The following is a 230,686-nucleotide window of genomic DNA, read 5'->3' on the forward strand; positions in this document are numbered from 1 at the left end:
CAGGGCGGTGCCGCAGCGATCCCGGACTATGAACTGCTTGAACTGGTGCTATTCCGCGCCATCCCGCGCCGTGATGTCAAACCGCTGGCGCGTGCGCTGATGGACAGGTTCGGCGACTTCAACCGCGTGATCACCGCGCCGGAGCCTCGGCTTAGGGATATCTCGGGCGTAGGCGACGCAGTGATTGTCGAGCTTAAGGTGGTTGAAGCCGCAGCCCACCGTATGGCGCGCTCTAGGGTGATGCGGCAGCATGTGCTATCGGGCTGGGACGCTTTGCTTGACTATTGCCACACCACGATGGCGCACCGCGAAACCGAACAGTTCCGCGTCATCTATCTGGACCGCAAGAACGTCGTCATAGGCGATGAGGAACAGGGCAAGGGCACTGTCGATCACGTCCCCGTCTACCCACGAGAGGTCGCCAAACGCGCGCTTGAACTGAACGCCAGCGCGCTTATTCTGGTGCATAACCACCCCTCGGGCGACCCTACACCATCCCAAGCTGACATCGACATGACGCAGCAGATTTTCGCAGCCTGCAGCGCCCTGGGGCTGACCCTGCATGACCATCTGATCATCGGCAAATCACGCGAGCTTAGTTTTCGCAGCGAAGGGTACTTATAAGCGCAACTGTCGTGTTCGAATTTGCGCAGTTTACCGGATCACCCCCCGGCACTAGCTTTGGCCTATGTCCAATACGCCGCCCCCCGACCCGCTTTCCCTGATGCAGCGCGATGGCCTTCCCGATCCGCTGCGTGCGTTGATCAAAGCCTTCCCGCGCGACGGTTGGGAGGAGAACCCGAATTACTCCCGCCTGATCGCGTTCTGGTTGGATCGTCATATGATGTTCCGCCGTCTGCTGGACCAGATGGAGGGGGACGCGCAACTGGCGATGGACCGCGTCGTGCCGCCCGAGACCTACAAACGCAAACTGTCGCGTTTCGGCGGGATGCTGATCAACGAGCTGCACGGTCACCACCATATCGAGGATGCCCAGTACTTTCCGATGATGGCGCAGCTTGACCGAGGTGCGGCGCAGGGGTTCGAGATCTTGGATCGCGACCATCACAGTCTTGATGGTATTTTGAACGATCTGGCCGAGACGGCGAATGCCGTCCTGCGCCATGAGGGGGGCGCGGCAGGGTTCCTCGACAGTACCGCGGCCATGAAACAGCGGCTGGATGCGTTCAAGCCCATGCTGAACCGCCATCTGACCGACGAGGAAGAGCTGGTCGTGCCGGTGCTGCTGAAATACGCGCCGCCCCAGTTTCGCTAGGGTTCAGCGCACCCAGACCTCTACCCGCCGGTTGGCCTGACGGCCCCATGCGGTATCATCACAGGCCATTGGCATCGCTTCGCCAAAGGCGTCCAGATCCAGCGCCACACGTTCCAAATTGGCGGTCACCGCCGCGGTGATCACCGCTTGCCGCACGGCTTCCGCACGGCGCAGCGCTATGTCGCGGTTGGCGAAAGACGCGCCCTGCCCGTCACTGAACCCCACGAACAACAAACGGCGCGCGTCGTACTGCCCCACCTCGAGCGCACGGGCGAGTTGCTGCACGTTTGACCGCGATTGTGCATCCAGACGCACCGATCCCGCCTCGAACCGGAAAGAGGTCGACAGCCGCGCCATGGGCTTCAACGCCGCATTCATCCGCTGTAGCTCCTCAAGCGTGATTTCGGGCCCCGCGACAGCAATCGCATTTGTAAATCGATTGCCCTGATCCTCGACGGGGATCTCCTCGGGCGTCTGATCCACAAACCCCGCGCGCCGGATCACGATCTGCGCCGCAGGGCTGCGGGTAAAGGCCAGAAACTCACGCGCCACCTGCGGCAGACGGCGGGCCGGAAAGTACAGAAACATCGGCGCAGTCAGCGGGTAATCTTCGGTCTTGATGGTGCGGCGCGAGGCATCGAGCGCAAAGCCACAGCTGCCAGAGAGCGTCAACACATCGGTGTCACGTTGTTCGGCATAGCTGGTGATGCCAAGCGCGAAACTGTCGTTCGCCACCGCTTCCGCCAGATCGGCGGGGCGGGCATGGCGGGTGATATTGTCGGTGAACTTGAGCGTCGCGGGCCGCATCACCTGATCACTAATCGCTTGGGCCAGCCCGCTGCTGGTGTCGGGCAGATGCAGATCAATGGGTGCGTCCGGCCCGCCAAGCGCCTGCCAGTTGGTCACCTTCCCCGCAAACGCCCGCGCCAACATCAACGGAGAGATCTGCTTGACCGGGTTCGAGGCCGACACCACCGGCACCACAGCATCAAGCGACAGCACGCGACTGCGGTTCAGCCCCGTCATATCCCCCAACCCCGCCTCGCGCGCGCGGACCCGTTCTTCAGGGCGCATTTCGCGCAGGGACATCACGATATCCGCCTCATCCGCCAGAAGATCGGCGAAGCCTTCGTCACTGTTGCTGGCCCGAAACATGAACAGTGCAACGGTTTGTTCACTTTTTTCGTCGATCAAACGGTAGGTAAAGCGGTGTTCGTCCTCATCCTCGCGCACAGCGGTATAGCCGTTGCGCTGCGCAAACCCGTCGATCAAGGCAGGCATCAACACTTCGCCCATCGTGGCCGATCCCGAAAGCTGCAGTTCGGCGACGAAAGGGTCCAGATTAGGGCAGCCCGGCCCTTCGCATTGAACGCCGGTGCTGTCGACCGTCAGCTCGCCATATTCGGTTTCTACGCGGTAGAACTCTCCATCAAAGCCCAGCAAGGTACCGCTTAGTTCAATCTTGCCATCACGGGAGGAAAGCGAGACATCCTGCGCCCCTGCGGACAACGTTGCAGAACATAAGAAAAGTGCGGCGAGAACCGCCGCACGTATAATCGTGATCATAAGACCCCAAGCGTTGCGTTAGTGTCCCGCAACCTTCATGTCTTGGAGCAGATTATTCAACACAAGAAAGCTGCCGACCGCATCACAATCCGGCACTGCGACGCTTAGGTCGCGGGTTCTGAGCGTGGCATCGCCAAGCAGTTCGATCGATTGCGCCTCTATCTCCTGGCCGCAGTTCGCCTGGATCACTTCGGCTTCCACGGTCAGCGCGACGCGGGCATCGGCGTTGTCCGTCGCAGCGGGGAATGTGTACACCTCGGCCACCAGTGGCTCTGCCGCGCTGAGGTCGCCGTTCACGGTCATAAATCCACCTTCACCGGTGATCGCGGAGGCAACGCTGCGCGGCTTGCCAGCCCAGACATGGCCCGAACCATCATAGTCTGATCCGAATTCTCGGGCGTGCATCTGGAAACCCGTGTCGCCCTTCCATTGCAGAACCACGCGGTCAAATTCGGCCAGATCATCGATCTTCGCATCCGCAATCGCGCCTTCGCCGTTGCCGAAAGCGATGACGAATGTCGCATCCTGCGCCAGCGCCGGAACGGTGATGTCCAGCGCGCCGGTGTCAGATGTGGTTTGGGTAAAGATCATGCCGCTGTGATGCACTGTGATCCGTTCGTTTGGCATGCAGGGTGCCGCCAGTGTCAGGTTCACCATAGCTGCCGCGACGGGGCGCGCGTTCGCGGTGATATCGCAAGTCTGTGTGGCCGCTGGTTCCGTCGCAATTGGGGCGGAAACTGGGCGAGAGATCGGTTCGTCCGCGCTTGCAGCGGCCAACATGACGGGGGCAGAATCGGGCAGCTCCACCGTGGGCTCCAGCGGGGCTGCATTGAACTCGGCCGAGGTGAGGACGATGTCTTCGACCTCGAGCACGGCGTTCTCGTTGCTCAGCCGGCGCAGCTCTTGCTCTTTCACAGCGGCGTCAGAGCCATAGCGGGCTGTCGCAGCATCAGAGCTTTGCATCACGTAGCCGATGCCCAAGGCGCAGGCGAGCGTGCCAGCAGCTGTTGCGATCTCTTTCATACGTGCCATCTGAGGGTCCTCACTGGGATAACTTCCCAATGAATATCGCCCAGCAGAACGGCCCTGTTATGACCCTTGAGGGGTAAGATTTGGGCAGTTTTGAGGCATGCCCAAGCCTTGCTTAACTGTCGTAATAGCCTTTGCCGTAGGCCCCATAGGCACCGTATTCGCCGCCATAGCCATAGCGTTTCATGCCCTTCTCGTCGATCTGGCTAAGCACAAGCCCTGTGATCCGCTGGTTCGAGTTGTGGAAGAAGCGCATGGATTCCTCGACCAGACCCTTGTTCGTGCTGTCCCATTTTACAGAGAACAGGATCGCATCGGCATTCTGCGAAATGATACGTGCGTCCGGCACAACCAGCACAGGCGGTGTGTCGATGATGATGAAGTCATACTGATCGCGCATCTCGGAGATGAAGGATTTGAACCGATCGGAGGAGAAGATATCCGCCGCGTTCACGTTGGTCTTTTCGCCTCCCAGAACATCCGCGCCGAAACCGTCAGGCGTATGGATGGCATCGGCGAATTTGGCATCGCCATTCAGGACAGACGCGATGCCGTTGCGCGGCATATCGGGGAAGTATTCGTTCAGTGTGCGGCGGCGGATATCGCCTTCGACCAGCAGGACGGATTTGCCCAGACCGGAAAGGAATTTCGCCAGCGACAGCGAGACGGTGGTTTTACCCTCCCCCGGGATGGAGGAGGTCGATACGATGACCTGCGGCTTTTTGTCGAGGTTCGACAGCATCAGCGAGGTGCGCAGGTTGCGGATCGCTTCGGCGGCGGCAGACGTCGGCTTGTCCGACAGATACTTGAGCGTGTCCTTGCGGTGACGCGACGGGATCAGCGGGATCTGCCCGATCACGGTATAGCCGGTGTGTTGCTCAAGCTCGTTCGCGGTGCGGAACGTGCGGGTTTTGAATTCGCGCAGCAGCACGAGCCCCGAGCCGACCATCGCCCCAAGGATCATCGCCAGCGCAATGATTTGCGATTTCTTCGGCGCGCTTGGTGAATTTGGCACGACCGAGCTGGACAGCATGCGGCTATCGGCCTTCTGGATACCTTCTTGGGCAGAGGTTTCTTTGAGGCGCGTCAGGAAATATTCATACAGCAGACGCGTTGCTTCGGATTCACGGGTCAGCTGTTGCAGCTCAATCAGGTCTTGCCCTTGCGAGGCCAACTGCGCCGCAAGCTCTTTTTCCGAGTTGCGCAGCGCTTCAAGTTGTTGCGTGCTGCGCACAAGATCAGCCCGAACCCGCGTCATCACTGTATCAAATCGTAAATCAAATGCCGTCTGGTTCGTCTCCGACGACAGCCCGTTGCTAAAGATACGCGTCAGTGCGGCGTCTTGCGCGGCGTCTAATTTATCTTCGGATGTTTGTGCGGCTTCCAAGTCGGCAAGACGTGTTTCAAGCGCCTCGCGGGTCAAGGCGGCACCATCAATGCGGTCACGCAGTTCTTTGATCTGACGCTCGAGCGCTTGCAGGCCCTCGATCGAAACCAGCTGGGTGCGCGCCGTAAATTCGGATACTTTCTTCTCGGCATTCTCAAGCTCGATCTGAAGCTCGGACACACGGTTGCTCAGCCATTCAGTCGCTTTTTCCGTCGCCTCGAATTTCACTTCGATCTGGTTCAAGATGTACAGTTCAACAATCGTATTCGCGATCTGTGCAGATTTAACCGGAGATTCCGTTTCAGCCGTCACGTTGAACACAAGGCTTTGGCGAATATTAGAGACCGAAACCTTGTTCAACAAAGCCTGCACAACCGCATCGCGGGTTTTGATTTTCTGAAGCTCGGGGTCCAGCTCTTCCTCCGGTGCCCCCGAAGAGAGCATCCCCTTGAGGCCAGAGATCATGCCACCGATCATGGACGGTTCCCGCAGTTCGCCGTTAAACTCAGGGTCATCAATCAGGTTCAGCCGGTCAACGACTTTGCCCGCCAACCCACGGGACCGCAGCACTTCGACCTCTGTATTGACCTCGGTGCTATCGCCGGAGAACCCGCCAACCACGGCCTGCAGGTCCACGATGCTGTCTTCTTTGGTGTCCAGAACCACAACCGCGGTGGACCGATAGGTCGGCACAGCCACGCCATAGGCATAGTACCCCGCCAGCAGCATGAAAATCAGTGTGACAGCAGCGATAATCAGTTTGCCGCGCCACAAAGTACCAATCAGCGCGCCAAGGTCGATGGTATCGTCATCTTCGTCCCTGGGCCCGGAAAAGTTCGATTGGCTTTGGTTCATCATATGCATGTGGTCCGTTGATCATGGCCAGAACTGGCTAATAATAATGTATCAGGCAAAGTGCCCGCGGCATCGCAGGTAGCGTCAACGGGCATGAGATGAAGAAGGTCTGCCTGTTATGCGATTGCGCCCAGAGGGTGATGGCGGCCTTGCTAAATCCTTATGAAAAAAATTCAATCAAAAGTCGTATAAAATTATCCGCATTCGGGAAATCGCGCTGGAATTACGTCACTTTAGTCCATTCTTGGCGATATAGCTGGCCAAATCAAGGATCAGTTGCCCGCGTGCCGCTGCAATGGCGGCCGGTCCGCCCTTGGGGTCGAAAGCCACGGTCAGGTCAAACAACCCCGATCGTTCGCTTCCACCGGTGGATACGGCAACGAAATACTGGCCCGAGGCGCGGAACTGGCCTGTTTCAGCGGCCAGCAATTCGCTGAACCGCAACTCAAGACGGGCATCGGGGTAGGCTTCGAATGGCCAAGGCTCGGACGCGATGCGGCGGTTGGTGAGGCGCGACAGGTTCTCGCTCAGCTCCAAGGCGACGGCGCGTTCGGGCGAATCCGCCCAAAGTTCGTCGGAAGAGCTTACCAAGGTACCGTTCGATTTGCGCACGTGGATTTCATCGGCAGCCGCATAGCTGGGCAGCGATACGTCACGCACTTCGACCGAGTTGAAGCGGATGCTCACCTGCTCTGTGACCGGGGGCATGTCCACGGCATAGCGATCTGCGGATCCACACGCGGCGAGAAAGGCCACGAGACCAAGGCTTGCGATACTTTTTACAACGTTCATATTTTACCGTCCCAGCAACAATGAATTGGGGTTACGTTCGATGGTGCGCGCCAAGGATGCAAGCGCATCGGCTGCTTTTTGGATATCGCGCATGGTTTCTTGTGCGGTACGGCTGATCTGATCACCCTTGTTGTACCCTTCAATTGTACGCTCTGCCTGCGTGAACAGGGTCGACAGACGGTTCACGATCTGTGGCAGATCTTGTGCCGACACCGCGATGTTATCCGCCGCGTTACGCGCTGATGCGAGCGTCCGGTTCACGTTCTCGACCGCGCCGCCTTTGCGCAGTTCTTGCAGCGTGTAGTTCAGCTCGTCCAAGGCGTTTTTCAGCGAGCCGGGCAACGCTACGGCGTCCGGTGTACCGATGACTTGATCGGCAGAGCGGGTCAGCGCGGTCAATTCGTCCACCAGCTGTTGCAGCTCCAACTCGCTTGCCTTGGCGGCGACGGCCTGCATCTCTTCGACCAGTTCGGGCACGCCCTCGGTCGAGGTGCTGAAGGATGTTGCGGCTTCCGAGACGGAGTCGACCGCATCCAGCAGACGTTTCGCCATCTGCTCTTCCTCGAGCGTGGCGACCAGCGTCTCGACACGCAGCAGCGTGGCGTTCAGAGATACGGGGATATTCTGCACCTCATCAGACGATACCAGCCCCGTGACCTCGTTGATCAAAGTGCGGACATCGCGAGGTGTCTGTTGCAGCTCGTCGCTGCCAACAAAAGCCTGTAGCGAATTCATCAGACCGATGGCGCTGTTCAACAGCTCTTCGATGGGCAGGTTGTTGATGCGGCTAAAGACACCTTCGACGGTGGCAGCGGCATCTGATGTTTCGTTCTTGGTCGTCGGCATAACAGGGAAGTTTTCGCCCGCGGCCACCAGACGCCCGTTCGGCGCGTCTTCGACCACCACCAGTTCAACCTTCAGGCCGCCGGTCAACAGGCTGGCAGAGGCAAGCCGCGCGCGCAGACCGTTCACAACGCGGTCCTGCAAGAACGCCAGCGCGCTTTCCGCGGATACTTCGCCAGGCAGGCCAAGCCGCGCGGGCTGGATGGCCAGCGTCACGTTCAACCGCACGCGGCTGTCACCGAACTGGTCGTAATCCACGATACCGGCAAGAGAGTCGACCTCGCCGATGTTCAGACCGCTCAGCTCGACAGGGGCACCGACGGCCAGTCCGGAAACGTTTTCATCAAAGATCACGTTGATCAGCAGTGGTTCGACTTCCGAGGCGTTGAAAACCGCGCTGCGGGCGTCTTCCTTGCTTGGGAAAATGTCGAAGACGGTGCCGTCTTGCACGCGGTCGCCGCCGGAAACGAATGTATCAAACGTCACCCCGCCCCCGATAAGCGTCGCAATGGACTGAAAGTCGATCTCGGCACCACCTGGCCCGAGGGAGAGGCTGAAACCAGAGCTGTCCCAGAAGCGTGTGCTGCTGTTGATCAGGTTCCGGTGCTCTTCGTAAATCAGTGCCTCTACGATGGCAAAGTTCCCGCGTGGGGCGATCTCTGCCTTGCCCAGACGGCCAACCTCGATCCCGCGATACAGGATCGGGGCATCATCGGTCAGGGTGCCGTTGCCAACGGTGCGGAAGGCGATTTGCAGACCGGATTGCCCGGCGCGGATCAGCGGTGGCGAATCCGACCCGACGAACCGTTCGGCAAAATCGCCCACTTCGTCATTCCAGCTGCCCTCGATATAGACGCCGCTTAGCACCGTACCCAACCCCGAGATCCCCTGCGCCGAAACCTCGGGCTGGACGATCCAGAAGGACGCGCTGGCGTCGATAAAGGGGGCCACATTCTTGTCCACGCGGATCGACGCGACGACCTTGCCCAGACCGGTGGTAAAGCCGACTTCCTCGACCCGGCCAACGGTCACGTCACGGTAACGCAATTCGGTCTCGCCCGCCTTGATGCCGGCCCCTTTGTCAAATTCGACAAAAATCACCGGACCGCGGGAATTATAGCTGCTGAACGCAACGCCCAAAGCCGCAACCAACGCCAGGATCGGAATGATCCAGACGATCGACGCGCTGCTCAGGAACAGTTTGCGCGCGGATTTAACCTTAACCTCGGGTGGCGTGTCAGACATGTTGATCGGGGTCCCCATCGAAAGCATTCGTGTCCCAGATCAGTCTGGAGTCAAAGGCCTGTGCAGAAAGCATGGTAAAAATGACCGACAAGGCGAAAAACATGCTCGCAGGGCCGGGGTTAATGGTCGCAAGGGTTTTGAGTTGCACCAGCGACGAGAGGATCGCAACCACAAAGATATCGATCATAGACCAGCGGCCGATATACTCGACAATTTCATACATCACATGGCGCGACCGATGTGCCGCGGCATTCCGCGTCTTAACACTGACTGCCAGATAGGCGATTGCCCAGAACTTGGCCAGCGGGATCGCGACCGACGCGAGCAGGATGATAAAGGCAATACCGTAAGAGCCGTGATGCGCCAGTTCGACCGCACCGCCGACGATGGTGCTTTCATCCACCTGAAACAGGGTCCGCGTTTTCAGCATCGGGTACATATTGGCGGGGATATAGCACATCAGCCCCACAACCCAGAACGCCCAGACCCGCTGCATACTGCCAAAGTCGCGCGACAGCATCTTGTGGCCGCAGCGTTGGCAGACAGGCGTGCCGATAGGCCACGCACGGGTACACCGTGTGCAGGCCACCAACCCCATTTCGCGGGCGCTTAGGATTTTTTGGGATTTTCCAGCGAATTCCATACCGACCATTTACACATGAATTTGTCCTGCGCCACAATCAGAACAACCAAACCACAAAACATCCAGAAAGCTGGCCCAAACCCCACAGTTGCCAGATCGGCAATCTTCACCAGCGCCACGGCACAGCCAAGCGCGAAAATCTCGGCCATCGACCAGGGTTGCAACGCTTGCGACAGGCGGAACGCCTGCATCGCGTGGCGTGCGGGCGGCAGGTCCAGCACGATGGGCACCAGCACATAAAGCGTCAGCATCACCCGCGCCAAGGGCACCAGCATGATCAAGGCAGCCGTCGCCAGCGACAGCAGCAAAAGCGGCCCGCTGGAAAACGCCAGCGCCGCGTCCATCACAGAGACAGAGTTCTTGTTGCCCGCCGCATCAATATCCAGAAACGGAAAGAACGTCGCGCCAAGGATCAGAACAAAGGTGGCAATGGCGATGGCAATGATCTTCAGCCCCGCCTTTTTGCGCGGCTCGATCAACACCGTGTGGCACCGCTCGCACACCGCCTTCTCGCCGACCTTGGGCACCTTGAGGTGATACACGGCGTCGCATTGGGGGCAGACGATAATCTCCTCCAGATTGACGGATGGTGCAGGGTCGACGGTGTCTTTCATCCCCTTGGTATAAAGGAGATCACAAACCGTGTGTATCGAATTCTAGACACGAAAAGTTCATTCTCGGCATCGGCGGAATCCCGTCAATGCAGGTTCCAGCGCTGGAACATTCGCGCGGTGTCTTTGTTGTGTCGGTGAAGATAGCGAACATGAAAGGAGCTTTCTAATGACACAGATCACAGACGCGAAAATTCTGATCCTATCCACCAATGGTTTCGAGCAATCCGAGCTGGAGCGCCCGTTGAATGACCTCAAGGCAAAAGGGGCCACGGTACATGTTGCCACCCCAAATGGCGAAGATATCAAGGGCTGGGACAAGGACGACTGGGGCAACACAGTTGCTGCCGACAAGGCCCTGTCGGATGTCACTGTTGATGACTACGACGCGATTGTCCTGCCCGGCGGTCAGATCAACCCCGACCTGCTGCGCGCCAACAAGGACGCCGTATCGCTGATCAAAAGCTTTGCTGACGCGGGCAAGACCGTTGCCGCGATTTGCCACGCCCCTTGGCTGCTGATCGAAGCAGGCATTATCAAAGGCCGCGCGGCAACGTCCTATGCCTCGATCGCGACGGATGTGAAAAACGCCGGTGCGCATTACGAGGACAGCGAAGTCGTCGTGGACCAAGGCATCATCACCAGCCGCTCTCCCGAAGATCTGGATGCGTTTATCGCCAAGATCGTCGAGGAAGTCGAAGAAGGTGAACATAACCGCAAAGCCGCTTAAATCCGGCGACAGCGAACCACAAAGGCGGGGCATGTGCCCCGCCTTTTTTTCGTGCGCAGTGAAAGAGTTACGCCACCACCCCCGGCATCAGGACGTTGCGCGACCCTTCCTCGAACGCGTCCAGCTTCTGATGCCAGACGGTTCCGGGCCAGCGATGCTCCATCTCGCGTTTGCGGGGTCGATAGACAGCGGTATAAAGCGTGCCGAAGCCTGCGTTGAACTGGTGCGAATACAGCGGCGGTTTCAGGAACGTGTTGATGAATTTCTCTTCCGGATCACGGTGGAACCGCAACCGTTGCAGCAGATATCTTTCCCGTTCAACCGTCGCCGTAAAGCGCGCATGGCTGATCCATTCGACGTTTTCCTGATGGTTGGTCGCCACCGCTGCCTTGGTGATGATTGCCGGCCGGTCCGGTGCCATCAGCGCCGTCAGATACTTGCGTTTGCGGTCCAGCACGGTGACGTTATAGCTCATGTGGGTCGGCACACGTGCCAGAATTTCGCCCGCTTGCTCGGCAGTCTCGCAGGTTTGCAGCACATAGCGCAGGATCAGCGGCACGCCAAAGCCCACGCCCACCACACGACGGCCCCCAAAGGTAAGCGATATCGACAGCCCCGCGTCGTTCACCCCGTCCACCAGCCCGAACAACCCGTCAGAGGTGCCCATCACGCGGCGCCCCTTCCAGCCGGTGTGCAGCACCAGACTGTCGAAAGCATTGGTGTTATAGTCATAGTTGCGCACCATGACCGGCTCCTTGCCGCCCCAGACCGCCTGACTGCATCCCGATAGATAGGGCGGCGGGCAGTAAAAGCTCAGGAACCTTGCCGCCAGATCACCCCCGCCCGCCTGATCACAAAGATCTTCGTACAGAGGGATGAGGTCAGGCATATGCGCCTTGAGCGCACGACGACATTCGGCATATGTCGGGCGCGCGGGCTCGCCCTCCTTCAGCCACCATTTACGGTAGAAGGGCCAGTATTCGGCGAAAAGCCCGGCCCATTTAGGACCGGGCAATTCTTCTGAAATGGCACGCCACAGCATGTGCTGCCCTTTCGATGCTTAGAGGATTTTGAACGCCGGATCAGACATCGCCGGACCCGCCTCTGCGACGGGCAGAGGACGACCGTTCACCGATTGCTTGATCCCGTGAATCCACTTTTTCGCGCGCTCATTCAACTGGAAAGACTTCGTCATCGACCGACCGCGGGTCACAAGGATGCCAATATCGGCCCCTTCATAGCGGTAATCCCCCGGTTGCAGGATGCGCAGGAAGAACGCTTCGTTCTCGGACTCAACGGCGCGACGGTGATAATCGAAACGGTCGAACACAACGCGGCCATCTTCCAGCATCTTGTAAATGCCTGTTTCGGGCGCTTCGGTGCAGATATCGACGCTGTCTTCGGTATGTTTGATCACCATCTGGCTCCAACCGTCGATCATCTCGGGGTCGGCCCAACGGTTGTTCAGCTCTTCAACATCCAGATTGAACTTCTTCTTGCTGAATTCCAGCAGGTGGAACAGGAAAAGAGGCGCATCCGCATGGGCAAAGGCGGCGTGGTTCGTCATTGACGACGCGCCCGTGATGCGCGGGTTCAGTTCGCCCAGCCAGATGTCACCGGTCTTTTTGTCGATCAGGAAGTCGAGCTCGAAATAGCCGCGATAACCTTCCTTGCGCAGCTGTTCGCCGAACTTATAGGTCAGCTCGCGCGCTTTCTGACGGACCTTGGGCGGGAAGGCGGTCGACAGGATTTCATTGCCACACCAGCCCCCGCGATAGGGCGTCAAATCCTTGAAACCGACCAGTTCCGTCATCAAGGGGCCAACGATCGTGCCTTCTTTGGTGGCACATGCCTCGATCGCGGAACCGCGGCAGTCGATCCGCTTCATTATCTTGATCTCGCCCTCGCCAACGATCTCGGATTCATGACGGCGGAAGTCTGCTTCGGACTTGATAAAGAACGTCGTGTGGCCACTGTCACCAAAGGCGGATTGCAGCACCAGATCGTGACCAATCCCGGCCTTCTCGCAGGTCTTTTTGAGGTCTTCGTAATCTTTGACCTCGGCCAGCACGTTCGGCACCGACGGCACACCGGCCTTGTTGCCGATCCGCACGGTTTCGATCTTGTTGTCCATCTTTTGGCGCAGCTTGGCCTTGGGAAACCAGACATCCGCCCCCAGTTCTTTCGACAGACGTTCGGTTTCCTCGTCGAACATCAGGAACACGAACTTGGGCTTGCCACCGCGCCGCTTGACGAAGTCGATCACCTCTTTGTGCTGCAACAGATAGTTGTTGATGTCTTCGATGCTCTGGAATTCAGCGTGGGGCTGTTCCGAGGGGCAGAACACGTTGGGGTGCTTGCCGCCGTAGCAGTCGATGTAACAGATATATTTAAAGTTTTTCACCCATTCATCGAGACCAAGAAGGTTAAAGTTCGTGGCCGAGATAAAGTAAACAGGGTCTTCGTTACGGTGAAAGAACCGACGAATTTCCGAGATATTCTTGAGAACAGTCGTTGCCATGATATTTGGTCCTTTGCTTAATCTTAGTCAGGTGAAGACGACAGGTTTTTCTTGCGCACCCGTTTCAGCGCCGCATCCGTAAAGACGCGCAGCCCCAGATCGGGGCGGTAACCGTGAATTTCGCTGACGTCCAAATTCCGCATGAACGACAGGATTTCCTGGCTTACCACCTGTCCGGGGACGAGGATGGGAAAGCCGGGGGGATAGGGGATGATAAAGCTGGCGGACACGACCGTCTGGTTGGCGTCCATCGCCTCTTTCAGCGTACCGTTCAGCTCTAGGTAATCGGTGTTCTTCTCGTCATAGGCGAGGAAGAACGCCGTGCGGATATCCCCTTCGGAGGTGACGTCGTCGTTGCGGAAGGCCTCGTGAAAGCGGCTGAAGTCCGGCAGCGGCGGGTAGTTCTCCATCAGGTTGGCAACGCGGTTGTCGAAAGACCGACGCTCCATCTTGCTGGCGTCATCCAGACGATCATCCAGCGATTTCGCGATCTCGACCAGCACCTCGATCAGATAGGCGACGCTGGACCGCGTGGTGCCTATATTGGTCATGAACAAGACCGTGTTGCGCGAGGTCTTGTTGATCTGGATACCGTATTTATCCATCAGGATATCGGTCTTGAACGTGTCACCGTCCCAGCCCGTCCCACCGACCAGCAGCGTCACACGGCTGGCATCAAGGACGAACTGGTCTTTCTCCCAGCAGTCCCACATATCGGTCCAGCCCTGTTCCTGATGGTAATAGCTGGTCACCCCGCTTTCGCGGTATTCCTCGGGGATCATGTCGCCCGCTGTCAGCACCTTAAAGTATTTGCTTAGTAGCGGGTGGTCGGCAATCGCACGACGCATGGACAAAGCGGCCTCGATCTGGCGCTGCACGAATTCGAAGCCTTCAAGTTCTACCTGACGCCGGCCCACATCAAGCGAGGCGATGATCTGGTAGTTCGGCGAGGTCGAGGTATGGGTCATATAGGCTTCGTGGAAGCTTTGTTCGACCTCGCCCTTAAAGTCCTGATCATTCACGTGAATCATCGACCCCTGCCGGAGCGAGGTCAGCGTTTTATGGGTTGATTGCGTGGTATAGACCCGCACCCGCGAATCCGGCGCAGGGATCAACCGCGTGTTCAGCAGCGTCTCGTCGTCGGCATCCTTTAGTTCAGCCTGCTGCTTTTCATAGGCGATGCGGTGGTCGTCCGACTTGAACCGCGCGCGCAGCGTATTGGCCGCGTTCATACCTGTACGCTGGCGGTAGGTGGGGTTGAAACGGGCAAAGGCGAACCACGCCTCGTCCCACAGGAAGATGAGGTCAGGCTTGATCGCCAGACATTCCTCCATCACCCGTTCGACGTTATAGACCAGCCCGTCAAAGGTGCAGTTGGTCAGCAGCAACATGCGCACCTGATCCAGCTTGCCCGCAGCCTTGAGCGCCAGAAGCTGATGCTTGATCTCGCGCAGGGGCACGGCACCGTACATCGAATATTCATTCAGCGGATAGCTATCAAGATAGCACACTTGCGCCCCCGCCAGCACCATCCCGTAGTGGTGGGATTTGTGGCAATCGCGGTCGACCAGCACGATGTCCCCGGGGCGCACCAGAGCCTGCACCACGATCTTGTTGCAGGTCGAAGTGCCATTGGTGGCAAAGAAGGTTTGCTTGGACCCGAAGGCGCGGCTGGCGAGCTCTTGCGCCTCTTTGATCGGCCCGTGCGGTTCGAGCAAGCTGTCCAACCCGCCCGAGGTGGCAGAGGTTTCGGCCAAAAAGATGTTCGGCCCGTAGAACGCGCCCATATCCTGAATCCAATGCGACCGCGTGATCGACTTGCCGCGGCTGATCGGCATCGCGTGAAAGACACCCGTGGGCTGTTTGGAATATTCGACAAGCGCGGTGAAGAACGGCGATTTGTTCCGCGCCTGCACCCCGCGCAGAATGTTCAGGTGCAGCTCCATAAAGTCTTCTTGGTTATAAAAGACCCGACGGCAGATCCCCAGATCCAGACCCGCGATATCCTCGACCGACCGTTCGGTCACCAGATAGGCGTCGAGCTCGGGGCGAACCTTGGCGATCATGCGGCAAAGCTCGGGGCCGTAGTTCTCGGGTTGAAGTTTGTCGATCTCCTCCTGCCCGCCAGCGCGCGCGAGGTAGCGGACCAGTATCGTCTCGTCCATCTTGGACTTGAGCGTCAGGCCCGGGCGCACAACGATGGCTTGGATGTTGTGGTTGAACAGCACCGCGATCAGCGCGTCTTCGATGGATTTGACCACCACGGCTTCGTAGTGGAACGGGTCTTCGGGGCGGCGCATCCGGCTGACGTTGGATTTCAGCCAGCGCTCTTGCTGGTCGTTCACATCATCGACGATGAGCACCTCGAAATACGGTTTGGTCAGCGCCCGCGCTTCGGGGGAGAGCATCGCCTCGTCGTCATGTTCGTCGTGATCGATGCTGTCGCGTTCCAGTGGGATGGTGCGACGGCGATAGGCCCCTGTTGTCAGCGCCCGCGTGATGCGGTTCACCGCAAAGGCCATGTCGTCAAAGCTGTTGTTATTCAGCATCCGCTGCAGGTGTTCGAACGCTGCCATGCCCGGAAAGGCCCAATAGGGTTCGATCAGCGACAGGGAGTCAAACAGCGCTGCGCATTTGCTGCGCAGGGCTTCGATTTCCTTGGCTGTGGTGGCGCGGGTCAGGCCGCTCGCCGCTTCACGCAGCGCGCTCCATCGGTCGGACCTCAGCTGAATTGCCGACGAATAATCGTTCATAGAATGCATCAATCGTACTCCGCTTTGGGCGGTCGACTGCTGCATCCCGGTGTCCGGCACTTTTGAAAAGCGCCGGACCTGAACGCCGCAGCCTAGCCGCTAGATGTCGTCCCGTCGCCCGGCAGATCACTGGGCTTTACGGGTGGATTAGGTGTCGCCGCAGCAGGTGCCGCGGGTGTTTCGACAGGGGCCGTGATATTGGCAGTCCCCGCCGTTGGATTTGGCAGCGGCTCGGGGGCAAAGCCCGGCTGAACCGCAGGTGTCGTTGTTTCATGCCCTTTGAACACGGGCGCGTCCGGTACCCGCTGCGCGGGCACATCGACGTGCAGACCGGCGCGGGTGCCCTGGTGGGGCACCTCAAGCGGGCCAAGCGTGTTCAGATAGGCGTCCGTTCCGCTGGAACGGTCATAGATCGAGAAGTCGGTAGACCGGTCGCGGAAGGATTTAAGCACCTGCCCCAGACCCTTCATGCCGGTTTCGCGCTGACGACGCACCATCGATAGATCGACTTCGATCGGGAACATGTCTTCCTGACCGGCGGACTGGTGCAGGACCATCGACGTCGGATCGACGACCAGCGATTTGCCGACGCCACCTGCGCCCAAGCCGTTGACAGCAAAGACATAGCACTGGAACTGCGCCGCGGTCGCGCGGGCAATCGCGAGCTCTGCGTCGCGGTCGGTGGTCCCGGTCAGAACCGGTGTCAGCAGAACCTCGACGCCTTGGCTGGTCAACTGGCGCGTGGTTTCGGGGAACCACATGTCATAGCAGATCGACAAGCCGAAACGGCCGACTTCCGGCACGTCGAAAACACAGAATTCGGTGCCTGCCGCGATGCCGGATTCATAGGGCCGGAACGGGAACATCTTGGCGTAGCGGCGGATGATTTCGCCCTCGGGGTTGATCACCACAGCGGTGTTATACACGCGCCCGTCCTCGGGGTTCTTGAGGAACATGGAGCCGGGGATCAGCCAGACACGGTGCTTGCGCGCAGCGGCCTGAAACACCTCGAGCGTTTCATTCTCGGGGGGCAATGCAAACCGGTCAAGCGGGCCAAAGGGGGCCAGCTCGGAAAACAGGACCATCTGGGTCCAGGGAAAACGCGCCATCAGGATGTCCAGTCGCTGGATCATGCCATCGACGTTGGACTCCAGCGCGTTGACGTACATCTGCACGCCTGCAATCGCAAAAGGTGTCATAACTTGTCACTCCGTCCAAACGGGCGGAAGGGGCCGGAAATACTCCGCCCATACGCCCAAGGTGACAAGTCCATACTCCCATTGTTGGGAATATTAAACACGTGACGTGATGGCGAACCCACCGTCATTTGCATGGCTTCTATGCGTAACATGCACAAACTAATCTGTTACACCACCGCCGCTTTGCGGGCCGCACGTGCATTGCGGCCCCGTTGCATGACAACCACGAGGGCCAGCAACAACAGCGCGGGGATAAACATCCAGTATTTACTTGGGGTTGCGACGGGTTTGAGCACGCGCAGCACCTCTTGGTCCCAATCCAGACCCGCCGATTGCGCGGCAGAGTTGTACAGAACGTCGTCGATGAACATCTGGTCGCCCTCGACACGGGTGATCACGCCGGCAGCCTCCAGCCGTTCTTCGCCCGTGGTGCCTTCTTTGATTGGCAGAAGGGCGACAAATTCGATCGGATCGCCCAGATCATTGATACCCGCGACGCGCAGGCGCAGATCCTCCCCAAGCGGTGTGTCGGCCGCGGCCTGCACAATCTCGGCCGGTGCTTCTTCGGTATAGGGCGGAAAGACCATATCCATCCAGAAACCGGGCCGGAACAGGGTAAAGGCGATCAGCAGAAGGGCAATCGTCTCGTAGAAGCGGTTCCGCGCAAGGAACCAGCCCTGGGTCGCCGCTGCAAACAGCAGCATCGCAAACGTCGCGACAATGAAGACGAATATACCCTGCACCATCGTCACATCGATCAGCAGAAGTTCGGTGTTGAAGATGAACAGGAACGGCAGCGCCGCCGTCCGCAAGCTGTAGAAGAACGCGACGACACCGGTCTTGATCGGATCCCCACCAGACACAGCAGCGGCGGCAAAGCTCGCCAGCCCGACCGGAGGCGTCACATCAGCCATGATGCCAAAGTAGAATACGAACAGGTGCACGGCGATCAGCGGCACGATCAGTCCGTTCTGCTGCCCCAGTGTCACAATGACAGGTGCCAGCAGGGCCGACACAACGATATAGTTTGCCGTTGTCGGCAACCCCATCCCAAGGATCAGCGACAGGATCGCGGTCAGGAACAAGATCGCAAGGATATTGCCGCCCGACAGTACCTCGACCACATCGGCAAGTGCAGACCCAACGCCGGTCTGGCTGACGACACCGACGATGATACCGGCGGTCGCCGTGGCGATACCGATACCGATCATGTTGCGCGCCCCGACGACCAAGCCGTCGATCAGGTCACGCACCCCCGCGACCACATCATTGGCAAACTGGCTTTCGCCCCGGAAAATCGCCATCAGCGGGCGCTGTGTCACAAGGATAAAGATCATGTAGGTCGTGGCCCAGAACGCCGACAGGCCAGGGGACAGACGGTCCACCATCAAGGCCCAGACCAGAACGACGATCGGCAGGATAAAGTGCAGGCCCGACCGCACCGTTGGACCGGGCAAGGGCAGACGCGTCACCGGCTCGTTCGGATCGTCCAGTACCAGCGGCTCTTCCTTCGACCCGATATACAGCAGACCGGCATAGACCGCGGTCAGCAGCACAAAGATGATATAGCCTGCCGTCTCGGGGAACGCAGGACGCAGCCAGCCCATGCCATAGTAGACAGCAAAGCTCAGCGCGCAGATGCAGGCGATGATAAAGGCAGACACCAGCAAACGCTGCACAATCGGCTTGGGCGTATAGGGGCGTTCCAGCCCGACCATACCGGCCTTCAGCGCTTCGAGATGCACAATATACACCAGCGCGATGTAGGAGATCACCGCAGGCAGAAACGCGTGTTTCACCACATCGAAATAGGGGATGCCCACATATTCAACCATCAGGAAGGCCGCGGCCCCCATGACGGGCGGCATGATCTGACCGTTGACCGAAGACGCAACCTCGACCGCGCCAGCCTTTTCAGAGCTGAACCCCACCTTTTTCATCAGCGGAATGGTAAATGTCCCCGTGGTCACCACGTTAGCGATAGAGGAGCCAGAAATCAGCCCCGTCATGGCAGAGGACACAACAGCAGCCTTCGCAGGTCCGCCTTTCATGTGGCCCATCATGCTGAAGGCGACCTGGATGAAATAGTTACCGGCACCGGCCTTATCCAGCAGCGCGCCGAACAGGACGAAGAGGAATACGAAAGACGTCGACACACCAAGCGCGATGCCGAACACACCTTCGGTGGTGATCCACTGGTGGTTCACGATCTCGGAAAGCGAGTTGCCCTTATGCGCGATGATATCCGGCATCATCGGCCCCAAGACGTTGTAGACAAGAAAGACCGACGCAACGATCATCAGCGCGGGCCCAAGGGCGCGGCGCGTTGCCTCTAGCAGGATCATGATGCCGATCACGAAAACGACCGTATCTTGCATGTTCGGTGCACCGACACGGCCCGAGATTTCGCGATAGTACACAAACAGATACAGCGCAGCCGCCGCGCCAACCAGCGCCAAGGCCCATTCCCACAGCGGGATACGGTCCTTGGGCGATCCAAGCACAACAGTTGCGACAATGGCGATGGCGACCAGCGGGATCCACCAGGTCGGCGTGCCGTCTTTAGCCGCGACCATAAACAGATAGGCCAGCACGACGGGCACGATAATCCCCAGCCCCAGTTGCACCTTGGTGCGCGCGGCGGGGAAGGCGGCGATGCCAAGGAAGATAGCAAAGGCCAGGTGGATTGACCGGGCTTCGGTGTCATTAAAAACACCCCAGCCGAAAACAAAAGGAAGCGGGGAGGCGATCCACAGCTGGAACAGCGACCATGCCAGCGCGGTCAACGCCAGAAAGACGCCAACGCTACCGGTCGCTGACCTGCCGCCCGTGTCCGAAGACGCGACAAGTTCGTCCAGTTCGCTTTGGCTCAGCCCGCCTTTTCCGGCGGCTTCGGCTTCTACAGCGGCGGCTTGGTGTTGATCGTTCTGTGACATCTTCGTCCCCTTGGCGGCCCCGTATCAGGACAGGTGCACGTTTATTGTCGTTCTGCTGCGGTCGTTGCCGCAGGATGCGAACGCGAGGCTGTCCTCGCGTTCGCTAATGGTCAAACGGCGGGCTTATTCAATCCAGCCACGCTCTTTGTAGTACTTCGCCGCACCATCATGCAGAGGGGCGGACAGACCGTCCTTGATCATCTCTTCTTCTTTGAGGTTCTCAAACGCGGGGTGCAGCTTTTTGAAGCGGTCAAAATTGTCGAACACAGCTTTTACAACTTCGTATACGACTTCTTCGTCCACATCAGCGGAGGTCACAAAGGTCGCTTTCACGCCGAATGTTTTCACATCCGCGTCGGTGCCTTTGTACATGCCACCGGGGATGGTGGAGTATGCGTAGAAGGGGTTGTCAGCGACCAGCTTGTCGATGGCTTCGCCTTCAACCGGCACCAGCTTGGCGTCAACGGTGGATACGGCTTCCTGGATCGACCCGTTGGGGTGGCCCACGGTGTAGATGATCGCGTCGACCTTGTTATCGCCCAAAGCGGCAGCCTGTTCGGCTGGCTTCAGCTCGGATGCGAGCGCGAAGTCATCCATGGTCCAGCCTTTGGCGTCCAGAACGACTTCCATCGTGGCGCGCTGACCGGAACCGGGGTTGCCGACGTTGACGCGTTTGCCTTTCAGATCGTCAAAGCTTTCGATGCCGGAATCGGCACGCGCGATGACGTTGAAGGGTTCGGCGTGTACGGAAAAGACCGCGCGTTCTTTGTCGAACTTGTCACCTTCGAACTGCGAAGACCCGTTGTACGCGTGGAACTGCCAGTCGGACTGGGCAACGCCCATGTCCATGTCACCCGCCTTGATGGCGTTGATGTTGGCGATGGAACCACCGGTGGACGGAGCGGTACATTTCAGGCCGGTTTCGGCGCTGTCACGGTTTACCAAGCGGCAGATCGACTGACCCACAACAAAGTAGACACCGGTCTGGCCGCCGGTCCCGATGGTGATGAATTTCTCCTGCGCGGTGGCGGCGGTACCCGCGACCAGTGCAGAGGCGATGGCGATGGACTTGAAAATAGTCATTTGAAGTCTCCCAACTTAATTGTCTGAACACACGTCATTGATGCGCATGCTCTCCGTCATGGTTGAAATGAGCGCAGATATTCCGAAGCAAAACAAGCTGATTTATTGCGATTTTTCCCCGAAATAATGCTCTGACCCTGTGCGAATCGCGGCGTGAAATCATGAATTACTTTCACTATGCGGTACACATGGCCCGCGTCATTTAGGGGACGCGGATGGTAAATCGCAACGCGAAAAACGATGTAATAAACTGATTTTCCATATTTATTTCACTCCCCCCAATCCCGTCCCTAAAAATACTAGCGCGTGACGGCACAAAATCAAAACTGCGCGCCGGGATATGCGCCGGACATCTGCCTTCGCCGCGCGGTACATTCGGAATATTTGTGCTATATAACCGAAAAAGCAGCAATTTTTCGACCCAGACGCGCCAGCAGGAGCCCTACATGAAAGCACTCAAGTCCCTCGGCCGCTTTGGCCTTTTTGCGATTGTCATCGTCCTTTTCGGCGCGTTCGCGATGCTCACAGCGCTGTGGTCGTGGTGGATGGTCCTCCCGGCGGTGATCTTCGGCATCCTCGCGGTGATGGGGGTGTACGACCTGATCCAGAGCAAACATTCCATCCTGCGCAACTATCCGGTGCTGGGGCACATGCGGTTTTTCTTTGAAGGTATCCGCCCGGAAATCAGGCAGTATCTGATTGAATCCGATCAGGACGAAGAACCCTTCAGCCGTGATGACCGGTCGCTGGTGTATCAACGCGCCAAAGGCGTGGAAGACGCGCGGCCTTTTGGCACGCGGATGCGGGTCTATGATGCGGGGTATTCATGGGTCACCCATTCGGTCCAGCCGGTCCATATCACCGACACGGATTTTCGCGTGACCATCGGCAACAAGGACTGCAAGCAGCCCTATGACGCGTCGATCTACAATATCTCGGCGATGAGCTTTGGGTCGCTGTCGGCCAATGCGATCAGCGCCCTGAACAAGGGGGCCAAGATGGGTCAGTTCGCCCATGACACCGGCGAAGGCGGGATCAGCCGCTATCACCGCGAGGGGGGCGGCGACCTGATCTATGAAATCGGATCGGGCTATTTTGGCTGCCGCACAGAAGACGGGCAGTTCGACCCCGACAAGTTCAAGGAGCAGGCCGCAAACGAACAGATCAAGATGATCGAGCTTAAGTTGAGCCAGGGTGCCAAACCCGGTCATGGTGGCATGCTGCCCGCGTCGAAGATCAGTGCCGAGATCGCTGCGGCGCGGGGCATCCCGATGGGGCATGACTGCATCTCGCCCGCCGCCCATTCGGCGTTCACCTCTCCTGTGCAGATGATGGAGTTTCTGGGTAAGCTGCGCGATCTGTCGGGCGGCAAGCCTGTGGGGTTCAAACTGTGCATCGGCCACCAGCGTGAATTCATGTGTATGGTCAAGGCGATGCTGGACACGGGGATCGTGCCTGACTTTATCGTCGTCGACGGCACCGAAGGCGGCACGGGCGCTGCCCCGCTTGAGTTCGCCAACCACGTCGGCATGCCGATGGTCGAGGGGCTGACCTTTGTGCACAACACCCTGCGCGGTGCCGGTATTCGCGATCAGGTGAAACTAGGCGCGGCGGGCAAGGTCGTATCAGCCTTTGATATCGCCCGTGCGCTGGCTTTGGGCGCGGATTGGTGCAACTCCGCCCGCGGGTTCATGTTTGCGGTGGGCTGTATCCAGGCACAGGCGTGCCACACCAATCACTGCCCCGTCGGCGTCGCGACCCAAGACTCCACCCGTCAGCGGGCTTTGGATGTGGATGACAAAAGCCAGCGTGTCGCGCGGTTCCACCGCAATACGCTGATGGCCTTGGGCGAGATGACAGGCGCCGCCGGTCTAGAGCACCCCAGCGATTTCCTGCCCCGCCATATGATGATGCGGCAAAGCGATAACAGCATGGTGCAGGGTGATCAGGTCTATGGCTACCTGCCCGAAGGTTATCTGCTGGATGATCAATCGCCCGACTATAACGGCAATAAAACCCGTTGGGCGCGGGCGCAGGCCGACAGCTTTGTACCGTTTGATTAAACGCGCCCAAGGCTAAAAACACAAAAGGCGCGCAGGTTTCCCGGCGCGCCTTTCATTATGAAGTCAGAGCTTACTTTGCTTCTTCGGCGACCGCGGCAGCGACGGCGGCTTCGAAAATCTCGAGCCCCTCTTTGATTATCGCATCCGACGCGGTCAGCGGCACCATGACGCGCACGGCGTTGCCCTGCATGCCACAGCTCAGCAGCAGCAGACCGCGCTTGAGCGCGTGAGCAATGACGCGTTTGGTGAAATCACCGTCCGGTGTTGCGGTGTCAAAGTCGGTCACAAACTCGACCGCGACCATCGCACCCAGACCGCGGATATCCCACATGCGGAACGGCGCAGAGCGTGCGCCGATCTCGGCAAAGCGCGCCTTGAGGTGTTCACCCATGTCCAGCGACCGCTGCAGCAGGCCTTCTTCCTCGATCGCCTCGATCGCGGCAAGCGCTGCGGCACAGGCGACGGGGTTGCCGCCGTAAGTGCCACCCAAGCCGCCGGGGATCATCGCGTCCATCACATCAGCGCGGCCAATCACACCTGCCAGAGGATAGCCACCCGCCATCGACTTTGCGACGGTGATCAGATCGGGCGCAACGCCGGAGTGTTCGATGGCAAACCATTTGCCGGTCCGGCCAAAGCCCGCCTGAACCTCGTCGGCGATCAGCATGATACCGTGCTGGTCACAGATCTCGCGCAGCTGTTGCATCATCTCGAACGGCACGGGGGTATACCCACCCTCACCCAAGACGGGTTCGATGATGATGGCGGCCACACGTTCGGGCTGCGCATCGGTCAGGAACAGGTTCTTCAGGCCGGTGATCGCATCCTCGACCGTGATCCCGTCGCGAGGCGATGGGAAAGGCGCGCGGAAGATATCGGACGGGAAGGGGCCAACGTCTTTTTTGTAAGGAGAGATTTTACCCGTCATCCCCAGCGTCAGCAGCGTGCGCCCGTGGTAGCCACCGGTAAAGGCAATCACACCGGGGCGGCCGGTTGCAGCCCGCGCGATCTTGACCGCGTTTTCCACCGCCTCGGCGCCCGTGGTCACCAGTAGCGTTTTCTTGGGCGCGTCACCGGGGGCCAGCGCGTTCAGCTTTTCCGCCAGTTCGATATAGGGGGCGTAGGGCACAACCTGAAAGCTGGTGTGCGTGTATTGGTCTTCTTGCGCCTTGGCTGCCGCGATCACCTTGGGGTGACGGTGGCCGGTGTTCAGCACGCCAATGCCGCCGACGAAGTCGATGTAGCGGTTGCCATCCACGTCCCAAAGTTCCGCGTTTTCGGCGTATTTCGCATAGATCGGCGCGGCAGAGGCAACGCCACGTGGAACAGCCTGTTCACGGCGCGCGATCAACTGAGCGTTGGTTTCGACAGATACGTTTGCATCAAGCATGTCGGGCACGACGCTACTTTTTGCCGGTTTCTTTGCAGCGGCCTTGCGCGGCTGCTTTTTGACAGTACTAGGCATATACAAATCCTCTTGTTGAAACGCGACCCGCGTTTAAAATCCTCTTATTGCGTTTAATTTAATTGTCAATATAGATTTGCCTCAGCGCGCGTCGTCTGTTGAGGCTGCGCCAAAATTTGCCTGTGATCGCACCAAGATACGGGTTAGGAAGCTGACAGAAATAATCCGGGGACCGGACGTGGACATAGGTCAAAGACTAAGATCGATTCGAGAAGAACGCGGCCTGTCTCAGCGCGAACTGGCGACCAAGGCAGGGCTGACCAACGGCACCATCTCCCTGATCGAGAAGAACAAGACGAGCCCATCGGTTGCGTCCTTGAAAAGCCTGCTGGACGCGATCCCGATCAGCATGGCTGAATTCTTTTCAACGCTGGAAGATACGCAATCGCCCAAGGTCTTCTACCGCGAGAGCGAGTTCACCAAAGTATCCCCGACCAGTGACGGTCAGGTGTCGTTGCGCCAGCTTGGCAATGCGGAGCAACACTCCTTGCAGGTGCTGCACGAAACCTACCCGCCCGGCGCGGACACAGGGCCCGAACTGCTGGTGCATGAGGGCGAAGAAGCTGGCGTGGTTATTTCCGGAGAGATCGAGGTTACGGTAGACGAAGCCGTCGCCGTTCTGGCACCGGGGGATGGCTATCTTTTTGACAGCCGCTTGCCGCACCGGTTCAGAAACATCGGCGACGTACAATGCATTGTCGTAAGTGCATGTACGCCGCCGAGTTTTTGAATTCGTTTTCTTGACGTGCGGATGGCCCGCACTAAACCTTTGATTATCGCTCGTCGTCGCGCCGGATATGGCTATGCAATGACGATCTTTGGCGCTTTTTCTCTTCGCTACCGCGTTGCGTGGTCAGCGAAACGATAGCGATTGCGGCCAAAGCGAGAATCAAAAATGAAGCCATAAACAAATCTGTCGTCATTGATGCCTCCTATACGCTTGTGTGGCTCGTTCAGGATAATAACAGCCCACGGGTCACATGGTTCCATGCGCTGGAGGGCGTAAATGCTGCGCCGCAGAGCGTGCGCGGAGCTTTGCTGAGACGGCGAATGTCGTCTGACATACGCGATTGGGACCACTTCTGTCGCGAAACCACCGAAAGTCCCATGATTCCTGCAGTTTGCACCCCGACAGGCCCCGCTGGCTGGGACGCGAAGGATTCACCGCCGACATACTGAAAATAAATTTAATTTTACCGAGTTTTCTGCGCCGAACCCTCAGTAGTCGTAGACTTCTTTCGCCTGCAGCGGCACGTGGAATTCGACGCTCAGCGTATACGTGCCTTCTTCATCGATGATCTCTACCTGCCCGTTCAACTGACGCGAGAACGCGTTGATCAACCGAGAACCAAGGCCGGTCCCTGCTTCGGGATCAATATTGCCGGTGGTGTTCTTAACAAACAGCAACGCCATTTCCGGCTGGGTATGAGACAGGCTCACCTCGATATGTCCCTTTGCCTTGCCGTCGGCGGCGACATATTTCAGCGCATTGGTAATCGCCTCGGACACCAGCAACGTCAGCGGTGCGGCGTCGTCGGGGTCAAGCTGAACTGCTTCGTAGTTTTGCGACACTGTCACGCCAGAGCCGGACGGCAGACCCACGCTCAGAAGCTGGTTCACAATCTCATGCATCAGCGCACCACCGTCGACGCGGGTCAGGTTGTCGTTCTGATAGAGGCTTTTGTGCACTGTCGCGAGGCTCAGGATACGATCCTGCAGGCGCTGCAACACCCGTTTCGCATCGGGCGTGGCCGCCTGACGGATCTGCATGTTCATGATCGAAGAGATCAGCTGAAGGTTATTCTTCACCCGGTGATGCACTTCTTTCAGCAGAATATTTTTTTGCCGCAGGTTGTCCTCTAGCGACGCTTCATCCCGTAGGATCGATTCCGCCATACCGACAAAGGCATGCTCCATATTCACGATCTCAGTCGGGACGACACCCCCCAAAGGCGTGCGCGGCAGGGTTCTGTTCAACGCGAAATGGCGCATCTGACGCCCAAGTTTACGAATGTGCTTGATCGCCAGACGGTTCAGCGCCCAAAACGCCACGACAAGGCTTGCGAGCCACATCGCCACCGGCAGCACGAAGCTAAGCGTTGTCATCGCACCCGCCTTGAGCAACGGGGAATCCTCGGGCCAGACGCTCATGGCGTAGGCAACACCGGGGACGATGGGCAAAACGGCGTAGACGCGGTCCTGCCCTTGCTGGTTGGTATCGTGGAAGACGCGACCAGACTGGCCCACATACCATTTCAACGCGGCAAAGGACGGCAGCTCTTGCTCGGCCGCTTCAACACCATTTTTAGTCGTCAGGATGTCGCCCTGCGCGTTGAAGGTCAGCATCGCGATCGGCTGCGACCCTGTCTCGGGCACCGGTGCGTCGTTAAAAACCTTTTCGGGAATGGACAGGTTGATAAAGCCGATCAGCTCTTCTTCCACCTTAAGCGGGTTGGTGACGATCAGCACCGGTTCCTTGCTTTGCGCCGGCGTGCTGGTGACATTCGTCATGCGACTTTTGTGTTCGATCATCTTTTGAAATACAGGCCGGTCCGAAACGTTTCCCGAAACGCCTGTCGACACGCAGTCCATCCGCCCGTCGTTTTGGATGAAGCTTGCGACTGTATAAAGGTCAGAGGATTGCTGATATTCCCGCATGAAGGCGCTGCATGACACATTGTCAGACTTGATCAGTTTGACCACGGACGCCAAAGCCGCCGCTGCGCCGAACGCTTCCTGAATGGTGCCGCTTTCCTTCGCCGATGCTTGCTCTGTGATGGCAAGCAGCGACAGTTCGGCATTCTCGAGGTTCTGCTCCGCAATCTCTCGCGTCTGCACAACGGCGATCAAACCGATGGGCAGCAACGCAAGCGATAGGAAAAGCAGCACGCGAAACGCGAGGCCACGAAAGATATTGGTGGACAGAAACCCCGACGTCACGGTCAGAAAGAAGACACTTTAGATGCCGAGATAACCGACATCGTCGCATCATCCGTCATTTCAAGACTTTCATCCTCGCGCAGGCCCATCAGCTCAGCCAGCCGCGCACGGGCACGGTTTGTCCGGCTTTTGATCGTACCGACGGCAACGCCACACATCTCGGCGGCTTCCTCGTAGGAAAAGCCTGATGCACCGACCAACAGCAATGCTTCGCGCTGTTCGTCTTTCAGCAAACCCAGAGCTTTGCGGAAATCGGTCATTTGCATATGCCCGTCATGCGCTGGCTTTTCGGCAAGGCTTTCGGTGAACACACCATCCACATCAGCGACCTCGCGGTTGGCTTTACGACGGGAAGAATAATAGGTGTTCCGCAAAATTGTGAAGAGCCAGGCGCGCATATTTGTGCCGACTTCAAATTTTTCGATGTTGGTCCAGGCTTTGACCAGAGTATCTTGTACCATGTCATCTGCGATGGCACCGTTCCGGGTCAAACTGATGGCAAAGGCGCGCATGGCGGGCAAATGCTCCACCAGTTGGTCGCGGGGATCAGAATTGCTCATCCTTTTTTACCAGCGTTTTTATCCTGTTCTTTCAGTTGGTTAAGCAGGTCTTTAAATTTATCGGGAATCCCTTCTTCCATCGTTTCGTCATAAACGCGGCGAAGGTTTTCGTCGATAAAGCGCTCACGCTCATCGTTTTGGCCTGATTGCATGAACAAGTTTCCTGCCTTCTCTAATTACTGTATTTATACATATGACACGGAACCAAACACAGCGTTAGGGGGTTTGGTTCCAGAAATATTTTAAAAGGACGACAATAAATGACGGATGTCACCGAAACACCAAGTGTCAGCGATGCGTTGGGTGAATGCCTTCCTTACCTGCGTCGCTACGCGCGCGCACTGACCGGCAGTCAGAACAGCGGCGACGCTTTTGCAGCCGCCTCGCTTGAAGCGATTTTGACGGACCGGTCGGTTCTGGATGGTGTAGACACCCGCACAGGTGTGTTCCGCGTTTTGTACGGCATCTGGGCCAGTGCTGGTGCACCGGTCGAAGAAGGTGAAAGCGGCGCGCGCGCCAAAGCGCAAAAGCACCTCGCCAAACTGACCAACCACAGCCGCGAAGCATTGCTGCTGCACACGATCGAAGGTTTCTCGTTCAAAGAAGTCGGCCAGATCATCGGTGTTGAAGAAGGCGAAGCCAGCGAGCTGGTGCAGATTGCCCGCCGCGAAATGGCAGATAGTGTCACCGGTTCCGTCATGATCATTGAGGACGAGGCTATCATTGCGATGGACATCGAATCCATCGTCGCAGAAATGGGCCACCGTGTGACCGGTGTTGCGCGCACGCGTGACGAAGCTGTCAAACTGGGCAAAGCGGATGTGCCGGACCTGATCCTTGCGGATATCCAGCTGGCCGATAACTCCTCCGGCATCGATGCCGTGAACGACCTGCTTCGCGATTTGGGTAACCGCCCGGTGATTTTCATCACCGCATTCCCCGAGCGCCTGCTGACTGGCGACAAGCCCGAACCCGCGTTCCTGATCTCTAAGCCGTACACAGTGGATCAGGTCGTATCGGCTGTTTCGCAAGCGATGTTCTTCTCGTCGACAGAAACGCTGCACAGCTAAACCGGCATACACGCAAACAAACGAGGCCGCGGTGGTTCCACCGTGGCCTTTTTTTATTGATCCTGCGGGACGCAAGCCACGCCGGTAAGGAACTTATATCTACAGGGCGCGTTTGGTTGGTGAACACATGAATAATGGAGACCACCATGGCCAAGGACGTAACCAACACAAGCAACCTGTCTGTCGATGACATCTCGGTCCAGCTGGCCGTTTTGAAAGACGACATCGCGTCGCTGACAAGCACGATGGCCGATCTAACCAAAGCCAAAAGCGCCGAGGCCGCGAACCACGCGAAATCCACTGCAAATGATCTGGCCCACAGCGGTCGCGAAAAAGCGCTGGAAGCACAGCAATCTGCCGAAGATTTCGTGCGTACCCAGCCCGCTGCTGCATTGGGCATCGCCGCCGGTGTAGGGTTTGTTGCAGGTCTCTTCGCGACACGCCGCTAATGTTAGAGTACGTGACAGACAGGGTCGCTGAGAAAGCGACCCGCACTGCTCAGACTGCCGCAATCGGTTTTGGTGCAATGCTCTGCCTGATCGTAGGCGGGGCGTTTCTTGCAGTGGCTGGCTGGCTCTTCCTACTGACAATTACCACTCCGTTGGTGGCTTGCCTGATTATGGGCAGTCTATTTTTCGGGGCTGGTCTGATATTGATCGCGGCCCTGTCTATCCGTGCCCGTGCAATACGCCGGCAAAAGCGCGAAGCAGCGTTGCGTGCACAGGCAATGCAGCAAGCTCAGGCCACAAGCGGTGTAGGCGGGATTGCCGCCATCATCACAGCCTTCGTCAACGGCCTGAACGCAGGGAAGCAAGCGCGTCGCTAATGCCTTGCACCATCGTTTCATTGGTGAAAGGCCGCTCTACGACAGAATAGGTGAATGTGTCGGGAATAGTCAGGGCGTCGCCGTATAGAACATAGGCGACGTCTGTATCGGGCATGTCGGTTGCAAAAAGCTCGGCAAGTTCGGTCGCTGTGCCAGAGACAAGCGCCACCGCTTGAGACGAACAGCTACGCAGTTCTTGAACGAAAGCAGAAAGGGTTTCAAACGCAGAAAAAGCGGTGCCACCGAATGCCTGTTCAAGCATGTCGATCACATCAGCCCGAATGATTGGGTCAGTATCGAAAACGAAAATTGGAATCACTACGCGCCTTTCTGGTTGGCTGAATCTAGCAACATTTCTTTTTCGTCGCGTTAAACTATGACATACGAGTTAGGATTTTTTTCATGGGTATCGATTGCCGCTATTGTCCGCTGCATAAAAAGGACGCCTTTGTCACCATGACACGGGAAGAGCTTGAATTCATGCAGAAATTCAAGGTCGGCGAGCTAAGCGTTGACCCTGGCACGACGATACTGATGCAGGGATCGAACTCGCCGCAGCTCTACACCGTGCTGTCCGGCATGGGCATCCGGCATAAGTCGCTGGATAACGGCGAACGGCAGGTCATTAACTTTGTCTTCCCCGGCGATTTCATGGGGCTTCAGGCTGGTATGCTTGGCGAAATGGGCCACAGCGTAGAGGCGCGGACCCACATGCGCATGTGCGTGTTCAACCGGTCGGATTTCTGGTCATTTTTCCGTAGCAACCCCAACCGTGCATTCGATATCACATGGCTCGCCGCGATTGAGGAGCATTTCTTGGGCGAAACGCTGGCCACCGTTGGCCAACGCACCGCGCTGCAAGCGGTGTCATGGGCAATGCTCAAGTTCTTTGAACGCGGGATGGGGCTGGGGTTGGTGACAAATAACACAATGACCCTGCCCTTCACGCAACGCGATCTGGCGGATGCATTGGGTCTATCGCTTGTCCATACCAACAAAACCCTCGCGAAGCTGCGTGACCAGCAACTCGCGTCCTGGTCGGATCAGGTGTTGCAGGTCAACGACCTCGACAAGCTCGCCGACGTCGCCGAGACAGAGCGCAGCAAACCGGCCAAGCGCCCCTTGATGTAGGCGCTACTCCTCGCTCACACTTACCAGATTATCCGCCACATAGGCCCCGCGTTTACCAAGCGGCCGGTCGCGGCCAATGGTGCTGTCAGGGCGCGTGCGCAGTTCAACCTGCGCGTTCCACGACGCCCCCATCAGCACCAGAAAACTACTGATCCACAGCCAGACCAGCATGGCGATCACAGCACCAATAGACCCGTAGACCTGATTGTAATTGCCGAAGTTCGCCACATAATAGCTGAACCCGATCGACACCACTGCCCATGAAAACACCGCGAAAACGGCCCCCCATGTCAGCCAGCCGATGCGCGCCGCACGACGGTTCGGGCCAAAGCGGTACAGCACGCCAACACCGGCCAGCAGCACCAGTATCGCAATGCTCCAGCGTATGATTTCGGCGACGAAATAGCCGAACACCCCCAGGGGGATGAACGACAGCACAATAGGTGCGATCACCACAGTGATCAGCGCAATCAGCCCCACCATCACCAAGGTAAAGGTCAGCATCAACGCCCGCAGATAGTGCCGCGCGGCGTTGCGATTGCGTTCACTATAGACGCTGTTCAGGCCGATCATCATCGCGCCCACACCTGCCCGCGCCGACCACATTGCCACCAGAACCGAAGCCGCACCGGCCCACCCCAGTTTGCCGGTGCTGGTCGTGACCAACGACACCACCTGATCGTTGAGAATATCGTACACGTCATCGGGCAGCAGACCGCGCATGTCTTCCAGCTGGGCGATGACAACTACAGGGTCAGAGATCAGGCTCAGGATCGTGACCAGCGCGGCAAGGGCGGGAAACAGCGACAACATCGCATAAAAAGCGACCCCCGCCGCAATCAGCGAGACGTTCTTTTCAGAGATATCAACCAGCGCCGCTTTCAGCGCATCCCAGTACAGCTTTACGGTGCCCACCGATTTCTGTGTCAAAACCCTTGATCCTCGTTCCCCACGGCTGCGGCCCCTGCCACATCACATTTACGCTACTTTTCCTCTTCTACCTCATCGCGCACCTGACCCCAAGCGACGAGGGTAAAGATGATCGTTCCGCCAACAATGTTGCCCGCAAGCACCGGTAAGAAGAACTCGAACACCGCCGCCATCAGGCCAAGCTGGCCGTCCAGTATCATCACTGCCATCTCGACCGACCCCGCAACGATATGCGCAAAATCCCCCGCGGCGATAAGCCAGGTGAACACAAGGATCAGGAAGAACGACGTCTCATCCGCCTGCGGCATCATCCAGACAATAAGCGCGACGATGACCCCCGCCGGAATGGCCCGCCAGAACCCCTGATAGGCCCCCATGCTGGTTGCGTGATGCGACAGGTCCAGAATGGCGGGCAGCACCTCGGGCGAAATCGCGGGCGTCCAGAGAAACAGCATCGCCGCGGCAAAGGCCCCCACCACATTCGCCGCCAGCACGATCCCCCAAAGGCGGAACATACACATCAGCGAATGCCAGGTCTTGGCCCGCATGATCGGCAAAACGGTGGTGATGGTGTTTTCGGTAAACAACTGCATCCGCCCCATGATCACCGCCAGAAAACCCAGCGAATATCCCAGGTTCTCGATCAGGAAACGGTGCGAGGTATCGGGCAGATAGGTCCGGAACACGGCCTCACCCAGAACCGACAGGCTGATCATCACCCCCGCCGCGATCCCCGACCAGATCAACGACCGCTTGCTGCGCGCCAACTCTTCCTCGCCCTCACGGCGGATCACCTCGTAGATCAGCTTGGGCGACAGCGCCGTCGCTTCGCTGACCGATTTCTCCTCGGCTTGCGCGTCCTGTGGTTTCTTGCGCGAAACCCTGCGTTGAATAAGAGGGGCCATTCCTGCGCTCCTGAAAACTACGAACAAATGGGGCCGAGGCCTAAAAATCTGATTGTGATCCAGCATCAAACTAGCGCAGAAACTGCATAAGCACAGAAAGTAACGCAGCAGGGTCGCATAATGTTCACAGAAGATACCAAACTCATGTCGGCAATCCGTGACCGCTTTGCCCATGTTGACAGCTGCCCGTTCCAGGGGCCGCGCGTGTTTTTCGAAAACGCTGGCGGCGCGCTGACATTGAACGCGGTCGTCGAGACTTCGACCAAATTCGCAGCCATCCCCGACAATCAGGGGCGCGACAACCCCGCGTCCCATGCGCTGGTCGATATCATCAAACAGGCCCGCGCCGATATGGCGTTGTTCTTCAACGCGCCTGACGGGCAGTTCTTTGTCGGCGAAAGCGGGACAGAGCTGTCGTTCCGCCTGATCCGTACAGCCGTTATGGGCAGCGCCCCCGGTGCAGTCATCGGGTCTACTGTGGAACACCCCGCCTCGCGCAGCGCGGCGCAACACTGGGCCGATGTGGCGGGCAAACCCTATATCAGCGTGCCCCACGATAACGCGACAGGTCAGGTAACGCCCGACGCCTACGCCGCTTTGATGACCCCCGAGGTACGGGTCGCCACGATCCTGCACACCTCCCCCGTGACGGGGATCGCCAATGATGTGGCGGGCATCAGCGCCGCAATCCGCGCCATCGCCCCCGACGCCTATATCTTTGTCGACGGCATCCAGCACGCCAGCCACGGGCATATCGACATCGCCAGCTATGACATCGACGGCTATGTCATCTCTCCGTACAAACTGTTCTCGCGCCACGGCTACGGCATCGCTTGGGCGTCAGATCGTCTTACCGCGCTGCCGATCGAAACATTGGCAAACGGTCCCGCAGGAAATTGGGAAATGGGCACCCGTGACACAGGCGCCTATGCGACATTCTCGGATGTGGTGGGCTATTTCGACTGGCTCGGCAGCCAAGTGTCGGACGCCACGGCCCCCCGCGCGCGGATAGAGGCCGCCGCCGCTGCGATCCACGACCACGAGCAACAGCTGACCAATGCGCTGCTGTTCGGCACGGGCAACCTCGCCGGTCTGGCCGATCTGGCGGGCGTCACTATCCTGGGCGGCACCGACAACCCCGGCCGCGAAGGGCTTGTGTCCTTCACGCTCGACGCCCTGCCCGCGGCAGATATCGTGGCCCAACTCAACGCCCAAGGCATCCGGACCCATGTGCGCAAGGCGGATCACTACTCCGGCAACATCCTGACCCCGCTCGGGCTTGATGCCGCGGTGCGTGTGTCGCTTTGCCATTACAATTCCATGGACGAAGTCCGCGCCCTGCTCACGGCGATGAAGGACATCGCCGCATAAATGCCCGGTCGCCGCTTCATTTTGCAAAATAAACTCAAATCCGACGGGGCAACTGCAGACTTCGCTTGCCATATATGAACGCCCGTTCAAACATGGCGCCATGACAAGCACTCTCTCTACCGCCATTATCGCCAAGCGTGACGATCTGATCGCGCTGACCCAAGATCTGATCCGCATCCCGACGCTCAACCCGCCGGGTCAGGACTACCGGCTGATCTGCGAATACCTCGATACCCGCCTGCGCAAGCACGGGTTCGAGACGCAGCTGATCCGCGCCTTTGGCACCCCCGGCGATAGCGAGAAATACCCCCGTTGGAACATCATCGCCCGCCGCGAAGGGCGCAGGGCGGGCGAATGTGTCCACTTCAACAGCCACACCGATGTGGTCGAGGTCGGGGCCGGCTGGACGTTTGATCCCTTTGGGGCCGAAATCTCGGACGGCAAGATTTACGGGCGCGGCACCTGCGATATGAAAGGCGGGCTGGCGGCCTCTATCATCGCGGCCGAGACCTTTATCGAACAGCACCCCGATTTTAGCGGCGCAATCGAAATCTCCGGCACAGCGGACGAGGAATCCGGCGGCTACGGCGGTGTCGCCTATCTGGCCGAGCACGGGCATTTCAACCCGGACCGCGTGCAACATGTGATCATCCCCGAACCGCTGCAGAAAGACCGTATCTGTCTGGGGCACCGGGGCGGCTGGTGGGCCGAGATCGAAACCAAGGGCGAGATCGCCCACGGCTCCATGCCGTTTCTGGGCGATTGCGCCGTGCGCCACATGGGCGCAGTGCTCTCCGAGTTCGAAAACAAGCTGTTCCCCGCCATGGCCGCCCGTCACACAGACATGCCCGTGGTCCCCGAAGGGGCGCGTAGTTCAACCATGAACATCAATTCGATCCACGGTGGGCAAAAGGAAAACGACCCGGATTTCGACGGGCTACCGGCCCATTGCGTGCCCGACAGCTGCCGCATCACCATTGACCGGCGCTTTTTGCTGGAAGAACCGCTGGATCAGGTGCGCGGCGAAGTGCGCGCCCTGCTGGAAGGTCTGCGCGAAACGCGGGTCGATTTCGAGTATGAGCTGACAGAGCTGAATTCGGTCCTGCCGTCGATGACCGACCGCGATGCGCAGGTCGTGCAAACCGTCGCCCATGCGATTGAGGATATCATGGGCAAGCCCCCTGAATATGTTGCCTCCCCCGGGTCATACGACCAGAAACACATCGACCGGATCGGCAAGCTCAAGAATTGCATCGCCTATGGCCCCGGCCTGCTAGAGCTGGCGCATAAGCCGGATGAATACATCGGCATTGACGATATGGTCGACAGCGCCTGCGTGATGGGGGCCGCGCTAGAGACGCTGCTGCTTCCGAAAGACTAAGGCCCTCAGCCTTCAGCAAAGGCGTGTGGCGCGGCGATTGCCAGACCGTCGACGATTGCGGTCATCGCGGCCCCGCGGTGCAGTTCGGCCTGCGGGAATGCATCGCGCATGGCACGGTCGATCACGCCCATCAGACTGGACCCGCCGACAAAGATCAGCTTGGTCACGGCGTCGGGTTTTACCTCTGCCTGCGCCGTCAGATCGGTCGCAACCTGCGCGATATCCCCTGCCATCTGCGCCAAACTCGCCGCCATCATTGCCGGCGGCAGCGGCACCGTCAGCCCGCGCTCCACGATCTTGAGGTCAATCTGCGGCGGGGCGCTGGCATCGGGGTCGTTCGCCGCGATCTTGCCGGCCTCTACCGCGAAGGCCATATCGTGGCCCAGCTCATCCTCCAACACGCGTTGCAGCCGGTTCAGCAGCTTCGGCTCTACCGCGTATTTCGCCAGATCCTCGACCGCACGACGCTGTTCGCGGGTGTAAAGGAACGGAATTTTCTGCCACGTCGCCAAATCGGCGAAGACCGCATGCGGGGCGGCGTGGGTTTCATCACCGAACACATGTTTGATCTGGCTACCCATCCCCAGATGCGGCATCACATGCTGAAGGCTCAGCTCGCGGTCAAAATCGGTCCCGCCAATGCGCACCCCTTTGCTGGCGAGGATATGAATACCCGCGTCACCCTCCTGCCGGAACAGGGTAAAATCAGACGTACCGCCCCCGATATCCACGATCAGCCCCAGATCGCCCGGTTCAAGCACGGCACGATTGGCCAGCGCCGCGGCCTCGGGTTCGGGCATAAAGCGGACCTGCTTGAACCCGGCTTGCATATAGCATTCGGTCAAATCCACCAACGCCTGCGCGTCCCGCGCCGGATCGGCACTGTGGAACATCACAGGCCGCCCTGACAGCGCCCGATCAAACTGCTGGCCGGTGGCGCGCTCTGCCTTCGTCTTCAGCTCGGCGAGAAAGCTCGCCACGATGGCGATGAAATCCATGCGCTTGCCCAACAGAACCCGGCTTTCGCGCATCAAGGGCGTGCCCAGCAGACTTTTGAGCGCACGCATATAGCGCCCGTCCTCGCCGCCGATCAGCGCCTCTTGGGCACCGCGACCATAGATGATCCGCTTTTCCTCATTGTCGAAAAACAGCGCGGTCGGCAGCGTGTTCTGCCCCGCCTCGACGTTAATCAAATGCGGCACACCGTCTACGGCATAGCCCACGGCAGAGTTGGACGTTCCGAAATCGATACCCAAAGTGGGTGACATCGTAGCCATGGCGCGCCCCTGCAAAACCTTAAAAAACGGCGCATAAACCGCGCACAGGCTGGGTACAACCGATAATTGCTGCAGCATCCCGACGCTGGTCAAACCTGACAGAACTGGTTAACATTTTTCCTTATTGCCAACAGGAGACACCCATGGCCCATCTTCGCAAACGTATTCTAGGCGCCTGCGCTGCCGCGCTGATGGCCACCGGCGTCGCCGCGCAAAACGACATCACCGTCGCGATGCAGCTTGAACCACCGCATCTGGACCCGACAAGCGCTGCGGCGGGGGCTATCGATCAGGTGCTCTATTCCAACGTTTTCGAAGGGCTGACCCGCTTTATGGGCGACGGATCGGTCGTGCCCGGGCTGGCGCAATCGTGGGAAATCTCTGACGATGGCCTGACCTATACGTTCAAACTGCAAAGCGGCGTGACCTTTCACGACGGAACGACGATGGATGCCGCCGACGTCAAATTCTCGCTTGACCGGATCAATGCCGAAGACAGCGCAAATGCCCAAAAGGCCTTGTTTGGCGCGATCTCGGAGGTGACGGTCGTCGACCCGTCGACCGTCGAAATCAAACTGTCAGAGCCGGACGGCAACCTGTTGTTCAACCTCGCATGGGGCGACGCGGTGATCGTGGCACCCGAAAGCATCGACAATATCAAGCAACTGCCCATCGGCACCGGCGCGTTCAAATTCACCAGCTGGACCCAGGGCGACAATATCCGCATCGAGAAGAACCCGAACTACTGGGGGACCCCGGCCGCGCTGGATATCGCCACGTTCAAATTCATCTCTGACCCGACCGCCGCTTTCGCGTCGATGATGGCCGAAGATGTTGATGTCTTCGCCGGCTTCCCCGCACCCGAGAACCTGCCGCAGTTCGAAGCGGACCCGCGGTTTCAAGTGCTTGTCGGTTCTTCCGAGGGCGAAACCATTCTCGCGATGAACAACAAACAGCCGCCGTTTGATGACCCCAAAGTGCGCGCCGCCGTCGCCCATGCCATTGATCGTCAGGCCATTATCGACGGTGCGATGTTCGGGTACGGCACACCCATCGGTACGCATTTCGCGCCCCATAACCCGGCCTATGTCGATCAAACCGCGCTGAGCCTGCATGACATCGAAAAATCCAAAGCTTTGCTGGCCGAAGCCGGCTTTGCCGATGGGTTCGAGACCACGCTGGACCTGCCGCCCCCCTCCTACGCCCGCCGCGGCGGAGAGATCATCGCCGCGCAGCTGGCCGAGGTTGGTATCACCGCCAAGATCAACAATGTCGAATGGGCCCAATGGCTTGAGACGGTGTTCAAGGGAAAGAACTTCGGCATGACAATCGTAAGTCACACCGAACCGATGGATATCGGCATCTACGCCAACCCTGATTACTATTTCCAATATGACAACACTGATTTTCAGGCATTGATGACCAAGCTGAACGCGACAACCGACCCGGAAGCACGCAACGACTTGCTGGGTGAGGCGCAGACCATGATCGCCCAAGATCACGTCAACGGTTTCCTGTTCCAACTGGCGTCACTATCCGTCGCAAAGGCAGGTCTGACCGGCCTTTGGCGCAACGCCCCGACGCAGGCTGTCGACCTTACCGGTGTTTCCTGGGCCGAATAGGGCGACAATTGAACAAAGCGATAGAAGGGGGCTTGGGCCGTGCGCAATGCCCCTTTTTATACCATATGATTACCCCCCGCTCACCCGTGTTGCGCCATTGCCCGAAATCGGCAGCGTCTGAACCTTCGCCGCCACCCGCGTAGGGAAAGCGCGCCCGACGATATCATTGGTCAAGCCGAACTGCCTTATCCGCCCCTCGGACAGTATGAGCACTTTGTTCAACGCCGAAAGTGCACAGGGCTGGCGCGCCGTGATCACCACCGTGCGACCCCGATCCCGCATATGGCGTGCGACGTCGGTAACGATCTGTTCAGCATCGGGACAGTTGAAAAGCGACCGTAGCGGATCATCCATCACGACCAGTGCCGGATCGCGGACCAACGCCCGCGCTAGCCCGATCTGCTGTACCTCTCCTTGGGTTAACGTGGATCCCCCACCACCGCTCACAACAGTCATATACCCCTCCGGAAGAGCCATAATGGCGGGGTGCACCCGGGCAAGCTTCGCGGCGGCGATCACCTGCACGTCCGTGGTATCGGGGCGAAATCTGGAAATATTATCGAAAATCGTCGCGGGCAGAAGATCAATGGTATCGGGCAAATAGCCGATCGCAGGGCCAATCTGCGCGGAAGGCCATCGGACCAGGTTAACGGCATCAAACCGAACCTCGCCAGTTGCAGGGGCCGAAACGCCAACGGCCAGTTTTGCCAATATGCTTTTGCCCGCATTTGGCCCGCCGAGCACGCACAGCCCATCCCCCGGTGATAGGTCAAAAGAGACATCCTTCAGCCCGTTTTCCGCCCGCCCCTCGATCCCGCGGGAAACGGCGGTGAAAGAAATCCGGCCCTTTGGTTCAGGCAATGCAACCACCTCGCCCGGCGGGATATTGTGTGAAAAATGGCGGTGCAGGTAGCGATGCGCGGCCCAACCGCAAGCAATCCCCCGCCAGCCGCTGATCATCTGGTCGATAGGGGCCAGTACGCGCCCCGCCAAGATCGAAGCAGCCATAATCATCCCCGCCGAGATTTGACCCTGAATGACCAATATGGCCCCGACTGTCAGGATCGAGGATTGCAACATCAGGCGGAACGATTTGCTGAACGATGCCAGCGCATCCGGCGGGGCATGCAGGCGCTGGTGCCACGCCAGGCTGCTGCGCTGAAGTCCGCGCCAATATGTGGCAAGATCATCTTGCATACGCATAGCGCGCAGCGGTTCGGCCAGACGGCGACTGTGATAGGATATATCGGCGAGGGTATGATCCTGATCTGCAGAGATGCTGACGGTGTTGCGCGTCAAATAGCGGCCGATTGCCATGACGGCACACGCCAACGCCGCGCCGCCCAGAACCATCGCCCCCAACCAAGGGTGAATGACGTATAGGGCGAGCAAAAAGATCGGCACAAACGGCATATCGCAGACACTTATGAATGCGGCACTAGACAGCAGACGTCTAAGGTGCCCCAGTTGGTGCAGCGGCTCTTGTGCGCTTGCCGGTAGCTTGTTCTTTTCATCATTGCCGATCCAAGCCGCGAAACACTCAGCCCCAAGCGCTAGGTCCAAACGCACCGAAAGACGGGCTAAAAGCCGTTGCCGGATCAGGTCAAAAAGCCCGAAGAAACAATAAAGAAGCAGTACAATCCCGAAGAGACCCATCAGCGTGACCACTGATCCGCTAGGCAAAACGCGGTCATATATCTGGATCATGTAAATCGATCCAGTGAGCAGCAAGATGTTGATCACGCCACTAACCCCAAAAAGTACCCCAATCCCCCCAAGCTGTGATCGCAACGCGGCAGCATAGATGTTGTGCGTCGGCACGTTGCACTTCCCCCAAACCAGTCAGTCGTCATGGCCGACATTCCCTTGCGGCCTGGCTTCTGTGGTAGGGTGATTTCCTTTCCAAATTGGAAAAATTGGCAGGTTCGAAATGGATCAATACTTCAAATTGTACGTTCATGCCGCGGGGGTCGCGGCGTCGCATCCAACATCCACAATCCTGCCCCAAATATGAAGAATACGAAGCCATAAATGCTGCCCCAAATGTGCACCGTCGACAGCGTGAGGGTGAGCCCGGTAAAGCAGAGTATCCAGCCTAGTCGTAGCGCCGCTAGGGTCCGATCCATGGTGAAATCTTTGCGCCCGATACGCCAGAGCGCATAGCCATAGCCGATTGTCAAAAAAACGAACGCCGGCAATCCGAAACGCATCGCGATAAATAGCCAAAAATTATCGATACTCGAGGTGTGCATCCAAACCGGCCTGAGCCAATCGTTTAGCCCAAGTCCAAATACAGGTGCGCTCCATACATTTGCCATGCCCCATTGGAAAATAGCGGACCGCCAATAGGCGCTTTCGGCGGAAAATGTCGCATAGCTCATGAAAACTTGGATCGGGGTTCGATTGGAAAGCAGATCAATCACCACGTAACAAACAACAAAACAGGTTGAGAGGATTAGCCATCGTCGCCCGATCCTGCGACATAGGAAGCTCCAGAATATCAGCCCTATCTGCACGATTGCCGCCAGCAGCGCGCCGCTGGACAGCGATAGGAAACAACTGGCGCAAATCACCGTCATAACCACGGACCGCAAACCCAAGCTGTGCCGCCCCGCCAGCCCGATAAAGTACAGGGACGTCGCGATTGTACAAAATAAGCCCCAGTGAATTGGATGGTCGAACGAAAGCTGCACCCGCTCCAATCCCATGCGGCGATCAATCGCCAGATCCACCGGGGTCGTCAGCCCGGTCATCTTCCACAATTCAATGAGGACAGATGTCCCGCTTTGCGACTCTATCAAAGCCAGAGGGAAGCATAACACGATCAGCGCCGTGAGGATCTTGACCACTGCGGCAAAGCTGTGCCTGTCCCGGATAAAGGCGCGCCCGATCAGATACCCGCCAAGGAACTCTACCCCGATCGAGCCTGCATTCTGGGTCGCTTCCGCCGGATTGTTGACCGCTAAGGCCAAGGAAACCCAGAGAAAATGCATAAAGAACAAAACGTCTGTCAGCAAAACACGGCCGAAGTGGCCGCAAAACAGGCGGAGACTTAGCGGAATAATCAGCACTGCTAATAACGCCTTGGTCCCGGTCATATAGACCGACCCTAAATTGAAGCCGAGGGGCACCAGCAGGAGCCCGAAATACACGAGCACAACCCGTGATACGGGCCGTTGATAGTATCGCCGTGAGCGCTTGAGAAAGCCGTGCTGGTCCGTCGCGTATAGGTGGTTCACGTCCAAATCATATGTGTCCTTTCGTAGGAAGAATCGGCGATGCCACCACCATTGGGCTGAACATTTAATATTGCGTGAAGATTAACCCGCCCCCCGCCTCTTTCCCTGCGAATGCAACGGCTCAGCGAGGTTGATATGTATCGATGCCTACGAATTCTGATCGCGGGATATGGACTATGCAGATGACACTCGGGCTGGGCGTGAAACTAGGGCAATCGATGGCGGGGTCGCTGCCGCTAAAGGTACCGCCCGTCACAGAAATTCTAGCAGATGGTTGGCGGGCCGAGCACCGAGATATACCGTCGTTTTCCACCACTTCCGAGGCCCGGAATGTGACCGTGAATCGGCGCGGTTTTGATATGTCGGCGACGGCGGTCAGCAGGGCTTCGGTGGTGCAGCTCACCAGCCGTGTCAGGCAGCCCTACCCGGATCATTCGAATTTTACTGACAAGACCGTCGCGTGTTCAGAGTTTATTTACGCGGGCGATACTATCAACGGTGCAATCAATCACAGCACAAGGCCAGCGCCCCGGCCTATTGCCATGTGGCTAAACCACGACCACGAAAGGATAAAAGATGATGCACATATACTAAGGTTGGCAGTTGCCCACGCATATGCCCAACAGGGGCAACCCGTCGCGGCGGTGCGGTTCATTGTCCGCGATACGTTTGGCAACGAAGCATCGCAGCTTTTGTCGTCACAAAGCATTCTTGGGTTTGACGCGTCGGGGCTCCATGTTCCGCATTATGCCGCGACGGTAGATCTGTCAGGCTTGGCCCAGGGTGATTTATTGACTGTAGATGCGACCATCTACCCATGGGTGGGGAACGCCTTTTCCATCAGTGCCGACGCCGATGAATATCCGTCCCCTAACCTGACGACGCTTCGGATGCTGAACGATACGAGCGGCGGGTATGGGGCATGTTATGCTCAAGTCGATGGAACCACGGGCGACGATGCGACGGGTCAGGCCGCGTCTGCGCGCGCAGATGCCATCGCCGCCCCATTTGCGACAATCGCGGCAGCGGCCGACGCGATCAAGGAGTTTAATGCCGCGCATTTTGGGCGGGTGGATGATGCAGGCGGTGGCACGATTTTACTGGCGGAGGGGGCGCATATCTTAACGCCTTTCAAGGCAGCCGGTCGCTCGGCACAGCTGCCCTTGTGTATCAGGGCTGAAGAGCCGTCCAAACGGGACAGCACGATCTTAACCGACGGTGGGGCCAATCGGTTCAACGGCATACCAACGCACCTCAAGATTTGTGATATCACTTTGCAAAAAGGCGCGGCGAACACGGTGTTTCTGGACAGTGGCGCGGACTCGGCAGGCAATCTTTTGATAACAAAGAACTGTCTTTGGGACGCAAACGGTTTCGGCAGCTACGGCGCTTGGGTTTACCGGGTGGGGCGCTTTGTACAAATCAACTGCTCCGTCGTGCCCAACGAAGATCCACACCAAGGCAATTCCTTTTCGACCGAAGCAATCATGGTCACCGCGATCGGCTGCAAAAGCTGTGCCGGAACAATCACCTATCAGGCGCTCGGCTGTTCGGCGCTTGACGAATTCACCCTCCGGACGCCAGTTGGCAACCGTCCTGCCATGACCGGCACGTTTTTAGGGTGGAACACATTCAGCAATGGCAGCGCGACCAATGCAATCGTTTCCGTAAGCGCCGAGATCGGAGAGCGGGGCTTTGCCTTTGTGGGGAACATCGTGGAAAGCTGGGGGAGCTCCGCAAATGCAGCGCTGCGATTGAACGCTGACAGCGATACAAATGCAGCCCAAAACATCGTTGTGCACAACAATACCATCGCAGGGGAGCGCGCGAATTTGCTGTATCTGGACGGCACCGAGAACATGGCGAAGTCGGGCTCTTTCCGGAACAATCTGTTTCACCGCATCAATATCAAAAGCGATGTATTTTCCCGCGAAACATCCCCTACCGGCAACTGGCCAGCGCGGTACAAGGTTGGATGGTCGCATAATGTCGCAATCGCAGGGTCAAACAATGAACCCGGCTATGGCCCATCCTCGTGGCTGGGGGAACTGCCGTCAATCGGTGAGGTCTCACATATCGCGTCGCCTTGGGTCGACGACCGTTCACATACCGGCAGCAATACGGGCAGCGGTGACTACCGCCCCGACGCCTTGTCCGATCTGCCCAAAGTATCACCCGCGCAGGCCCCCTATGGCAGCGACCTTGCAGGAAATACATTGGGCGATAACGGCTTTATCGGCGCGGTGCTATCCTCCGCGTGATGAAAGACCCGCGCTGACCCTCCCGCGCGAAGGTCAGCGCGGGTCTTTCAACCCAGTGCCAAGACAATACCGCGCTCAGCAACGTCAACGGCAAAGCCAGCGCAATGTTCAGCGCTGGCGTCATGTCACCCCATCCCCAAACCACTAGCCCCTGCAGCGGCATCGCGTAAATATATATGCCGTATGAATAATCTCCGACCCTATTAAACATCAGCAGGGGGCCTACCTTGCAATACCCCGCCCAGAGACTGGCGTAGGTCGCGGCCAGTGCAAGCATTGGAAAAGCAAAAACCGTAGCTTGCACGGCCCATGTCAGGACGATCAACCCAACGACGAAGGGCCACCGCAAGGTGATATAATCACGCCAGATCCAGCAGGACGCCCCGAAAACAAAGGGCAAGGACAGCAGTCTCGTTTGCTGTAGGCGCGGATGAATGAGGTCGCCGAGATACGGCGCAATCCCCCACGCGATCAGGTAAAGCACCAACAGCACCCCCATCACCCGCCGGCGGGACAAGGCCCCGACAAGACCGGCGAACAGGATAAGCGCATAGCAGGCGACCTCATGCGCGAGCGTCCAAATCGACCCCTCCACGGTGGGATAGGGGTTCGTCGTAAACACGCCCGGCAAGGTATATTGTGGTTTAAACAAGAATATATTTCGCACGATAAACCGCGCCGTATCGGGATGAGACAGGTACGTACCCGCGTCTAACCGGCTGACCAGCGGCCCCATGATCAGCGCCACGATCAAGATGGACACGGCCAACCCCGGCAGCAGTCGCGCGGCCCGAGCCGTGACAAAGGACAAGGCAGACCCCTGCCGGTCATAGCTGCCCGCGATAAAGAACCCGGACAGGCCAAAGAAAACAAAAACCGCCAGCTCCCCCAGCGAATAGCCAAACGCTGTTTTCAAAGGCTCGACCGTGCCGCGCCCAAGCGCGAGCGGCCACGCGTGAGAAACCAACACCGCCACTGCCGCGAGAAAGCGAATGAGGTTAAAGTGGTTGTCCCGCCCGATGGCAAGCTCGGACAGACGGGGTGGCTTGGCGCGTCTCTTCATGGTGAACGACTGCCGTTGCTTTGGCCGGGGCATGTCTCTCGTGCGGTCAAGGTCTGTTTAACGGTGCTGTATTGCCTTGGGCTCCATCCAATATGCTGCTTATTCATCATTCTGCGGACGTCGGGCAGCGCCAGCAACAGACCGGCCAGCAACAGACCGAAGCCCGCGGCCCGAAACCCCGTCGGCTGGTCCTGCGTGAAAACCGCCCAAGCCAATACCGCGACCATACAGATCAGCGGCGGGGCCAATGGTCGGAGCGGCACCCGTTGCACGCGGTGCATCCACAGCAGCGCGATCATCAGCCCCGCGGCTTCGCCCAGTGCTGCGATATGCACCACACGGGTCAGGGGTGCGCCTTGCATCACACCCCATGCCGCGAGGGGTAAGAACGCGATGCGCAACAGGTCCGTCAAAAGCTCGGTCTTGCGATACCCTTCGCCCAGCGCGACAATCGCACACCCGCCTTTGGCAACCCGCAACGCCTGAACCGCCGTCAAGAGCGTCAACAGGGGCAGCACAGCGCGGTATTTACCGCCCAGCACATGGTGCACGAAGGAACCGCCAAACAGGCAGACTGCCGTGACCATTACTGCGGCCAGCACGATATGACTTTGGATCGTGGTGATCGCCTGGGCTCGAAATTCCGGAGGCGCGGTGTTGGCTGACAGGCGGGGTAGAAACAGGCTCATCGTGCTGCGCATCAGGACCAGCGACGGGGTCAGTGTTAGCGATACGGCCATGGAAAACAGGGCCAGCGCCTCTAGCCCCAGAAGACGCCCGACGATGGCGCGTTCGCCATTGAACACCAGAAACATCACCGCGCCGCTTGCCATGAGGGGCCAGCCGAGCCGCATGCTTTGGACCATAACGGTCCGATCAAACCGCAGCCGATAGGGGCGTTTCGCAACTACATGAGACACAAGCGTGCCCAGCGCCATATGCACCAACACGGCAAAAAGCATGATGCGGAAGTCATCGAACATCCGCGATAGGGGCAGCAGCGCGGCCAACGACCCCAGCGGCGGCAGCAGCGCGATCCATATCGCGGCGCGATGTTTGTGGTGACGGGTCTGGCGATAAACGTCCAGATGCATCCCCCCCTGTAACAGCGGCGCCACAGAGATCAGCTGAAACGCCCATGTTAGCTGCAACACCCCAAAGGCACGGGCCAGAAGCGGCGCGAGAAGAAACAGCGCCGCCGCCCCGATCATGCCACGTATCAGCGCCACACCATGCAGCGCGCTATGGATATCTGCGTCATCCCCGTTGGGATCGTTGACGATCTGTTGTTGAAAGCCAAGCGCCGTCAGCATCTCTATCATAGCAAGCGCGAGCACGAGGCTTGTGCCGATCCCGAAATCTTCGAGGCTGATCAGACGCGACACCACCACCGTTCGCAGCAACAAGATCGCGGCGGCGCAGGCGTTGCCGGACAGCAGAAAGCCAAACGACCGGATCACGGGCCACCCCCTGTCGGGCATCTGATATCAGGGCAGGTCAATGCGGTTCCACCGGTGCAAAAGCCGTTCGGGATCATGGCCCAACAGCAGCGACACCATCCGTCGCGCGCGGTAAAGCCGGATAGACGTCAGCCCGCTCAACGCCATCACACGGTTGCGCGCGCCTTTGATGCGGGGGCTGGTCACAATCTCCGCCACAGCGCAGAGCGGTGACGGAACAAGCAGCAGCGCCTTTATCGCCCACCGGATCAGGCCGCTAAGGCCGGTACAGCGCGCCCAGTCATGGGCAAGCTGCCTGTCCCATTTCAGCCGCAGGCCCGTCGCCGTATGCGGCGGGTGATAGACAAGCAGATCGGCGGCGAAGCCTATGCGATATCCGGCAGAGGTGGCGCGCTGGCCCCAGTCGCGGTCTTCGGCATGGTGGAGGCCCTTGAACGGGCCGACCGCGTCAAACACCTTGCGATGCACGATCAGATTGCCTGTCCCCGTGAACCCCTGTTGCGCGATGTAGCTGTCCATCCGGTAGGCGAAAATCGCTTGATATGCGGTCGCGGGGTCCAGTCTGCGCCCTTTACGTTCGATACGGACATCACCGCCAAGGATCCTATGGGGGTCGCGCGCCATATGCGTGGCAATATGCGCCAGCCAGTGCGCGTCGGGCAGGCAATCGGCGTCCAGAAAGGCCAGCACATCGCCCTGTGCCCGTGCCGCGCCAAGGTTACGTGCGGGGCCGGGGCCGGGGATCGGCTGGTGGATCAGGGATACCCATGGGTAATCGTTAACAACTCCTTGCGGTGACCGGGCGGAGCCATTGTCGACGACGATCACCTCGGCTGGCTTCCGCGTTCCGGCGTCCAGCGCGGCAAGGCAAAGCGCAAGGGCGTTGTGTTGGTTGAGATGAGGGATCACGACAGTGATGCCGGGTGGGGCGGACGGTGTGTTCATCCCCTCTTAAGACGGGAAGATGGTAAAGATTTCGCTAACGTCGAGGTCTCAGGAGCCGCGGAACCCCCGGCGCAGCTGGCTGCTGATAGGCTCTGCCAGATAACTCAGCACGGTTCTGTCTTTGGTCTTCAAAAACGCCTCGATCGGCATACCGGGGACCAAACGGACGGAGGCTGGCAGACGGTCCAGCTCGGTACGGGGGATGTCCAGAATGACCCGATAAAAGCTGTCGCCATTGCGCGGGTCCACCACCACTTGCGGAGAGATGCTGTAAACGCTGCCGGTCAGTTGCGGGGTCGTGTGCGGGTCAAAGGCGCTGAGCACGATGGTGGCAGACTGATCATAGCGTACCAGATTGATCGAACGCGGATCGACCTGCACCTCGAATTCGAACTTTGACTGCTGCGGCACGATATCCATCAAGGTCGCACCCGCCCCGACAACCGCACCAACGGTCGTGGCGCGCAATTCATGCACCATCCCGTCGACGGGGGCGCGAAGTTCAATACGGTCAAGCTGCGCTTGGCGGGTGAGGATCGACAGGGTCAGTTCCTGAACTTCGGCAGTGACCTCGCGCAATTGCAGCGCGACCTGTTCCTGAAATCGGCGATCGGCTTGCAGGCTTTCCAGCTTGAGCGTCCAGCGTTGGTGGATCAACCGCGCCAAATCCGCCCGCCGCGCGGCAAGGTCACCGCGCAAACCGGCCCGCGTGGACTGTAGTTGCGACAAACGGACCTGCGGGGCCAGCCCCTTTTCAACCAGGCGCGTGAGGCTGCGCAGCTCTGTCGTGAGGATGGCAAGCTGTTGTTCCAGCGCGGATATTTGACCGTTAAGGCCCGTGGCCTGGGTTTCGACATCGGCAAGATCACTGGCCATACGGGCGCGCATCCCCGCGCGCATCTGTGCCCGCGCCTCGAATATTGCGGCCTGCCCTGCCTGCGCTTGCGTCATATCCAGCGCGCCGATTTTTGGTGGCAGATCAATGGCATCGAAACGGGGGGCAAGGCTTTCGTCACGCTCTGCCTCCAGACGGGCGCGCAGGCCCGCCGCCTCGGCCAGACGGGCGCGGGCCATGCGCAGGTCAATCTGCAAGATCGTGGCATCAAATCGCGCCAAGACCTGCCCCGCCTTCACGATATCCCCGTTTTGGACTGGCAATTCCGCCAATACGCCGCCATCCACCGTCTGGATCACCTTGGGCTTTCCCGCCACATCGATCTGCCCCGTCGCGATCACCGCCCCCGAAATCTGTGTTGTCGCGGCCCATCCCCCAAGCAGCGCAAACAAGCAGAACATCGCGGCCATCGCGGCACCGGTAATGTGCCAAAGGCCGGTCTTGGGCTCAGGGGGGGCATGATGTGGCACGGAAAGCTCCTTTGGTTGATAGACCCGGCGGGGATGCTGGGGGTGCATTCACCTTCGACAGAGGCTTGAGGCGCTGCGGCGGCATTCATGGGGCGGAATTGAGGCGCAAATTCTGCATGGCGGCGCGGTACAGGGTCAGGGGGCGCCCTGTTGCCTTATCGGTTTCGCCCCCACAGACGGTCTACCCCGAGGGCGATACCCCGCGAAACCCAAGCATTTCCAGGCCGCTAGGTCTGCAAACTTGCGGGCGTTCCATGCTTGAGCGGGCCTAAGCGCGCTGCAAGTTCACGCCGCTTTTACCGTGCACTTCGGTCACACCTCTAAATACCCGGCATTTTAAACCATTTGACCACATCGCGGCGTATACGCCCTGCCCCCGCGTTTCCACGCTGTGCGCTTGGCCTTGATCCTTACCAGACTGTGTATTGTTTCGATCAAAAGCATAGAAACACGGCCACATTGTTTTTGTTTCCGGTCAAAGTGACGCCACATTGTCCCCGTACCCACAACAATACACAGGACGCGGGCCACAGGCCTGCCACCGGTTCAAAGATGTTGAGGGCTGTAACGATGGCAACCAGATTTAACGTTTTCTACCTCGGGAATTTCGAACGTATTGATACGGTCGAAGGCAATCAGGTCAGCGAAAACGCAAGCGCGCTTGAGGGTGAATCCTTTGGCGGTGCCAACGCCCCCCTGTACAACAACATCAAATCCTTCTCTCCGGGAGCGCGGGGGTATGGCAATACTGCACGCGGCACGTACTCTACTGATAACAGTGGGGAAAACGGGTCTGACACTTTCCGCATCGACGATGGTGACAGCCAGAATTTTGACGCCATCGCATCCTATGCCGCGACGCTGACCTACGCCGACGGGTCCCAAGCGACGGTGACGGCGATTGTTATCCAATCCACCAACGGCGACCTGTACCTCGCGCCGGCCCGCAGTTCTTCCGACTACCAATCCGCGCTTGAGGCGGGGCCGATCGAATCGATCACATTCAACACTGTCTCGTCGAACGAGTCGGCGATGGGGGCCAGCCGTATAGATGCCGACTATGTCGCGCCGGATGGCACCGTTGATGGAACGTCGGGTGATGATTCCATGCGGGTGGGATCGACCGACGCGCAAGCGGACGAGGTGGACAACAGCGGCAACGCGGTAAAGCTGGGCGCGGGCAACGACAAAATCTCGGCTGGATCGGGCGATGACACGATTTTGGGCGGCGCGGGAAATGACTATATCGCGGGCAATGACGGCGACGACCGCATCCACGGCGACGCCGACACCACCGAAGAGACCACGTTTTCCTGGGCCAACCAAAACATCGAGGACGGCGTTAGCGTCACGGGTGGGATCACCGGCGTCACCGACTCCGGCGATATCCAGGTCACGATGTCGCTTGATCAGGGTGAGAACTTTCGCTCTGCCACGATGGAGCGGAACGACCCGCTGTATGATTACAACGAGCTAAGCGACAGTTCGTCTATCAGTATCCTTGGCGGTGCAGAGGGGTCGGACCCGAATACCGCAAAAATGACCATCGATTTCACGTCGCTGGACAGCGGTGTGTCGGACGAGGTGAGCAATGTCACCTTCGGTATTTTCGACATCGATCAGGCCTATGGCTTCGTGGATGAAGTCATCGTGCGCGCCTATGACGCCGACGGCAATCTTATCCCTGTCAATCTGACGGCGGGCAATAGCGATACGCTGGACGTGAACGACGAAACCGGCCGTGCCATCAGCACGGATGCGGGGCGCGGCACGACCAATGCCAAGACGGGTTTCCTGCAGGTCGATATCGCGGGCCCCGTTTCGCGGATCGAGATCGAGTATAACAACCACGACCCCGATGATACCGGCCACGCGATCCGTGTTGGTGACCTTCAGATGTCGACCATCAGCGCGACTGATGCGGGCAATGATACGCTGGACGGTGGGGCTGGCGACGACACGATCTATGGCGACGGTGGGGATGACAGTCTTTCTGGTGGGGCGGACAATGACAGCCTGTCCGGCGGCAGCGGTGACGACCAGATTAAGGGTGGCACCGGGCACGACACGATCGCGGGCGGCACTGGCAATGATGCCATGTCGGGCGGGGATGACGCCGATCTGTTTGTCATGGAGGATGATTTCGGCACCGACAAGATCGCCGGTGGCGAAGGCGGCAAGGACTATGATGTCGTTACCTTCGACGCGCTGAGCAACGGTGTCTCGGTCACCTATACCGGCGCAGAGGCGGGCACCGCCACCGAAGGCCCCAACAGCGTTTCCTTCACCGAGATTGAAAAGCTGGTTCTGACCAATTCGTCGGATTATGTGGATGCCTCCATTGGCGGTGTCGCGGTTGATACCGGTGCAGGCGATGACACGATCAAGGTTGGTGATGGTGCCTATGACATCGACGCCGGGACGGGCGGTGACCGGATCATCCGCGAGGCGGGCACCACAGCGGACGACGCGAACTCCGTCATCGACGCGGGCGATGGCATCGATACCTATGTCGCGGGCAGCGGGCTGGGGGCGGACCACACCGTCGATCTTGCGGCGGGACGATTGGACCACGCAGGGAACGACCGCGGCGATCTGCTGAACTTTGAAAACGTCGCGCTTGAGAACTCTGCCGCGTCGGTCAAGGGCGACAGCAAAGACAACACCATCACCGCGCGCGGGACACAGGACAACACCTTGTCCGGCGGCGATGGCGATGATTCAATCGACGGCGGCGGTGGCGACGACAATCTTCATGGCGACGCTGGCCGCGATACCCTGATCGGGGGCGACGGTAATGATACGCTGGACGGCGGTCAGAGCGACGACCAACTGACAGGCGGCGACGGGGATGACGTATTTATCTATTCTGGCGGTCACGACACGATCACCGATTTCAACACGGGCAACACCGGCCCGCTGGATGACGACGACACTACCAACAATGATTTCGTCGATCTAAGCGGCTATTATGACAGTATCTCTGATCTACGCGCCGACTATGAAGACAACGGCATTCTGGATCAATCCAACTACGAGACGACGGATTACACCTATAATTCCAAGTTCGAAGATGGCTCGCTCAAGTTCATCGGCGTACAGGCGCAGCATTTTACCTATGACAACACCGGTGTCGTCTGCTTTGGCAAAGGCACCGCCATCCGCACGCCGCGCGGGGATGTCTTGGTCGAAGACCTGCGTGTCGGCGATCTTGTCACCACAATGGACAACGGCCCGCAGAAAATCCGCTGGATCAACACGCGGTCTTACGATGCCCGACAGATGCAAAAGGGATCCCATCTGCACCCCGTTCTGATCAAACGTGGCACTTTCGGTGCCGAACGGGATCTCTTGGTCTCGCAGCAACATGGTGTTTTGGTCGGCCAGAGTGGCGATAGCTTTGCCCGCGCCAAACATCTTGCCGACGCGGCCAAAGGCGTGCGCATCGCCAAGGGCAAGAAGTCGGTCACCTATGTGCACCTGATGTTCGACGACCATCAAGTGATCTTTGCCGAGAACGTCCCGTCGGAAAGCTTCTACCCCGGCCCGATGGCGCTGGACCAGATGAGCAAACCGCATCGCGCGGCATTCTCCAAGGTACTGCCCGCCTTGGGCACAGGGCGCGTCAATCGCGAAGAGGTCGCCAAGGTCTATGGCCCGACAGCACGCGTGTTCCTGAAAAAGAAACAGGTGTTGAACCAGCACGGTGCCCCCGCGCGCGGCAAGGGCAAGGCCCCCTCGCGTCTGATACTGCAGGCAAGCGCTGATCTGGCCCGACAACAGGCAACCAAGGCAATTCGGACCCGTAACACAGTGACAACGGCAGAGGCCCGCGCCTGACCCTAAAGCGCTGTATAGTCACTGTATCCTACACTGTATCGCACAAAAAAGGCGGGCGCATCTCTGCACCCGCCCGCAAAACCCTGAAGGGTTAAGTCTTATTTGTCGCCTGGCAGACCAGCAGCGGCCTCACCAACTGTGGCGTCAAGGTTCTGGTTACATACAACCATGAACTGTTCCATCGCGGCTTCGTCCATAGGTTCTGCCGTCATGTTGGATTCAGCAGTGTTACCACCGGTGTCTTCAACCGCTTTCAGGTCACCTTCCAGCGAGCCTTCTTCAGCTTCGTCGTTAGTTGCTTCAGCCGCTGTTACAGTTGTGGTGGTGGTTGCATCGCCAGTGTCACGGCCGGAGTCGCCCATCGAGCCACCGTTGTCGCCGTCGTCGATCTCTGCGATCGCAGCGGACGCCACCATCATCTGGTCGTCTTTCGACAGCTCGTTAAATTCGGCGCATGTCATCGAAGGGTCTGCATGTGCTGCAGCGAATGCTGGCGCGGATACGGTACCCATAAGGGCGGCGATAGCGAGTGTTTTAAATGTATTGGTCATCGTTAATCTCCTAGTTTTTTGTTTCTGCATACCCAACCCCGTGCAGCGCGAATTGGTTCCTCTGTCACAAAACTAATCGCTTCACCAAAAAGAGAGCGACGGGTAAGCCGTTCGCCTTAAAAAGGTTTTTCTGCGCTGGACGCTGTTGGATTGCGCGCCTACTTTCGGCCCCATGATCCGGTACACGCTCAAACGTTTGCTTTCGCTCTGTATCAGCCTGGCTGTTGCGTCGCTGGTGATCTTTACCGTTATCGAAGTTGCCCCCGGTGACCCGGCCTCTTTTATGCTGGGGATGAATGCGCAGCCTGAAACGCTTGCTGCTTTGCGCAGTGAACTTGGGCTCGATGCATCGAAACCGGTGCGCTATCTGGCTTGGGTCGGCGGGCTGCTGCAGGGGGATTTCGGCACCTCCTATACCTACCGCACCCCCGTGTCCGAGATGATCGCCGCGCGGCTTTGGGTGTCCCTGCCGCTGGCGTTGTATGCGCTTGGGCTGTCTACGCTGATCGCCTTTCCCGCGGGGATCTATGCGGCGGCGCGACGCGGCAAGGCGGGGGATGTGGGGGTCATGGGGGCCACACAGCTGGGGGTCGCTGTGCCCAATTTCTGGTTCGCGATGATCCTTGTTCTGATATTCGCCATCAACCTGCGCTGGTTCGCCGCCGGGGGTTTTGTCGGCTGGGATCAAGGCGTGCTGACGGGGCTGCATGCCCTGACCCTGCCCGCCATTGCGCTGGCCCTGCCCCAGGCGGCCATTCTGGCGCGGGTCATGCGGTCTGCGCTGCTGGATGTCTTGGGCGAAGACTATATGCGCAGCGCCCGCGCCAAAGGGCTGACCGAAAGACAAGCGCTGTGGCGGCACGGGCTGCGCAATGCGCTGATCCCGGTGCTGACGATCATCGGGCTGCAATTTTCGTTCCTGCTGGCGGGGTCAATCATCATCGAACAGGTGTTCTATCTGCCGGGGCTGGGGCGGCTGGTGTTTCAGTCGATCTCGGCGCGGGATCTGATCGTGGTGGAGTCCGTCGTCATGCTGCTGGTCTTCTCTGTCATTGTGGTCAACTTCCTTGTGGATCTGGCCTATGCGGCGGTTGACCCGCGTCTGAGGGCGCGCGCATGAACCGGAACCTGATCCTTGGCGCGCTGCTGACCTCGGTCTTTCTGCTGTCCGCGCTTGTGTCCTTTGTCTGGACGCCGTTTTCCCATACGGCGATGGATATCCCGAACAAGCTGCAAGGGGTCGGCGGCGCGCATCTGCTGGGCACCGATCACTTTGGCCGCGATATCCTGAGCATGATCATGGTCGGCGCGCGCACCTCTATCGCCGTGGCGCTGGTGGCGGTGGGCATCGGCATGGGCCTTGGCGTGCCGCTCGGCCTTTGGGCCGCGGCCAAACGCGGGTCGCTGGTGGACGAGATCATCATGCGCGGCAATGATCTGGTCTTTGCCTTCCCCTCGCTGGTGATCGCAATCCTGATCACGGCGATCTTCGGGGCCAGCGCGGTGAACGCGATCATCGCCATCGGCATCTTCAACATTCCCGTCTTTGCGCGCATCACCCGCGGCGCGGCGCTCAGCCTGTGGGAGCGTGAGTTCATCCTTGCCGCGCGGGTCGCTGGTAAATCGGCGGCGCGGATCTCGGTCGAACATATCTTGCCCAATGTGACCAATCTGTTGATCGTGCAGGGGACGATCCAGTTCAGCCTCGGCATTCTGGCCGAGGCAGGGCTGTCCTATGTCGGGCTGGGCGCGCAGCCGCCGACGCCATCCTGGGGCCGGATGCTGGCAGATGCGCAAACCATGGTCAGCATCGCGCCGCATATGGCGCTGGTGCCGGGGTTCGCGATCATCCTGACGGTGCTGGGGCTGAACCTGATGGGCGACGGGCTGCGCGATGCGCTGGACCCACGGTTGCGGGTGCGCCGGATATGAGCCTGCTCAGCATTACCAACCTGTCGGTGGCGATCCACCGGTTTAATATCCTGCAGGGCGTGACCCTCTGTGTCGACGCCGGAGAGATCGTGGCCGTCACCGGCGAAAGCGGGTCGGGCAAATCCATGACCGCGCTGGCGGCGATGCAGCTGCTGCCCAAGGGGACGCAGGCGCGCGGTCATATCATGCTGGGCGATCAAGACCTGCTGGCCCTGCCCGAAGCCGAGCTTTGCGCGATCCGCGGCAATGACATCGGCATGGTGTTTCAGGAACCGATGACGGCGCTGAACCCGGTGCAAACCATCGGCCATCAAGTGGCGGAAACCATCCGTATCCATGACAAAACCGTGTCACGCCAGGCCGCGGCCCGCCAAGCCGCCGAGACGCTGGGACGGGTCGGCCTGCCAAATGACCGCTTTCCCCTGTCCCGCTACCCGCACGAGCTGTCGGGCGGGCAACGCCAACGAGTAGTCATCGCCATGGCCATTGCCCTGCGGCCGCGATTGCTGATCGCCGATGAACCGACCACCGCGCTGGATGTCACGACGCAAGCGCAGATCCTTGATCTGCTGAAATCGCTGGCGCGGGACGACGGGATGGGGCTGCTGATGATCACCCATGATCTGGCGGTGGTCGCCGATATGGCCGACCGAATCATCGTCATGCGCAAGGGCGAGATCGTTGAACAGGGGCACACACAGGCCCTGCTGCAAACCATGCGCCACCCCTATACGCGGATGCTGTTTGCCGCCTCGACCCATGCGGTCACCTTGCCTGCCGCCCCGCCGCCGCAACCGCTGCTGAAAGTGGAAAACGTCAGCCGCGACTACGCGCTGCCGCGCAAGACGTTCTTTGGCAAACCGGGTCGATTTCGCGCCGTCGACAGCGTGTCCTTCACCCTGCAACGGGGGGAGCGCCTTGGCCTCGTGGGCGAAAGCGGCTGCGGGAAATCGACCCTGACACGGGCGCTTTTGGGTCTGGAACCGGTGCAATCCGGCAGCATCACGCTGGACGGCACCCCAGTCTATAGCGGCAGCAAACCCGATCTTGACGTACGGCGCAAAATGCAGGTGGTGTTCCAAGATCCCTTCGGCAGCTTCAACCCGCGCCACCGCGTGGACCGGCTGATCACCGAACCGTTCCACCTGCTGCCCGACCCGCCCAAGGGCCGCGCCCGCAGCGATGCCATCGCCGATGCGCTGACCGCCGTGGGGCTGTCGCCGGACGATGCGACCAAATACATCCACGAATTTTCAGGCGGGCAGCGCCAGCGCATTGCCATCGCCCGCGCCCTGATCATCCGCCCCGACCTCATCCTCTTTGACGAGGCCGTGAGCGCGCTCGACGTCTCAGTTCGGGCGCAGATCCTTGATCTGCTGGCAGAGCTTTGCAGCGCCTATGACCTGACCTATCTCTTTATCTCCCATGATCTGTCGGTGGTGCGCACGGTCACGGATCGGGTGCTGGTGATGAAATCGGGGCAGATCGTTGAACAAGGTGCCACCGCCGACGTCTTTGATCGCCCGCAACACCCGTACACGCAAAAGCTCCTCGCCGCCGCGCCGCGTTTGCCGGATCTGTGATGCCCCTGCTTCATTTTGCCAAATAAACTCCCCGCGGCGCGTCCCGCACCAACCAAAGGCCCTGCCCTATGAAACCCGGACCCAGAAACCTGATCACCGATGTGCCCGGCCTTCGGGTGGGAAACGCGCAGGACGATGCGCTGAAATCCGGCACGACGGTGCTGCTGGCGGATGACCCCTTTACCGCCTCTGTCCATGTGATGGGCGGTGCCCCCGGCACGCGCGAGACGGATTTGCTGGCCCCCGATAAATCGGTCGCCGCAGTGGATGCGCTGGTACTGTCGGGCGGGTCGGCCTACGGGCTGGATGCCTGTTCGGGCGTGGTGGACGGGCTGCGCGCGGCGGGTCGCGGGTTTCGGCTGGGCGATGCCACAATCCCGCTGGTGCCGGGGGCGATCCTGTTTGACCTGCTGAACGGCGGGGACAAGACCTGGGCAGAAAACCCCTACCGCGCTTTGGGCCGTGCCGCCTATGACGCCGCGGCTGAAGATTTCACGCTCGGCACCATCGGCGCGGGCACCGGCGCGCTGAGCGCGATGGTGAAAGGCGGGCTCGGGTCCGCGTCACTGCAATTGCCGGATGGGACAATGGTCGGCGCATTGGTCGCGGCCAATCCCGTGGGGGCCGTCACCACGCCGGGTGACCGTCATTTCTACGCCGCCCCGTTTGAGGTGGATGCAGAGTTCGGCGGCATGGGCCCGGACCCGGCGACGGGGCTGGGGATGACGCTGGAAAGTCGCAAGATGGCGTCGATGTCCCCGCGCGAGAATACGACGATCGCGATTGTCGCGACGAATGCGACCCTGACAAAGGCGCAATGCCAGCGGATGTCCGTTGCGGCCCATGACGGAATCGGGCGGGCCACGGTGCCTGCGCACACCCCCTATGACGGTGATCTGGTCTTTGGCCTGAGCACCGGCGCGCATGAGGTTGCCGAGGGCATTCTGCCGCTGATCGGCCATGCCGCGTCACTGTGTCTGGCGCGGGCGATTGCGCGGGCAGCCTATCACGCGACACCAGCGGCGGGCGATCTGCTGCCCTGCTGGTGTGATCTGAACAGCTGACCCGCATAAAAAAGCCCGCGTCCCCATCTGGAAACGCGGGCCAATCTGTCTGGTTAGAGCCGCTTATTCGGTTTTCTCGGCCTCTGCATCGTCGGGCATGGGCGCGTCTGCCGCGGCCTCGGCTTCGGGAGAGAACGTCGCGAGATAGGCCGCAACATCTTCGCCGCCTTTGCGCATTCTGAACGACATTTTCGAACGGGCTTTCTTGTCATCCAATGTGGTGCGCAGGAAATCGGTGGGGTTTTGCAGGTATTCGGCCAGATTGACTTCGTCCCAGACCAGACCGGCTTCACCGGCGGCGACCAGATCATCGCCATAGCGATAGTCTTCGACGGTGCCCGCTTGCTTGCCGATGATACCGTAAAGGTTCGGACCGACCTTGCCGCCCCGCTGGAAGGTTTCGCCCGCGTCGTCCACGATCATGTGGCAGGCTTTGCATTTGCCGAACTGCTTTTCGCCGGCTTCTGCGTCACCCATGCTATGGCTGTCTGCCAGGGCCGGAACCGCGATCACGGTGGCCAGTAGAGCGCTATAGAAATGTTTCATTGCGATTTCCCATATGTATGAATCGTCTTGTAACCTAGGCGGCACGCCCGCGAATTCAACGGGCGCTTTGTCGCGGGGCGATGCCGGGGTTCAGGCGCGAGGGCCTATTGTGACCTCAAGCGTCGCGATCCCGTCAACGCCGCCGGTCACGACATCCCTTTCCACAAGGGCTGCGACACCCGCCGGTGTGCCCGTCATGATGATATCCCCCGGCGCCAGCGCCATAGATTGCGACAAGATCGCCACATGTTCGCGTACCGACCAGATCAGATCGGCCAGATCGGCGTCCTGCCGCACCTCGCCGTTCACGGCAAGCCAGATGCGCCCCTGTTCCACAGACGGCACATCGGCGATGGGTTTCAGCGCGGCAATCGGCGCGGAGTTGTCGAACGCCTTGCCCCAATCCCATGGCCGACCGGCCTTCTTCGCCTCTGCCTGCAGGTCACGGCGGGTCAGGTCGATCCCGACCGAAGCCCCCCAGACGTGATCCATCACGTCGGCTTCCGCGATGTTGCGCCCGCCTTTGCCGATGGCGATCACCAACTCGATCTCGTGGTGCAGGTCCTCTGTCTGAGGCGGATAGGGGATGGTGCAAGGCGTATCCAGCGCCGCATCGGCGGGTTTGGTGAAAAAGAACGGTGCCTCACGCGTCGGATCTTTGCCCATCTCGCGGGCGTGGGCCTCGTAGTTGCGACCCACGCAGAAGATGCGGCGCATGGGAAAGCGGGCGTCGGTGCCCTGCACAGCCAGACTGGCCTGCGGCGCGGGGGGGAATACAAAATCATCAGCGGGCATGGGGCATATCCTTTGCAATAGGTGTGTCACAGACATACGCCCCTGCGGCAGTGCCGTCATCCGGTAAGACACAAAAATGCAGGCTAGACATAAGCTGCAACGCAAAAGGCCGACACAATACGTGCCGGCCTTTGTTTTCGTTCACCTTTGGGCTCTGCGCTATTTCTCGGGCTGGGTCGCTGGTTTTTCAACCGGATCGACGGTGCCTGCGGGGGTGTCGTCGATCAGCTCTGCATCCTCGATATCGGCGCGGGTGGCGACAGGCGGCTTGGCATCCGCGCCCGAGTTATCCTCTAGTGCGCCGACGATCAGCGGCAGCATCTGCACACCACCGGGCATGGCGACTTCGGACATGGGCGGGGTTTTCCACGCCAGCGTATCGAAGCTGTGGCAGTTTTCGCAGATCGGCTTCCAGCTCGCATGGATATGTTGGCAGTTCTCGCAAATCCACTGAGGGCCGCGCGATACGGTCAGCGCCCGTGCCAGCCAGCCTTTGACGATGGTATCCGAGGCCCCCTCGCCCCGTTCGATGGCCGCCATCAAGGTGACCGAACGTGCGGTCGGGTCGGTTTCAACCAGATCCCCCAAGGACCGGCGCGCTTGCGGGAAATCTTCGGCGGCGATGTTCAGCTCTGCCAGCAGCATCTTGGTCTCGGGGTGGTCCGGCTGCACGCGGGTCAGCGTGGTAAACCGCTTGAGCCGCTCTTTCGGGGTCTCGTCCGGCTGGATCGCGGCGAAGGCACCGGCCAGATCGGGGTGCGGCTGCACGTCCCACGCTTTCTTCAGCACGCGGGCCGCATATTTCGGTTTTCCTTGATCGATATAACCATGCGCAGCCATCACGGCTGCGGGGATCAGATCGGGGGACAGGCGGTTCGCCTCGATCGCGGCCTCGCGGGCTTCGATGCTGTTGCCTTCGGCAATGACATCTTTCGCCTCGGACAGGGCGAGCACGGCATCACGCCGTTTATGCACATCGCGCGGCATCTGGCCGTTCTTGAGCTTGGTGTTCAGCGTTTGGCGCGCACCGGCCCAATCTTCTTTCTCGGCCTGTAGTTTCAGCAGCACATCACCAGTTTCGGCATGTTTCGGTTTGATGGCAAAAGCTTTCTCGGCCAGCTTCAGCGCGGTTTCCGTGTCGCCTTCGGCCAGCTTCTGTTTCATGATCCCGCGCACACCGACAAAGCGGGTGCTTTCATTGGTCACCAGCTTGCGATAGGTTTCTTCTGCCTTGCGACGGTCGCCCGCCATTTCCGCAGCCTGCGCGATCAGCAGGTTGGTCAGATCGGGACGTTCAAGGTATTTATCCGCCTTTGCGGCCTTGGCCATCGCCAGACGCCCTTCGCCGCTGGCCAGCGCCATAAGCCCTTCGGAGAGCGCCTCGTAGCCTTTGCGTTCGCGGTTGCGGTCAAAATAGCGCGACAGCGCCGTTTCGTCGCCGTTCAGGAAATGCCAGACCGCCACCAGCAGCGCAAAGATCTTGAGCATGATCCAGACCGCGACAACCAGCAGGACCACGGCGATAACGGATTGCAGCGGGCCAAAGCTGTATTCGGTGCCCATCACGGTGACCTGCAACCCGCCCGAGCTTTCCAGCAAGAACGATGCGCCCCAAGTGATGGCGGCAATCACCGCAACGAACACAACGATCTTAATCAGTGACCAAAGCATAAATCAGGTTCCTCAGTTCGCCGTCAGGCGTTGTGTCAATGTCTGTACGGCGTCTTGGGCATCCTGGCGCGCTTGCGCATCAGAGAGCCATTCGGACAGGGGCTCTTGGGCTTCGGGCGGGAGGGCTTTCACCTCTGCCAGCGCATCGGCCAGACGCCCGTCGCGCATTGCGGCTTCGGCGCGGGACAGGATCGCGTCGGGGTCATCCCCGTCACGCGGCGCAACCGACCGCGCACCCAACTGCTGCTTGAAGAAGCCGCCAATGCCGCCCCCGTCCACCTCGGGCGAGGCCGCACGTGCCGCTGCAAGCGATGCCCGTGCCGCATCGGGGAAACGGTCCTGAAGATTGGCAGCGGTGACAACGCCCGTCGCCGCCGTGTCGGCAAGGGCCGGCGGGACATCCTGAATACCATTGGCTTGCAGATCGGCGATCTCTGCCTCGAAGGGCTGGCCGGTTGTGACGGCAGATACGATCCGGCCCAAGGCGGATTGCAGCGTCGCGGCCTGTGCGGCTTGCGCCGTCGCTTCCTCTACGCTGAGCGCATTGTCGAGCAGACGTTGAATCTCGTCGCGCTGTGTCTCGACCGAGGATTGCAGCGCCGCCAGTTCCTCTTCAAAGGCTGACGTATCGACGGGGGCCGGTGCCTCGGTCGCGGGGCGGTTGCCCAGATCATCCACACGGGTGGCAAGCTCGGCTACCAGCGCCTGAACCTCTTGCAGGGCGGCATCGTCGGAGGGCGCGGGGGCCGGGTCTGTCTCTTCCAGCGCCTTGATCCGTGCCTCTTGCGCGGCGATCGTGTCGCTCAGGCTAGATTGCGAGGTGTCCGCAGGGCGCAGGCCGGCCTGTTCCAGCAAATCATATTCCGCCACGGCAAAGCCGATCCCGCCCGCAATGATCCCGCCGAACAGCATCGGCCAAAAGACACTACCGCGCTTTTCAGGCTCTGCCACGGGGGTGGCGGGGGGCGGCGTTTTGGGCGGCGTGGCCGGTTTCGCCGTCGTGGTCGATGCGGTTGACGTCGCGGTCTTTGACGCGGGCGATGCCGGTTTATCAGAGGCCGTGTCCGGCTTTACATCTTTCGCGTCGGGCTTTGCATCGGATTTCGCGTCGCTCGGCTTCGTCTCGGGTTTGGCAGACGTCGAGGCGGTCGCGGTGGTCGCGGGTGAAGCTGCCTTGGCCGCTGTATCACTGCCCCCCGTTTTCACAGCGGGTGTCGTTGCCTCTTTGGCGTCGCTTGCTTTCGCGGCGGTCGATGCGGTGTCGGTGGTTTTCACGCCTTCAGGTTTGGCACTCGCTTTGTCATCGCTGGATTTACCCGTCGCGGTTTTGTCGGCGCTCGCCGCGCTTGCAGCGGATGTCTTGGCCGCAGGCTTGGGCTTGGCCGTTGATGGCTTCGCCGTTGTCCCAGCCGGTTTTGTCGCGGTGGACGATCCGGTTTTCTTGGCTGTGGTCTTCGGCTTGGCGGCGGCAGCAGACGCCCTTGATGTCGAAGATGTCTTCGGGGTGTCGTCACCTGAACTGGGTGTTTTCGCTTTCGCCACGCTTAAAAACCTTTCCGATTCTGACCTGATATCAGACGTATTGCACAACCTTAGACGGCATCTAGGTCGACCTTCAAGCTAACCTGTTCCAATCCACCGCAGTTTCAAGCGTAAAACGCAGTGACGTGGCGGTTGGTTCAGGGGCGATGAGTATCTGCTGAACCACTGTGCGGTCCAGCGCCTCGGCCACGGCGGGGCTCAGGGCGATGATGGTGGACCGTTGCAAGTCATGTGCCTGATCAGCGAATTGCGCGGCGGTGCGCGGAGAAAACAGCGGCACGATCGACGGGCCATCTGCCAGCGCGGCTTGGGCGTCGCGCGTCAGGGGCAGCGCCTGCTGGTCATAAAGCGCCACAGCGCGTGTCGGCAGACCGCCCTGCGTTAACCGTTCGGCAATATCCCCGCGCTGGTGCGTGCCGCGCAGATGCAGCAAGGGCGCCGCGGGGTGATGTGCCTTGATCATCGAGAGCAAACGTGCCGCATCGGGGGCGTGAAACGCGACCTGCCAGCCCTTGGCCGCAGCCGCCTGCGCCGTCGCCTCGCCCACACAATAGGCCGGCAGGGTGCCCCCCTTCGGGCCATGCGCCACCCCATTGGCCGAGGTAAAGATCACCCCGCCGATGCCGCCCAGATCAACAGGCGCTGCGGTCGGTAGAATTCGCAGCAAAGGGCTGGTCACCACCCGCACCCGCGACAGCAGCGCAGCCGGCAGGCTGGCCGCAAACGCCGCGCAGGCGGGCGCAGGGCGGGTCAGGATCAACGCTGGTTTTGTCATCTGACGCTTGGGCCCCAAGGATTGTTCCACCTGCCCCAAGGTGTTACTTGGCCCCTGTCACCCTTGCAACGGAAACAGCCATGTTACTTCTTGGATTGGAAAGCAGCTGCGATGATACCGCCGCCGCGCTGGTGCGTCAGCTGCCGGGGCAACGCGCCCAAGTGCTGTCCTCCGTCGTTGTGGGGCAGACCGAGATTCATGCCTCTTTCGGCGGTGTTGTCCCCGAGATCGCAGCCCGCGCCCACGCAGAAAAGCTGGACCTTTGCGTCGAAAAGGCACTGGCCGAGGCGACGCTGACCTTGGCGGATGTTGACGGTTTCGCCGTGACCGCGGGACCGGGGCTGATCGGTGGCGTGCTGTCGGGGGTGATGTGCGCCAAGGGGCTGTCTGCCGCGACGGGCAAGCCGATGTATGGCGTGAACCATCTGGCGGGCCACGCCCTGACGCCACGACTGACCGATGATGTGCCCTATCCCTATTTGATGTTGCTGGTGTCCGGCGGGCATTGCCAGTTCCTGCTGGTGCATGGGCCGGACCGGTTTGAGCGCTTGGGCGGCACCATCGACGACGCGCCGGGCGAGGCTTTTGACAAGGTAGCGCGCCTGATCTCTTTGCCGCAACCGGGGGGCCCCGCGATTGAGCAAGCCGCCAAGGCGGGCGATCCGAAGCGTTTTGCCCTGCCGCGCCCGCTGCTGGACCGACCCGATTGCGACATGTCCTTTTCGGGGTTGAAAACGGCGGTGCTGCGCACGCGGGACAAGGTGATCGACGAAAAAGGCGGGTTGAGCGTTCAGGATCAGGCCGATCTGGCTGCCGGTTTCCAGGCTGCCGTTACCGATGTACTGGCCGAAAAGACCCGCCGCGCCTTGCGGAAATATTTGGATCACGCACCTGCTGTGCGCAGCCTTTGTGTTGCGGGTGGTGTGGCCGCGAACAAGGCAATAGGCCGCGGATTAGAGACTGTTGCCGCCGAAGTAGACTGCGCCTTTATCGCGCCGCCGCTGTCGCTGTGCACCGATAATGCCGCGATGATCGCCTTTGCCGCGATTGAGCAAAGCCATCTGCGCGCGCCCGATGATCTGACCCTGTCGGCCCGCCCGCGTTGGCCGCTGGACACAAGCCAGCCCGCCATGTTGGGCAGCGGCAAAAAAGGAGCGAAAGCATGAGCATTGCCGTTCTGGGAGCCGGTGCCTTTGGCACTGCGTTGGCGATCTCTTTGGCGGGTAAGGGCGCGGTGACGCTATGGGCGCGGGATGCGCAGGGCATGGGGCAAAGCCGCGAAAACACCGCTCGCCTGCCCGGTTGCCCACTGCCCGAGGGCCTGTTCGTGACCGAGGATCTGGCAGAGGCCGCCAAGGCGCAGACATTGCTCGCCGCTGTTCCGATGCAAAAACTGCGCGGGTTTCTGCATGATAACGCTGCCGCATTGGACGGCAAGGCAATCGTCGCCTGTTGCAAGGGGATCGAGCTGAACACCGGCCTTGGCCCTGTCGCCGTGATCCGCGAGGTGCTGCCCAATGCGACCGCCGCGATCCTCACGGGGCCAAGCTTTGCCGCGGATATTGCGCGGGGTCTTCCCACGGCGCTGACCCTTGCCTGCGCCGATAAAACCACCTGCGCGACCCTACAACAGAGCCTAACAACGGCAAACCTGCGTCTTTACCGCACCTCTGATACCGTGGGTGCGGAATTGGGGGGCGCGCTGAAAAACGTTGTGGCCATCGCTTGCGGTGCGGCGATCGGGGCGGGTCTGGGCGAAAGCGCGCGGGCTGCCGTGATGACCCGCGGCTTCGCCGAAATGCAGCGGCTCGCCGCGCATCACCACGCGGATCCGGTGACCTTGGCGGGCCTGTCCGGTTTTGGCGATCTGACGCTGACCTGCACCTCGACCCAATCGCGGAACTACCGGCTGGGTCTGGCCCTGGGCCGGGGGGAGCCCTTTGACAGCGCCACCACCGTCGAAGGTGCCGCCACCGCGCGGGCGGTCGATGCGCTGGCCCATGACAACGGGCTGGATCTGCCGATCACCGCCGCCGTTGCAGGTCTGGTCGAGAACCGCTTAGATGTAGCAAGCGCGATGAAAGCGCTTTTGACCCGCCCTTTAAAGGAAGAATAACATGCTGGTTGCCCTTATTGCCAAAGACAAAGCTGGCGCGCTTTCCGTGCGTCAGGAAAACCGCCCCGCCCATGTGGAGTATCTGAAATCCACGGGCGTCGTTGCTCAGGCCGGTCCGCTGCTGGATGATGCCGGCGATATGATCGGGTCTTTGGTCATTCTGGATGTCGCCGACAAGGCCGCGGCGCAAGATTGGGCTGACAATGACCCCTATGCCAAGGCCGGGTTGTTTGCCGATGTGCAGCTGATCCCGTGGAACCGGGTGATCGGGTAATGGCCTACTGGCTGTTCAAATCCGAACCCTCGACCTGGGGCTGGCCGGATCAGGTCGCCAAGGGGGACACGGGCGAGGAATGGGACGGCGTGCGCAACTATCAGGCGCGCAACTTCATGCGAGAGATGGCGGTTGGCGATCTGGGGTTCTTCTACCATTCGCAGGGGGAGCGCGCGATTGTCGGCATTGTCGAGATCTGCGCCGCCGCGCATCCCGATAGCTCGACCGATGATGCACGCTGGGAATGTGTCGATGTCAAAGCCGTGCGCCGGTTTGAAAAACCGGTGACGCTGGACGATATCAAGGCCGATGGCCGGTTCGATGATATGCCGCTGGTCAAAAGCCCGCGTCTGTCCGTGCAGCCCGTCACACCAGACCAATGGAGCGCGATCTGCGCCCTTGGAAACACCAAACCCTAGAGCCTACTACACGGTTTAGACATGAAAACGCCCGCTGAACCAAGCGGGCGTTTTCAGTTCGACAGGGACAGATTTACGCGTAAACGGATTCTTTGCCGAAGTGTTTGGTCAGCATATAGTAGACCACCGCGCGGTATTTGTTCCGCTCGGATTTGCCGTAGGTCTCTACGGCTTTGTGGATACCGTCCATCAACTCGGGGCTATCCGAGAGACCGAGCTTTTTGATGAGGAAGTTGTTCTTGACCAGCTCAAGCTCGCTTTCCTGCGACGCGGCGATGGTCTGCGCGTCAGCGTTATAGATCGACGGACCGCAGCCGATGGTCACTTTCGTCAGCAGGTCCATATCTGGCGTCATGCCGCATTTCGTTTGCAGATCGTCGGCATACTTCGCGATCCATTCATCTCTTTTGCCCATTCGTGGTCTCCAACCGTTGATTTGACCGATGTTTCCGGCCTTGTTTCAGACCCTAAAGCGGTTTTGACGCGCGCAAAAGAAATTTTTCCCGCCTGCGTTTGTCTGTGCGGTTTTCGGCACGTCTTGATTGCGGATCGCCCCGCGTCAAACGCTTGTACCGAAGCGGTTTTTCCGCAAAACTAAGATGATGAAGACCGCCCTCGCCACCGCTTTCGCCCTTTGTCTTGCTCCGCCTCTTGGCGTTGCGGGACCGCTGCCCGATCCCGTTGATCCGGCCAGCTTTGCGCCCGTTGATCTGGAAGAGGCGATCCTCGGGCAATTGCTGTTTTACGATCCGATCCTCTCGGGCAACCGCAATATCGCCTGCGCCACCTGTCACCACCCTGATTTTGCCACGAGCGATGGCGTGTCGCTGGGTCTGGGCGAAGGTGGGGTCGGGCTGGGGCTGGAACGGCGCGGCGATCCTGACAACATGCCGCCCCACCGCATCCCGCGCAATTCACCTGCCTTGTTCAATCTGGGTGCCAAGGAATTCACCGTGCTGTTCCACGATGGCCGGATCGAGGTTGACGCCGAGATGCCGTCCGGTTTCCGCACGCCGCTGGACGACGATATGCTTGACGGATTTGCGTCTTTGCTGTCGGCCCAAACCATGTTCCCCGTGCTGAGCCCCGACGAGATGGCCGGCCAGAATATGGAGAATGACGTTGCCAAAGCCGTACGTCAGGGTCTGATCACGGCGCAGGGCGGGGCGTGGGATATTCTGGCGCGACGGGTGGCGGGTCTGCCCGACTACGCGCAGCGGTTCCAAACGGTCTATGATCATATCACCACGCCCGACGACATCGAATTTACAGATATTTCAAACGCTATTGCCGTGTTTGTGGCCCATGAATGGCGGTCAGACAGCTCTGCCTTTGATGCCTATCTGCGCGATCCGTCAGCCCCGTTGGACGCCGATGCGCAAAAGGGCATGGCGCTGTTTTATGGCGAGGCGGGCTGTAGCGCCTGCCACGCAGGCGCGTTCCAGACCGACCATAGTTTCCACGCGATGGGGGCACCGCAGCTTGGCCCCGGCAAGGCGGCCGCGTTTGAAACCCACACCCGCGATACGGGGCGCATGGGTGTGACCGGCAATGGGGCCGATGCCTATGCCTTTCGCACGCCGTCCCTGCGCAATGTGATGCAGACCGGCCCTTGGGGGCATGCAGGCGGACACAGCCAGATAGAGAAGTTCTTGCGCGATCATATGGACCCCGCCCGCGCGGCAAAACGCTTTGCCCCCGGCGCGGCTGACAGAAACGGGGTGCGCCTGCCGCCGCTGGACGGGGATGACTGGCGCGAGATGGACGACCCCGCCGCCCGCGATGCCATCACCCAAGCCGCGATGATCCGCGCGCCCAAAGGGCTGAATCCCGGTGATATCGCCTCGTTAGTGTCTTTCTTGCGCAGTCTGGATGACCCGCAGGCGCTGTCGGGACGCTTGGGTATCCCTGACACGGTGCCAAGCGGTCTGGCCGTGGGCGGTGCGCCCTGATCAATCGGGCTGTGTCACCGTGATCTGATCGCCTGCTGTCATGTGCATGGGGTCGCTTTGCGTGCCATCGGGCCAGCGGACCTGCACCGTTGCTTCTGCCGCGTCGCCGATGCCGAAATGCAGCGGTGCCAGCACCGCCCCCGCATGACCGCCGCCCAGGGTGACTTGCTGGCTTTGCACAGCGTCGCCCACCGTCACGATCACCCGCGCGCCCACGGCAAAGCGATTGCCGCCCGCGCCCCGCACCGCAATGCGCACAAAGCGGCCTGCCTCGGGCGTCACATTGCGATACATACGCATCGGCGCGCGCCGGTTCACCACGGCAAGATCCAGCAGCCCGTCGCCGTCAAAATCCGCCAGGGCCGCCCCCCGTGACCGCGCGATATCTGCCACACCTGCGGTGTCGCCAACCTCGGTAAAGCGGCCATCCTCCCCTTGGATCAACAGGTTATTCGGATCGCGCATCGCCATGCCGGGCATCTGGTCGACATTGCCCTTGGCGATAAACAGATCGGCGCGGCCATCGTTGTTCACATCGGCGAAATTGGCGTGCCATCCGGTAGACGGGCGGCCATCGCCGGGCACATAGGGGCGCTGCGCATAGGTGCCGATGTCATAGGGCGCGCCGCGATAGCTCCCGTCGGCTTGCGCCACCTGCATCAGCTGGTCCCCCATAGAGGTGAGCATCAGCTCGTCTCGTTGGTCGCCGGTCAGGTCACGGCTGGCGATCCCCATCCCCCAAAGCGAGACTTTGACCCAGCCGTCCGCTTCGGTCAGGAACCGCTGTTCGGCGATATCCCACATCTGCTCGGCCCCGCCGGAGACGTAATAGTGTCTATCATTGGAGATTCGCAGCGATCTCAGCCCACGCGCATCCTCTGCGGCAAGCATCGACAGGGCGCAATACCCCGGCGACAGCTCTTGCGCGGTGTAGCGGAGGGAGGTGCCTTGAGTGGGCCTGAGCAGCGTGTTGGTATCACAGGCGCCAAACGGTCCGTCGGGATTGGCGCGGTCAACATAATGGCCGACAGCAAGCGTGGGAAAGGATGCGCCATCCTCCCACCAGGCGGTGAAGGCGGTGGTCCATTGATCGGTTTGCGGGATGCCCCATGCCTCTGTCACATCGGTGAACTGGCACGCCGCGCCGCCCTGAAGTACGCGGTCCGGCCCGACGCGCATGACATATAGATCAAGCAGCCCGTCACCGTTCATATCGACAGGATAGGCCCCCGTGGCCCCCGTAATCTCGGGGTCGATCACAGCCCGTTCAAAGGCGATTTTCCCCGTGTCAGAGACGTTTTTGAGCAGCAATAGCGGCGCGGTGCCGCCTGCGGCTACCAGATCGGGCAGCCCGTCGCCCGAACAGTCGAACGCCGACACACCGCCGCCGACAAAATGTTCCCACCCGCCGGTATAATGATGGTCGGGCAGGCCCGCGCTGATGTCCTGAAACAACGGATCGGCATGGGCAGCAGAGGTAAAGACACAGGCTGCCGCCATCAAACGATGGATCACGCAGCATTCTCCCCCAGCAGGGCGTCGGTCACATCGGACAGGGCCAGTGCGGCGGCCCCTTTCGCCCAGACGGACCCGCCCCAAGCGTGGATATCGACAGGGGTCGGCGCGCGACCTGCGGGTAGGATCATAGAGTTCATCTCGCTTAGTACATCGTCAACGTTCAGATAGTCATAGCGCATCCGTGCCCCGCTGAGAATGATCCGTTCGGGGTCAAACAACTGCACGATATTGGCAAGCCCGACGCTCAGGAACCGTCCGGCGCGATTGAAGATCGCGAGCGCGGCCTCGTTGCCTGCGTTCGCTTCGTCATACAGGGTTTCGATCATCGACACGGCAGAGCTTTCGGCGCGCGGGTCCCGTTCAAACGCGGTACCTGCCTCGCGGATAATGGCGTAATCGGCGACATAGGCCTCAAGACAGCCGCGCTGCCCGCAACGGCACAGGGCACCGTCCAGCTGCACCTTGGTGTGCCCCAGCTCCATCCCCGGGCCAAGGGCGCCGCGAAACAGCCGGTTGTTCAGAACCAGCCCCATGCCGACGCCGCGTTCAATGGTCACCACGGCAAAGTTGGAAATCCCCCGACCGGCCCCGAACCACAGTTCGGCCAACGTCAGCAGGTTGGTGTCGTTGTCCAAGGACACCGGCAGCCCCAGCGTTTTCGACAGCAGATCGCGCAGCGGCATATCCGTGTCCAGCATCACCGGCGACCATTTCACGATCCCGAGGCTCGCATCCACCAGCCCGGGCAGGCCTATTCCCACGGCGCTGATGTCGGACATCACGCGCCCCGATTTCTGCAACAGCCTGTCCATGAGCGAGCTGACTTCGGTCAACATATCCTCGGTAGACTGACGCAGCGACGCACTGGCGACATGGGCCTCTGCGATGATCGTACCCGCAAGGTCCAGCAAAACCGCGGTATGGCGTTCGTCCGACAGCTTCATGCCCACGACGAAACGGCTTTGCGGTGCGACCCGCAGGGCAATGGGCGGGCGGCCACGGCTGGGGCCGCGCTGGCTGTCCTCTACCTCTTGCAGCAGACCGCGCGCGATCAGATCAGAGGTGATGGTGGTCACCGACCCGGGGCTAATGTTGAGCTTGCGCGCCACATCCATGCGCGGCATCTGCCCGTTCGCGCGGACCTGTTCAAACACCTGTTGGCGCAGCGGGCGTGTATCATCCTGCGGCAAGGCCAGCAGCGGGCCACAGCCTGAAGACACAAGTTTTGACCCCTCCGACCCAAGGTCGCGAATTAGTTCGCTCGCCAAACTTTATCCTCCCGATGTATTTTGAAATTCCCCTGCAACAGGTTAATCCCTCTGTCTCCCATAGGAAATAAGCCGTGTTTTGCCGATCTGTGTCAAATTCTTTGTGTCATAATGTAAAATTTATTTTGACAACTGAATTAAAGTGCGCAACCTCATACTACGACGTCACCGATGCCACCAAGGACATCGGATCATTTCATCTGGGAGGAAAGAAATGCGTAAACTCTTTATGGCAGCGGCCGTCGCCACTGCTGGCTTCACTCAGACCGCAGCAGCCGAGGATATCACCGTCGGCGTGAGCTGGTCGAACTTCCAAGAAGAGCGCTGGAAAACAGACGAGGCCGCAATCAAGGCCGCGCTGGACGCTGCCGGTGCGAAATATGTCAGCGCCGATGCGCAATCGTCGTCGGCCAAGCAGTTGTCAGATGTGGAAAGCCTGATCGCCCAAGGCGTTGATGCGCTGATCATCCTTGCCCAAGACAGCCAGGCCATCGGCCCCGCAATCACCGCAGCCGCGGACGAAGGTATTCCGGTAGTAGGCTATGACCGCCTGATCGAAGACCCCCGCGCCTTTTACCTGACCTTCGACAACGTCGAGGTGGGCCGTATGCAAGCGCGTGCCGTGCTAGAAGCGATGCCAAAGGGCAACTATGTGATGATCAAGGGCTCGCCCACGGATCCGAACGCCGACTTCCTGCGCGGCGGCCAGCAAGAAGTGCTGCAATCCGCGATTGATGCAGGCGATATCACCATCGTTGCCGAAGCCTATACCGACGGCTGGCTGCCCGCCAACGCACAGCGCAACATGGAGCAGATCCTGACCGCGCAAGACAACAATGTTGATGCGGTTGTTGCGTCGAACGACGGGACAGCAGGCGGTGCCGTTGCCGCGCTGACCGCGCAAGGCATGGAAGGCACGCCCGTGTCCGGCCAGGACGGCGACCACGCGGCGCTGAACCGTGTTGCCAAGGGCACGCAGACCGTCAGCGTCTGGAAAGACGCCCGTGATCTGGGCAAGAACGCCGCCGAAATCGCTGTTGCCCTTGCCGGCGGCACCGAGATGGCAGACGTGGACGGCGCGCAGGAATGGACATCCCCTGCGGGCACAGCCTTGTCGGCCAAGTTTCTGGCCCCCGTGCCTGTCACCATCGACAACCTGAACGCGGTTCTGGACGCTGGCTGGATTTCGAAAGAAGCCCTGTGCCAGGGCGTGACAGACGTCGCGGCCTGTAACTAAGACCAAAACGCACACCCCGCCCCCTGATGCGGGGTGTGCCACCCGTTTGCTTCAGCCCGGCTGCCGCGCTTTGCGGCCCCGCTGATTGACATTGCGACCCAATCCGGAAGCCAATCACATGACAGATACGACCACCGAAACCGGGGCAGATGTACATCCGTCGCCGACAGCGCCCAAGCGCTCTTTTCTTAGCCAGCTCGAAATCGATACCCGTCTGTTAGGGATGATCGGTGCGTTCATTCTGGTCTGCCTCGTGTTCAACGTGCTGACCGACGGGCGCTTTCTGACGCCGCGCAATATTTTCAACCTTACGATCCAGACGGTCAGCGTTGCCATTATGGCGACCGGTATGGTCTTCGTGATCGTGACTCGTCACATCGACCTGTCTGTCGGTGCGATGCTGGCCACCTGCTCTGCCGCGATGGCGATGACCCAGACCGATATCCTGCCGCGTATGCTGGGCATGGGGCTGGGGCATCCGATGATCCCGTGGATCGCCATCGTCGTCGGCCTGCTGTTTGGCACCATCATCGGCGCGTTTCAGGGCTGGCTGATCGGGTTCCTCACGATTCCTGCCTTTATCGTGACCTTGGGCGGGCTGCTGATCTGGCGCAACGTGGCGTGGTATATGACTGACGGCCAGACCATCGGGCCGCTGGATGAAACCTTCCGCAAGTTCGGCGGGATCAACGGTACCTTGGGCGAGACATGGTCTTGGGTCGTCGGGCTAATCGCCGTGGTTCTGGCGCTTTGGGCGCTGTGGTCATCGCGCCGCAACAAGGTCACCCACGGGTTTCACGTGAAACCGTTTTGGGCCGAGGTGCTGGTCGGTCTGATCATCGCCGTGGGCATTCTGGGCTTTGTCGCGATCCTGAACGCCTACGAGGTTCCGACCGCGCGTCTGATGCGCGAATTCAAGGCCCGTGGCGATGTGATGCCCGAAGGCTATACCGCGTCGTACGGTATCCCCTATTCGGTGCTGCTGCTGATCGCGCTGGCGATTGGCATGACCGTGATGGCAAAACGCACGCGGCTGGGGCGCTATATCTTTGCCACGGGCGGTAACCCCGACGCGGCAGAGCTGTCGGGCATCAACACCCGCCTGCTGACGGTCAAGGTCTTTGCCCTGATGGGGGCCTTGGTGGCGCTGTCCGCGGTTGTTGCCTCTGCCCGTTTGACCAACCACTCGAACGACATCGGCACCTTGGACGAACTGCGTGTTATCGCGGCGGCTGTCATCGGCGGCACGGCTCTGGCAGGCGGTATAGGGACAATCCACGGGGCCATTCTGGGTGCCTTGATCATGCAATCGCTGCAATCGGGCATGGCTATGGTGGGCGTTGACGCACCGCTGCAAAACATCGTCGTCGGTGCGGTTCTTGTCTTCGCCGTCTGGATCGACATCGTCTATCGCCGCCGTATGGGAGGGAAATCATGACACCGCTTGTAGAGCTCAAGAATATCTCGCTGTCCTTCGGGGGGGTGCGTGCCGTCGATAACGTGTCGCTGGACCTGTATCCGGGCGAGGTCGTCGGCCTGTTGGGGCACAATGGCGCGGGGAAATCCACGCTGATCAAGATCCTTGCCGGTGCCTATCAGATGGACGAGGGCGAAATCTGGATCGAGGGCAAGAAAGCCAGCATCCATTCGCCCCGTGACGCCCGCCGCCACAACATCGAAACCATCTACCAGACACTGGCGCTGGCCGATAACCTTGATGCGCCCAGCAACCTGTTTCTGGGGCGCGAGCTAACCAATAAACTCGGCCTCGTGGATGACGCGCGGATGGAGGCAGAGACCCGCAAGATCATGGCGCGGCTCAACCCCAATTTTAAGAAGATAAGTGAGCCTGTTTCAGCGCTTTCGGGCGGTCAGCGGCAATCGGTTGCGATTGCCCGCGCGGTCTATTTCAACGCCAAGATCCTGATCATGGACGAACCGACCGCCGCCCTTGGGGTGCATGAAAGCAAGATGGTTGCCGATCTGATCAAAGAACTGAAGGCCCAAGGGCTTGGCATCTTCCTGATCAGCCACGACACCCGCGAGATGCTGGATCTGTGCGACCGTGTGTCGGTGATGAAAAACGGCGCGCTGATCGGCACCGAGAAGGTGGGCGACGTGACCGAGGATGACATCCTGAGCATGATCATCATGGGCAAGGCGCGCGACGCCGCATAGGTGCTGACAAAGGGGAAAACCATGTTTCTGGGGCTTGATCTGGGCACCTCTGGGCTGAAGGCCCTGCTGGTGGACGACGCCGAAAACATCATCGCGGAAAGCGTGGTGCCCTTGCAGGTGTCGCGCCCCCACGACGGCTGGGTCGAACAGGACCCGCGCGATTGGTTCACCGCCTGCGCCGATGCGATTGCGGGGCTGGGGGTTGATCTATCCGCGGTGCAGGGTATCGGGCTGAGCGGGCATATGCATGGCGCGACCCTGCTGGATGCCGCGGCCACACCGCTACGCCCCTGTATGCTGTGGAACGACACGCGCGCCGCAGCACAGGCCGCTGCGATGGATGCTGATCCGATCTGGCGCTCGGTCACGGGCAACATCGTGTTCCCCGGTTTCACCGCGCCCAAACTCGCATGGGTGCGCGACCATGAACCCGATATTTTCGCGCGGATCGACAAGGTGCTGCTGCCCAAGGACGCGCTGCGCTTCTGGCTGACCGGCGACGCGGTATCAGAGATGTCGGATGCCGCAGGCACAAGCTGGCTGGATACCGGCGCGCGCGACTGGTCCGACGCCTTGCTGGAACGGTCCGGCCTGACGCGGGCGCAGATGCCTTCGTTGGTCGAAGGATCGCAGGTGTCAGGGCATCTAAGTGGCTCTATCGCGGGACAACTGGGCCTGCCAGCGGGGATCCCCGTTGCAGGGGGCGGCGGCGATAATGCTGCGTCGGCCATCGGAATGGGTGTGGTGAAACCGGGTCAGGCGTTTGTCTCACTTGGCACCTCGGGCGTGCTGTTTGCCGCAACGCCGGGCTATGCCGCGGCACCTGAAAGCGCGCTGCACAGCTTTTGCCACGCGCTGCCGGACCTGTGGCACCAGATGGGGGTGATCCTGTCGGCCACGGATTCGCTGAATTGGCTGGCCGGTGTGTTGAACGAGGACGCGCGGACGCTCACCTCTGATCTGGGCGCGCTACAGGCCCCCGGCCGCACGATCTTTATGCCTTACCTGGGGGGCGAGCGGACGCCCCATAACGACGCCAATATCCGTGGCGGCTTCCTGCATCTGGCTCATAACACCGACCGCGCCGCCATGACCCGCGCGGTGCTGGAAGGGGTCACCCACGCCCTGCGCGATAGTTTCGACGCGATGCAGCAAACCGGCACGCGGATCGACAGTCTGATCGCCGTCGGTGGCGGGTCGCGATCCGACTATTGGCTGTCGGCTATCGCCACATCCCTGAACATGCCGATCCAGCTGCCCGCCGCGGGTGACTTTGGCGGTGCCCTTGGGGCCGCGCGCTTGGGTCGTATGGCTGCCACCGGCGCCGGGGCCGAGATCGCCGTGCCGCCCCCCATTTCCCGCGTGATAGAGCCTGTTCCGGCCCTGGTAGGCGCCTTTTCAGAGGCCCACGCCCGATATTCAGACACGTATAGCGCCGTAAAACATTTGCGCTAAGACAAGAAGGACCATCCCCATGACCAGCTTTTTCGACGGCATCCCGACGATCTCTTACGACCCGCAAGCGGACCACGATTTCGCCTATCGCAGCTATAATCCCGACGAGATGCTGATGGGCAAGACGATGGCAGAGCATTTGCGCTTTGCCGTTGCCTATTGGCACAGTTTCGCATGGGAAGGCGGCGACCCCTTTGGCGGCCAGACCTTCCTGCGCCCGTGGTTTGACACCACGATGGACGCCGCCCGCGCCAAGGCTGACACCGCGTTTGATATGTTCAATATCCTCGGTCAGCCGTATTTCTGCTTCCACGACGCCGATGTCCGCCCCGAGGGCGATACCTTTGCCGAAAGCACCGCGCGGCTGCACGAGATCACCGATTACTTTGGCGAGAAGATGGAGCAGACGGGCACCAAGCTGCTTTGGGGCACGGCCAACCTGTTTTCGAACCGCCGCTATATGTCGGGTGCCGCCACAAACCCCGACCCCGATATCTTTGCCTATGCCGCCGCGACGGTGAAGGAATGTATCGACGTCACCCATAAGCTGGGCGGCGAGAACTATGTGCTGTGGGGCGGGCGCGAAGGCTATGAAACGCTGCTGAACACCGACCTGAAACGCGAACGCGAACAGGCGGGGCGTTTCTTGCAGATGTCGGTCGACTACGCCCGCAAGATCGGCTTCAAAGGCGCTATCTTGATCGAGCCTAAACCGCAGGAACCGACCAAACACCAGTATGATTACGACGTGGCCACCGTCTATGGCTTCCTCAAGGATTATGGTCTTGAGAACGAGGTGAAGGTGAACATCGAACAGGGTCACGCCATTCTTGCCGGGCATTCCTTCGAACACGAATTGGCGATGGCCTCGGCGCTTGGGATTTTCGGGTCGATCGACATGAACCGCAACGACTACCAATCAGGCTGGGACACCGACCAATTCCCCAATTCCGTCCCCGAAGTCGCGCTGGCCTATTACGAAGTGCTGAAAGCGGGCGGTTTCACCACCGGCGGCACCAACTTTGACGCGAAACTGCGCCGCCAGTCGCTGGACGCCGAAGATCTGATCCTTGCCCATGTTGGTGCGATGGATGTCTGTGCCAAGGGCCTGAAAGCCGCCGCTGCGATGCTGGAGGGTGGCAAGCTCGAAGCGGCGCGTGACGCGCGCTATGCCGGTTGGGGCTCTGAACGCGGCCAAGGCCTGCTAAACAGCGATCTGGAGACGATCAACGCGCAGGTCAAAGCCGACGCGCTGAACCCGCAGCCCGCCTCGGGCCGTCAGGAAGCGCTGGAAAATCTGGTAAACCGCTATCTTTAAGCTGTTACATGGCGCTGCTAGGGGTCTAGGCTGACCGATAGGGGGGCCAAGATGTTCAAACGCTACGCCATTTACTATACGCCGCCGCCGGGGGATTTCGCCCGGCGGGGCGCGGCCTGGTTGGGATGGGATGTGCAGGCGGGCGAAGCTGTGGCACATCCCGATATCGAGGGGCTTGATATTGCCAAGCTGACCCAACGACCACGCAAATACGGGCTACACGGGACGGTCAAGGCGCCGTTCTTTCTGGCCGATGCCACCAGCGCGGCACAGCTGACCGAAGGCCTCGCCGCCTTTTGCAAAGGACAAGCGCCGGTGCAGTTGGACGGGCTGGCGCTGTCGCAGATCGGGCGGTTTCTGGCGCTGGTGCCACAAGGAGACACGACCGCGCTTGGCAGTCTTGCGGCCTCTGCCAATGTGGTGCTGGACGCCTTCCGCGCGCCGCTGTCAGAGGCGGAGTTTACGCGCAAGAACGCTCCCTATCTGACCGATCAGCAGCGGATTTACCTCAAAACCTACGGATACCCCCATATTATGGAGTATTTCCGCTTTCACATCACCCTCACCGGACCGCTTGCGCCCGATCAGATCGATCCCGTGAAAACGGCTCTGCATCGCTATTTAGGGTCGGATACCCCTGCCCCCTTCACCATCGATAGTCTGACGCTTTGTGGCGAGGATGCCCAGGGGCATTTTCACGAGGTCGAACGCTTCGCGCTTGGCACGTGATCTACGAAAAACGCCGCCCTACATCCCTGCAAGGCGGCGTTTTGTAAGGCGGTATGAACCGGCTTAGTAGCGGTAGTGTTCCGGCTTGAACGGGCCTTCGGGTGTGACGCCGATATAAGCGGCTTGTTCGCTGCTCAGCTGGGTCAGTTTCACGCCGATACGATCAAGGTGCAAACGGGCGACTTTCTCGTCCAGATGCTTGGGCAGGATATAGACCTTGTTCTCGTATTTGCCGGTGTTTTCCCACAGTTCGATCTGCGCCAGCACCTGGTTGGTGAAAGACGCGGACATGACGAAGGACGGGTGACCGGTCGCGTTGCCAAGGTTCAGCAGACGGCCTTCGGACAGCAGGATCAGACGGTTGCCCGAAGGCATCTCGATCATGTCGACCTGTTCCTTGATGTTGGTCCACTTGTGGTTCTTGAGCGCGGCAACCTGGATTTCATTGTCAAAGTGGCCGATGTTGCCGACGATCGCCATATCCTTCATCTCGCGCATATGCTCGATGCGGATCACGTCCTTGTTGCCGGTGGTGGTGATGAAGATGTCGGCGCTGTCCAGCACGTCTTCCAGCAGGACAACCTCGAACCCGTCCATCGCGGCTTGCAGCGCGCAGATCGGGTCAGCTTCGGTCACTTTCACGCGGGCACCGGCACCGGCCAGCGATGCGGCAGAGCCCTTGCCAACGTCGCCATAGCCACAGACGACAGCGACCTTACCGGCCATCATCACGTCTGTCGCGCGACGGATACCGTCGACCAGCGATTCACGGCAGCCGTATTTATTGTCGAACTTGGACTTGGTGACGCTGTCGTTGACGTTGATCGCGGGGAAGGGCAGCTGGCCTTGCTTCACCAGATCATACAGACGGTGGACGCCTGTGGTGGTTTCCTCGGACACGCCCTTGATCTGGTCGCGCATCTTGGTGAACCAGCCGGGGGATTGCTCCATCCGCTTTTGGATCTGCGCCTTGATCGCGACTTCTTCTTCCGACGATGGCACGGGGATCACGTCTTCGCCAGCCTCGGCACGGGCCCCCAGCAGGATGTACAGGGTCGCATCGCCGCCATCATCAAGGATCAGGTTCGGGCCTTCGGGGAACTGAAAGGATTTATCCAGGTAATCCCAATGCTCTTCCAGCGATTGCCCCTTGATCGCGAAAACAGGCGTGCCGCCTTCGGCAATCGCCGCCGCCGCGTGATCCTGGGTAGAGAAGATGTTGCACGACGCCCAACGCACATCAGCCCCCAGTGCGACAAGCGTTTCGATCAGAACAGCGGTCTGGATCGTCATGTGCAGCGAGCCCACGATGCGCGAACCGGACAGCGGTTTGCTGTCGCCATATTCCGCGCGCAAGGCCATCAGGCCGGGCATTTCGGTTTCTGCGATATCAAGTTCCTTGCGGCCATAGGCGGCAAGGCTAATGTCTTTAACGATGTAATCGTTGGCCATCGGGGCATCCCTTTTCAAAAGATCGGCTATGTATCGTATATTTGAAAAGGGCCGTAGCACTTTGATGCGGTGATCTCAACGGTGGCGGTCAAGCGTCACACGAAACGGTTACTCTGCCGAAGCGACGATCATCTCGTCCGTGGTCATCCCCGCCATCCAGTTGGCCCCCTGCGCGGTGACGCAGGCCATCCCGTTCGACAGGGTCTTTACAGCAGACCATGTGCCTGTGTCATTCGAGGCCCAGATTTGGACCGCGCCGTCGTCCTGGCCTTCAACCGGTGTTTCGCCGTACCAATCCACCAGAGACGCCTTAAGCTCTTGCGCGGACATGCAGACATCGTTTGCCATTGCAGGTGCGGCCACGGTCCCGAGGCCAAGTGCGAGTGTAAGAGCGGAAATAACAGGTTTCATGATCGTCTCCTTCGTGGGAAGAACACGGCGAAACCCGCAAATGTTCCACGTGTCAAAGGCAGAGCAATAGAATGGCGCAGCAATCCCGTGCATGGCAACGTATGTTATCCGGCCGCAGGCTTGACCTGCTGGACCCGACGCCGGTCGATATAGAGATCGAGGATATCGCCCATGGGCTGGCCTTTGTCGCGCGGTGGAACGGGCAAACGCGGGGGGATTTTGCCTATTCCGTGGCCGAACATTCGCTGCTTGTCGAAACGATTTATGGCCGGATGAACCCGAAGGCCCCGACGAAGTGGCGGTTGGCCGCGCTGCTGCATGATGCACCGGAATATGTGATCGGCGATATGATCTCTCCGGTGAAGGCGGCGGTCGGGCCGGAATATGGTGCGCTGGATGACCGGTTGATGTCCGCGATCCACATCCGCTTTGGCCTGCCTGCGGCGCTGCCGAAATCGGTCAAGCAGCAGATCAAGCGCGCCGATAAGGTCAGCGCCTGGATGGAGGCGACGCAGATCGCCGGGTTCTCGGAGGCCGAGGCGTCCAAGTTCTTTGGCCGGCCCAAGCCCGATCTGATGGAGGGGCTGTCGATCATGCTGCGCCCGCCGGTGGAAACGCGCAATGACTTCACCGCGCGGCATCTGGATTTGCTGGGCGCGCTGTGATGGTCAAGGTCCGCCCGCCAATCGCGCTGGATGCCGGCAATATGGCACAGCTCCTGAACGAGATCATCACCATCGGGGGCACCACCGCGATGACCCGCCCTGTCACCGGCAAGGATCTGACCGAATGGATGTCCAGCAACGCCGATCAAAGCGCGTGGCATGTGGCGCTGGACGATCACGAAAACGTCGTGGGGTTCCAGTGGATCAACCCGCACCCCGATCTGCCGCCCGAGGCCTGCGACATCGCGAGCTTTGTGCAGGTTGGTCGTACCGGCCTTGGCATCGGGTCAGCGCTGTTTGATGCCACCGCGCAGGCAGCGGCACGGCTGGGCTACGTCTGGATCAACGCCACGATCCGCGCCGACAACCACGGCGGGCTAACCTATTACCAAAGCCGCGGGTTTCGCGACTGGCATTATGACGAGGGGGTCTCGCTTGCCTCGGGTCAGGTCGTGGACAAGATCAGCAAACGCTACGACGTCTAGCGCGTTACTGCGGGGACCGTTTTGCCAAGATGCGCTGCAAGGTCCGGCGGTGCATGTTCAGCCGCCGCGCGGTTTCGGACACGTTTCTATCGCAAAGCTCGTAGACACGCTGGATATGTTCCCACCGCACACGATCCGCGCTCATGGGGTTTTCCGGTGGTGGCGGCATGTCATCACCCGTAGCCAGCAGCGCGTTCACGATGTCATTGGCATCAGCGGGTTTTGACAGGTAATCCGTCGCACCGATCTTGACCGCGGCGACGGCGGTGGCGATGGCACCGTAGCCGGTCAGCACCACAACCCGCGCATCGGGGCGTTTGTCGCGCAGCACCTCGACCACATCCAGCCCGTTGCCGTCCTGCAACCGCAGATCGACCACCGCATAGGCCGCGGGGCGCGCGGTCGCGATGGCCACACCGGCGGCGACGGAACCGGCGGTTTCTACGTCAAAGCCGCGCTTCTCCATCGCCTTGGCAAGGCGTCGCAGAAACGGTTCGTCATCATCCACCAGAAGGAGGGACCGATCCTCGCCGAGATCAAGCGCATTTTCCTGAACCATATCATGCTCCGCTGGTTGAATGTTGTACCGGGACTTTATCCAGATATGTGGCGGTGGCCTAGCTTGGTCAAACTTTTACTGATGTTCCACAAAGCAGGCGACCTTGTCGGCCAGCTGCTCTGGCGGGACATCGCGGCGGAAGAAATCAACGAAACCTTCGCCCGGCATCACCAGATAGCTGAAGGTCGAATGATCCACGAGGTAGTCTTCGCCTTCATCCTCATGCGCCTTGTAATAGGTGCGGTAGGCATCGCTTGCCGCTTTGACCTGTGCGGGCGATCCGGTAAGGCCGATCATCTTGGGGTGCATGTTGGCGGCGAAATCTCCAACAACTTCAGGGGTATCGCGGGTAGGATCGACGGAAATGAACACCGGCGTCACGGACATACCGCGCGTTTCCAGCTCATCCACGGCGCGGGCGTTTCGGTCCACATCCAGCGGGCAGACGTCCGGGCAGAAGGTATAGCCAAAGTAAACGAGGCTGGGTTCGGTGATCACATCAGCGTCCGTCACGGTCTGGCCTTGGGCGTTCACCAGCTCGAACGGCCCGCCCAATTCGGCACCACCGGCCACGGCAGAGTTCTTGCACTGCGCGTATTTGTCGCTGTCGCCATCGGTCCGGTATACCAGCATCAGGGATACCGCCAGAAACGCCAGCACGACCAACACCGCGCCAATTGCCAACACTCTTCTCATATTCATTCTCCTGCGCGGTTAGGCGCTCTTGATCCCGGTCGGACACAGACCTACGCTTTCCCTTTATCAACGTAACCGACATTTTGAAAAGGTGCGCCGATGACGCAGGCCGCTAACATTCCCGTGGGTAGAGGCCTGGGCAAGGGCGCGCGTGCCAACTGGATCCGCCTGCGCACGATGATCGTGCTGCGGTGGGTGGCGATTGCGGGGCAACTGACGGCGATCACCGTCGCGCAACGCATCTTTGGCCTGCAGTTGGAACTGGGGCTGTGCTATTTCGCGATTGGCGTGTCGGTGATCGGTAATCTGATCGCCATTCTGGTGTTTCCCGAAAACAAGCGTCTGTCTGAATATGAAAACCTGCTGATGGTGCTGTTCGATCTGGTGCAGCTGGCGTTTCTGCTGTTCCTGACGGGCGGGCTGCATAATCCGTTTTCGCTGCTGTTGCTGGGGCCGGTGACCATCTCTGCCACGGCGCTGAGCCTGCGGTCGACCATCGTGCTTTGTGGCACAGCCATTGGGCTGGCGACGGGGCTGGCGCTGTTTCACCTGCCGTTGATCACACAAGATGGGGGCGTGCTTGAGCTGCCGGGCATCTTTATCTTCGGCATCTGGATCGCGCTGGTGATCGCGATTGTGTTTTCTACCGCCTATTCCCGCCGCGTCACCACCGAGATCCATTCAATGGCCGACGCCTTGGCCGCCACCCAGATGGCGCTGGCGCGGGAACAGAAGCTGACCGACCTTGGCGGCGTGGTTGCCGCTGCCGCGCATGAACTGGGCACGCCCCTTGCCACAATCAAACTCGCCAGCGGAGAGTTGTTGAACGAACTGCAAGACCAGCCCGATCTGGCCGAAGATGCCGCGTTGATCCGTGATCAAGCCGACCGGTGCCGCGATATTCTGCGCGACATGGGGCGGGCGGGCAAAGACGATCTGCATCTGCGCCAAGCCCCCTTGATGACGGTGCTTGAAGAAGCCGCAGAACCGCACCGGATGCGCGGCAAGACGTTTACCTTTACCCTCGGGCCAGATGCCGGGGACGCCGCCGACCAGCCCGCGATCCTGCGCCGACCAGAGGTTATCCACGGCCTGCGCAACCTGATGCAGAACGCGGTGGATTTCGCCGTGACCACGGTCTGGGTAGAGGCGAACTGGTCTGACACCGTAATCTCGATCCGGATATTTGACGATGGTTCCGGCTTTCCGCCGCATATCCTTGGCCGCATCGGTGACCCTTTCATGCGGCGGCGCCCCTCGGACCGCAGCAACGCGCAGCGCCCTGAATACGAAGGCATGGGGCTTGGGCTGTTCATCGCCAAAACCCTGCTGGAACGGTCCGGTGCCGAACTGCGCTTTGCCAACGGGCCGGACAGCGCCCCCAAAACGGACACCCCCGTCGGTGCGGTGGTCAAGGTCACATGGCCCCGCGAAAAGTTGGACGCGCATCACGGCGAAACGCCCCTGCCCACCGGAGAGAACACGCGCTTCACGTGATCCCAGCGGCAGCGGCGTGGCGGCAGCAAAGACGATCTCGGCGCGTTTCCGCGGCAGGTCGCTCGGCGGTTAATTAACTGTTAACTATTTGGGCGCTTAACTGAGTGGAACCCTAAAGAATTGAGTCTCGCCGTGGCTTCCACCTTCGACATTGCGCTCGTGATCTTTGCCATTCTTTCGAGTGGCTATATCGCCTACCTCTGGCTCGACAACGCAGAGACAGCCGACAAGGCCGATCCGCGGGGGGAGCCCGAGCTGTCCTATCTTTTCGACCACGGGGTGTTGCAGCATGCCTCTGGCAGGACAGCGCAGTTTTGCCCGCTAGAGGCGGGGTTTCACGAATGGTCCGACTTGCATCACAACGTGTCAGGTCGCTTCGCGATGTTCCCCGACAAACCCCCTTCGACCCCTGAAGGCCAGCTGATCGTCCCGGCCACCGACCCCAAAATTCACACCCTGATCCGCATCACCTGGGAAAAGCAGCTGTGCCGCGTGGTGGTGCTGGATCCCAATGATATGGGCGTAGATATCCGGTCCGAAGCCGAAGTGACGCTGGCGCGTGTCCGGTCCAATGTCTCTGTTCCGATTTGGCATACAGACCGCGATAACCGGCTGTTGTGGTATAACGACGCCTACCATGAATTGTTCAGCCAGTGTCATCCCGGTCAGGCCATTGAAACCCAACGGCTGTTTCCCTGTGATTTTTTCGACGCAACGCACCGGCTATCTTTGCGTGACCAGTCCACGGGGACGAAAAACTGGTACGCCGTCACTCATACCGCTACGCGCAACTCCAATTGTTATCAGGCGACCTGCATCACCGCATTGGTCCGCGCCGAAGAGGCGCAGCGCAATTTCGTCCAGACACTGACCAAGACCTTTGCGCAGCTGTCCATCGGGCTCGCGATTTTTGACCGCAAAAGTCAGCTGGTGCTGTTTAACCCAGCGATAATCGACCTGACCGGATTAGGGGCGCAGTTCCTGAGCGCCCGTCCCGCGATCCAGACCTTCTTCGACAAGCTGCGCGAGACGCGCAAAATCCCCGAGCCCAAGGATTATGCCACCTGGCGCACCACCGTGTCAGAGCTGATCAGCGCCGCCCATGATGGCCGCTATGAAGAGATATGGTCGCTTGATTCAGGGCAGACCTTTCGGGTTAAGGGCAGGCCGCATCCCGACGGGGCCACGGCCTTTCTGATAGAGGATATCAGCGCCCAGGTCAGCCTGACCCGCACCTTCAGGGCAGAGCTGGAACAGGGGCAGGCGATGCTTGATACGCTGGACGATGCCATCGTCGTCTTTTCGTCGTCGGGTATCCTGACCTTCTCTAACACCGCGTATAATGACCTTTGGGGTGTCGATCCCGACATGACCTTTGCCGATATCTCTATCCACGATGCCATTCAGGGCTGGCACCGCCGGTCCGCCCCCAATTTGCTGTGGCAAGAGATAGAGGATTTCGTCACCAACCGCGAAGACCGCATGAAGTGGAGCATGCCGCTGTATCTTGCCAACGGGACAGAGCTGGCCTGCCTGTTTTCCCCCATCGTCGACGGGGCCACGCTGATCCGGTTCCACCAGCCGAAAAAGCCGGTGGCAGAGATTGAAAACCCCGAGACCGAGAAACCGCCACAAGACGCCTGATCCGCCGCTTTCGCCTTGCAGCACACCACTGCGCCCAAGTAACCTTGGCGCATGGCATCACACGCATTTGACCTTACGCTGCATGACGCAGACCAAACCGCCCGATTGGCCGTGACCCTTGGGCGCGCGCTGACTGCGGGCGACGTTGTTTTACTGACCGGCGACGTTGGCGCGGGCAAGACGCATTTCGCGCGGGCGCTGATCCAGTCGCTGCTGGCGGTGCCCGAAGACGTGCCCTCGCCCACGTTCACGCTGGTGCAGACCTATGACGCCCCCGCCGCCGCGATCTGGCATGCGGATCTATATCGTCTGACCTCTGTCTACGAGATCGAAGAGCTGGGGCTGACCGATGCGTTCAGCGACGCCATCTGCCTTGTGGAATGGCCCGACAGGCTGGGCGATCTGCGCCCCGAAGACGCGCTTGATCTGACGTTGACGGTCACCGGCGACGACACACGGCGGCTCTCTGCCACGTGGAACGATGATAAATGGCCCGAAAAACTGGGGGCATGGCGCAAATGAGCGACCGTATGACCGCTATGGACAGTTTCCTTGCCGATGCGGGGTGGGCACAGGCGCGGCGCGATCTGCTGGCCGGGGACGCATCGAACCGCCGCTATGACCGTCTGACCCTTGATGATGACCGCACCGCCGTGCTGATGGACGCCCCCGCCGACAAGGGTGAAGACGTGCGCCCCTTTGTCCGCATCGCCGAGTGGCTGCGCGCCCAAGGGGCCAGCGCGCCCGAGATTTACGCGCAAGACGCAGGCAACGGCTTTCTGCTGATCGAGGATCTGGGCGATGACCTGTTTGCGCGGCTGATGGTCCAATCGCCCGCGATGACCCTACAGCTTTATACCGCCGCGACCGACTGTCTGCTGGACCTGCACAAGGCCCCGCCCCCCGATCTGCCGCTCTGCGATGCCGATTGGCTGACAGAGGCGGCACAGATGGTGTTTGACTGGTACGCCCCCGACAGCGGCGCCGCGGCGGAGTTTAACGCCCTTTTCACCCCGCTGGCCCGTGCGCTGGACAATAGCCCCCGCGTGATCATCCTGCGCGATTACCACGCTGAAAACCTGTTGTGGCTGCCCGAGCGGACGGGCTCTGCCCGCGTGGGGCTGCTGGATTTCCAAGACGCGCTACAGGGCCACCCCGCCTATGATCTGGTGTCGATCCTGCAAGATGCGCGGCGCGATGTAACACCGCAGATCGAGGCGGCGATGATCGCCCATTATATCCGGCTGAGCGGACAGGAAGATGCCGCCTTCCGCAGCGCCTATGCCTTGCTTGGCCTGCAACGCAACCTGCGGATCTTGGGGATCTTTGCACGGCTTTGTCTGCGCGACGGCAAGGCGCATTACGTCGATTTCATCCCCCGCGTTTGGGGCTATGTGCAACGTAACCTTAATGATCCGGCGCTTGCCCCCTTGGCCAATGTGCTGCGTCCCGCCCTCCCCGCGCCGACCCCCGATTTTCTGAAGGATTTGAAAGCCAGATGCGCCACGCCCCAGATGCCGTGATGATGTTTGCCGCCGGCTTCGGCACGCGGATGCAACATCTGACCAAGGACCAGCCCAAGCCGATGATCCCTGTCGCGGGCAAGCCGTTGATCGACCACGCGCTTGATCTGGCGCGCGGTGTCGCGCCGCGGCGGATCGTCGTGAACCTGCACTATAAGCCCGACGCGCTGCTGGATCATCTGGCAGGGCGCGACGTGCAGACGATTGTGGAACAGCCCGATATTCTGGAAACCGGCGGCGGGCTCCGCAATGCGCTGCCGCTTTTGGGCGACGGGCCCGTGTTTACCATGAACACCGATGCAATCTGGGCGGGCCCCAATCCGCTGTCCTTGCTGGCGGACGCATGGGATCCCGACAGGATGGATGCGCTGCTGATGGGCGTGCCGGTGGCGCAGGCCGTGGGGCATGGGGGCGACGGAGACTTTACGATGGGCACCGACGGCGCGTTGAAACGCGGGCCGGGGGTTGTCTATGGCGGGGTGCAAATCATCAAAACCGACTTGTTAGAGACGATTTCAGAGCGTGCATTCTCGCTCAACCTCTTGTGGGACGTGATGCTGGACCGCGGGCGGATGTACGGGCTGTCCTATCCTGGGCGCTGGTGCGATGTTGGCCACCCCGGCGGGATCACCCTTGCCGAAGACATGCTGGACGCCGCCGATGTTTGAACCGCAGGACGCACCGCGCGTTTTCGGGCTGGCCCCGGGCGTCGACTTTCCCAAGGAACTGGTGCGGGGTTTGCTTTCGCGGCTGGAAGGGCAACCCGCCCATGCCATCGGGCGGATCGATCTGGTGGTGAACACCCGCCGGATGCAGCGCCGCCTGCGCGATATCTTTGACGCGGGCCCGCCCAGCCTGCTGCCGCGCATCCATCTGATCGACAACCTGGATACCCTTGGCAGCGGCGTTGACCTGCCACGCCCCGGTCCTGCTCTACGCCGCCGGTTAGAGCTGATTACGCTGGTGTCAAAGCTGCTGGATCAGGCGCCTGAACTGGCCCCGCGCGCGTCGCTTTATGACCTGTCGGATAGTCTGGCGCAGTTGATCGACGAAATGCAGGGCGAGGGCGTACCGGTCGAGGCTGTGACCGAGCTGGATGTCAGTGACCAATCGGGCCATTGGGAACGCGCGAAACAGTTCCTCGCCATCGCGCATCAGTATCTGGGGGAAAGCATCACCCGCCCTGATCCGCGTGCGCGGCAACGTCAGGTCGCACAGCGCCTGATCGCAGAGTGGGAGCAGAACCCGCCCCGGCACCCGGTGATTGTCGCAGGCTCTACCGGATCGCGGGGCACCTCTGCCCTGCTGATGGAGGCGGTGGCAAAGCTGCCGCAAGGCGCGCTTGTGCTTCCCGGTTTCTGTTTCGACATGCCGCAAGCGGTCTGGACCGATCTGGGCGAGGATCAGGAAAAGATATCGCAGGATCATCCACAATACCGGTTCCGCGATTTGCTGCGCCAGCTTGAGATGTCGCGCAGCAAGATCGAGGCCTGGACCGACACGCCGCCGCCCTCTGCCGCGCGCAATGCGTTGGTTTCGCTGTCCCTGCGCCCTGCCCCTGTGACCCACGTCTGGCTGACCGAAGGGCCGAAGCTACCCGATCTGCATCAGGCCACCGAAGGGTTAACCCTGATACAGGCCCCTACCCCGCGTGCAGAAGCGCTCGCGATTGCGCTGCGCCTGCGCCAAGCGGTCGAGGACGGCAAAACCGCCGCGCTGATCACCCCGGACCGGATGCTGTCGCGTCAGGTGACCTCGGCGCTGGACCGGTGGAACATCCTGCCCGATGACAGCGCGGGCCTGCCGCTGCATCTGTCGCCTCCGGGTCGGTTCTTGCGTCACGTGGGCGATCTGTTCCTGCGCAAGCTGGATTCCGAAGCCTTGCTGACCCTCCTGAAACACCCGCTGACTCACAGCGGCGGGGAGCGCAATTTTCACCAGCTCAACACCCAAAGGCTGGAACTGCAACTGCGCCGCGACGGGCTGCCCTATCCGGATGCAGAAGGTGTGTTGAAACTGGCGCGCAAGACGGTATCGCGGTCAAAAGACCCCGCGCAGATGGATGTCTGGGCCGATTGGGTCGGCACCCATCTGACCGATTGCGAACTCACCGGCGACCGGCCGCTGGAAGACTGGGTCGCCCTGCATATGGCGCTGGCCGATGCCATCGCCGACGGTGCGGCCCCAAGCCAGCCCAACGGGTTGTGGCAGCATCACGCCGGCGAAGAGGCGGCGAAGGTGATGAACGATCTTGCCGAAAACGCGCCCTATGGTGGCGAGATGTCGGCGGCGGATTACACCGATTTGGTGGGTGCCCTGCTGCAACAGGGCGAAATCCGCGACCGCGACGCGCCGCATCCCAACGTCATGATCTGGGGCACGCTCGAGGCCCGCGTGCAGGGCGCCGATCTGGTGATCCTTGGCGGGCTGAATGACAGCACTTGGCCCGAAGCCCCGCCGCCCGACCCCTGGCTGAACCGCCAGATGCGCCTGAAAGCGGGTTTGCTGCTGCCTGAACGGCGGATCGGCCTGTCGGCTCATGACTATCAGCAATCCATCGCCGCGCCCGAGGTCTGCCTGACCCGCGCAATCCGGTCGGACGAGGCTGAGACCGTGCCTTCGCGTTGGCTGAACCGCTTGGGCAACCTGCTGAACGGTTTGCCCGCGCAGGGCGGCGATGCGGCGTGGAAGGCGATGATCAAACGCGGCGACCACTGGCTGGATCAGGCCCGCGCGCTGGAAACCGTGACCCGTGTGCCCCCCGCACCGCGCCCGTCGCCGCGCCCGCCCCGTGCCGCACGCCCCCATGCGCTGTCGGTGACAGAGATCAAGCGCCTGATCCGCGACCCCTATGCGGTCTATGCGAAACACAGTCTGAAACTGCGTGCGCTGAACCCGCTGGTGCAATCGCCAGACGCGCCCGTGCGCGGCATCATCGTGCACGAGATCATGGAACGGTTCATCAAATCGGTGACAGCGGACCCTGCGCTTTTGACGAAAAGCCACTTGTTAGAGACTGCCCGCGCCGTGTTAGAGGGCGAAGCCCCCTGGCCCGCCGCGCGCGTCATGTGGCTGACCAAGATCGAACGGATCGCCGATTGGTTCATCGAAAACGAAGTGCAGCGACAAAGCTATTCCACCCCCGCCGCCTTTGAAAAAGCCGCCAAGGGCAGTCACGATTTCCCCGATCTGGGCTTTACCCTTATGGGCTTTGCCGACCGGATCGACCGGACGGAAGATGGCGATATTCTGATCTATGACTATAAAACCGGTACGCCACCTAGTGTGGCCGAGCAGAAAGCATTTGATAAGCAGTTGCTGCTCGAAGCCGCGATGGTCGAGGAAGGCGGTTTCAAGGAAATCGGCCCCGCCCCCGTTGCCCAGGCCGCCTATATCGGGCTTGGCAGCAAACCGGTGGAACGCCCAGCGCCGCTTGAGGATGAACCCCCGCACGAGGTGCTGGCCAAGCTGCACGCGCTGATCACCAGCTACCTGTCGGATGAACAGGGGTTTACCGCGCGCCGGATGGTGAAAACCACGGATTTCGCGGGCGATTATGACCAGTTGGCTCGGTTTGGCGAATGGGATGCCACGACCGAACCCACGCCGGAGGATCTGACATGACCGCCCCCTTTGACGACGCGACCCGCGCCCAGATCGACGCGGCGCGGCCCGATGCCTCTACGTGGTTGGGGGCGAATGCGGGCTCGGGTAAGACCCGCGTGCTGACCGACCGCGTGGCGCGGCTGTTGCTAAACGGGGTTGAGCCGCAGCATATCCTGTGCCTGACCTACACCAAGGCCGCCGCGTCAGAGATGCAGAACCGGCTGTTCAAACGGCTCGGTGCCTGGGCCATGCTGACCGACGCCGATCTGCGTCATTCACTGTCGGAGCTAGGGGTCGAGGATGGCTTTACCCCCGAAAAGCTGCGCATGGCCCGCACCCTGTTTGCCCGCGCCATCGAAACCCCCGGCGGGCTGAAAATTCAGACGATCCATTCGTTCTGTGCGTCTCTATTACGGCGCTTTCCACTAGAAGCAGGGGTGAGCCCGCAGTTCACCGAGATCGAAGACCGCGCCGCCGATCTACTGCGGGCCGAGATCGTGGACACCATGGCCGAGGGGCAGGATGCCGCGCTGATCACCACGCTGGCGCGGATGTACACGGGCGAGGACTTCAGCAAGCTTACCCGCAGTATCGTCGGGCAGCGCGAAGGCTTTGCCACTGTGCTGTCATGGGAAGAGGTGCTGGCGCTGTTCGATCAACCCGCCGATCTGACCGAGGACAAGATCACCACTTCGGTGTTTCTGGGGTCAGAGGCGATGATCCTTGAACAGATGATCCCGCCGATGCGGGCCAAGGGCGGGCTGGACGGCAAGACGGCGGAAAAGCTGGCCACGATCCAGACGATGGACATCTCCGCCCTGCCCGTTCTGGAAGACGTGATGCTGACCGGTGCGGGCGCCAAGGAACCCTTTACCGCCAAGGTCGGCAGCCTGCCCACGAAACCGACGCAAAAGCTGCTGTTTGATCTGATGCCGCAGATCGACGACCTCATGCGGCGGGTGGAAGATGCCCGTGACGCGCGATTGGCGCTGCGGGCGGCGCAGAAGACCCATGTGCTGCATCAATTCGCGCATCGTTTCCTTGAGATCTATGCCCACGAGAAACAGAAACGCGGCTGGCTAGACTTTGACGATCTGATCCTCAAGGCGCGGGCGCTGCTGACCAACCCTGCGGTCGCGGCCTGGGTGCTTTACCGGATCGACGGTGGCATTGATCATATTCTGGTGGACGAAGCGCAGGATACCAGCCCGCGCCAATGGGATGTGATCGAACGGCTGGCCGATGAATTCTACAGCGGCGATGGTGCCCGCGAAGAGGAAGACCGCACGCTGTTCGTTGTGGGCGACAAAAAACAGTCGATCTATTCCTTTCAGGGGGCCGACCCGCGCGAGTTTGATCACAAACAGGATCTGTTTGAACAGAAGATCTCCCAAGCGGGTCAGATCTTTCAACGACGCAGCCTTGAGTATTCGTTCCGATCCTCCTCGGCGATCCTGCAACTGGTAGATACGACGCTCGCCCCCCATACCGATGCAGGGTTTCAGGCCGATGCGGCGCATAAGGCGTTCAAATCCGCCCTGCCCGGCCGTGTTGATCTTTGGCCCGTGGTCGAGAAAACCGATGAACCCGATGACCGTGAATGGTCCGATCCTGTCGATCAAAAGTCGGCGCATCACCATACGGTCGTTCTGGCCGATCAGGTCGCGTCGCAGATCAAGGAGCTGACCGAAGGCGAACATTATCTGCCCGTCGATACCGATACCCCCGGCGCCTTTGCGCGGCGGCGTATTCGGGCGGGTGACTTTTTGATCCTTGTGCAGCGGCGCAGTGATCTGTTCTCGGAAATCATTCGCGCGTGCAAAACCGCCGGTGTGCCGATTGCGGGCGCGGACCGGTTGAAGGTCGGAGCCGAACTGGCTGTCAAGGATCTGGCGGCGCTGCTGTCCTTCCTCGCTACGCCCGAAGACAGCCTGTCGCTGGCGACGGCGCTGAAATCGCCTCTGTTCGGGTGGACAGAGCAGATGTTGTTCACCCTGTCCCACTACCGCAAGGAAGATCACCTGTGGCAGGCCTTGCGCAGCAGCGATGCCTACCCCGAAACCGTTGCCATCCTCCGAGATTTGCGGGCGCAGGTCGATTTCCTGCGGCCCTATGACCTGATCGAACGTATCCTGACCCGCCATGACGGGCGCCGCAAGCTGTTGGCGCGGCTGGGGTCAGAGGCAGAGGACGGGATCAACGCCATGCTCTCGCAGGCGCTATCGTACGAGCGCGGCGCGATCCCCAGCCTCACGGGGTTTCTGGTGTGGATGCAGACCGACGACCTCGAGATCAAGCGCCAGATCGACAATGCCTCGGATCAGGTGCGGGTGATGACCGTGCACGGGGCCAAGGGGCTAGAGGCACCGATTGTGATCCTGCCGGACACGGGCAAACGCCCTTTGGTGATCCGGGACGAGATCATCAAGATCGGTGACACGCCCGTATGGAAACTGTCCGAAGGGGATATGCCCGCTGCCATGCGCGGCGCGCTGGACGACCGCAAGGCGCGCGAGATGGCCGAACGGCTGCGGCTGCTTTATGTGGCGATGACGCGGGCCGAGAAATGGCTGATCGTGGCCGCGGCGGGAGAGCTGCCCAAGGATGGCAACAGCTGGTATCAGATGGTCGGTGCCGCCATGGGTCAGGCCGGTGCCAAGCCGGTCGGCAGCTCGGGCGGGATGCGGTTTGAACATGGCGACTGGGATGCGCTGCCGGTGATCGACTCCGCCCCCAAAACCCACACCACGCCAGTGTTAGAGCCTGTTTTCAACACGGCCCTTACCGATATTCCGCTACGCGCCAAAACGCTGGCCCCCTCTGATCTGGGCGGCGCCAAGGCCCTGCCCGGCGATGATGGCCAATCGGAAGATGCGGCGAAATCCTACGGCAATCTGGTGCATAAGATGCTGGAAACCCTGCCGATGATGCATAGCGACCGCTGGAACGGCGTGCTGCACACGCTGGCGCAGGGATATGATGAAACCGTCGCCCAAGCCGCCTTGAGAGAGGCGATCGCCGTCTTGGATACGCCCGAACTGGCGCATGTCTTTGGCAAGGACGCCTTGGCAGAGGCGCCGATCACCGCGCCCTTGGGCACCGAACGGCTGCACGGGACAATCGACCGGCTGCTGGTGTCGGATACGGATGTATTGCTGGTGGATTACAAAACCAACCGCGTGGTGCCCGATACGCCTGATCGCTGCCCGGAAGGGCTGTTGCGCCAGATGGGGGCCTATGCCGCAGCACTGGCGCAGGTGTTTCCCGATCACCGCATCCGCACCGCTATTTTATGGACCCGTACCGCCACGCTGATGGAACTGCCCGACGCGCTGATCACAAACGCCCTATCGCGGGTGCGCGATCTTGACGGGACGCATGGGGCTACATAGGTTCCCACTCTAACCAACCCCGTGCAGGAGCAGCAACATGGCAACCGTCGCAGTCACAGACGCAACATTCGACGCAGAAGTTAAGAATTCCGATATCCCCGTTGTGGTGGATTTCTGGGCTGAGTGGTGCGGCCCCTGTAAGCAGATCGGCCCCGCGCTCGAGGAACTTTCCTCCGAGATGGACGGCAAGGTAAAGATCGTCAAAGTCAACGTTGACGAGAACCCGAACAGCCCCGCCCAGATGGGTGTGCGTGGCATCCCTGCCCTGTTCATCTTCAAGAACGGCGAAGTCGTATCGAACCTGGCCGGCGCCCGCCCCAAGGCCGCGCTGCAAGGCTGGATCGAAGAGTCGATCTAAGCTGCCGCACCCGCAGCAAGCACATTCAGTGGCGCGTCAGGCAAAGGCTTGGCGCGCTATTTTTTTGATCCGCTCGAACCGCATGACATTGGCGATAGATCCATGTTCTTGAATCCGGTTCCAGTCGGTCAGGATCTGCACCCGCGTCAGGAAGTGCACCGTGGGATCATCGGGCGGCACCAGCGTGTATCCTTCAAAGAACGCGTCCCAGGCGGCGGGGGGAACGCTATGGCCTTTGGGCAAGACATCAAGGTCGCCTACCATCTGGGTATAGCTTTGCAGCAGCCGCGCGATGTCATAGCCCACGGGCGACGGTGTGGTCGCTGAAAAATCGAACGCTGACGTTTCATCGGGCGACATCACCAGATTATACCCGTTCAGGTCGCCATGTTTCGCCGCGATCTGGCCCGCGTGCCCTTGGGCCTGAGGTGCGTATTCCGCGATACGGCCCACATAAGCCGCAAAACGTTGCTTGCCATTGATCCGACGCGCACCGCTTTCAACACGCGCCACCAGACGGTGCAGATGATTGACCATGAACCGCGGCTGAAACGGATGGGTGCCCTGCAAAGCGGCCCCGTGAAACGCCGCCAGCCAACCGCCCGCCCGGCGCAGCAAGGGGGCGTGATCCTCTGTCTGGCGACACAGGTCCAGAAACGTGTCGCCCTTGGCAAAGCGCATCAGATAGGCCTGCTGGCCCGCGTCCGCCGCGAGGATCTGTGGCACGCTATAACCGGGCACTGCGTCGAGCGCGTCATAGGCTGCCTGATGGGCAGCAAGCATAGCGGTGAACCTGTCGGTATCCCACGGACGAGCCACGTGTTTGAACACGACAGAGGCCCCGTCACGCCCGTCATAGCGCTGCACGATCTGGCGCTGGTTGCTGTCATCCTTGATCCACTCGGCCCCGCAGGTAAAGGTTTCGGGCGCAATCCCTGACTTGGCCGCCAATGCCTCAAATATTTGAAATGCCTGCACTTTCAGGTCGTCTACCGGTGGCATTCAAATCCTTTCGGGACATTAGCCTTGCGAAACAGCGGCGGGGTTTTCATATAGGTTTGAACTATGGAGGCTACATGTCAAAGCAAGAATTCCCCGGCTGGCACGGGACCACCATCATCGGTGTGAAGAAAGACGGCGAAGTCGTGATCGCGGGCGACGGTCAGGTCAGCCTTGGCCAAACGGTGATCAAAGGAACCGCACGCAAGGTGCGCCGGCTCAGCCCCGGCGGGTTTGACGTTGTCGCGGGCTTTGCCGGATCGACTGCTGATGCTTTCACGCTGCTGGAACGGCTTGAAGCCAAGCTTGAAGCCACGCCCGGACAGTTGGCGCGTGCCAGTGTCGAGCTTGCCAAAGACTGGCGCACCGACAAATACCTGCAAAAGCTCGAAGCGATGCTGATCGTGTCAGACGGGCGCGAGCTGCTGGTGATCACCGGCGCGGGTGACGTGCTGGAGCCTGAACATTCTGTCGCGGCCATCGGGTCGGGCGGAAATTACGCGCTGGCCGCTGCGCGCGGCATGATGGACAGCGACCGCGACGCCGAAACCGTCGCGCGGGATGCAATGAAGATCGCGTCGGACATCTGCGTTTATACCAATGGTAACCTCACGGTGGAGAAAATCACACAATGACCGATCTGACCCCCCGCGAAATCGTCTCTGAACTTGACCGTTTTATCATCGGCCAGAACGACGCTAAACGCGCCGTTGCCGTGGCGCTGCGCAACCGCTGGCGCCGCAAGCAGTTGGGCGATGACCTGCGCGACGAAGTATACCCCAAGAACATCCTGATGATCGGGCCCACCGGCGTGGGCAAGACCGAGATCAGTCGCCGCTTGGCAAAACTGGCGCGGGCACCTTTCCTCAAGGTCGAGGCGACGAAATTCACCGAAGTCGGCTATGTCGGCCGCGATGTGGAACAGATCATCCGTGATCTGGTAGACAGCGCCATCGTCATGACCCGCGAATATATGCGCGAAGACGTGAAGGTCAGCGCCCATAAGGCCGCCGAAGAACGCGTTGTTGACGCGATTGCGGGCAAAGACGCCCGCGAAGGCACCCGCGATATGTTTCGCAAAAAGCTGAAAGCGGGCGAGCTGGACGATACGATGATCGAGCTTGAAGTCGCCGATACCTCTAGCCCGTTTCCGGCGATGGATATCCCCGGACAACCCGGCGGCGGTATGGGGATGATGAACCTTGGCGATCTTTTTGGCAAAGCCATGGGCGGCCGGACGGTCAAGAAACGCCTGTCAGTCGCCGAAAGCTACGAGGTACTGATCAGCGAAGAGGCCGACAAGCTGCTGGATGACGAAACTGTCAACCGCGCCGCGATCGAAGCGGTAGAGCAGAACGGCATCGTCTTTCTGGACGAGATCGACAAGGTGTGCGCCCGCTCTGACGCGCGTGGCGGCGATGTCAGCCGTGAAGGCGTGCAGCGCGACCTGCTGCCCCTGATCGAAGGCACTACCGTATCGACCAAACACGGACCGGTGAAAACGGATCATATCCTGTTTATCGCCTCGGGTGCCTTCCATATTGCCAAGCCGTCCGACCTGTTGCCCGAATTGCAGGGTCGCTTGCCGATCCGCGTCGAGCTGCGCGCGCTGACGGAAGATGATTTCGTTCGCATCCTGACCGAGACCGACAATGCGCTGACGCTACAATATACCGCGTTGATGGGCACCGAAGAGGTCGAGGTTGCGTTCACCGACGAAGGTATCAAGGCACTGGCCAAGATTGCCGCCGATGTGAACCAATCGATCGAGAATATCGGCGCGCGGCGGCTTTACACCGTGATGGAGCGTGTCTTTGAGGAGCTGTCGTTCAGCGCGCCGGATCGTACCGGCGAAAAGATCACCGTCGATGGCGATTTCGTCGAGAAGAACCTAGGCGAGCTGACACGATCCACCGATCTGTCACGCTACGTTCTTTAGGGCTTTTCAATCTGCCATGCGCCTGAGAATGATGGCGCATGGCATACTTCAGATTTATCCGCGCCAATTGGGTGTTCTTGTTGGCGGGTTTCCTGCTGACATTTACCTCGGCCTATGGGCAAACCTATTTCATCTCGCTTTTCGCGGGCGAGATTAAGGGCAGTTTCGGGCTGTCCGACGGTCAATGGGGCGGGATCTATACCCTCGGCACGACGCTCTCGGCGATCACGATGGTCTGGGCGGGCGTGCTGACAGACCGGTTTCGGGTGCGCCGCCTGTCATTCTGGGTGATGGTCGCGCTGGCAGGCGCCTGTCTGGCGATGGCCGCTGTGCCGAACTGGATCGCGCTGATCTTTGTCATCTATGCGCTGCGTCTGACCGGGCAGGGGATGATGTCTCAGCTTGGGGCCGTGGCGATGGTGCGCTGGTTCGAGGCCGCACGGGGCAAGGCGCTGTCGCTGTCGTCTATGGGCTTTGCTGTGGGGCAGGCGATTTTGCCTGTCGTCTTCGTCGCCCTTTTCGCAAGCTTTCACTGGCGCAGCCTTTGGGTGCTGGCGGCTGCTTTGGTGCTGATCACCATGCCGGTGATGCTACTGCTGTTGCGGCAAGAGCGTACGCCGCAATCGATGGCGCAAAGCACGCAATCGGCGGGGATGGACGGACAGCATTGGACGCGGATGCAGATGATCCGCCACGGGTTGTTCTGGCTGATGATCCCGCTGGTAATTGGTCCTCCGGCGTGGGGGACGGCGCTGTTCTTTCAGCAAGTCCATCTGACAGAGGTGAAGGGCTGGACGCTGGTCAGCTTTGTCGCGCTGATGCCGCTTTATACGGTGACATCCGTAGTCTCGACCTTTGTGTCGGGCTGGGCAATCGACCGGTTTGGCGTGACGCGGGTCACGCCGGTGCAAATGCTGCCTTTTGCGCTGTCTTTCGCCGTGCTCGCCTTTGCGGATACCATTGCGATGGCCGGTGTCGGGTTGATGATCTTTGGCGTGGGGCAGGGGATGCAGGCGACCGCGACCTCTGTTTTCTGGGCCGAATTCTATGGCACGCGCTATATCGGGTCGATCAAGGCCGTGGGTGCCGCGCTGATGGTGTTCGGTTCGGCCATTGGGCCGGGTGTTACGGGGCTGTTCATTGATCTGGGCGTTGATTTCCCGCAGCAGATGATCCCGATTGCGATCTACTATGCCGTGGCCGCGATCATGGCGACTGTCGGGGTGTTACGCTATCGCAAGCGGTTGGTCGCGCCTGCCACGGCTTAACGGTGACGCCGCAGATAGACGTAATAGGCGCCGCCGCCGCCGTGACTGATATGCGCCTGACTGACCTGAAGCACGGCTGACGACAGCGGCGGCATCGACAGCCATTGCGGCACCTGATGGCGCAGCACACCGTGGCGCACGGGGATCGGGCCGCCTTCGTCCCGCATCTTGCCTTTGCCGGTGATCACCAAGACAAGGCGCCGCCCCTTGGCATGCGAGCCCAGAATGAACTTGGTCAGCGCAGGATGAGCGCGGTCCAGCGTCATACCGTGAAGGTCGATCCGCCCCTCGGGGCGCATCTTACCGCGCTTGAGCTTGCCGAACGCTTTTGAATCCATCTGCACCGGTGCCTGACGCATCTGATCGGGCAGGGAGGGCATCAGATCATGGGTGTTGCGCCGCGGCTTGGGATCGGGCTTGCCCATGACGACAGAGCTGCGCTTGCGGATTTGCGGCGGCGTTGGCGGGGGGCCGTGGATCGGGGAGGTGCCGTCAATCTCGGCGCGGAACAGCTTGTCAACATCAAGCTTTTCCGTCCGCTCTGTCACCTTTTTCCAAAGCGACAGATCATCCTTATCCAGACGCTTGCGGCTCATAGCAGCGGCTCCGGCAAAAGCGCATAGGCGCGCTGGATCGGCATCAGGACCATCATCCGCCCCGGATCACGCAGCTTGCCCGCGGCACGCCCCGCCTTGTCGCCGGTGCCAAAGAACACATCCGCCCGTTGCGCGCCCTTGATCGCCGACCCGGTATCCTGCGCGATCATCAAGCGGTGCATCGGTTCCTTGCCCTGTTTTTCGATCCAGACAGGGGCGCCGAGCGGTACAAACTTGGGGTCTACAGCGACGGTGCGCAGGGTGGTCACCGACCGGTTCATCGCGCCAAGCGGCCCTTGATCGGCGGGCACCTGATTGACCTCGCGAAAGAACACATAGGACGGGTTGTGGTACAGCAGCTCACGCCCGTCATCAGGGTTCCGGCGGACCCAGTTCTTGATCACCTCTGCGCTGACCTGGTGCGGGTCATAGACGCCGCGGCGCACCAGTTCGACGCCGATGGACCGGTAGGGGTGCCCGTTCGCCCCGCGGTATCCCACACGCCGATAGCTGCCATCGGGCAGCCTGATCCGGCCAGACCCTTGAATTTGCAGAAAGAAAAGTTCGACCGGGTCGTCGACATAGGCGATTTCAAGGCCGCGGCCCTTCATCACGTCGGTATCCAGAATATCGCGGCGGGTCAGCCACGGGTTGTTGGCCTTCGCCTCTGGCGGCATGGCATAGACCGGATAGCGATAGCGGTCGGAGGGGTAGAGATCGCCATCAAGTTCGGGTTCGAAATAGCCCGTGAACATCGCCTCGTTTCCGTCTTCGATCAACACAGGCCGGAACAGAAGTTCAAAGAACTGGCGCGGATCGGGGTCGGATCTGGCATAGGCGCAGATGTTGCGCCAATCGACATCCTTCATATCACCGCAGGTATTCAGAAACGCGCGCAAGGCGGCGGCGTGGTCGTCGGTTTCCCAACCCTCAAGCTGGTCGAACGACAGGATCGAATAGGACACATCTGTCGCAGAAGCGGGCGGCGCCATCAGGCCCGCCCACAGCAATGCACCCGCACAGGCACGTTTTAACCGTCTGTAGAAACAAGCAGCCAATTTGGATCATCCGAGCCCATGACACGGGCAAACACCCATGTGTCTTTTTGACGATTGACCTCTGTCGTGCTGCCTTCGACGATTTCACCATCGCGGTCTTTCACGACCGACGTCAGCTCGGCCACGAAACGGATCGTCAGCTCTGCCTCGTTGGTGGTCTTGTCCATCGTGGCGCTCTCAAGTTCCATCTCGCGGATGCCGACAAAGTGGCTCTCTACGGTCAGGCCCTGATCTTCGCGTGCGGCGACGCCTTCGACAAAGCTTTCGTAAATCTCTTCCGAGAGGAAGGGTTTGATCTCGTCCAGATTACCGTGTTCGTAGCCCATCACGATCATCTCGTAGGCGCCGCGGGCGCCGCCCAGAAAGTCGCTGACCCCAAAGGACGGCTCGACACGCTTCATCTCGGCCAGTGCGAGCGCGGTATCGGACCCCTCGGGCGCGTGATCAGTGATATCCAGATCAGGGCCACCTTCGATGACTTCGAATGCGGGGCCGCTGGGGCGTTCGGGTTTCTCGCTGACCTCGGCCGGTTTTTCAAAACCGGTGCGTGTGCCAAGCACATTCTTGAGCCGCAGGATCAGGAACACGGCAATAGCGGCCAGTACCAGAAGCTGTATCATGGGCGAATTCATAGGTACCTCGTGCTGAGAAACATGGAAACGTCGGTCTAGTGCCCCTATGTAGGGTGTGAACCGGGCCAAGTCCACTCTGGCCCATAGGAAAGGACGCATGCCATGTGGCTGTTTTTGGCTTTTATTGCCGTACCGTTGATAGAAATAACGTTGTTCATTCAGGTGGGTGGGGCAATTGGCCTCGGCTGGACGCTGGCGATTGTTGTTTCTACCGCGATCATCGGCACCTATCTGATGCGCGCACAGGGTGCGCTGGCGCTTGGCCAGATCAAGTCGTCCTTGTCCGAAGTCCGCGATCCGACCGAACCGCTGGTGCATGGCGCGATGATCCTGTTCGCCGGCGCGTTGCTGCTGACACCGGGGTTTTTCACCGATGCCTTGGGCTTTGCCCTGCTGATACCCGGCGTGCGCACCGCTGCGTTCAAAGCTGCACGCAGCAAGGTGAACGTGAGCAGCGTCCATATGGGCGGCACCTCAGGGCCACGGCGCCCGCAGCCCCATCGTCCGATGCAGGGGGATGTGATCGATGGCGAATATCACGAGCTGTCCGAACAGGACCGCGGGCCCAAACGCCCCTCTGGCTGGACAGACCATTGACTGCGCGCCATTGAGCACGGGCCATTTGATGCGGGCCATTGAGCGCGGCAAGGCGATCTGATAAGCCCGACTAAATGAGTTTATTGTCTTAAGGAGCCTTTAAATGGCTGAAGAAGAAGCAACACAACCGACCCAGGCCGCACAGCCGCAGATGCGCATTATGGGTCAGTTCATTCGTGATATGTCCTTTGAAAACATCATGGCGCAAAAAGGCGCGCCGACAGATGTGCAGCCCGACGTTCAGGTTCAAGTCAATCTGGATGCGAAAAAGCGGTCGGCCGATAACCAGTATGAATCCGCGATCAAGCTTCAGGTTACGTCAAAAGCCAAAGGCGGCGACGCGACGCTGTTCCTGCTGGAAATCGACTATGTCGGTATCTTCCACGTTGAAAACGTGCCCGAAGACCAGATGCACCCGTTTCTGCTGATTGAATGCCCGCGCATGATCTTCCCGTTCCTGCGCCGCGTTGTCAGCGATGTGACCCGCGACGGTGGCTTCCCGCCGCTGAACCTCGAAAACATCGACTTTGTTGCGCTGTATCGCAACGAGATCGCGCGCCGTCAGGCCGAGAATACGCAAAAAGCGGACGCCTAAAGCGTCTTCCACACAGCGCTGTCGCCCAGTTTATCGACGAATTCGGTATGGGCGGCGGCCTCTTGCGGAGTAATCCGCGAGGGCAGGGGCGTCGGGCGCGGTTTTGGCGTCCAATCGGGGGTGGTATCGCCCTCTTTCTTTTCGGGTTTGGTCGACAGGCCGAAGTCAGGCTGCCGCCCGCCGATCAGCTCAAGATACACCTCCGCCAGAATTTCACTATCAAGCAAAGCACCGTGGAGCGTCCGCGACGTGTTATCGATGCCAAAGCGGCGGCACAGCGCATCCAGCGACGCGGGCGAGCCCGGAAAGCGTTTGCGCGCGATGGCCAGCGTATCAAGCGCCTGTTCCCACGGGATCTGGGGCAGCCCCATCCATTTCAATTCCGCGTTCAGAAACTTGATATCGAAGGCGGCGTTGTGGATCACCAGCTTTGAATCACCGATGAAATTCAGAAAATCCTGCCCGATCTGCGCAAACTTGGGTTTGTCGCGCAAAAACTCGTCGCCCAGCCCGTGCACTTCGAAGGCTTCGGCGGGCATGCTGCGTTCGGGGTTGATATACTGGTGATAGGTATTGCCGGTCGCCACGTGACCCATCAGTTCAACCGCACCGATTTCAACGATCCTATCGCCGCTTTCAGGGTCGAAACCGGTGGTTTCCGTATCCAGTACGATCTCACGCATGGGACAGCTTTCCTTTGATATCCTCGATGACAGCCTCCACCTGCGCGCGAGCGTGGGGCAGGGTGTCTGTTTCAATCACATAATCGGCCAAAGCGCATTTTTCATCGTTTGGCATCTGTTTGGCGCGGATATTTTCAAACTGTTCCAGCGTCATCGTCCCGCGCGCCATCACGCGCTTTTGCTGGATGTCAGCCGAGACCGTGACACAGGCCACCGCATCCATGCGTTTGTCACCACCGGTTTCAAAAATCAACGGGATGTCGAGCACGACGATCTTGGCCTTTGTTTCCGCCAGAAAGGCCGCGCGATCTTCGCCGACCAGCGGATGCACGATGCTTTCGATCTTTTTCAAAACGGTCGGGTCCGCATCAATCAGGCTTTTGAGCGCGGGCCGCGATACTTCGCCCGCAACGACCGCATCGGGAAGCGTTTCGCGAAACGCCGCGACGGCGGCCCCCCCCTTGGAATAGAGCCGATGCACGGCGGCGTCTGCGTCCCAGACGGCGCAGCCAAGATCAGCGAACATTTGTGCGGTGGTCGATTTCCCCATGCCGATCGACCCGGTCAGCCCCAGAAGAAACATCAGCGCAACGCCGCCAGACGTGTTTCATGGTCCACCGTCGGCCGCGCGCCAAACCACCGTTCGAACCCCGGCACCGCCTGATGCAAAAGCATGCCTAAACCGTCAACAGTGACGCATCCCGCCGCCTCTGCGGTTTCCAGAAGCGTGGTTTTCAACGGTGCATAGACCAGATCCGTGACCACCGTATCGGCGCGCAACCCATCAAGCGGCACGCGCAGCTCGGATTTTCCGATCATCCCCAGCGACGTGGTGTTCACCACCAAGGACGCATGGCTGACCATCGTCCCCGCCTGCGACCAGTCGTAGACCGTCACGCGGTTGCCAAAGACCGACCGCAACCGTTCGGCCCGCACACGGGTGCGATTGGCAAGCAGGATCTCGGGCACGCCGGCGTCCAGTAAGGAAGAGATCACAGCCCGCGCGGCACCACCGGCACCAAAGACGCAAGCGGGGCCGTCAGTCGGCACCCAATGCGTCGCGCCTGCCTTGAGGTTTTCGATAAACCCGTAGCCGTCCGTGTTATCGCCCTGAATTTTACCGTCTGCGCGGAAGGTGATCGTATTCACGGCCCCAATCATCGCCGCGCGGTCTGTGATGATATCTGCGATCTCGATCACCGCTTCTTTATGGGGGATCGTGACATTGGCACCGATGAACCCCATTTTCGGCATCGCCTCAAGTACTTGGCGGAGGTCTTCGGGTTCGACGTGCAGGGGGATATAGGCCCCCTTCAGCCCAAGCGTTTTCAGCCAGTGCCCGTGGATCTGGGGGGATTTTGAATGGGCAATCGGCGATCCGATCACACCTGCCAGCGGTATTTTAGCCAAGCTCATGCGGATAGATCCCCCCGTAGCGTCAGATAATTCAACAGTTCAAGCAGGGGTAACCCTAGGACATTAAAGTAATCGCCTTCAATGCCGCTGAACAGCCTGAGGCCTTCCTCTTCCAACTTATACGCGCCGACCGCATGTTGGATACTGTCCCAGTTCCGCGCGACGTACTCCTTTATGTAGCTGTCCGACGCGTCGCGCATGCGCAGCCGCACCTGACCCACGTGACGCCAGATCGGTTTGCCATCCGCGACGATCACGGCGGCGGATAGCAAGCTATGGCGATCGCCGCGCAGGGATTTCAGCTGGGCAATCGCCTCGTCTGGCGTGGCGGGTTTTGACAGCAGCGTCCCGCGGTGGTCGAGCACCTGATCACAGCCCATCACCAAGGCGCCCGGGGTCTTGTCGCTGACTTTGCGGGCTTTCATCTCGGCCAGTGTATCGGCGATGTCGCGGGGGGGCGCCTGCTCTGCCAGCAGGGCCATCTTAATCATTTGTTCATCAATGCGCGCCACGCTCACCTCATGGGGAACGCAGGCCTGTTGCAGCAGCTGTGACCGGATCGACGACCCGGAGGCGAGGATGAAACGTTGGGGCATGGGGATAAACCTGTGTGCGACGCTAGGAAGTTCTTAGGGATTTTTCCCCCGAATGGCGAGAGTGCGCGAAAGCGTCGGGAAAACCCCTGCCTGCCAGAGTGAAATTCCAGCTTTATACGGGGCGGCATAAGGATAAATCCGAAACCCCCTGAACGGAGTTAATCCCAAGCTTATCCACAAAGCTACACAGTTTATCCCCTGAAATTTTTTTGTTTAAGTATTTGAAAAAGGGTGAATTTATCCGCACGGCGCCGAGTTATCATCGAAACGGGATTCACAACATACACAGGTGGATAAATCGAGGTACAAAACAGTAATCCACAGAAAATGATCTCCCTACTTACATCATCATCTTTCTTCTTTTCTTATTTATATTAGTAAGAAGGCACCAACCGGAGTGTGACATGACCGACTTGCTTGCCATCGCCTATCCTTGGGTAAAATCGCTTCATATTATCTCGGTCATTTCGTGGATGGCCGCGCTGTTCTATCTTCCGCGGCTTCTCGTGCATCATACAGAGCAGGTGGGCCAAAACGGCCAGACCCATGATCTTTTCAAAATGATGGAGTTCAAGCTTGCCAACGTGATCATGCGCCCCGCAATGATCGGCACCTGGATTTTCGGGCTAGCGCTGGTGTTCACACCGGGCATCGTCGACTGGGCCGCTGTGTGGCCCTGGACGAAGGGGGCAAGCGTGTTTGCGATGACGGGGTTCCACGGGTGGCTTGTCGGACGTGTGAAGGCCTTTGCAGCGGGGGAGAACCGGCTGAGCGGGAAGCGTTACCGGATCATGAACGAAGTGCCGACGCTGCTGATGATCATCATTGTGTTCTCGGTCGTCGTGAAATTCTAAGCTGATTGACGAAACACGCCATTCTGAGTATGTGTTTTCTGCACCCCGTCCGGGGACCGTATAAATCTGCCCATTTTTATGACACGACCCGCCCGCATTCCGGGATCGGAACAGGATATTTCCATGACAACTGAAACACTTAACCTTGCCGATCTAAAGGCGCAGACGCCCAAGAATCTTCTGGCGATGGCCGAAGAGCTTGAGATCGAAAACGCATCGACCATGCGTAAAGGCGAAATGATGTTCCAGATCCTGCGCGAACGTGCGGATGAAGGCTGGGAAATCTCGGGCGATGGTGTGCTGGAAGTGTTGCAGGACGGTTTCGGTTTCCTGCGCTCGCCCGAAGCGAACTATCTGCCGGGTCCTGATGACATTTACGTCTCGCCCGAGATGATCCGCCAGCACTCGCTGCGCACCGGCGACACAATCGAAGGTCTGATCAAGGCGCCAGATGATGCGGAGCGGTACTTTGCGCTGACAGATGTCACCAAGATCAACTTTGAAGAGCCGGAAAAAGCGCGCCACAAGGTTGCCTTTGAAAACCTGACGCCGCTTTACCCTGATGAGCGTCTGACGATGGAAGTCGATGATCCGACGATCAAGGACCGGTCCTCGCGTATTATCGATCTGGTATCGCCCATTGGTAAGGGACAGCGCTGCTTGATTGTGGCGCCGCCACGGACCGGTAAAACGGTTCTGCTGCAAAACATCGCGAATTCGATCGAACAGAACCACCCCGAGTGCTACTTGATCGTTCTGCTGATTGACGAACGCCCCGAAGAAGTCACTGATATGCAGCGTAGTGTCAAAGGGGAGGTTGTTTCTTCGACCTTCGACGAGCCTGCAACGCGCCACGTGGCCGTGTCTGAAATGGTTATCGAAAAGGCGAAACGTCTGGTCGAGCATAAGCGCGACGTTGTGATTTTGTTGGATTCGATCACCCGTCTGGGCCGTGCGTTTAACACTGTTGTGCCGTCGTCGGGTAAGGTTCTGACCGGTGGTGTTGATGCCAACGCGCTGCAACGCCCCAAACGTTTCTTCGGCGCCGCGCGGAACATCGAAGAGGGTGGGTCGCTGACCATTATCGCCACCGCGCTGATCGACACCGGCAGCCGTATGGACGAGGTGATCTTTGAAGAATTTAAAGGGACCGGCAACTCGGAAATCGTGCTGGATCGCAAAATTGCGGATAAGCGCGTTTTCCCTGCGATAGATATTCTGAAGTCCGGTACGCGGAAAGAGGATCTGCTGGTCGACAAAAACGATCTGCAAAAGACCTTTGTGTTGCGCCGTATTCTGAACCCGATGGGCACGACGGATGCGATTGAATTCCTGATCGGGAAGTTGAAGCAAACCAAGACGAACTCCGATTTCTTCGATTCAATGAATAGCTAATTATTCACTTAAATCAGTGGGTTAAATGATATGGATACGATATTCGCCCAAGCCACAGCGCAGGGGCGGGCCGGTGTTTGCGTCATTCGTATTTCGGGCCCGCAGGCGTTTTTTATCGCTGAAACCATCGCGCAGCCATTACCTGCGCCGCGGGTGGCTGCGGTGCGCGCTATCAGTGACGCCGATGGGCAGATCATTGACCGTGCCCTTGTCCTGACTTTCGAGGGTCCGAACAGCTTTACAGGCGAAGACACGGTCGAGCTTCATTTGCATGGCAGCATCGCAGTGGTGCGTGCGGTGCTGACGCTGCTTTCAGGTTTTGAGGGCACGCGCCTTGCCGAGCCGGGCGAGTTTACCCGCCGTGCGATGGAGAATGGAAAGCTAGACCTCACGCAGGTCGAAGGCTTGGGTGACCTCATCGAGGCAGAGACCGAAGCGCAGCGAAAACAAGCCTTGCGCGTTTTGTCCGGTCACTTGGGTCAAAAGGTCGATATCTGGCGCGACAAACTGATCCGCGCGGCCGCTCTGCTTGAGGTGACCATCGATTTCGCGGATGAAGACGTTCCCGTCGACGTCTCGCCCGAGGTTACGGAACTGCTGAATGCGGTGAACGCCGATATTCTGGCTGAAATCGCTGGCACCCATACGGCCGAACGTATCCGAACGGGTTTTGAAGTCGCGATCATCGGCCGGCCCAATGCCGGAAAATCCACTTTGTTGAATGCATTGGCGGGGCGCGATGCGGCGATTACCTCTGCTGTGGCGGGTACGACGCGCGACGTGATCGAGGTCCGGATGGACCTTGGTGGCCTGCCGGTGACTTTGCTGGATACGGCGGGCTTGCGCGACGGGGCAGACGAGGTCGAAGCCATCGGGATTGACCGCGCAAAAACTCGCGGCGTGCAAGCTGATCTGCGCGTGTTCTTGATTGAAGAGGGTGAGGAACTGCCTGTCGCCGCAGCTGCGGATGATATCGTTCTACGACCAAAGGCTGACTTACGCGATAGCGCGGACAACGCTATATCTGGTGTGACGGGGCAGGGCGTACCGCAGCTGATAGAAAGAATACAGGCCATCCTCGGGGCGCGAAGTCTGAATGCAGGCCTTGCGACGCACGAACGTCACCGCGTTGCATTGCAGAAATCAGCCGAGGGATTAGCCGCTGCGATGTTGGTTCTGGATCACGGCCCCGATCAATATGATATAGCATCAGAAGAACTACGCCATTCGATTCGCGCACTAGAAGCGCTGGTAGGCCGAATTGACGTTGAGAACCTGCTGGATGTAATCTTTTCGAGCTTTTGCTTGGGTAAATAGATGGAGTGTTTCACGTGAAACATTTTGACGTGATAGTTATCGGTGGCGGCCACGCCGGAGCCGAAGCGGCCCACGCATCCGCGCGTATGGGTGCGAATACTGCTTTGATCACGATGTCGCGCGACGGGATCGGGGTGATGTCCTGCAATCCGGCTATCGGTGGTCTGGGTAAGGGACATTTGGTGCGCGAGATTGACGCGCTGGATGGCGTTATGGGGCGTGTCGCGGACAAAGCCGGCATTCAGTTCCGTCTTTTGAACCGTCGCAAGGGGCCCGCTGTTCAAGGTCCGCGGGCGCAGGCTGACCGTGCAATTTATCGGAAAGAAATGCTTGCCGAGACCGAGCGCCAGGAGAATCTGACCATCGTAGAGGGTGAGGTGACGGACTTCATTCTCGACAATGGTAAGGTTTGTGGTGCCGTTCTTGCCGATGGTGAACAGATCTCGGCTGCTTCGGTTGTTTTGACGACGGGTACTTTCTTGCGCGGGGTCATCCATATTGGAGATGTAGCGCGCTCCGGCGGTCGGATGGGCGATAAAGCCTCCGTCGACCTAGCGAACCGCATCGATTCGTTCGAATTGCCACTCGGACGCTTGAAGACCGGGACGCCGCCGCGTTTGGACGGGCGGACGATTGACTGGGAAAAGCTGGAATCGCAACCCGGAGATGAAGAGCCGGCCTTGTTCTCTTTCTTGTCAGAGGCGACGTCTGCTCCGCAGATCTCCTGCGGCATTACGCACACCAATGAGAAGACGCATCAAATTATTCGCGATAACCTTTCGCGGTCCGCGATGTACGGGGGGCATATCGACGGGGTAGGGCCCCGATACTGCCCGTCGATCGAAGATAAAGTCGTTCGCTTCGCTGATAAAACCTCGCACCAAGTTTTCCTGGAGCCTGAGGGGGCCGATGATCACACGATCTACCCCAATGGCATTTCGACATCGCTGCCTGAGGATGTTCAACTCGCCTACGTGAGGTCGATGGTTGGGTTGGAGAATGTAAAAATCATCCAGCCCGGTTATGCGATTGAATATGATTATGTCGACCCCCGCGCCCTAGATCTGGCGCTGTCAGTAAGGACAGTGCCTGGCCTATATCTCGCTGGTCAAATCAACGGGACAACCGGCTATGAAGAAGCTGCTGCACAAGGCTTGGTTGCCGGTTTAAACGCCGCGCTCGCAGCACAGGGTAAAGAGCCGGTAACGTTCAGCCGCGCGGATAGCTATATTGGCGTGATGATTGATGACCTGACCACCCGAGGCGTGACAGAGCCCTATCGCATGTTTACATCGCGTGCTGAATTCCGTTTGTCGCTTCGTGCTGATAACGCTGACCAGCGCCTCACGCATTTGGCGATCGCCTTGGGCTGCGTGTCGCGAGAGCGGGTTGCGCAGTTTAACGGCAAAATGGCCAAAATCGACGCAGCGATGGCGGAACTCACGAAAACGCCCTATGCGTCAAAGCCAATCGAGGCGGCGGGGATCAAAGTGAGCCAGGATGGCACGAAGCGGACCGGTTTCCAACTGCTAGCATTTCCAGATGTGACATTCGAGCAGATCGTCTTGATTAATCCGGAGCTTGAGTCGGTAGAACCCGAAATTCGCCGCCAAGTCGAGCGGGATGCACTATATGCAAACTATATTGCGCGCCAGCAGCGAGATATCGACCTGCTCCAGAAGGATGAGGCGCATGTTATTCCCACGAATTTTGACTATGAAGCGATCGACGGGCTGTCAAATGAGCTCACCTCCAAACTGTCGCTTACCCGCCCGACCAATCTCGCACAGGCGGCCCGCATTGACGGTATGACGCCCTCCGCCTTGACGCTGCTTCTGTCTCACCTCAAGCGCGGCAGCCAGAAGAAGTTTGCATAATGGGCGCTTTTGACGAGGATGTTTCACGTGAAACATTGGAGAAGCTACAGCATTTCTCGCAACTGGTCGAGAAGTGGACGGCGAAGATTAACCTGATTTCCAAACCGAGTATCCCCGAGATGTGGGAGCGTCACATTCTGGATTCGCTACAAATCTATGCCCACGCTCCCAATGCAGACCATTGGGTGGATCTTGGAAGCGGCGGCGGTTTTCCGGCAATTGTCGTGGCGCTGATGTCACAGCAAGACAATCGCGATACGAAATTCACCATGGTCGAAAGTGACCAGCGTAAATGCGCGTTCCTGAGAACAGCCATTCGGGAGCTTGAGCTGAACGCAACGGTTGCAAACGCGCGGATTGAAGCGATCGAACCTTTGGAAGCAGGCGTTCTAAGCGCGCGGGCGCTGTCCGACTTGACCGCTTTGCTCGGCTTTGCGGATCGGCATCTCTTGCCCTCCGGCACCGCGCTTTTCCCGAAAGGGGAGAACTGGCGCGCAGAAGATGCCGCAGCGAAAGAGACGTGGGGATATACCTGCGACGCGATCCAAAGTCAGACGAACCCATCTGCCGCAATTCTTAAGATCAAGGAAATCAAACATGTCTGATCTCTCTCGACCTTCGGGGCCCAAAATTATTGCGATTGCGAACCAGAAGGGTGGGGTAGGCAAGACCACGACGACGATCAACCTCGCGGCGGCTTTGGTTGAGCAGAAGCAGCGCGTTCTGGTCATTGACCTTGATCCGCAGGGCAACGCGTCAACTGGTCTGGGCATTGAACTGGATGATCGAGAATTCACGACCTACGAGCTTTTGCTTGAGGATATCGACCTAGATCAAGTAATTATGACGACCGAGACAGAGGGCCTGCATATCGTTCCAGCAACTGTCGATCTGAGTTCCGCAGATATGGAGTTGATCGCTAATGAAAAGCGCAGCTTTCTTCTGCACGACGCCTTGCGGCAGACGCAGATGGACAGCTACGCCTTCGATTATATTCTGATTGATTGCCCGCCATCGCTGAACTTGCTGACGGTGAACGCGATGATCGCGGCGCATTCGGTGCTTGTCCCGCTACAAAGCGAGTTTTTCGCGCTTGAAGGATTGTCGCAGTTGATGCTGACCATTCGCGAAGTGCGCCAGAGCGGGAACAAAGATCTGCGGATCGAAGGGATTTTGCTGACGATGTATGATCAGCGGAACAACCTGTCGCAACAAGTTGAGCAGGACGCCCGAAGCAATTTGGGCGAACTGGTATATAGAACCGTTATTCCGCGCAACGTACGGGTCAGTGAGGCACCCAGTTATGCGATGCCGGTTCTAAGTTACGATAGCGGGTCGAAAGGTGCCAAAGCGTACCGCGATCTTGCGAAAGAAGTACTGGCAAATAGTGCCGTATAAATAAGGGGTCAGGCAATGGCAGATAAAGACAAACGGCGCGGTTTGGGTCGAGGATTGTCGGCTTTGATGGCGGACGTAGCGGAGACACAAACGGTGGCATCAGAAGGCGCGGCGGAACAGTATGTTCCTATTGAAAAGATTTCTCCTAATCCGGAGCAACCGCGCAAGCGGTTTGATCCGCAGGATTTGGATGATCTTGCAAACTCTATCCGCGAAAAGGGCGTTATTCAGCCGCTGATCGTACGCCGTCGCGATGATGGGACATTCGAAATCGTCGCCGGCGAACGCCGTTGGCGCGCGTCGCAAATGGCGCAGCTGCATGAACTTCCGATCATTGTGCGCGAATTCACCGATGTCGAAGTTCTCGAAGTTGCGATTATCGAAAACATCCAACGGGCGGACCTCAATTCGATCGAGGAAGCGGCGGGCTATCGTCAGCTGATGGACCGCTTTGGCCATACGCAAGAGAAGATGGCGGAAGCCTTGGGCAAAAGCCGGAGTCATATCGCGAACCTGCTGCGCTTGCTGAACTTGCCCGAAAACGTTCTGGAAATGGTGCGTCAGGGCGATCTGACCGCGGGCCATGCGCGAACCTTGGTGCCGTCAAAGAACCCTGAAAAGCTGGCGAAACAGATTATCGCTGGCGGTCTGTCGGTACGTGCCGCCGAGGCGCTGATCAAGAAAGAGCAGCATGGTGAGAATGAAGGGCCAAACAAACGGGCGGCCAAATCCTCGAGTGAAAAAGACGCGGATACCCGCGCTCTTGAAGGGGATCTGTCAGCGAACCTTGGTTTGAAGGTAACCCTGAACCACAAGCCGGGGCAGGAAGCGGGCCAGATGGTGCTGCACTACTCGACGATGGATGAGCTGGACGAGCTCTGCCAGCTTTTGTCGGCGTCCTAATCTGACAAAAGCTCGGCCAGGATCGCGTTTAGCACCATAAAGCCCTGATCCGTCACATAAAGCTGGTCTTTATCCCTAAAAATCATCCCGATGTCCTGCATCTGGGTGATTTTTTTTGTCGAAAGCGGCACGCCGGAAAGCGCCTCGTACCGGCGCAGATCGACGCCTTCTTTCAGACGAAGCCCCATCATCAGAAACTCGCTACCCTGATCTTCTGTCGTCAGAAGCTCGCGGGGCTTTTCGGTGGCACCGCTGGCAACAGCGTCAAGCCAGCGTTTGGGGTTGCTAAAACACTCGCTCGCAAAGCGATTGCCGTTTTGGGTCAGGCGCCCGTGCGCCCCCGGGCCGATGCCAAGATAATCGCCATAGCGCCAGTAGATCAGATTGTGCCGCGACTGCGCCCCGTCGCGGGCGTGGTTCGATACCTCGTAAGAGGGCATGCCCATCTCACCGCAAATATCTTGAGTGGCCGCGTACATATCGGCGCCCAGATCATCGCTGGGCAATCCGCGCAGCTTTCCTACCGCATAGCGGTCGCCAAAGGCGGTGCCTTGTTCAATGGTTAGTTGATACAGCGACATATGGTCTATCGCTAGGGATAGGGCCTGTTTCAGCTCGCTCTGCCAGTCGGGTAAGCTCTGGTTCTGGCGACCATAGATCAGATCAAAACTGACGCGTTCAAAGGTATTGCGTGCGATGTCAAAAGCGGCAAGCCCTTCATCAACTGTATGGATGCGGCCCAGACGTTTCAGGTCCGCGTCATTCAGGGCCTGTATCCCCATTGAAATACGGTTCACGCCCGCCTGACGGAAGGCCGCAAAACGGTCGGCCTCAACCGAACCGGGGTTCGCCTCGAGCGTGATTTCCAGATCATTCGCCGTGGGCCACAATCGACGGATCGCGGCGATGACATCAGCGACGACATCGGGGTCCATCAGACTTGGGGTGCCACCGCCGAAAAAGACGGCGTTCAAGACGCGTCCTTGGGTTTCGGCGGCGCCTCGTTCAAGCTCTGTCAGATAGGCATCGCGCCAGGCCCGTTGGTCGATTGTGCGACTAACATGGCTGTTAAAGTCACAATAGGGGCATTTCGCCTCGCAAAACGGCCAATGGATATAAAGGCCAAAGCCACCCTGGCGCCAATCCTCAGTCAAAGCAGGCAGAGATCAGTTTGGCGAAAGCATCCGCACGGTGGCTGATGGCGTTCTTGGCATCGGCGGACATTTCGCCAAAGGTCTGCGCGTGCCCATCAGGTTGGAACATTGGGTCATAGCCGTGACCGACGTCGCCGCGGATGGGCCAGACGAGAGTTCCGTTCACGCGGCCTTCGAAAATTTCCTCGTGCCCGTCGGGCCAAACCAATACCAATGTCGCGCAGAACCGCGCGCGGCGTGGGTGAGGGGCGTTTGCCTCTTCCAACAACGTATGGGTCTTGGTCATTGCCATGACGAAATCGCGTCCGTTGGGCGTTTCGGACCAATCGGCGGTATAGACGCCGGGGGCATTGTCCAGCGCTTCGACCTCGATCCCGGAGTCATCTGCAAGCGCGGGAAGGCCCGTCGCCGCGACTGCCGCACGTGCTTTGATGCGGGCGTTGCCGATGAAAGTGCTTTCGGTTTCCTCCGGCTCGCCCAAGTTCATCTCGGCGGCACCTCTGACGGTGACGCCGAAGGGGGCGAAAAGCTCGGTCATTTCCTGTAGCTTGCCAGCGTTGTGGGTGGCGACCAAGATCTGGTCGCCGGTGAATTTACGGGTCATGCGGTGGCTGCCTTTTGCTTGTCGACCAGCTCTGCCACGCCCTTTTCGGCGAGGTCCATCAGCTGGTTCATCTGGTCGCGCGAATAGGTGGAGCCTTCGGCGCTCATCTGGATCTCGATCAGTTTGCCGCTGCCGGTCATAATAAAGTTACCGTCAACGCCTGCTTCTGAATCCTCGGGGTAATCAAGGTCAAGCACCGGCTGGCCCGCATAGATGCCGCAGCTGATCGCGGCGACCGGATCGACCAGTGGGTCGCTGACCACGTCGCCGGCCTTCATCAGCTTGTTCACCGCCAGTTTCAACGCGACCCAACCCCCCGTGATAGAGGCACACCGCGTGCCGCCGTCGGCCTGCAGCACGTCACAGTCGATGGTGATCTGACGTTCGCCCAAGGCGCTACGATCCACACCGGCGCGCAGGGCACGACCGATAAGGCGTTGAATTTCAACGGTGCGGCCCCCTTGTTTGCCCATTGCCGCTTCGCGGCGCATACGGGTGTTGGTCGCACGGGGCAGCATGCCGTATTCTGCCGTGACCCAGCCCAGACCGGAGCCTTTGATGAAGGGCGGCACGCGGTCCTCGATCGTGGCGGTACATAGCACATGGGTGTCGCCCATCTTGATCAGGGCCGATCCTTCGGCGTGTTTGGTGAATCCCGTTTCAATCGACACGGCACGCAGTTCGTCAAGTTTCCGACCAGAGGGGCGCATAGGTATTTCCTTTTCCATTTGCCATTGGGGATAACTCTGCGTTGCGGCGCGATGCAACCCCGATTGACGTTTGCCCCCTGTCGCACATACTTCTGCCTACATGGACAAAGCACCTACAGTTTTAGACGAGATGAACGACCGCTCGCGCGAGGTGTTCCGCCGCGTGGTCGAAGGTTATCTGGCGAATGGCGATCCCGTGGGGTCGCGCACGCTGACCCGTGACTTCAGCGAAAAAGTCAGCGCGGCCACGATCCGTAACGTGATGCAGGATCTTGAATATATGGGCCTGCTTGGCAGCCCCCATGTCAGCGCCGGTCGTATCCCGACGCAGATGGGGCTGCGCATGTTCGTCGACGGCATGATCGAGATTGGTGATCCAACCGAGACGGACCGTGAAAAAATTGACGCGACCGTTGGCAGCAACAACGCCGATGTCAGCGGAATTCTTGATCGGGTGGGGTCGGCGCTGTCTGGCGTGACCCAGGGCGCCTCGCTTGTGCTGACGCCCAAGCACGAGGCGCCGATCAAGCATATCGAATTTGTTTCACTGTCTCACGATAGGGCGCTGGTCGTTCTGGTCTTTTCCGACGGTCACGTGGAGAACCGTTTATTCACACCGCCGCCGGGCCAGACCCCCAGCAGCATGCGTGAAGCCGCGAACTTCCTGAACGCGCTGGTCGAGGGGAAAACCATCTCTGAATTGCAGCGCAGCATCGCGCATGAGATCAGCCAGCGGCGCCAGCAGATCGACGTGCTGGCACAACAGCTTGTCGAAAGCGGTCTGGCGCTGTGGCAGGGCGAAGGGGAATCCCCCGAGCGGTTGATCGTGCGCGGACGGTCGAATCTGATCAACACCGAAGGCGAGGCCGAGAACGTCGAATTGATCCGCCAGCTGTTTGATGACCTTGAACGCAAGCGGGACATCGCGGAATTCCTCGAATTGGCCGACGCGGGCGACGGTGTGCGCATTTTTATTGGTTCTGAGAATAAACTTTTTTCACTTTCGGGTTCCTCTCTGGTCGTTTCCCCTTATATGAACGCTGATCGTAAGGTGATCGGGGCGGTCGGTGTGATCGGACCCACGCGCCTTAATTATGGACGTATCGTGCCGATTGTGAATTACACGGCGCAGCTGGTTGGAAAGCTGATTTCGAACCGCAGCTAGAGGTGAATTATGGCAGAGCCGAAAGAGAACGAATTTCTGGATGATATCGATGACGCAGAGGCCGAAGCCTATGCCGACGAGATGTCCGAGATTGACGACGAAGCGCTGGAACTGGACGAATTGCGTGCCGAGCGTGACCAGCTGAAAGACCGTTTCATGCGGGCCCTGGCCGACGCAGAGAACGCGCGCAAACGGTCTGACAAGGACCGTCGCGAGGCGGAAAACTATGGCGGGTCGAAACTGGCGCGCGACATGCTGCCGGTCTACGACAATATGAAACGCGCCCTGGAAGCCGCTACAGAAGAGCAGCGCACCATTTCCGGCCCATTGCTGGAAGGGATCGAGCTGACGATGCGCGAGTTGCTGAGCGTGTTCAAGAAGCACGGGATCGAAGTCATCTCACCCGCAGTGGGTGACAAGTTCGATCCGCAGCATCATCAGGCGATGTTCGAGGCACCCGTGCCAGACACCAAAGCAGGCGATATTATCCAGGTCGCCGCCGAAGGTTTCATGTTGCACGACCGTCTGCTGCGTCCGGCGCAGGTCGGCGTTTCCTCTACCCCCGCAGGGTAAACGCCCGGGATAGAGCGGCCCTTCGGGGAGGATTTAACACCATTTGGAAGCGAGGGAGGCGGTCAGGTTTTGGCCGCCTCTTTCAATTTATAAAGCAGGTCGAGCGCTTCACGTGGAGAGAGCTCGTCGGGGATGATCTCGGCCAGCGTTTCTTCGAGCTTGGAGCTTTGTTTTGGTTGAGGCGCAGGTGCCGGTGCCACGGCAAACAGGGGCAGGTCGTCGATCAGGGTTTTCTGCGTCGCGCCGCCTTCGCGTTCGCCCTTTTCCAACGCTTCAAGCACGACGCGTGCGCGCGCGATGACGGAAGGCGGCAAGCCGGCCAATTGCGCGACCTGCACACCGTAGGACCGATCGGCGGCGCCTTTGCGGACCTCGTGCAGGAAGATCACCTCTCCGTCCCATTCCTTGACCGCGACGGTAGCGTTATCGACCCCGCCCAGCTTGTTCGAAAGCGCGGTCATTTCATGGTAGTGTGTGGCGAACAAAGCGCGAGAGCGGTTGATATCGTGCAGATGTTCCAGCGTGGCCCAGGCGATGGACAAGCCGTCATAAGTCGCCGTGCCGCGCCCGATTTCATCCAGGATCACAAGCGCGCGGTCGTCCGCCTGATTGAGGATTGCGGCGGTTTCGACCATTTCGACCATAAACGTGGAACGGCCCCGTGCCAGATCGTCAGAGGCGCCGACGCGGCTGAAAATTTGGCTGATCAGCCCGATGTGGGCGCTGGCGGCAGGCACATAGCTGCCCATTTGCGCCATCAAGGCGATGATCGCATTCTGCCGCAGGAAGGTCGATTTACCCGCCATGTTAGGGCCGGTCAGCAGCCAGATGTTCGCGTTGTCGCCATCGGCCGACAGGGTGCAGTCGTTGGCGATAAAGGGGCTGCCGGATTGCTGGGCCAAGGCGCGTTCCACGACCGGATGGCGGCCGCCCTGAATGTCGAAGGCACGCGAATTATCGACGCGGGGTTTCACCCAGTTTTCGGACTGCGCCAGATCGGCCAGACCAGTGGCCAGATCAATCTCGGCCAATCCAGCCGAGGCAACACCGATCGGGCCGGAGTGATCCAGAATCGCGCGTTTCAACGTTTCATAGAGACGCTTTTCAATCTCCAGCGCGTGGTTGCCCGCGTTGAGGATCTTTGTCTCCATCTCTGACAGTTCCACGGTTGTGAAACGGACCTGATTGGCGGTGGTCTGACGGTGGATAAAGGTATCGGACAGCGGCGCCGACAGCATTTTCTCGGCGTGGGTCGCTGTGACTTCGGCGAAATAGCCAAGCACGTTGTTGTGTTTGATCTTCAACATCGAGATTCCGGTGAGCGAGATGAAATCCTGCTGCATCTGGGCAATGACGCTGCGGCCTTCGTCCCGCAGGGTGCGCACCTCGTCCAGCTCGGCGTCATACCCCGGCGCGATAAAGCCGCCGTCGCGGGCCAGCAAAGGTGGTTCGGCGATCAGCGCATCGTCGAGCAGATCAATCAGGCTGTCATGGCCGGTAAGCCCTTTGGCGGCCTGGGACAGCAGATCGGGCAGGGCGGCGGCTTGCATCTTGTCAGCCAGATGGCTGGCTTCGGTCAGGCCGTTGCGGATGGCGGCAAGGTCACGGGGGCCGCCGCGGTCCAGCGACAGGCGCGACAGGGCGCGGTCCAGATCAGGGACGTTGCGCAGATACTGCCGGATGTCATTGCGGATCGACGGGGTGTCATAGGCAAAGCTGATCGCGTCCAGACGGGATTGAATCGTCTCTAACACGCGGGAAGGTGACGAAATGCGCCGTTCCAGCAGGCGGGCACCGCCGGCGGTCACTGTTTTGTCCATCACGGACAACAGTGTGCCGGCGCGGCCACCGGTCAGCGCGTGTGTCAGTTCAAGATTGCGACGTGTGGCAGCGTCGATCTGTACGCTGCGGGCCTCGGCCTCTTTCTGCGGAGGGCGCAGGAGGGGGAGTTTGCCCTTCTGTGTAATCTCGAGATAGTCGATGATCGCGCCCATGGCCGAGATATCAGCCCGTTCAAAGCTGCCGAAGGCGTCGAGCGACCCGATGCCGAACAGATCGCAGACCCGTTTTTCAGCGCTGCTGCTGTCAAAGGCAGAGCGTGCGATAGGGGTCAGCGCGATGTCGAAATCAGAGACTAATTCACGCAAATCAGTCTCTTTCGCTTCTGAGACGATCAGCTCTGACGGGGACAGGCGAGCCAGTTCGGGGCCAAGCCGCGACAGGGTCAGGGGCATCACGTGGAACGCGCCGGTCGAAATATCGACCCAGGCCAACGCATGACCATCGCGGACCTCTGCAAATGCGGCCAGATAATTGTGGCGCCGCGCTTCGAGCAGGGATTCCTCGGTCAATGTGCCGGGGGTGACCAGCCGCACGACATCGCGTTTGACCACGGATTTATAGCCGCGCTTCTTCGCCTCTGCCGGGCTTTCCATCTGTTCGCAGACCGCCACGCGAAACCCTTTGCGGATCAGCGTCAGCAAATACCCTTCGGCAGCATGCACCGGAACGCCGCACATGGGGATGTCTTCGCCCCCGTGCTTGCCGCGTTTGGTCAGCGCGATATCCAGCGCTTCAGCGGCATTGACGGCATCGTCAAAGAACATTTCGTAGAAATCGCCCATGCGGTAGAACAGCAGCGCTTCGGCGTACTGGGATTTAAGCTCTAGATATTGCGCCATCATCGGCGTGATTTTTTCTTCGGTCACTCTGCGCCCCCGGTTCGAGTTAACGTTGTGTACAAAACCGCGCCCCCAGACGAAAGGGCGGACCGGCTTTGCACGCAAGGCGTCGCCGCGACGTCGCGCAAACCGTGAGCGCCATCATGATTGTGTGAGGGGCCGATCGGCGATATCAAGCGGGAAACCATGAGGAAAGCCGTTCTAGTGACCAAAAACCGCATCACGTCCGAAGAGGCGCTCGCCTTTCACCTTGAACCCACGCCGGGCAAGTTCGAAATCACCGCAACCGTCCCGATGACGACCCAGCGGGATCTGAGCCTCGCCTATTCCCCCGGTGTTGCCGTTCCGTGTGAAGCGATCGCCGAAAATCCCGAGCTGGCATATGACTATACCAACAAGGGCAATATGGTCGCGGTAATCTCCAACGGCACTGCCGTTTTGGGCTTGGGCAACCTTGGTGCGCTGGCGTCGAAACCGGTGATGGAGGGCAAGTCGGTGCTGTTCAAACGGTTCGCCGACGTGAATTCGATCGACATCGAGCTGGATACCGAAGACCCCGAGGCGTTCATCAACGCGGTCAAGCTGATGGGCCCGACGTTCGGCGGGATCAACCTTGAGGATATCAAGGCGCCGGAATGTTTCATCATCGAACAGCGTCTGAAAGAGGAGATGGATATTCCCGTCTTTCACGACGACCAGCACGGCACCGCGGTGATCTGTGCCGCCGGTCTGCTGAACGCTTTGCGCATTTCGGGCAAGAAGATCGAAGATGTGCAGATTGTGTTGAACGGTGCGGGGGCGGCGGGGATCGCCTGTCTTGAACTGCTCAAGGCGATGGGGGCCAAGCACAACAACTGTATCATGTGCGATACAAAAGGTGTGATCTATCAGGGCCGTACCGAGGGTATGAACCAGTGGAAGTCGGCCCATGCCGCGCAGACCGAGCTGCGCACGCTGGAAGAGGCGATGAAGAACGCGGATGTGTTCCTGGGTGTGTCGGTCAAGGGGGCGGTGACGCCCGCGATGGTCGCCAGCATGGCGGATAATCCGGTGATCTTCGCGATGGCGAACCCCGATCCTGAAATCACGCCGGAGGAAGCGCACGAGGTGCGCCCCGATGCGATTGTCGCCACGGGCCGCAGCGATTACCCCAATCAGGTGAATAACGTGTTGGGCTTTCCCTATCTGTTCCGCGGGGCGCTTGATATCCACGCCCGCGCCATCAACGACGAGATGAAGATCGCCTGCGCCCACGCCTTGGCTAATCTTGCGCGCGAGGATGTGCCGGACGAAGTGGCGCTGGCCTATGGCAAGAACCTGAGCTTTGGTCGGGATTATATCATCCCGACGCCGTTCGATCCGCGTCTGATCCATCGTATTCCGCCTGCTGTTGCGCGTGCAGGTATGGACACCGGCGCCGCGCGGCGCCCGATCATCGATATGGACGCCTACGAGCTGAGCCTGAAGTCGCGGATGGACCCGACGGCGAATATCCTGCGCGGGATCAACGCCCGTGCGCGGGCCAATCAGGCGCGGATGATCTTTGCCGAAGGGGATGACCCCAAGGTTCTGCGGGCTGCGGTGATGTATCAACGCTCCGGTCTGGGCAAGGCGCTGGTGGTCGGACGTGCTGACGACGTAAAGGCCAAGCTGACGGCGGCGGGGATGGAGGATGCCTACCGCGAGCTTGAGGTCGTGAATGCGGCCAATACCCAGCACCTGGAGACGTATAAATCATTCCTTTACAACCGCTTGCAGCGCAAAGGGTCGGACAGCAAGGATATCCACCGTCTGGCCGCCCGTGACCGCCACGTCTTTGCCGCGCTGATGTTGGCGCACGGGCATGGCGATGGTCTGGTGACCGGTGCAACCCGCAAATCCGCCCATGTGCTTGAACGGCTAAACCACGTGTTCGATGCAAATGCAAAACACGGCGCCGTCGGGATCACTGCGCTGCTGCACAAGGGGCGGATTGTGTTCATCGGCGATACGCTGGTGCATGAATGGCCGAACGAAGAAGACCTTGCGAATATTGCTGAAAAAGGGGCCAAGGTCGCGCGCCATATGGGGCTTGAGCCGCGGGTTGCCTTCGTCAGCTTCTCTACCTTTGGCTATCCGGTTTCCGAGCGGGCAGAAAAGATGCAGCGTGCACCCGATGTGCTGGACGCACGCGGGGTCGATTTCGAATACGAAGGCGAAATGACCGTGGATGTGGCGCTGAATGCGGAAAGCCAGAAGAACTATCCGTTCTCGCGGCTGACAGGGCCTGCGAATATCCTCGTCGTGCCGGCGCGCCATTCGGCCAGTATCTCGGTCAAATTGATGCAGGAAATGGCGGGCGCTACGGTGATCGGCCCGATCCTGACAGGGTTGGACAAATCGATCCAGATCTGTTCGACCACATCCACCGCGAATGACATCCTGAACATGGCTATTCTGGCGGCCTGCAAGGTCGGCGAATGATCTGGAACCTCGGCTCTATCAACGCGGATAACTTCTACTATCTGCGGCATCTGCCGGCGCCGGGGGAAACGATTGCCGCGCATGATTTCCGGCAAGGGTTGGGCGGGAAGGGGGCCAATATGTCGGTCGCCGCCGCCCGCGCCGGAACGCGCGTCATGCATATCGGCGCCGTGGGGCCGGATGGTAAATGGGCCGTGGACCGCTTGCTGGAATACGGCGTCGAAACGCAGCATATCAGCAGGATCGACACGGCCACCGGCCACGCGAATATCTGTGTGGCCGAGGATGGTGAAAACTCTATCGTGTTGTTTTCAGGGGCCAATCACCAGATCACCACCCAGATGATCGGGGCCGCCCTGGCAGAGGCATCGCCCGGTGACTTTCTGCTGATGCAGAACGAAACCCTGGGCCAACGCTTTGCCGCGCAGACCGCGCATACTCTGGGCCTGCGCGTCGCCTATGCCGCCGCGCCCTTTGATGCTGAAATCGTGGCGCAGGTTCTGCCCGACATTGGTCTGCTGGTGTTGAACGAGGTCGAGGCAGAGGCGCTTGAAAAAACCACAGGCACCCGCATCGACGCGCTACCGATCGACGATATTATCGTGACCTTGGGTGCTGAGGGGTGCAAATGGGTCTCTAACAAGGCGAAAACGGTGCAAAGCTTTCCGGCCTATCCGGTCAAAGCCATCGATACCACGGGGGCGGGGGACACGTTTACCGGCTATCTGATCGCTGCCTTGGACCGCAAACTGTCGATGCCGGATTCGATTGCGCTGGCAATGCAAGCTGGTGCCTTGATGGTCACGCGGCAAGGAACAGCGGACGTGATCCCGGACCTCAAAGACATCCAGGATCACGGTTTTGACGAAGATTAACGCTCGCGATTAACGCGGGGTTAACGTTATTTCGCAAAGGGCGCAGCGCTGCCCCAAAGTTGTTTCACGCGCTGGTCGCGCCCGCAGCCGTTGCGATAGCGCTTGTAGGCGACAGATTTCTTCACGCCCAAGCCGACGCTGGTAAAGGCCAGACGTTCGTCGCTTTTGTAGTAATCCTGATGGTAGGCATCGGCGGGGTAGAACGCGGCTTTGCCCAAGATCGGGGTTACGACGGTCTTGCCCAAAGCGGCCTGCGCATCGGCCTTGGCCTTTTCTGCAGCGGCCTTCTGCCCGTTATCGTCGACAAAAATCGCGGTGCGGTAGCTATCGCCGCGGTCGCAAAATTGCCCACCCGCATCCGTCGGATCAACCGACCGGAAGAAAATCGACAGCAACTTGTCCGCAGACACAACCGCCGGATCATACTGGATCTGCGCGGCTTCATAGTGCCCCGTGCCGCCGCCGACCACCTGTTTATAGGTGGGGTTTTTCACGCTTCCGCCCGCAAAACCCGACACGACCTCTTTCACGCCTTTAACGCTTTCAAAGTCCGCTTCAACGCACCAAAAGCAGCCGCCCGCGACCAAAAGCGTCTCTGTTCCGGCGGCTTTTGCGGTTGTCGCCTGTGCTGCAAGGCCCAGACCAATGGCAGCGCTTAACGCGATCATGCGCATGTTTGTGGCAAATCCCATGGGTATTCTCCTTTGTTTTGCCTGACGGTGACCGCAATGTTTGCGCGACGCAACTCAGGTGCCCGTGATGTCACGGCCAAGTGATGTCGATTTCACCCTTGGCCCCGCGGCACGAAGTTCTTAGCGTCAGCCCCAAAGAAGGAGCAATTTGATGCAAACCCACGTCACCACGCACCAAGCCGAAGAAGATGCCCGCAATGAAGATATTTTGATCTATTTAAACGGTCAGATTGTCCCCAAGGCACAGGCTGTGGTCAGCGTCTATGACAGCGGTTTCATGCTGGGCGACGGCATCTGGGAAGGGCTGCGGCTGTATGATGGTACGTGGGCCTTTCTGGACGATCACTTTGACCGTCTGTTCGAGGCGTCCAAAGCCATTGACCTTGACATCGGGATGACGCGCGACGCCCTGATTTCAGCCTTGTTAGAGACGCAAAAAGCCAATGGCATGACCACTGATGCCCACGCGCGCCTGATGATCACCCGGGGGCCAAAAACGCGACCTTTCCAGCACCCGTCGCTGTCGCAATCGGGCCCCACCATCACGATCATTATGGAACACTCGCGCCCGAATATGCCGCGCCCGATCCGGCTGGCCACAGTACCGCATCTGCGTGGGCTGCCAATGACGCAGGACCCAAAGCTGAATAGTCATTCCAAATTGAACTGTATTCTAGCGTGTATTGCGGCGGAAAAAGCGGGTGCTGACGAAGGGCTGATGCTGGATATTAATGGTTTCGTGAATACAACCAACGCCTGTAACTTTTTCATTGTCCGCAAAGGGGAGGTTTGGACCAGCACCGGCGATTACTGCATGAATGGAATCACCCGTCAGAAGGTGATCGATCTATGTCGCGCCAATGATATCCCGTGTTTCGAAAGGAATTATTCATTGGTCGACACCTATGGTGCTGACGAGGCCTTCTTGACCGGCACATTCGGGGCGCAAACACCTGTCGCGATGATCGACGGCCGCCAGATTGGCACGGGCGACATGGGGCCGGTGACCGAAAAGCTGCGCGGTTTGTACAAAGACCTGATCGCAAAGGAATGTGCCTGATGCGTATTGCAATGTGGTCCGGCCCGCGCAATCTGAGCACGGCGATGATGTATAGCTTCGGAAACCGCGCCGATTTCATCGCGATGGATGAACCGTTCTATGCGCCGTATCTTAAGGCCACCGGCGCCGATCATCCGATGAAAGATGAAATTATCGCGGGGCATGAATGCGACCCCTTGAGCGTCGCGGCGCACTGCGCAGAGCCGGGCACGCCGCATCGCTACATGAAACACATGCCTCATCATATGATTGACGGGTTTCCGATGGATTGGGCAGAGGGATGCGTGCATGTCCACCTGATACGCCACCCCGCCCGCGTGATTGCGAGCTATACCGCGAAACGAGAAGCGCCGAATTTTAATGATATCGGCTATGGTCAACAGACCGCGCTGTACGATCAAATCGGTGGTCTGGTCATCGATTCCGCTGATATTCGCGCCGACCCCGAAGGCATGCTGCGCAAGCTGTGTGATGCCATCAACCTGCCCTTCGATCCGGCGATGCTTTCCTGGGCGGCGGGCCCGCGTCCCGAAGATGGCATCTGGGCATCACATTGGTACGGTGCCGTGCACAAAAGCACCGGTTTCGCGGGGGCAGAGGGGCCGTTGCCTAGGCTTGAACCTTCCGCAGATGCGCTGTGTACCGAAGCACTCCCACATTATAAAAAGATGTATGAACAACGGCTTAGATGAAGTTTGGTAAAAATCCTCGATTTATCGAAACTAAATCATCTCATGTTGCGTGATTTATCAGGAAGAACCACGCAACAAGGAGATTTGACATGAAGATGTTTACAGCAACCGCTCTGGCTCTCACGCTCGCCACGGGTACAGCCTTCGCCGCCGCACACAGCAACGCGATGGTCGAAGCGATGGATCAAGATGTATCCAACGGTGTGGTCAGTGCCGACAAGGTGATGGCAACTGAAAACGGCTGGATGGTCGTTCACCGTACAGATGCCGAGATGAAACCCGGCCCCGTTGTCGGCTACGCGCCTCTGCGTGCTGGTGAAAACGTCGACGTTGCCGCCATTCTGCAAGAAGAAGTGAAATCCGGCGATATGTTGATGCTCATGGTCCACTCCGAAGAGGGCGGCATGAAAACCGGCGGCTTTGAATACACATTAGGTGCCAAGGAAGACGGCCCGATCAAGCCAGACGGTAAATTGGTGATGACGGTTATTACTGCAGAGTAAACCGTTCTAACCCAATAGAAGGCCCGGACAGAATATCCCCCTGTCCGGGCCTTTTTTGTTTACCCTTTTAGGCGTTTATCGCGTGCGGCCAAGAGCTTGAGACGCAGCGCGTTCAGCTGAATGAAGCCCGCCGCGTCTTTTTGATCATAGGCACCAGCGTCATCTTCAAATGTCACGTGGGCTTCGGAATACAGCGAGTGATCCGACCAACGGCCGACTGTACGCACATGGCCTTTGTACAATTTTAGTCGAACTGTACCGGTTACATGGGTTTGCGAGGCATCAATCGCCGCTTGCAGCATGGTGCGCTCGGGGCTGTACCAGAAACCGTTATAGATCAGCTCCGCATAGCGCGGCATCAGCTCGTCCTTCAGGTGCATCGCGCCACGGTCCAGGGTGATCGATTCGATCCCGCGGTGTGCTTCAAGCAACAAGGTGCCGCCCGGCGTTTCGTAAATACCGCGGGATTTCATCCCGACAAAACGACCCTCGACAAGGTCAAGGCGCCCGCAACCATGTTTGCCGCCAAGTTCGTTCAGCTTAGCCAGAAGTGTCGCGGGCGACATGGCTTCGCCGTTGATGCTTACGGCATCGCCACGTTCAAACCCGATCTCTACATACTCGGGCGTATCTGGCGCTTGCTCTGGCGAGACCGTGCGCTGGTACACATAGTCGGGCGCGTCCACGGCCGGATCCTCCAGCACTTTGCCTTCCGAAGAGGTGTGCAGCAGGTTCGCATCCACGCTAAACGGCGCTTCGCCGCGTTTGTCCTTCGCCACGGGGATCTGATGTTTTTCGGCAAATTCGATCAATTTTGTCCGGCTGGACAGGTCCCATTCCCGCCATGGCGCAATCACCTTGATGTCGGGGTTCAGCGCATAGGCCGCCAATTCGAAGCGAACCTGATCGTTACCTTTGCCAGTCGCGCCATGCGCAACGGCGTCGGCACCGGTTTCGGCGGCGATTTCAACAAGGCGCTTGGAAATCAGAGGGCGCGCGATAGAGGTGCCCAGCAGATATAGGCCTTCGTAGACCGCATTGGCGCGGAACATTGGGAAGACGAAATCGCGCACGAATTCTTCACGCACGTCTTCCACGTAAATCTCGGATGCGCCCATCATTTCAGCTTTGGCGCGGGCGGGCTCAAGCTCTTCGCCTTGGCCGAGGTCAGCGGTAAAGGTAACCACCTCGCAGCCATATTCGGTTTGCAGCCATTTCAGGATGATCGAGGTATCAAGCCCACCAGAATAGGCGAGCACAACTTTTTTGGGCGCGGACATGATGTTTCCTTTTCGGTTTGCACCGCGAAGTACCTGTTTTTCAAGGCGTGAGCAAGATTGAAGGCTGCGTTGACCGCGTCAGCAGGGAATCGTATCGACAAGTATTCAACGGGAAGGTCGATGAGATGACAGATATGTTTAAAACTGCAGCACGCAGCGCAGCGCAACAGATGCGAGAGGTGTTTCCCGCCACCCCCTTGATGCGCAACGAACATCTGTCAGAAAAATATGGCGCTGACATATGGTTGAAACGCGAAGACCTAAGCCCCGTTAGATCATATAAGTTGCGCGGAGCGTTCAACGCGATGCGCAAAGTGATCCCCGAGAAGTCTGTTTTCGTTTGCGCAAGCGCGGGCAACCACGCCCAAGGTGTTGCATTTATGTGCAGTCATTTCGGTGTGAAAGGGGTGATTTTCATGCCCGTCACGACCCCTCAACAGAAAATTCAGAAAACCAAGATGTTCGGTGGGCTTCAGGTCGAGGTTCGCTTGATCGGCGATTACTTTGACAAAACACTCGCCGCGGCGCAGCAGTATTGCGTGGAAGAGGGTGCGCATTTTCTTTCTCCTTTCGATGATGAAGATGTCATTGAGGGTCAAGCCTCCGTTGCGGTTGAAATAGAGGAGCAGCTAGGGCGCGTGCCCGACCACATTCTGCTTCCCGTTGGTGGCGGCGGTCTTTCGTCCGGCGTTTACAGCTATTTTCAAAATGCGTGCCGGTATAGCTTTGTTGAACCTGAAGGGGCCCCTAGTTTGGCCAAAGCTTTGGCGGCGGGTGCACCGGTGGATGTGTCTCCTATCAATAGTTTCGTCGATGGGGCCGCGGTCGCAAAAATTGGCCAACGTAACTTCGCACGGCTGGATCGTGTCGCAGAGAGTGATGTGATCCATCTGGCCGAAGACCGCATCTGCGTCACGATCATCGAAATGCTGAATGTTGAAGGCATCGTGTTAGAACCTGCTGGTGCCCTTTCTATTGAGGCGCTGGGAGAAGTAGCTGACCAGATCAAGGGCAAGACCGTTGTATGCGTAGCATCCGGCGGAAACTTCGATTTTGAGCGTCTGCCAGAGGTGAAAGAGCGGGCGCAGCGGTACTCCGGCGTCAAAAAATATTTTATTCTGCGGATGCCGCAGCGCCCTGGTGCACTGAAAGAGTTCTTGAGCATTCTCGGCCCGGACGATGACATCTGTCGGTTTGAATACCTGAAGAAGTCTGCGCGAAACTTCGGTTCCGTTCTGATCGGAATTGAAACACGCAGCCCTGACAGTTTTGGGCGGTTCTTGGCGCAACTTAAAGACGCAGGATTTACCTATACGGACATTACGAATGACGAAACCTTGGCTCAATTTGTTCTATAGGCGCACTGCAGGTCTCCGTGTTTGATAGGAAATGTTCTTTCGATTTCTCATAGCTGGTCATTATCTCCTTCCGAATAGATGTGATTTGATGGCTGCCGGTAAAATTGCGTTCGACCTGCGCGCATCGTTCTGACAATTCGACAAACCCCACGCTTAATGCGCTGCCCTTCACGAAATGAAGTATATCGCGAAACTGATCGGTCGTTACGCCGGTCGTTAGTTGGGCAATGGCTTCTTCCACCTCCTTAAAAAACACGCGCATAATTGTGCTGAAGTCGTTGCGCCCTACAGCGGTTTGCAAGGTCGCGACCTGCTCCCAGTCAATCACTGATTCGCCTCCTTCTCCGGTCACTCTGGGGCAAAAATCTTAACAAAGCGTGCAGGGTGATCATCACTTTAAAACTTTTGGGCTTCACCGAATCTTAATCTGTCGTTGGCTAGGCTCGGGGTGAAGTTGTCGAAAGCTTGTGTATGTTGCAAAACAAGATTGAAAAAATAGCCCGACCAAACACGCCGCAGCGGTTTCGCGCGATCAAAACAGCTATGGTTGTCGACGATAGCGCGCTGCAACGGCGAATCTTGATGGCGACGTTGTCGCGATGGGGATTCGATGTGCAGGAAGCGGCCTCTGCTGAAGAGGCATTGGCGGTCTGCGAACAAACGCTTCCGGATCTGATCATCAGCGATTGGATTATGCCCGGTATGTCGGGGCTGCAATTTTGCGAGGCGTTTCGCAAACTTTCGAAGGGTAGCTACGGGTACTTCATTTTACTGACGGCAAAATCTGATAAATCCGAGGTGGTTAAAGGGTTGGACAGCGGTGCGGACGATTTTGTCAGCAAGCCAGTCAACGTTGACGAGCTACGCGCGCGGATTATGGCGGGCGAACGCATTTTGACGATGCAGCGTGAATTATCGTCGAAAAACCGTGTCATTAGTGAAGCTTTGGACGCGTTGCAAAACGTACATGACGCATTGGATCGGGACCTAGACGAAGCGCGAAAATTTCAGAAATCCCTTTTGCAGGAACCATACTGCGCCTTCGATGCGGGTGCCGTGTCTTTGATGCTCAGGTCCAGCGGGCATGTAGGGGGCGATCTGGTGGGATATTTCACAGCGGGAAATAGCATCGGGATCTACGGGCTAGATGTGTCCGGTCACGGGGTGAGCTCGGCCCTGATGGCCGCCCGATTGGCCGGTATATTTTCCGCCGTCGCACCGGAGCAAAACCTGGCATTGGCACGCCAATCTGACGGGACATATAAAATGCGCCCGCCCGACCAAGTAATCGCCGAACTGAACAGCCTAGTGCTCTCTGACATGGAATCGGAGCAGTATTTCACGCTTTTTCTGGCGGAAATTGAACTTGATACCGGCAGGATCAGGGCAACCCAGGCCGGCCACCCGCACCCCTTCATTCAGCGACGCAACCGAGGGTTGGAAAACTTTGGGAGAGGCGGGCTTCCCGTAGGGCTGATCTCCGATGCGCAATATGAAACGGTCGCGGGCCAGCTTTACCCTGGCGACCGTCTGATCGTGCTTTCCGACGGGGTGACGGAATGTCCTGACCCGATTGGGCAAATGCTGGACGATAATGGTTTAAATCAGGTTCTACATGATCTGCACCCCATCAGGGGGCCGCTTTTCTTTGACGCGCTCACGTCGCGCCTAGAAGATCATGCGGGGACGGCTGACTTTCCTGATGATGTTTCCGGCATCTGCTTCGAATTTCAGGACCTTGTCGCCAGAAACCGTTCAAGAAAGTGCCGATCCCCATCGTTGCCTAGCACCGAAACGGCCTCTTCCCCCGACAGAACAACTGTTGCGTGGTCAGGCTCTATCGGGGGCGCAATATGACGGACGGGATGGGCGACATAGACATGGCAAATTTTCTCGGCCCAGATGTCATAATCCGGCATATAGACGTATCGCCGGAATGCACCCAATCGGCGGGGGCGCGCAATGGTCCAGCCAATCTCTTCCATCACCTCGCGGTGGAGCGTTTGGAGAGGCGATTCACCGGGGTCAATGCCACCGCCTGGCAACTGAATATCAACATGTGGCCTAAGCTGGGCGGTCATCAAAAAGCGGCCCTTGAGGGGCAAAATCGCATAGGCTCCGGGACGCGACGTGTATGTTTTTCCCGGAATGGGCGGTTCCCCAACGCGTCGCATCATATGACTCCCCCTTTTCGCACCGCTTGTTGCCCTTATATAGACGCGGTATGCCAACCGTCTGCCGGTAAGGAAAGTCAAATGACCCAAGGAAACAAAATCGCGTGGGACGACACCGTTCTACCCTTTCAACTCGATGCCTCTGATATTCGGGGGCGCGTCGCGCGTCTGGATGGCGTGCTGGAAGGGATTTTGCGTCAGCATGACTATCCCGAAAAGGTAGAAGCGTTGGTCGCCGAAATGGCTTTGCTCACGGCGCTGATCGGGCAAACCATTAAGCTGCGTTGGAAATTGCAACTACAGGTCCAATCCAAAGGGCCCGTGCGCATGATTGCGACAGACTACTACGGGCCGACGGATGATGGTGAACCCGCGCGCATCCGCGCTTACGCCAGCTATGATGCCGACCGGATCACCGATGGGCCGGCCTTTGATCAGGTGGGCGAGGGGTATTTCGCCATTATGATCGATCAGGGCAACGGTATGACCCCTTATCAAGGGATTACGCCGCTTACGGGTAAATCGCTGTCCGAATGTGCAGAGGCGTATTTCGCGCAGTCCGAACAGCTGCCCACACGGTTTGAGCTGAGCTTTGGCAAATCCACCTCCCCGGGGGAGGATGAGCATTGGCGCGCCGGCGGTGTTATGCTGCAACATATGCCCAAAGCTTCGCCCTTTGCCGCGCAAGGGGAAGGCAGCGGCGAGGTGCTGCAAGCCACTGATCTGGTTGACGGTGAAGAGGGGGATAACTGGCGCCGCGTCAACGTCTTGCTGGATACGGTAGACGCGCTTGAACTGATTGGGCCGAACCTGCCGCCAACAGATCTTTTGAAACGTCTGTTTCACGAGGAGACGCCGCGAGTATTCGACGCGCAGGCGGTCCGCTTTGGCTGCACCTGCTCCGAAGACCGCGTGCGGCAAAGCCTGTCGATCTATTCGGCGGGGGATATCGAAACGATGACGACAGACGACGGCCGCGTCACGGCCGACTGCCAGTTCTGTGGCGCGCATTATGATTTGGACCCGAAAACGGTCGGGTTTGACGCAGAAGATAACAGTGGCAAGTGATCAGCTCGCCCATTTTCGGAAGGCGCTGGCGCAAACTGGTGTCACGTCTTCCGATTTTGACCTAAACAAAGGGTCTACGCCACCGGCGAACCGGACATTGCGGCCAGCTGGCGTTTTGGCCCCGATTGTTGAACGGGACGGTCGGTTGGAACTTATCCTGACCAAACGGTCGTCCGCGCTAAAGCACCATCCGGGGCAAATCGCATTCCCGGGTGGCAAGCAGGATGGCGGTGATGCGGATGTTGTTGCGGCAGCCTTGCGCGAGGCGCGAGAAGAAATCGGCCTTCCCTCGGATTTGGTCGACGTTTTGGGTACGCTGCCCGCACATGAGACAGTTACCAATTTTCTGGTGACGCCCGTCATTGCCTTTGTGAAGAAAGACTTCGAAATTATCCCCGAGCCCGGCGAGGTTGAGGAAGTCTTTACCGTTCCACTTGACCATGTGCTCAACGCGGAAAACTACGTGGTTCAGTCGCGCCGGTGGCAGGGGCAGCGGCGGTATTATTACACGGTCCCTTACGGTCCCTATTACATTTGGGGGGCAACCGCGCGTATGTTGCGGGCATGGACAGAACGTATGATGTGACCCTTCCCGCCAGCACGCGCTGGCTTTCCGACCCCGATGCCCAAGCCGTATGCGATGCGGTGACGGACGGTGGGCATGCAATCTATTTTGTCGGGGGCTGTGTGCGGAACGCGCTTTTGGGCTTGGCGGATAGCGATGTCGACATGTCGACCAATGCACTGCCCGAACGCGTCATGGCCCTCGCGACGCGCGCTGGGCTGAAAGCCGTACCGACGGGCGTGGAACATGGAACTGTCACCGTGGTCAGCGGCGGTAAGGGGTTCGAGGTGACGACCTTCCGCCGGGATGTGGAAACGGACGGGCGACGCGCGGTTGTCGCTTTTTCGGACAGTATCCTCGACGATGCGTTGCGCCGTGATTTTACGATGAACGCGCTTTACGCGGATGCGCAGGGGCGGGTGATCGACCCGCTTGAAGGTCTTGTTGATTTGCGCGCGCGGCGGGTGAGGTTTATCGAGGATGCCGCCCAACGTATCCGCGAAGATTACCTGCGCACGTTGCGCTATTTCCGGTTTTGCGCGTGGTATGCGGACCCGGTCGAGGGTTTCGATCCGGAGGCTTTGGCCGCGATTGCAGCGCATACCGACGGGTTGGAAAGCCTGTCGGCGGAGCGGATCGGGGCAGAGCTTACGAAGCTGTTAACAGCGCCAGACCCTGCGCCAGCGGTCGCGGCGATGCGCCAAACCGGCGTTCTGGGGACCATTCTGCCGGGGAGCGATGACCGCTGGCTTGGGATGGTTGTGCATTTCGAACAGCTGTTGCTGATGCCTGTGGACTGGCGCACGCGGCTGGCAGCGCTTGGCGGAGAGGGTATCGATCAGCGCCTGAGGTTGAGCAAGGCAGACGCGAAACATCTGCATCGGCTGAAAGAGGCGGCATATGGTGCGCAATCCATCGTCGCGATTGCCCATACCGACGGCGGTGATATGGCGCGCGCGGTTGTTGTGCTGCGCGCCTGCCTGTCTGAAACGCCACCCGACGCGGCTGTGCTTGATATTATCGCGCAGGCCGAAGCTGCCGTATTTCCCGTGCAAGCCGCTGATTTGATGCCGGAATATACCGGCCCTGCTTTGGGCAGGCGGCTGGCCGAGCTTAAGGCGCTCTGGATCGCTTCGGGGTTTGCGGCGACGCGCGACAGTTTGTTGGACACGCCAGAAAGCTGACACAACCTGTGGTCTTTTCGGCGCGGCTCTTTCTATAGTGGCGGCGAACACGCGCCCCACAGGTGAATTATGTTTCGATTTTTCGAAAATCTTGTCGATCCCTATGCGGACTACGACGAGCAAGACACGCCGCCCACGCGATTGTGGCCCTTTTTCCGGAACTACAGCGCGCCGTTCAAAACGGTGTTCTGGGTCACGGGTGTGCTTTCCGTTGTAGTTGCGGCGATCGAGATCGGCTTGATCTACTATATGGGCCGGCTTGTCGATCTGATGGACGGCAGCCCGGCCGAGGTATGGCGCAGCTATGGGGCGGAGTTTATCGTCGTCGCGCTGCTTATCCTGATCGCGCGTCCTGCTGTGCAGGCGGTTCATGTGTTACTTCTGAACAACGCTGTGTTGCCAAATTACGGCACACTTTTCCGTTGGCGCGGACACCGGCAGGTGTTGCGGCAATCGGTCGGCTGGTTCGAGGATGACTTTGCCGGGCGCATCGCCAACCGCATCATGCAAACGCCCCCCGCAGCGGGGGAGGTCGTGTTTCAGGTCTTTGACGCGATTTCATATGCACTGGCCTATCTCATCGGCGCTGCGATTTTGTTAACCACATCGGACTGGCAGCTGCTGATCCCCTTGGTCGCATGGTTCGCGCTTTATGCTGTGCTGACCCAGTGGACGATCAAGCGCGTGGCGGTTGCGTCGCAGGCGGCGTCGGATGCGCGGTCCGAGGTGACGGGGCGCGTGGTCGACAGTTACAGCAATATTCATTCGGTCAAGATGTTCGCCCACCATGACCGCGAGATTGAATATGCCAAGGGTGCGATCGAGAATGCGCGCGTCACCTTTCAAAAGGAAATGCGGATATTCACCATCATGGATATCTGTCTGGTCAGCTTGAACGGTTTGTTAATCGTCGGGGTCGTAGGCTGGGCGTTCTATCTGTGGTCAACCGGCAACGCGACGGTGGGCGTGGTGACGGCCGCGACGGCGCTGACGCTGCGGTTGAACTCCATGACCGCCTGGATCATGTGGGCGCTTTCGACGTTCTTCCAGCAGCTTGGCGTTGTGGCCGAGGGGCTTGAAACGATTGCGCAGCCGATCACCCTGGTTGACGATAGCGATGCCAAGCCGCTGGCCCTGACCGACGGGCAGGTGGAGATGCGCGGGCTCACCCATCATTACGGCCGTGGTTCGGGCGGGTTGGATCACGTGGATATCACCGTGCAGCCGGGGGAAAAGATCGGCCTGATCGGGCGGTCGGGCGCGGGTAAATCGACCTTGGTCAAGCTGCTGCTGCGGTTTTACGACCCCGAAGGCGGACGTATTCTGATTGACGGGCAGGATATCACCACCGTCCGGCAGGACAGCCTGCGACAGGCCATCGGGATGGTGCAGCAGGACAATGCCCTGCTGCATCGGTCGATCCGCGAAAATATCCTCTACGGTCGTCCCACCGCGTCGGAGGCAGAGGTGATCGCCGCCGCAAAACAGGCGCAAGCGCATGATTTTATTCAGGAGTTGAACGATCAGGGCGGGCGGTCCGGCTATGACGCGCAGGTTGGCGAGCGGGGGGTGAAGCTGTCGGGCGGGCAGCGGCAACGCATTGCGCTGGCACGGGTCATCCTCAAGAACGCGCCGATCCTATTGCTGGACGAAGCGACGAGCGCGCTTGATAGCGAGGTAGAAGCCGCGATCCAGCAGACCCTGTACGGCATGATGGAGGGCAAGACCGTCATCGCCATCGCGCATCGCCTGTCCACCATCGCTGAAATGGACCGTATTCTGGTCATGGACGGGGGCCGTATCGTCGAAGAAGGCACGCATGAGGTGCTTTTGGGACAAGGCGGGCTATATGCAGATTTCTGGAACCGGCAATCCGGCGGGTTCCTTCGCACAGAAGAGCCGACATCGTAATGCCTTTTACATGGATCGACCCGTTTTCCCCCGCCAAGACAGAGCCGCCGCGCCGTCTGGGGGCCTTTTTTCGTTGGGCGCTGAAGGGCAGCGGCCCTGCGCTTGGCGTTGCGGGGGTGCTGTCAGTTTTCGCCGGCGTGATAGAGGTGATGGCCGCCCTGGTTCTTGGGTGGGTTGTGGATGCGGCGCTTGCCGCCGACGCGGGGGCTGTATTCTCGGATCATACGGGGCTGCTCTTGGCGGGGCTGGCGTTCTTTTTGCTGCTGCGTCCGGCGCTGTTTGGCGTCAGTTCGTATATGCAGTCGATCGTGGTCGCGCCGAATGTGTTCAACCTCGTGCTGTCGCGCTTGCATCGCTACACGTTGGGGCAGGCGGTCACGTTTTTTGACAATGATTTCGCGGGCCGGATTTCGCAGAAGGAAATGCAGACCAGCCGCGCGCTGACCGATGTCGTGACCGAGGTGCTGCATACGGTGTTGTTCGCCGCCGCGTCCTTTGTCGGCGCGGTGATGCTGCTTGGCACGGTGGATTGGCGCATCGCTGCGGGGCTGGTGCTTTGGATGGTCGGCTATGTCTTCCTGATCCGCCACTTCATGCCGCGAGTCCGCAAACATTCCAAAGCGCGGGCAGGGGCGCGCGCAATGGTGACGGGGCAGGTGGTCGATACGATCACCAACATCAAAACCGTCAAGCTCTTCGCCCATGCCGATCACGAGGACCGCGCCGCCTTGGGGGCGATGCGCAAGTTTCTGGACACGAGCCTCGATTTCGGGCGGGTGAGCGTCTCTTTCCGGTTCTGGCTGATGACGATCGCGGGGTTTTTGCCGGTGCTGCTGGTGGGCGGCGCGCTTTGGTATTGGTCGTTGGGTCTGGTGACGGCGGGCGATATTGCGGCGACGGGGGCGGTGTCGCTTCGGCTGGCGCAAATGACCGGCTGGGTCAGTTTCACGCTGATGGCGCTTTATGCGAATGTGGGCGAGGTTGAAGACGGGATGCGCACGCTGGCCGCGCCGCAGCAGCTGCGCGATGTAGACGGCGCGGCAGAGCTGGAGGTGCGCGAAGGGGCGATCCGCTTTGACGGGCTGCGCTTTACCTATGGTCGCGATACGGGCGGTATCGAAGAGCTCAGCCTATTGATCAAACCGGGGGAGAAGCTGGGCATCGTCGGCGCATCGGGGGCGGGGAAATCGACGTTAGTGTCGCTTTTGCTGCGGCTCTATACGGCGGAACAGGGTCACATTTCGATTGATGGGCAGGATGTCTCTTTGGTCACCAAGCAAAGCTTGCGGCGTCAGATCGGTATGGTCACGCAGGAGACCGCGATGTTCAACCGGTCGGCGTTCGACAACATCCGCTATGGCAAGCCCGACGCGACAGAGGAAGAGGTCATCGCCGCCGCACGCAAAGCCGAGGCGCATGAGTTCATCGAGAAGATGCAGGATCACACAGGCCGCAGCGGCTATGACGCGCATCTGGGGGAACGGGGGGTGAAGCTGTCGGGCGGACAACGTCAGCGTATTGCGCTGGCCCGCGCGATCCTCAAGGACGCGCCGATCTTGATATTGGACGAGGCGACAAGCGCGCTGGATAGCGAGGTCGAAGCCGCGATCCAAAGCGCACTGACCCGCGTGATGGAGGGTAAGACGGTGATGGCCATCGCCCACCGTCTGTCGACCCTGACCGAGATGGACCGCATCGCCGTGATGGACGCGGGCCGGATCGTAGAGATCGGCACCCATGAGGCCCTGCTTGCCAAAGACGGGCTTTATGCCCGCTACTGGCGGCGGCAGTCGGGCGGGTTTTTGGATATGAAGGCCGCAGAATAAGGCTTTTGCTGCGTCCGGCTTCGCGGTAAGCCCTGCGCATGACAGAATATACAATCCAGCGACTTGGCCACCTGGGCGACGGCATTGCGCCCGGCCCTTTATTTGCTCCTATGACCCTGCCGGGCGAGGTGGTGACAGGCACGCCTGACGGTCAGACCCTGACCGACATCCGTATAGTCACCCCGTCAGAGAACCGGGTGTCGGCGCCGTGTCGCCACTTCAAGGCGTGTGGCGGCTGCCAGTTGCAGCATGCGTCGGATGATTACGTCGCGGATTTCAAACTGGGCGTGGTCAAGGCGTCGCTGGATGCCCACGGGATAGAGACTGTTTTCAAGCCGCTGCAAACCTCTCCTGCGCAATCGCGCCGTCGGGCAACCTTTGCGGCGAAACGCACCAAAAAGGGCGCGATGGCCGGTTTCCACGGGCGCGGGTCCGATGTGGTGATCGAAATTCCCGGGTGTCAGTTGCTGGACCCTGCGGTGATGGGCGCGCTACCGATTGCCGAAAAGCTTGCCGTGATCGGCACCAGCCGCAAGGCTGCCCTTGCTGTAACAGTGACCGCGTCGCGCGGGGGGCTCGATATCTCGGCCCAGAACGGGAAAGAGCTGGACGGCCCCTTGCGGCAAGAGCTGGCGCATCTGTGTGACAGTCTGGGGCTGGCGCGGCTGACCTGGGACGGCGAGGTGATCGCGATGCGCACGCCGCCCGTACAGCGTTTCGGTGCGGCCAAGGTGACGCCTCCGCCCGGTGCCTTCCTGCAAGCTACCCCGCACGGAGAGGCGGCGCTGGTCACCGCCGTGCGCGAGGCCGTCGGTGAGGCGCGCCATGTGATTGACCTGTTTGCCGGCTGCGGCACGTTCAGCCTGCCCTTGGCCGATCAGGCAGAGGTGCATGCCGTCGAAGGCGACGCCGCCATGACCGCCGCGCTGGATCACGGCTGGCGCATGTCGACGGGGCTAAAACCCGTGACGACAGAGGCGCGCGACCTGTTCCGCCGTCCCTTGCTGCCGGACGAGCTGGCCAAGACCGACGCCGTGGTCATCGACCCGCCGCGCGCGGGGGCAGAGGCGCAGATCGCCGAGATCGTCAAAGCGATGCCGCCGGTGCTGGCCTATGTGTCGTGTAACCCCGTCACCTTCGCGCGAGACGCCGCCGTGCTGATTGCCGCCGGTTATACGTTGAATTGGGTGCAAGTCGTTGATCAATTCCGCTGGTCCTCCCATGTGGAGCTGGCAGCGCAGTTCACTGCGCCGGAAGTACAACGCAAACGTAAGTAACGCAGATCTATGGTGGGCACGGTAAACATGCGGGAACGTCTGGGAAGATGGGTCGAAGGGCGGGCCGTCAGCAATTTCATCATCGGTGTGATCGTGTTCAACGCCGCCCTGCTGGGGATGGAGACAGCCCCCGCCCTGATGGAGAAATACGGCACGCTGATACTGTTTCTTGATCGCGTCTGCCTGTTCATTTTCATCGCCGAGATCGCGCTCAAGATCATTGCGCGCGGGGTCGGCTTCTTCCGCAACGGGTGGAATGTGTTTGACTTTACGGTCGTTGCCATCGCGCTGGTGCCCGCGGTGCAGGGGCTGTCTGTCTTGCGGGCGCTGCGTATCCTGCGGGTTTTGCGGGTGCTGTCCGTCGCCCCGCGACTGCGCCGCGTTGTCGAAGGGTTTATCACCGCGTTGCCCGGTATGGGGTCGGTGTTCCTGCTGATGACGATCATCTTTTACATCGGGTCCGTCATCGCGACCAAATTGTTCAGCGACCAGTTCCCCGAATGGTTTGGGTCATTGCCCGCCAGCGCCTATAGCCTGTTCCAGATCATGACGCTGGAAAGCTGGTCGATGGGGATCGTCCGCCCGGTGATGGAGGTCTACCCCTATGCCTGGGTCTTCTTCGTGCCGTTTATTCTGGTCACGACCTTCGCCGTGGTGAACTTGCTGGTGGGTCTGATCGTGAACTCGATGCAGGACGCGCATAACGAGGAAGAGACCGTGCGCACCGATGCCTACCGGCTTGAGGTGATGGAAAAGCTGGAAGCGATCGAAAAGAAGCTTGCAGAGCACAGCCGCCGGTAACGGCTTTTTGACCGCACCGATATTTGCTACATGATAGGGCATCCACATAAGGCCGAAAAGGTCGCGGGAACGAGGCATAGTGAACATGAAACGCAGAAACCTGATTCTGGGTGGCACCGCGCTGGTCGCGCTTGGGGCCTGCAGCAGCAGTAAATTCAAACGGTACAACGGGCCGCAGGTCACCTATGTGGTCGTCAACAAAGGCGACCGTCGGATGTACCTGATGCACCACGACAAGGTGCTGGAATCATACGATATCAAACTGGGTTTCGCGCCCGTAGGCCACAAGGTGTACGAAGGCGACGGCCGCACGCCCGAAGGGGTGTATTTGATCGACCGGCGCAATCCGAACAGCCGGTTCCACCTGTCGATCGGCATCAACTACCCCAATGAAATGGACCGCGCCCGCGCCGAATCTTTGGGCAAAAGCCCCGGTGGCGATATCTTTATCCACGGTCAAAAGACCGCCAAGGACAAGAATCGCACCGATTGGACGTGGGGATGTATCTCTGTCTCGAACGACGAGATGGAGGAGATCTATGCGATGGTCGGGGATAACACCCCCATCGCACTGAACCCCTAATATCTAGCTAAAAGCGGGGGTGACCTTGGCGGTCACTTCCCCATCACCATAGTCCACCAGATCTTGCCGTTGTTTTCCTGATGCCAGGAAAAGCCCATGTTCGCAGCATCTTTAGACATGATGATGCGGCGGGTGTCTGGTTTTTCCATCCAGGCGGCAAGTGTTTCAAGCTCGGTCTCGTAGGTTTCCGAGATGACTTCGCCGACCAGCGCGCCGGTATACCCTACACGTTGGATACGATCGACAGGGGACGACCCGTCAGACCCGAAGTGCCAGGGGCGGTTCTGCACCGCCATATCCCGCGAATGGGTGGCGGCGGCGGCGTTCAGTTGTGCGTCCAGTTGAACCGGTGCCAGACCAGAGGCACCGCGCAGCGCGTTCACGGAATCAAGCATACGGAACTGTAGCTTGCCGGTATCATTGCGCCCGATCTTATAGACCGTGGGGCCGGGGCGACCGTCGGATGCAAGCGGGGTCGGGGCAGGGGTACAAGCCGCCAGCGCCACGGTCAGGGAAATAAGGATTGAAAACAGACGGATCATGGCGCAGCTCCACGCTATTGGGTTTGTCGTGCCATACAGCTTGATGCGTTGCAGATCAAACGCACATGAGCGTGAGCGCGCCTGTTAACGCTTGTTTGATTTGAAACTGCGACTTTCGAGCCATATACGACAGTATTATACTAGGTTGTAACTACCTTCAGGAGACATCTGATGTCTGATAAGAAATTTACCCTTTCGTCGCGCCGTGCTTTCCTTGCTGGCAGCGCCGCGATGCTGGCAACGCCCGCGCTGGCGCAAAGCAGCGTCAACAGCGAAGCGACGACGGAGACGGAGCGCGATCTGACCGAGACCGTGCGCCGCAACACCTCCAGCTTCCGCACGCTGGATTGGCAGCCTTACTTCAGCGACACCAAGAACGGGGCCATTCTTGTCGATATCGACAGCCGCGCGGTGCATTACTGGTCCGAGGATCAGTCGATCTACAAGCTGTACCCCTCAAGCGTGCCGCTGACCGAGGAATTGACCCGCCGTGGACGTACCAGCGTGATCCAGAAGGTCACAGGCCCCACATGGCGTCCGACCCCGTCGATGCTGGAACGCAACCCAGAGTGGCCAGCGGTGATCGGGCCAGGCCCTGACAACCCCTTGGGCACCCACGCGCTGTACCTGAGCTGGACGTACTACCGTATCCATGGCACGCACGACACACGCAAGATCGGGCGTCGTTCGTCGAATGGCTGCATCGGCCTGTACAATGAACATATTGCTGAACTTTTTGGCATGGCGAACGTCGGCACCCAAGTGTTGCTTATTTGACAACTTTTTAGCGATTGTGGTGCTTAAAAGCTGAATCCGGGTTTGCAATTCACCGCTGATGCTGTTTAGAAAGTTTTACGAGGTAAGTCTTGGGCGCGTGCTATCACACTGTGAAGTACGCCTTTTCTGGAGGTTATGTTATGAAGAAACTCGTTCTCGCCGCTGCTCTGACAGCTGCTGCATCGAATGCATTTGCTGGTTCGCTGGCAGAGCCAATCATCGAAGCACCCGTCATCGTTGAAGAGTCCACCTCTTCTTCCTCGGGCATCCTGATTCCTCTGCTGCTGCTGGCCGTTGTTGCTGCTGCAGTTGCTTCCGACTAATTCGGTCGAAGTTTCAGTTAGAAAAAGGCGGTGTTCTACACCGCCTTTTTTTATGTCTGCCGTTTGGCGTTAGATAATAAGCGGACAAAAGAAAAGCGCCTGTAGCCACAGGCGCTTTCTTTGTTTTCAGGTCCAACCCGCGCGATGCTAGGGCTTAGTCGATCCAGCCTTGCAGGTTTTCCTCGATCACATTGGACAGCGCCTTGATGTGCAAGTCGTCGTCGTTGAGGCAGGGGATATAGTGAAAATCCTCCCCGCCCGCGTGTTCAAAGCTTTCCTTGATCTCTTCGTTGATCTCTTCCAGCGTTTCGATGCAATCGGCTGAAAAGGCAGGGGCGCAGACCGCGATCTTTTTGTTGCCGGCTTCGGCCTGCCGCGCGACCTCTTCCACGGTATAGGGCTGCAGCCATTCTTCGGGGCCGAATTTCGACTGGAAGGTCGTCATGATCTGGGTGTCGTCCCACCCCAGCCGTTCCTTCAGCAGGCGCGTCGTTTTCTGGCATTGGCAGTGGTAGGGATCCCCCTCCATCAAATAGCGCAGCGGCACACCGTGATAGGAACACAGCAGCTTGTCGGGCTTTGTCTCCATCTTGGCGTAGGCCTTCTCGATCGAGGTGGCGAGCGCTTCGATATAATCGGGGCGGTCGAAATAGGGTTCAACCGTGCGGGCGGCGGGCTGCCATTTCTCTTTGGCGAGCGCTGCGAAAAACGCGTCATTCGCGGTGGCAGATGTGGCACCGGCGTATTGCGGGTACAGCGGGAAGAACAGGATCTTCTGGCAGCCCGCAGCGGTCATCGCCGCCACCTTGGATTGGGTAGACGGGTTGCCGTAGCGCATGCAGTAATCGACCATGACTGCGTCACCATACCGCGCCTGCATCGCGTCTTTTATCTTCGCGGTTTGCTGCTTGGTGATGGTCATCAGCGGACTTTCCCCCGCCTCGTGGTTCCAGATCGACTTATACGCGGCACCGCTGGTGAAGGGGCGTTTCGACAGGATCACCAGCTGAAGCAGCGGTTGCCATTTCCACGGGCTATAGTCGATCACGCGGCGGTCCGACAGAAATTCCGATAGATAACGGCGCATTGACCAGTAATCATAGTTGTCCGGCGTGCCGAGGTTCGCCAGCAGGATACCCACCTTGGGGGCGGGCACGGTGGGGTGGTCAGGTTGTGCATGGGCTGGGCGCTGCGGCGTCATCTGGCATTCCTTTTCTGCGTTTAGCGCTGAGATAAACGGATATGGTCTCGCGTCAATCGCGCAGCGGCGTTTCTGCCGTGGCCAGCGCATCGGCCAAGCGCTGCTGCGCAGAGCCGGGTCGCAGGGGTTTGGGCTGGCTGTCCGCCGGTGCCCAGCCCGCCAGAAAGACCAGCTCAAAGCTTGCTTTGATGCGCCCCTCTGGCGTGGCGTAGTGGTCGCGGTAAAGCTGCCCCGCCGCGTCAAAGATCGCGCGGCCACTGGGGCGGCGCAGGCGGCTGGTCAGGGCGTTGGCCTCTCCCATGGCGCGCAGGTCGCGCATCAGGTGCCAGATATCGCTGTATTCCGTTGTCAGCGTCACGGAATCCGCCACCGGCAGCGCAAGCCCCGCCCGTTGCAGCAGCCCGCCGATATCGCGCAACTCGGCCATAGGGGCGATCCGCGGCGACAGTCCGCCAGTGATCGACGCCTCGGCCTGACCCAGACAGGCGCGCAGCTCGTGCAGGGTCTGCCCGCCGAAACCGACGCTTAAAAACAGCCCGTCGGGTTGCAGGGCGCGGCGTGACTGGATGATTTGACCCACCGGATCATTCGCCCAATGCATCCCCATCGCATGGACCACCACATCATGTGCGCCCTGGGTCAGCGCAAGCGTATCGGTGTCCTCCACCAGCGTCGCGTTCGGATGCAGCGCGCCCCAGACCTGCGGGAAGCCGGTGACAATCGCTGCGGACGTAAAGGTTCTGTTAACCAGCGACAGCCGATCATCGACCTCTTCAAGGGCGGCGCGGTGCAGGAACAGGGCGTCATCGGCGGCGCGGGTGCGGTTGCGGGTCAGCGCCGCGCGATCGGTCAGGGTGTGTGAAGCGTTCATGAAAGGATAATAAGATCATGCGAGACCAGTTACAAACCGCTGTTGCGCTGATTTACCCGCCGTCCTGTCTGGCTTGCGGGGCGTGGGTGGCTGCACATGGGGGGCTGTGCGGTCCGTGCTGGCGCGACACGGGGTTCATTGAAGGTGTGGTCTGCGAAACCTGCGGTATTCCCTTGCTGGGCGATCTGTCCGAGACAGACGTGCGCTGCGACGCGTGCCTTGCCGCGCCGCCGCCGTGGGACCACGGGCGCGCCGCCCTTTTGTACCGAGATACGGGCCGCCGGCTGGTGCTGGCGCTGAAACACGGCGACCGTCAGGACATCGCCAAACCCGCGGGACACTGGATGGCGCGGGTGATCGCGCCGTTCGTCACGCCCGACACTTTGGTGGTGCCCGTGCCACTGCATTACGCGCGGCTGTGGAAGCGGCGGTTCAACCAATCGGCCCTGTTGGCCCGTGCGCTTGCCCGCGAACACAAGCTTGGGTGGTGCCCCGACGCGCTGCGCCGCGTCCGACGCACCGCCGCGCTAGAGGGGAAGGGACGCCGCGAACGCTTTGCCCATCTGGATGGCGCGATCACCGCCCATCCGCGTCGCGCCGACCTGCTGCGTGATCGTCCGGTGCTGCTGGTGGATGACGTGATGACATCGGGCGCGACATTACAGGCGTCAGCGCGGGCCTGTCTGGACGCAGGCGCAGGGCCAATCTGCGTCGTGACACTGGCAAGAGTGGCAAAAGATACTTAAGTCTTGATCCAACCCAATTGTTGAAAGGACATCAACATGCAACCTGTTGAGATCTATACCTCCCCGCTGTGCGGATTTTGCCATGCCGCCAAACGCCTGCTGAATGAAAAAGGCGTGAGCTTTGCCGAGGTCGACGTGCTTGCCCAGCCGGAGCGTAAGTCCGAGATGATCGAACGTGCCAATGGCGGGCGCACCGTGCCGCAGATCTTTATCGGCGACACCCATGTCGGCGGCTGTGATGACCTTTACGCGCTTGAGCGTGCGGGCAAGCTGGACGCCTTGTTGGCCTCCTGATGCAGGCGGCGCTGATCCAGCTGAACGTCAGCGATACACCGGCCCGCAATCTGGCGGGCACGGTAGAGATGGTGCGCGATGCCGCGGCGCAGGGGGCAGAGTTTATCCTCACGCCCGAGGTCACGAACTGCGTCTCGACCAGCCGCGACCACCAGCGCAGCGTTTTGCAGCACGAAGACGATGACATCACCCTCGCCGCCTTGCGGGATGTGGCGCAAGAGACGGGCATCTGGCTGTTGATCGGGTCGCTTGGGCTGAAAACGCGGGATGCGGACGGGCGCTTTGCCAACCGGTCTTTCCTGATTGATCCGCAGGGGCAGATCAAAGCCCGCTACGACAAGATCCACATGTTCGACGTGGATATCGACGCGGGCGAAAGCTACCGCGAATCGGCAGGCTACCGTCCTGGCGATCAAGCGGTTGTGGCGCAGACGCCTTTCGCCAAAATCGGGATGAGCATCTGCTATGACATGCGCTTTCCCAAGCTCTATCAGGCGTTGGCGGATGCGGGGGCCACGATCCTGACCATGCCCGCCGCGTTTTCGCCCGTGACCGGTGCTGCGCATTGGCACATGCTGCTGCGTGCTCGTGCGATCGAGACAGGGTGTTTCGTGTTGGCACCCGCGCAGACCGGCACCCATGCCAGCGACGACCACAAGACCCGCGACACCTACGGCCATTCGCTGGTTGTTGCCCCGTGGGGCGAGGTGCTGCTGGATGCGGGCACCGCGCCGGGCATTTATCCGTTCACGCTGGACATGGCGCGTGTACAAGAGGCACGTACCCGCGTACCCAGTCTTGCCAACCGGCGGGATTTCAAGGCACCTTAGTAACGGCTTATGACGGAAAATCGAAACTCACTTGCGATCACGTTGATCAGCGAATTGCTGTCGGCTGATCAACGGATGCGCAACCGGCTGACCCGGGCGCTGCCCAAAGGCATGGAGATTTCGCATTTTTCGGTGCTGAATAATCTGGCTTGGCATGACGGCGAAAAGACCCCCGCGCAGCTGGCCGAGACGTTCAATGTCACCCGTGGCGCGATGACGAATACGCTGAATAAACTGGTCTGGGCGGGCTATGTGCATATCCGCCCCGATTGGGACGATGCGCGGCGAAAGATGGTGGCAATCAGCCCCGCAGGCCGCAATGCGCGGGATCATGCGATCCGGCAAATCTCGCCGTTGATCAATGACGTGGCCGATGATCTGGGGGAGGCGCAGGTGCGTGCCACGCTCGATACCCTACGCGCCCTGCGGCGCCAGCTGGAAGGCTGACGCCGGTTTGGGTCACTCTGGCTTCAGGCTGGCGGTGACGTAGTTCACGCTCAGGTCACGATCGGACAGACGCCACGACCATGTGATCGGGTTGAAGACGAACCCTTTGCGATCCACTGCCGTCAGGCCCGCCTTATGCAGCAGGTCAAAGAGCTCATCCGGGGTGATGAATTTCGACCATTCATGGGTGCCCTTGGGCAACCAGCGCATCACGTGCTCTGCCCCGACAATCGCCATCATGAAAGACTTGGGGTTGCGGTTCAGCGTTGAACAGATGTGCAGCCCGCCGGGTTTCAGCAGGGTGCGGCAGGCGATCAGATAATCGATAGGAGAGGCGACATGTTCGACCACCTCCATGTTCAGCACCACGTCGAATTGTTCGCCCGCTTCGGCCAGCGCCTCGGCGGTGGTGTGGCGATAGTCGATGTCGAGCCCCGATTGCTGCGCATGGACCTGCGCGACGGGGATGTTGCCTGCTGCGGCATCTGCACCGACCACGGTCGCACCCAAACGCGCCATAGGTTCCGACAGCAGCCCGCCGCCGCAGCCGATGTCCAGAATCCGCAGCCCGCGAAACGGTTCGGGCGACTTCAGGTCACGGTCGAACTCTCCGGCGATTTGGGTGGTGATGTAATCCAGACGGCAGGGGTTGAGCATATGCAGCGGCTTGAACTTGCCGTTCTCGTCCCACCATTCGGCGGCCATGGCCTGAAACTTTTCGATCTCGGCGGGGTCAACAGTGCTTTGAGGCGCTTGCATTCTGATCTCTCTGTGCTCTTTTGGGTCCAATGACTATATAGGGCTGTAATGGACAAAATCCCGGACCAAAAGCGCGCAGTGCAATATCTTCACCCGCCGATCGATCCCTTCGATCAGCGGATGATGGATGTGGGCGATGGTCATTCGATCTATGTCGAACAATGCGGCAACCCCGATGGCATTCCCGTGGTGGTCCTGCATGGCGGCCCCGGCGGCGGGTGCAGCCCGTCGATGCGGCGCTATTTCGATCCGGCAAAATATCACGTGATCCTGTTTGACCAGCGCGGCTGTGGACGGTCCAAGCCTTTCGCGTCGGTCACCAACAACACCACATGGGATCTGGTCGCGGATATCGAACGTATCCGCGAAGCGCTTGGCATCGAGAAATGGATTGCTTTTGGCGGCAGCTGGGGCGCGACGCTGGCGTTGATCTATGCCGAAACCCACCCCGAGAGGGTGCGCAACATCATCCTGCGCGGCGTCTTCATGATGACGCAGGCGGAGCTTGACTGGTTCTATGGCGGCGGCGCGGGCAAGTTCTGGCCGGATCTTTGGGCGCGGTTTACCGGCCTGATCCCCGAGGCAGAGCACGGCGATCTGATCGCGGCCTACCACCGTCGGCTGTTCTGTGGCGACCGCATGACCGAGGTGAAATACGGCAAGGCCTGGGCCGCGTGGGAAAACGCGCTGGCCTCGATCCATTCGTCGGGCGGGTCGTATGAAGGCCCGGGGGAATATTCGCGCACCTTTGCCCGTCTTGAGAATCACTATTTCACCAACGCCGGATTTCTTGAGTTTGACGGCCAGATCCTTGCGCATGTGGACCGCATTGCCCATATCCCCGGCGTGATTGTGCAAGGCCGCTACGATATGATTTGCCCCCCCTCCAGCGCGTATGAACTGGCGCAGGCTTGGCCCAATGCCGAGCTGAAGATGGTGCGCAATGCCGGTCACGCGCTGTCCGAACCCGGCATCAGCGCTGAACTGGTGCGCACGATGGACAGGATTGCCGCGCAATGACCCGCTCTTTGATGGATCGCCGTGCTTTATTTGCCTCGGGTGCTGCGGCGGCCTTGCTGGCTGCGACAGGTGTGTCGGCGGCGTCCATGCCCAAAGCGGGCGGGCGGTTACGGATGGCGCTGTCGGGGGCGGCGCGCAGCGATACTTGGGGGCAGGGCGATGGCCTGTTCATGCAGGTGGCGCGGCAGGGGCTGATTTTTGATACGCTGACCGAAATCGCCGCCGACGGCACCCTGCGCGGAGAGCTGGCAACGGCCTGGCAGGGCAGCGCCGACGGGCGCGTCTGGCTGGTCGATCTGCGCAAGGATGTGCCGTTTCACGACCAACGACCCATGACCGCGCGCGATGTTGTCGCGTCCTTGGCGTTGGACGGAGTGGTAGAGGCGACCGGCCCCCATCAGCTGCGCATCACGATGGATGCGCCCGCGATGGACTTGCCCTTTACGCTGGCGGACCCGCGTCATGTGATCCGCGCCGCCCACGCGATGGACGACGGCATTGGCACCGGCCTGTACCGTCTGCGAAGATTTACGCCGGGTCAGCAGGTTTTGGCCGAACGTGTGGCAGATCACTACAAAGGGCGCAGCGCCGGCTGGTTCGATACGGTTGAACTGGTGTCCATCCCCGCGCCGCAGGTTCGTGCGCAGGCGATGGCTGAATATCTGGTCGAAGCGGCAGACCTGAATGATGGCGAAGCCCTTCAATCTTATGATGATATTGCCTTGCTGCCCCATGCGCGCGGGGTGACCCATGCGGTGTCACGCAGCATCGCCATGCCCCTGCGCACCGGTCAGCATCGCCCGCTGGACAACCTGCGCGCCGCCGAACGCTGGTGGCTGGCCTAAGCAGGGCAGGCACACGGGGCTTGCAGTTTCACATATACGGGCGTATATGACGTCTCAACAGCGGCGCATCGGGGTCCACACCTGAGGCTCCACCGATCTTGAACACGGGCCGCGCGCCCGTTTTTTTGTGCCTGCTCGAAACTGCAGGATGATAGTGAGATTATGAACAACGACCTGATTGCAAAAGCAGCCATTGATCGCCGCATGGCCGAGATCATCACACCGGTGATCGAGGATATGGGGTTTGAACTGGTGCGCGTTCGCCTGATGTCGGGCAAGTCGACGACGTTGCAGGTGATGGCAGACCGTCCCGATGGCGGTATCGAGGTGGACGAGCTGGCCCTGATCAGCCAATCCATCAGCGCTGTCATGGATGTCGAGGATCCGATCCTTGATGAATACACCCTTGAAGTGTCGAGCCCCGGCATCGACCGCCCGCTGACGCGGCTCAAGGATTTCGAGATGTTCGAGGGCTATGAAGCCAAGATCGAAACCGGCGAACTGATCGACGGCCGCCGCCGCTTTAAGGGCGAACTGGCAGGCGTCGAGGATGACGAGGTGCTGATCAACGTCGAAGAAGGCACCATCGGGCTCAAGTTCGATTGGCTGACCGACGCCAAACTGGTTCTGACCGACGATCTGATCAAAGAAATGCTGCGCCAGCGCAAAGCGTCCGGTGCGATTGACGAAACCAAATTCGATGACATCGAGACCGAAGGGTCCACCGAGGGAGACGACTAAATGGCCATTACATCTGCCAACCAGCTGGAACTGCTGCAAACCGCCGAGGCTGTGGCCCGCGAAAAGATGATCGACCCCAATCTGGTGGTTGAAGCGATGGAAGAATCGCTCGCTCGGGCGGCCAAGTCGCGCTATGGTGCTGAGATGGACATTCGCGTGGCGATCGACCGCAAAACCGGTCGCGCAACCTTTACCCGTGTGCGCACGGTTGTGGCCGATGACGAGCTTGAGAACTATCAGGCTGAATTCACGGTAGAGCAGGCCAAGCAGTATATGGCCAATCCCGAAGTCGGTCAGGAATTCAGCGAAGAAGTCCCACCGGTTGAGATGGGCCGTATCGCCGCACAATCCGCCAAGCAGGTGATCTTGCAAAAGGTTCGCGAAGCCGAACGTGACCGCCAGTTCGAAGAATTCAAAGACCGCGCCGGCACGATCATCAACGGTCTGGTCAAGCGCGAGGAATACGGCAACGTTATCGTCGATGTGGGCGCTGGCGAAGCGATCCTGCGTCGCAACGAGAAAATCGGCCGCGAAAGCTATCGCCCGAACGACCGTATCCGCGTCTACATCAAGGATGTGCGTCGCGAACAGCGTGGCCCGCAGATTTTCCTGAGCCGCACCGCGCCCGAATTCATGGCCGAGCTGTTCAAGATGGAAGTGCCTGAAATCTATGACGGCATCATCGAGATCAAGGCCGTTGCCCGTGACCCCGGTTCGCGCGCGAAAATCGCTGTCATCTCGTATGATGGCTCCATCGACCCTGTGGGGGCCTGCGTTGGTATGCGCGGCAGCCGTGTTCAGGCCGTTGTGAACGAGCTTCAGGGCGAAAAGATCGATATTATCCCGTGGAACGAAGACCAGCCGACGTTCCTTGTGAACGCGCTTCAGCCTGCTGAAGTCTCCAAGGTTGTTCTGGACGAGGAAGCCGGCAAGATCGAAGTCGTCGTTCCCGAAGAACAACTGTCGCTGGCGATTGGCCGTCGTGGTCAGAACGTGCGTCTGGCCTCGCAGCTGACCGGTCTGGACATCGACATCATGACCGAAGAGCAAGAGAGCCAGCGCCGTCAGGCAGAGTTCGAACTACGCACCAAGCTGTTCATGGACAATCTGGATCTGGACGAATTCTTTGCCCAGCTTCTGGTTTCCGAAGGGTTCACCAACCTTGAAGAAGTCGCCTATGTCGAAGTGGACGAGCTGCTGGTCATCGACGGTGTTGACGAAGACACCGCAAGCGAACTGCAAGCCCGCGCCCGCGACGTGCTGGAAGCACAGAACAAAGCGGCGCTTGATGCGGCGCGCGCTTTGGGTGTGGACGACACGCTTATTGAATTCGACGGCCTGACACCCCAAATGATTGAGGCACTGGCCAAAGACGACGTTAAAACGCTCGAAGATTTCGCGACTTGCGCGGATTGGGAGCTGGCCGGCGGCTGGACTACCGTGAATGGCGAACGCACCAAGGATGAAGGGACACTTGAACCTTTCGATCTGTCGCTGGAAGATGCGCAAAAGCTGATCATGACCGCGCGCGTCCTGCTGGGCTGGGTCGATCCTGCCGAGCTTGAAGCGGATGATGTCGACGAAGAGTTCGATGCCGACATCGACACGGACGAGGAGGCCGAGGCCTGATCGCGGGGCCTTGGAGAACGATATGACACGTGGTGGCGTTTCTAAAGACCGGCAAGACGGTCCCGAACGAAAGTGTATCGCCACTGGCGAGGCGCAGCCCAAAAACGGGCTGATCCGCTTTGTCATTGGTCCCGACATGCATGTTTTCCCGGATATCATGGGGAAACTGCCAGGTCGGGGGATGTATGTGTCGGCGGATCGGGCCGCGTTGGAAAAAGCGGCCAAAAAGGGTCTGTTCGCCCGCTCGGCCAAGCAACCTGTCAAGGTTGCGGATGATTTGGTGGATGAAGTTGAAAAGCAGCTTGTCCGCCGTGTGGTTGACCTGATTTCGTTGCAACGCAAGGCGGGCAAGGCCGTTGCGGGCTACGAAAAAGTCAAAGGTTGGCTGCAAATGGAAGAAGCCGAAGTATTGATCCAGGCAGTTGATGGATCGGGCCGCGGCAAATCGAAACTAAGCACGCCGCATTACGGCCATTACATTGGCTGGCTGACGGCAGACGAATTGGGTTTGGCTTTCGGACGCCAAACTGTGATACATGGGGCGCTCGCCTCTGGTGGTCTTACCTCTCGTGTTGTAGAGGAGGCTCAGCGGTTAAAAGGCGTGCGCATAAACGAGGGTGGCAACGGTCACCCGAAAGGATAGACGAGCTTCATGAGCGATAGTGACGGCAAAAAGACATTGGGCCTGCGGGGAGCGCCTTCGCGCCCCGGCAACGTAAAGCAAAGCTTTAGCCACGGGCGGACGAAAAACGTCGTGGTCGAGACCAAGCGCAAGCGCGTTGTGGTGCCCAAACCTGCTGGCGCAAAAGCCGGCGGCGGTAGCAATCCATCGCTCGGGGATCCCTCCAAGCGTCCGGCAGGGATCACCGATTCCGAAATGGAACGCCGGCTGAAGGCGGTTCAGGCTGCCCGCGCCCGCGAGGCGGAAGAAGCCGAAGCACGCGCAGCCGAGGAAAAGGCCCGCGCGGAAGACCGCGAGCGTCGTCGTGCCGAGATCGAGGCGAAAGAAGCCGAAGAACGCCAGCGCGAGGAAAGCCTGAAGGCGAAAGCCGAAGAGGACGAGCGCCGCAAGAAAGAAGCGGAAGCCGCAGCAGCCGCTGCTGCAGCCCCCGCAGCGACCCCTGCCGCGCCACGTTCGCCGAACATCAAATCCGGCGCACCGACCCCTGCGGCCCGCAAGAAAGAAGGCGACCGCGAGGAAACCAACAAGCGCAACAAGGGTGGCGACGATAGCCGTCGTTCCGGCAAACTGACGCTGAACCAGGCTTTGTCCGGTGGCGAAGGTGGCCGTCAACGGTCCATGGCGCAGATGAAACGCAAACAGGAACGCCAACGCCAGAAGGCAATGGGCGGTTCGGTTGAGCGTGAAAAGGTCGTGCGCAACGTCAACCTGCCTCCGGCGATCGTGGTTTCCGAACTGGCGAACCGGATGGCCGAACGCGTTGGCGCGGTCGTCAAAGCATTGATGACAAACGGCATGATGGTCACACAGAACGAAACCATCGACGCTGACACAGCCGAGCTGATCATCGAGGAATTCGGCCACAAAGTGGTGCGCGTTTCCGACGCTGACGTTGAAGACGTGATCAAGGAAGCCGAAGACGATCCGAAAGATCTGGTATCGCGTCCTCCGGTCATCACGATCATGGGCCACGTTGACCACGGTAAGACATCGCTGCTTGACGCGATCCGCAAAGCCAAGGTTCAGTCCGGCGAAGCGGGCGGTATCACGCAGCACATCGGTGCCTATCAGGTCACAACCGACAATGGTCAGGTTCTGAGCTTCCTCGATACACCGGGCCACGCGGCCTTTACCTCGATGCGGTCGCGCGGTGCGCAGGTCACCGACATCGTCGTTCTGGTGGTCGCGGCGGATGATGCTGTGATGCCTCAGACGATCGAAGCGATTAACCACGCGAAAGCGGCCAAGGTGCCGATGATCGTGGCGATCAACAAGATCGACAAATACGAAGCCAACCCTGACAAAGTCCGTACGGACCTGCTGCAACACGAGGTCATCGTTGAAAAGATGTCCGGTGAAACACAGGACGTCGAGGTGTCGGCTGCCACCGGTCAAGGTCTGGACGAGCTGCTGGAAGCCATCGCGCTACAGGCGGAGCTGCTGGAACTGAAAGCGAACCCGAACCGCGCCGCGGTCGGTGCCGTGATCGAAGCGCAGCTTGACGTGGGCCGCGGCCCCGTTGCGACTGTTCTTGTTCAGAACGGTACGCTGCGTCAGGGCGACATCTTTGTTGTGGGCGAACAGTACGGTAAGGTCCGTGCGCTGATCAACGATCAGGGCGAGCGCGTGAAAGAAGCAGGCCCGTCGGTGCCGGTAGAGGTTCTTGGCCTTAACGGGACACCGGGTGCGGGCGACGTTCTGAACGTCACCGACACCGAAGCGCAGGCGCGCGAGATTGCGGAATACCGTGAAAAAGCCGCCAAAGACAAACGCGCTGCGGCTGGTGCTGCGACGACGCTGGAACAGCTGATGGCGAACGCCAAGGTGAACGAAACCATTAGCGAGCTGCCTTTGTTGATCAAAGCAGACGTTCAAGGTTCCGCCGAAGCGATCGTACAAGCGATGGAGAAAATCGGCAACGACGAAGTCCGCGTGCGCGTCCTTCACTCGGGTGTGGGTGCGATTACCGACACCGACGTTGGTCTTGCCGAAGCCTCCAACGCGCCGATCATCGGTTTCAACGTGCGTGCAAACGCATCGGCCCGTGCCTCGGCGAACCAGAAGGGTGTCGAGATCCGGTATTACTCGGTCATCTACGACATGGTTGATGATGTGAAAGCTGCCGCAAGTGGCCTGCTGAGCAACGAGATCCGCGAACACTTCATCGGCTATGCGTCGATCAAAGAGGTGTTCAAAGTGACCGGCGTTGGCAAGGTTGCGGGCTGTCTGGTGACCGAAGGCAAAGCAAGCCGCGCCGCTGGTGTGCGCCTGCTGCGCGACGACGTCGTGATCCACGAAGGCACGCTGAAAACGCTCAAGCGCTTCAAGGACGAAGTTGCCGAAGTACCGTCAGGCCAGGAATGTGGTATGGCGTTCGAGAACTACGAAGACATCCGTCCGGGCGACGTTATCGAAATCTTCACACGTGAAGAAGTCGTACGCACGCTGGACTAAGTTACACTTCTTCCGATATCTGATGATCAGAAGCCCGGTTAAATGTCCGGGCTTCTGTCGTTTCGAACACCCGTTTATCTTCGTTAAAGCTCAGCCGGTCGACACAGACCTGATCGTCCGAGATTTTCACAAAGTTGAAATCATTCGGCTCTCCGCGTACGCGAGACGACAGGCTGGTTCCCGCATGCAACTGGATCGCCGTAGTGCCGCCGGATTCGACGGTAAAATTCTCTGCGTGCCAGGTGTGAAGATGCCCCGACAGGATCAGGTTCGCCCCGCAAGACAGCAGCTTTTCCAGCGCGATATCGGCACCGGGTATGGGCTTTTTCTTGGTGTGATTGGGATGCTCTAGCGGGTGATGCACCACCAGCACACGGGCCTTGCGCGCGGCGGTGTCGTCCATCGCCTTGCACGCATGCGCGATACGCCCTGCCGTCAGCTTGCCCGTCTGCCACGAAAACCGATCTACCGAGTTGATGCCGATAACGACCATATCGTTATCCTCATACCGAGGCGTCAGATCAGCGTTGATCCATTTGCGATACCGCCGCCACGGCATGAAAAACCGTTGGAACGGCCGGTCAAGAAGCACATCATGATTCCCCGGCACACCCAAGACAGGCGCGTTAATCCGCTGGATAAAGTTATGCGCTTCCTCGAACTGGCTGCGCCGCGCGCGCTGCGTGAAATCGCCCGAGATGGCGACGATGTCGGGGTTCAATTCGTTCACACAAGAAAGCAGCGGTTCCAGCAGGTCGGGTCGATCCTTGCCAAAGTGTAAATCTGAGAGATGCACCAATGTGCTCATCTGACGGCCTCGTTAAATTCGGCAGGAACGATCAGCTGCAGGGCCTCGCGCTGCATGTGCAGTTTGAACGGGCCCTTCATGCGGCTTAGCTCTCCGTCGCGGGCGACGGGGCGTGATTTATGCGGCATCTCAAGCGTGATCTCGTTCCCGCAGTGCATTTGATAGTCGGTTTCACGTTTCGCGACCCCGAGGGCCAGAGCGGCGGCGTGTTTGAACAACCCCCAGCGGTTCGTATCGGGGGCAACCAGCAGCACCATACCGCCCTTGGCGATACAGTCTTCGCCGCTTAGCCCCATTTGGTTCAGCTGAAAGGCGTTGCTGATCGCAAAGACCAGCGGTGTCCTATGTTTAAAGGATTTGCCATCAATCGTCACCGTCAGCTTGAGCGGCGCGCGGAGTGTTGCCAGCGCTTTGACCACCGACCAATAGGCCGCGACACGGCTGCGGCCCCAGCGATCATAGATGCCTTCGCGGGTTTTCAGGATGGCGGCATAGGCCCCGATGCTTGCGTTGTTCAGAAACGCGTTGCCATTGATCTTGGCGATGTCCGTAGGGCGCAGGACGCCCTTGGCGATGACATCCACGGCTTCGTCAACGGTTTCGGGCAGGTTCAGCGAGCGGGCGAAATAGTTAAAGGTCCCTGCGGGGATAATCCCCATCTGGTTGGGCACATGAGCCAAGCCAGATGCCACGCCGCTGATGGTCCCATCGCCGCCTGACGCGACGATGGTGGCATCGGGGTTCGCTTCGGCTGTGGATTGCGCCAGCTGCCCTAAATCCGCGCCATTGGGCGAGAATTCAACGAAGCTGACGGGGATGTCGTGGTGTTGAAACCTGTCTGAAATCCGGGACTTACGCTCTGTCCCGTCTTTGCGGCCGGAGCCTTTGTTCAGAATAACGATAACACGTTGAGGCTTCATGATTGATCCATCCTTGATGACCTAAGCAAACGCTTGGGGCAGGGGGATGGTTCAGATGTTTCGCGTGTGCCTGATCAGTTCCGGCGCTGGATTGGCTTGCCAGTGTAGATCGCGTCATCAACCTTAACTGATACGCGGCCGTCGGGCATGTCGCGGACGAAAATACCTTGGATGGATACGGTGGAACCGATTGTGATCGTGCGTAGCATTTCTTCCTCCCCGAAGAACCTGAAGTTGCATCTTTATAAGCGACAATTTGCCTAAGTCTAGCAACAAAAAAGTCAAGGATGCAGTATTCGCGCGCGTAAAGAAACAGCAGCGAGGTCGCGCTGGCCCTAAAGCCAGTCGCGCAGGATCGGGATCAGGGGGATGTCCGCAGGGGGCATTGGATAATCTTTCAGCGCATTGGCACGGACCCATTTCAGGGTCTGCCCCTCGCGCGCCTGCGGTGTGCCGTTCCATTTTCGGCAGGCAAACAGCGGCATCAGCAGGTGGAAGTCATCGTAGGCATGGCTGGCAAAGGTCAACGGGGCAAGGCAGGACGCCCATGTGTCGATGCCCAGTTCCTCTTGCAGCTCGCGGATCAGCGCGGCTTCGGGGGTTTCGCCGGCTTCGACCTTGCCGCCCGGAAACTCCCACAAACCAGCCATCGATTTGCCGGGCGGGCGCTGTGCCAAAAGCACGCGCCCGTCCACGTCGATCAGGGCAACCGCCGAGACAAGGATAACCTTCACGAACGATAGTCCGCGTTGATCTCGATATAGCCGTGGGTAAGGTCGCAGGTCCAAACCGTTGCTTTGCCGTCCCCAAGGCCCAGATCAACGCCGATGGTGATGTTCTGGCCCTTCATATGCGCCGCCGCTGCCTCTTCCGAGTAGTCGGGGCTGCGCCAGCCGTCTTTGGCCACCTCGATATCGCCAAAGCGGATCGACAGACGATCCCGATCAGCAGCGGCCCCTGATTTACCGACGGCCATTACCACGCGGCCCCAGTTCGGGTCCTCGCCCGCGATGGCGGTCTTGATGAGGGGGGAATTCGCGATGGCCATGCCGTGGGACTTGGCGTCGTCATCTGTGGCAGCACCGGTCACGGCGATCTCGACGAATTTGGTCGCCCCTTCGCCGTCTTGCACAACTTGATGCGCGAGGTTCAGCATGACGCCATGCAGCGCATCCGAGAACGCATCGCTTTCGCTGGCATCCACGCCCGACGCGCCGGTTGCTGCAAGGATCAAACTGTCGGAGGTCGATGTGTCGCTATCCACGGTGATGCAGTTAAAGGTGCTATCCGTATGGGTCGACAGCATCTTTTGCAGCGCAGCTTGGCTGACAACCGCATCGGTGAAGATATAGACCAGCATCGTCGCCATATCTGGCGCGATCATGCCCGATCCCTTCGCAATCCCCGCGATAGAGACTGTTTTACCGTCAATTTCGACCTCGGCACGGGCCCCTTTGGGGAAGGTATCTGTGGTCATAATCGCTTTGGCCGCATCGGAAATGCCCTTGTCGGACAACGCGCCCTTAAGGTCCGCCAGAACAGCCGTGATCCGGTCGTGGGGCAGCGGTTCGCCGATCACACCTGTTGAAGAGGTGAAAACACGCGATTGGGGAATGTTGCAGACATCAGCAACCGAAGCGGTAATTGCTTCGACCGCGGTAACGCCGCCCTTGCCGGTGAAGGCATTGGCGTTGCCCGAATTGACCAGGATCGCGGCACCGGTGTCTGATGCCGCGCCGATCTTGGCCTGACAATCCAGAACCGGCGCGGCGCGGGTGGCAGAGCGTGTAAACGCCCCCGCCACCGTAGAGCCCGGGGCCAATTCAGCAAGCATCACATCGGTGCGGCCTTGATACCGTACCCCCGCCGCGATGGTGGCGAAACGCACACCATCGATGACAGGAAGATCAGGGAAGTGATCGGGTGCCAGCGGGGATACAGCGGTGATTTTGCCCATTTGTTACTCCAACAGGCCGAGGTTGGTCAGAACCGAAGGGTCGATTGTGTCAGCCGCCGAACGGTCAACATCTGCGGCTTCGGTGGTCTTTTCGATCAGGGTCTGTGCTTTCACCTGACGGACCTGAGTTTCCAGCTCGTCCTTAACGTCTTCAAGCTTGGGTGCTTCTTTCTGGCGCTTGTCTTCCAGTTTGATCACGTGCCAGCCGAACTGGGTTTCAACAGGTTCAGACACAGTGCCGACTTCAAGCTCGGCAACGGCGGTTTCAAACGCGGGTACCATCATGCCGGGACCGAACCAACCCAAAGTGCCGCCCGCAGGACCGGAAGGGCCGGTGGACTTTTCTTTCGCCAACTCGGCAAAATCCGCGCCTTCATCCAGCTCTTTCTTGACGGCTTGGGCTTCTTCTTCTGTCTCTACCAGAATATGCGACGCGCTAAATTCCTCGGTCGGTTCCGCATCGGCGTAGGCTTCGTCATAGGCGGCTTGCAGCTCTTCCTCGGTGACGTCTTGGGCCATTGCTTTCTCGATCACTTCGCCCGCGATCAGCTGGCGACGTTCGTTTTCAAGCGCCATCTCGATCCGCTTTGGCACTTCGCCGTCAAAGTCTTGCGACAAGGCTGTCTGCTGCACGAGTTGATCCAGAATGCCTTTGAACAGGACTTCGGGGGGAAGCTGTTGATATTGTTCGGGCAGAGTGGCGCGGGCAATGATCATGCTGCCAACCGTGATGTCGGTGCCATTGACCGTGGCAACCACGGTTTCAGCGGTGACGTCTGTCTGCGCATCCGTGTTTTCGGCAGTGTCGTCCTGCGCAACGGCGGGCAGGGCGAGCGAAGCTGCCACCACGAATGGTGCCAGAAAAGTGAGAGGTTTTTGCATGTATCTGTCCTTGGTTTGGCAGCCACAAGGGGCTGCTACATTGACACGGTTTAGTGCGGCCCTTACATCGCCCTATGGGCGCGGCCTTGGCGCACGTTCAGTCTTGTATCTAGGGGCTGTCCGGCGGCTCGGCAAGCAGATGGACGCCTTGGAACATAACTTCGGCAGGAGATTGCATGCTGGGCATCGGAACACTCGCCAAAAAAGTCTTTGGGACCCCAAACGACCGTAAAATCAAGGCGACCCGCCCGCTGGTTGAAAAGATCAACGCGCTGGAAGAAGAATTCTTGGCTTTGACCGACGACGGTCTGAAGCAAAAAACGGAAGAGCTGCGCAAGCGGGCGATTGACGGCGAAAGCCTTGATGATCTGCTGCCGGAAGCTTTTGCGAACTGCCGTGAAGGCGCACGCCGGACCTTGGGTCTGCGCGCCTTTGACACGCAGTTGATGTCGGCGATTTTCCTGCATCAGGGCAACATATCCGAGCAGAAAACCGGTGAGGGTAAAACCCTGACCGCGACGCTGGCCGCTTACCTCAATGCGCTGACCGGCAAGGGCGTGCATGTGGTCACGGTGAACGAGTACCTCGTGAAACGGGACGCCGACTGGATGGGCAAGGTCTTTGCCTCGCTTGGGCTGACCACGGGCGCTGCGGTGTCCGGCATGACCGAGGAAGACAAGCGCGCCGCCTATGATTGCGACGTGACCTACGCCACCAACAACGAGCTGGGCTTTGATTATCTGCGCGATAACATGAAGTCTGAGCTGAGCCAGATTTTCCAGAAACAGCACAACTTTGCCATCGTGGATGAAGTCGACAGTATTCTGATCGACGAGGCGCGGACGCCGCTGATTATCTCTGGCCCGTCGCAAGACCGCTCCGAGATGTATAAAATCGTCGACGATGTGATCCCGCTGCTGCAGGAAAGCCACTACGAGCTGGACGAGAAAACCCGCAACGTGACCTTTACCGACGAAGGGAACGAGTTCCTCGAGCAAGAGCTGCACGGCCGCGGTCTGCTGGAAGAAGGGTTAACGATGTATGACCCCGAAAGCACGACCATCGTGCACCACGTGAACCAGGGTTTGCGGGCGCATAAGCTGTTCCAGCGCGACAAGGATTACATCGTGCGCGACGGCGAGGTGATGCTGATCGACGAATTCACCGGGCGTATGATGTCCGGTCGTCGTCTGTCCGACGGGTTGCATCAGGCGATCGAAGCGAAGGAAGGCTGCCAGATCCAGCCCGAGAACGTGACATTGGCCTCGGTCACTTTCCAGAACTATTTCCGCCTTTATAACAAGCTGGCGGGCATGACGGGTACCGCCGAAACCGAAGCCGAAGAATTCGCCGAGATTTACGGGCTGGGTGTTGTCGTTGTCCCGACCAACGTGCCGGTTGCGCGTGTGGACGAAGACGATCAGGTCTATCGTTCGGCGTTGGAAAAATATCAGGCGATGATCGAAAAGGTCAAAGAAGCCAATGCGATAGGCCAGCCGGTTCTGGTGGGTACAACCTCTATCGAGAAATCCGAAATGCTGAGCCAGATGCTGACCGAAGCGGGCATCAAACATAACGTTCTGAACGCGCGCCAGCACGAGCAGGAAGCGCAGATCGTGGCGGATGCGGGCAAGTTCGGCGCGGTCACCATCGCGACAAACATGGCCGGTCGCGGCACCGACATTCAGCTGGGCGGCAACGTCGAGCTGAAGGTGATTGAAGCGCTGGACGCTGATCCTGATGCCGACCCCGTTGCGATCCGTGAAAAAATCGAAGCGGAACACGCTGACGAAAAGAAAAAAGTGCTCGATGCAGGGGGGCTGTATGTTCTGGCGTCCGAGCGTCACGAAAGCCGCCGGATCGACAACCAGCTGCGCGGCCGTTCGGGCCGTCAGGGTGACCCCGGTCGGTCGTCCTTCTACCTGTCTCTCGAAGACGATCTGATGCGTATTTTCGGCTCTGAACGGCTTGAGAAAGTTTTGACGACGCTTGGTCTGAGAGAGGGCGAAGCGATTGTGCACCCTTGGGTCAACAAGTCGCTGGAGCGCGCGCAGGCCAAGGTCGAAGGGCGCAACTTTGACATTCGTAAACAGCTGTTGAAGTTCGACGATGTGATGAACGACCAGCGGAAGGTCATCTTTGGCCAGCGCCGCGACATCATGGAAGCCGCCGACCTGCAAGAGATCACCGCCGACATGCGCGAGCAGGTAATTGACGATCTGATCGACCAGTTTATGCCGCCAAAAACTTATGCAGATCAGTGGGATACACAAGGTTTCCAAGCCGCGGTTGCGGATCAGCTGAACCTCGATGTGCCCGTTGCAGCATGGTGTGAGGAAGAGGGCGTGGATGATGAAGTGATCCGCGAACGCCTTGTTGAAGCCAGCGAAGACATGATGGCCCAGAAGGCTGAACAGTTCGGCTCCGAGAACATGCGCAACATCGAAAAGCAGGTGTTGTTGCAGGCGATTGACGGCAAGTGGCGTGATCACCTTCTGACGCTGGAGCATCTGCGGTCGGTCGTCGGCTTCCGCGGCTATGCGCAGCGTGATCCGTTGAACGAATATAAGAACGAATCCTTCCAGTTGTTCGAAAGTATGCTGGACAGCCTGCGGACCGAAGTGACCCAGAAGCTGGGTCAAATCCGTCCGATGACAGAAGAAGAGCAGCAGCAAATCCTGTCGCAGATGCAGGAACGTCAGGCCGCAGCTCAGGTCGACGCGGCGCAGGCGGCGGAAGAGAACAGCGAAGCGCCGGCTTCGACCGCCGCTGCAGAGTCTGGGTCTACCGCTGTGGCGGGGTTCGACGAGAATGATCCAAGCACGTGGGGAAACCCTGCGCGCAATGATGAATGCCCCTGTGGGTCGGGCAAAAAGTTCAAGCATTGCCACGGCAAGCTTGCGTGAATGATCTTCCCCAAGGCTGGTTGCCGGCCTTGGGTATGCCCCGCACGGTGGGGTAAGATTTAGGTAGGATCGGTAGACCAAGCTGCGCTCTTCACCAAACGGAGAGCGACATGCCAATTACCGACAACTTCAAGGACTATACCGCAGGATTGACCGGCCCTATTTGCGGGGCCTTTGATATTGTGCCCGACGATACCGCCGACCTGCCGCAGATCACCCGTGGCTTTATGGTCGGTGGGGCCGGTGATGTCGCGGTGACGCTGAAAAGCGGGGATGCAATCACTCTGCCCGGTTTGATGGCGGGGGTCGTCTATCCGTTTCGCATCTCAAAAGTGCGCGACAGTGGCACCACCGCGACAGGGATCAAAGGGTTGGTCTAGCGCCTTGTCACCGCGTTAACTGTTGTTGCGCCCCGTCAGTATCCGGTGGGGCGCAGCAGGACGGGCAGAGTGTGCGCGATGATCTTGAGATCGCCCATAAAGCTCGGCTGGCGGGCATAGCGTTCATCAAGCGAGGCGCGTTCTGCAAACAGCAGGATGCCGCGCCCCGATACCTGCCAAAGCCCTGTCACCCCCGGACGCACCCGTTGGTAAGCGTGGCGGGCATCGCCGTAGCTGTGCAGCTCCGCTCGGGTGACGGGGCGCGGCCCGACCAAGGACATATCGCCGCGTAGTACGTTCCAGATCTGGGGCAGTTCATCCAGACCGGTGCGGCGCAGGAAATGGCCGCCGGGGATCACGCGCGGATCTTTGGTCAGCTTTTGGTACAACGCCCATTCCAGCGCGCGATCAGGTCGCGCCAATAGAATCGCCGGCAGCGCGGCCTGTGCATCAGGGACCATCGTTCTGATTTTCCAACAGCGGAAAACCTGGCCAGCGCGTCCAACCCTCGGGTGGGCGTAGAGACCGCCCTGACCCGTGGATGCCACCAGACAGTATAAAACGACAATCACGGGCAGGATTAGCGGCAGCAACGCGAGGCTGACGGCAAGGTCGAACACCCGTTTCCCGCCGCGTTCGTAAATTGGTGCCCGACGTGCATGGACATCACTGCCCTGCCGTATCCCGATATCGATAAACGCCATCGTCACCTCTTACCCATAGCAACCAAACACCGGCGCATGTGCCGGTGTGTCAGCTAAAGCAGAGGTATCCTAAAGCGTGGTTAAAATCGGGATGCCGTCAGATCAGAGGTAGTTAAACTCGACCTCGCCATTGTGGATCGTTGCGGCGGTGAGCTTGTCCGTCGCGTAGGCACCGGTGTCGATCGACACCACGCCGCCTTTGATCATCGGCGTGTCGACGATTGTGTGCCCGTGCACGACCCAGATGCCGTCACGGCGGCGTCGGCGGCCGAAATCCTCATGCCCCCAAAGCAACGTGCGGCTTTCCTGATCCTTGATAGAGATCAATGGGTTAGCGGCGGCGTGGACGAACGCGACATTGCCCGACACCCACGAGGTTGGAAGGTTGACCACCCAGTCGAGCAGCGCCTCGCCCATAGCGTCTTGCAGGGCGTCGCGGGCGCGTTCAAGATCGTTACCAGAGGATGTTTGCGACACGCCCGAGACGCCAAAGCTCGACAAAGTCTGGAGCCCGCCATACCGGAGCCAGCGCTGACCATTCTCTTTCGGATTGTCGATAAACTTTAGCATCATCTGCTCGTGGTTGCCCATCAGCGTGATGATCTCCGGCTGAGCGTGCAGGGCCCGCAAAACCTGCGCGCTTTGTTCGCCGCGGTCGACAAGGTCGCCGACGCAGATCACCTGTGTACCGGCCGAAGGTTCGGGTAGTCTTTCAAGCAGATCAAAACGCCCGTGAATATCTCCGATCGCAATCACGGGGACATCCGGTGTGATCGGATCGAAATGAGGTTCGGGCTCGGGGTCAGGTTGACGGCGTTTAAACCAACGATTCAGCATAGGTCTTGGCGTATCCTCTGTGTTGCAAAACTGGCGCAACGAAATGGTAAATCCGTTGATTGGACGGCACACAAAGTGTAGTCCTTCCTAAACTTCTCTACGGTCCCGGTATTCACAACAATTAATTAATAGGTAGGTTAGCAGATGCAAGGGCGCTCGAGGAAACTAGCTTGTTCGATGCTAGCCGGGGCGTTTTGCGTCACTAGTCTTGCCCAAGGTTCAGCGCAATCTTTATCGACCTACGGCACACCCGGGTTGGTTGAAATGCCGACAGCCCGCGTGTTGAAGGACGGCGATCTGGCCTTCACGGCAAGCGCGTTTGGCCCCAACTACCGGTATTCAGCAACGTTCCAGGTCTTGCCGCGTCTCTATGGGACATTCCGGTATTCGCAGATTAAGGATATCAGCACCAGTGCGTTCCTAGACGGCGATACCTTCGACCGTAGCTTTGATGTGCATTACCAGATTTGGGATGAAACCGACGTACGCCCTGCCTTCGCCGTTGGCCTGCGCGACTTTCTGGGCACCGGTATCCTGAGCAGCGAGTATTTCGTGGCCACCAAAAGCTTTGGATCGAAGCTGGAGGTGACCGGCGGTCTGGGCTGGGGGCGACTTGCGGGGCGGAACTCATTTTCGAACCCGTTCAGCGTTTTGTCTGACCGGTTTGACACGCGTTCTTCAGGGTTCAGCGGGACAGGTGGTCAGCTTGAAACCGGTGATTGGTTCCGCGGGCCGACGTCGGTTTTCGCGGGCGTGCAGTGGAATGTGTCGGACCAGATGACGCTGTTCGCCGAATACTCCCCCGATGAATACACGCGGGAATCGGTGAATACTGGTATCGACGTGTCCTCGCCCCTCAATGTGGGGTTGGAGTATCGTTTCAAAAACGGTGTGAACCTCAAGGGGTTTGTCGTCGGGGGGCATGAGGTCGGCGCGCAGCTGAGCTATGTCATCAACCCCAAGAAACCGTCTGTGCCCGGCGGGTTGGAGCAGACACCGCGCACCATCGGCGCGCGCAACCGTCTGGCTATTGCGGAGTGGAACAACTCTGCTGCCGGGGGTGGGCGCGATGCGGTCGAGGCAGTGCTGCAGCGTGTGCTGGCGGAAGACGGGCTGGAGATGCAAGGCTTCACCATGTCGGGCCACCGCGCGACCGTCCGCGTGGAAAACACCCGTTTCGACAATGAGGCCCAAGCGGCAGGGCGCACGGCGCGGGCCATGGCGGTGACGCTGCCCCCCGCGATCGAAGAGTTCACGGTCGTGTTTCTGGAGCGCGGTGTGCCGCTGAACCAGATCGTGACGCAAAGATCCGATCTGGAAGAGCTGCAGTTTGATTACGATGGTGCCTGGCGCAGTCTGGCGCGGGCGCGTCTGGAAGACGGGCACGATCAGGGCCGCGAAGGCGAGTTGGCGGATATCTATCCAGTCTTTGACACGTCGATCGGCCCTTACCTTGCCACGTCTTTTTTCGACCCTAACAGCCCGATCAGAGCCGATTTTGGTGTCCAGCTTAAGATGGATTACCGGCCACGTCCGGGCCTGACCTTTGCGGGCCGTTTCCGCTATCCGCTGGTGGGCAATATCGACAAATCGTTCCGCGTTTCGAACTCGGCTATCGAGCCGGTGCGCACCAATGCTGTGCGCTATGCAAAAGAATCTGAACTCGAGGTGAACAGCCTCACGGCCGAGTATATGTTCCGGCCGGGGAAAAACCTGTTTGGTCGTGTTTCTGCAGGGTATTTGGAAGGGATGTTCGGCGGCGTGTCGACCGAGGTGCTTTGGTATCCGATGGACAGCCGGCTGGCCCTTGGGGCAGAGCTGAACTATGTCAAACAACGTGATTTCGACATGCTGTTCGGATTTCAGGACTATGACGTCGTGACCGGCCATGCCTCTGCCTATTATGATCTGGGCAATGGGTTCTTTGGTCAGCTGGATGTGGGTCGCTACCTTGCGGGTGACTATGGCGCGACGTTCTCTTTGGATCGTGAGTTTAACAACGGGTTCAAGGTTGGCGGGTATTTCACGCTCACGGATGTGTCCTTTGACGATTTCGGTGAAGGGTCTTTCGACAAGGGCCTGCGGTTCGAAGTGCCGCTTTCGTGGCTGACCGGACGCCCGTCGCGGACGAAAGTCCAGCAAACCATCAAGCCGATTACACGTGACGGCGGGGCGCGTCTTGCTGTGGCGAACCGTTTGCACGGGGTCGTGCGCGACTATCGCGGCAAAGAGCTGCGGGACAGCTGGGGGAGATACCTGCGATGATCTTACGTGCGTTGACCCTTGGCCTGTGTCTGGCGGGCCTCACAGCCTGTAGCGCCAGTCAAAACCTTCTGGCGCGTGGTGTCGCCGTTGCTGTGGATGACGATTCCGTCGTGCCCAAAACCTCGCAAGGGTTTCCGCCGCGCTTTGCCGCGCTGGTGAAGGATACCGCCACCCCCGCCTTGCTGCTGACCGTGGAAAGCCGTGCACAAACCGGCCGCATGCTGCGCGAGGCGCGTGTGAACGGCGTCGATACATGGCTGAGTTCGGATTTAACGGCGCTGATGCTGGAAGACGGGATGCTGCAAGGGACACGCGGCCTTGGGTCTGAACTCTTCGCCGCTGACGTGTCTGAGCCCAAGGCGCTGATCCTGTCCGGGCGGCGCGGTTACTCGGACCGCTTGCATAGCAATCTGACAGGAGTGGATAAGATTTCGACCCGCGCCTATCGCTGTCTGGTGGAGCCGCAGGGCAGCGCGACGCTCGCTCTTGAGGTCGGCACCGTGCCGACGCGGGTTGTAACCGAGGATTGTAAAAGCCTGGACCAGTCGTTTCGGAATACGTATTGGGTCAGTGTAAAGAGCGGTGCCATTGTACAGGCGCGGCAATGGGCGGGCGATGAGGTCGGGTATTTGATGACCAAGGCCGCCGCCCGTTAAGATTAACAGGGGCCGAACCTGTCTGGGGGCGAGGTGTCACATGATGAATGGGAGTATTAAAGTGCGATACCTATTGGTAGCTGTTTTGGGCCTGACCCTTGCAAGCTGTGGTACGGTTTACCGAACACCTGAAGTTGTAGAGGGCGTCGCTGGCGGCACCAATGTACGGGTGATGAACCTCACTGCTGAATCTGTCATTCAGGCGAATAGATCCGCCTATGCGCCGCGGAGCCTGCCCGATGTGTTCTCCCGCACCGCAGGCTCTGGGTCGGGGCTGCGTGGCAGCGGGGCGCTGCCATCGCCCACACTCGACGTTCAGACCCGCCCCAACGCGCTTGAGCTTCGCTTGCCGCCCGCGGTTGATCCCGGCCCTTACGAGATTGGTATCGGTGATGTGGTGCTGCTGGCCACACCGCGTGCCGCCGGATCGGTTGAACAGCTGACCGGGCTGCTGGCCGCGCAAAACTCGCGCCAAGGCTACACCGTGCAGGATGACGGATCGATCAACATTCCCGATGTGGGCCGCGTGCGTATTGCCGGTTTGACCATTGAAGATGCCGAAGCGGCGCTGTTCCAGCGTCTGGTCGAGAACCAGATTGACCCGACTTTCAGCCTCGAGATTTCCGAGTTCAACTCGCGCCGTGTGTCCATCGGGGGTGCTGTGTCGCAGCCGACTGTTGTTCCTGTGACCCTGACACCGCTTTATCTGGAAGAAGCTTTGGCCGCTGCCGGGGGGATCACGGTCGAGGATCAGGACTATGCCTCGATCCGTCTCTATCGGGATGGCACGCTGTATCAGATCCCGCTGTCGCAGCTTTATTCCCGCGCGAGCCTGACCAAGACCCGCCTGCTGCCCGGCGATGCGATCTTTGTTGATACGGAATATGAACTGGCGCGTGCGCAGGAATATTTCGCGCAGCAGATTACTCTGGTTCAGGCGCGTCAGGCGGCGCGGTCGTCGGCATTGCAAGAGCTTCAGCTTGAGGTGTCCTTGCGCCGCGATAATCTGGATGAAGCCCGCGATAACTACAAAGCACGCCGTGATCTCGGTGCCGATGACCGCGACTATGTCTATCTGGCCGGTGAGGTCGGGACGCAGTCGCGCTTTGCCTTGCCGTACGAGCGTAAGGCAAGTCTGGCAGATGCCTTGTATGATGCGGGTGGTGTGGCGTCGTCGACCGGTGATGTATCCCAGGTCTATGTGTTGCGCGCCTCCTCTGACCCGCGCGAACTGGGGGCCATTACCGCGTGGCATCTGGATGCCCGCAACGCCGCGAATTTTGCGCTGGCCCCGCGGTTCGAGCTGCGCCCCGATGACATCATCTTTATCGCGCAGCAGCCCGTCACCAAATGGAGCCGCGCTGTCTCGCAGATCCTGCCGCAGATCCTGAGTGTGGGGAACGCGGTCAGCAACTGATCTGACCCCGATTGATGACCAAAGGCCGGGCAGAAATGCCCGGCCTTTTGCGTTTCAAAAGGTATGTCTATCGGCCAGAGGCTTCGCAAAGTGGACCCATCGGCGCCCTATTTCAGCCACATCGCCTGATTAACCCTGAACGGGTCAATTTATTCAGGCGGTGTGATATGTATCTTTCTGTTGTGATCCCTTGCATGAACGAAGAAGCCTCGATCCCAGGGCTGGTGTCGCGGCTGACGCAGGCGATCGCGCCGTGGAAAGATCGGGCCGAGATTATTCTGGTGGATGATGGATCCACCGATGCCACGTGGAAAGCGATCGAAACCGCGCAAGCGGGCTGTGCGCAACTGGTGGGTATCAAGCTTTCGGCCAATCGCGGGCATCAAATCGCGCTGACCGCCGGGCTTGAGGCGGCACAGGGCGAACGCATTTTTATGCTGGATGCCGATTTACAAGATCCGCCGGAATTGCTGGTTGATATGATGTTCATGATGGATCGCGGGTTCGACGTGGTTTACGGCCGTCGTAGCGAGCGTCAGGGCGAGACCATGTTCAAGAAGGCCACGGCGCATCTGTTCTACCGTTTCCTCAATGCCATGTCCGATGTCCCGATCCCGCAGGACACGGGCGATTTCCGTCTGGTGAACCGCCGGTCGCTGGACGCCGTTCTGGCAATGCCGGAAAAGGCCCGCTTTATCCGGGGGATGTTCGCTTGGGCAGGCTTTAAACAGGTGGGTATTGAATATATCCGCGCCCCACGCGCCTTGGGCGAAACCAAATACCCCTTCCGCGCCATGATGCGCTTTGCCATCGACGCGATGACCGCCTTTTCGACGAAGCCGTTGAAACTTGCGACGCGCCTGTCTTTTGTCAGCCTGTTCATGGCGGCGTTGATGGCCGTTTATGTGATCTATTCGCTGGTCGTGTATCAGACGGCACCCGGTTGGGCGTCGGTGGTGCTCGCGGTTAGCTTCTTCTCGGGGGCGCAGCTTTTGACGCTGGGTATTCTGGGAGAATATATCGGTCGCCTTTATGTCGAGGCCAAGGATCGTCCGCTCTATTTCGTGAGCGATGATACGCGCGATATGGTCCCCGACGTGAAACGGTTGCGTGCCTGATGCGTGCTTTTGACTATAAATGCGCGCGCTTTGGGGTTGTCGGCATTGTGACGGCATTATCCTACGTGGCGATGTATCCGGCGTTTCTGGCGGCGGGGGTGTCACAACCGGGAGCTAATGCGCTGGCGTTTTTTCTGGCGATCGTCCTGCAGTACATCGGTCATGCCCTGTTCACCTTTGAACGGCGACTGATCAATCGCAGCCAGATCACCAAATTCGCCATCATGGTTGGCTGCGGCTTTGGCATGTCGATGCTTGTCACGGGCCCTCTGGCAAAGGCCTTGGGGATGCCGGCCTGGGCGGCGGCGCTGGCCGTTGCGCTGTATCTGCCGGTGCAGAACTATATTTTGATGACCCTATGGGTGTTCGCCTTGCCGCACCCCAAGACGGAGTACATGTCATGAGCCATATCTACAGTGATACATTTTTTGATTACATCAACCAAAGTGCGCGCGCGTCGGCAAAACCGTTTGTGTCATTGCTGTTTCCTTTGCTGAAGCCAACGACGGTGATCGATCTGGGCAGTGGGCGCGGTGTTTGGATGGATGAATGGCGCAAAGGTGGCGCGGAGGACGTGCTGGCCGTAGACGGGGATTATGTAGACCGGGCGCAATTGGCAGTCGCGCCGGAGCAGTTCATCGCCGCCGATCTGACAAAGCCGGTAAAGACGGGCCGCCGCTTTGATCTGGCGCAGAGCCTTGAGGTAGGAGAGCATCTGCCCACCGAAGCCTCGGAGGTTCTGGTCGATAGTCTTACGCGGGCGTCTGATCGTGTGTTGTTTTCCGCCGCGGTCACCGGACAGGGGGGCGAGTTTCACGTGAACGAACAGCCCTTGTCCTTCTGGCAGGATATTTTCGCTGCCAAGGGTTATGTCGCCTATGATTGCGTGCGCCCTGCATTGAAAGACAACAAGGATATCGCGCCCTGGTATCGTTATAACGCAATCCTTTATGTGAATGAGGCCGGCCGTGCGGGTTTGCCGAAAGAGATCCTCGCGACCCAAGTGCCTGCGGGGCAAAAGCTCCGCAATGCGGGTAGCCTTGGCTGGCGGTTGCGTTTTGCCGTGGTCAAGACCCTGCCACGCGGCGTTGTCACAGCCATTGCGCAAGCGCGGGCGATGGTTCTTGCCCTGCGGGCGCGCCGTGCCAAAACCGTGGGTCGCGCGGCTGTATGACGGCGGCGGTCGAGCGGCAGTTGGCGATGCGGGCCGAAGCTGAACGGCTGCAGCTGGCACCGGTCTTCCTGATCACACTGGTGGCGGCGTTTTTGCTGACGGGGCAAAATCTGCTGGATCCGATGATCCGTCATGATGACTACCCCGCGTTTTTCAGTGACGCACCCGCCTTTTGGAACAAGACCCTGCACGAGGGGCGGTGGCTGAACTACATCTGGCACCTGCGCGAGGTGGTAACGCCCGCCTGGCTGAACTTTGCCCTGTATCAGAGCCTATGGGCGGCGTTTGTCGCTGCGTTTGCCGTTGCGGCGATGGGGCCAGGTGCGCAGCGCTGGTTTACTGTCGTGCTGGCCCTGCTGCTGGTGGTCTGCCCATCCGAGATGCTGATCTCGCTCTGGTTCAATACGCTCATCCCCGGGTTGGCTGTTGTGGCGCTGTTTGCGGTGCTGGCCTGTTACCTGTCCAGCGCGCAGTTGCGCTGGCTGTTGCCGATTTTCGTGATCGTCAGCTTTATGGCCTATACGACCTATCCGCTGCTGCTGCTGGCGATTTGCATTGCGCGTACGCGGGAGCGGTCAATCCGCGATCTGGTGGGGCTGATGGCGCTGTTTTGCGCAAGCTTCGTTGTCGCGGTGCTGACGGTTTATACGTTGAACTGGCAGGTTCACGGTGTGTTTGGCGTGCCTGTGGCCGATTGGCGTGATCCGACCGCGGGGGACGGTATTGGCGGGATGATCGCCAACCTGCCGAAGCTGGGGGAAACATTTACGCTGTTCCTCAACCGGACCGGCATCGGGTATCCGCCACTTATCGGGCTTATTCCGTTTGTCTATATCCTTACCCTGAATGTGCTGCGCAAGCGCGCGCCGCTTGAGGCTTTGTATCTTGCGGCTGGTATGGCGATTGGGCTGGCGCTGACGGTAGTTCAGGCGCTGAAACTGGGGGTGATTGTACCGCCGCGCGCGTTTATCTTCTTTTGGGTTTTCTTTGCGCTGACCGCGGTGCGTGCGGTCCAGATATTGAGCGAGGATGAGGGCCTATACGGCCGTTTAGGGCGTAATCTATTGCTGATGATCATCGGGGTGTGGTTCATCCAGCTGTTTTTGGCCTATGGGCAGTCCAATGACTGGCGTAGCGATACCAAACTCTGGGCGCAGGAGGTGCGGGCGACGGAGGGGCCGGTCTATGTCTATGGCGACTCGTCGAAGATCGCCGCAGGGCTGAAGGCCGGCATACAATCTTACAAAGCGCTGCCGTTCCGGCTGAAACAGTTGACCGGAAAGACGGCGATCGCCTGTGATGAAGTGCCTGATACCTGCCCGTCCCGACCAGATAAAAATGTCGGTGATAACGAGGTGCACTTGCTGCGCGAAGGGAATGCGCTGTTCATGCTGTTTACGCCAGAACCATCGGACGAGACTGAAGATTAAGCGGTAAAGATGCTGTCCATGTGTTCGGCCAGATAGATGCGCAGCCAGGGGGTAAAACGCTCTGGCGTGGTTTGGGTCTGGCGAGCGAGGTCGGAGAGGTCGACCCAGGCGGTGTCCATTACTTCGGCGGGGTTTGGGGTCACATCGGTGAGCGCGACGGCTTCGGCGACGTAAATCTCTACCAGCTCATGTTCGGTCAGGCCGCCGCCCACATCGGCGCGGTATTCGACCTGATCACGATGGTCGAGCCTTAGGCCGCTGATCCCCAGCTCTTCATCCAGTCGCCGTTTGGCGCAGGTGAGCGCGGGTTCATCCCAGAACGGATGGGTGCAGCAGGCGTTCGCCCAGAGACCGGGGGTGTGATATTTGCCAAGCGCCCGACGCTGTATCAAGGTCTCGCGTCCGCGCATGACGAAAACCGAGATGGCCTTGTGGCGAAGACCGCGCTGGTGGACCTCTAGCTTTTCGACGGGGGTGAGCTTGCCGTTGACCCAGGCGGGGATCATCGTGGTCATGTGGCTGCCCCGTTCGGGTGGCGTTGTGGCAATGTCATATCCGGCTGCCCCGATCCTTGCGGCCCGCGGGCCCCTCTGCGCTAGGCGGTCTTGTAGCGGGTCGGTTTTGGATTGTCAGCCGCTGGTTGCGAAATGGCGGATAAGAGCAGTTACGCGATACCGCCCGCGTCTAGAAGGGCAGCGATGCGATCGCTGTCATAGTCGAGGTCGGCGAGAATGTTGCGGGTATCGGTATGACCGTCGGGCATCCGCGGCGGCGTGGTTTTATGGGTAGAATATCGCGGCGCTGGCGCAGGCTGTAGCACGTTGCCAGCCGTGACAAATGTACCGCGTGCGGTGTTATGAGGGTGGGTAGGTGCCTCTGCCAATGACAAAACGGGGGCATAGCAGGCATCGTGACCGATCATTATCTCGTCCCATTCGGCGCGGGTCTTGGTTTCAATCAAGCGGGCAAGCTTGCCGCGCATGGCGTCCCATTGGCGTTGGTCGTTTTGGATCTGCATGTCGGGATCGTCTGACAGACCGCACAGGTGCAATAGTTGAACGTAGAATTGCGGCTCTATTGCGCCAATAGAGACGAATTTTTCATCCGCTGTCTTATAGACATCATAGAAATGCGCCCCTGTATCAAGCATGTTCACACCGCGGTCATCCTGCCACCAGCCTTGACCGTGAAACGCATAGATCATCGACATCAACAGGGCCGATCCATCGGTCATTGCAGCGTCGATGACTGTGCCATTCCCACCGCGCTGTACGTTCAAAAGGGCAGAGACCATGCCAAATGCAAGCATCATGGCACCGCCCCCGAAATCGCCGACCATATTGGCGGGGGGCGTGGGTTTATCCCCCTTGCGACCAAAGGCGTGCAGCGCACCGCTGAGGGCAATATAATTGATATCATGCCCGGCCATTGGCGCGTAGGGGCCGGTTTGTCCCCATCCGGTCATGCGCCCGTAGACGAGCTTGGGGTTCAGGGTCAGCATATCCTCCGGGCCAAGGTCTAAACGTTCCATAACGCCGGGGCGGAACCCTTCGACCAGCCCGTCAGCGGAGGCGATAAGATCGCGCAGAACGGCTTGGCCCGTTGCGGACTTAAGGTCGACCTCGATTGTTCTGCGGGACCGGAGCAGAATATCGGTTTTTGGGTCACTTTCGGGGCCCCCGCGGGTGCCGCCCGGACGGTCGATGCGGATCACCTCTGCCCCGTGGTCCGCGAGCATCATACAGGCGAAGGGGCCTGGGCCGAGCCCTGCGAATTCGATTATGCGTATACCTGAAAGTGGTCCTGCCATGATGTTCCCCCTGCCGGATATCTGTTGATAGCAAAGCATTGAAAGGGGGCGGTGGCAAACGCGATACCGCGCGCGGTGGTGCAGGCTGGCGTTAACCTTTCTGCGGCAGGGTTGGCCCGATCAGTATTTATCGAACCGGAGCCACCATATGACCGATACATCCCCCGTTCTCGCCCTTCCGTATATTCAGCCTTCGCAAGCGCAAAAGCATGTGACCCATAACGAGGCGCTGCGGCTTTTGGATGCGATTGTGCAGCTGTCGGTTCTTTCGTTCACGGAAGATACGCCGCCTGCCACCGCAGCCGAGGGGGATCGGTATCTGGTGGGGGCTGAAGCCGTGGGGGATTGGGCGGGTAGTGACCATGCGGTGGCAGTGTTCGTGGATGGGGCGTGGCAGTTCATCACGCCGTTGCCGGGATGGGTTGCGTCTGTGGCCCCCAGCCAAACCCAAGTGGTTTTCGACGGCGCGCGCTGGGCGGTGCCGGAGTTTCAAGATGTGCCTCGGTTGGGTGTCGGGGCGACGCCGGATGCGTATAACCGGTTGGTTGTGGCGTCGGATGCGGTGCTGTTCAACAATGCCGGGGCGGGGCATCAGGTTAAGATCAACAAGGCTGCCGAAGGGGACACGGCCAGTCTGCTGTTCCAGACCGCCTTTGGGGGGCGGGCCGAGATGGGTACCTCTGGAAGCGATGATTTCGCCATCAAGGTCAGCGCGGACGGCGCGAATTGGGCGGAAGCTTTGCGCATTGAAGCGGCGACCGGGCGTGTGACGGCCCCAGTCTCGGGGTGGCGAGAGCGACTGACTGCCCCCCGCGTGTACTATGTGGACCCCCTGCAAGGTAGCGATGGGCAAAGCGGGCGCGCCACGGGGGTGGCTGCCTTTGCGTCGTTGGGCCGTGCGATGGAGGAAGTCGCCCGTTTGGACAGCGCAGGCCACGCCGTGACGATCCAGCTGGCGGATGGAAGCTATGATCTGGGGGCGGTGCCCGCTGTGGCGAAGGCGGCATTGGGGGGAGGACGGGTTGAGATTGTCGGGAAAACCGGCGACCCCGGCGCGGTCACGATGACGGCGACCGGGTCGGTGATCGAACTGGTTTGGGGGCGTCTGATCTTGCGAGGTATGAGGATAGAGACCACCGGTGCCGACCCGGCGATCCGGGTGTTGCCGGAAGCTGTGCTAGAGGTCGATGAGGTCATCTTTGGCGCGGCGGGGGGACATCTGGATATTGTCGGCGGGCGCGTCGAGGGTGCGGGTTCGTACGTTATCGACGGCGATGCCGCGTATCATCTGCGTTTGTCGCAGGGGGCCGTATTGGCGCGGGGGATGCAGACGGTGACGCTGGCGAATACGCCCAACTTTGCCACCGCGTTTGTGAGGTGCGAGATGGCCGGGCAGGCGGATTTCAGCGGGCATGGTTTCACCGGCACAGCCACGGGCAAACGTTTTGACGTGACCACCAACGCTGTGGTGCAAAGTGGCGGGACCGTGCTGCCGGGCGATATTGCGGGCACGGTGCAAAACGGTGGCCTATACTTCTGATCTGCGAAAACCTGAAAATTGTATGAAAGAGCCACATTGCCGCCTTAAAACCTGAAGCTGCCGTTAAGGGTTTCGACCCATCTTTATCCCCGAAACACGTAGGGGATTAAATCAATGGAGCTTGAGCACAAAACCACATTGTCGCCGCGGGCGGATATGGCGCTGACCGGGGTGACGGATATGGCGGTTGTCCAATCCTCTGGCGGGGCGGTGCTGTACACGACCTCGCGCTTTGGTGGCGGTGACTTGCTGGCCTATCGCATTGATGCGGAAGGGGGGCTTCGGTTTCTGGACAGTCGGGCCATCGCCGGGGACACGCGGGCCGGGGTCACCAGCCGGTTGGAGGTTGTAGACGGTGCGCTATTGCTTACGGGGGCGGATAACGCCGCGCTTACCCGCGTTGCATTAACAGATGATGGGCGCTTTGGTGACGTTTCTGCCGTGACCGGTGGTGCCGTGCCTGCCCAATTATTGGCCGTCGAGACGTTGGATTTAGGCGGGCAGAGCTATCTATACGGGCTGGTACGGGGGGCGGATAGCATCGGGTCATGGCGCATGGGCGACGATGGGGCCCTGACGCGCATATCGGGTGACAGTGGGGTCGCGTCGGAGGCGGGTTTGACCGGCCTGAGCGTCGGGTATGTAGGAAGCACGCCGTATCTGCTGGCGTCCTCGGCGCGGGACGACGCATTTATTTCGTTCAAATTGGATGGGAATGGTATCCCGCGAGAAGTCTCGCGTATCGCGGCGGAGGATGGTGTGGGGATCGGCAGTCCAAGCGCGACAGCCTTTGTAGGTGTTGGGGAGCATGGATTTGCGATACTGGCCGCGGCGGGGAGCGCGAGTTTGAGCGTCGCGATGCTGGGGGCAGATGGCGCATTAACCTTAACGGATCACGTCCTCGACACGCGGGACACGCGATTTGACGGGGTGCATGTGATAGAGACCACAACGCATCACGGCCGCGCTTATGTGGCGGCGGCGGGCGGAGATGACGGCGTTTCGGTCTTCGAGCTGATGCACGATGGCCGTTTGATGCATCTGGTGTCGGTCGAAGACACGGAAGGGAGCACGCTCGACGCGGTGTCGGCGCTTAACTTTTCGGTACAAGGAGATTTACTGCATCTCGCCGTCGCCTCAGGCGCCGAAGCGGGGCTGAGCATCTTTACGGTGGATATTTCTGACCGGGTTACGGCGGCAACAGGGGGTGATCAAGCCGACACGCTGACAGGCGGCACGGGGGGCGATTTGCTTTCCGGCGGGGATGGCGCGGACCATATCGCCGGGCGCGCAGGTGATGATATTCTGCGAGACGGCGGCGGCCGTGATCTGCTGACCGGCGGTTCCGGCCGCGATCTTTTTGTCCTTTCCGCCGATGGAGAGGCCGATACGATTGCCGATTTCGACAGCGCGCAAGACAGCATTGATCTGTCGGCCTGGCCGTTCCTGCGGCACGGGTCGCAGCTGTCCGTATCTTCGACCAACGAGGGTGCCGTTCTGTCCTTTGGTGAGGAGCGGTTGGTCATAAAAACGTCTAACGGACAATCCCTTAGTGTTGATGACGTTCAGGCGCTCGACCTAATCGGGCAGTCGCGTTTCATGCCGGATTGGTCGCTGCCAGAGGAGCCCGATACGCCTGTCGCTCCTAGCGAACCGACGCCGCTGATACTGGTCGGCACGCCTCAGTCAGATGTATTGGAAGGGGACGCCGGCAATGATCATATCAGCGGGCGGGCCGACGGCGATCAGCTGATTGGCGGCGGTGGCAACGATACGGTCCTTGGCGAAGCTGGTGCCGATACGATCTATGGGAACGGCGGGAGCGATCTGATTGAGGGTGGGGCCGAGGGGGATCAGATCTGGGGCGGTATCGGCTGGGACACTCTGCGCGGGAGTGATGGGGACGACGCCCTGTGGGGGGGCGATGGCTATGATGCGCTTGGCGGTGGCGATGGGAACGACACGTTAACCGGCAATAATGGCGCGGATAAGTTGTATGGCGACGGTGGTGATGACCATCTGATCGGTGGGCTGAATGCCGATACCCTGTGGGGAGGCGCTGGCAAAGACCGGCTAGAGGGAAGCGCGGGCGCAGATCAACTGATTGGTGGTGGGGGGAATGATCAGCTTTTCGGAAATGCGGGGGCAGATTTTCTGCAGGGGGACAGCGGGAATGACCGTCTTGCCGGGGGGATCAACAACGATACGGTTAACGGTGGGTCCGGAAACGATACGCTGTCGGGCGACAATGGTGCCGACCTCCTGATCGGCGGCGACGGCGATGACCTGATCAAAGGCAATGCTGGGCACGATACGCTTGATGGCGGTGCTGGCGATGATGTGTTGTCTGGTGGGATTGGGGCAGATCGTTTCATCTATGGTGCGGGGCAGGATACGATCCTGAGCTTTCAGAATGAAATTGATACGCTTTCGCTGGATTCGGCCCTCTGGGGTGGGGGAAGCTTATCGATGAGCCAGCTTCAGACGTTCACGCGCAGAGGGGCTGAGGGGCATATCGTACTGGATTTTGGCAGTGGCAAAACATTGGATATTTTGGGTGTTGAAAACCTGTCAGTGCTAAATGGGGACTTTGAAAGCTTTTAGCGGCAAAGCGGGCCACAATGTCTGGCTATCTCTCTAAAATATCACGGTGATATCGCCGTAAAAGCAAAAGACCAAAAAGTCCCAAGGTCGCGGCCACGGCATAGACATAGGCTGGGGATATATAGGTGGCATCGTAACCATGATAAAAGCCGGCCCTGATGCGGCCCACCACGTGGATCAGAGGGTTGTACCAAAGATAGCCGCGGTAGGGTTCAGGTACCGTATCATACATAAAAATAACGCCAGAAAGCAGCAAAAGAGGTCGTGTGCAAATCCCGTAAATACGCTGCCAAACCTGAAACATTGACATCATAAAGCAATTGAACACCCCTACACCTAGGGACAACGCGGCGATCAAGGCGAGCCCCGACATGATGTGTGAAATATCTACCGCGGCCCGCGTGTCGAATAGTAAAATAATTCCGCTTAGGACGATAAAGCCGACAAGAAGCTGCGTGAGAAAATTGAGGATAAATCTTCCCAGAATGGCGTCGACGAAGGTCACACGGGGGTAGGCAAGTAGCTGTTTTAAATAGTTAATTGCCTGGGAAATCTTATTGCTAAGGTCAACGAATATCAGAAACGGCAATAAGCCCGTGGCATAGAAAATCGGAAAATTGTTACCAAGGGGCGGTGTCCGAAAGCCGATCGAAAAAATAGCGGTTAAGAGCGCAATGCCCAGAACCGGTTCAGCCAAGGCCCATATATAGCCCCCCGGTGACCGGCCATAGCTGGTCCCGATTTCACGCAAGATCAATGCGATGATAATGCGTGGTGTCGCCAACACCATTTTTCCGCGATTTTTCGAGGCCCGGTGCGTCATCCGGTCACCTTCAAGGCGCTGTTGATTTGCCATCGGGCGGGCGTTGCCGAGCCGAAGCGTCCCAGAATAAATTCATATTGTGGGGCAAAAGCAGCCCGGAACCTATCTTTTAAATGTTCCGGAAGCATGGCGTGGCGGCCCGTATTGCTGCGAAGGTCGGTTTTTGGCGCAATTGGCATAATCCCTAAAAATGCGCAGATGTCGCGCATTGTGTGAGCGTGAAAGAGATCTTCGTAAAATACGTATTTTATGCGGGACATGGGGATGACCGCTTCGAGTTCGCGCATCGTACGCCGGTAATTCGCCCGCTCCAGTTTGCTCAACCGGTTGCTATCGATCAGGTGTTGTGCCCTTGCTTCGCAAGCGGTTTGGAAGTCACCAATCTGAGTTGTATCGGCATTTACCGCCATTCTGATTTGCGACCACATCCGATCAATTGGATCCCTCAGTATAAAAATGAAATAAGTTTCGCCCAGACTTCTCATTTCCGCGAAATCTTTGGCATCTAGTATCGCATAGGCTGGTGTAATATCGCAGATGACAGGCTGGCCGCTAAACCCCCGAGCAATATATGATAAATAGGCGTCGTGACGTCCCGCCTCGTCGGTGTAGATGGATAAAAGGTCACTTAGTTCAGTCAAAATTTCGAGGCTTCGCCGATTCTTCGGTCCTCGTTCTGGGGCCAGTTCTTTCGCCAAGGTTTTCGCAGTGTTTATCCGTAAGTTAAAAACTTGCTCAGATTTGCCTGCAATCACGTTGAAATAATGTAGTTCTTTGTTGCGCGAAAAATGGATCTGGTTGCTGGTGCGCAATGTTTCGTAAAGCCACGTCGTTCCAGCTTTTTGCGCCCCAATGCAATATACAAATTTTGTCGTTTCGGGGAACAGGGGTGATGTCATAAGGTACGCCTTGGGATGAGGTGATTACTTTCCCATGTTGTATTCATGATGTGCTATCGCATCGTTAATGTCGGAATAATAGTTTAGTTTTCCGGATTCCAAAACTGCACCCGCGGTACATAATTCGCGCAACATGCCGTTCGAATGGCTGACAAATATAGCGCCTGATTGGCCAAGCCGGTCCATAAAAACGGTGCGGCTTTTTTGTTTGAATCGTGCGTCCCCGACGGCCGTGATTTCGTCGATTAGATAGGTGTCGAACTTTAGCCCCATGGATACCCCGAACGCCAAGCGTGATTTCATACCAGCAGAGTATGTGCGAAACGGAAGATGATAATGGGTCCCGAGTTCGGAAAAATCCGCGACGTAGCTGACCAGCGCCGCCGTGTCGGTGCCATAGATCCTTGCCACGAAACGGGTGTTTTGGGCACCCGTCATGTCTGGGTGGAACGAACCTGCAAACCCAACGGGGAAGGACACACTGCCGTCGGAGGTGACCTCGCCAGACGTTGGGTCCGCTGCACCGGCGATTATCTTGAGAAGTGTTGATTTTCCAGCGCCGTTCCGGCCTAGCAGCCCAACAGAGATGCCACTTGGAAAAATAGCGTTAATGTTTGAAGCGACTGTTTTTCGTCGCCCTCTCACATGGAAGGTTTTTGTTAAATTTCGAAACATGATCATCGGCGAAGCTAACGTCGATCATGTAGAGCATACCAAACCAGCATAAGAAGAGCCCACAAAACGAAACACGACGCGACCGTAACTCCCAACAGGAACGGACGATTTGGATAGATTGCAGTCTCTGCCAATGTCGGAGGAATATGGGCGGCCAAATATTTTGATTTCCTGCGCGCCTCTGCAACGGCGGTCTCATAGGCAGCTTGCGCGGCTGTATAGGATTGTTCTGCAAATTCTAAATCTACTTTTAAGCTTTCAAACTCTCCAAACAGATCGGCAAAACCGGCTGTGTGCGTGGTACCCTGCGTAGCATTCAACTTTTGATGCTCTTCAGCTATACGGTCTGCTATAACCTCACGCCTTCTCTGCGCTTGCTTCAGACGGGGATCGGTTGGTGTGCTGGTTTGGCGCAACATATCTAGGCTGATCAGCGTCTCTGTCATTTCCGCTTCTAAAGAGGCCAATAGACCTGTTTGAATTTGGAGGGGTGTTTCAGGGCTAACTATCTTATTTTTAATCCGAAACTCTGCAAGGGTACGCCGCGTATCTCTGAGGCGCTGCGCGGCACGTGCCAGATTTTCGTTCGCATGTTTAGTGGCATCTTCGCGGGCAATAGCGGATAGTTGGTGAATGAGTTGTGCACTTTCCGCATAGATGTGTTTGACTATCGTTTGGGCATCTTCGGCCCTGAATGCCTGCACCTCGATGTCGATTAACCCGGTGCTGCTGTTGCTATACACGTCGACCATGCGGCCCCAGTATTTTGTTAGATTCTCAATTGTTCCGGGTGCGTGGTAACCGAACACCGGATCGGAATGCGGTGCAGGAGGCGACCATAATTGTCGAAGATTCAACGCCTTATCGATTTTCGCAACCAGATGTTGGCTTTGAATGAATTGGTAAAGCACTTCTTCGTCCGCCGCCCCTGAACCCGAAAGATTGGCCACACCACCCAACAGTTCAACAGCCGAGCTCATATCCTCGCTATGGACAGAAAATCCGGCGACAGAGTTGTAGCGATCTGCGGCGCGTTCCCAGAGGTACCAGGATACAAAGAGGCTCGTTCCCAGAACGACAATGACAAAGCTCACAAAGGTAAGCCGATGCCGCAGGTGGACCCGTGTCTTTGGCACGGGAGGCGCGATCGCCATAACTGGTAAAGTCAGGATTTTGGCTTGCGTGGACATGTCACACCGCTTTCCCCGATCGGCGACGGCGCGCATCTTGTCGCGACGCTGTTTTTCGATGCGTTGCAACGCTTCTTCACGCTCCCGTAGTTTTTTCTGTTTGCGCAATGCGTGCGTCGTGGGTGCGGCTGTTTGTGCAGTTTTAGGGTTCATAGGTGCACTGACTAAAGCAACAGTCCTCACGATTTATTAATTTCAAAGAGCTAGTTCAAAGAGAGTTGATTCAACTTGATGGGTTTTAGGATGTGTGAACCGCAAATTCACATTTTGATGGGCACAAAGAACGCAGGCGGTTTTTTGTCAGAACAATTGGATTCGTTTCGTGGGCAAACACACCGGAACTGGAGCCTTTGGGCAAGCGACGACGGGTCAACAGATGCCACCTGGGCAAAGCTTATCGCATTTAAGGAAAACACACCGGACCATGATATTCATTTGCTCAAAGGGCCGCAAAGGGGGGTTGCTGAAAACTACTTTAGTATGTTGCGCAACAACGACTTAGCGGGCCAATGGGTGGCGTTATCAGACCAGGATGATGTCTGGCTGCCGCAAAAGCTCTTCCGGGCAGTTGCGCGACTTAGATACCACGAAGAGATATCTGTCTACAGCTGTCGAAGCCGCTACGTGGATGAAAATATGTCGCCATTAGGAGCATCCCAAATGTTGGGGCGTCCGTGTCGTTTCGGGAATGCGATTGTTCAAAACGTCCTGCGGGGGAATACCATTGTGATCCCGCCGATCGTGACTGATTATCTACGTAGCATTTTACATACTACTGAGAGTGCCGAGATTCCTTTTCATGATTGGTGGATATATCAAGCGATCACAGCGGCTGGATTCGACGTGATTCATGATGAGCAACCAGGGATACTTTACAGACAGCATGATGGAAATCTGCTGGGCTCGCCGGGTCGCCATATAGGGCGCAGGGTTGCTTGCCTCACCGATGGGACATTTGTGAAATGGGTGGATGCAAATGCTGCTGGGATGTACCGGTTGGTCCCCGTCATGACAGCGACTGCACGTGATCAGTTGTTAAGGTTTCTGGACTGGCGAACGCAAGGTAATACCGGAGACCGCGCAGCTTTGACATCGTTGGATATTTACAGACAGACACATGCAGGGGACTTGGCCCTTCATGTTCTTGCGCGCTGGAGGCGATTTTAAAGTGTTTGTCAGATCAACAAGCCTTCGTCGTTTAATCGATCGAGAAAGGCGATGTCGGACGAGGCGAATTCGGCCAATTTATCTCGCGCCCATTTTTCGTCGACAAGAGACATAAGATCTTGCCACCGACTTTGTTGGACGCTTTTGGGGCCAGCATTTATGCGTGTCTTTACGAGGGAAGGATACTGCCCCGTCAAAGAGTAGATGTCTTTCTCTAGAAAATTCAGACTTCTCACACGATATATCCTGTCAAGTTGGCGCGCACCATTTATCGCCTGTTCAACAAGCGTGTGTGGCGCAAGGTGGCTGACCTCAGCTGCGCCGCGGATTTTGCCCGTGGCTAGATAACTACAGTAAAAGTTATCATAGTGATCCTTGATAAACTGTTGCCACGCGGGCTCCCCTTCGAAAAAGTATGCGGCGGGCGAGCAATTTTTCACCTTATGCAGTCCAGTATGTTCTGGCGATGCGAGCGTGTTGTCGCTGAGACTGGAGGCTTTATTCCGCAGGTAAAAATAGAAGGAAGCGATTCTTTCGAAGGGGTCGCGCAGTATCGTAAAGGCAAAGGCACCATCCTGGGTATAGCGGAGTCGGTGCCAATCCAGATGGCCCGAGTAGAGGTCGAATCCATCGGGGAATTGTTTCTCGGGAGAAGCCTGATGATGCACGCGGACAGGAGAGGTTCGGGAATTGCCGTAAATTTTGACGAGCTCAGAGTGAACAGATTGGCCTGCGGTCTTGGGGATATGTAAAAACACGATCTTTGTCACTGAGCACCCCCAGATCGAAGATCAATTCGCTCTGGCGCGTAGGGGGTGACATGCTGCAGCATGCTGTTCACGCCTTTACAAAATTCCAGCACATCCGAGGGATCAAGGTGGTCCATTTGCCACGGCGCGAACTGCCACCAGCGACACTTTAACATGAGGGTGATGAAGCTTGGGGGAAGGCGCATTCTTTTTATGACTGCAGGGTTTCCAGCAACAACAGAATAAGGGGCGACGTCACGGGTTACGACAGTGTGCGCCGCGACAACGGCACCATCGCCAATGGTTACACCAGCTGCGATATATGCCCCGTGACCGATCCAAACATCATTTCCAATTGTAGTGATTTTTACGTGTGTCGGGGGTCTGCTGTGGGTGATCCTGTAATTATGATAGTGTTCTGCCACCTCAAAGCTGTCACCAAGATCAAATATTTTGTCCCCGAGATAAAAGGCCGGACTTGTTGATGCCCAGTCCATCGGGTGATTTTGACGACCTATTTGAACAGATTCGCCAAAAGAGCAATATCGGCCTATACGTGCACCAAAGCTGTAGCCTGAAACTTGATACGAGAATGCCCCCATTTCCAGGGAGTGTTCATATTGGGTCCATTTTAGGCTTCCCGGGGCTTCCAGTACTGTGTGCTTAGGCAAATTGACCGTCGTGGCACCCCGGTTCAGCACTTCTATGCCATTACCTCGCAAAGCCTTCAGAGAAACAGGGATCTGGCTCATGAAGCCACTGCCAAAGTTTTAACGATATGGGCTTCAATATGAGCCAGTAGAATGTCCGCGAGATCTTCTTTGGTCGAATAGGGAATAGGAAATCCATTTTTGGCGTTGGCAACCGCATCACCCTGCGCGCCGATCGCATATGCGTGTGTAGGTAAACCAGTCGCCAAGGCTTCATGCGTGGTAAACGAGAATGTTTCTGGCCAGACGGAAGGTATTAACCAATCTGTCACGCCATATCGGGCTGCGATTTTGCCAAGATCCGATATAATATACCTCCCGTGGATAGGTACTGAGGGGGAGAGAGGAATGGCGGGGTCGAAGTTTCCGACGATGACTAGACCCACGCCTTGCGCATCAATCGCGCCAGCAGCCCGGCTGATTACCTTGGCCCCTTTTTGAAGCCCAATGTCGCCCAATACACCGATTACACGACGTTTTTGGCCGACAGGCGGCGGAATGCGGGTCAGCTCTTGCGAAACTCTATGTGGCCTGACTTGGATCTTCTCCGAATACTTTGGATAGGCCTGCTCCACGATTTCCTTGCTATTTTCAGAGAATACGATGATTTCTTTCGATACTTTTAAAAGCTTTTCCCATTCACTTTGCCATTTAATCAGACCTATCTGCGCGCTAGCAGCTTCTATGTCATTTTTATGACGCCGCGGGAGGCCATCATACACCCCTTTATCGTTTAGAAGTGTGTAGTCAGGCGAAATTGCAAAGTAATCGTGAAACAAAAATTCTAACGTATGCTGACCGGCATGGCTTAGCGTGAGTATTGCATCCGGCACCGACAGCGCGTTGCGATCCCCAACCGCGCAAGAGTAGATCAACCTTCGCGCTTTTATGGGACGTAAAAGTTTGGCGACATAGTCAAGGTTGTTCGTTCCGCCGGAAATCATGCCACCCTGACAGTGCACTTCTATCTGCCACCGCATTGCACCACCCACCCTAATCACGACGGCGGCGCGACCCAAAGCGTGGTGTTTAGATTTCAATCTATGTTGAAGATATGCCTCAGCACCGCCACCCATACTATGCGCAAAGTAAATCGAGACAGGGTAGATATCCTGAGCGCCAAGCCAAGCCAGTGCCAAAGCAAGCCGCGGGGACTTGAGCGGGTCGGACGCGATAAACTGTTGCACATCATTGTCGTATTGGGGGTAGCGACTGGATATGAGTGCGTTGTTCTTCGCAATGAGGCGTAATTTCTCTTCTGATCCGAAACTTTGCCCGCCGCGGTGTTCTATGAATAGGTTAACCGCGCAATAGTGTAGTCCGTCCGAAGCTCTTATTCGCTGACACCAATCAACCTCCTCGCCGTACCCCCGACCAAAGCTGATATCGAATTGTGGTACTTTCTTAAGGTAGTTGGGGTTGATCGCCATACAAAACCCCACGCCTGTCGGCACCGCCACACGATAGGATTCGGGGTTAAGTTGCGCTGCGGTCAAGTCAATGAGATCGCCTTGTCCGGTAGCTAAATCTTGGGGAGCGCATATGAGCGGTGCATTAAATATTTCCGCGTCGTTCGACATGGGAGTTGCGGTCGCTGCGCGCGGATACTGCAGGAGAGGCCGAATAAGGCGGGAGGCCCATTTCGCCGGGACCAAGGCATCTGAATTGAGCAAAATGACGGTGTCGGACCAACGCTGCGCGTAGTGCAGGCCTTTGTTTACGCTTTTCACGAAGCCGAGATTCTGGTCGTTTTCAAGGAGTGTTGCACGGCTTGTGTTTGAAAGGCACCATTCGCGCAGCAAAGGTAGAACGCGTTTGTCCGTTGAGTAATCCTCGACCAGAATAATCCGCCACGGAAGATCCGTGTTTTTGACGATACGTTGCAACGCCTCCTTCAATAGATCGTGCGCGTTAAATACCGGAAGTATGATGGTTACGGATGCGGTTGTATCGGGGGGAACTTTGGTCCGAAATAGGTCGGGATCAAGCTCGCGCGCATGGTGGACGGTGCACAGCGTCAAGCCCCGCTTGATCTGAGCGCGATATGCGGGGTCTCTTTTAACGCACCAACTGATGTAGGCGGGGATTTGCAGTGTCAGGGCGATGAGAAATTGAAACACCAACCGCGTTCGTATCCACCACAGACGAGAAAATTTGAGGTTTGTTGCAACCGTCCATGACGGTTCACGGACCCGGTGAAATTCCACGCCGAAACGCGCAATTTCGTGCAAACCTGTGGGGCCAAGCGGCGCGACTAAGTCAAATCCGACTTGGCGTTTCCCCCCGAATGCTTTGGTCACATCGTCACGTACTAAATCGGCTTTTGTGCTCACTTTGATGCCGTTCATGTGCAGTATGATGTCATCTGCGAACGTCCATCCTGCCAGTCTTAAATTTCCTTCTTGCACGTTCAGGACGTCGATGGCCCCTGCGGTTGCACCGGAAGGGTCAACAATATGCATTGGCTGCCCATCTGCCTTGAAGTGAGCGGCAATGTAGCGGGCAAAAAGAGCTGTGAGCTGTTTATACAAAATCAATCATTTCGATTCTATGTTGCGTTGATAGAGCTCTAGATCAGCACGCTCACTCTTAAAGGGAGGTTAAGTTTAGTCAGCATTGCAGCAGAAATTTTCTCGGATTTGGATGGAGGTGACATAGGTGAGCAAAACGCACCAAGGAGTTTTGGTGACGGATAATGGTCATAATAATCAGGTAGATATATCGCCCACAGCAACCTGCGCCGATGGGGTTCATATTAATATATATGGGCATAATAATCACGTGGTGATCGGTGAAGGTACGGTCATGTCCGCTGGCATGGTTGAGCTAAGGAACCACGGCAGCGCTATTCATATCGGCGCAGATTGTAGTTTGGCAGGGTCATTCCGTTGCCGCGCGCGTGATACGCATATTCGCATTGGCGATCACACCACGATCATGATGGCCCACCTTAGTCTGCACGAAGCGGGCGCGATTACGATTGGTGAGGATTGCATGTTGTCCGGGGATATCACCATGGACGTCAGTGATATGCATTCGATCATTGACGTAGAAACAGGGGAGCGGATCAACCCGCCCCAAAATATCGAAATCGGGGATCATGTTTGGTTGGCTCATGGTGTCAGGATCATGAAGGGAGCGCAGATAGGACAGCACTCAGTGATCGGTAGCCGTTCCATGGTTCTCGGGGCGATCCCCGCGAACTCCTTGGCCGTGGGTGCGCCGGCGCGTGTGGTCCGGGCTGGTATAACATGGGATCGTCGCCGGCTAAGTGCCGGTGGCCATTGGGGCTGAAACCTTATCGGCGTGCGTCAAGGGGCCGCTAACATATCAAAAGTGGATATACTGGTTGGAAATACAGTCTAGAAAGATTGCGATCACATTTAGCTTTGATCATCGAACGCAAACTAGCTATGAGAAGACTTGAGTGGTCCCGTAGCTCAACTGGATAGAGCACCTGACTTCTAATCAGGGGGTTGGGGGTTCGAGTCCTCCCGGGATCGCCAGTCACACTAAATGCCAATGGAGCATAAGCGTGCAAATCGCCGCTATTAGATGCAAATGACTGTCAATAGATTTGTTTGGTGCGTTCAGAAATTTTCGCCGAGCGGAAACGGCCCAGAGCCGACCTTCGCAGTCAGTTCCGATGCCGCAACGCAGCTTAGCCAAACCACCCATTCGTGCTTCGTGCAGCATTGTCCGAGGGTCAAGCTCGCCTCTGCGGGACCTTTCTGCCGTTCGCTGCATCTCACACCAAGGTCCGTTTGGCCCGCATAAACATGTAAACATGCCGGGTCTCTTCCTGGCGTCTGCCTGAGCTCATGTCACTCCGAGGACGATGGATATCGGAGCTGGTTCTGGATCTCGCTCACTCCGGACCGGCCGCGGTCGGATTGAGCGGAACGCCACCGGCTGCGCCGAGGTAGCCGAACTCTAAAATCGGGCGCAATTCTCCGTTCTGTTCACCCCATAGAACCGCGGCACGGTGATTGCGCACCTCGTGCATAACCGCGTCGTATGTCAGTATTAGTGGGGTTGAACGATCCCCGTCATCCGCCATTTGCCACTGGCTGATAACAAGGGCAAAGTGACCGAGATGGTCGTGGTATGTGAACTGAATTCGCGCATCGCTCATTGCCAGTGCTAAAGGGGAACTTGCTTTTGTCACAGCAAGGTGGTGCCCGAGATAGAGCGCCAGGGCCGCGGCAAGTTCCTGAGGCAACGGCTGGCCTGATGGCAACTCCTCCAAAGCGGAAAGCTCCGGCGCCGCGATAATCAGATCGTCCAATGGGAATTGGATGGTCAACTGCAATGCGGATCCTTGCTGTCGCAACAGGAGAACGCTGCCGGGCAAGGCATGTGCCAGCACAGCCCCGATACTGCCGATAAATACCACAAGCGCGAGCAGGCCCGAGCGCCAGATCACTTTTTCTGTCCGCCGTAATCGTCTGTCAGATCACGCCAGACCGAATGCGGGTGGTTCCCCACCTTCTCGGTAGACTTGTTCGACTGCAAGGAGAACTCGATCCAGAGCGACGGCCCATGCACCCGGACGTAGTCATCCTCCGCGCTCATTTGCGGTGTGCCGGAGTAGCCGAGATAAGTTTCGGGCAATTCGGATGTGTATTTTTCCATGTAGTCTGCGGCCTCGGTGTCGGAAATATCACCGACATAGGTCTCGATCGCGGCCAGAAGCAGGGCGGTCTGATCCTCGTCCAATTCGGAGACCGGCAGACCCTCGAAGCTGTGCGGGATCGCGTCATCGGACTGTGGCCCGGCGAGGATGTCGCGGTAGGTTCCTTCCAGTTCGGCACCTGCGCGTTGATCCTCCGACAGTGCGCTGAGCAGCGTAGCAAAGGCGTGACGTTCCTGCGTCAGGGGCTGGTTCACCCGACCGTTCATTTCGAAATAGGGGAAAGGTTCGACGCCACGGAAGGACGGCGTGGCCCCAGCCAACTCCCCGTCGACATAGGTATTGGCAAACGCCACGTGGTGCCCGCCGTAATAGAGCTCCCATACGCCGGTCGTCCCGGGCGTGCCAAGGAAAGCGAACTTGGTGTTGAAAGAGGAATAGCCGGCCTTGTAGTCGGTGCTGACGGTGTTGATGTAGTCGTCGGCGTTCAGGGTCTGGACCATCTCGTCCCAGCCCTCGTCGATTTCACCGCTTGTGGCTTCCATCATGATCGCCTTGACCAGCCCGCGTTGCTTGGTATTCAACTCGCCCAGAAGAACACCTGGTCGCTTAGGAAAGGCCCCAGCGGGCAAGTTGCTCCAGTATTCCGCTTCAGTGCGAGAATAGTCATGTTGCAGGTGCTCGAGGATATCCTCCGACGCGTCCGCCTTCAGCAGATCAATCAAGCACAGCATCCGCTCATAGCCCGACGTATCGCCGCAGTCTGCGGCGCTGTCGGGAATCGGCACTGTCTCCATTAACGTGCTGGTGTCGCCCATGCGCGCCTGAAGCGCTTCGCTCAGCGCCTGATCCTCCTCCGACATCGGCGGCGGACCGCCGTCACCGGGCGGCGGGCCATCGTGACCTTGAGCAAAGACCGGTGAAACCAGAAGAGCGGCCAGCACGGCGACGCCGACAAGTTCAAAACGATGAGACATTTGGCAATCCATTTGTGGAGTCACTGCATTTAGCTCTCAGCATCGGGGAAACCAAGAAGAAAAGCAAGGTGATGCCCGGCAACCGACCAAGCACACCGCAAGCCTCCCGATCTGGCTCCGACTAGCATGAAACGGCAAAAGATCATCGCGACTCGGGCCATCGAAGCCGCCGTTCGCTCGCGGCGCAGCATTCGGCAGATTGGGCTCACACCAGACTTGCGGCGGTGCGGCACACAAATCTTGATCTTGCAGGTTTCAGCGCGACCAACCGAATGACCGGCCCCACCCTTCTTCGACATTCCTACCAAGTGCAGCATCAACGCTTGGCTCCGACGCAAAGGGCGGGGAGTGGGTGTTCGTTGAGAGACGCTCCAAGGTGGGATAGGGATGCCTTTCCAAATCTCAGATAATGGTCGGAGTGATTTCACGGGTCGGTTAAGCAGCTATCGAACCATCAATCATCCTTCTCGTTTGCTTCCTCAGTTGCATCCATGAGCTCGATGCCATCCAAAAGACTATCGTCTCCTTCCCATTTTTCATCGCCTGGAATCTTATACATCTCACGCCAATACTTGACGCTTTCCCAGTCGACATTTTCCGCTTTGGTTGCCTCCTTGGCTGAGTGTTTTGCATCTTTTCCTTCGCTTGCATCGAAGATCTCTAAAAGGTGCGAGGTGCCCGTCGAAACCCCCTTAAGTTCAGCGAATTCTTGTATCAACAGGATTAGGCCCGATACGTATTCAAAAGCGCTGTCGAAAGTTACTGCCCCGCCCTTGTGGGCAAAATCATTCCTAGCTTTCCGCGCGACGGCTAGCGTTTCATAGGCATCTTCTGAGATTATCTTGGCCAACGCCAAAAGCTCCAACATTGGCGCGACATTTCTCGTTGCTTTAAGGCCCTTCCTTCGCTTTTCCGTGCCGTAAATGTCTTGATTTCCAATCAAGAATTCGTCCCATATTTGTTGGATGACTTGCTCGCAGGCCACCCAGCCAAAGACTAGAGCATTACGTGTTTCCGAGCGGCGCAGGCTGGAATATGCCAAAGAGAGGTATGCGGCGTTAAGCTTGGTCAAATGGCTGAAGACCTTCTGGCCCTCGGCGTAAGCATCCCCAACTTCCTTCTCGGTAATTCGCCTTGGAGATAGCAACGAAATATTTAGCTGGCCACCAGCGCCGCCTTCTTGGAGGGCTTGACTGATTTGGGCCTCGGAGCCCAATGCGCGGGTGTATCTGAAGTAGCCGGATGATTTTAACTCGCCAAATCCCATCATTCCGTGGGTTGATGCATCCAGTGCCAACCCTCCCAACATCATCGCAGCCTTGACGCAGTTGAAACAATCCATCGCTGCGTCAGGCGTAGAAACTGAGGGAGTTCGGGGGATTAGCATCGACCCATCGAATCCAAAGCCCATAGGGCTCCCGCCTTCCAATCCAGCATCTAAGAAGAAAGACACGCGATGAAGCTTCAGCGGACTATAGGTGCCGACCTGCCCCCCGAAACTTCCCTCAGTTTAATGTAGAGTTTGCTCAAGCTTTGAAGGAGCAAACAAATGCGACAGAGCCGATTTACCGAAGCCCAAATAATCGGGATGATCAAAGAACAGGAAGCTGGGATGCCGACGGCAGAGGTGTGTCGTAGGCATGGCCTGAGCCCGGCGTCGTTTTACAAGCTCAAAGCCAAGTATGGCGGCATGAACGTGTCAGACACCCACCGGCTTAAATCGCTGGAAGATGAGAACGCGAAGCTGAAGCGTCTGCTGGCCGATACGATGCTCGATAACGTTGTTCTGAAGGATTTGCTGGGAAAGAGCTGACGACACCGAATGTGCGACGGGCTGTAGCACGCAAGGCGATGCGGGATCATGATATCTCGCAACGTCGTGCGTGCAGGCTGGTCGGTGTCGATCCCAAGACCGTTCGGCGCGACAAGCCGCCGGATAATCCTGAAGTTCGCGAAGAGATGAAAGCGATTGCCAGCAAACGGCGTCGGTTCGGCTATCGCCGGATTGGCGTGCTGTTGGAACGCAAAGGCATGATTATGAACCACAAGAAGCTGTATCGTCTCTACACCGAGGAAAAGCCGGGTGTCAGGCGGCGCAGAGGCCGTAAACGTGCGCGTGGATCGCGGACACCTATGCCTGTGGCTTTGCGACCAGGCGAGCGTTGGTCGTTGGATTTTGTGTCTGATACGTTCGGCGCATCCGCTGCCCGGCAGTGGTTTGTTTACAAACCATGAGAGGGGCGCAAGTTCCGCATGCTGGCAGTGAATGACGACTGCTGCCGTGAGAACCTGTGCCTGATGGCCGATACCAGCATCTCAGGTGCGAGGGTGGCACGCGAGTTAGATGCGCTTGTGCGCGTTTATGGGAAGCCTGCCTGTATCGTCAGTGATAACGGCACAGAGTTCACCAGTCGTGCGATCCTGAAGTGGGCTGGCGATAACGATGTTGATTGGCATTATATCGATCCGGGCAAACCGCAGCAGAATGCCTTCATCGAAAGCTTCAACGGCAGTCTGCGCGACGAGCTGCTCAACGAGGAGATCTTCGACACCTTGGATGATGCTCGCCGCAAGCTGGCTCTCTGGCGATACGATTACAACAACGTCAGACCGCACTCATCACTCGGAAACCAAGCACCTGCTGAAGCGCGCCGTGCGCTTGAGCAATTTGAGGGCACCGCACACGACGCGCTTGCCCAAAATGACGATGAAGAATATGAAATCCAAACCCGCAAACTCTCACTATGAATGAGGGAGACTCGGGGGGCAGGTCAAGACCAGTTGCCCAAACCGTGTTGCTAGGTTGGCCCGTTTGGCTGGGATCCGCGCTGAGATTGGTTACAAACGTAAGCCGGGCAAGTATGGTGGAAGGCCGTCAGTCGTCGTCGACAACACGTTAGACCGGCAGTTTGATGTGACAGCGCCAGACACCGCCTGGGTGTCCGATATTACTTACATCAAAACCTATGAGGGGTTCCTCTATCTGGCGGTTATCATCGACCTCTACTCACGACGTGTGATCGGCTGGGCGACACAATCGCGGCAACCAACAGACCTCGTGCTGCAAGCCCTTCTGATGGCTGTCTGGCGACGCAAACCTAAGCGACGCGTCCTGATCCACACGGATCAAGGTTCACAATACACCAGCAGGGACTGGGCGGCGTTTCTGCGGGCCCACAATATCGAACACTCGATGAGCAGGCGCGGGAATTGTCATGACTGTGAGTATGGTATTGCGGCTTGATGGCCTGACCCATGTTACGATTGACTGCGTGTCATTGCGTTGACGTGTCGACCATCAAGTCGCCCCGGCAACGGGCGAGATGTGACCTTATAGGAGCCTGACGGGTACGCCCCATCACAGTCCTGCCCCCTCGGATCGGTGCCTGGGCATTCTTAGCAAAGAGGGCATCATGAAGACTACACATCCAGTAATTATCGGCATCGACACGCACAAGGCCAGCCACGTCGCTGTGGCGATTGATACGCAAGGCACCCGCTTAGCGACGCTCTCCATTCCAACCAATCCGAAGGGGTATTTAGATTTGGAGCGTTGGTCTCAGTCTCTTGGGAAAGTTCAGGCATTCGGGATTGAAGGCACCGGTTCTTACGGCGCAGGTCTTTCGCGGTCGTTGCTCGCCCACGGCCACAATGTCATTGAGGTCACACGGCCAAATCGACAATTGCGATACACACAGGGCAAGACAGATAGTTTGGACGCGGAAGGTGCCGCACGTTCCGTTCTTTCTGGGCAAGCTACGGCACGACCGAAGACACAGACGGGGTCATCAGAAATGATCCGCCATCTGAAGATTGCACGTGATACCGCTGTTAAATCGCGCTCGCAGGCAATGGTCACCCTGAAAACACTAATCATAAATGCACCCGCCGATTTGCGCGACGCACTGAATCATATCCGTGGGAAAATCGCACTAATCCGGCACATCGCCGCCTTTCGACCTGGTGATATCGACAATCCATTGGCCTCTGCTAAAGCCGCCATGCGTGCATTGGCGCGTCGTTGGCTGTGGCTGCACGAAGAGATTATCGCGCACGATAAGGAACTGGAACGGCTTGTCGCAGAACGCGCACCAGAGTTAATGGCATCTCACGGCATTGCCACATTGACGGTCGCAGAGATGCTGATCCTCGTTGGCGATGATCCAACACGCATTCGATCAGAGGCTGCCTTCGCTAAGCTTTGCGGGGTTTGTCCCATTCCGGCATCGAGTGGGAAAACACATCGGTTCCGACTGAACCGGGGCGGCAATCGCCAGGCCAATGCTGCCCTCTATCGTGTTGCCATTGTCAGGATGCGAAGCCACGAACCGACACTGGCTTATATCAAGAAACGCACAAAAGACGGGAAGAGCAAGAGCGAGATTATTCGTTGCCTAAAAACGCTACATCGTGCGCGAAATTTATAGCCAGCTTTGCGCCGCAAAATCGTCCCAGATCAAGGCTTGACGAATATAGGAGCTTCAATGCGCGCGTCCATTGTCCTCGGACCAATGGCGGACAAAGACTTGCCTGAGAGCTTCTTCAACCTGCTCAAACGGGAACGCGTCCGGCGTCAAACATATAAGACCCGCGAGCAGGCCAGGCAGGACATCTTCGACTACATCGAAATGTTCTATGACCCGAAACGCAAACATGTCAGAAACGGTATGCTGTCGCCTGTCGACTTCGAAAACAGACAGTTCAATGTGAACCAAGAAGGTGTCTAGGAAACTAGGGGCTATTCAGTTGTCTTCTTTCTGGTCAAGTCACGTTCAAGGATCTTGGCATCAAAACACTTAGGGCGCTTGGATATGATCTTCACCGGACCCGGACACAGGAGTACATTTGGAAAAGAGTTGTAGATCAAGCCGAGAGACAAGGTGTCATCGGTGTTCATTATGATGAATGCCAGCATGTCTTTATCGATGGCGCGAAATCTAACAAAATTTTTCTTGATAGTTTCAAGTCGATGATGAAAGACCGGCATTGGCCAATGATGCTGATTTTGTCGGGTGTTCCGACCCTCTCCAATTATATTCGTTCGTACGAACAGCTTGAGAAGCTCGTTGACCCAGTCCATTTTGATGAGATTAGACTAAAACGGGACAGTGACCAACTCGTGAAACTCTTGTACTGCTATGCTGATAGCGTCGAGATGAATATCGACGAACTTGTTACCCCAGACTTTTTGGCGCGCCTTGATCATGCATGCTCCCACCGATGGGGGCTTGTAATCGAGTTGTTGATCAAGACGTTAGTAGAAGTAAAACTATCTGGTAAAAATGAGCTTGAGGTAAATGACTTTGCCGTACAGTTCGCCGCAAAAACAGGCACTTTGATGCGATCCTCGCCATTCACCGCACCCGATTTCCTGACGGCGTTCGACTCTCAAAGACTATTTGAAATCAATTCATAGCTAAAATTACCCCAGTTCTTCCCAAAAGATGCTCGCCCTTGGCGGGCATTTTTTTGGCATGCACGTTTATTCTTCCCGGCTGCATGCTTATGATTGAAGATGAATGTGGAACTTAAATTAACCATATGATTAAAAACGTGTTTTTCAGGTATATGCTTGCCGACTAGTGATCCTTTTGCACGCTTATGCTCAATTGGCAATTTACCTACACCAGCGTAGTAGGCCCTTCGCCTTCGGTTAGACGGCCGATGATCCAGGTTTTTTTACCTTCGGCGGCCATGTTGTTAATCGCGACTTGGGCTTCAGTTGGCGACAGTGCTGCAAGCAAGCCACCCGCTGTCTGAGGGTCATAAACAAGTGGATCGCGACGCCCGCGCGTGGGTGCGTTGTCAACATTCGGTTGGAATAGAGAAGATTGCACACCACGATCGGATAGGTCTCGGGCCCCGGAATAGGTAGGGACGGCATCCGTAAAGATTTCAGCGCTTAGATGTGATGCCCGGCAGATGGCAGCGATATGACCTGCGAGGCCAAAGCCAGTGACATCTGTCATGGCATTAGCACTGCGCAAATGAAAAGCTTGGCGGTCCTGCGGCTCGGCCATCTCGTCCAAGGCTTGTGTGACGTCTGCCCCCGCAGCTGTGCCCTCCATATGCGCGGCCATAATTATCCCAGAGCCGATGGGCCGTGTCAGCACAAGGCAATCGCCAGCCTGCGCACCAGACAAAGATATAGGTTGCGTTTCGCGCGTTCCGGTAACGGTGAATCCGATGGTCATTTCGGCACCCATCGTCGTGTGCCCCCCGACAATCGCCGCGCCTGCGCGGTCGAATATCTCGCGGGCGGCAGCTGTGATTTCTTGCAGCGTCCGGGTCTGAAGTTGCTGCGACATATGGGGCAACACGATACTTGAGAGCGCCGCTTGGGGTTGCGCGCCCATGGCCCAGATGTCGCCTAATGCATGAACTGCCGCAATGCGCGCCATCAATGCCGGGTCGTGGATCAAGGCGCGCAAATGGTCAGCGCTGATGACCTGAAAGCCGCCGCCGGGTTGTTTGAGTACCGCGGCATCATCGCCGGGAACGGACAAAATTGCACCACCCGTTGGTTTTTGAAGCACCGATAGCCCGTGCCGCAAAGCAGTATTTCCGACCTTCGCACCACAGCCACCACACAAAGGCTTCGACGCTAATATTTCGCGCGCACCAGTCGCGAGTGTATCTGGCAAAGCGGGTGGTTGCATCGATGGTAGATCGTCAAGTTTATCCATGAAGGCGCGGTCGATCCGGTCTTTCCAGCGCCATAACGCAGGCCCCGAGAATGCAAGATCGAATTTTTCTGCCAAAGCCGATTTTTCCCCAAGGGAGATAAGCTTTAGGTAACGTTTTTGTGGTTTGAAGGGCTTGCGGGGACCATTGGTGAGGGCTGCGCGAAGGTTGTGATACAGGATGGGTGCTGCGCGAACGGCAAACACGCCAGCTTTGGGGCGTGGGGCAAAGGGCATTGCCGCGCAGTCACCCACGGCGAATACTGTTAGGTCCCCGGGAAGTGACAGGTCGGGCGTTGTTTCAATGAACCCATCACGCAGGGGGAGGTCCGTTTGCGTCAGCCACTCATACGGGAAGGCACCTGCCGTGCCGACCGTTAATTGAGAGGGGATTTTGTCGCCGTTGCCCAGAACGACATGATCGGCGGCGATTTCCGTGACGCGTACGCCGGTGCGTAGGGTGACCTTGGCACCGCGAAGCTTGGCCTCGACCGTGTGGCGCGCGCGATTGCTTAGGCCCGATAGGGTGGGACCGGAATGTAGCAAGGTCACGCGTGGCTCGATCCCCTTGCTGCGTACAGCATGGGCCATCGCGAGAGAAAGCTCGCAACCGGCGATACCGCCGCCGATCACGGCGATTTCGGGCTCTATATCGCCGCTCGTCACCGCGGCAAGGAAATCGCGCCAGCGTTTGGCGTAGACATCAAGTGGCTTTGCACCGACAGCAAAACCATCAAACCCAGGGATACCCATTTTAGCGGTGATCCCAATATCAAAGGAGGCAACATCATATGCAATAGGAGCGCGGTCTTCGACATGAACCAGACGCGCAGTGCGATCGATATCTGTGGCGTGGGACAGGATCAGACGCGCGCCCGCAAAGCGGCACAGCCGGACAAGGTCGATTTCAAGTGTTTCACGTGAATAGTGGCCCGCGATATAGCCCGGCAGCATACCTGTATATGGGGCCGTAGGGCCGGGATTGATGACGGTCAACCGCGCGCCCGGTAGCGGGTTCATCCCCCATTTGCGTAGCACCAACGCATGGGCATGCCCGCCGCCGATCAGCACCAGGTCTTGGGTCAGCGGGATATCGTGTCGATACATCGAATGACTTTCTATCAGGCGGGTGTGACAGTCTTAGCCTGCGAAATCGGGGGATCAAAGCCGCAAGACACAACTGCGGCCCGTTGCAACGGAATGTGAACTACGTGACAAAGACCGCAGCGTTTTCCGTGAACAAGGTGGCCTCTGTCCGTGACCCTTCGTATTCTGCACACTGCCGATCTTCACCTCGATTCACCGCTTCGTAGTTTGGCGATGAAGGATGACCGTCTGGCCGCGCAGGTGCGCGGCGCCAGCCGGCAAGCGCTTGAGACGATGGTGCAATATTGCATTGACGAGAGGGTTAGCGCCTTTCTGATATCGGGCGATCTTTATGACGGGCAAGAACGTAGCGCGAAAACCGCCGCGTATCTCGCCGCGCAGATGCATCGTTTGGCGCAGGCTGACGTGCGGGTGTTCTATATTAAGGGGAACCACGACGCGGAAAACCCCATCGCGGGGGAAATCGACCTGCCGCCGAACGTGCATGTGTTCGACGGGCGGGGCGAGAAAGTACAACTGGCCGGCCACCCCGTCTATATTCATGGCGTTAGCTTTCGCGACCGTCACGCGCCGGAAAGCCTGCTGCCGAAGTATACCGCGCCAGAGCAGGGGGCTGTTAATATCGCGATGATGCATACATCTCTCGCGGGCGCCGAGGGGCATGATCTTTATGCGCCTGTGTCGGTCGGCGAATTGGCTGGGGCCGGGTTTGATTATTGGGCATTGGGGCATGTTCACAAACGCGCCGTGCACAGCGAAGCCCCCTGGATCGTGATGCCGGGCATGCCGCAAGGGCGCGATATCGGGGAGGCGGGGCCAAAGTCTGCAAGCCTGCTGACGATCGAGGATGGCAAGATCTCGGTTTCCGAAGTGGCGACCTCGGTCGTGGAATTTCGCCGCTGTGATTGCGATGTGACGGGGGCGGAGACTGACGAAGATCTGCGCGGCAAACTGCGGTCGGTGTTGCAGGCACAGGCCGGGCAGGGGGCGGCGATCTTGCGGTTGCGGATGACGGGGCAAACAGCGCTGGCGTGGCAGATACGCCAGTTGGCGGATGTTTGGCGCGCCCAAGCCGACGAAATCGCGGAAAGCATCGGCGATCTTTGGATAGAGAAGATGTCGGTGGATGTGACGGCTGTATGTGAGGATGCGGTGGATGGCGCCGTGGCCGAGGTGCAGCAGTTGATGACTGACATCGCCCAGGAGCCCGGCACACAGGACAGGTTGCAGCAAGAGTTGAGCCAGATCCTTGGCCTGTTGCCTGCCGATCAGCGCCGCGCCCTCGCACCGGATGCAGAGACGCAAGAGGCATTGTTACGGCAGCTGACAGATGAGGCGGTGTTGTCCATGGCCGCGCAGATGCGAGGGGCGGGCGAATGATGCGGCTGCAGCAGCTTGCGCTGGACCGTTTCGGTCACTTTACCGACCGCGTGCTGGATTTCGGCGCGCGCCCCGCAAGCGGATCGGACTTTCATATCGTCTTTGGCCGCAATGAAGCGGGCAAGACCACCCTGATGGAGGGGTATCTGCGGCTGCTTTACGGTTTTGCCGCGCGTGAACCCTATGCCTTCAAGCACCCCCGCGCGAACCTGCGCGTCAGCGGTACCGTCGATATTGACGGGCAGATCCACCAGCTGTCCCGGTTGCCCAAGCGCTCGGGCAATCTGGTGGATGGGGCGGGCCAACCTGTGCCGGATGCTTTGCTGTCTGGGGCGCTGCGCGGTGTGTCGCAAAAGGAATACCAAAGTCTGCTGTGTCTCGACGATGAAACAATCGAAGCCGGCGGCGAAGAGATTACCAAAAGCGAGGGGGATACCGGGAAGCTGCTGTTCTCTGCTGCGGCGGGTATCAGCGATCTGTCGCAGGTCTTGGGGCGGGTAGAGCAGGGCAATCGTGACCTTTATCTAAAAGGCGGTACAAAATCAGAGTTTGCGGCGCTGAAGGCTGCACATGCGGAACTGGTCCAGCAGATCAAGGATCATGACGTCAGCGCCGCCGCGTTTCGCGAGTTGCGTCTTGCGCGGGACGCCACCCAAACCGAAGAGCAGCGTCTGCGCGCCGCCAAGTCCGAGCTTTCCGTTCAGAAAACGCGGCTGGAGGCTATACTTGATGCGCATCCATTGGCGACAGAATGGAAAACGCTAGAGGCGCAGCTTACCCCTATCGCGCATTATCCCATGACGCTGGAGTTCGACAGCGAAGACTTGATTAAAATGATGACGAAACGGATCGCACTTGTTGCCGAAAGGGAACGGTCCGTCGCCGAGGTGCACGCCTTGCGGGCCACGCGAGACGAGGTCGCCGTCAACGCGGATGATTTGACGCGGGGGGCTGATGTTGATGCGCTTGCCTTCAGGAAAAGTCAGGTAGAGGCAGGGCAATCCGACCTGCCCAAACGCGAAGCACAGTTGATGCAGGACATTGCTGACATGCGGGCGCGGCTTGATGCTCTGGGGTTGCCCGCCGATGGCGCGCTTGCACGGTTCATTCTAAGCGATCCCTCCCTTGCGACGCTTGAACAGGCGCGCGTCACTCTGGATGATGCGCAGAAGCATCTGCAAACCACAAAGGCGGAGGCAGAGGTCGCGCGCGACAAATACGAAGACGCGGCACGGGCCCTGCGCGATACCGAAGAAGAGACCGCCGTCGACACGGACGTCGAACGCTTGTTCATACAGGCCGAAGCGGAGGATCTGGTCAGTCGGTATAATGACGCCCTGCGCCGGCTCGCGGCGGATCGTCAGGGCGTTGCCACAGCCTTGCGCGGGTTGGCGCGGCAAAATGTGGCGTTTGACGCGGTTCCGGCACTTCCGCTCAGCAGCCGGCGCGCTCAGGGATTGATGCAGGCCCATGGCGAAGCGCGACTTGCCCTGCGTGCGGCCGTGCAGGCGGAAACCACGGCAGCCGATCGTCTTGCGGCTGCCGAGACAAAACATGCGATGGCCGCATCGGCCCCAGACTTGATCAGCGATGATGCCGCCGCCAAAGGGCGACAAACCCGAGATGATTTATGGGCGCTGCATAAAGATGTGTTGGACATGGCCTCTGCCTCTGCGTTCGAGGCGGCCATGCGGGCGGATGACGCGCAGACTGCATTACGCGCCGGGCAAAGCCAATCGCTGGCGGAAATGCGGCAGGCGGAACGACAGTTGATCGAGGCGCGGCAGGATCATGACAGGGCCCAGACTAAACGTACCGAGACCGAGGCGGCGTTTGATAAGGTGACGGGTGAACTGCGGTCCCACCTCGATGTACTTGGCCTGCCCGAAACCCTTTCCGCCGAGGATTTTGTCGAATGGGTGCGCGACGCAGAGGCGGCGCAAACTGCAGCCGAAACCTTAAAGACATCTGAACAGGCCCACGCAGAGCTATTGTGCGCGGCAGAACAGTTGCGCGACGATCTGGCGGCACGGTTGGAGGCAGGGGATGCGCCTTTGCGGACCGTCGTGCTCATGGCCAAAACCCAGATCGCGGCATCGCGCGAACATCAGAATGCCCAAAAGCTCGCACAGGCCACATTGCGGCAGGCCACGGCAGAGCGGGATCGCCGAGCAGCCGCAGCGGACAAGGCACGCACGGCCGTGGCCGAGGCGCGTGACCAGTGGCGCGATGCCGTCGCGACGCATCTTCCGGCGCTGCAGACTGGCATAGACATGTGGAACGGGCTGACCGGCCTACGCAGTATCCGAGAGGTCGACGCCCGCATGGCAGGTGTCCGGCGTCAGATTGCGGGCATCAAGCAGGATCGCGCCGGTTTCATCGCACAGTTGGATGCACTGGATGGTGGGGCAGACGCGCACGTGCAGCCCTTGGCGCGTTACGCCGCTTTGCAAACCGCGGTGGAACGCGCCCGTCAGGCCCAAGCGCGTCGCAGCGATCTAGACGCGCGCCTTGCCGTGGCCGAGGAAGCCGCGGCTGAGGCGCTGCGCGAGATTGCCGTGCTCGACGATCAGGTGCAACTTCTGGCCCGTGCGTTTGATGACCAGATAGACACCTCTACTCTTGATGCGTTGCGCCAGGCCACGGCGACCGCGCAACAGGCAATTACCCTGCGCCAGCAAAGTGCGGATTTGCGCACCCGTCTGCTCTCGATCCTGGGGGTTGATGCAGGGGAGCAGGCGCAGGAGCTACTCGCTGCCGCGCCGCTCGCACGCGCGCAAGTGGAGCTTGCCGAGCTGTGCGAAGACCTGTCGACACTTGAAGCAGAGCTCGACAGCGCGATTGCTGCGCGCGCACGGGCGCAAGCGGCGCTGGATGCGGTTGGGGGGGATGGTGATATCGCAGCGCTCACCTCGCAAAAGCGCACGATCGAAGAACAGATGCAGGCCGTAATGCTGCGCTATCTAACGGGGCGCTTTGGCCATACTCTGGCCGAGGATGCCATCCGCCGGTATCGCGACACCCACCGCAGCACGATGCTGGCCTCGACCGAACAGGCATTCAGCGATCTGACCCAGGGGGCATACAATACACTAACTACACAGCCTGGCGCGCAGGGGGACGTGTTAATGGCCGTACGGGCAGAGGATGGGGTGTCTAAGGAAGCCGCCGCAATGTCCAAGGGGACGCGGTTCCAGCTTTACCTTGCCCTGCGCGCGGCGGCCTACGAGCAAATGGCGTCGACCGGAACCGTGCTGCCGTTCTTCTGTGATGATGTGTTTGAAACCTTCGACGAAGAACGCACACGCGCGGCATGCCGCTTGATGCAACGGGTGGGGAAACGCGGGCAGGCAATCTATCTCACCCACCACCAGCATGTTGTCGATCTGGCGCAAGAAGCCTGTGGAACAGATGTAACCGTACACCGGCTGTAACGTCCGATATGGATTCGCGATTTTCCGGCCCGCGAGTCGGCGATTCCACCGCAATTACCTACCTGTGGTTGCGTCGCGACGCGCACAGCGCCGTATAAGCGGAGGGAGATGCCCCGAGGGGTCAGGGTGCTGCTATTTCTCGACGCTCAAAAGGCCAATAAAACAGGCGTTTGTGAAGGTTTTTTGACGAAAAGGATAAAATCCGAAAAAAGGGGTTGCGGGTATTTGGAACAAACCTTAGAACGCCCCTTACCGGAGACGCAGACATGCAGACACGGGGCGCTAGACGGGGATGACGGGTTACGGTTCGGGTCTTACGTAGCGGAGAAATTCTGAGGTAATTGAGGCGGGGCGCGCTGAAAGGTTTACGGCGCATCTTGGTTTCTTTTGTCTCGACGCTCTTTGAAATTGATAGATATCTGAAGAGATATGTGGGCGGTTTGGTTCATTCGATGGATCAACGTCTGTATATCGCGCCGATAGCGACGCACTTAGGTGCTTAGCGATTATTCGGTGTCAGCTTCACTGTTTGGACGGCTTGTCGTTACTTTGGTAACTTTAAGCACTTCAAACGGAGAAAACGCCTGTATCATTCAGTAAGTGATGCAGGTTTGATGTGCAGAGGTTCGACGTCAAGGATACGCAGTAATGCGTTTCAACTTGAGAGTTTGATCCTGGCTCAGAACGAACGCTGGCGGCAGGCCTAACACATGCAAGTCGAGCGCACCTTCGGGTGAGCGGCGGACGGGTTAGTAACGCGTGGGAACATACCCTTTTCTACGGAATAGCCTCGGGAAACTGAGAGTAATACCGTATAAGCCCTTCGGGGGAAAGATTTATCGGGAAAGGATTGGCCCGCGTTAGATTAGATAGTTGGTGGGGTAATGGCCTACCAAGTCTACGATCTATAGCTGGTTTTAGAGGATGATCAGCAACACTGGGACTGAGACACGGCCCAGACTCCTACGGGAGGCAGCAGTGGGGAATCTTAGACAATGGGCGCAAGCCTGATCTAGCCATGCCGCGTGTGTGATGAAGGTCTTAGGATCGTAAAGCACTTTCGCCAGGGATGATAATGACAGTACCTGGTAAAGAAACCCCGGCTAACTCCGTGCCAGCAGCCGCGGTAATACGGAGGGGGTTAGCGTTGTTCGGAATTACTGGGCGTAAAGCGTACGTAGGCGGATTGGAAAGTTGGGGGTGAAATCCCAGGGCTCAACCCTGGAACTGCCTCCAAAACTATCAGTCTAGAGTTCGAGAGAGGTGAGTGGAATTCCAAGTGTAGAGGTGAAATTCGTAGATATTTGGAGGAACACCAGTGGCGAAGGCGGCTCACTGGCTCGATACTGACGCTGAGGTACGAAAGTGTGGGGAGCAAACAGGATTAGATACCCTGGTAGTCCACACCGTAAACGATGAATGCCAGTCGTCGGGCAGTATACTGTTCGGTGACACACCTAACGGATTAAGCATTCCGCCTGGGGAGTACGGTCGCAAGATTAAAACTCAAAGGAATTGACGGGGGCCCGCACAAGCGGTGGAGCATGTGGTTTAATTCGAAGCAACGCGCAGAACCTTACCAACCCTTGACATCCTGTGCTAACTCGAGAGATCGAGCGTTCACTTCGGTGACGCAGTGACAGGTGCTGCATGGCTGTCGTCAGCTCGTGTCGTGAGATGTTCGGTTAAGTCCGGCAACGAGCGCAACCCACATCCTTAGTTGCCAGCAGTTCGGCTGGGCACTCTAAGGAAACTGCCCGTGATAAGCGGGAGGAAGGTGTGGATGACGTCAAGTCCTCATGGCCCTTACGGGTTGGGCTACACACGTGCTACAATGGCAGTGACAATGGGTTAATCCCAAAAAGCTGTCTCAGTTCGGATTGGGGTCTGCAACTCGACCCCATGAAGTCGGAATCGCTAGTAATCGCGTAACAGCATGACGCGGTGAATACGTTCCCGGGCCTTGTACACACCGCCCGTCACACCATGGGAGTTGGTTCTACCCGACGACGCTGCGCTAACCTTCGGGGGGCAGGCGGCCACGGTAGGATCAGCGACTGGGGTGAAGTCGTAACAAGGTAGCCGTAGGGGAACCTGCGGCTGGATCACCTCCTTTCTAAGGATGTTTCTAGTCAGATTAGCTTGCTAATCTCGTGAAACACTTAGCAGGTCAGTAAACAAAACTGACCATATTCAAGGCATCGCAAGATGACCTTTCGGACCGAGCCGTCCTCATATCTCTTCAGCAAGCTTATCCGCGCAGCGGATGAGCGTCGCCCCGACAGGGTACCGCGCAGCGGTGTCCCGAGAGGGGTAGGGTTGCCTAAAGCGCCCAAAGTAACACGCCTGACGCTGGCCCTTCTCGGCATCTTTTGAAGTCAAAAGAGCCTGCCAGGGCGACGCGCAGTTCGCAAAGCGAACTACGCTGGGTCGGTAGCTCAGGTGGTTAGAGCGCACGCCTGATAAGCGTGAGGTCGGAGGTTCAAGTCCTCCTCGACCCACCAGTATCCCGCAAGGGTTTGATGGGGCCTTAGCTCAGCTGGGAGAGCGCCTGATTTGCATTCAGGAGGTCAGGAGTTCGATCCTCCTAGGCTCCACCATCACACGCAGTATGCAGAACACATCTTCAAGCATTCATTGAATGTTTGAACGTCTGTTCTACAGACGCGCTGATGCTTCTTCGGAAGTTCAGCACATTGACATCGTAAAGAGAGATACAGTTACTTTAAGAGTAATCTTGAAGTAACAAACAACACGATCTGATCGCACCGCGTTAGGTGGTGATCTCGGTTGCTGCTCCTTATGGGGCCGGCGTTTACTTGACTGTTTCCTCGGTCTTTTGAACGTATCGCGATCGAAAGTGACGTGTTGTCCAAGTCAAGTACACTAACCAGAGTAGTGACGCCTGCTTCCTGCACGGAAGGTAGGCTAGATGCACTGCTCGCTGTCCACTCTTAGAGAGTGGGCGGGTAAAAGTATGCTTTTGATCTGGAATAAGGGAAGACAGTTTCTTACCAGCTTCTGTCTCCCGCGTTGGACTGACGTCCTGCACTCTACCGGCCGTTTGAGGGTCTAAATTGTCCTCAAGTAGCCGAATAGGCGGTAGGACATTAAATCGGTCTTTCTTTTTCTGGATCAAATCAAGCGCGAAAAGGGCGTTTGGTGAATGCCTTGGCAGTAAGAGGCGATGAAAGACGTGATACTCTGCGATAAGCCATGGGGAGCTGAGAATAAGCTTTGATCCATGGATTTCTGAATGGGGCAACCCACCTGATACTTTGTTATTACTGCTCTTCGGAGCAGCTAATAATGAGGTAAACCAGGTATTTATAGACTGAATACATAGGTTTATAAAAAGCAAACCCGGGGAACTGAAACATCTAAGTACCCGGAGGAAAGGAAATCAATTGATACTCCCCTAGTAGCGGCGAGCGAACGGGGACCAGCCGAGCCATGAGTGTGGTTAGAATGCGTTGGAATGCGCAACCAAAGTGGGTGATAGTCCCGTATAAGAAGCATGATTGGACGTATTAAGTAGGGCGGAACACGTGAAATTCTGTCTGAAGATCGGAGGACCACCTTCGAAGGCTAAGTACTCCTTACTGACCGATAGTGAACCAGTACCGTGAGGGAAAGGTGAAAAGCACCCCGACGAGGGGAGTGAAACAGTACCTGAAACCGAACGCCTACAATCAGTTGGAGGGACTTTACGTCCTGACAGCGTACCTTTTGTATAATGGGTCATCGACTTGGTCTCACAAGCAAGCTTAAGCCGTTAGGTGTAGGCGTAGCGAAAGCGAGTCTTAATAGGGCGTTGAGTTTGTGGGATCAGACCCGAAACCGAGTGATCTAGGCATGGCCAGGTTGAAGATAAGGTAACACTTATTGGAGGACCGAACCCACATCCGTTGAAAAGGATCGGGATGAGCTGTGCCTAGGGGTGAAAGGCCAATCAAACTCGGAGATAGCTGGTTCTCTGCGAAATCTATTTAGGTAGAGCGTCATCCGAATACCCTCGGGGGTAGAGCACTGGATGGGTAATGGGGCCCCACAGGCTTACTGATCCTAACCAAACTCCGAATACCGAGGAGTACTAGATGGCAGACACACAGCGGATGCTAACGTCCGTTGTGAAGAGGGAAACAACCCTGACCTACAGCTAAGGCCCCTAATTCATGGCTAAGTGGGAAAGCAGGTGAGACGACCAAAACAACCAGGAGGTTGGCTTAGAAGCAGCCATCCTTTAAAGATAGCGTAACAGCTCACTGGTCTAAATAAGTTGTCTTGCGGCGAAGATGTAACGGGGCTCAAGCCATGAGCCGAAGCTTAGGATGCATTAATTGCATGGTAGCAGAGCGTAGTGTGACATAGTTCCATGTCTCCTTAGCCCTTCGGGGTATTGGAGACGCGGAGCTTTCTGTGAAGCCGGCGCGTGAGCGATCCGGTGGAGAGATCACTAGTGAGAATGATGACATGAGTAGCGACAAAGAGTGTGAGAGACACTCTCGCCGAAAATCCAAGGGTTCCTGCTTAAAGCTAATCTGAGCAGGGTAAGCCGACCCCTAAGGCGAGGCCGAAAGGCGTAGTCGATGGGAACCAGGTTAATATTCCTGGGCCAGATGGAAGTGACGGATCTCGAGGGTAGTTCATCCTTATCGGATTGAATGGGCTGCTTAGAGGTCCCTGGAAATAGCTCCATCGCTAGATCGTACCCTAAACCGACACAGGTGGATAGGTAGAGAATACCAAGGCGCTTGAGAGAACTATGTTGAAGGAACTCGGCAAAATACCTCCGTAAGTTCGCGAGAAGGAGGCCCGGTTTCTAGGCAACAAGAGGTGGGGGGCACAAACCAGGGGGTGGCGACTGTTTATTAAAAACACAGGGCTCTGCGAAGTCGTAAGACGACGTATAGGGTCTGACGCCTGCCCGGTGCCTGAAGGTTAAAAGGAGGAGTGAGAGCTCTGAATTGAAGCCCAGGTAAACGGCGGCCGTAACTATAACGGTCCTAAGGTAGCGAAATTCCTTGTCGGGTAAGTTCCGACCTGCACGAATGGCGTAACGACTTCCCCGCTGTCTCCAACATAGACTCAGCGAAATTGAATTACCGGTCAAGATGCCGGTTACCCGCGGTTAGACGGAAAGACCCCGTGCACCTTTACTACAACTTCACACTGGCATTAGGCCGAACATGTGCAGGATAGGTGGTGGGCTTTGAAGCGTGAACGCCAGTTTACGTGGAGCCTCCCTTGAGATACCACCCTTGTTCTGCTTGATGTCTAACCGCGGTCCGTTATCCGGATCCGGGACCCTGTGTGGTGGGTAGTTTGACTGGGGCGGTCGCCTCCTAAATCGTAACGGAGGCGCGCGAAGGTTGGCTCAGAGCGGTCGGAAATCGCTCGTTGAGTGCAATGGCAGAAGCCAGCCTGACTGCGAGACTGACAAGTCGAGCAGAGTCGAAAGACGGCCATAGTGATCCGGTGGTCCCAAGTGGGAGGGCCATCGCTCAACGGATAAAAGGTACGCCGGGGATAACAGGCTGATACTGCCCAAGAGTCCATATCGACGGCAGTGTTTGGCACCTCGATGTCGGCTCATCTCATCCTGGGGCTGGAGCAGGTCCCAAGGGTACGGCTGTTCGCCGTTTAAAGAGGTACGTGAGCTGGGTTTAGAACGTCGTGAGACAGTTCGGTCCCTATCTTCCGTGGGTGTAGGATACTTGAGAGGAGTTGCCCCTAGTACGAGAGGACCGGGGTGAACGATCCACTGGTGGACCAGTTGTTATGCCAATAGCAGTGCTGGGTAGCTATGATCGGACAGGATAACCGCTGAAGGCATCTAAGCGGGAAGCCCCCCTCAAAACAAGGTATCCCTGAGAGCCGAGATAGACCATCTCGTCGATAGGCCAGAGATGTAAGCGTAGTAATACGTTCAGTTGACTGGTACTAATTGCTCGATAGGCTTGATTTGATCCAGTAGAAGAAAGACTTCTTACTAGGACAAAAGCATACACATACAATCAGTCGTACTGACTTGGACATAGAGGTTTTACTCGGTTTGGTGGTCATAGCGTAAGCAAAACACCCGATCCCATCCCGAACTCGGCAGTTAAGTGCTACTGCGCCAATGGTACTGCGTCTTAAGACGTGGGAGAGTAGGTCACCGCCAAACCTAGCAAAACCTCTACGTATCTCTCAACGATGACAATAAAAACTAAAGCCAATACACAATCATTGGCCCCCGGCGCGGGATGGAGCAGCCCGGTAGCTCGTCAGGCTCATAACCTGAAGGTCGTAGGTTCAAATCCTACTCCCGCAACCAACTTCAGCGAACTTTCTCTCTCACCAACGCCCGCATCACCAGCGGGCATTGCTGCGTTCAGCATCTCCAACAGTTTGCCGCGTAGTTGTTGATTGTCACTGATAACTGACCCGGCATTGTCACTGAGACTTGACCCACCCAGTTGTTATGTTCTTTGCTTTATGATGGCGTCAATGCCGCTTTCTCCTTTCGTTTTTGTTTGGCTGTCGCCGAGCTGGCCTTGAACCGATAGCTGTCATTGCCGGTCTCGAGAATGTGGCAACGATGTGTGAGGCGGTCGAGGAGCGCGGTGGTCATCTTGGCATCACCGAACACGCTGGCCCATTCGCTAAAGCTCAGGTTGGTTGTGATAACGACGCTGGTGCGCTCGTAGAGTTTACTCAGAAGGTGGAACAGCAGCGCGCCACCCGAAGCGCTGAACGGCAAATATCCCAGCTCATCCAAGATCACCAAATCGGCTTTCACCAGCGCCTCGGCGATCTTTCCTGCCTTGCCTTGGGCCTTTTCCTGCTCCAACGCATTGACCAACTCGACCGTGGAGAAGAAGCGCACACGCTTGCGATGATGCTCGATTGCTTGAATGCCGAGGGCGGTAGCGACATGCGATTTTCCCGTTCCAGGGCCTCCGATCAGCACTACATTCTCAGCCGCCTCCATGAACTCGCATCGATGAAGTTGACGGACCAAAGCTTCACGGACTTCGCTGGCGCTAAAGTCGAAGCCAGAGATGTCTTTGTATGCCGGAAAGCGTGCTGCCTTCATGTGGTAGGCGATGGAACGCACCTCACGTTCAGCTATTTCGGCCTTAAGCAGCTGCGACAACATGGGGATCGCTGCATCGAAAGCGGGCGATCCCTGCTCATGCAGGTCCTGCACGGCCTGTGCCATGCCCGGCATCTTCAGGCTGCGCATCATAATGACGATGGCAGCGCCTGCGGGATCATGACGCATGACGTGTTCCTCCTGTAGTGCGTAGCCCGTCATATCGTGCGACATTGGCCTCGGGCTCCTTATTCAAAGAAAGGGCCGCAGGCGGGGTCACATCGGGCTGGTCTATCGGTGCGCCATCCACCAGCCTGTGAAGTAGGTTCAAGACATGGGTTTTTGTTGGTACGCCCGCATCCAGCGCCATTTCCACCGCGCAAAGCACGGCCTGTTCGTCATGGTGGAGCACCAAGGACAGAACGTCGACCATCTCGCGGTCACCACCTGTGACCTGCCCCCCGAGTCTCCCTCATTCATAGTGAGAGTTTGCGGGTTTGGATTTCATATTCTTCATCGTCATTTTGGGCAAGCGCGTCGTGTGCGGTGCCCTCAAATTGCTCAAGCGCACGGCGCGCTTCAGCAGGTGCTTGGTTTCCGAGTGATGAGTGCGGTCTGACGTTGTTGTAATCGTATCGCCAGAGAGCCAGCTTGCGGCGAGCATCATCCAAGGTGTCGAAGATCTCCTCGTTGAGCAGCTCGTCGCGCAGACTGCCGTTGAAGCTTTCGATGAAGGCATTCTGCTGCGGTTTGCCCGGATCGATATAATGCCAATCAACATCGTTATCGCCAGCCCACTTCAGGATCGCACGACTGGTGAACTCTGTGCCGTTATCACTGACGATACAGGCAGGCTTCCCATAAATGCGCACAAGCGCATCTAACTCGCGTGCCACCCTCGCACCTGAGATGCTGGTATCGGCCATCAGGCACAGGTTCTCACGGCAGCAGTCGTCATTCACTGCCAGCATGCGGAACTTGCGCCCCTCTCATGGTTTGTAAACAAACCACTGCCGGGCAGCGGATGCGCCGAACGTATCAGACACAAAATCCAACGACCAACGCTCGCCTGGTCGCAAAGCCACAGGCATAGGTGTCCGCGATCCACGCGCACGTTTACGGCCTCTGCGCCGCCTGACACCCGGCTTTTCCTCGGTGTAGAGACGATACAGCTTCTTGTGGTTCATAATCATGCCTTTGCGTTCCAACAGCACGCCAATCCGGCGATAGCCGAACCGACGCCGTTTGCTGGCAATCGCTTTCATCTCTTCGCGAACTTCAGGATTATCCGGCGGCTTGTCGCGCCGAACGGTCTTGGGATCGACACCGACCAGCCTGCACGCACGACGTTGCGAGATATCATGATCCCGCATCGCCTTGCGTGCTACAGCCCGTCGCACATTCGGTGTCGTCAGCTCTTTCCCAGCAAATCCTTCAGAACAACGTTATCGAGCATCGTATCGGCCAGCAGACGCTTCAGCTTCGCGTTCTCATCTTCCAGCGATTTAAGCCGGTGGGTGTCTGACACGTTCATGCCCCCATACTTGGCTTTGAGCTTGTAAAACGACGCCGGGCTCAGGCCATGCCTACGACACACCTCTGCCGTCGGCATCCCAGCTTCCTGTTCTTTGATCATCCCGATTATTTGGGCTTCGGTAAATCGGCTCTGTCGCATTTGTTTGCTCCTTCAAAGCTTGAGCAAACTCTACATTAAACTGAGGGAAGTTTCGGGGGGCAGGTCAGGGGCTTGGCACCTCTGGATCATCCAGCCGTCGTATCACTCTTGTTATCCGCCATGGACAAGCGTTCAAAAACGTCAAACGTGATCTCTTTTGCAAACGCGGCGTCCAGTGTTCCGCCGTTCAGCAGGCGGTACCAGAATGCGCCGTGGATAAAGCCCGAAACAAGATCGACATTTCGGTGTGTCGAAAGCTCTCCACGGTCTTTGGCCAGCTGCAGCAAATTTGTGATCATTTTCTCGCGGGGGAAGACAAATTTGGCATAGAATGTTTGTTGAAATGCCGCGTCTTGCTGGGCTGCTGCGATTAGCGCGCGCAGAATATCGCCATCGGTGGTCAGGTGGCCAAACACATTCGTCAAGAATTTTTCGAGCAAAACAGGGCTGTCTTGGCCCCCGTCCAGGGGCGGCGCGGCGGCGTAGTTTTCCGTCTCGTCAAACACGGCATCAAGGACAAGATCTGCCTTGGTGTTCCATCGATTGTAGAGCGTTTGGCGCGCGACCCCAGCCTCTTTAGTGATCGCGGCGATCGAGACATTATCGTACCCCTTTTCGCGCACAAGACGCATCGCAGTCGCTTTCAGGTTTGCGCCCGTCTGGACGTTTACAGGGCGCCCGCTCACGCTTGCTTTGGTCATGCACAGCTCCTGTTCATGGATGCAGATTTAGCGCCTCTTTACTTATTGGGCATAAGTCTATTATTGGCAAGTAGACCGCGGTCTAGTAAATAGTAGGAAGCACGATGCCCCAAATTTCTCTGACGCCCAAACACGCAACGGCCATTACTGCGACGTTGGGCTTACTGTCTTTATTCCCCCCGTTGGCCACGGATATGTACCTTGCCGCGCTTGGGGATCTGGCCACCTCAATGGGTTCCACCCATAAAGCCGCTGAGTTTTCGCTGTCGATCTTCTTCCTCGGGCTATGTTTGGGTCAGCTGTTGCTTGGGCCCCTGACGGATTCCTATGGGCGCAAAAAACCCCTGTTGGTGGGGACAGCATTGTTCACCGCGACATCCATCGCACTACCGCTGGTGAATGATATCTCTTGGTTCAACGCATTGCGTTTCCTGCAGGCCATTGGTGCAAGCGCGGGCATGGTCGTTGGTCGTGCTGTTGTGAATGATCTCTATGAAGGTCGTCGTGCGGCACAGGTCATGACGGTGCTTGTGATGCTGCTGACCATCGGACCAATCGCGTCACCGACCCTGGGCAGTATACTGCTGGAAAATTTCGGCTGGCGTTCGATCTTTGCAACGATGGCGATCATCAGCATCGTGGCCTTTGCACTGTCATTGGTCGTCTTGCCCGAAACCCTTCCGGCCTCGGCGCGGAAAGCACGACCGCTTATTGATGGCGCGCGTGCAGCGGGCATGCTTCTGTCACAGCGTAGATTTGTCGTCATGGCGCTTGTGTCGGGCTTTGTTCAGGGCGGCATGTTTGCGTTCATCACCGGGTCATCAGGGGTGTTCCAAGGGATTTTCGGACTAAGCGCGCTTGAATTCGGCATCATGTTCGCTGTCATTGCGGCTGCCTTGATTATCTTTGGCAAGGTTAACGGCGTATTGCTCAACCGCTATAACACGACGCAAATATCAACTGCGGGGCTGCCCGTGTTTGTCGCCTCCACTGTCGTTCTCGCGTCCGTCTCTAGCACCCAGTCACTTTGGGTCTTTGTCCTTCCCCTTTGGATATCCATCGGCATGGTCGGACTGCTTTCGGCAAATGCGATGTCCATCACGATGGAGCTATCAGGCAAGGGGGCCGGCATGGGGTCAGCCCTGCTCGGAGCGGTTCAGTTCGCCATCGCATTCACCGTTTCCACGTGCGTCGCCTTGGGCGGTACGGATACGGCTTTGCCGATGGCCCTTGGGTTGTTCATCCCCGCCAGCTTCGCAACGATCTTGTTCTTTGCATTAGGTGGGCGCGTGCAAAACAATCCGGTGTGCGAAGATTTAGCATGATTGCCGCCCTCGGTGCTGCGGTAAAGTTTGTCTGAATGAATGGCCCGCATCAACCACCGTTGATGCGGGCCGCGCCATTTGTCGGAATAAAATGGTTTTTCATTTTGGATTATTGCACGCTTCGTCCAGAATTCTTGGATAGCGCCATCTGGTTTTTCATCGGCTTCAAACCGCTATAGCGTTCGCCAAACGTCATCAAAGAAGACTAATATAAAATGCTTACCCGTCTACAATCGCTCTGGGCTCTTCACCGTGTGGCTCTTGTCGCTTTTCTCGTGACATTCTGCGTCGCAGGATATTTTGCGTTCAATGCTATCGCTGCGGCGATCTATTGGAGCGACCCCCGGCACCAAGATCAGTTGCTCGCCCCTTGGATGACCCCGCGATACGTTGCGCAGTCTTATGGCATTCCCCCCAATGTGCTTGGACCGGCGCTGTTCTTTGATCCAGGTGACCCGCCACGTCGTCGCAGGCTGGAGGAAATCGCTGTCGCCAATGGTGTGACGCTTGAGACGCTGCAACGCCGCGTCTCAGAGGCCACGGCTGCGTACCGGGACCGTCGCGATGACTGAGACCATTCTTGACCTAATGACCGACTACGGGGTTTCGATCCTATTTGTTGTCACGTTTTTGTCCTGCCTTTGTGTACCTATCCCGTCTTCACTGATGATGCTGGCGGGCGGCAGCTTTGCCGCGACCGGCGATCTTGATATTATCACCACGGCGGCCGCGGCCTATCTAGGTGCTGTGATCGGCGACAATTCTGGCTACATTCTGGCGCGGACATTTGGGAATCGTATTTCAGGCTGGCTTGATGCCAATCCCAAGCGTTCCAAACTGCGTGATCGCGCCAAATCCTATCTGGATCGAAAAGGACCGATTAGCGTCTTCCTGTCCTGCTGGCTGGTTGCGCCGCTTGGTCCTTACGTGAATCTGGTGTGTGGGATTACGCGCTACAACTGGCTTAAATTCGCGGTCTGGGGGGCGATGGGGGAAATCTTCTGGGTCGGTATTTATGTCAGCCTCGGATACAGCTTTTCTGATCAGATCACCTCGCTTGCCACGATGCTTGGCAACGTCAGCGGGTTTATCGTGGCCCTTCTTGTCGTTGTTCTTTTGGGGCGCTGGCTGTGGCAGGTCAGTAATCCTGATCCCACACTTTCACACAATGATGCTTCCTGACGTCGCCGCGACGCTATGCGTTGGCGCCGCTAACCGGCAAGATACGTGCGAAACCAAGCGACCATGCGCTGCTCTGCGAGGGTGGCTGCATCGGCGTCATAGCGTGGCGTTGTATCGTTGTGAAAGCCGTGGTTCACGCCGGGATAGATATGCGCCTCGTACCGTTTGTCATTCTCTTCCAAAGCTTTTTGAAAGTCAGGCCACATGGCGTTGATCCGCTGGTCTAGGTCGGCAAGTTGGATCATCAACGGTGCTTCTATCAGCGCGACCTGAGCGTCGTCCGGTGCGGCCCCGTAAAACGGGACACCTGCCGCCATTTCGGGATAGGCCACGGCAAGCTTATTGACGACCCCACCACCATAGCAGAAGCCGGTCGCGCCGACCTTGCCATTGGTACCATCCAGCTTTTGCAGATATTCGAAACCTGCAAAGAAATCATTCAGCAACGCCTCGCTATCAAGGCTGCGCTGCATCTCGCGTCCTTCGTCATCATTACCGGGATAACCGCCGAGCGATGACAGCCCATCGGGCCCCATTGCCACGAACCCTGCTTTGGCCAGACGTCGGACGACATCGCGAATATAGGGGTTCAAGCCGCGGTTCTCGTGCACCACCAGCACTGCTGCGGGCGGACGGTCGGGGTCGGTCTGCGCGGGGCGCGCCAGATAGGCGGTAATCTCTCCGGTGCCGTTTGGGCTGGCATAGGTGATGTCCTCGGACTGAATATCTGGATCGTCCTCGGTGACCTGCTGGGCAAGTGCATAGTTTGGCGTAAGGGTGCTAAGGACTGCAGCGGCCGTCAGCCCACCCACGGCCCATTTCCCCGCGCGGTCGAGAAACTCGCGTTTGGAGATCTTTCCGTGTGCGTAGTAGTCATAGAGGTCTAGCAGTTCTTGATCGAAGTCCGCCGCAGTCAGACGACGTTGCGTGTTGTGGTGGTCCATCTGCGATTCTCCCGCTGTACAACGGTAGGATAGCACAGGCCTGTGTTTCCGCTGGTCACGAATTGTGACTTCGCAGGGAGGGTGGGGCGTTCAGTTTTTCGAGCTGCGGAAACTTCGCCAGACCTTGAGGTCGGTCAAAACCTTTGCGGTTGCCAAGATTACGCTGAAACACAGTGCTGCCTTGGACCAGCTGCCCATCGTGCCCTCTATCAACAGGGCATGGGCAACGGCGGTGATGACGGCCAAACTGACGCAGGTCGCGTGGCCCACGCGCCATGCGCTGACCCCTAGGTGCCGTCTTACCAAGGACAAAGCCACAGCTCCAAAAAGCATCCACATAGAGATGACGCCAAAGGCGGAAAACGCGGTCGGCGCGGTAAAGGTCAGCGCATCGATCATATCAGGTGGGCTGGTTACCCAAAGCCCTGCAACATGGATTACCACCATCGCGACAAGCACGGCACCCATCACATGGTGGGCGCGCCGACCAGTCCTTGTGGTCAATCCCGGAAGGTATCCTCCCACAAGCAGGGGTTGGCACAGCAGCGTCGCCATGGTCGCGATCCCGGCGAAACCCGCTATGATGTAGATCGGTTGGCGCCATTGCAGCAGCGGGCTTTGCGCAGCCACCAAAAGCGGCAGCAGAACCACAGCGGTCAGACCGCCCCAGATCAGATAACCCCGTGCCACGCGCATCCGGTTTAGACGGCTTCAAGCACGAAGTCAGCTGACAGTGATGTTTCGTCCGCGCTGCGCATAACCGGGCGCAGGAACACGGTCTTGAACTCTACGTCGTCGTCATAGGCAAGGTGCCCGTGCGGTTGACCAAACGCGGGAACGATCTGCGGCATTTCCAGCCGGAAGCGGCCCTGATCATCGGTTAGGGTCGCGCCGTGGCTTCGGGGGTCGCGTTCGTTGCCTTCGGTCGTATGGGCCCAAATTTGGATGCGTCGCCCTGCCAGAGGCATGCCATCACCGGCGCGTCTGACTGTGCCCGACATCCAGAACCCACCGCCGCCGATGCGTTCCACAACCGGTGCGTCGGGTAGATAATTATTCGCCCCGCCCCGCATCGAAGGGGTCGGCGCGACAGGGGCTGCACGCAGCGGGCTGATCAAGCCAGCGGTACCCAAAGCAAGGACCGCGCCAGATGTCACAAGCATCGAGCGGCGCGTGAGTTTATCATCAGTCATGGTGCTTGCTCCGTATCGTTGATGAACGCAAGGATAGCACAAAGGTGCAGGGTGCACCGCTGCGATCAGGCTTTTTACGTAAATGTGAACACAGATGGCCCGCGCGGGGAGGCTTGCTTGAAGGCGTTGATCCTGCCTGCGCGACTGTCGTATCAGCCAATCGCGCTATGCATTCCTCCAAAGTGTGCCATCCTGCGCCCGCTTTGACCCGTGCCGATAAAGGGCGTTCATATAGGTTGATGAAAAACGGTCTGACGGATCATAGACGATGCCCGAACTCGGATCGATTGATGTCACCGAAAAGCGAAGCCCCATTTCGCGCGCGTAGAGCTGTGTCGCGTTGACCTGTAGCAACGCGTTGGCCCGGCCGGTGGTCGTGAGCGCCTGTTGAGAAATGCTTAGCGCGGATCGTGCTACGGTTTCAGGGGCTGGGTTCAGTGTGTTGTTGATAAGAACGTAGATATGCCCGCCTTGCAGCTTGTGGTCAGCTGTGGTGAACGCGAAGTTAGGGACCGCCAGAAACTGCATGTGAACGCCACCGTCGACATGCGTTTCCCCATAGGTTTTATCCCCCATACTGTATCGCAGATTTACCGGCGGAAAGAGCCCCGGCAGCGCGGCTGAAGCGCGCAAGATGCTGCGAAACAGATCGTATTGCCCCGCGGCCGCGATGGCACCCATATCCCAGACCGACGCCCGCGCACTCTCCAGTTCCGAGGTGACAATCAGCAGGCTTTTGCCCGCTTTATGCTTTTGTGCAATGGCGCGAAGGAACGAGGGTGGCGTGTGCTTGGTGATCAAGGCCGCAAGGGGCGCGGTGTCATATAGCGCGTCACTAAAGACTGCCTGAAAGGGCCGCATCCGCATGATGTCACTTGCAGCACTTTGGGTGAAAACACGGGTCAGGACCTCGTCATAGTCTTGTCCCATAAATGCAAACGGCGCGATCAGGGCACCGGTCGAAATGCCGGTAACCAAGTCGAAATCGGGTCTGTCGCCGCGCGCGGACCAGCCGACAAGCGCGCCTGCACCAAAAGCACCATCCTCACCACCGCCAGATAGGGCCAATACGTTCGGCCCGGCGTATGTTTCCGGTAGGGAGCGCGGGGGATGCAGGTGCTTGCGCCATTCATCCGACCCATCATCCGCAAAGAGACGAAACCGAGACAGCGGGTCATGGTCTGTTTCATTACGCGTTTCCAAGGGCATCTGAACGCGGCGTGTGCAGGCTGAAAGAGCGGTGGCCCCAAGCCCCAAAAGAAGCGAACGGCGGCCCATGACATCACTGCTTGGTATCGTGCGTGTCATCTCAATTCCCTTAACGGCACCGAGCAAGCGATCTTGCTCGGTGAACTGTATTCGGCTGGATGGTGTTTACCGGTTGGGCGGTGGGGGAAGGGCGGACCGCAAGTCAGCCTCGTCGATGCCAAGCGATTTGGCCGCGGCAGACATATCCGGTTGTCCCGCTTGTGGATCACCCAACGCGCGCATCAGGTCTTCGACTGTTACCCCCAGCGTTTCAGCAGCTTCCTCAACACCCGGAGGCAGCTGCCCTGACGTGCCATCGCCGGGGCGTGGTGGTTCATTGCGCCCGCCTTCACCAGCCCGCGTTGCGCCAACGCCCGCGGTTGCTGTTGTTGAAAAATTCTCGGCGGCTTGCACACCAACCAGACATGCCGGCAGGTTCGGGAATTCATCCGTCGCGTGATAATGGTATACCTCGCCTGACGGCGTAGACCCGACGTGACCGTTGCAAGCATCCAGACCCGTGACTTCCGCGCCATCTGACTCGGTGCTGCCATACATTGCGTGACCATCGAAAGCATAGCCGAACAACGCGCTGCTATTTTGATCTAGTGTACAATCTGCGGCGACGCCTTCCTTTTCAAAGACAGTTTCAATGTCCGTCGACGTGGCGTGCCAATGATACCAACCGCCGGGGTCGATATGCCCTCCACAGGTATCAAGCGCTGGCATATGCCCCGTTTGTTGAATACTGGGCGCGTCCGAGAATATCGGCACACCATCAAGCGCCACGCCCACTTTCGTCACGGTGCCAAGCTGGCTGGGGGTCTCGGCCATGACGGGGGTTACGGGGAGCAGCATGGTGATTTCGACGCTTTCGTCCGCAGACACGTTGATGCAGGCATGGTCGACCGTTGGCCGTTCGGTTGCGTTGTCGACCGTATGCACGGTTCCGTCATCGTCGAAGAAGCGATAGCCGAGCTCATCCAGCATCTCAAGAAACGACCCATCAATGCGGTAAAGCTTGGCGTTCTCGCCGGTCCAATCCCAGATTCCGCCTGCGTCGTTCAGCGTCGCAGGACAGAACGGTCCGATGTCCAAGTCTTTCGGCATGTAATTGACCTTGATTTCGTAGCAGCGCGATGCTGTGCCGTCTTCAAGCGTGCAATCCACGGTCACGGGTTGCTCGGCAAAGGCCGTATCGGAAAACTCTTCGATGTCGGGATGAGCCAAAGCCGTTTGACCGAAGCCGACAGAGGCCAGCACAAGCATGCCCGGCCAAAGCTGCGATAGATGTTTCATTCCACATGTCCTTGATCATGAAGTTTGCAGCAAACACGGCAACCCGATGCGGGATGCCGTGTAGAGAGGTGTTTCATGAGGGCAGTCTAGCCCTTCTTCGGCATTTTGGTTGGGGCGCAGGCAAGCGGCACATCCGCCTTGGGGGACATACAGGCGCCCTGAACGGCGTCGCCGTCACGACTTGGGAACTCGCAGGCTTCCTTTGGCTTTGCGTTCGCGCAGGCCTCGACCGCTTCGCGCGGCGGGCGGCCACCGCGTTCTCCCTTACCGGACTGGGTAGATTGCGCATACTCGGTGCCTGGACCCGCTGTCGAAACAGTTTCAGCACGCACAGCCGTGACGTTAAGCGCACCCAGAACCACAGCGGCAAAGGTGATCACGAGGATAACACTTTGGTTGCCTTTGATGCGGGGTACGGTTGGCCGGTACATTGGGATCTTCCGTTGGGCCGCGGCCTGATCGCGTCGTGCTCTAAATTTATCCATGAACATCGTAGGTTCTCCTATTGTGGCGTTAAGTCGCCATTCACAGGTTCCTTTTCCATGTTCTTTGAGCAGTGAGTTTGCAGCAATTATGCAGTGAAAATGCAGATCGTAAAAAAATCGACTTTGTCGCTTTTCTGGCGCAATTCGTGAAGGGGAGAGTGCGCGACGCCTTTATCCGTCGTAGGCGTATCCCACCCCATAGACAGAGCGGATCGGGTCCCATGTACTGACCGACGCGATCTTGCGCCGGATGTTTCGAATGTGACTATCGACGGTCCGGTCAAAAACGTCTGTGTCGTCGGGAAAGGCCAGTGCAAGCAGTTGATCACGCGAAAAAACGCGACCTGGTCGGGAAACGAGCGCCTGCAACACCGAGAATTCCCGGCGCGTGAGGTCAAGCTGGCTGCCATCCAAGGTTGCCTGCCACCGGTCGCCATTGATAATCAGGCGATCGTTGGTGACTGGGCTTTGTGCGGGCTGACCGACAGGCCGTCGTCGCAAAACCGCCCTGACCCGCGCGACCAGTTCACGCGGGGAAAAGGGTTTGCACAGGTAGTCATCGGCCCCAAGCTCTAGGCCTAGAAGGCGGTCGATTTCTTCTACCTTCGCGGTGGTCATGATGATCGGCACGTCGGATGATTTGCGCAATTCCCGACAAATCGTCAGGCCATCCACCTCGGGCAGCATCAGATCCAGAATGACCAGATCATGCTGATTTGTCAGGGCAAGCGCGACGGCACCCGCGCCCGTACCCAACATTTCGACGCTCATACCGTCAGCAAGCAGGTAATCCCGCACGACTTCTGCCAGTGCTATTTCGTCTTCTACGATCAGGATGCTCGCTATGGTCACACTGCTTCCTTCGGTAACCGTATGACAATTTGTACCCCGCCCAACTCGGATCGGCCAGCAGAGATGGTGCCGCCATGCGCCTCTACGATCGCCTTACAGACGGAAAGCCCCAGTCCTGACCCTCCATGTGCCCGAGAGCGCGATGCCTCCACGCGGTAAAAGCGGTCAAACAGCTTTTCCTCATCGTCTTCGGGTGCGGCTGGCGGGGTGTCCTCTACAGTCAGCTGCGCGAAACCCTCGGCGTCTTGCAGATTAACGCGTATCTGGCCGGGTCCATCGGTATATCTAAAGGCGTTCTCAAGCAGGTTATCCATGACCTGACCAATCTGCCCTTGGTCACACGGAACCCACATCTGCGCCGGCAGATTGAGATCCAACTCGATCCCCTTGGCGCTTAATTTTGATCGGACCGTTTCAGCCGCCTGTTTCACAAGGCTCGGAAGGTCTTCTTTCTCAAGTGAGCACGTCAGTTCTGCTTCGCGGCCATACGACAGTGTTTTGAGGTCCTGAACGAGACGCGATAGTCGCATGAGCGCTGCATGCATTTCGGTCAGTGTTTTGTCGTCGGGCTGGCGTATGCCGTCCTGTAGCGCCTCAATCTGGGCGCGTAGCACCGCAAGCGGCGTTTGCAGTTCGTGGCTGGTGTTGGAAATCCACTCGCGTTCGGCCTTGGCGGTTTGTTCAAGTGTCGCCGCCAGAGTGTTGTAGTGGCCGATCAACTCCCCCAATTCGTCACTTCTGTCCTGTTTGATCCGTGCCGTGTAATTGCCCGCGGCCATTGTTTTTGCCCCGGATTCCAGCCGTCTTATCGGCTCAAGCAACTGGCGCGCGATAATAAACGCAGCCGCAGCCGAGAGGGCGATGGCGATCAGCGCAGCAAGAGCAAGAGACGCATACTGCTCGCGCAGGAAAAATGTGTCGCTCGCATCGCGCTGCTCTATCGGGGCGTTTAATCCGATATAGCCAAGAAGGTTCGCACCCGCGCAGCTGTTGTTCGCACAAATGGGACGACGCTCGAATAACGCCGAGCGTTCGATATTGCCGGCGACCTGCATGCCATCGCGGTCCAGCAACACGATGCGTTTTTCCAGCCTCATACTGTCGTCGCCTGTCGCAAATGGCGGTGGGTTGGTTGGCCTCGGACCGAGTGGCGCTTCAGGTGAAAATCTTGGGGACCGGCTGGGGCGAGGGCCGAAATTCGCCTTGGGGCGCGGCGCATGCGCATGGACAAAAGCGCCCCACATCTGCGGCTCATCACGGAACTCGGCCCACTTGCTTTGCTCACGCTCAGCCAGAGAGGAGGCCAGTTCGTCGAACCGTGCTAGTTCGCCCCTTAGCAGGTATCGTGCAAAACCGTCGCGCATCCAGACCGCGACCATGAGCGCCATCACCAGTACGACAAGAATGGAAATCGCTGCAACGGCTGTGAATATCTTGGCAAACAATGACGTCCGGATTGGGTTCATATGCGACGTATACCACCGAAATGTGCAGTTAGTTTGCAGATGCCATGATGATCAGCATAACGATCGTTGAACGGTTCAGCTGTGCTGATAGCCCTTGTGTGGTCCGGCGAATATCAAATTGTTACTTTAGCGGTTCAACTGTTATATTTTTGAACTGGCTAGCGGGCGATAGCACCCGATGTCCGCGCTTGGCCGAGATTGGGACTGATGGCTGATCCCGTGCCTGGTTTTACGAAGCAATGGCGTGGATGCAGTTGTGAAACTTGCCTGCCATAGTGTTCGGATACTTAGGACAATCCTGCTGGCAAGCTTGCAAATAGGGAAGGATCGAAATGCCTGTCATTCGCGTTGAAGTACCAGAAGACACAGACAAATCTATCAAACGCCGCATCCGTGAAGGGGTTAAACAGGCCGTGATCGACACCCTCGCGCCCAAGGAGATCAAATACGATTATGTTGCGGTCCGCGAGGCGTTCGGTGAGATCGGGGACGGGCTGCCGCTGGTCACAGTTGATCTTCGTCCCGGGCGCGAGGCAGAGCGCAAGAAAGCGCTGGTGGACGCCATCGCCGAGATTCTTCTTGCCGAGCTTGGCGTTGACCCTGTCGACCTTTACGTTCTGTTTCGTGAGACCGCTGCTGAAAACCACTATACTGGTGGGTCCCCATTGCCTGCATGGGTTCCGGCCGACCAGTAACACGCTAAGAAAGCCCCCCCGATGTCAGACCGCACAGATTTTTCGACCATTGTTTTCGACGTAAACGAAACCCTGCTGGATATCTCGACACTAGAGCCGTTCTTTGACCGCGTGTTCGGCAATGCCGCGGTTCTGCGCGAATGGTTCCCAGAGCTGATCTTGTATTCGCAAACGGTGACCTTGTCCGGGCTCTATGCCCCCTTCGGAGATCTGGCCGGCGGTGTTCTGCGGATGGTTGGCGAGAATAAAAAGATCGCCATACAGGACAGCGACGTATCCGAGCTCAAGTCACTGATTGGATCGATGCCCGCCCACGCCGATGTGGTCCCGGCATTGACCAAATTGCGCGACGCGGGGTTCACGCTTGTGACCCTGACGAACTCCGCCCCATCCCCCGCGCCGACACCACTTGAAAAAGCCGGCATCGCTGCGCTTTTTGACGACCATTTTAGCGTGGCCGAGGTTGGTCACTTCAAACCTCATCCGTCGACATATCAGATGGTTGCCGATCGTCTGGGCGTCGACGTCTCAAGCCTGTGCATGGTCGCATGTCATATCTGGGACACCATCGGCGCGCAGTCCGTGGGGTGCCGCGGTGCCTTTATCGCGCGGCCACACAACAGCATCCTGCACGTGCCCGGCGTGCCCGAACCTGACTTTACCTCACATGATCTCGCCAAGCTCGCAGATCAGATCATTCAGGCACAGAAGGAGGCCGAGTAGGCAGCACAAAGCCCTGTTTGCCGACGAGGTGCCGCAGGACGCGGCCGTGTCGTGACGTCACTTTTGTCATTGAAGAGGTATGTGTTGTTGGGTGCATTTAATTCATATACGAACAAACTAGTTCACATGCGAATTGATTTATGGCCAATACATTCAAGGTTTTCCACAAACTCCAGATCGCACATTCAGCGCTCTTTCGCGCTGCCGACCGTCGGACGCGCAATAAGATAGGGCTTACAACATCACAGCTAGCGGTGCTGTTGATCCTCTCGCGAAAGGACGGGCAGCCCATCAGTGATCTCTCTTCGACCCTAGCAATGGGCAAGTCCAGCTTGACCGGTCTTGTGGATCGCATGTGCGCCAAGGGTCTGGTGCGGCGGTCGCCGTCGCCGGTGGATGGCCGCGTCATACATATCTACCTTGAACAGCCGGGCCGCGCGGTGCTTGAACGGGGTGCGGGCGAAATCAGCCAGTTCAATGCGGCGCTGCTTGCGCCTTTTCCTGCTGAAGAACAGATCATTATTGAACGTTTTCTGACGCATCTGGCGGACAACGCGGATGGCATCGTGAACGGCCCTTTACCGCCCAAGAAAGAGCTGGCCGATGACTGAAGGCATTCCCCCGAAAACGATCCGCTTTGCCGCCAGCGATGGATGGGAGCTGGAGGCCGACATTCATACCTCATCTTCCCCGAAAATCGCGGTATTGATCTCGGCCGGGACGGGGTTCCCGCGTCAGTTTTATAGCGGCCTCGCGACCTATCTGGCCCGCCAAGGTGCCGTTGTCCTGACCTATGACTATCGGGGGATTGGGGGATCAAAGGGCAAGGATTTGGCCGGATCCGGGATCGACTACCCCGACTGGGGACGGCTTGATGCGCCTGCTGCCCTGGATGCGCTGGAAGACGCGGCACCGGGCCTGCCGCTTACCCATCTGTGCCACAGTGTCGGCGGGCATTTTGTCGGCCTCATGCCGAACCAGTCCAAGATCACCCGACATGCATTTGTCTCTGTCGGGACCGGTTTTTTCGGCGGCCACCACCTGCGCAATATCCCGTCGGAGCTTTATTTCTGGTGGGTGTTGGGCCCCTATTTGCTGCTGCGCTACGGCTATATCAAACCGGCGGGCGGCTGGCGGGGCGAAGCGCTGCCCCCGAAACTGTTCAAGACATGGCGCCGGTGGAGCCAGCGCCGCAGCTATTTTCAACCGGACCTCGCAACGAAACTGGCACCGCATCACTACGACGAGGTCACAGCCCCTATCCGGTCGTGGATCTTTTCCGATGACCCGATTGCGACGCCGTCAACCGCATCCGACCTTTTAAACTGTTATCCAGCCGTCCCGCACGAGGTGATCCTCCGCACACCATCGCAGGTCGGTGTAACGCGGATCGGTCACGAGGGCGCATTGCGCAAAGGCCGCGAAGCTTTGTGGGCCGAATTCAGCGATTGGCTCATGGCCGCGCCTTGAACCGCAACCGATTTCCACCGCCATTCAAATTAACAGGATCAAACATGACCGAAAACATCAAGCTACACACCGACCAACGCGTCACGACGATGACCATCGCGCGACCCGAAAAGCGCAATGCCATCACACAGGATATGTACGCCGCCATGGCCGATGCGCTGGAAGACTATGCCAAGTCCGACGCGGTGCGTGCCTTCGTGATCACAGGTGCGGAAGACTACTTTACGTCCGGGAACGACTTGCAGGATTTTGCCAAGGGAACCCGCAGCGACGGCGTGCCGCCGGTTATCCGGTTTCTGACCGCAATCTCCACCTGCCCCAAACCCCTGATTGCCGCCGTAAACGGACCGGCGATTGGTGTTGGGGTGACGATGCTGCTGCATTGCGATCTGATTGTCGCCGCCGACACGGCCACATTCAGCACGCCATTCGTCCAACTGGGACTGGTACCCGAGGCCGCCTCCTCGCTTTTGCTGCCCGCCACCGTCGGCATGGCCGTGGCGAACGATATGCTGCTGGCAAATCGCGTCCTTGATGCAGCGGAGGCGCTGCGCTTTGGGTTGGTGTCGCGTGTCGCTCCCTCGTCTGATCTCGCCACCGAAGTCGCGTCGCTTGCGTCTGGTTTGGCGCAGGCGGCACCGACTTCGGTTATCAAAACCAAGTCGCTGCTCCGTCATGGCAAAGACCAGATGACCGCCCAGATGGACCGTGAATCAGTACTGTTTGCCGAGCAGTTGAAATCTCCGGAATTTGCGGAGGTCGTCGCCGCCAAGATGCAAAAGCGCCAGCCAGTCTTCAAATAGCGCGCCGCTTTGCGCCAAGGCGCGCAGCTGACAAAGTTGACGGTTCAGCCCGGCTTCCGGGCTGAACGCGGTTACGCTTGCTGGATGCTTTCGCCGCGCGTTAACGCCGCCCGCACGTGCGTCAGCCCCCGTTCACCGAGCGGAGCAATGCGTTGATTTCTTCGGCGATAATCGCAGGGTGATCCTCGGGCGTGAAATGCAGCCCACCTTCAATCGACCGAAGCGGCGCGCCAAGGTCTTTAGCAAGACGCTCTGCATACTCGAACTTTTGGAATTCATCCGCCGCGCCCCAGACAATCCGCGCGGGTATATTCAGCGCTGGCAATTGATCGGCAATCGATTTTGTATCGTTAACATCCAGTGACTGCGCCTGTCGCACAAACGCCGCAGCCTCGCCGTGGCGGTCATAGTGCGGCGCGTGCGTTTCAAATGCCGCTTCGGCGGCTGCGTCTGTCTCGTGACCCTTGGAGTATATCAGCTTCAGAAGTTGGTGGAGTGAACCATCGGGCGCATGCTTTGCAATTGCACCGGTTCTCGCAATCACATCGACGATCGGCACAGGCCAGGAGTCGTAGCTGATGGCATTGGTCAGCATCAGACCGCTGACCTTTTCGGGATAGCGCACAGCCGCGATCTGCGCGACGCCGCCCCCCAGATCATGCGCGGCGAGTACTGCGCGCTCAATACCCATGCTGCGCATCCAAGCCACAAGATAATCTGCCTGTGCCGAGATGGAAATGTCGCGGTCTTTCCCTTCAGGGATAGACGCGCCATAGCCTGGCATCTCCCACGCCAGGACCCGATGCCCCTGAACCAGCGGAGCGACATCGCGCCAGAGGGCGGGGCACGTTGGGATTCCGTGAATAAGGATGACAGGGTCGCCTGATCCCGTTTCCTCCCAACGCATGTTGATTCCATCGACGGTGGCGGTGTGACTTTGCATAGCTGTGTCCTTCTACCTAGAGGTGATCCTCTTTGTTCAACACGCGCTTTTCGAGTTCGTTCCAGAAATGTGAAGGTGTAATGCCAGTCACCGCAGAATGACGGCCAAACAATGCACCCCCAATACAGCGCAGGAATTTTGGCTATAAATGCCCCGTCATTTCAACGCAGATTGAAGCGGCGAACTTTGAAGGTTGGGGGCAGGAGGATGGTTTCAGACCATTGCGCTGACAAGCTCTTGCTTTGCAACGCATTCATCAAACTGCCGGGGGATAAGTGGTGCCCAGGAGAGGACTCGAACCTCCACACCGTTGCCAGTACTAGCACCTGAAGCTAGCGCGTCTACCATTCCGCCACCTGGGCACAGGGGGGTTGTGAGGGAGCGTTTATTGTTGTGGGGCGGGGGTGTCAATTGGATTCTCGCAACAAAATGATACGGCGATAAAATAATTCTGGAAAACCGCGGTTTGATGCGGTGGGTCGGGCTTTCAAGGCGATCTCTGCCGGAATTGCTGCTTGTTCCCGAGGGGGGCTGGATGTATCTGTAGCCCTAGATTTTCTGGTCAGGGGTATCATCATGGCAAAGCTGGTCACGGTTTACGGCGGCTCCGGGTTTGTGGGGCGGTATATCGTTCGTCGCATGGCGTTGGCGGGATGGCGTGTGCGCGTCGCGGTGCGTCGCCCGAACGAGGCGCTGTTTGTGCGCACCTACGGCACTGTGGGCCAGGTCGAACCGATCTTTTGTAACATCCGTGATGACGCGTCGGTGCACGATGCGCTGCAGGGCGCTGATGCAGTGGTGAACTGCGTTGGTATTCTGGCCGAGGCTGGCAAGAACACCTTTGACGCTATTCAGGCCGACGGGGCAGAACGCATTGCGCGCTTGGCCGCCGCCGAAGGGGTCGCGCGTTTGGTGCAAATCTCTGCCATCGGGGCGGATGCCGAGGCGGATAGTGAATATGCCCAGACCAAGGCGATGGGGGAGGCAGGTGTGCTCAAGCATATGCCGCAGGCTGTTATCCTGCGCCCGTCGATCGTGTTCGGCCCCGAGGATGACTTCTTTAACCGTTTCGCCGGTATGACGCGGATCAGCCCTGCGATCCCTGCTGTGGGGGCGGATACGCTGTTCCAGCCAGTCTATGTAGATGACGTGGCCCACGCGGCGGAGCTTGCGGTAACAGGCAAGGCCCCTGCCGGTATTTACGAATTGGGTGGCCCCGAGGTCGAAAGCTTTCGCGGCCTGATGCAACGTATGCTTGATGTGGTGAACCGTCGCCGCATGGTTGTCGCCTTGCCGATGTTCGTGGCGAAGGTGATCGCCTTTGGCCTTGATGTGTTGCAATCGGTGACGCTCGGCCTGGTCAAGAACAACACGCTGACCCGTGATCAGGTCAAGAACCTGGCGCATGATAATGTCGTGGGCGAGGGCGCGCAGGGCTTCGATGCTTTGGGGATCAGCCCCGTGTCCATGGGCTCTGTCCTGCCCGAGTACCTGTGGCGGTTCCGCCCCTCGGGCCAGTATGACGAGATCAAGCAATCCGCGAAGAACCTGCGGACCTAACGGTTTCTACGTCGAATTTGGAAAGGCCCTGCCGGCGACGGCGGGGCCTTTTGCTTTAGCTGTAGGCGTATACCAAAAGCGCTGCCCCCAGCAGGATGCGATAGATGACGTAGGGGGTGAAATTCACGCTGCGCAGCAGGCGCATCATCAGGACCAGTGCCGCCAGTGCAGCGACAAAGGCGAAGCCCGCCGCGATCGACGCGTCGCGCGCGAGCTGCGCGTCGGCTTGCCCGATCACGTCCAGTGACAAAAGCGCGCCAGAGGCGAGGATCGTGGGAATCGACATCAACATGGACAGCGTGGCAGCGCTGGCGCGGTCATAGCCCAGTTTGCGGGCGGCGGTAATGGTGATGCCTGACCGCGATGTGCCGGGGATCAGCGCAAGCGCCTGCGCCAGCCCCATCCAGACGGCACCTTTGACATCCCAGTCGCCGGCCTCCCGATCGCTGCGCCCCGTGTGATCCGCCCAATAAAGCACGATACCGAACAGCAGCATGGTCCAGCCGATCACCGCGACAGAGCGGAGCATTTCGTCAATCCCCAGCAGCTTGAACGTCAGGCCGACGACCAGCACCGGAAGTGTTGCGAGGATCAGCAGGGCGGCCAGCCTTGCGCCGGGGGTGTCCATCTTGCCGCGCAGCAGGCGACCAAGTCCGATGGTGGCTTCTGCGACCTCCGACCGGAAGTAGAGCACGACCGCAAGAAGCGTGCCGACATGCACCGCGACATCAATCGCAAGCCCCTGATCCGGCCCGCCGGTCAGCGTCGGCAGCAGGATCAAATGGCCCGAGGACGAGACAGGCAGAAACTCTGTCAGCCCCTGAATGATTGCGACAAGCAGCAGTTGGAACAGGGTCATACGGGGGGCGGCCTTTGGGTCATTCGTGATGCCCTAGGCGTATAACTTTGGAGGGTTGGAAGGGAAGCCCGGTGTTGGGTCCGTATCGGACATAAATATGTGATAAATTTGCGAGAATATCGGGGCTGATATGAAATAAACCGCATATAGGTCAGCAATACTGCCTTTATAAACCTTTAACCCCTGTGTATGAGGGGGCAGCAACGTGTTTCAGGCGGAGAGATCCAAGATGGCAAAGCAGCCAATGCTCAAGTTTACAACGGTTTCCCGGGATATGCCCGAAAAACGGATGCCGAATCTGCGTCGTGAAGACTTTAAAGAGATTTATGCGGAATACGCGGATGAGAAAGCGCAAGAGCAGTCCAGCCGCTGTAGCCAATGTGGCGTCCCCTATTGCCAGACCCATTGCCCGCTGCACAATAACATCCCCGACTGGCTGCGCCTGACCGCCGAAGGGCGTCTGCAAGAGGCCTATGAGGTCAGCCAGGCCACAAACACCTTCCCCGAAATCTGCGGCCGCATCTGCCCGCAGGACCGTCTGTGCGAAGGCAACTGTGTGATCGAACAATCGGGCCACGGCACTGTGACCATCGGCTCGGTCGAGAAATACATCACCGATACCGCGTGGGAAAATGGCTGGGTCAAGCCGATCAAACCCAAGAGCGAACGCGCCGAATCCGTTGGCATCATCGGCGCGGGCCCCGGTGGTCTGGCCGCGGCGGACGTGCTGCGCCGCGCGGGTGTGCAGGTCACCATCTATGACCGCTATGACCGCGCGGGTGGTTTGTTGACCTACGGCATCCCCGGTTTCAAGCTGGAAAAAGATGTGGTTATGCGCCGCAACGACCAGCTGGCCGAAGGTGGTGTTAACTTTGAACTGAACTGCGATGTGGGCGTCGACATCAGCTTTGCCGATATCCGTGCCAAGCATGACGCCGTGATCATCGCGACGGGCGTCTATAAAACACGCGACATCCAGGCCCCCGGCGTGGGCGGTGTGGGCCTTGAGCGCGCGATTGATTTCCTGACCGTGAGCAACCGCAAAAGCTTTGGCGACGCGGTCGAAGAATTCGACTCCGGTCGTTTCAACGCCGAAGGGAAGCGCGTTGTCGTGATCGGCGGCGGTGATACCGCGATGGACTGTGTACGGACCTCGATCCGTCAGGGGGCGACCTCGGTCAAATGTCTGTACCGTCGTGACCGCGCCAACATGCCCGGCTCGCAACGCGAAGTGCAAAACGCCGAGGAAGAAGGCGTGGTATTTGAATGGTTGTCCGCCCCGAAGGGCTTTGTCGGGGACCCGGTCACAGGTGTTATGGTGCAGAAAATGCGCCTTGGTGCGCCAGACGTGTCAGGTCGTCAGGCACCTGAGCTTATAGAAGGCTCGGACTATGTCGAAGAGGCGGATCTTGTGATCATGGCGCTTGGGTTTGAACCCGAAGACCTGCCCACGCTGTGGAACACGCCCGAGCTGCCGGTCAACCGCTGGGGCACGGTCAAGGCCGACTATATCACCGGCGCGACCGAACTGGATGGCGTCTATGCCGTGGGCGATATCGTGCGCGGTGCGTCGCTGGTGGTCTGGGCCATCAAGGACGGGCGCGACTGTGCGCAGGCGATCCTTGAAAAGATGGGGGCCAGCGTGGCCATCGCGGCCGAATAAGCGCCCCTTTCAACTGATATTTCGCGCCTCGGGCGCGCCCGATTTAGGAGATTCCAAATGACCAAATATGATGACGCCTGGGTAGCACGCGAAGAAGCAAAACGCGCCTTCATGGCAGAAAACGGTCTGTATTCCGAAGAAGAAGAGCATTCATCCTGCGGGGTGGGTCTTGTTGTGAACATCGACGGCTCCAGCAGCCGCGCGGTTGTCGAAAACGGGATCAAGGCGCTCAAGGCGATCTGGCACCGCGGGGCTGTTGATGCGGACGGAAAAACCGGCGACGGCGCAGGCATTCACGTGCAAATCCCCGTTAACTTTTTCTATGATCAGGTGCGCCGCACCGGTCACAGCCCCCGCGAAGGCGAACTGATCGCCATCGGTCAGGTCTTTTTGCCGCGCACCAACTTTGCCGCGCAGGAAACCTGCCGGACCATCGTTGAAACCGAAGTGCTGCGGATGGGCTACTATATCTACGGCTGGCGTCACGTGCCCGTCGATACCTCTGTTCTGGGGGAGAAGGCCAACGCGACCCGTCCCGAGATCGAACAGATCCTGATTTCGAACGCCAAGGGCGTGGACGAGGAAACATTCGAGCGCGAGCTTTACGTCATCCGTCGCCGCATCGAGAAAGCCGCGCTGGCGGCTCAGGTGCCGACGCTTTACATCGCGTCGATGTCCTGCCGGTCGATCATCTACAAGGGCATGATGCTGGCGCAGGATGTTGCCAACTTCTACCCCGACCTGATGGACGAACGCTTTGAATCCGCCTTCGCGATCTATCACCAGCGCTATTCCACCAACACCTTC

The 230,686-nt window shown here is 58.6% G+C and carries 201 protein-coding genes, 5 tRNA genes, 3 rRNA genes and 6 pseudogenes (2 of these 215 cut by a window edge); 118 read left to right on the plus strand and 97 right to left on the minus strand.

The features are described from left to right. Positions 1–624, plus strand: the 3' portion of a protein-coding gene (radC, locus tag GLP43_RS01925; protein WP_237277983.1) for a RadC family protein. It extends 138 nt beyond the left edge of the window; 624 of the gene's 762 nt are visible here — the last part of the coding sequence; the start codon falls outside the window, past its left edge; it ends in the stop codon at positions 622–624. 64 nt (positions 625–688) lie between these two features. Further along, on the plus strand, positions 689–1,276 hold the full coding sequence (locus GLP43_RS01930) for a hemerythrin domain-containing protein (protein ID WP_237277984.1): 588 nt from the start codon (positions 689–691) through the stop codon (positions 1,274–1,276). Between the two features lie 3 nt (positions 1,277–1,279). On the opposite strand, the gene GLP43_RS01935 is transcribed toward GLP43_RS01930, so the two are convergent. From GLP43_RS01935 to GLP43_RS01965, 7 genes are all read right to left on the minus strand, one after another. Beyond that, positions 1,280–2,842, minus strand: coding sequence for a substrate-binding domain-containing protein (locus GLP43_RS01935; RefSeq protein WP_237277985.1), 1,563 nt, complete (start codon positions 2,840–2,842; stop codon positions 1,280–1,282). 18 nt (positions 2,843–2,860) lie between these two features. Continuing rightward, a complete protein-coding gene (locus GLP43_RS01940) occupies positions 2,861–3,874 on the minus strand; it encodes a hypothetical protein (RefSeq protein WP_237277986.1) in 1,014 nt (337 codons plus the stop codon). A gap of 112 nt (positions 3,875–3,986) precedes the next feature. Beyond that, on the minus strand, positions 3,987–6,122 hold the full coding sequence (locus tag GLP43_RS01945; RefSeq protein ID WP_443069460.1) for a polysaccharide biosynthesis tyrosine autokinase: 2,136 nt from the start codon (positions 6,120–6,122) through the stop codon (positions 3,987–3,989). Between the two features lie 219 nt (positions 6,123–6,341). Beyond that, positions 6,342–6,905 carry a PqiC family protein gene (locus GLP43_RS01950; protein WP_005850596.1) on the minus strand — a complete coding sequence of 188 codons (564 nt, stop codon included), beginning with the start codon at positions 6,903–6,905 and terminating at the stop codon, positions 6,342–6,344. A 3-nt stretch (positions 6,906–6,908) separates the two neighbouring features. Then, a complete protein-coding gene (locus tag GLP43_RS01955; RefSeq protein ID WP_237277988.1) occupies positions 6,909–8,993 on the minus strand; it encodes an MlaD family protein in 2,085 nt (694 codons plus the stop codon). Next, positions 8,986–9,591 (minus strand): paraquat-inducible protein A, encoded by a 606-nt coding sequence (locus tag GLP43_RS01960; protein ID WP_009825638.1) that lies wholly within the window; start codon positions 9,589–9,591, stop codon positions 8,986–8,988. The genes GLP43_RS01955 and GLP43_RS01960 overlap by 8 nt, the downstream gene beginning before the upstream one ends. 11 nt (positions 9,592–9,602) lie before the next feature. Continuing rightward, on the minus strand, positions 9,603–10,250 hold the full coding sequence (locus tag GLP43_RS01965; RefSeq protein WP_005850602.1) for a paraquat-inducible protein A: 648 nt from the start codon (positions 10,248–10,250) through the stop codon (positions 9,603–9,605). Positions 10,251–10,416: 166 nt separating this feature from the next. Here GLP43_RS01965 and GLP43_RS01970 point away from each other — a divergent pair, with 166 nt between their 5' ends. Continuing rightward, entirely contained in the window at positions 10,417–10,977 is a 561-nt protein-coding gene (locus GLP43_RS01970; protein ID WP_237277989.1) for a type 1 glutamine amidotransferase domain-containing protein, read from the plus strand. A 67-nt stretch (positions 10,978–11,044) separates the two neighbouring features. On the opposite strand, the gene GLP43_RS01975 is transcribed toward GLP43_RS01970, so the two are convergent. The 6 genes from GLP43_RS01975 to GLP43_RS02000 form a co-directional block, all read right to left on the minus strand. Continuing rightward, a complete protein-coding gene (locus GLP43_RS01975; protein WP_074636581.1) occupies positions 11,045–12,019 on the minus strand; it encodes a C45 family autoproteolytic acyltransferase/hydolase in 975 nt (324 codons plus the stop codon). 18 nt (positions 12,020–12,037) lie between these two features. Continuing rightward, positions 12,038–13,498, minus strand: a complete 1,461-nt coding sequence (locus tag GLP43_RS01980) for a biotin carboxylase (protein ID WP_009825641.1) — start codon at positions 13,496–13,498, stop codon at positions 12,038–12,040. 23 nt (positions 13,499–13,521) lie between these two features. Further along, positions 13,522–16,260 (minus strand): aminotransferase class I/II-fold pyridoxal phosphate-dependent enzyme, encoded by a 2,739-nt coding sequence (locus tag GLP43_RS01985; RefSeq protein ID WP_005850610.1) that lies wholly within the window; start codon positions 16,258–16,260, stop codon positions 13,522–13,524. Positions 16,261–16,343: 83 nt separating this feature from the next. Next, entirely contained in the window at positions 16,344–17,450 is a 1,107-nt protein-coding gene (locus GLP43_RS01990) for a carbon-nitrogen hydrolase family protein (RefSeq protein WP_237277990.1), read from the minus strand. 167 nt (positions 17,451–17,617) lie between these two features. Continuing rightward, positions 17,618–20,386 (minus strand): TRAP transporter permease, encoded by a 2,769-nt coding sequence (locus tag GLP43_RS01995; protein WP_237277991.1) that lies wholly within the window; start codon positions 20,384–20,386, stop codon positions 17,618–17,620. Positions 20,387–20,509: 123 nt separating this feature from the next. Then, positions 20,510–21,469 carry a TAXI family TRAP transporter solute-binding subunit gene (locus GLP43_RS02000; protein WP_237277992.1) on the minus strand — a complete coding sequence of 320 codons (960 nt, stop codon included), beginning with the start codon at positions 21,467–21,469 and terminating at the stop codon, positions 20,510–20,512. A 446-nt stretch (positions 21,470–21,915) separates the two neighbouring features. Between GLP43_RS02000 and GLP43_RS02005 the strand changes: the two genes are divergently transcribed. Then, the gene (locus GLP43_RS02005; RefSeq protein ID WP_237277993.1) at positions 21,916–23,532 is read left to right on the plus strand and encodes an FMN-binding glutamate synthase family protein; all 1,617 of its coding nucleotides are present in this window, start codon (positions 21,916–21,918) and stop codon (positions 23,530–23,532) included. A gap of 70 nt (positions 23,533–23,602) precedes the next feature. On the opposite strand, the gene gabT is transcribed toward GLP43_RS02005, so the two are convergent. Continuing rightward, the gene (gabT, locus tag GLP43_RS02010; protein ID WP_237277994.1) at positions 23,603–24,997 is read right to left on the minus strand and encodes a 4-aminobutyrate--2-oxoglutarate transaminase; all 1,395 of its coding nucleotides are present in this window, start codon (positions 24,995–24,997) and stop codon (positions 23,603–23,605) included. 178 nt (positions 24,998–25,175) lie between these two features. Here gabT and GLP43_RS02015 point away from each other — a divergent pair, with 178 nt between their 5' ends. Further along, complete coding sequence (locus tag GLP43_RS02015) at positions 25,176–25,727, plus strand: cupin domain-containing protein (protein ID WP_237277995.1); 552 nt, start codon at positions 25,176–25,178, stop codon at positions 25,725–25,727. 43 nt (positions 25,728–25,770) lie between these two features. On the opposite strand, the gene GLP43_RS02020 is transcribed toward GLP43_RS02015, so the two are convergent. The 4 genes from GLP43_RS02020 to GLP43_RS02035 all read right to left on the minus strand — a co-directional run bounded on the left by GLP43_RS02020 (position 25,771) and on the right by GLP43_RS02035 (position 28,649). Beyond that, on the minus strand, positions 25,771–25,920 hold the full coding sequence (locus GLP43_RS02020; RefSeq protein ID WP_237277996.1) for a hypothetical protein: 150 nt from the start codon (positions 25,918–25,920) through the stop codon (positions 25,771–25,773). A gap of 295 nt (positions 25,921–26,215) precedes the next feature. Next, complete coding sequence (locus tag GLP43_RS02025) at positions 26,216–27,937, minus strand: sensor histidine kinase (protein WP_237277997.1); 1,722 nt, start codon at positions 27,935–27,937, stop codon at positions 26,216–26,218. Positions 27,938–27,939: 2 nt separating this feature from the next. Further along, complete coding sequence (locus GLP43_RS02030; protein ID WP_237277998.1) at positions 27,940–28,497, minus strand: RNA polymerase sigma factor; 558 nt, start codon at positions 28,495–28,497, stop codon at positions 27,940–27,942. After that, a complete protein-coding gene (locus GLP43_RS02035) occupies positions 28,494–28,649 on the minus strand; it encodes a NepR family anti-sigma factor (protein ID WP_005850632.1) in 156 nt (51 codons plus the stop codon). The genes GLP43_RS02030 and GLP43_RS02035 overlap by 4 nt, the downstream gene beginning before the upstream one ends. A 108-nt stretch (positions 28,650–28,757) precedes the next feature. On the opposite strand from GLP43_RS02035, the gene GLP43_RS02040 reads away from it, so the two are divergent. Both GLP43_RS02040 and GLP43_RS02045 read left to right on the plus strand, forming a co-directional pair. Continuing rightward, positions 28,758–29,567, plus strand: a complete 810-nt coding sequence (locus GLP43_RS02040) for a response regulator (RefSeq protein WP_237277999.1) — start codon at positions 28,758–28,760, stop codon at positions 29,565–29,567. Positions 29,568–29,713: 146 nt separating this feature from the next. After that, the gene (locus GLP43_RS02045; RefSeq protein WP_237278000.1) at positions 29,714–30,016 is read left to right on the plus strand and encodes a DUF883 family protein; all 303 of its coding nucleotides are present in this window, start codon (positions 29,714–29,716) and stop codon (positions 30,014–30,016) included. A 339-nt stretch (positions 30,017–30,355) separates the two neighbouring features. On the opposite strand, the gene GLP43_RS02050 is transcribed toward GLP43_RS02045, so the two are convergent. Then, positions 30,356–30,712: a hypothetical protein gene (locus GLP43_RS02050; protein ID WP_237278001.1), complete on the minus strand. Its 357-nt coding sequence runs from the start codon at positions 30,710–30,712 to the stop codon at positions 30,356–30,358. Positions 30,713–30,795: 83 nt separating this feature from the next. On the opposite strand from GLP43_RS02050, the gene GLP43_RS02055 reads away from it, so the two are divergent. Beyond that, the gene (locus tag GLP43_RS02055) at positions 30,796–31,524 is read left to right on the plus strand and encodes a Crp/Fnr family transcriptional regulator (protein WP_237278002.1); all 729 of its coding nucleotides are present in this window, start codon (positions 30,796–30,798) and stop codon (positions 31,522–31,524) included. 3 nt (positions 31,525–31,527) lie between these two features. Here the strand turns inward: GLP43_RS02055 and GLP43_RS02060 are convergent, their stop codons facing one another. Together GLP43_RS02060 and GLP43_RS02065 are read right to left on the minus strand one after the other, a co-directional pair. Beyond that, positions 31,528–32,454 carry a YihY/virulence factor BrkB family protein gene (locus tag GLP43_RS02060; RefSeq protein WP_005850639.1) on the minus strand — a complete coding sequence of 309 codons (927 nt, stop codon included), beginning with the start codon at positions 32,452–32,454 and terminating at the stop codon, positions 31,528–31,530. 53 nt (positions 32,455–32,507) lie between these two features. After that, on the minus strand, positions 32,508–33,359 hold the full coding sequence (locus GLP43_RS02065; protein ID WP_074636592.1) for a formate/nitrite transporter family protein: 852 nt from the start codon (positions 33,357–33,359) through the stop codon (positions 32,508–32,510). Positions 33,360–33,479: 120 nt separating this feature from the next. Between GLP43_RS02065 and GLP43_RS02070 the strand changes: the two genes are divergently transcribed. Next, positions 33,480–34,730, plus strand: a complete 1,251-nt coding sequence (locus GLP43_RS02070; RefSeq protein WP_237278003.1) for an aminotransferase class V-fold PLP-dependent enzyme — start codon at positions 33,480–33,482, stop codon at positions 34,728–34,730. Positions 34,731–34,830: 100 nt separating this feature from the next. Continuing rightward, on the plus strand, positions 34,831–36,111 hold the full coding sequence (locus GLP43_RS02075) for an acetylornithine deacetylase/succinyl-diaminopimelate desuccinylase family protein (RefSeq protein WP_237278004.1): 1,281 nt from the start codon (positions 34,831–34,833) through the stop codon (positions 36,109–36,111). A 5-nt stretch (positions 36,112–36,116) separates the two neighbouring features. On the opposite strand, the gene GLP43_RS02080 is transcribed toward GLP43_RS02075, so the two are convergent. After that, entirely contained in the window at positions 36,117–37,388 is a 1,272-nt protein-coding gene (locus GLP43_RS02080; RefSeq protein WP_237278005.1) for an Hsp70 family protein, read from the minus strand. A 143-nt stretch (positions 37,389–37,531) separates the two neighbouring features. Between GLP43_RS02080 and GLP43_RS02085 the strand changes: the two genes are divergently transcribed. Next, positions 37,532–39,010, plus strand: coding sequence for an ABC transporter substrate-binding protein (locus GLP43_RS02085; RefSeq protein ID WP_237278006.1), 1,479 nt, complete (start codon positions 37,532–37,534; stop codon positions 39,008–39,010). 69 nt (positions 39,011–39,079) lie between these two features. Here GLP43_RS02085 and GLP43_RS02090 read toward each other — a convergent pair whose 3' ends face one another. Together GLP43_RS02090 and GLP43_RS02095 are read right to left on the minus strand one after the other, a co-directional pair. After that, positions 39,080–40,717 (minus strand): type I secretion system permease/ATPase, encoded by a 1,638-nt coding sequence (locus GLP43_RS02090; RefSeq protein ID WP_237278007.1) that lies wholly within the window; start codon positions 40,715–40,717, stop codon positions 39,080–39,082. Between the two features lie 236 nt (positions 40,718–40,953). Beyond that, complete coding sequence (locus GLP43_RS02095) at positions 40,954–42,162, minus strand: O-antigen ligase family protein (RefSeq protein ID WP_237278008.1); 1,209 nt, start codon at positions 42,160–42,162, stop codon at positions 40,954–40,956. 263 nt (positions 42,163–42,425) lie between these two features. Here GLP43_RS02095 and GLP43_RS02100 point away from each other — a divergent pair, with 263 nt between their 5' ends. Then, positions 42,426–44,510 carry a hypothetical protein gene (locus GLP43_RS02100; RefSeq protein ID WP_237278009.1) on the plus strand — a complete coding sequence of 695 codons (2,085 nt, stop codon included), beginning with the start codon at positions 42,426–42,428 and terminating at the stop codon, positions 44,508–44,510. Here the strand turns inward: GLP43_RS02100 and GLP43_RS02105 are convergent. Genes GLP43_RS02105 through GLP43_RS02120 form a run of 4 tightly spaced genes read right to left on the minus strand, consistent with a single transcriptional unit; the run spans position 44,482 to position 49,343 of the window. Next, positions 44,482–45,573: an acyltransferase family protein gene (locus GLP43_RS02105; protein WP_237278010.1), complete on the minus strand. Its 1,092-nt coding sequence runs from the start codon at positions 45,571–45,573 to the stop codon at positions 44,482–44,484. The genes GLP43_RS02100 and GLP43_RS02105 overlap by 29 nt on opposite strands. Then, the gene (locus GLP43_RS02110) at positions 45,570–47,033 is read right to left on the minus strand and encodes an oligosaccharide flippase family protein (RefSeq protein WP_237278011.1); all 1,464 of its coding nucleotides are present in this window, start codon (positions 47,031–47,033) and stop codon (positions 45,570–45,572) included. Before GLP43_RS02110 ends, GLP43_RS02105 begins: the two co-directional genes overlap by 4 nt. A 27-nt stretch (positions 47,034–47,060) precedes the next feature. Next, a complete protein-coding gene (locus tag GLP43_RS02115; RefSeq protein WP_237278012.1) occupies positions 47,061–47,978 on the minus strand; it encodes a glycosyltransferase family 2 protein in 918 nt (305 codons plus the stop codon). 48 nt (positions 47,979–48,026) lie between these two features. Beyond that, complete coding sequence (locus GLP43_RS02120; RefSeq protein WP_237278013.1) at positions 48,027–49,343, minus strand: HlyD family type I secretion periplasmic adaptor subunit; 1,317 nt, start codon at positions 49,341–49,343, stop codon at positions 48,027–48,029. A gap of 570 nt (positions 49,344–49,913) precedes the next feature. On the opposite strand from GLP43_RS02120, the gene GLP43_RS02125 reads away from it, so the two are divergent. Further along, positions 49,914–53,183: a Hint domain-containing protein gene (locus tag GLP43_RS02125; RefSeq protein ID WP_237278014.1), complete on the plus strand. Its 3,270-nt coding sequence runs from the start codon at positions 49,914–49,916 to the stop codon at positions 53,181–53,183. A gap of 98 nt (positions 53,184–53,281) precedes the next feature. On the opposite strand, the gene GLP43_RS02130 is transcribed toward GLP43_RS02125, so the two are convergent. Then, positions 53,282–53,734 (minus strand): hypothetical protein, encoded by a 453-nt coding sequence (locus GLP43_RS02130; RefSeq protein ID WP_237278015.1) that lies wholly within the window; start codon positions 53,732–53,734, stop codon positions 53,282–53,284. A gap of 172 nt (positions 53,735–53,906) precedes the next feature. On the opposite strand from GLP43_RS02130, the gene GLP43_RS02135 reads away from it, so the two are divergent. The 4 genes from GLP43_RS02135 to GLP43_RS02150 all read left to right on the plus strand — a co-directional run bounded on the left by GLP43_RS02135 (position 53,907) and on the right by GLP43_RS02150 (position 58,313). Then, a complete protein-coding gene (locus GLP43_RS02135; protein WP_237278016.1) occupies positions 53,907–54,854 on the plus strand; it encodes an ABC transporter permease in 948 nt (315 codons plus the stop codon). Further along, positions 54,851–55,666: an ABC transporter permease gene (locus GLP43_RS02140; RefSeq protein ID WP_037942493.1), complete on the plus strand. Its 816-nt coding sequence runs from the start codon at positions 54,851–54,853 to the stop codon at positions 55,664–55,666. The genes GLP43_RS02135 and GLP43_RS02140 overlap by 4 nt, the downstream gene beginning before the upstream one ends. Continuing rightward, complete coding sequence (locus GLP43_RS02145; protein ID WP_237278017.1) at positions 55,663–57,249, plus strand: ABC transporter ATP-binding protein; 1,587 nt, start codon at positions 55,663–55,665, stop codon at positions 57,247–57,249. Before GLP43_RS02140 ends, GLP43_RS02145 begins: the two co-directional genes overlap by 4 nt. 68 nt (positions 57,250–57,317) lie before the next feature. Then, positions 57,318–58,313 carry a P1 family peptidase gene (locus tag GLP43_RS02150; protein ID WP_237278018.1) on the plus strand — a complete coding sequence of 332 codons (996 nt, stop codon included), beginning with the start codon at positions 57,318–57,320 and terminating at the stop codon, positions 58,311–58,313. A 63-nt stretch (positions 58,314–58,376) separates the two neighbouring features. On the opposite strand, the gene GLP43_RS02155 is transcribed toward GLP43_RS02150, so the two are convergent. The 4 genes from GLP43_RS02155 to GLP43_RS02170 all read right to left on the minus strand — a co-directional run bounded on the left by GLP43_RS02155 (position 58,377) and on the right by GLP43_RS02170 (position 62,237). Beyond that, positions 58,377–58,859: a c-type cytochrome gene (locus GLP43_RS02155; protein ID WP_237278019.1), complete on the minus strand. Its 483-nt coding sequence runs from the start codon at positions 58,857–58,859 to the stop codon at positions 58,377–58,379. A gap of 90 nt (positions 58,860–58,949) precedes the next feature. After that, a complete protein-coding gene (locus tag GLP43_RS02160) occupies positions 58,950–59,654 on the minus strand; it encodes a fumarylacetoacetate hydrolase family protein (RefSeq protein ID WP_237278020.1) in 705 nt (234 codons plus the stop codon). Between the two features lie 159 nt (positions 59,655–59,813). Beyond that, positions 59,814–61,325: a heme biosynthesis protein HemY gene (locus GLP43_RS02165; RefSeq protein WP_237278021.1), complete on the minus strand. Its 1,512-nt coding sequence runs from the start codon at positions 61,323–61,325 to the stop codon at positions 59,814–59,816. Positions 61,326–61,337: 12 nt separating this feature from the next. Then, positions 61,338–62,237: a COG4223 family protein gene (locus tag GLP43_RS02170; RefSeq protein ID WP_237278022.1), complete on the minus strand. Its 900-nt coding sequence runs from the start codon at positions 62,235–62,237 to the stop codon at positions 61,338–61,340. On the opposite strand from GLP43_RS02170, the gene GLP43_RS02175 reads away from it, so the two are divergent. Continuing rightward, a complete protein-coding gene (locus tag GLP43_RS02175; RefSeq protein WP_237278023.1) occupies positions 62,218–62,949 on the plus strand; it encodes a hypothetical protein in 732 nt (243 codons plus the stop codon). The two genes, GLP43_RS02170 and GLP43_RS02175, sit on opposite strands and share 20 nt — an antisense overlap. Here GLP43_RS02175 and GLP43_RS02180 read toward each other — a convergent pair. Continuing rightward, positions 62,941–63,642 (minus strand): uroporphyrinogen-III synthase, encoded by a 702-nt coding sequence (locus tag GLP43_RS02180; RefSeq protein WP_237278024.1) that lies wholly within the window; start codon positions 63,640–63,642, stop codon positions 62,941–62,943. The two genes, GLP43_RS02175 and GLP43_RS02180, sit on opposite strands and share 9 nt — an antisense overlap. Before the next feature lie 80 nt (positions 63,643–63,722). Here GLP43_RS02180 and tsaD point away from each other — a divergent pair, with 80 nt between their 5' ends. The 4 genes from tsaD to GLP43_RS02200 are packed head-to-tail and all read left to right on the plus strand — an operon-like array spanning position 63,723 to position 66,451. After that, positions 63,723–64,808, plus strand: coding sequence for a tRNA (adenosine(37)-N6)-threonylcarbamoyltransferase complex transferase subunit TsaD (gene tsaD, locus GLP43_RS02185; protein ID WP_237278025.1), 1,086 nt, complete (start codon positions 63,723–63,725; stop codon positions 64,806–64,808). Continuing rightward, complete coding sequence (locus GLP43_RS02190; protein WP_237278026.1) at positions 64,805–65,758, plus strand: NAD(P)H-dependent glycerol-3-phosphate dehydrogenase; 954 nt, start codon at positions 64,805–64,807, stop codon at positions 65,756–65,758. Before tsaD ends, GLP43_RS02190 begins: the two co-directional genes overlap by 4 nt. A gap of 1 nt (position 65,759) precedes the next feature. Next, positions 65,760–66,032: a YciI family protein gene (locus tag GLP43_RS02195; protein WP_005850688.1), complete on the plus strand. Its 273-nt coding sequence runs from the start codon at positions 65,760–65,762 to the stop codon at positions 66,030–66,032. Beyond that, positions 66,032–66,451, plus strand: coding sequence for an EVE domain-containing protein (locus tag GLP43_RS02200; RefSeq protein WP_237278027.1), 420 nt, complete (start codon positions 66,032–66,034; stop codon positions 66,449–66,451). The genes GLP43_RS02195 and GLP43_RS02200 overlap by 1 nt, the downstream gene beginning before the upstream one ends. Positions 66,452–66,524: 73 nt before the next feature. Here the strand turns inward: GLP43_RS02200 and GLP43_RS02205 are convergent, their stop codons facing one another. Next, positions 66,525–66,866, minus strand: coding sequence for a DUF2853 family protein (locus tag GLP43_RS02205; RefSeq protein WP_005850691.1), 342 nt, complete (start codon positions 66,864–66,866; stop codon positions 66,525–66,527). Positions 66,867–67,053: 187 nt separating this feature from the next. On the opposite strand from GLP43_RS02205, the gene GLP43_RS02210 reads away from it, so the two are divergent. Continuing rightward, positions 67,054–68,403 carry a cytochrome-c peroxidase gene (locus GLP43_RS02210; RefSeq protein ID WP_237279905.1) on the plus strand — a complete coding sequence of 450 codons (1,350 nt, stop codon included), beginning with the start codon at positions 67,054–67,056 and terminating at the stop codon, positions 68,401–68,403. Here GLP43_RS02210 and GLP43_RS02215 read toward each other — a convergent pair whose 3' ends face one another. Together GLP43_RS02215 and GLP43_RS02220 are read right to left on the minus strand one after the other, a co-directional pair. Beyond that, positions 68,404–69,903: a CRTAC1 family protein gene (locus GLP43_RS02215; RefSeq protein ID WP_237279906.1), complete on the minus strand. Its 1,500-nt coding sequence runs from the start codon at positions 69,901–69,903 to the stop codon at positions 68,404–68,406. An 11-nt stretch (positions 69,904–69,914) separates the two neighbouring features. Continuing rightward, positions 69,915–71,141, minus strand: a complete 1,227-nt coding sequence (locus GLP43_RS02220; protein WP_237279907.1) for an ROK family protein — start codon at positions 71,139–71,141, stop codon at positions 69,915–69,917. A 262-nt stretch (positions 71,142–71,403) separates the two neighbouring features. Between GLP43_RS02220 and xylF the strand changes: the two genes are divergently transcribed. From xylF to GLP43_RS02250, 6 genes are all read left to right on the plus strand, one after another. Next, on the plus strand, positions 71,404–72,426 hold the full coding sequence (gene xylF / locus GLP43_RS02225) for a D-xylose ABC transporter substrate-binding protein (protein WP_037942471.1): 1,023 nt from the start codon (positions 71,404–71,406) through the stop codon (positions 72,424–72,426). Between the two features lie 118 nt (positions 72,427–72,544). Beyond that, positions 72,545–73,864 (plus strand): sugar ABC transporter permease, encoded by a 1,320-nt coding sequence (locus tag GLP43_RS02230; protein WP_237278028.1) that lies wholly within the window; start codon positions 72,545–72,547, stop codon positions 73,862–73,864. Continuing rightward, positions 73,861–74,604 (plus strand): ATP-binding cassette domain-containing protein, encoded by a 744-nt coding sequence (locus GLP43_RS02235; protein ID WP_237278029.1) that lies wholly within the window; start codon positions 73,861–73,863, stop codon positions 74,602–74,604. Before GLP43_RS02230 ends, GLP43_RS02235 begins: the two co-directional genes overlap by 4 nt. 21 nt (positions 74,605–74,625) lie before the next feature. Then, positions 74,626–76,059: a xylulokinase gene (gene xylB / locus GLP43_RS02240; RefSeq protein WP_237278030.1), complete on the plus strand. Its 1,434-nt coding sequence runs from the start codon at positions 74,626–74,628 to the stop codon at positions 76,057–76,059. A gap of 19 nt (positions 76,060–76,078) precedes the next feature. Continuing rightward, positions 76,079–77,377 carry a xylose isomerase gene (xylA, locus tag GLP43_RS02245; RefSeq protein ID WP_237278031.1) on the plus strand — a complete coding sequence of 433 codons (1,299 nt, stop codon included), beginning with the start codon at positions 76,079–76,081 and terminating at the stop codon, positions 77,375–77,377. 51 nt (positions 77,378–77,428) lie between these two features. Then, positions 77,429–78,106 carry a DUF1045 domain-containing protein gene (locus tag GLP43_RS02250; RefSeq protein ID WP_237278032.1) on the plus strand — a complete coding sequence of 226 codons (678 nt, stop codon included), beginning with the start codon at positions 77,429–77,431 and terminating at the stop codon, positions 78,104–78,106. Between the two features lie 63 nt (positions 78,107–78,169). Here the strand turns inward: GLP43_RS02250 and ahcY are convergent, their stop codons facing one another. Together ahcY and GLP43_RS02260 are read right to left on the minus strand one after the other, a co-directional pair. Continuing rightward, the gene (gene ahcY / locus GLP43_RS02255; RefSeq protein WP_237278033.1) at positions 78,170–79,558 is read right to left on the minus strand and encodes an adenosylhomocysteinase; all 1,389 of its coding nucleotides are present in this window, start codon (positions 79,556–79,558) and stop codon (positions 78,170–78,172) included. Positions 79,559–79,666: 108 nt separating this feature from the next. Continuing rightward, positions 79,667–79,969 carry an S-adenosyl-L-homocysteine hydrolase gene (locus GLP43_RS02260; protein ID WP_237278034.1) on the minus strand — a complete coding sequence of 101 codons (303 nt, stop codon included), beginning with the start codon at positions 79,967–79,969 and terminating at the stop codon, positions 79,667–79,669. Between the two features lie 71 nt (positions 79,970–80,040). Here GLP43_RS02260 and GLP43_RS02265 point away from each other — a divergent pair, with 71 nt between their 5' ends. Both GLP43_RS02265 and GLP43_RS02270 read left to right on the plus strand, forming a co-directional pair. Continuing rightward, on the plus strand, positions 80,041–80,634 hold the full coding sequence (locus tag GLP43_RS02265) for an HD family hydrolase (protein WP_237278035.1): 594 nt from the start codon (positions 80,041–80,043) through the stop codon (positions 80,632–80,634). Next, on the plus strand, positions 80,634–81,119 hold the full coding sequence (locus tag GLP43_RS02270; RefSeq protein WP_237278036.1) for a GNAT family N-acetyltransferase: 486 nt from the start codon (positions 80,634–80,636) through the stop codon (positions 81,117–81,119). Before GLP43_RS02265 ends, GLP43_RS02270 begins: the two co-directional genes overlap by 1 nt. 4 nt (positions 81,120–81,123) lie before the next feature. Here GLP43_RS02270 and GLP43_RS02275 read toward each other — a convergent pair whose 3' ends face one another. Then, entirely contained in the window at positions 81,124–81,678 is a 555-nt protein-coding gene (locus GLP43_RS02275; protein ID WP_037942457.1) for an ActR/PrrA/RegA family redox response regulator transcription factor, read from the minus strand. 75 nt (positions 81,679–81,753) lie between these two features. Continuing rightward, entirely contained in the window at positions 81,754–82,374 is a 621-nt protein-coding gene (locus GLP43_RS02280; RefSeq protein ID WP_237278037.1) for an SCO family protein, read from the minus strand. Between the two features lie 99 nt (positions 82,375–82,473). On the opposite strand from GLP43_RS02280, the gene regB reads away from it, so the two are divergent. The 8 genes from regB (at position 82,474) to trxA (ending at position 94,394) form a co-directional block, all read left to right on the plus strand. Continuing rightward, complete coding sequence (regB, locus tag GLP43_RS02285) at positions 82,474–83,871, plus strand: sensor histidine kinase RegB (protein WP_237278038.1); 1,398 nt, start codon at positions 82,474–82,476, stop codon at positions 83,869–83,871. A gap of 132 nt (positions 83,872–84,003) precedes the next feature. Further along, positions 84,004–85,515 carry a PAS-domain containing protein gene (locus GLP43_RS02290; RefSeq protein WP_237278039.1) on the plus strand — a complete coding sequence of 504 codons (1,512 nt, stop codon included), beginning with the start codon at positions 84,004–84,006 and terminating at the stop codon, positions 85,513–85,515. 51 nt (positions 85,516–85,566) lie between these two features. Continuing rightward, a complete protein-coding gene (gene tsaE, locus GLP43_RS02295) occupies positions 85,567–86,037 on the plus strand; it encodes a tRNA (adenosine(37)-N6)-threonylcarbamoyltransferase complex ATPase subunit type 1 TsaE (RefSeq protein ID WP_237278040.1) in 471 nt (156 codons plus the stop codon). After that, a complete protein-coding gene (locus GLP43_RS02300) occupies positions 86,025–87,038 on the plus strand; it encodes an aminoglycoside phosphotransferase family protein (protein WP_237279908.1) in 1,014 nt (337 codons plus the stop codon). The genes tsaE and GLP43_RS02300 overlap by 13 nt, the downstream gene beginning before the upstream one ends. After that, entirely contained in the window at positions 87,014–87,706 is a 693-nt protein-coding gene (locus GLP43_RS02305) for a nucleotidyltransferase family protein (protein WP_237278041.1), read from the plus strand. Before GLP43_RS02300 ends, GLP43_RS02305 begins: the two co-directional genes overlap by 25 nt. Further along, the gene (addB, locus tag GLP43_RS02310) at positions 87,699–90,662 is read left to right on the plus strand and encodes a double-strand break repair protein AddB (RefSeq protein ID WP_237278042.1); all 2,964 of its coding nucleotides are present in this window, start codon (positions 87,699–87,701) and stop codon (positions 90,660–90,662) included. Before GLP43_RS02305 ends, addB begins: the two co-directional genes overlap by 8 nt. Then, positions 90,659–94,036 carry a double-strand break repair helicase AddA gene (gene addA, locus GLP43_RS02315; protein ID WP_237278043.1) on the plus strand — a complete coding sequence of 1,126 codons (3,378 nt, stop codon included), beginning with the start codon at positions 90,659–90,661 and terminating at the stop codon, positions 94,034–94,036. Before addB ends, addA begins: the two co-directional genes overlap by 4 nt. Positions 94,037–94,073: 37 nt before the next feature. After that, positions 94,074–94,394, plus strand: a complete 321-nt coding sequence (gene trxA / locus GLP43_RS02320) for a thioredoxin (RefSeq protein WP_005850739.1) — start codon at positions 94,074–94,076, stop codon at positions 94,392–94,394. Between the two features lie 36 nt (positions 94,395–94,430). On the opposite strand, the gene GLP43_RS02325 is transcribed toward trxA, so the two are convergent. Further along, the gene (locus GLP43_RS02325; RefSeq protein WP_237278044.1) at positions 94,431–95,396 is read right to left on the minus strand and encodes a phosphotransferase; all 966 of its coding nucleotides are present in this window, start codon (positions 95,394–95,396) and stop codon (positions 94,431–94,433) included. 74 nt (positions 95,397–95,470) lie between these two features. Between GLP43_RS02325 and hslV the strand changes: the two genes are divergently transcribed. From hslV to GLP43_RS02340, 3 genes are read left to right on the plus strand one after another with little or no spacing between them, the layout of a single operon-like run. Then, positions 95,471–96,028 carry an ATP-dependent protease subunit HslV gene (hslV, locus tag GLP43_RS02330; protein ID WP_005850743.1) on the plus strand — a complete coding sequence of 186 codons (558 nt, stop codon included), beginning with the start codon at positions 95,471–95,473 and terminating at the stop codon, positions 96,026–96,028. Beyond that, positions 96,025–97,332, plus strand: coding sequence for an ATP-dependent protease ATPase subunit HslU (gene hslU, locus GLP43_RS02335; protein WP_237278045.1), 1,308 nt, complete (start codon positions 96,025–96,027; stop codon positions 97,330–97,332). Before hslV ends, hslU begins: the two co-directional genes overlap by 4 nt. 38 nt (positions 97,333–97,370) lie before the next feature. Continuing rightward, a complete protein-coding gene (locus GLP43_RS02340) occupies positions 97,371–98,600 on the plus strand; it encodes an MFS transporter (protein WP_237278046.1) in 1,230 nt (409 codons plus the stop codon). Here GLP43_RS02340 and GLP43_RS02345 read toward each other — a convergent pair. From GLP43_RS02345 to GLP43_RS02355, 3 genes are read right to left on the minus strand one after another with little or no spacing between them, the layout of a single operon-like run. Then, the gene (locus tag GLP43_RS02345; protein WP_237278047.1) at positions 98,597–99,196 is read right to left on the minus strand and encodes a Smr/MutS family protein; all 600 of its coding nucleotides are present in this window, start codon (positions 99,194–99,196) and stop codon (positions 98,597–98,599) included. The genes GLP43_RS02340 and GLP43_RS02345 overlap by 4 nt on opposite strands. Continuing rightward, a complete protein-coding gene (mltA, locus tag GLP43_RS02350; protein ID WP_237278048.1) occupies positions 99,193–100,188 on the minus strand; it encodes a murein transglycosylase A in 996 nt (331 codons plus the stop codon). Before mltA ends, GLP43_RS02345 begins: the two co-directional genes overlap by 4 nt. 38 nt (positions 100,189–100,226) lie before the next feature. Next, positions 100,227–100,886, minus strand: coding sequence for a Tim44/TimA family putative adaptor protein (locus tag GLP43_RS02355; protein WP_237278049.1), 660 nt, complete (start codon positions 100,884–100,886; stop codon positions 100,227–100,229). Between the two features lie 102 nt (positions 100,887–100,988). Between GLP43_RS02355 and GLP43_RS02360 the strand changes: the two genes are divergently transcribed. Then, positions 100,989–101,483: an FxsA family protein gene (locus tag GLP43_RS02360; RefSeq protein ID WP_009825706.1), complete on the plus strand. Its 495-nt coding sequence runs from the start codon at positions 100,989–100,991 to the stop codon at positions 101,481–101,483. Positions 101,484–101,586: 103 nt separating this feature from the next. Further along, a complete protein-coding gene (gene secB / locus GLP43_RS02365; RefSeq protein ID WP_237278050.1) occupies positions 101,587–102,078 on the plus strand; it encodes a protein-export chaperone SecB in 492 nt (163 codons plus the stop codon). Here the strand turns inward: secB and dnaQ are convergent. From dnaQ to GLP43_RS02385, 4 genes are read right to left on the minus strand one after another with little or no spacing between them, the layout of a single operon-like run. Then, positions 102,075–102,761 (minus strand): DNA polymerase III subunit epsilon, encoded by a 687-nt coding sequence (gene dnaQ, locus GLP43_RS02370; RefSeq protein WP_237278051.1) that lies wholly within the window; start codon positions 102,759–102,761, stop codon positions 102,075–102,077. The two genes, secB and dnaQ, sit on opposite strands and share 4 nt — an antisense overlap. Beyond that, a complete protein-coding gene (coaE, locus tag GLP43_RS02375; RefSeq protein WP_237278052.1) occupies positions 102,754–103,344 on the minus strand; it encodes a dephospho-CoA kinase in 591 nt (196 codons plus the stop codon). Before coaE ends, dnaQ begins: the two co-directional genes overlap by 8 nt. Further along, positions 103,344–104,177, minus strand: coding sequence for a shikimate dehydrogenase (locus tag GLP43_RS02380; protein WP_237278053.1), 834 nt, complete (start codon positions 104,175–104,177; stop codon positions 103,344–103,346). Before GLP43_RS02380 ends, coaE begins: the two co-directional genes overlap by 1 nt. Beyond that, complete coding sequence (locus GLP43_RS02385) at positions 104,174–104,773, minus strand: Maf family protein (protein WP_237278054.1); 600 nt, start codon at positions 104,771–104,773, stop codon at positions 104,174–104,176. The genes GLP43_RS02380 and GLP43_RS02385 overlap by 4 nt, the downstream gene beginning before the upstream one ends. Before the next feature lie 404 nt (positions 104,774–105,177). On the opposite strand from GLP43_RS02385, the gene GLP43_RS02390 reads away from it, so the two are divergent. The 7 genes from GLP43_RS02390 to GLP43_RS02420 all read left to right on the plus strand — a co-directional run bounded on the left by GLP43_RS02390 (position 105,178) and on the right by GLP43_RS02420 (position 112,517). Further along, positions 105,178–105,627 carry a CopD family protein gene (locus GLP43_RS02390; protein WP_237278055.1) on the plus strand — a complete coding sequence of 150 codons (450 nt, stop codon included), beginning with the start codon at positions 105,178–105,180 and terminating at the stop codon, positions 105,625–105,627. 123 nt (positions 105,628–105,750) lie between these two features. Next, positions 105,751–107,022, plus strand: coding sequence for a transcription termination factor Rho (rho, locus tag GLP43_RS02395; protein ID WP_005850767.1), 1,272 nt, complete (start codon positions 105,751–105,753; stop codon positions 107,020–107,022). 30 nt (positions 107,023–107,052) lie between these two features. Further along, positions 107,053–108,339 carry a tRNA uridine-5-carboxymethylaminomethyl(34) synthesis GTPase MnmE gene (mnmE, locus tag GLP43_RS02400; RefSeq protein WP_237278056.1) on the plus strand — a complete coding sequence of 429 codons (1,287 nt, stop codon included), beginning with the start codon at positions 107,053–107,055 and terminating at the stop codon, positions 108,337–108,339. A 14-nt stretch (positions 108,340–108,353) separates the two neighbouring features. Next, the gene (gene mnmG, locus GLP43_RS02405; protein WP_237278057.1) at positions 108,354–110,216 is read left to right on the plus strand and encodes a tRNA uridine-5-carboxymethylaminomethyl(34) synthesis enzyme MnmG; all 1,863 of its coding nucleotides are present in this window, start codon (positions 108,354–108,356) and stop codon (positions 110,214–110,216) included. After that, positions 110,213–110,821 carry a 16S rRNA (guanine(527)-N(7))-methyltransferase RsmG gene (rsmG, locus tag GLP43_RS02410; protein WP_237279909.1) on the plus strand — a complete coding sequence of 203 codons (609 nt, stop codon included), beginning with the start codon at positions 110,213–110,215 and terminating at the stop codon, positions 110,819–110,821. Before mnmG ends, rsmG begins: the two co-directional genes overlap by 4 nt. Further along, a complete protein-coding gene (locus tag GLP43_RS02415; RefSeq protein ID WP_237278058.1) occupies positions 110,814–111,614 on the plus strand; it encodes a ParA family protein in 801 nt (266 codons plus the stop codon). Before rsmG ends, GLP43_RS02415 begins: the two co-directional genes overlap by 8 nt. A gap of 15 nt (positions 111,615–111,629) precedes the next feature. Next, a complete protein-coding gene (locus tag GLP43_RS02420) occupies positions 111,630–112,517 on the plus strand; it encodes a ParB/RepB/Spo0J family partition protein (RefSeq protein ID WP_237278059.1) in 888 nt (295 codons plus the stop codon). Here the strand turns inward: GLP43_RS02420 and hemW are convergent. From hemW to rph, 3 genes are read right to left on the minus strand one after another with little or no spacing between them, the layout of a single operon-like run. Continuing rightward, a complete protein-coding gene (gene hemW, locus GLP43_RS02425) occupies positions 112,514–113,671 on the minus strand; it encodes a radical SAM family heme chaperone HemW (protein ID WP_237278060.1) in 1,158 nt (385 codons plus the stop codon). The two genes, GLP43_RS02420 and hemW, sit on opposite strands and share 4 nt — an antisense overlap. Then, positions 113,664–114,275 (minus strand): RdgB/HAM1 family non-canonical purine NTP pyrophosphatase, encoded by a 612-nt coding sequence (rdgB, locus tag GLP43_RS02430; RefSeq protein WP_237278061.1) that lies wholly within the window; start codon positions 114,273–114,275, stop codon positions 113,664–113,666. The genes hemW and rdgB overlap by 8 nt, the downstream gene beginning before the upstream one ends. Beyond that, positions 114,272–114,985, minus strand: coding sequence for a ribonuclease PH (gene rph, locus GLP43_RS02435; protein ID WP_237278062.1), 714 nt, complete (start codon positions 114,983–114,985; stop codon positions 114,272–114,274). Before rph ends, rdgB begins: the two co-directional genes overlap by 4 nt. A gap of 130 nt (positions 114,986–115,115) precedes the next feature. On the opposite strand from rph, the gene hrcA reads away from it, so the two are divergent. Further along, on the plus strand, positions 115,116–116,150 hold the full coding sequence (hrcA, locus tag GLP43_RS02440) for a heat-inducible transcriptional repressor HrcA (protein WP_237278063.1): 1,035 nt from the start codon (positions 115,116–115,118) through the stop codon (positions 116,148–116,150). A 9-nt stretch (positions 116,151–116,159) separates the two neighbouring features. Further along, a complete protein-coding gene (locus tag GLP43_RS02445) occupies positions 116,160–116,723 on the plus strand; it encodes a nucleotide exchange factor GrpE (RefSeq protein ID WP_005850788.1) in 564 nt (187 codons plus the stop codon). Between the two features lie 62 nt (positions 116,724–116,785). Here the strand turns inward: GLP43_RS02445 and mutS are convergent, their stop codons facing one another. Continuing rightward, positions 116,786–119,407, minus strand: a complete 2,622-nt coding sequence (mutS, locus tag GLP43_RS02450; RefSeq protein WP_237279910.1) for a DNA mismatch repair protein MutS — start codon at positions 119,405–119,407, stop codon at positions 116,786–116,788. A gap of 201 nt (positions 119,408–119,608) precedes the next feature. Here mutS and GLP43_RS02455 point away from each other — a divergent pair, with 201 nt between their 5' ends. Both GLP43_RS02455 and GLP43_RS02460 read left to right on the plus strand, forming a co-directional pair. Beyond that, positions 119,609–121,867, plus strand: coding sequence for an NADP-dependent malic enzyme (locus tag GLP43_RS02455; protein ID WP_237278064.1), 2,259 nt, complete (start codon positions 119,609–119,611; stop codon positions 121,865–121,867). Beyond that, a complete protein-coding gene (locus GLP43_RS02460; protein ID WP_237278065.1) occupies positions 121,864–122,742 on the plus strand; it encodes a ribokinase in 879 nt (292 codons plus the stop codon). The genes GLP43_RS02455 and GLP43_RS02460 overlap by 4 nt, the downstream gene beginning before the upstream one ends. A gap of 26 nt (positions 122,743–122,768) precedes the next feature. Here GLP43_RS02460 and msrA read toward each other — a convergent pair whose 3' ends face one another. Continuing rightward, the gene (gene msrA, locus GLP43_RS02465; RefSeq protein ID WP_237278066.1) at positions 122,769–123,434 is read right to left on the minus strand and encodes a peptide-methionine (S)-S-oxide reductase MsrA; all 666 of its coding nucleotides are present in this window, start codon (positions 123,432–123,434) and stop codon (positions 122,769–122,771) included. Between the two features lie 151 nt (positions 123,435–123,585). On the opposite strand from msrA, the gene GLP43_RS02470 reads away from it, so the two are divergent. The 3 genes from GLP43_RS02470 to GLP43_RS02480 all read left to right on the plus strand — a co-directional run bounded on the left by GLP43_RS02470 (position 123,586) and on the right by GLP43_RS02480 (position 125,689). Then, positions 123,586–124,494 carry a D-amino acid aminotransferase gene (locus GLP43_RS02470; RefSeq protein WP_237278067.1) on the plus strand — a complete coding sequence of 303 codons (909 nt, stop codon included), beginning with the start codon at positions 123,586–123,588 and terminating at the stop codon, positions 124,492–124,494. After that, the gene (locus GLP43_RS02475) at positions 124,494–125,186 is read left to right on the plus strand and encodes a sulfotransferase (protein WP_237278068.1); all 693 of its coding nucleotides are present in this window, start codon (positions 124,494–124,496) and stop codon (positions 125,184–125,186) included. The genes GLP43_RS02470 and GLP43_RS02475 overlap by 1 nt, the downstream gene beginning before the upstream one ends. Before the next feature lie 89 nt (positions 125,187–125,275). Further along, positions 125,276–125,689, plus strand: coding sequence for a DUF7282 domain-containing protein (locus GLP43_RS02480; RefSeq protein WP_005850801.1), 414 nt, complete (start codon positions 125,276–125,278; stop codon positions 125,687–125,689). 59 nt (positions 125,690–125,748) lie between these two features. On the opposite strand, the gene GLP43_RS02485 is transcribed toward GLP43_RS02480, so the two are convergent. Further along, positions 125,749–126,969, minus strand: coding sequence for an argininosuccinate synthase (locus tag GLP43_RS02485; protein ID WP_005850804.1), 1,221 nt, complete (start codon positions 126,967–126,969; stop codon positions 125,749–125,751). A gap of 125 nt (positions 126,970–127,094) precedes the next feature. Between GLP43_RS02485 and ilvA the strand changes: the two genes are divergently transcribed. Then, complete coding sequence (gene ilvA / locus GLP43_RS02490) at positions 127,095–128,327, plus strand: threonine ammonia-lyase IlvA (RefSeq protein WP_237278069.1); 1,233 nt, start codon at positions 127,095–127,097, stop codon at positions 128,325–128,327. On the opposite strand, the gene GLP43_RS02495 is transcribed toward ilvA, so the two are convergent. Further along, positions 128,290–128,655, minus strand: coding sequence for an Hpt domain-containing protein (locus tag GLP43_RS02495; protein ID WP_237278070.1), 366 nt, complete (start codon positions 128,653–128,655; stop codon positions 128,290–128,292). The genes ilvA and GLP43_RS02495 overlap by 38 nt on opposite strands. A 215-nt stretch (positions 128,656–128,870) precedes the next feature. Here GLP43_RS02495 and GLP43_RS02500 point away from each other — a divergent pair. Continuing rightward, positions 128,871–130,046 (plus strand): annotated as a pseudogene (locus GLP43_RS02500) (SpoIIE family protein phosphatase); the annotation flags it as partial. An 11-nt stretch (positions 130,047–130,057) separates the two neighbouring features. On the opposite strand, the gene GLP43_RS02505 reads toward GLP43_RS02500, so the two are convergent. Continuing rightward, positions 130,058–130,504: an NUDIX hydrolase gene (locus tag GLP43_RS02505; protein WP_237278071.1), complete on the minus strand. Its 447-nt coding sequence runs from the start codon at positions 130,502–130,504 to the stop codon at positions 130,058–130,060. Positions 130,505–130,582: 78 nt separating this feature from the next. Here GLP43_RS02505 and hslO point away from each other — a divergent pair, with 78 nt between their 5' ends. The 8 genes from hslO (at position 130,583) to GLP43_RS02545 (ending at position 139,716) form a co-directional block, all read left to right on the plus strand. Further along, positions 130,583–131,569 carry an Hsp33 family molecular chaperone HslO gene (gene hslO / locus GLP43_RS02510; RefSeq protein WP_237278072.1) on the plus strand — a complete coding sequence of 329 codons (987 nt, stop codon included), beginning with the start codon at positions 130,583–130,585 and terminating at the stop codon, positions 131,567–131,569. Then, a complete protein-coding gene (locus tag GLP43_RS02515) occupies positions 131,559–132,155 on the plus strand; it encodes a CoA pyrophosphatase (protein ID WP_237278073.1) in 597 nt (198 codons plus the stop codon). Before hslO ends, GLP43_RS02515 begins: the two co-directional genes overlap by 11 nt. Then, on the plus strand, positions 132,134–133,318 hold the full coding sequence (locus GLP43_RS02520) for a CCA tRNA nucleotidyltransferase (RefSeq protein WP_237278074.1): 1,185 nt from the start codon (positions 132,134–132,136) through the stop codon (positions 133,316–133,318). Before GLP43_RS02515 ends, GLP43_RS02520 begins: the two co-directional genes overlap by 22 nt. Positions 133,319–133,387: 69 nt before the next feature. Beyond that, positions 133,388–135,229 carry an ABC transporter ATP-binding protein gene (locus tag GLP43_RS02525; protein WP_237278075.1) on the plus strand — a complete coding sequence of 614 codons (1,842 nt, stop codon included), beginning with the start codon at positions 133,388–133,390 and terminating at the stop codon, positions 135,227–135,229. Further along, a complete protein-coding gene (locus GLP43_RS02530; protein ID WP_237278076.1) occupies positions 135,229–137,055 on the plus strand; it encodes an ABC transporter ATP-binding protein in 1,827 nt (608 codons plus the stop codon). Before GLP43_RS02525 ends, GLP43_RS02530 begins: the two co-directional genes overlap by 1 nt. Positions 137,056–137,093: 38 nt before the next feature. Next, positions 137,094–138,332, plus strand: coding sequence for a class I SAM-dependent RNA methyltransferase (locus tag GLP43_RS02535; RefSeq protein WP_237278077.1), 1,239 nt, complete (start codon positions 137,094–137,096; stop codon positions 138,330–138,332). A gap of 9 nt (positions 138,333–138,341) precedes the next feature. After that, positions 138,342–139,133: an ion transporter gene (locus GLP43_RS02540; RefSeq protein WP_237278078.1), complete on the plus strand. Its 792-nt coding sequence runs from the start codon at positions 138,342–138,344 to the stop codon at positions 139,131–139,133. A gap of 85 nt (positions 139,134–139,218) precedes the next feature. Continuing rightward, positions 139,219–139,716, plus strand: coding sequence for a L,D-transpeptidase family protein (locus tag GLP43_RS02545; RefSeq protein ID WP_237278079.1), 498 nt, complete (start codon positions 139,219–139,221; stop codon positions 139,714–139,716). A gap of 32 nt (positions 139,717–139,748) precedes the next feature. Here the strand turns inward: GLP43_RS02545 and GLP43_RS02550 are convergent, their stop codons facing one another. Next, a complete protein-coding gene (locus GLP43_RS02550) occupies positions 139,749–140,258 on the minus strand; it encodes a CAP domain-containing protein (RefSeq protein WP_237278080.1) in 510 nt (169 codons plus the stop codon). A gap of 171 nt (positions 140,259–140,429) precedes the next feature. Between GLP43_RS02550 and GLP43_RS02555 the strand changes: the two genes are divergently transcribed. Then, the gene (locus tag GLP43_RS02555; RefSeq protein WP_237278081.1) at positions 140,430–141,035 is read left to right on the plus strand and encodes a L,D-transpeptidase; all 606 of its coding nucleotides are present in this window, start codon (positions 140,430–140,432) and stop codon (positions 141,033–141,035) included. A 140-nt stretch (positions 141,036–141,175) separates the two neighbouring features. After that, positions 141,176–141,358, plus strand: coding sequence for a hypothetical protein (locus GLP43_RS02560; RefSeq protein ID WP_005850832.1), 183 nt, complete (start codon positions 141,176–141,178; stop codon positions 141,356–141,358). A gap of 154 nt (positions 141,359–141,512) precedes the next feature. On the opposite strand, the gene hemH is transcribed toward GLP43_RS02560, so the two are convergent. Further along, the gene (gene hemH, locus GLP43_RS02565; protein WP_237278082.1) at positions 141,513–142,559 is read right to left on the minus strand and encodes a ferrochelatase; all 1,047 of its coding nucleotides are present in this window, start codon (positions 142,557–142,559) and stop codon (positions 141,513–141,515) included. 52 nt (positions 142,560–142,611) lie between these two features. Next, a complete protein-coding gene (locus tag GLP43_RS02570; RefSeq protein ID WP_237278083.1) occupies positions 142,612–143,430 on the minus strand; it encodes an SAM-dependent methyltransferase in 819 nt (272 codons plus the stop codon). A gap of 17 nt (positions 143,431–143,447) precedes the next feature. On the opposite strand from GLP43_RS02570, the gene GLP43_RS02575 reads away from it, so the two are divergent. The 4 genes from GLP43_RS02575 to GLP43_RS02590 are packed head-to-tail and all read left to right on the plus strand — an operon-like array spanning position 143,448 to position 145,747. Then, positions 143,448–144,176, plus strand: a complete 729-nt coding sequence (locus tag GLP43_RS02575; protein WP_237278084.1) for a ComF family protein — start codon at positions 143,448–143,450, stop codon at positions 144,174–144,176. Positions 144,177–144,212: 36 nt separating this feature from the next. Then, complete coding sequence (gene grxC, locus GLP43_RS02580) at positions 144,213–144,470, plus strand: glutaredoxin 3 (RefSeq protein WP_005850844.1); 258 nt, start codon at positions 144,213–144,215, stop codon at positions 144,468–144,470. Continuing rightward, positions 144,470–145,300, plus strand: a complete 831-nt coding sequence (locus GLP43_RS02585; RefSeq protein WP_237278085.1) for a carbon-nitrogen hydrolase family protein — start codon at positions 144,470–144,472, stop codon at positions 145,298–145,300. The genes grxC and GLP43_RS02585 overlap by 1 nt, the downstream gene beginning before the upstream one ends. A 9-nt stretch (positions 145,301–145,309) precedes the next feature. Further along, a complete protein-coding gene (locus tag GLP43_RS02590; RefSeq protein ID WP_005850847.1) occupies positions 145,310–145,747 on the plus strand; it encodes a MarR family winged helix-turn-helix transcriptional regulator in 438 nt (145 codons plus the stop codon). A 12-nt stretch (positions 145,748–145,759) separates the two neighbouring features. On the opposite strand, the gene ubiG is transcribed toward GLP43_RS02590, so the two are convergent. Continuing rightward, a complete protein-coding gene (ubiG, locus tag GLP43_RS02595) occupies positions 145,760–146,506 on the minus strand; it encodes a bifunctional 2-polyprenyl-6-hydroxyphenol methylase/3-demethylubiquinol 3-O-methyltransferase UbiG (protein WP_237278086.1) in 747 nt (248 codons plus the stop codon). A gap of 48 nt (positions 146,507–146,554) precedes the next feature. On the opposite strand from ubiG, the gene pip reads away from it, so the two are divergent. From pip to infB, 6 genes are all read left to right on the plus strand, one after another. Then, on the plus strand, positions 146,555–147,526 hold the full coding sequence (gene pip, locus GLP43_RS02600; RefSeq protein WP_237278087.1) for a prolyl aminopeptidase: 972 nt from the start codon (positions 146,555–146,557) through the stop codon (positions 147,524–147,526). After that, a complete protein-coding gene (locus GLP43_RS02605; RefSeq protein WP_237278088.1) occupies positions 147,523–148,371 on the plus strand; it encodes an ABC transporter substrate-binding protein in 849 nt (282 codons plus the stop codon). The genes pip and GLP43_RS02605 overlap by 4 nt, the downstream gene beginning before the upstream one ends. 162 nt (positions 148,372–148,533) lie before the next feature. Beyond that, entirely contained in the window at positions 148,534–149,112 is a 579-nt protein-coding gene (gene rimP, locus GLP43_RS02610) for a ribosome maturation factor RimP (protein WP_005850854.1), read from the plus strand. Next, positions 149,113–150,741: a transcription termination factor NusA gene (nusA, locus tag GLP43_RS02615; RefSeq protein WP_237278089.1), complete on the plus strand. Its 1,629-nt coding sequence runs from the start codon at positions 149,113–149,115 to the stop codon at positions 150,739–150,741. It abuts the gene before it with no gap. A gap of 22 nt (positions 150,742–150,763) precedes the next feature. Continuing rightward, entirely contained in the window at positions 150,764–151,384 is a 621-nt protein-coding gene (locus tag GLP43_RS02620; protein ID WP_005850857.1) for an RNA-binding protein, read from the plus strand. A 9-nt stretch (positions 151,385–151,393) separates the two neighbouring features. Further along, positions 151,394–153,877: a translation initiation factor IF-2 gene (infB, locus tag GLP43_RS02625; RefSeq protein WP_237278090.1), complete on the plus strand. Its 2,484-nt coding sequence runs from the start codon at positions 151,394–151,396 to the stop codon at positions 153,875–153,877. Between the two features lies 1 nt (position 153,878). On the opposite strand, the gene GLP43_RS02630 is transcribed toward infB, so the two are convergent. The 6 genes from GLP43_RS02630 to GLP43_RS02650 all read right to left on the minus strand — a co-directional run bounded on the left by GLP43_RS02630 (position 153,879) and on the right by GLP43_RS02650 (position 158,444). After that, entirely contained in the window at positions 153,879–154,685 is an 807-nt protein-coding gene (locus tag GLP43_RS02630; protein ID WP_237278091.1) for a metallophosphoesterase family protein, read from the minus strand. Then, the gene (locus GLP43_RS02635) at positions 154,682–155,605 is read right to left on the minus strand and encodes a diacylglycerol/lipid kinase family protein (protein ID WP_237278092.1); all 924 of its coding nucleotides are present in this window, start codon (positions 155,603–155,605) and stop codon (positions 154,682–154,684) included. Before GLP43_RS02635 ends, GLP43_RS02630 begins: the two co-directional genes overlap by 4 nt. 74 nt (positions 155,606–155,679) lie before the next feature. Beyond that, positions 155,680–155,814: a hypothetical protein gene (locus GLP43_RS16310; RefSeq protein WP_272903172.1), complete on the minus strand. Its 135-nt coding sequence runs from the start codon at positions 155,812–155,814 to the stop codon at positions 155,680–155,682. A gap of 126 nt (positions 155,815–155,940) precedes the next feature. Then, positions 155,941–156,339 (minus strand): 8-oxo-dGTP diphosphatase MutT, encoded by a 399-nt coding sequence (gene mutT, locus GLP43_RS02640; protein WP_005850865.1) that lies wholly within the window; start codon positions 156,337–156,339, stop codon positions 155,941–155,943. Further along, on the minus strand, positions 156,336–157,562 hold the full coding sequence (gene argJ, locus GLP43_RS02645) for a bifunctional glutamate N-acetyltransferase/amino-acid acetyltransferase ArgJ (RefSeq protein WP_237278093.1): 1,227 nt from the start codon (positions 157,560–157,562) through the stop codon (positions 156,336–156,338). Before argJ ends, mutT begins: the two co-directional genes overlap by 4 nt. 3 nt (positions 157,563–157,565) lie before the next feature. Continuing rightward, complete coding sequence (locus GLP43_RS02650) at positions 157,566–158,444, minus strand: peptidylprolyl isomerase (protein WP_237278094.1); 879 nt, start codon at positions 158,442–158,444, stop codon at positions 157,566–157,568. A 176-nt stretch (positions 158,445–158,620) separates the two neighbouring features. Here GLP43_RS02650 and secA point away from each other — a divergent pair, with 176 nt between their 5' ends. Beyond that, positions 158,621–161,350 carry a preprotein translocase subunit SecA gene (gene secA / locus GLP43_RS02655; RefSeq protein ID WP_237278095.1) on the plus strand — a complete coding sequence of 910 codons (2,730 nt, stop codon included), beginning with the start codon at positions 158,621–158,623 and terminating at the stop codon, positions 161,348–161,350. A 110-nt stretch (positions 161,351–161,460) separates the two neighbouring features. Next, positions 161,461–161,730, plus strand: coding sequence for a spike base protein, RCAP_Rcc01079 family (locus GLP43_RS02660; protein ID WP_237278096.1), 270 nt, complete (start codon positions 161,461–161,463; stop codon positions 161,728–161,730). 35 nt (positions 161,731–161,765) lie between these two features. On the opposite strand, the gene GLP43_RS02665 is transcribed toward GLP43_RS02660, so the two are convergent. Together GLP43_RS02665 and GLP43_RS02670 are read right to left on the minus strand one after the other, a co-directional pair. Further along, positions 161,766–162,434 carry a sugar transferase gene (locus GLP43_RS02665; protein ID WP_237278097.1) on the minus strand — a complete coding sequence of 223 codons (669 nt, stop codon included), beginning with the start codon at positions 162,432–162,434 and terminating at the stop codon, positions 161,766–161,768. Positions 162,435–162,536: 102 nt separating this feature from the next. Beyond that, positions 162,537–163,271: a metallophosphoesterase gene (locus tag GLP43_RS02670; RefSeq protein ID WP_237278098.1), complete on the minus strand. Its 735-nt coding sequence runs from the start codon at positions 163,269–163,271 to the stop codon at positions 162,537–162,539. A 144-nt stretch (positions 163,272–163,415) separates the two neighbouring features. Between GLP43_RS02670 and GLP43_RS02675 the strand changes: the two genes are divergently transcribed. The 7 genes from GLP43_RS02675 (at position 163,416) to GLP43_RS02705 (ending at position 171,331) form a co-directional block, all read left to right on the plus strand. Further along, positions 163,416–165,536, plus strand: coding sequence for a YjbH domain-containing protein (locus GLP43_RS02675; protein ID WP_443069461.1), 2,121 nt, complete (start codon positions 163,416–163,418; stop codon positions 165,534–165,536). After that, a complete protein-coding gene (locus GLP43_RS02680) occupies positions 165,533–166,192 on the plus strand; it encodes a YjbF family lipoprotein (protein ID WP_237278100.1) in 660 nt (219 codons plus the stop codon). Before GLP43_RS02675 ends, GLP43_RS02680 begins: the two co-directional genes overlap by 4 nt. Positions 166,193–166,364: 172 nt before the next feature. Beyond that, complete coding sequence (locus GLP43_RS02685; RefSeq protein WP_237279911.1) at positions 166,365–167,609, plus strand: polysaccharide biosynthesis/export family protein; 1,245 nt, start codon at positions 166,365–166,367, stop codon at positions 167,607–167,609. A 167-nt stretch (positions 167,610–167,776) separates the two neighbouring features. Then, entirely contained in the window at positions 167,777–168,727 is a 951-nt protein-coding gene (locus GLP43_RS02690; protein ID WP_184583740.1) for a glycosyltransferase family 2 protein, read from the plus strand. Next, positions 168,727–169,131: a GtrA family protein gene (locus GLP43_RS02695; protein ID WP_237278101.1), complete on the plus strand. Its 405-nt coding sequence runs from the start codon at positions 168,727–168,729 to the stop codon at positions 169,129–169,131. The genes GLP43_RS02690 and GLP43_RS02695 overlap by 1 nt, the downstream gene beginning before the upstream one ends. Continuing rightward, on the plus strand, positions 169,128–169,901 hold the full coding sequence (locus tag GLP43_RS02700) for a class I SAM-dependent methyltransferase (RefSeq protein WP_237278102.1): 774 nt from the start codon (positions 169,128–169,130) through the stop codon (positions 169,899–169,901). Before GLP43_RS02695 ends, GLP43_RS02700 begins: the two co-directional genes overlap by 4 nt. Further along, complete coding sequence (locus tag GLP43_RS02705) at positions 169,898–171,331, plus strand: hypothetical protein (protein WP_237278103.1); 1,434 nt, start codon at positions 169,898–169,900, stop codon at positions 171,329–171,331. The genes GLP43_RS02700 and GLP43_RS02705 overlap by 4 nt, the downstream gene beginning before the upstream one ends. Here the strand turns inward: GLP43_RS02705 and idi are convergent. Both idi and GLP43_RS02715 read right to left on the minus strand, forming a co-directional pair. Continuing rightward, entirely contained in the window at positions 171,328–171,846 is a 519-nt protein-coding gene (gene idi, locus GLP43_RS02710; protein WP_237278104.1) for an isopentenyl-diphosphate Delta-isomerase, read from the minus strand. The genes GLP43_RS02705 and idi overlap by 4 nt on opposite strands. A 149-nt stretch (positions 171,847–171,995) precedes the next feature. Further along, positions 171,996–173,141, minus strand: coding sequence for a CaiB/BaiF CoA transferase family protein (locus GLP43_RS02715; protein ID WP_237278105.1), 1,146 nt, complete (start codon positions 173,139–173,141; stop codon positions 171,996–171,998). A 148-nt stretch (positions 173,142–173,289) separates the two neighbouring features. On the opposite strand from GLP43_RS02715, the gene GLP43_RS02720 reads away from it, so the two are divergent. Beyond that, entirely contained in the window at positions 173,290–174,681 is a 1,392-nt protein-coding gene (locus GLP43_RS02720; protein ID WP_237278106.1) for a DUF2793 domain-containing protein, read from the plus strand. Positions 174,682–174,795: 114 nt separating this feature from the next. Then, positions 174,796–177,285: a calcium-binding protein gene (locus GLP43_RS02725; RefSeq protein WP_237278107.1), complete on the plus strand. Its 2,490-nt coding sequence runs from the start codon at positions 174,796–174,798 to the stop codon at positions 177,283–177,285. A 25-nt stretch (positions 177,286–177,310) separates the two neighbouring features. Here the strand turns inward: GLP43_RS02725 and GLP43_RS02730 are convergent, their stop codons facing one another. Genes GLP43_RS02730 through GLP43_RS02745 form a run of 4 tightly spaced genes read right to left on the minus strand, consistent with a single transcriptional unit; the run spans position 177,311 to position 181,025 of the window. Further along, positions 177,311–178,075 (minus strand): ABC transporter permease, encoded by a 765-nt coding sequence (locus GLP43_RS02730; protein ID WP_237279912.1) that lies wholly within the window; start codon positions 178,073–178,075, stop codon positions 177,311–177,313. 29 nt (positions 178,076–178,104) lie between these two features. Next, complete coding sequence (locus GLP43_RS02735; protein ID WP_237278108.1) at positions 178,105–179,007, minus strand: sulfotransferase; 903 nt, start codon at positions 179,005–179,007, stop codon at positions 178,105–178,107. Positions 179,008–179,031: 24 nt separating this feature from the next. Continuing rightward, entirely contained in the window at positions 179,032–179,688 is a 657-nt protein-coding gene (locus GLP43_RS02740) for an ABC transporter ATP-binding protein (RefSeq protein ID WP_237278109.1), read from the minus strand. Between the two features lie 8 nt (positions 179,689–179,696). Beyond that, complete coding sequence (locus GLP43_RS02745; RefSeq protein WP_237278110.1) at positions 179,697–181,025, minus strand: capsule biosynthesis protein; 1,329 nt, start codon at positions 181,023–181,025, stop codon at positions 179,697–179,699. Between the two features lie 90 nt (positions 181,026–181,115). Between GLP43_RS02745 and GLP43_RS02750 the strand changes: the two genes are divergently transcribed. Beyond that, positions 181,116–182,039: a glycosyltransferase gene (locus GLP43_RS02750; protein ID WP_237278111.1), complete on the plus strand. Its 924-nt coding sequence runs from the start codon at positions 181,116–181,118 to the stop codon at positions 182,037–182,039. An 8-nt stretch (positions 182,040–182,047) separates the two neighbouring features. On the opposite strand, the gene GLP43_RS02755 is transcribed toward GLP43_RS02750, so the two are convergent. The 3 genes from GLP43_RS02755 to GLP43_RS02765 are packed head-to-tail and all read right to left on the minus strand — an operon-like array spanning position 182,048 to position 186,029. After that, entirely contained in the window at positions 182,048–182,809 is a 762-nt protein-coding gene (locus tag GLP43_RS02755) for a sulfotransferase family 2 domain-containing protein (RefSeq protein WP_237278112.1), read from the minus strand. After that, positions 182,806–183,540 carry a CatB-related O-acetyltransferase gene (locus GLP43_RS02760; RefSeq protein WP_237278113.1) on the minus strand — a complete coding sequence of 245 codons (735 nt, stop codon included), beginning with the start codon at positions 183,538–183,540 and terminating at the stop codon, positions 182,806–182,808. The genes GLP43_RS02755 and GLP43_RS02760 overlap by 4 nt, the downstream gene beginning before the upstream one ends. Then, positions 183,537–186,029, minus strand: a complete 2,493-nt coding sequence (locus tag GLP43_RS02765; RefSeq protein ID WP_237278114.1) for a glycosyltransferase — start codon at positions 186,027–186,029, stop codon at positions 183,537–183,539. The genes GLP43_RS02760 and GLP43_RS02765 overlap by 4 nt, the downstream gene beginning before the upstream one ends. Before the next feature lie 154 nt (positions 186,030–186,183). Here GLP43_RS02765 and GLP43_RS02770 point away from each other — a divergent pair, with 154 nt between their 5' ends. Beyond that, a complete protein-coding gene (locus GLP43_RS02770) occupies positions 186,184–186,792 on the plus strand; it encodes an acyltransferase (protein WP_237278115.1) in 609 nt (202 codons plus the stop codon). Positions 186,793–186,927: 135 nt separating this feature from the next. Then, positions 186,928–187,004: transfer RNA gene (locus GLP43_RS02775), tRNA-Arg, on the plus strand. Between the two features lie 362 nt (positions 187,005–187,366). On the opposite strand, the gene GLP43_RS02780 is transcribed toward GLP43_RS02775, so the two are convergent. The 3 genes from GLP43_RS02780 to GLP43_RS02790 all read right to left on the minus strand — a co-directional run bounded on the left by GLP43_RS02780 (position 187,367) and on the right by GLP43_RS02790 (position 190,519). Beyond that, positions 187,367–187,924: a hypothetical protein gene (locus tag GLP43_RS02780; protein WP_237278116.1), complete on the minus strand. Its 558-nt coding sequence runs from the start codon at positions 187,922–187,924 to the stop codon at positions 187,367–187,369. Next, entirely contained in the window at positions 187,921–189,108 is a 1,188-nt protein-coding gene (locus GLP43_RS02785; protein ID WP_237278117.1) for a DUF3500 domain-containing protein, read from the minus strand. Before GLP43_RS02785 ends, GLP43_RS02780 begins: the two co-directional genes overlap by 4 nt. 454 nt (positions 189,109–189,562) lie before the next feature. Beyond that, positions 189,563–190,519, minus strand: coding sequence for a hypothetical protein (locus tag GLP43_RS02790; RefSeq protein ID WP_237278118.1), 957 nt, complete (start codon positions 190,517–190,519; stop codon positions 189,563–189,565). Positions 190,520–190,657: 138 nt separating this feature from the next. Between GLP43_RS02790 and GLP43_RS02795 the strand changes: the two are divergent. The 5 genes and pseudogenes from GLP43_RS02795 to GLP43_RS02815 all read left to right on the plus strand — a co-directional run bounded on the left by GLP43_RS02795 (position 190,658) and on the right by GLP43_RS02815 (position 194,524). Next, positions 190,658–191,856, plus strand: a pseudogene (locus GLP43_RS02795) (IS3 family transposase). 34 nt (positions 191,857–191,890) lie between these two features. After that, positions 191,891–192,328 (plus strand): annotated as a pseudogene (locus GLP43_RS02800) (IS3 family transposase); the annotation flags it as partial. 193 nt (positions 192,329–192,521) lie between these two features. Next, complete coding sequence (locus tag GLP43_RS02805; RefSeq protein WP_237278119.1) at positions 192,522–193,535, plus strand: IS110 family transposase; 1,014 nt, start codon at positions 192,522–192,524, stop codon at positions 193,533–193,535. Between the two features lie 99 nt (positions 193,536–193,634). After that, a pseudogene (locus GLP43_RS02810) lies at positions 193,635–193,835 on the plus strand (IS3 family transposase); the annotation flags it as partial. A gap of 266 nt (positions 193,836–194,101) precedes the next feature. Then, entirely contained in the window at positions 194,102–194,524 is a 423-nt protein-coding gene (locus GLP43_RS02815; RefSeq protein WP_237278120.1) for a hypothetical protein, read from the plus strand. A 205-nt stretch (positions 194,525–194,729) separates the two neighbouring features. Here GLP43_RS02815 and selD read toward each other — a convergent pair whose 3' ends face one another. Continuing rightward, the gene (selD, locus tag GLP43_RS02820) at positions 194,730–196,898 is read right to left on the minus strand and encodes a selenide, water dikinase SelD (RefSeq protein WP_237278121.1); all 2,169 of its coding nucleotides are present in this window, start codon (positions 196,896–196,898) and stop codon (positions 194,730–194,732) included. A 165-nt stretch (positions 196,899–197,063) separates the two neighbouring features. On the opposite strand from selD, the gene GLP43_RS02825 reads away from it, so the two are divergent. The 8 genes from GLP43_RS02825 to GLP43_RS02860 all read left to right on the plus strand — a co-directional run bounded on the left by GLP43_RS02825 (position 197,064) and on the right by GLP43_RS02860 (position 208,031). After that, positions 197,064–198,278: a metallophosphoesterase family protein gene (locus GLP43_RS02825; protein WP_443069471.1), complete on the plus strand. Its 1,215-nt coding sequence runs from the start codon at positions 197,064–197,066 to the stop codon at positions 198,276–198,278. After that, positions 198,275–201,712: an ATP-binding protein gene (locus GLP43_RS02830; RefSeq protein WP_237278123.1), complete on the plus strand. Its 3,438-nt coding sequence runs from the start codon at positions 198,275–198,277 to the stop codon at positions 201,710–201,712. Before GLP43_RS02825 ends, GLP43_RS02830 begins: the two co-directional genes overlap by 4 nt. Positions 201,713–202,368: 656 nt before the next feature. Then, a 16S ribosomal RNA gene (locus tag GLP43_RS02835) occupies positions 202,369–203,828 on the plus strand. 311 nt (positions 203,829–204,139) lie between these two features. After that, a tRNA-Ile gene (locus GLP43_RS02840) sits at positions 204,140–204,216 on the plus strand. A gap of 20 nt (positions 204,217–204,236) precedes the next feature. After that, positions 204,237–204,312, plus strand: a tRNA-Ala gene (locus tag GLP43_RS02845). Positions 204,313–204,850: 538 nt separating this feature from the next. Continuing rightward, positions 204,851–207,680, plus strand: a 23S ribosomal RNA gene (locus GLP43_RS02850). Between the two features lie 86 nt (positions 207,681–207,766). Then, positions 207,767–207,881 (plus strand): 5S ribosomal RNA (gene rrf, locus GLP43_RS02855). Together the 16S, 23S and 5S rRNA genes with 3 tRNA genes alongside form the textbook arrangement of a ribosomal RNA operon. A gap of 73 nt (positions 207,882–207,954) precedes the next feature. Further along, positions 207,955–208,031, plus strand: a tRNA-Met gene (locus GLP43_RS02860). 159 nt (positions 208,032–208,190) lie between these two features. On the opposite strand, the gene istB is transcribed toward GLP43_RS02860, so the two are convergent. From istB to GLP43_RS02880, 4 genes and pseudogenes are all read right to left on the minus strand, one after another. Beyond that, a complete protein-coding gene (gene istB / locus GLP43_RS02865) occupies positions 208,191–208,982 on the minus strand; it encodes an IS21-like element helper ATPase IstB (RefSeq protein WP_237278124.1) in 792 nt (263 codons plus the stop codon). Continuing rightward, positions 208,972–209,244 (minus strand): annotated as a pseudogene (locus GLP43_RS02870) (IS21 family transposase); the annotation flags it as partial. The pseudogene GLP43_RS02870 and the gene istB, both read right to left, overlap by 11 nt. Before the next feature lie 25 nt (positions 209,245–209,269). Further along, positions 209,270–210,468, minus strand: a pseudogene (locus GLP43_RS02875) (IS3 family transposase). An 86-nt stretch (positions 210,469–210,554) separates the two neighbouring features. Further along, positions 210,555–211,169, minus strand: coding sequence for a TetR/AcrR family transcriptional regulator (locus GLP43_RS02880; RefSeq protein WP_237278125.1), 615 nt, complete (start codon positions 211,167–211,169; stop codon positions 210,555–210,557). Positions 211,170–211,273: 104 nt separating this feature from the next. Between GLP43_RS02880 and GLP43_RS02885 the strand changes: the two genes are divergently transcribed. From GLP43_RS02885 to GLP43_RS02895, 3 genes are all read left to right on the plus strand, one after another. Next, positions 211,274–212,494, plus strand: a complete 1,221-nt coding sequence (locus GLP43_RS02885) for a multidrug effflux MFS transporter (protein ID WP_237278126.1) — start codon at positions 211,274–211,276, stop codon at positions 212,492–212,494. 374 nt (positions 212,495–212,868) lie between these two features. After that, the gene (locus GLP43_RS02890) at positions 212,869–213,066 is read left to right on the plus strand and encodes a hypothetical protein (protein WP_237278127.1); all 198 of its coding nucleotides are present in this window, start codon (positions 212,869–212,871) and stop codon (positions 213,064–213,066) included. Continuing rightward, positions 213,059–213,676, plus strand: a complete 618-nt coding sequence (locus GLP43_RS02895) for a DedA family protein (RefSeq protein WP_237278128.1) — start codon at positions 213,059–213,061, stop codon at positions 213,674–213,676. The genes GLP43_RS02890 and GLP43_RS02895 overlap by 8 nt, the downstream gene beginning before the upstream one ends. Before the next feature lie 29 nt (positions 213,677–213,705). Here GLP43_RS02895 and yghX read toward each other — a convergent pair whose 3' ends face one another. The 8 genes from yghX to GLP43_RS02935 all read right to left on the minus strand — a co-directional run bounded on the left by yghX (position 213,706) and on the right by GLP43_RS02935 (position 221,142). After that, positions 213,706–214,620, minus strand: a complete 915-nt coding sequence (gene yghX / locus GLP43_RS02900; protein ID WP_237278129.1) for a YghX family hydrolase — start codon at positions 214,618–214,620, stop codon at positions 213,706–213,708. Between the two features lie 90 nt (positions 214,621–214,710). Continuing rightward, a complete protein-coding gene (locus GLP43_RS02905; RefSeq protein WP_237278130.1) occupies positions 214,711–215,316 on the minus strand; it encodes a ferric reductase in 606 nt (201 codons plus the stop codon). Positions 215,317–215,321: 5 nt separating this feature from the next. Then, complete coding sequence (locus GLP43_RS02910) at positions 215,322–215,813, minus strand: twin-arginine translocation pathway signal (protein WP_237278131.1); 492 nt, start codon at positions 215,811–215,813, stop codon at positions 215,322–215,324. Positions 215,814–215,978: 165 nt separating this feature from the next. Next, positions 215,979–217,121, minus strand: a complete 1,143-nt coding sequence (locus tag GLP43_RS02915; protein ID WP_237278132.1) for a patatin-like phospholipase family protein — start codon at positions 217,119–217,121, stop codon at positions 215,979–215,981. Between the two features lie 66 nt (positions 217,122–217,187). Next, positions 217,188–218,360, minus strand: coding sequence for a YHYH protein (locus GLP43_RS02920; RefSeq protein ID WP_237278133.1), 1,173 nt, complete (start codon positions 218,358–218,360; stop codon positions 217,188–217,190). 86 nt (positions 218,361–218,446) lie between these two features. Further along, positions 218,447–218,791: a hypothetical protein gene (locus GLP43_RS02925; RefSeq protein ID WP_237278134.1), complete on the minus strand. Its 345-nt coding sequence runs from the start codon at positions 218,789–218,791 to the stop codon at positions 218,447–218,449. Positions 218,792–219,016: 225 nt separating this feature from the next. Then, positions 219,017–219,697, minus strand: coding sequence for a response regulator (locus GLP43_RS02930; protein ID WP_237278135.1), 681 nt, complete (start codon positions 219,695–219,697; stop codon positions 219,017–219,019). Then, positions 219,694–221,142 (minus strand): ATP-binding protein, encoded by a 1,449-nt coding sequence (locus tag GLP43_RS02935; protein WP_237278136.1) that lies wholly within the window; start codon positions 221,140–221,142, stop codon positions 219,694–219,696. The genes GLP43_RS02930 and GLP43_RS02935 overlap by 4 nt, the downstream gene beginning before the upstream one ends. Before the next feature lie 353 nt (positions 221,143–221,495). Between GLP43_RS02935 and GLP43_RS02940 the strand changes: the two genes are divergently transcribed. The 5 genes from GLP43_RS02940 (at position 221,496) to GLP43_RS02960 (ending at position 224,854) form a co-directional block, all read left to right on the plus strand. Further along, on the plus strand, positions 221,496–221,858 hold the full coding sequence (locus GLP43_RS02940) for a tautomerase family protein (RefSeq protein WP_237278137.1): 363 nt from the start codon (positions 221,496–221,498) through the stop codon (positions 221,856–221,858). A 21-nt stretch (positions 221,859–221,879) separates the two neighbouring features. After that, on the plus strand, positions 221,880–222,581 hold the full coding sequence (locus GLP43_RS02945; RefSeq protein WP_237278138.1) for a haloacid dehalogenase type II: 702 nt from the start codon (positions 221,880–221,882) through the stop codon (positions 222,579–222,581). Between the two features lie 140 nt (positions 222,582–222,721). Further along, on the plus strand, positions 222,722–223,192 hold the full coding sequence (locus tag GLP43_RS02950) for a MarR family winged helix-turn-helix transcriptional regulator (RefSeq protein ID WP_237278139.1): 471 nt from the start codon (positions 222,722–222,724) through the stop codon (positions 223,190–223,192). Then, complete coding sequence (locus GLP43_RS02955) at positions 223,185–224,051, plus strand: alpha/beta hydrolase family protein (protein WP_237278140.1); 867 nt, start codon at positions 223,185–223,187, stop codon at positions 224,049–224,051. Before GLP43_RS02950 ends, GLP43_RS02955 begins: the two co-directional genes overlap by 8 nt. A gap of 44 nt (positions 224,052–224,095) precedes the next feature. Next, complete coding sequence (locus GLP43_RS02960) at positions 224,096–224,854, plus strand: enoyl-CoA hydratase (RefSeq protein WP_237278141.1); 759 nt, start codon at positions 224,096–224,098, stop codon at positions 224,852–224,854. 121 nt (positions 224,855–224,975) lie between these two features. Here the strand turns inward: GLP43_RS02960 and GLP43_RS02965 are convergent, their stop codons facing one another. Both GLP43_RS02965 and GLP43_RS02970 read right to left on the minus strand, forming a co-directional pair. Further along, a complete protein-coding gene (locus GLP43_RS02965) occupies positions 224,976–225,797 on the minus strand; it encodes an alpha/beta fold hydrolase (protein ID WP_237278142.1) in 822 nt (273 codons plus the stop codon). A gap of 276 nt (positions 225,798–226,073) precedes the next feature. Next, positions 226,074–226,159: transfer RNA gene (locus tag GLP43_RS02970), tRNA-Leu, on the minus strand. Positions 226,160–226,373: 214 nt separating this feature from the next. On the opposite strand from GLP43_RS02970, the gene GLP43_RS02975 reads away from it, so the two are divergent. Next, positions 226,374–227,357, plus strand: coding sequence for a complex I NDUFA9 subunit family protein (locus tag GLP43_RS02975; protein WP_237278143.1), 984 nt, complete (start codon positions 226,374–226,376; stop codon positions 227,355–227,357). Between the two features lie 55 nt (positions 227,358–227,412). Here the strand turns inward: GLP43_RS02975 and GLP43_RS02980 are convergent, their stop codons facing one another. Then, positions 227,413–228,216 carry an undecaprenyl-diphosphate phosphatase gene (locus GLP43_RS02980; RefSeq protein ID WP_237278144.1) on the minus strand — a complete coding sequence of 268 codons (804 nt, stop codon included), beginning with the start codon at positions 228,214–228,216 and terminating at the stop codon, positions 227,413–227,415. Between the two features lie 229 nt (positions 228,217–228,445). Between GLP43_RS02980 and GLP43_RS02985 the strand changes: the two genes are divergently transcribed. Both GLP43_RS02985 and gltB read left to right on the plus strand, forming a co-directional pair. After that, positions 228,446–229,879 (plus strand): NAD(P)-dependent oxidoreductase, encoded by a 1,434-nt coding sequence (locus GLP43_RS02985; protein ID WP_237278145.1) that lies wholly within the window; start codon positions 228,446–228,448, stop codon positions 229,877–229,879. A gap of 57 nt (positions 229,880–229,936) precedes the next feature. Next, on the plus strand, positions 229,937–230,686 hold the start of the coding sequence (gltB, locus tag GLP43_RS02990) for a glutamate synthase large subunit (RefSeq protein ID WP_237278146.1). Its footprint extends 3,783 nt past the window's final position; only the first 750 of its 4,533 coding nucleotides appear in the window; its start codon is at positions 229,937–229,939; its stop codon lies beyond the right edge, outside the window.

This window comes from Sulfitobacter sp. M39 (genome assembly GCF_021735935.1).
Classification (GTDB): Bacteria; Pseudomonadota; Alphaproteobacteria; order Rhodobacterales; family Rhodobacteraceae; genus Sulfitobacter.

Bases quoted from the DNA above. Each gene is read 5' to 3' on its own strand.
- GLP43_RS02485 (WP_005850804.1), bottom strand. From the start codon at position 126,969: ATGTCCGCGCCCAAAAAAGTTGTGCTCGCCTATTCTGGTGGGCTTGAT.
- GLP43_RS02685 (WP_237279911.1), top strand. From the start codon at position 166,365: ATGAACCTCACTGCTGAATCTGTCATTCAGGCGAATAGATCCGCCTAT.
- GLP43_RS02190 (WP_237278026.1), top strand. From the start codon at position 64,805: ATGAGCATTGCCGTTCTGGGAGCCGGTGCCTTTGGCACTGCGTTGGCG.
- ahcY (WP_237278033.1), bottom strand. From the start codon at position 79,558: ATGGCCAACGATTACATCGTTAAAGACATTAGCCTTGCCGCCTATGGC.
- GLP43_RS02530 (WP_237278076.1), top strand. From the start codon at position 135,229: ATGCCTTTTACATGGATCGACCCGTTTTCCCCCGCCAAGACAGAGCCG.
- rimP (WP_005850854.1), top strand. From the start codon at position 148,534: ATGAACAACGACCTGATTGCAAAAGCAGCCATTGATCGCCGCATGGCC.
- GLP43_RS02250 (WP_237278032.1), top strand. From the start codon at position 77,429: ATGTTCAAACGCTACGCCATTTACTATACGCCGCCGCCGGGGGATTTC.
- GLP43_RS02085 (WP_237278006.1), top strand. From the start codon at position 37,532: ATGGCCCATCTTCGCAAACGTATTCTAGGCGCCTGCGCTGCCGCGCTG.
- GLP43_RS02345 (WP_237278047.1), bottom strand. From the start codon at position 99,196: ATGAGCCGCAAGCGTCTGGATAAGGATGATCTGTCGCTTTGGAAAAAG.
- xylB (WP_237278030.1), top strand. From the start codon at position 74,626: ATGTTTCTGGGGCTTGATCTGGGCACCTCTGGGCTGAAGGCCCTGCTG.
- GLP43_RS02885 (WP_237278126.1), top strand. From the start codon at position 211,274: ATGCCCCAAATTTCTCTGACGCCCAAACACGCAACGGCCATTACTGCG.
- GLP43_RS02670 (WP_237278098.1), bottom strand. From the start codon at position 163,271: ATGCTGAATCGTTGGTTTAAACGCCGTCAACCTGACCCCGAGCCCGAA.
- GLP43_RS02380 (WP_237278053.1), bottom strand. From the start codon at position 104,177: ATGAGCTTGGCTAAAATACCGCTGGCAGGTGTGATCGGATCGCCGATT.
- GLP43_RS02650 (WP_237278094.1), bottom strand. From the start codon at position 158,444: ATGCAAAAACCTCTCACTTTTCTGGCACCATTCGTGGTGGCAGCTTCG.
- GLP43_RS02700 (WP_237278102.1), top strand. From the start codon at position 169,128: ATGAGCCATATCTACAGTGATACATTTTTTGATTACATCAACCAAAGT.
- rph (WP_237278062.1), bottom strand. From the start codon at position 114,985: ATGCGCCCCTCTGGTCGGAAACTTGACGAACTGCGTGCCGTGTCGATT.
- GLP43_RS02445 (WP_005850788.1), top strand. From the start codon at position 116,160: ATGGCAGAGCCGAAAGAGAACGAATTTCTGGATGATATCGATGACGCA.
- GLP43_RS02175 (WP_237278023.1), top strand. From the start codon at position 62,218: ATGATCCCGCCGAACAGCATCGGCCAAAAGACACTACCGCGCTTTTCA.
- GLP43_RS02785 (WP_237278117.1), bottom strand. From the start codon at position 189,108: ATGTCTCATCGTTTTGAACTTGTCGGCGTCGCCGTGCTGGCCGCTCTT.
- GLP43_RS02585 (WP_237278085.1), top strand. From the start codon at position 144,470: ATGCAGGCGGCGCTGATCCAGCTGAACGTCAGCGATACACCGGCCCGC.
- addA (WP_237278043.1), top strand. From the start codon at position 90,659: ATGACCGCCCCCTTTGACGACGCGACCCGCGCCCAGATCGACGCGGCG.
- GLP43_RS02590 (WP_005850847.1), top strand. From the start codon at position 145,310: ATGACGGAAAATCGAAACTCACTTGCGATCACGTTGATCAGCGAATTG.
- GLP43_RS02740 (WP_237278109.1), bottom strand. From the start codon at position 179,688: ATGATCATGTTTCGAAATTTAACAAAAACCTTCCATGTGAGAGGGCGA.
- GLP43_RS02150 (WP_237278018.1), top strand. From the start codon at position 57,318: ATGAAACCCGGACCCAGAAACCTGATCACCGATGTGCCCGGCCTTCGG.
- GLP43_RS02265 (WP_237278035.1), top strand. From the start codon at position 80,041: ATGGCGCAGCAATCCCGTGCATGGCAACGTATGTTATCCGGCCGCAGG.
- GLP43_RS02675 (WP_443069461.1), top strand. From the start codon at position 163,416: ATGCAAGGGCGCTCGAGGAAACTAGCTTGTTCGATGCTAGCCGGGGCG.
- GLP43_RS02115 (WP_237278012.1), bottom strand. From the start codon at position 47,978: ATGAACACACCGTCCGCCCCACCCGGCATCACTGTCGTGATCCCTCAT.
- GLP43_RS01930 (WP_237277984.1), top strand. From the start codon at position 689: ATGTCCAATACGCCGCCCCCCGACCCGCTTTCCCTGATGCAGCGCGAT.
- GLP43_RS02195 (WP_005850688.1), top strand. From the start codon at position 65,760: ATGCTGGTTGCCCTTATTGCCAAAGACAAAGCTGGCGCGCTTTCCGTG.
- GLP43_RS01935 (WP_237277985.1), bottom strand. From the start codon at position 2,842: ATGATCACGATTATACGTGCGGCGGTTCTCGCCGCACTTTTCTTATGT.
- GLP43_RS02535 (WP_237278077.1), top strand. From the start codon at position 137,094: ATGACAGAATATACAATCCAGCGACTTGGCCACCTGGGCGACGGCATT.
- trxA (WP_005850739.1), top strand. From the start codon at position 94,074: ATGGCAACCGTCGCAGTCACAGACGCAACATTCGACGCAGAAGTTAAG.
- tsaE (WP_237278040.1), top strand. From the start codon at position 85,567: ATGGCATCACACGCATTTGACCTTACGCTGCATGACGCAGACCAAACC.
- GLP43_RS02180 (WP_237278024.1), bottom strand. From the start codon at position 63,642: ATGACAAAACCAGCGTTGATCCTGACCCGCCCTGCGCCCGCCTGCGCG.
- GLP43_RS02475 (WP_237278068.1), top strand. From the start codon at position 124,494: ATGCGTATTGCAATGTGGTCCGGCCCGCGCAATCTGAGCACGGCGATG.
- GLP43_RS02415 (WP_237278058.1), top strand. From the start codon at position 110,814: ATGTCTGATCTCTCTCGACCTTCGGGGCCCAAAATTATTGCGATTGCG.
- coaE (WP_237278052.1), bottom strand. From the start codon at position 103,344: ATGTTTCTTCTGGGGCTGACCGGGTCGATCGGCATGGGGAAATCGACC.
- GLP43_RS02480 (WP_005850801.1), top strand. From the start codon at position 125,276: ATGAAGATGTTTACAGCAACCGCTCTGGCTCTCACGCTCGCCACGGGT.
- GLP43_RS01970 (WP_237277989.1), top strand. From the start codon at position 10,417: ATGACACAGATCACAGACGCGAAAATTCTGATCCTATCCACCAATGGT.
- GLP43_RS02070 (WP_237278003.1), top strand. From the start codon at position 33,480: ATGTTCACAGAAGATACCAAACTCATGTCGGCAATCCGTGACCGCTTT.
- GLP43_RS02215 (WP_237279906.1), bottom strand. From the start codon at position 69,903: ATGGCGGCAGCCTGTGTCTTTACCTCTGCTGCCCATGCCGATCCGTTG.
- GLP43_RS02360 (WP_009825706.1), top strand. From the start codon at position 100,989: ATGTGGCTGTTTTTGGCTTTTATTGCCGTACCGTTGATAGAAATAACG.
- addB (WP_237278042.1), top strand. From the start codon at position 87,699: ATGTTTGAACCGCAGGACGCACCGCGCGTTTTCGGGCTGGCCCCGGGC.
- GLP43_RS02030 (WP_237277998.1), bottom strand. From the start codon at position 28,497: ATGAGCAATTCTGATCCCCGCGACCAACTGGTGGAGCATTTGCCCGCC.
- GLP43_RS02750 (WP_237278111.1), top strand. From the start codon at position 181,116: ATGTGTGAACCGCAAATTCACATTTTGATGGGCACAAAGAACGCAGGC.
- GLP43_RS01965 (WP_005850602.1), bottom strand. From the start codon at position 10,250: ATGAAAGACACCGTCGACCCTGCACCATCCGTCAATCTGGAGGAGATT.
- GLP43_RS02910 (WP_237278131.1), bottom strand. From the start codon at position 215,813: ATGACTGATGATAAACTCACGCGCCGCTCGATGCTTGTGACATCTGGC.
- GLP43_RS02890 (WP_237278127.1), top strand. From the start codon at position 212,869: ATGACCCCGCGATACGTTGCGCAGTCTTATGGCATTCCCCCCAATGTG.
- infB (WP_237278090.1), top strand. From the start codon at position 151,394: ATGAGCGATAGTGACGGCAAAAAGACATTGGGCCTGCGGGGAGCGCCT.
- hemH (WP_237278082.1), bottom strand. From the start codon at position 142,559: ATGACGCCGCAGCGCCCAGCCCATGCACAACCTGACCACCCCACCGTG.
- mnmE (WP_237278056.1), top strand. From the start codon at position 107,053: ATGGATACGATATTCGCCCAAGCCACAGCGCAGGGGCGGGCCGGTGTT.
- GLP43_RS02985 (WP_237278145.1), top strand. From the start codon at position 228,446: ATGGCAAAGCAGCCAATGCTCAAGTTTACAACGGTTTCCCGGGATATG.
- GLP43_RS02665 (WP_237278097.1), bottom strand. From the start codon at position 162,434: ATGGCGTTTATCGATATCGGGATACGGCAGGGCAGTGATGTCCATGCA.
- GLP43_RS02145 (WP_237278017.1), top strand. From the start codon at position 55,663: ATGAGCCTGCTCAGCATTACCAACCTGTCGGTGGCGATCCACCGGTTT.
- GLP43_RS02525 (WP_237278075.1), top strand. From the start codon at position 133,388: ATGTTTCGATTTTTCGAAAATCTTGTCGATCCCTATGCGGACTACGAC.
- GLP43_RS02260 (WP_237278034.1), bottom strand. From the start codon at position 79,969: ATGAAACCTGTTATTTCCGCTCTTACACTCGCACTTGGCCTCGGGACC.
- GLP43_RS02690 (WP_184583740.1), top strand. From the start codon at position 167,777: ATGTATCTTTCTGTTGTGATCCCTTGCATGAACGAAGAAGCCTCGATC.
- hslU (WP_237278045.1), top strand. From the start codon at position 96,025: ATGACCGATCTGACCCCCCGCGAAATCGTCTCTGAACTTGACCGTTTT.
- GLP43_RS16310 (WP_272903172.1), bottom strand. From the start codon at position 155,814: ATGCTACGCACGATCACAATCGGTTCCACCGTATCCATCCAAGGTATT.
- istB (WP_237278124.1), bottom strand. From the start codon at position 208,982: ATGCGTCATGATCCCGCAGGCGCTGCCATCGTCATTATGATGCGCAGC.
- GLP43_RS02165 (WP_237278021.1), bottom strand. From the start codon at position 61,325: ATGCTTTGGTCACTGATTAAGATCGTTGTGTTCGTTGCGGTGATTGCC.
- GLP43_RS02975 (WP_237278143.1), top strand. From the start codon at position 226,374: ATGGCAAAGCTGGTCACGGTTTACGGCGGCTCCGGGTTTGTGGGGCGG.
- GLP43_RS02965 (WP_237278142.1), bottom strand. From the start codon at position 225,797: ATGCAAAGTCACACCGCCACCGTCGATGGAATCAACATGCGTTGGGAG.
- GLP43_RS02385 (WP_237278054.1), bottom strand. From the start codon at position 104,773: ATGCCCCAACGTTTCATCCTCGCCTCCGGGTCGTCGATCCGGTCACAG.
- GLP43_RS01985 (WP_005850610.1), bottom strand. From the start codon at position 16,260: ATGCATTCTATGAACGATTATTCGTCGGCAATTCAGCTGAGGTCCGAC.
- GLP43_RS02235 (WP_237278029.1), top strand. From the start codon at position 73,861: ATGACACCGCTTGTAGAGCTCAAGAATATCTCGCTGTCCTTCGGGGGG.
- tsaD (WP_237278025.1), top strand. From the start codon at position 63,723: ATGTTACTTCTTGGATTGGAAAGCAGCTGCGATGATACCGCCGCCGCG.
- GLP43_RS02960 (WP_237278141.1), top strand. From the start codon at position 224,096: ATGACCGAAAACATCAAGCTACACACCGACCAACGCGTCACGACGATG.
- GLP43_RS02035 (WP_005850632.1), bottom strand. From the start codon at position 28,649: ATGCAATCAGGCCAAAACGATGAGCGTGAGCGCTTTATCGACGAAAAC.
- gabT (WP_237277994.1), bottom strand. From the start codon at position 24,997: ATGCCTAGTACTGTCAAAAAGCAGCCGCGCAAGGCCGCTGCAAAGAAA.
- msrA (WP_237278066.1), bottom strand. From the start codon at position 123,434: ATGGGATTTGCCACAAACATGCGCATGATCGCGTTAAGCGCTGCCATT.
- GLP43_RS02065 (WP_074636592.1), bottom strand. From the start codon at position 33,359: ATGGCCCCTCTTATTCAACGCAGGGTTTCGCGCAAGAAACCACAGGAC.
- GLP43_RS02390 (WP_237278055.1), top strand. From the start codon at position 105,178: ATGACCGACTTGCTTGCCATCGCCTATCCTTGGGTAAAATCGCTTCAT.
- yghX (WP_237278129.1), bottom strand. From the start codon at position 214,620: ATGGACCACCACAACACGCAACGTCGTCTGACTGCGGCGGACTTCGAT.
- hslO (WP_237278072.1), top strand. From the start codon at position 130,583: ATGACCCAAGGAAACAAAATCGCGTGGGACGACACCGTTCTACCCTTT.
- GLP43_RS02080 (WP_237278005.1), bottom strand. From the start codon at position 37,388: ATGGCTACGATGTCACCCACTTTGGGTATCGATTTCGGAACGTCCAAC.
- GLP43_RS02105 (WP_237278010.1), bottom strand. From the start codon at position 45,573: ATGAAGAGACGCGCCAAGCCACCCCGTCTGTCCGAGCTTGCCATCGGG.
- GLP43_RS02940 (WP_237278137.1), top strand. From the start codon at position 221,496: ATGCCTGTCATTCGCGTTGAAGTACCAGAAGACACAGACAAATCTATC.
- GLP43_RS02905 (WP_237278130.1), bottom strand. From the start codon at position 215,316: ATGCGCGTGGCACGGGGTTATCTGATCTGGGGCGGTCTGACCGCTGTG.
- hslV (WP_005850743.1), top strand. From the start codon at position 95,471: ATGTCAAAGCAAGAATTCCCCGGCTGGCACGGGACCACCATCATCGGT.
- grxC (WP_005850844.1), top strand. From the start codon at position 144,213: ATGCAACCTGTTGAGATCTATACCTCCCCGCTGTGCGGATTTTGCCAT.
- GLP43_RS02200 (WP_237278027.1), top strand. From the start codon at position 66,032: ATGGCCTACTGGCTGTTCAAATCCGAACCCTCGACCTGGGGCTGGCCG.
- mltA (WP_237278048.1), bottom strand. From the start codon at position 100,188: ATGGCGCCGCCCGCTTCTGCGACAGATGTGTCCTATTCGATCCTGTCG.
- GLP43_RS02790 (WP_237278118.1), bottom strand. From the start codon at position 190,519: ATGGGCTTTGGATTCGATGGGTCGATGCTAATCCCCCGAACTCCCTCA.
- xylF (WP_037942471.1), top strand. From the start codon at position 71,404: ATGCGTAAACTCTTTATGGCAGCGGCCGTCGCCACTGCTGGCTTCACT.
- GLP43_RS02955 (WP_237278140.1), top strand. From the start codon at position 223,185: ATGACTGAAGGCATTCCCCCGAAAACGATCCGCTTTGCCGCCAGCGAT.
- GLP43_RS02920 (WP_237278133.1), bottom strand. From the start codon at position 218,360: ATGAAACATCTATCGCAGCTTTGGCCGGGCATGCTTGTGCTGGCCTCT.
- GLP43_RS02210 (WP_237279905.1), top strand. From the start codon at position 67,054: ATGAAGACCGCCCTCGCCACCGCTTTCGCCCTTTGTCTTGCTCCGCCT.
- GLP43_RS02830 (WP_237278123.1), top strand. From the start codon at position 198,275: ATGATGCGGCTGCAGCAGCTTGCGCTGGACCGTTTCGGTCACTTTACC.
- GLP43_RS02155 (WP_237278019.1), bottom strand. From the start codon at position 58,859: ATGAAACATTTCTATAGCGCTCTACTGGCCACCGTGATCGCGGTTCCG.
- GLP43_RS02895 (WP_237278128.1), top strand. From the start codon at position 213,059: ATGACTGAGACCATTCTTGACCTAATGACCGACTACGGGGTTTCGATC.
- GLP43_RS02660 (WP_237278096.1), top strand. From the start codon at position 161,461: ATGCCAATTACCGACAACTTCAAGGACTATACCGCAGGATTGACCGGC.
- GLP43_RS02570 (WP_237278083.1), bottom strand. From the start codon at position 143,430: ATGAACGCTTCACACACCCTGACCGATCGCGCGGCGCTGACCCGCAAC.
- GLP43_RS02270 (WP_237278036.1), top strand. From the start codon at position 80,634: ATGGTCAAGGTCCGCCCGCCAATCGCGCTGGATGCCGGCAATATGGCA.
- GLP43_RS02275 (WP_037942457.1), bottom strand. From the start codon at position 81,678: ATGGTTCAGGAAAATGCGCTTGATCTCGGCGAGGATCGGTCCCTCCTT.
- GLP43_RS02040 (WP_237277999.1), top strand. From the start codon at position 28,758: ATGACGGATGTCACCGAAACACCAAGTGTCAGCGATGCGTTGGGTGAA.
- GLP43_RS02135 (WP_237278016.1), top strand. From the start codon at position 53,907: ATGATCCGGTACACGCTCAAACGTTTGCTTTCGCTCTGTATCAGCCTG.
- nusA (WP_237278089.1), top strand. From the start codon at position 149,113: ATGGCCATTACATCTGCCAACCAGCTGGAACTGCTGCAAACCGCCGAG.
- GLP43_RS02505 (WP_237278071.1), bottom strand. From the start codon at position 130,504: ATGATGCGACGCGTTGGGGAACCGCCCATTCCGGGAAAAACATACACG.
- GLP43_RS02735 (WP_237278108.1), bottom strand. From the start codon at position 179,007: ATGACATCACCCCTGTTCCCCGAAACGACAAAATTTGTATATTGCATT.
- GLP43_RS02815 (WP_237278120.1), top strand. From the start codon at position 194,102: ATGATGCTGATTTTGTCGGGTGTTCCGACCCTCTCCAATTATATTCGT.
- GLP43_RS01960 (WP_009825638.1), bottom strand. From the start codon at position 9,591: ATGGGGTTGGTGGCCTGCACACGGTGTACCCGTGCGTGGCCTATCGGC.
- GLP43_RS01950 (WP_005850596.1), bottom strand. From the start codon at position 6,905: ATGAACGTTGTAAAAAGTATCGCAAGCCTTGGTCTCGTGGCCTTTCTC.
- GLP43_RS02545 (WP_237278079.1), top strand. From the start codon at position 139,219: ATGAAACGCAGAAACCTGATTCTGGGTGGCACCGCGCTGGTCGCGCTT.
- GLP43_RS02555 (WP_237278081.1), top strand. From the start codon at position 140,430: ATGTCTGATAAGAAATTTACCCTTTCGTCGCGCCGTGCTTTCCTTGCT.
- GLP43_RS02605 (WP_237278088.1), top strand. From the start codon at position 147,523: ATGACCCGCTCTTTGATGGATCGCCGTGCTTTATTTGCCTCGGGTGCT.
- xylA (WP_237278031.1), top strand. From the start codon at position 76,079: ATGACCAGCTTTTTCGACGGCATCCCGACGATCTCTTACGACCCGCAA.
- GLP43_RS02005 (WP_237277993.1), top strand. From the start codon at position 21,916: ATGAAAGCACTCAAGTCCCTCGGCCGCTTTGGCCTTTTTGCGATTGTC.
- GLP43_RS02205 (WP_005850691.1), bottom strand. From the start codon at position 66,866: ATGGGCAAAAGAGATGAATGGATCGCGAAGTATGCCGACGATCTGCAA.
- GLP43_RS02470 (WP_237278067.1), top strand. From the start codon at position 123,586: ATGCAAACCCACGTCACCACGCACCAAGCCGAAGAAGATGCCCGCAAT.
- GLP43_RS02945 (WP_237278138.1), top strand. From the start codon at position 221,880: ATGTCAGACCGCACAGATTTTTCGACCATTGTTTTCGACGTAAACGAA.
- GLP43_RS02695 (WP_237278101.1), top strand. From the start codon at position 168,727: ATGCGTGCTTTTGACTATAAATGCGCGCGCTTTGGGGTTGTCGGCATT.
- GLP43_RS02020 (WP_237277996.1), bottom strand. From the start codon at position 25,920: ATGACGACAGATTTGTTTATGGCTTCATTTTTGATTCTCGCTTTGGCC.
- secA (WP_237278095.1), top strand. From the start codon at position 158,621: ATGCTGGGCATCGGAACACTCGCCAAAAAAGTCTTTGGGACCCCAAAC.
- regB (WP_237278038.1), top strand. From the start codon at position 82,474: ATGACGCAGGCCGCTAACATTCCCGTGGGTAGAGGCCTGGGCAAGGGC.
- GLP43_RS02575 (WP_237278084.1), top strand. From the start codon at position 143,448: ATGCGAGACCAGTTACAAACCGCTGTTGCGCTGATTTACCCGCCGTCC.
- GLP43_RS02760 (WP_237278113.1), bottom strand. From the start codon at position 183,540: ATGAGCCAGATCCCTGTTTCTCTGAAGGCTTTGCGAGGTAATGGCATA.
- GLP43_RS02090 (WP_237278007.1), bottom strand. From the start codon at position 40,717: ATGATCCAGATATATGACCGCGTTTTGCCTAGCGGATCAGTGGTCACG.
- pip (WP_237278087.1), top strand. From the start codon at position 146,555: ATGGACAAAATCCCGGACCAAAAGCGCGCAGTGCAATATCTTCACCCG.
- GLP43_RS02305 (WP_237278041.1), top strand. From the start codon at position 87,014: ATGCGCCACGCCCCAGATGCCGTGATGATGTTTGCCGCCGGCTTCGGC.
- GLP43_RS02160 (WP_237278020.1), bottom strand. From the start codon at position 59,654: ATGCCCGCTGATGATTTTGTATTCCCCCCCGCGCCGCAGGCCAGTCTG.
- GLP43_RS02460 (WP_237278065.1), top strand. From the start codon at position 121,864: ATGATCTGGAACCTCGGCTCTATCAACGCGGATAACTTCTACTATCTG.
- GLP43_RS02170 (WP_237278022.1), bottom strand. From the start codon at position 62,237: ATGCTGTTCGGCGGGATCATTGCGGGCGGGATCGGCTTTGCCGTGGCG.
- GLP43_RS02355 (WP_237278049.1), bottom strand. From the start codon at position 100,886: ATGAATTCGCCCATGATACAGCTTCTGGTACTGGCCGCTATTGCCGTG.
- GLP43_RS02805 (WP_237278119.1), top strand. From the start codon at position 192,522: ATGAAGACTACACATCCAGTAATTATCGGCATCGACACGCACAAGGCC.
- hrcA (WP_237278063.1), top strand. From the start codon at position 115,116: ATGAACGACCGCTCGCGCGAGGTGTTCCGCCGCGTGGTCGAAGGTTAT.
- GLP43_RS02300 (WP_237279908.1), top strand. From the start codon at position 86,025: ATGGCGCAAATGAGCGACCGTATGACCGCTATGGACAGTTTCCTTGCC.
- GLP43_RS02715 (WP_237278105.1), bottom strand. From the start codon at position 173,141: ATGGCAGGACCACTTTCAGGTATACGCATAATCGAATTCGCAGGGCTC.
- GLP43_RS02550 (WP_237278080.1), bottom strand. From the start codon at position 140,258: ATGATCCGTCTGTTTTCAATCCTTATTTCCCTGACCGTGGCGCTGGCG.
- GLP43_RS02100 (WP_237278009.1), top strand. From the start codon at position 42,426: ATGCAGATGACACTCGGGCTGGGCGTGAAACTAGGGCAATCGATGGCG.
- GLP43_RS02705 (WP_237278103.1), top strand. From the start codon at position 169,898: ATGACGGCGGCGGTCGAGCGGCAGTTGGCGATGCGGGCCGAAGCTGAA.
- ilvA (WP_237278069.1), top strand. From the start codon at position 127,095: ATGACAGATATGTTTAAAACTGCAGCACGCAGCGCAGCGCAACAGATG.
- argJ (WP_237278093.1), bottom strand. From the start codon at position 157,562: ATGGGCAAAATCACCGCTGTATCCCCGCTGGCACCCGATCACTTCCCT.
- GLP43_RS01955 (WP_237277988.1), bottom strand. From the start codon at position 8,993: ATGTCTGACACGCCACCCGAGGTTAAGGTTAAATCCGCGCGCAAACTG.
- GLP43_RS02925 (WP_237278134.1), bottom strand. From the start codon at position 218,791: ATGTACCGGCCAACCGTACCCCGCATCAAAGGCAACCAAAGTGTTATC.
- rdgB (WP_237278061.1), bottom strand. From the start codon at position 114,275: ATGACCCGTAAATTCACCGGCGACCAGATCTTGGTCGCCACCCACAAC.
- GLP43_RS02720 (WP_237278106.1), top strand. From the start codon at position 173,290: ATGACCGATACATCCCCCGTTCTCGCCCTTCCGTATATTCAGCCTTCG.
- GLP43_RS02230 (WP_237278028.1), top strand. From the start codon at position 72,545: ATGACAGATACGACCACCGAAACCGGGGCAGATGTACATCCGTCGCCG.
- GLP43_RS02325 (WP_237278044.1), bottom strand. From the start codon at position 95,396: ATGCCACCGGTAGACGACCTGAAAGTGCAGGCATTTCAAATATTTGAG.
- GLP43_RS02560 (WP_005850832.1), top strand. From the start codon at position 141,176: ATGAAGAAACTCGTTCTCGCCGCTGCTCTGACAGCTGCTGCATCGAAT.
- GLP43_RS02125 (WP_237278014.1), top strand. From the start codon at position 49,914: ATGGCAACCAGATTTAACGTTTTCTACCTCGGGAATTTCGAACGTATT.
- GLP43_RS01945 (WP_443069460.1), bottom strand. From the start codon at position 6,122: ATGCATATGATGAACCAAAGCCAATCGAACTTTTCCGGGCCCAGGGAC.
- GLP43_RS02420 (WP_237278059.1), top strand. From the start codon at position 111,630: ATGGCAGATAAAGACAAACGGCGCGGTTTGGGTCGAGGATTGTCGGCT.
- GLP43_RS02980 (WP_237278144.1), bottom strand. From the start codon at position 228,216: ATGACCCTGTTCCAACTGCTGCTTGTCGCAATCATTCAGGGGCTGACA.
- GLP43_RS02280 (WP_237278037.1), bottom strand. From the start codon at position 82,374: ATGAGAAGAGTGTTGGCAATTGGCGCGGTGTTGGTCGTGCTGGCGTTT.
- GLP43_RS02540 (WP_237278078.1), top strand. From the start codon at position 138,342: ATGGTGGGCACGGTAAACATGCGGGAACGTCTGGGAAGATGGGTCGAA.
- selD (WP_237278121.1), bottom strand. From the start codon at position 196,898: ATGTATCGACACGATATCCCGCTGACCCAAGACCTGGTGCTGATCGGC.
- GLP43_RS01995 (WP_237277991.1), bottom strand. From the start codon at position 20,386: ATGTCACAGAACGATCAACACCAAGCCGCCGCTGTAGAAGCCGAAGCC.
- GLP43_RS02915 (WP_237278132.1), bottom strand. From the start codon at position 217,121: ATGACACGCACGATACCAAGCAGTGATGTCATGGGCCGCCGTTCGCTT.
- GLP43_RS02520 (WP_237278074.1), top strand. From the start codon at position 132,134: ATGGACAGAACGTATGATGTGACCCTTCCCGCCAGCACGCGCTGGCTT.
- GLP43_RS02045 (WP_237278000.1), top strand. From the start codon at position 29,714: ATGGCCAAGGACGTAACCAACACAAGCAACCTGTCTGTCGATGACATC.
- GLP43_RS01975 (WP_074636581.1), bottom strand. From the start codon at position 12,019: ATGCTGTGGCGTGCCATTTCAGAAGAATTGCCCGGTCCTAAATGGGCC.
- GLP43_RS02075 (WP_237278004.1), top strand. From the start codon at position 34,831: ATGACAAGCACTCTCTCTACCGCCATTATCGCCAAGCGTGACGATCTG.
- GLP43_RS01940 (WP_237277986.1), bottom strand. From the start codon at position 3,874: ATGGCACGTATGAAAGAGATCGCAACAGCTGCTGGCACGCTCGCCTGC.
- GLP43_RS01990 (WP_237277990.1), bottom strand. From the start codon at position 17,450: ATGACACCTTTTGCGATTGCAGGCGTGCAGATGTACGTCAACGCGCTG.
- GLP43_RS02745 (WP_237278110.1), bottom strand. From the start codon at position 181,025: ATGAACCCTAAAACTGCACAAACAGCCGCACCCACGACGCACGCATTG.
- dnaQ (WP_237278051.1), bottom strand. From the start codon at position 102,761: ATGCGTGAGATCGTACTGGATACGGAAACCACCGGTTTCGACCCTGAA.
- secB (WP_237278050.1), top strand. From the start codon at position 101,587: ATGGCTGAAGAAGAAGCAACACAACCGACCCAGGCCGCACAGCCGCAG.
- GLP43_RS02725 (WP_237278107.1), top strand. From the start codon at position 174,796: ATGGAGCTTGAGCACAAAACCACATTGTCGCCGCGGGCGGATATGGCG.
- GLP43_RS02620 (WP_005850857.1), top strand. From the start codon at position 150,764: ATGACACGTGGTGGCGTTTCTAAAGACCGGCAAGACGGTCCCGAACGA.
- GLP43_RS02000 (WP_237277992.1), bottom strand. From the start codon at position 21,469: ATGACTATTTTCAAGTCCATCGCCATCGCCTCTGCACTGGTCGCGGGT.
- GLP43_RS02730 (WP_237279912.1), bottom strand. From the start codon at position 178,075: ATGGTGTTGGCGACACCACGCATTATCATCGCATTGATCTTGCGTGAA.
- mutS (WP_237279910.1), bottom strand. From the start codon at position 119,407: ATGATGGCGCAATATCTAGAGCTTAAATCCCAGTACGCCGAAGCGCTG.
- GLP43_RS02950 (WP_237278139.1), top strand. From the start codon at position 222,722: ATGGCCAATACATTCAAGGTTTTCCACAAACTCCAGATCGCACATTCA.
- GLP43_RS02680 (WP_237278100.1), top strand. From the start codon at position 165,533: ATGATCTTACGTGCGTTGACCCTTGGCCTGTGTCTGGCGGGCCTCACA.
- GLP43_RS02130 (WP_237278015.1), bottom strand. From the start codon at position 53,734: ATGACCAATACATTTAAAACACTCGCTATCGCCGCCCTTATGGGTACC.
- GLP43_RS02630 (WP_237278091.1), bottom strand. From the start codon at position 154,685: ATGAGCACATTGGTGCATCTCTCAGATTTACACTTTGGCAAGGATCGA.
- GLP43_RS02635 (WP_237278092.1), bottom strand. From the start codon at position 155,605: ATGAAGCCTCAACGTGTTATCGTTATTCTGAACAAAGGCTCCGGCCGC.
- ubiG (WP_237278086.1), bottom strand. From the start codon at position 146,506: ATGCAAGCGCCTCAAAGCACTGTTGACCCCGCCGAGATCGAAAAGTTT.
- GLP43_RS02340 (WP_237278046.1), top strand. From the start codon at position 97,371: ATGGCATACTTCAGATTTATCCGCGCCAATTGGGTGTTCTTGTTGGCG.
- rho (WP_005850767.1), top strand. From the start codon at position 105,751: ATGACAACTGAAACACTTAACCTTGCCGATCTAAAGGCGCAGACGCCC.
- GLP43_RS02055 (WP_237278002.1), top strand. From the start codon at position 30,796: ATGGGTATCGATTGCCGCTATTGTCCGCTGCATAAAAAGGACGCCTTT.
- idi (WP_237278104.1), bottom strand. From the start codon at position 171,846: ATGACCACGATGATCCCCGCCTGGGTCAACGGCAAGCTCACCCCCGTC.
- GLP43_RS02880 (WP_237278125.1), bottom strand. From the start codon at position 211,169: ATGACCAAAGCAAGCGTGAGCGGGCGCCCTGTAAACGTCCAGACGGGC.
- GLP43_RS02140 (WP_037942493.1), top strand. From the start codon at position 54,851: ATGAACCGGAACCTGATCCTTGGCGCGCTGCTGACCTCGGTCTTTCTG.
- GLP43_RS01980 (WP_009825641.1), bottom strand. From the start codon at position 13,498: ATGGCAACGACTGTTCTCAAGAATATCTCGGAAATTCGTCGGTTCTTT.